Here is a 230686-nt window from a genome sequence, read left to right on the forward strand (position 1 = left end):
CGCCCTTTCAGGGCTACACTCTCATTGGGCATCCTAACCCAGGGTTTCACCTTGGGCTGTGATAGCGTCGCCCCTTTGGGGCTCAACCCTGTGCCGGTGGCGGATGCCTTCTTGATTCCATCTGCGCAGTGTTACTAGGAAAACCTTCCTAAGCCACAACCTCGAATGGCCGCATCATGTCGTTGGATTCGTGCTCAAGGATGTGGCAATGGTAGAGGTACTTGCCTGCGTAGCCGTCGAAGTGGACGATGATTCGGGTAATCATTCCGGGAGGGCACTGAATCGTGTCCTTCCACCCGACCTCGCTGGGTTCCGGCGACCTGGCGGGAGCCAGGTAGCGCAGCTTCTTGTACATCTGGTAGGAGAAGACCTCGAACGTGCGGCGATCCAGGAGCTGAAACCGGACGAGATGCAGGTGCATGGGGTGAACGTCTTCGGTCAGGTTGACGAACTCCCAGATTTCGGTGGAATTGAGCTTCGGCTGTTCGGTGACAGGATCATGCCAGTGCTTGCGGTTCAGCAGCATGATCATGGGATTGCCCACCTTGTCCTGATACTCGTTGAGCGTGATGGTGCGGGTAACGGTAGCTGTGGACTCGGGGATCCGTGGAACGGTTCGCAGCGTAGCCGGGATGGAACTCATCTTGTCGTGGCCGGTCTGCAAGGCAGGGGCTGCGGTTGCAGCCACACGGAACTGCAGGATCTCGAAGGCTCCATTGACCAGGTGCACCTGCTTGCCGGCAAATTGCGAGAAGTCGATGAGCAGATCGGCGCGCTCGGCGGGGGCGAGAAGGAGGCTCGTGAGCTTCACGGGAGAGGGGAGCAGGCCCTGATCCGAGCCGATCTGGTGAAAGGGAATTTGCTCCGAGAGCGAGAGGGCGAAGAAGCGGCTGTTGGCAGCGTTGAGCACGCGAAAGCGATAGAGGCGGGGCTCGACTTCGAAGAACGGGCGGACCTTGCCGTTGATCAGCGTGGCGTCCGCGAAGAACTCCGGTACCCAGGGGTGGTCTGGGTCGCCGGACGTGGGATAGAAGAGCTGTCCATCCGCGGTGAAGTCGCGGTCATAGATCGAAAGAGGGACTTCGTATTTACCGGAAGGCAGGTTGAGGGCGTCCTCGGCCTTGTCGCGGATCAGGAAGTGCCCGAAGAGTCCGGCGTACATATTGAGCCGGTTGAGCCCCATCGCGTGGTCGTGATACCAGAGGGTGGCTGAGTCCTGCTCCAGGGGATAGTGGCAGGTGCGGCTGGTGCCGGGGACGAACCAGTCCTCGGGGTAGCCGTCGTCCTTGGTCGGGACGCGCGCACCGTGGACATGGACGATCGCCCGAACCTCGGGGAGATCCCGGCCGCAGCCGTGGAGGCTGTAGTCGATCGGAAGGTAGTGGTGCGCGGGGAGGGCGTTGACCCACTCAATCTCCAGCGGCTGGTGCGAACGGGCCTCGATGACCGGTGCGAGGGGGCTGGAGCTGCTTCCAGTCCCATAGGCCCAGAAGCGGGAAGCGGGAACGTCGCGGTGGATCTTGGAATGGACCTCCCGCATAGTGACGCGGAGCTTGTGCGGCTGGCCATGGTGGGCGGCCGGCACGAGCCGCTCGGGCAGCGGAAGCACGTCTACGAAGGGGGGCAACTCCAGCGAGTGGAGCATGGGCTGCGGCTTAGCCGTGCTGGCGGGCATGGCCATCGGTTGCTGTGCTAAGACGGGAAGCGCGCCCGGAAGAAGGGAAAAGGCAGAGGCTTGCCTGAGAAAGCTGCGGCGGGTAGAGGGCAATGGAGCTCCGTATCGAGAAAGTCGTGGCAAAACTGCGATCAATCCCTCAAAACTGGCAGCTTTGCAAACAGTTCCAGAAAAAAGAATCACGCACCCTGATTGCGGGTGCGTGTCTTTAAGCTAGAGCAGTTATGTAACGGGTTTGTGAACAATCAATTACTTGCAAGCAGCAGTGGCAGGGCTGCAAACCTTTCCGGTGGTGGGGCTGAGATAGAGCGGTGTGGGGTTCGGCGGCGCGGCTGCATTGGAGAAGTCGAACATCGCAGTGAGTGCGCCGGCGGAGGCATCGAACGAACCGCTACCGATGCGTGTGCCACCGAGGAAGATGTCCTCGATAAAGCGGGGAATCGAGGCCTGATCGGTGGGCGTGGTGTCGACGTAGTTCTTCCTGGCCCAGGGAGAGAGGACCAGGAGAGGAAGACGTGGGCCGTGGCCGCAACGTCCCGCTACCGGCTTGCCGTTGGAGTTGGGGCCAGGCAGAGCAGAAGTGGGGGATGCGGTGGCGGTGCCGGTGCTGTTGCAGAGACCATTGCCGTTCAGCAGGTCTGCTGCCGATGCGGAGCCGTTGACGAGGTCCGTGGCATGGTCGTACCAGCCGTCGGAGTCGTCATAGGCGATGATGATCGCTGTGTTGGGCCAGAACGACGACTTCTCGATCTCATTGATCTCGTTGACGAGCCAGGTCTGCTCGTCGAGAGGATCGGAGTAACCGGCGTGGCCGTCCTGATAGCCGGGAGCCTTCAGGAAGCTGACGGCAGGCAGGTTGCCGGCGGCGAGAGCCGTGTTGAAGTCAACCGAATCGTACTGGTGGTTGGCCGCGTCCGTGGTTCCGATAGCAGCTGTGGAGGAGGGGCGGTTGTGCATCGGGTTAGCGGTGCTGGCGTAGTACTGGAAGGGCTCGTGGTGTGGAATGTAATCAGCCTTCAGTGGGTGTCCCGGGATGTTGACGGCGCCTGTGCTGCGTCCGCAACCCGTGGTCGTGGTGCCGTTGGATGCAGTGTTGGTGATCGAGAGGTTGAAGCCGCCCTCGAAGAAACCCCAGGTGATGCCAGCATTGTTGAGCAGGTCGCCGATATTCTTGTTCGTGATGCTGGCAAAGGGGCCGGCGATGTTGGACATGCTGACATTGGCGCTGGTGGAGGAGCAGATGTCGCCGGTGGGGTCCTCGTCATCGGTGAGGGTAAATCCGCCGACCCCATCGGGCGTAACGCCTGAGTCAGCACCCACGGGGTAGCCAGGCACGACACCGTTGGTCTGTCCTGATACCAGGTTGATGGCGCCTTGTGTCGAGGCGCCAAAGGTGGTGCCGAAGGAGTGGTCGTTCATCGCATACTGCTGAGCATAGTTCCACAGCGCGGTGACCGTGTTGCCGTCATAGTAGGCCATGGTGAGAGCCTGAGTGTTAGCCAGAGCCGGAGCGTTTGTTTCAGTCTGGAGAGGCAGGCCATCCGCTGTGCCGACAGAGAGAGGAAAGAGATCCATCTTGCCAGCGTCAAATGCCTTCTGTTCGGGGGTATAGCTGTGATCCTGATCGCCGGTTCCGGCTTGATCAGCGGAGAGCCGGAATGGGTTGGCGGGTGTCGGATTTTGGGAGTTCAGGTTCGGGTTCGCGGTAAGCAGCGACGGATTTGAAACGTAGTTGTCGGGGACGGTCGTGCCGGTGGCCGCCGTGAAAGATTGCCCATCGGTGTTGGCGGCGTTGGGATAGGTGCCGAAGTAGTGATCGAAGGAGATGTTCTCATCGAAGATCACAACAACATGCTTGATCGCCGCGGAGGCGGTCGTGGGAGTCGCTGCCGGTGGAGTCGGCGGTCCGGGGATTGCGGTGAGAGCAGAATTGCAACCGCTCATAACAATCGTAGCGGACATGACAAGAGCAAGAGCTTTGCGAACCATAGCCAGGAAGCCTCGAAGTGAAAATACTTGCGTGCCTTCTTGTAGCCCCTCAATGTTTTGTCCGAGGTCAATGGAGTTTGAAAATACGGTGAACTTTGCATGCGGTTTTCGATCACTCTTAACTGTTTGGGTACCTCCGCAGGAGCTTCCACAGGCAGCAGATGCCTGTGAGAAGGGTTTGGGATACCTCTTCACCCCTTGCCGCAAAGTCTCAAAAGGAAAACGGGAGGCGCTTCCCCGGAAGCCTCTTCAGGAGTTTGGATGGGTTGTGGCTGGACGGAAGGGAAGGTCTTTTTTGGGGAAAAGTCGTGTTCAGGTACAGGCTTTTGCCTCAGAGGAAGGAGGGGTGCTCCTGGCGAAAACAGGGTATCCACTAGCTTTACACCGGTCTTGCACCTGCTTGCGCGAGCCAGTTGAAGCATGGCCTTCGGCGCTGGAACAAGTCTGATAAGGGGCAAGGTATTCCCAAAAACTGACTAAATTCACATTCCATTAACACTAGGTTTTTCCGACATTTACATTGAGTTGCGAGCATCGCCTCAACGGCAAAACAGGCAAGGAGAGTTTGAGCTCGGGCGAACGACCGCCGGAGGGCATGACTCCTTAGCAAAGCCGTACGAGGAATGGATGACACGACTTAGGATACTGGCCGCGGTTCTGGTTGCAGGGACACTGGCTTCGGCCTCTGTGCATGCTCAGACGACAGACGACAGCAAAGCGCACAAGAAGCCGAAGCACCCGGTAAAGGCAAAGGCCGAGAGTGCGACCGAAACGCAGCTCCGCGAACTGCGCGAGCAGATGCATGCTCAGCAGAGCGAGATCGAGGCGCTGAAGTCGCAGCTCTCGGGTGCGAGCCAGCAGGCCCAGCAGGCCGCCACGGCTCAGCAGTCGGCTGCGGAAGCGCAGTCGCAGGCCGCCGCCGCTTCCGCTGCTGCCTCTCAGGCCACCGCCGCTGCCGCCGAGAGCTCGAGCAAGGCTGACGCACTGCAGACCACGGTCAACGACCTGAAGACCAGCAACGTCGGTCTGCAGGAGACGGTCGTCAGCACTCAGAAGACCATTCAGGACCAGCTCGAGTCGCCCTCCACTCTGCACTACAAGGGCATCACGATCACTCCGGTTGCCTTCTTCGCGCTGGAAGGCGTGTGGCGTGAGCGTTCGGTCAACTCCGACATCAACACCCCGTTCAACTCGATTCCTTTTCCGAGCGCAAATGAAGGCCACGTGAGCGAGTTCAATCTCTCTGGTCGTCAGAGCCGTCTTGGCGGACTCTTTGAGGGCAACGCCGGCAACTACAAGCTGTCGGGTTACTTCGAAGCTGACTTCCTGGGAACAGGCACCTCGTCCAACAACAATCAGAGCAACAGCTATGTTCTCCGTCAGCGACAGATCTGGGGCAAGGTTGAGACGCAGAGCGGTCTCGCTGTAACCGGCGGTCAGATGTGGTCGCTCGTTACCGAAGACGGCAAGAGCACGGACGTTCGCACTGAAAAGCTGCCGAACACCATCGACTCGCAGTACATGGTCGGTTTCTCGTGGGAACGTCAGCCTGGCGTTCGCGTCCAGCAGCGCTTCGGCGATGTAGCGACCGGTGCCCTTACGGTAGCTGCCTCGGTTGAGCAGGCGCAGATCACGAACTTCACTGCGGCCTCGTCTGTTGGTGCGGCGGTCCCCGGGAACTTCTTCTTCGCGGGTCCTGGCCAGAACGGCGGTCTCTACAATGCTGCCGGAAACATTAGTGCTGGCAACGGTACAAGCACGGGCGGAATCACGACTTATGCGAACAACGTCGCTCCTGACGTTATCGTCAAGGCTGCCTATGACCTGCCCAAGGCGCACTTCGAAGTCGGCGGCCTCGGACGTTTCATGCGTGACTACTACTTCCCGATCCTGACCGCGGGCGGAACGGCTGCTGCGCCCGTCTACACCTACTCGCCGAACTACAACGGCAACACTGTGACGGCTGGCGGTATCTTCGGCAGCGCGCGGGTATCGCCGGTCAAGTTTGTCGACTTCGCAGTGCAGGCCATGGGCGGACAGGGCGTTGGCCGGTATGGCTCGGGCCAGCTCGCTGATGCGACTCTGCGTCCGGACGGAACGCTGGAACCGATTCGCAACTACCACGGCATGTTGAGCATCGAAACGCACCCCATGCCGAAGCTGGACGCCTATGCCTACTACGGTGGTGAGTATGCTCAGCGCACGGTCTACACAACGCCTTCGGGTGATCTGATCGGCTACGGTCCTCGCAACTTGAGCGACACGGGATGCTACAACCTGCCGGCAAACCCGGCGAGTTCGAACGGTTCCACTGGTAGCATCGGAGCGGTTAGCTGTTCCTCGCCGACCCGGTACCTTCAGGAAGGCATGATCGGCTTTACCTATCGTGCTATCAACAGCCCGAAGTTCGGCCGTCTCCAGTACCAGTTCACCTACAGCTACCTCCAGCGTAATCTGTGGTCCGGCGTCGGCAGTGCAACGACTCCCACCGGTCCTCGCGCTGAGGACAGCATGTTCCACGCGGGTATGCGTTACTACATCCCGTAGTAACAAACCCATCGTAGGATGGATTGCATTGAATGCAGGATCGGCCCTCCCCGTGTGGGAGGGCCGTAACCCGCAGCGAGAACTTCCAGGAGATCTTTGTGAAAGCTAAATTTCTTTCCGTAGTCATGCTGACCGCTATGGCGGCAACCGCTGGAGCGCAGAATCTTACCGGCGCAGGCGCCACCTTCCCCAACCCTATCTACTCGCGCTGGTTCAGCGAGTACAGCAACTCGCATCCTGGTGTGAAGATCAACTATCAGTCCGTAGGTTCAGGCGCCGGCATTCGCCAGGTGTCGACCAAGATTGTTGACTTCGGCGCTTCGGACGGTCCCATGACCGATCAGCAGATTTCCGAGTCGAAGATCAAGCTGGTTCACATTCCCACGGTGCTCGGCGCGGTCGTGCCGGTATACAACATCCCGGGCGTAGGCAGTGACCTGAAGTTCTCAGGCGATGTGATTGCCGACATCTACCTGGGCAAGATCACCAACTGGCATGATGCTCGCATCGTCAAGGACAACCCGGGTGTGAATCTCCCCGACCACCAGATCCTCCCGGTCTATCGTTCGGACGGGTCGGGTACGACCTACATCTTCACCGACTTCCTCTCCAAGGTGAGCCCCGACTTCTCCACGAAGGTTGGCAAGAACACCTCTGTACGCTGGCCCGTGGGTATCGGCCAAAAGGGCAACGAAGGCATCGCGGGTATGGTTCGCAACAGCCCCTTCTCCTTCGGTTATGTCGAGCTGATCTATGCGGCTGGCAATAACATGTCCTACGGCCTGGTTCGCAATGCAGCCGGCAAGTGGATCAAGGCTTCGACGGGCGGCGTAACGGCTGCCGCGGCGGCGGCTTCCAAGAACATGCCTGCTGACTACCGCGTATCGATCACCAATGCTGCGGGTGCGGAGTCCTACCCCATCTCGTCGTTCACCTGGCTGCTGATTCCGGTCAAGTCCGACGATCCTGCCAAAGGTAAGGTCCTGCATGACTTCCTGCAGTGGATGCTCGACCACGGCGAAGATGAGGCTTCTCAGATGACCTACGCTCCGTTGCCGAAGCCGGTTGCGGACCGTGTTCGTCAAACCATCAACCAGATCCAGTAACTGCTTGAAAGGAAGGGGCTTGTGTTAGATGGCAAGCCCCTTCTGCTTCACTTTCCCGGCTGCGCTGCTACTATGAACCCGGCTCAAATTCACCGTCTATTCATAAGGCTTTAATAAAGTGGCTTGGGAGAACGCAGAGCGAGTGCCAATGAATGAGCCAGGTTCCATCCAGCTTCCTCAAACCATTCTTCCGGCGCGCTCTGAAGCTACGGGGCCCGTTGTCGAAGTGATTAAACCACCCTCCATTATTCGCAGCTTCCTGCAGTCCAAGAGCTCAGGCAAGTTCGCTGACGGTGCCTTTCAGGGCATGATGGTCGTCTGCGCGATGAGCATCTTCTTCATCGTGCTGCTCATTCTCTCCGTTCTGGTTGTGAATTCGAAGCTGTCCATGCACACCTTCGGATGGAAGTTCTTTACCAGCAGCGCCTGGGACCCGAACGTAGGTGACTTCGGTGCCCTGCCCTTCATCTGGGGCACGGTGGTCTCCTCGCTGCTCGCCGTCTGCCTCGCGGTTCCTCTGGCTCTGTGCGTGTCCATCTTCCTGCTGGAGATCTGCCCCCAGTGGCTGCGCGGTCCGATCGCCTTCCTGACCGAGATGCTGGCCGCGATTCCCAGCGTTATTTATGGCCTTTGGGCGATCTTTGTCCTGGTGCCGATCATGCGCGATAACGTCGGCCCTCTGTTGCAGAAGTATCTTGGCTGGACGGGCTTCTTCGGCGGGCAGAACTTTGGCGTCGGCATGTTGACGGCCGCCGTGATCCTGGCCATCATGATCTTCCCTGTCATCTCCTCGATCAGCCGTGATGTGATGAAAGCCGTGCCGATTCACCAGCGCGAGGCTGCCCTGGCTCTTGGAGCTACGCGTTGGGAGATGATCCGCATGAGCGTGTTGCGCAATGCGCGCATCGGCATCGTGGGATCGGTGATCCTCGGCCTCGGCCGCGCTCTCGGCGAGACGATGGCGGTGACGATGGTCATCGGCAATCACCCCGACATCAGCAAGAGTCTCTTCGCTCCGGCGACGACACTGGCCAGCGTCATCGCCAATGAGTTTTCGGAGGCTACCGGCGACCTCTACGTCAGTGCCCTGATCGAGATCGGCCTGGCGCTGTTCATCGTGACCATTGTGGTCAATGCGATTGCGCGGCTGCTGGTCTGGGCTGTGACGCGCGGAAACTCGGCGAGGGCTGTCTAATGGGATCTCTTCCAACACGCTCCGCGAACTTTGAACGCTTGAGCAGAGCTCGGCGCACGGTGACCGATCACTTCGTGACCGGGCTTGCCATCCTGAGCACCGTCGTGGTGCTGGTTCCGCTGGTGGCGATTCTTGGCTATCTGATCTACAAGGGCGCCAGCTCGCTGAACTTTGCTTTCTTTACGCATATCCCGGCGCCGGTCGGAGAGCAGGGCGGCGGCATGTCGAACGCCATCGTTGGCTCCGGTGTGGTGCTGGGGTTGGCGAGTCTTTTGGGAATCCCGGTGGGTATCGGTGCTGGCGTCTATCTGGCTGAGTATGGCCAGGGACGGATGCTGGGAAACATCATCCGTTTCACCGCCGACGTATTGAACGGCGTGCCTTCGATCGTGATGGGCATGGCTGCCTTCGCACTGATCGTGGCCAAGCAGCAGCACTATTCGGCGTTTGCCGGTGGAGTGGCGCTGGCCATCATGATGGTGCCGACCATAACTCGCACCACCGAAGAGATGCTGGCCACCGTGCCCCACGCTATCCGCGAGGCGGCGCTCGGCCTGGGAATTCCGAAGTGGCGGACCGTTCTATCGGTAAGTTTGAGAACGGCTTCGCCGGGTATTATCACTGGCTGTATGCTTGCGTTCGCGCGCGTTGCGGGTGAGACCGCGCCGCTGATCTTTACGGCTTTCGGTAATGAGTTCTGGAGCTTCAGTCTCAAGGAGCCTATCGCAGCCTTGCCGCTGGAGATCTATAAGTATGCGATCTCGCCTTACGATGAGTGGCATCGTCTGGCCTGGGGCGGAGCTCTGGTGCTGATTGCGATGATCATGGTCTCGGTGACGCTGGTGCGAATCTTTGCCAATCGTGGCGTGCTCAAAGGAGGGCATTAGGTGGGAGCCGACATTCGCGTCGAAAACTTGAATGCGTGGTATGGACAGACACACACGCTCAAGGACATTAATCTGCATATTCCCGCGAATCATGCGACTGCTCTCATTGGGCCGTCGGGTTGCGGCAAATCGACCTTTGTCCGCTGCCTGAATCGCATGCACGAGACGAACCCGATCGCACGCGCGGAGGGTACGGTACGCATTGGCGACATCGATATCTACAAAGATGCCGCGCCGGTTGAGATTCGCCGCCGTATCGGCATGGTCTTTCAGCGGCCGAATCCCTTTCCCACGATGTCCATCTACGACAACGTCGCGAGCGGCCTGAAGCTGAACGGATTCCGCAATAAGCGCGTGCTGGACGAGGTTGTTGAGCGCAGCCTGAAGTCGGCGGCGCTGTGGGACGAGGTCAAGGACGACCTGAAGAAGAAGTCTGGCGCCAGCATCTCCGGCGGTCAGCAGCAGCGGCTGTGCATCGCCCGCGCTTTGGCTGTCGATCCCGAAGTCCTGTTGATGGATGAGCCAGCCAGCGCGCTCGACCCGGTGTCTACCGCTAAGATCGAAGATCTGATCTTTCAACTGAAGAGCCAGTACACAATCGTAATCGTGACGCACAACATGCAGCAGGCTGCCCGCGTGGCGGAGCATACCGGCTTTTTCCTCACGGGTACTTTAGTAGAGTTCGATAAGACGCATAAGATATTTACCAATCCTTCTGACAAGCGCACGGAAGACTACATTACGGGGAGATTCGGTTGATGCGAATCAAATTCCAGCAGAACCTGGACGAGTTGAAAGAACGGCTGCTGGTCATGGCCGGTCTAGTCGAGCAAGCCATTCAACGCGCCACCGAGTCGTATTCGACTCGCGATCTCGGTCTGTGCGAGATGGTGCTGCGCTCCGAGCCGGCGATCAACCGCATGGAGCGCGAGATCGATCAGGCTGCGCTGGATCTGCTGGCCATGGAACAGCCGATGGCTGTCGATCTTCGGTTCATCATCGCGGTCATCCGCATCAACGCCGACCTGGAGCGCGTCGGCGACCAGGCGGTCAACATTGCTCAGCGGGTGCAGGACCTGGGGATGTTCGCCAACGTCGATGTGCCGGTGGATATTCCCAAGCTCGCCTCGCTGTCCTCGGCGATGGTGCGCAAGGCACTGCAAGCGTTTATTGAAGGCGATGCCGATATGGCGCAGGCGGTACTCGCGCTCGACGATCAGGTCGACGAGATGAATTCCGCGGCGTTCCGGTCGTTGAGCTCGCTGATTGGCGAGCGCCCCGAGATGACGCCGCAGGCTCTGAACGCGCTGATCATCTCCCGGAACCTGGAACGGGTGGGTGACCACGCGACGAATATCGCGGAAGACGTGATCTTCTGGGTACGCGGTGCGGATGTGCGGCACGGTGCTATCGCAGAAGAGTAATATCTGGCCCTGTGTCTGATTAGCCACAGGGCACCCTTCTATCCTCCTGTCTCAGCGTGATATTCTCGATGAGATAGGAGCCCCTGACGACATGTTCTCCGAGCCCTTCTATGACCCGGCAAGATCATACCAGGGCAATTTCGAGCATGGCCCTTTCGGTCTCTTTGCCGACTCCTCCTCCTACGAACAAGCTGGCGAACCGAAGTATCAGTTCTTAGGGAATGCGGTCTTTACTCCCTTTGGAATTCCTGCCGGCCCCCTGGTGAACGGTGCCTTCGTCAAGGCCTCCCTGGACAAGGGCTTCGATATTCCGGTCTACAAGACCGTCCGTACGCATAAATTTCCCAGCCACTCCTGGCCGAATGTCCTCCCTGTCGAGGTTGAGGGTGATCTAACCCCTGACAAGTCTCGCCTGGTGACGCGTCCCGATTACACCGAGCCCCTCTCGATTACGAACTCGTTTGGCGTTCCTTCGTTCGACCCCGATTTCTGGCAGCCGGATCTGGCTTCCGCTGTGGCGCATGCCGGCAAGGGACAGGTTGTTGTGGCGAGCTACCAAGGAACGAAATCCGAGAACGGCAGCGTTGCCTCCTATCTCGCCGACTTTGCCCTGGGAGCCAGGCTGCTGGAGGAGACCGGCGTAAAGATCATCGAGGTCAACCTGAGCTGCCCGAACGAGGGAACCGCCGAGCTTCTGTGCTTCGATGTGCAACGCAGCCGCGAGGTCGTTGAGACGATCAAGAACGAGCTAGGCAGCGTGCCTCTCGTCGTCAAGCTCGCTTACTTTGCCGACAACGCGCGATTGGAGACGCTCATCAAGGAGCTTGGTCCCATCGTTGACGGCATTGCGGCTATCAACACGATCTCCGCGGAGATCGTCGATAAGGCCGGCAACCAGGCGCTGCCCGGAGAGGGCCGTCTGCGCAGCGGAGTTTGCGGGCACTCCATCAAGTGGGCCGGTGTCGATATGGCGGGGCGGCTGGCGGGTCTGCGCGAGAAGCTTGGGCTGAAGTATGAGATCGTCGGCGTCGGCGGCGCAGGAAGCGCCGCGGATTATGACGAGTACCGCAAGGCGGGTGCAGACGTTGTGATGTCCGCCACGGCTGCGATGTGGAATCCGCTGCTGGCGCAGGAGATCAAGAGAGCTGCCCATGAGTAGTTACGAGATCGCAGAGGCGTTGATCGCCATCCAGGGCGTTGGCTTTAAGCCGCGCGATCCGATCACCTTCAAGTCGGGCATTAAATCGCCGGTGTACTGCGATAACCGCAAGTTCCCCTTTCATCCGGAGCAGTGGGCGAAGGTGATTCATGGCTTTGAGCAGCTTGTAGAAGAGAAGCAGATTCCGCTGGATGTCGTCGGTGGAATCGAGGCGGCGGGAATCCCTCATAGTGCAGCGTTTGGATTTTCGGCGAAGAAGCCTTCCATCTTTATCCGCAAGGAAGCCAAGGGCCACGGTGCAAAGAAGCGCGTTGAGGGCGGCGATGTCTCCGGCAAGCAGGTGGTGCTGATTGAAGATCTCGTCACCACCGGCAGCAGCAGTCTCTCCGCCGTTGAAGCTCTGCGTGCGGAAGGCGCGATCGTGAACGACTGCCTGGCGATCATCAGCTATAACTTTCCGGAAGCCATTGAGAACTTCGCGCAGGCTGGTGTCCGGCTGCATGCGCTGACGACCTTTGAAGCTGTGCTGCAGATTGCTATTGAGCGCGCGACTCTCGACGAGGCGGGCGCGGCGATCGTGAGAGACTGGCTTCGCGAACCGCATGGTTGGGCAAAACGCCGCGGCCTTGAATAGAGACGCGTTTTTCAATCGAGGAAGATGAATACGATCCTGCAAAAATATAACCGGAGAGCCGATGCGATCCGTTCGCTGCTCTGTGTCGGTCTCGACTCCGAGTTCAGTCGCCTCCCGGCGCGATTTCAAGCTGCTAAACATCCTCAATTTGAATTCAATCAGTGGATCATTGAGCAAACCCACGCCTATGCTTCTTCGTTCAAGCCCAACATGGCTTTCTATGAGGCGCGTGGGACGCAGGGACTGGCAGAGCTGCAACTGACGATGCAGTATCTTCGCGAGGAACACCCGGAGATCGTAACGATCTGCGACGCGAAGCGCGCGGACATCGGCAACACGAATAGAGGGTATGTCGAGTCCATCTTCGATCAGTTCGGGTTCGACTCCATTACGCTACATCCTTATCTGGGTAAGGAAGCGCTCGCACCCTTTCTGGAGCGGAGCGACAAGGCATGCATCATCCTTTGCCGTACCTCAAATGCTGGAGCCGGAGAGTTCCAGGACCTGGAGACGAACGGCAAGCCGCTCTGGCAGGTCGTTGCCGAACGCGTGAGCCAGGAGTGGGATAGGGACGGAAACTGCATGCTCGTCGTGGGCGCGACCTACCCGGACGAGATGCGCAGGATACGCGCGGTGGCTCCGCAGACGACCTTCCTGGTTCCGGGTGTTGGAGCGCAGGGCGGAGATGTAGCCGCAGTGGTTTCAGCGGGACTCGATGCCGAAGGCCGTGGACTGATGATCAGCTCTTCGCGCGACATCATCTTCAGTGAAGATCCGGCAGCCTCTGCACGGGCTGTGCGCGATGCCATTAACGCAGCCAAGGAGGGCATCCATGTCTCTCGATAAAAGGCTTCGCATTGAAGGCAGAATCGCCAATCACGATCGCGAGTTCGAAGGTGCGATTGAGATCAATACGACTACGGGATTGATTGAGTATGTCGGCCCCAAAGAGGGAAGAAGCGACCTGGAGACCGAGGGGTGCATTCTCTTTCCCGGCTTTGGTGATCTGCACATTCATGCGCGTGAAGATGTCAGCGGAACGCAGTGCTACAAGGAAGACTTCGTCACCAACTCGAACGCTGCGATTCACGGCGGAGTCGTCCAGGTCGCGGATATGCCGAACAATCCGGTCGCGCCCATCGACGATGAGAAGTACGCCGCCAAAGAGCTTCTCACGAAGAAGTCGGCGGTGCATGTCACGCTCTATGCCGGCATTGGCCCACAGACGCAGCCTCTGCAGCGGCATGTGCCCTACAAGGCGTTTATGGGACCGTCCGTTGGCGATCTGTTCTTCCGTTCGCAGGCGCAGCTTGAAGAGGCTATTGCGAACTATCGTGGAAGAAATGTCAGCTTTCACTGCGAAGATCCGGAGATCCTGGAAGCGCACAAGCACGCTCCTACGCATGAGCAGAAGCGCCCGGCATCGGCGGAGATCACCGCGACAGAGTTCGCGCTGTACTTGATCGAGAAGTACGAGCTGGCCGGAAAGCTGTGCCACTACTCGACGGGAGACGGACTGAAGAAGATCGCCGCCGCTAAAGCTCGCGGTGTCCGCGTGACCTGCGAAGCGACTCCGCACCATCTGTTCTTCGATGACAGCATGCTCACGGACGAGAACCGGCTCTGGCTGCAGATGAATCCTCCGCTGCGTAGTCCGAGCGATCGCGTGGCCTTGATCGCCGCGTTGAAGAGCGGTCTGGTGGACTACATCGCGACTGACCATGCTCCGCACACGATAGAAGAGAAGCTCAAAGGTGTGAGCGGCGTTCCACTCCTGGATACGTATGGCGCCTTCGCGACGTGGCTTATGGCAGAGCATGGCTTTACGGCGTGTGATATCTCGCGCGTCTGCGCCTACAACCCTGGGGTGTTCGTGCGCGAGTTTCTTCCCGCCAGCCTGGGGAAGGGCTTCGGACTGATTGCGCCGGGCTATGCGGCTTCGCTGACGATTTTGGATATGAAGGCGCCATATGCCGTTACCCGTGAGTCAGTCAAGACGAAGTGCGCCTGGTCGCCCTTCGAGGGCTATACTTTTCCCGGCAGCGTTCGCTACACGGTCCTGAACGGCCAAGTACATCAGGCTTCGTAAAGTTTTACCTATGCAAAAACTCAAGCACATCATCAGCACGACACAGCTACTCAATCGGCCACTGCAGGAGCACCTGTTCGCGTCCGCCGCACAGATGGAACGCGACGATGCGCAGCGCACCCTGGCGCGTCCGTTGAGCGGAAGAATCCTGGCGACGATCTTCTATGAGCCGAGTACGAGGACGAGGCTGTCCTTTGAAGCGGCCATGCAGAAGCTTGGCGGTGGCGTTCTTACTGTCGAGAATGCGCGAGATAGCTCTTCCGCGACGAAGGGTGAGTCCATCGCCGACTCTATCCGCGTGATCAGCGGTTATGCGGATGTGATCGCTCTGCGCCACTTTGAAGAAGGCACGGCAAAGATCGCGGCAAAGATGTCTCCCGTGCCGTTGATCAATGCGGGCGATGGTATCGGAGAGCATCCGACACAGGCGCTTGCTGATATTTATACGATCGAGAAAGAGTTGGGTGGCAGGGAAGGCCTGCGCGTTGCGCTGGTCGGGGACCTGCTCTACGGAAGAACGATTCACTCGCTGCTTCCGCTGCTCTGCCTGTATCCGGGCGTGCAGATCGACCTGGTGTCGCCTGCGCAACTGCGCCTGCCGGCGAAGTACATTCAGCATCTCGAGCGGAAGGGTGTGAACTTCAGGGAGAGCGACAAGCTTGGAGCCAGCATCAAGTCGGCGGACGTGATCTATGTCACGCGCGTTCAGAAGGAGCGGTTCGAATCGCCGCAGGAGTACGAGGCGATCAAGGACGTCTACCTGATCGACTCGAAGATTGCCGACAAGCTGAAGCGGCACGCTATCATTATGCACGCCCTGCCGCGGGTCAACGAGATCGCTCCAGAGGTAGACTCGAACTCGCGTGCAGCCTATTTCCGCCAGGCGAAGAATGCGTTGTATATTCGCATGGCGCTCTTGAATTATCTGCTGGCGTAGTGAGGGCGACCGAATCTTCGATTAAGAAACCCCGGAGCGTTCGCCAGAATCACATATTCAAGGAAACGGATTACTGAACCAGGAGGAAAGAACGATGGCAAAGAAAAAGGATCTGCTCGCACGCCGCAAGGCTCCATTGACGACTCCCAGCGATATCGCCCCAGCGGCGGTTAAGAACATCACAGGCGCTCTGAATGCGCTGCTGGCGGATGTATTCGCGCTGTATCTCAAGACCAAGAACTTCCACTGGCACATGAGCGGCCCGCACTTCCGCGACTATCATCTGCTGCTCGATGAGCAGGGCGAACAGATCTTTGCCATTACAGACGATATCGCTGAGCGTGTACGCAAGATCGGCGGCATCACCGTGCGCTCCATCGGCCAGATCTCTCGCTTGCAGCGCATCAAGGACAACGATGCCGAGTACGTGGACCCGCTGGATATGTTGAGCGAGCTTCGCGAGGACAACAAGGCACTCGTTCTGAGCATGCGCGCTGCGCACGATCTCTGCGATGAAGCCGGCGACGTCGCAACGACCAGCCTGCTCGAGAACTGGATCGATGAAGCACAGCGCCGTAGCTGGTTCCTGTTCGAGACCACGCGGAAAGGCTAAGCAGCTTTCGCCAATGCACCAAGTACAAGAGGCATACCGCAAAGGTATGCCTCTTGTACTTGGTGCGCTGAGGTTGGCTTATGGCTTGTCCACGTCCGCTGTGCCGATTCGTCCGCTGGTGGAGTCGCGCACGATCACGCGCAGACGCACGGTGCCGGGCGGAACATCGAAGGGTACGTGGAACACCTTATCGGGGTCGTTGGTCAGCGGAGACTCGGAGCCGGTGCGTGAGGTGAACTCATGCGTGACGTGGCTGAGCGCCTTGCCCTTCGCGTTGAAGCTCGCGATCATGAGCGTCATGTGGGCCAGTTGATGTGTGCCGTCTGTATCGCTTTTCCAGGCGAGCATGCCCGGAGGCAATGAGATATCCCACACATTGCCGGTGCCGCGCGCGGCGCTGATCTTCAGGCCGCTGTAGGACATCGTGCTGTACGCGGCGTTCGACATATCCATCTCCAGCCTGGCCCGTGCCTGTTTCTCCGACAGGTCTTTGGTGATTAGAAAATCTTCCTGCTCGTGGAGAGACTCGGGGTAGTAGCCGCTGCGGGTGGTGGCCAGCAGCTTCGGGTTTTTCATCCTGATGGAGATGTTGCGGTACTTCGTCGGATCGTCCGACGCTGAAGTCGGCGTGTAGGCGAGAGTGTAGTACTGCGCACCGCGGTCGACGCTGGAGGCGATCTCATGCTCCACGTCGTTGTTGTTGTAAAAGTACGCGCCGCCCGTCGCGGTGGTAAGCCCTGCAAAGCTGATCTCGTCTGCAAAGGGGTTGATGTCGTCGCTCACCCCTGTGACGTTGCCATCGGGGTCGAAGGACGCGCTCGGGGCAACCGAAGACAGGCCCATCGGATCGATTCCGTAGAGCGTGACGCGCGCCGCAAGCAGCGTGTTCGTTACGCTCCGGGTGACGGCTTCGAGTTTGACGAGGGTGTCGGGATCCGTGTCCATCATGCTGACGCCCGGAAATCCTTTGCCGAGCCACACCACATTTTTGCGTCCGGAATATCCGGTCGAAGCCTGTGCAATCTGGATCAGCGCCACCAGCGACTGCGCCAGTTGTGCCTCGGTATCGCCGCGCATCACCTTCCCCGGAAGCTGCGGTAAGTGCTTGTGCGCGATCTCGAGCAGAGAGCTACGATCCTGGGTGTAGTCGTGCAGCATGGTGAACTTGGTATCGGTCACGGCCAGCAGCATGGTGGGCTGCTTCAGTACTTCGGGCTGGTTGTCCAGGTACTTCAGCAACTGCTGGCGCCCGTAGGCCTCATCCATGAACTGTGTGTTCAACTCATCGATGACGAGAATCGTGACCGGTGCATCGCCGATATTCTTCAGGTCTGCGGAAGAGTGCACCAGCGGTGTCTTCGTCTGCGGGAGCTGGTGCTGCGAGGGTGCCTCAAAGCTCACGATGCGCTGCGGCACCTTGTCTTCGCGAACGATGAAGTCGTCCTTCGACAGGTTCGTGATGATGTCGCCCTTCTGGTTCGTCACGACGACGTCCAGCACAACGATGCGCGCCTTTACATGCAGTGTGGTCGTACTGTTCAAGGGCGCTGCTTCCTGTGCCGTGATTGCGACAGGCAGCAGCAAGAGCAGCATCAAGGCAGAGAGACGGGTCAGCTTGGATTGCATTTCTATGTTCGACACCTTTATAGCTGGGGAAGTTGCGACAGGTCGCCCGGTGTTTGACGCTGTGGGTCGAGCATAAGTTCTGTCTGTGACGGAAATCTTTGTGATTCGTGGATGTCCCTAAATGTTCTTATCTGTTCTCCCACAGAAACGTCATCCTGAGCGAAGCGCCTCGCGCTTTGCGAGGTGCGTCCGTTCGACTAGGCTCAGGACCGAAGGACCCCGAAGGTCTTTATCTCACCCCAAAACGTCGGGACCTTCTCCACCACGAAGGTCCAGGCTCGAGCGCTCGAGGTAGAAAAGGGGAAAAGAGTATGGGCAAGATTGCAAGCATCGGGGTCCTTCGACTACGCGTCCCCAAAGGCCGGGACGCTTCGCTCAGGATGACGTTTCTGTGGGGGAACGGAATAAGAACACAATGGCACATCGATCTTAATTGCGCGCTAAGCGTAGTCTTCGCGGGCTGTTGCATCGGAGCCTTCTCCAACCTTCAGGGAACGGAGCAGGAGTGTCAGCGAAGTGCTGATTAGAAGGTTCAGCAAAAGGGCGGGCACGGCAGCGTACATCGCATAGGTTCCACCGAAGAGATGCAGCGGATACACGGAGCTCTTCAACCCCAGGGAGGCGGCCATCTGCGTTCCCCAGAACATGCCTGCGGCCCAGCCGCACAGCAGTGCCCAGGGGTTCATCCAGCGGGTGAAGGCTCCGATGACGACCGAGGGAAATAACTGGGCGATCCAGATGCCGCCGAGCAGTTGCATTTCGATGGCGTACGGTGTGGGCAGCTTGAGCACAAAGGCCAGCGCGCCAAATTTTACGGCGAGGCTTACGATCTTGGCCGTAGTCGATTCGCCGCGGTCGCTCAACCTGGTGCGGCGGAACTCACCCAGCAGATTGCGGGTGAAGAGGTTTGCCGCGGCAATCGACATGATGGCGGCGGGCACCAGGGCACCGACAGCGATGGCTGCCAGGCAGAAGCCGGCAAACCACTCGGGAAACATCTTGAGGAAGAGCAGTGGAACGGCGGCGCTGGTGTCCTTCGTCGCCACGCCTGCAGCCAGGGCGATGAATCCGAGCAGGGCAACCAGCCCCAGCAGAAAGCTGTACGCGGGCAACAGCGCCGCGTTGCGGCGGATGACGTTGCCGTCCTTCGCGCTGAGGATGGCTGTCGCGGTGTGCGGATAGAGCATCAGCGCGATGGCGCTGCCGATGGCCAATGTTGAGTAGCCGAGAAACTGCTGGGGTCGCAGGAAGATCGATCCCGGAGGTGTATGCAGGGAGAGCTGCTGGTTTGCGACGGCGAAGATATGCGCGTAGCCCCCGAGCTTGATCGGCAGAAGGATGATCGCGGCGGCGACCATGATGTATAGCATCACGTCTTTGACGATGGCGATGACCGCGGGCGCACGCAGACCGCTCGAGTAGGTGTAAGCCGCGAGCACGAGGAAGGCGATTACCAGCGGCGTTTCGCCGTGCAGGCCCATCGCGCTGAAGACGACGCGCATGCCTACGAGCTGCAGCGCGATGTAGGGCATCAGCGCTAGGATGCCGGTGACGGCAATCGCCACGGCGAGCCAGCGATTGCCGTAGCGTCCACGCACGAAGTCGGCCAGCGTCACATAGCCGTTGCGCTGGCATACGCGCCACAGCCTCGGCATTACGACCATCATGTAGGGGTAGGCGATGATGACATAGGGCAAGGCGAAGAAGCCCATGGCGCCCGCGCCGTAGAGCGCTGCGGGGACGGCAATCACCGTGTAGGCCGTGTAGAGATCGCCACCGACCAGGAACCACGTAATCCATGTGCCGAAGCTGCGTCCGGCGAGACCCCATTCTTCCAGCGAGTGCATCCCGGCATCGGGTCTGCGCCAGCGCGCGGCCATAAAGCCTGCCACCGTGACGAAGAGAAAGAAGAAGCAGAAGACCGCGAGGGCTGTGGTGTGCATAGGGAGTTGGTGGTGGTTCAGCAGGAAACAGGAAGTAGGAAACAGCTTTGTGCTATGACACTCCAACCCGTTCGGCTGTTTCCTGCTACTGAAGCTTTCCGTCGTTCAGGTCGTAGACTACGATGCCGAGATCGTTGAGGGTTCCAACGGCGGTCTCCATGGTGCGGCGGATCTGGGGCTGCGCGCTGGCTGGGACCTTGTGCGCTTCTTCAATCGCGATGACACGACCGTAGGGCCAGGAAGTTTGTGGGACCGCGCTGATGGCCTCGCCCAGCTTCTCCATGCTCAAGTTCAGCTCCTGCCTCCGCGCGCCGACAGGGCGAAGGATGCCGCCTGCACCATAGTCGCTGGTGTTGGCGTCAGCCAACAGGACGTGTAGGGTTACCATGCCGGCCTGTACGGTGACGTAGGGGTTTTCCCAGCTTTCATAGGTATGCACCGCCATGTATCGGTTTTTCGAGGGTGGAGGGATGCTATCCAACTGCTCCCGTTCTGCTTCTAACACTGCATGCTGGTCGGCGACGGCCTGAGCGCTGGCAGGGGCCGAGGTGGAGTGTCCGTGGCAACCGGCGAGGGGCAGGACAAGCAGAAGAGAGAGGCAGAGGGCGCGTGTATTCACCGCAACAGGATAACAAGCGCCGCTTTGGCTGCGTTTTAGAAATTGGGGGAGAACTCGTGGTGTTCGGCTATTCTCAGAGGATGTGGAGTACCCGAACTACGGGCGACATGGACCGTTGGTGGCGCCTGCCGGTTTCGGAGCTTCTGCTCGCGTGCGTCTTTCTGTGGTTTTTGCCAGTTCTGGCCTGTGCCCAGCAGCCATCCTTGCCTGCAACCTCGCCACAAGCCATAACGCCTCAAGGACAGCTTCCTGGAAGCATCAGCGGCATCGTGATCGATGTTGGGGAAACTGTCGTCGCAGGGGCCCATGTGACGCTTGTGACGGGGAGCTCAGCGCAGGCGCGCGAAGCGACGACCGACGCCGGTGGCGCTTTTGTCTTTCCGGACGTAGCAGCGGGAGACTTCAAGCTCACGGTCACCTGCGAAGGGCTCGAACCCACCCTCACCTCGGGAACCATGCAGGCTGGTGAAACCTATCTGGTTCCGAAGATTGTTCTACGCGTGGCCACCGCCCATTCGAGCGTGGATGTATCGCTCTCGCGCTACGACGTGGCGGAGCCGGAGGTAAAGGCCGAGGAGAAGCAGCGGCTGGTGGGCGCTATCCCCAACTACTACGTTGCCTATGACTGGAACGCCCCTCCGATGGCGAAGAGACAGAAGTTCGAGCTTGCGTGGAAGTCCACGATCGATCCTTCGAGCTTTATCATCGAAGCCGGATTTGCAGGAATCCAGCAGGCACAGAACGATTATCCCGGCTTTGGACAGGGAGCGGAAGGCTACGGGAAGCGCTTTGGCGCTGGTATGGCCACAGAGAGTACTGGCAATATTCTTGGCGGTGCTGTGTTTCCGATTCTCTTCCGGCAGGACCCGCGATACTTTTACAAAGGCACCGGCAGCTTCTGGTCACGGGCAGGTTATGCGCTGTCGACGGCGGTCATCATCCGTGGCGATAACGGGCGCTGGCAGCCGAGCTACTCCGGCATCCTGGGCAACTTCAGTGCCGCAGGCCTCTCGAACCTTTACTATCCTGCCAGCAGCCGCCAGGGTGCGGGGCTGACGATCTCCAACGGGGTGGTCGGCATAGCCTTCAATGGCGCGAGCAACCTGTTGCAGGAGTTCGTCCTGCGTAAGCTCACAACGCATTCAAGCAGCAAACCGTAGAGCAGGAAACAGGAAGTAGGAAACAGGAAACAGCGAAGCACAACGCTTCAACCTGTTCCCTAATTCCTGTCTCTGCTCTAGTGACCTTGCCAGACTGCGGCCCGCTTGGCCAGAAACGCTGTCAGGCCTTCCTGTTTGTCGGCGGTGCCACATAGCCGTCCGAAGATATCCGCCTCAGCACGCAGGCCTTCGGACAGTGGCAGTCCTTCGCCGCGTTCGACCGCTTCCAGCACGCCGGAGATGGCCAGCGGCGCCATCACGGCAATCGTCTCGGCGAGTTGCCGTGCGCGCGTCATCAGTTCCGCCGCGGGCACGACTTCTTCCACCAGACCGATCCGCAGGGCTTCATGGGCATCGACGATGCTTGCAGTCAGCATCATGCGCAGGGCCGCGCCGTGACCGATCAGACGCGTCAGCCGCTGCGTTCCTCCATAACCTGGGATGAGCCCCAGCTTGACCTCCGGCAGTCCGAGCCGCGCCTTGTCGCTGGCAATGCGCAGCGTACAGGCCAGGGCCAGTTCGCAGCCGCCGCCCAGCGCGACGCCGTTCACGCAGGCGATCACCGGCTTGCCGCAGCGCTCGATCTGCGCGAAGACCTGCTGCCCACGATCGGAGATCTGTCTGCCGGAGAGCGCATCGGTCTCAAGCAGGCCGCGAATATCCGCACCGGCAGCGAAGGCTCGGTCGCCTGAGCCGGTCAGCAGGATGACGCGCACGGCCTCATCACTCGCCAGCGTGCTGAAGGTGTGCACGAGTTCATCGAACATCGTGGCGTCGAGTGCGTGCAGTACCTCGGGGCGATCGAGAGTGACGGTCGCAATCGCGCCTTCACGTTCGTGCCGCAATGTCTTGTGACGAATTGGTTCGGACATAAAATCACCCCTCGATGTTCTGTGCAATCACAGCCTGTAGTCCCAAGCTGACGATACAATCGAACCTATGATTAAGGGAATTACATCGGTTGCGGCTATCGCTTCGGACGAAGGATTCGACAGGCTCAACAGCCTGTTTCGCGCATTGGGTTTTGAAGAAGGCAAGGGTTGGAACGACAGCTCCGGACGCGGTGCGGCGTTTCTCGCTCCGGTAGGCAATCTGGAGCTTGTTACCGGCCGTGCACCCGCCGTTCCGGGGCTGCTGGTCGAGGTCACACAGTTGGATGCTGTGTATGCTGCCGTGCAGGGCTGGCTTGCCGTACAGAGCGCGGAGAACGTCAGCGCCGCGAAACTCACCGAGGTTGCGCCGACGCATTGGAACTCGCGCATCTTCACGGTCGATCTTGCGCCCGGGTTACAGCTTGGTTTCTGGGAGTCGGAGAATCCGCTCCACAACCGTCCGATCGCCGTGGAAGGCGATCTTTCGGCGGCAGGCAAGAAGTTCGCGATCGTCGTCGCCCGCTGGAACGCGGTGATCACCGATCGCCTGTTGCAGGGCTCGCTCGATGCGCTGCATCGCAGTGGTTGTGCGAAGGACGACGTCGAGATTGTGCGCGTCCCCGGCGCGTGGGAGATTCCCTCCGCCGCACGCACGCTGGCTGAGTCGAAACGCTTTGCCGGAGTGATCACCCTGGGTGTTCTGCTGCGTGGTGAGACGGCGCACTATGAGGCCATCTACACCGAGGTCGCGCGCGGGATTGGGCAGTCGCAGCAGGAGACCGGCATTCCTCATGGCTTTGGTGTTCTTACCTGCGAGACGCTCGAACAGGCGCTTGACCGCGCCGGACTGAAGGCCGGGAACAAGGGCTTCGAGGCGGCGATTGCGGTCATCGAGATGGCGTCGATTCAGGGCAAGCTGGCAGGGAAGAACTAATGGGCACTCGTCGCAAGTCCCGTGAGTTAGCCATGCAGATGCTCTTCCAGGGTGACCTCGGCAAGCAGAAGCCGGAAGAGGTCGAGGAGTTGTTCTGGGCGTCGCGCGAAGATGTCGATGATGAGACGCGTGGCTTTGCCGACGATCTCCATCGCCTCGCTACGCAACGCGAGGACGAGGTCGATGCGCTGATCCAGAAGCATGCGCAGAACTGGCGGCTGGAGCGTATGCCGGTCGTCGACCGTAACCTGCTGCGCACAGCTGTCGCGGAGATGGTGGGATATCCCAAGACACCCGCTGCGGTCATCATCAATGAGACGCTGGAGATCGCCCGCCGCTATGCCGCACCGGAGAGCATTCACTTTCTGAATGGTGTTCTGGATGCGATCGGACGCGAGTTACTGGAAGTCCGGTTGAAGCTATAAAAAGCAGCAAAACAGAGCCTGAAAACAGCGTACAGGGAATCAGGAAACAACAAGCACCGCAATAAGAAAGGCCCTCCGATTCGGAGGGCCTTTCTTATTGCAGTGCTTGTGCTTACAGCGTGGTGGACTTCTTCGGACGCTGTACCAGCAGGTTGGGTGTGCCGACCGTGACATTGGCCGGGCAGGGAGGACTGGCGACGATATAGGTGCTACCGGTTGCGCAGGGGAGGTTCGGAACAATCGGCGTGCCTGAATCGGCTGCCGTTGGCGTTGCACCACTTGAGTTGACTGCGATGGTGTGAACCAGATTGTCCCCAGATGTCCCGACATAGAAGTTCAGGTTGTCGGTGCTGAAGACACCTGCCACAGGAGCCAGACTCGCTCCGCCTGTCAGGGTGACGGGAGTGATCGTGCCCTTGCCGCCTGAGCTGGGGATGAGGTACATCGGCAGAATTCCGCTTGAACCCATGTAGGTAACGAACGATACCGTCGAGCTGCTCGCAGGGACTACACCGGTAATGCTGGTGGCTGTAACACCCGTAAGCGGATAGGTCATCGCCGAACTGGTGAAGTAATTCGGTGGGACGACCGTGGGGCACGCCTGGAGGGTTGTAATCCCATTTTGTGAAGTGGTAGGCGTCGTAACGCTGATGTCCGAGAGAACCAATCCCGAAGCCTGCGCTCCGAGGATATGCTTGCCATCTGCCGTTGCAGCCAGGCGATCGGTCAGGGCGGTTGCATTGGTATCGGCTATCGGATACAGAGTATTGGTGGCGATAGGAGGAGTCCCGAGGCCAAAGGTGGTGCTGGAGCAATAGCTGCGGCCCTCGGTGCTCTTATCCCCGGCAAAGTAGGCTCCAATAGCCGGGACCATCACCGCTACGTCGTTGTAGGGCTGATCCGGCGTAATTGCCGTCCAGCCGTTGAAGATCGAGTGCACCAGCAACTGCGTGGGGCCCAGTGTATTAGGGACAGAGGACTGAGCGGTTCCGGTGATGTAAACAGTCTGGCTGTCAGGAGACCATTCCGCGTGGGTTCCAACACCGTTATAGGTCGCTGTGATGGTGCCCGTGCTGGAGATTAGTGAAACTGTCTGCCGCGTAGGGTCTGTTACCGCCAGTGTTGAACCATCGGGTGAAACGGCAAGTACTGAGCCGACGACGTTGGTATTAACCGAAGACACTGAATTGCTCGCCGTAGCGAATGTCATGAGTGCCTGGGTGCTGCCCATATAGATGGTTGTGCCGTCCTGGGTGATCACCATCGAGTTCGGGACGTACGGCAACTTGATCAGGGGAGGCTGCTGGTTGGTAGTGAAATCCAACGGGTAGAGATACTGCGACTGCATACTGGCGACATACAGCACCGTAGAACTGTTGGCGACGGTGTTGACGGTAATGCCGTTAGAAGTAATTGGCTTGCCATTGCCGTTCAGTCCAATCTGGCTGAAGGGAGAGGGGTTGCAGGTGCCCGGTTGGCAGACAGCGGTAATGGTCGCCGACCCCGGGAATATCGGGGTAACTGTGGCTGCGCCCGGAAGTGTCTCCGGGGTGGTCGAGGTGTACTCCAGCTGAAGTCCCGTGATGGGCAGCCCGTGTGTATCCAGCACCTGGGTTGTGAACGGTTGGGTGTTGTTCAGGGCGACGCTGATGGGCCCCTGGGGATTGGGCTGTCCCTGAGCGGTGAGGACGATCGACGCCGGCGGACAGGTAGAGAAGTACCCTGCGGTGTCGGCCGAACCTGAACTCGAGACGGTAGCTGTGATGGTGGCCGAACCAGGCTGTTGCGCTGTGGCTACGCCACTCTCGTCAATGGTGACGACGTTATTCGTTCCCTGCGCGGCAAAGCTCAGGTTGCCTACGTCACAGGTGATGTTGTCGGCTGGGTTGGTCGTTCCATTGGTGTAGACCTTTGCCACGAGCCTGGCAGTCTGGGTCTGCGAAAGGCAACCGGTTCCGTCGTAGATGGTGTTCGTAGAAGGAGCGGTGGTGGCCGTCGGGCAGCACTCGCTGGAGGGATCCGTTACGGTTGGATCTGGCCCGTTTGGGCACGTCCCGCCTCCAATGGTGACGCTGGTTACCGTCGGATGCACGTAGACGGGAATCGCGTTGCTGGTAGCACCGTTGGCCGTGGCCGTAACGAAGTACAGGTGATTCGACGAAGGTACCTTCGGGGCAGTGCAGGTGGTGAAATCCTGAATACCTGAGCCCGAATTGCGGTTCCAGGAGCCGGCGCATACCGAACCGGTTCCGGGATTGATGTCAGCATTGGTCAACGACGTATCCGAGGTGGCATAGACAAACGACTTGACAGAAACAGCATTGCCTTTGCAGTCGATGGCGTTCGCATTGAGTGCCTGACCGATCTGGCCATAGCTGAGCGACTCGTCGGTTGTCGCCAACGTTGCCGATAACGTAATACTCGCGACCTGTCCAACGACCGGGCCGGAGTCCAGGCCGTTGCAGAATTGCGCAGGCGTACTCTTGCTGCAACCGGCCACAGACAGGCCGAAAGGCACAGTAAAGAAAATAAGAACCAACAGACTGACTAACCGCCGCACTCAGACCTCCCCGTCCAACCGGAACTCAAGCTGAACGGTCTAACCGCCAACCGCTGAAACTCCGAGTGTCCAGTTTAGGGGTTGGACGGGCCACGAGCAAATGGGAAAGGTAGAAATAGCAAACAGCCAATAGGAAACAGCGAAAATTGGGGTTCTCTGGCGGTCGCAGATACTCCCCAACTCTCGCTGTTGCCTGGTTGCTACTCCTCGTTTACTGCTTTTCCGGCATGTTCTCCGCGAACCACTTCACTTCGCGCTCCTTGCGGTCGCGAATGTGATCGGGGTTCCGGAAGCCGTGGCCCTCATTCGGATAGATCACGAGCTGTGTTTTGACACCCAGATCGCGCAGCGCGTGCCAGAACTCGAAGCTCTGCGGCGCGGGGCACTCGCCATCGCGATCGCCCACGATGACGAGCGTCGGTGTCTTCACATTCTTGATGTAGGTGATCGCCGAGCTCTTCGCGTAAACCGCCGGATCGTCATAGACGCTGGCGCCGAAGAACGGAATCATCCACTGGTCAATAGAGTTTTCGCCGTAGTAACTCAGCCAGTCGCTCAGCCCTGCGCCCGCAATGGCAGCGCGGAAGCGATGGGTCTGCGTGACGGCGAACATGGTCATGAAGCCTCCGTAGCTCCAGCCTGTCAGTCCCTCGCGGTTCTTGTCGACGGAGACCTTCGCCTCGACAGCATCCATGCCTTTGAGGATGTCGCGGAGGTCGCCATAGCCGAAGTCCTTGCGGTTGGCCTGCACGAAGGCTTCGCCCTGGCCAAAGCTGCCGCGCGGATTCGGCTGGAATTCAAAATAGCCTTCCTCAGCCCATGATGAGCCGCCCCAGCGCGAGCCGGTCGAGGCCGAGGGGCCGCCGTGCACGGTCACGATCATCGGATATTTTTTGGCTGGGTTGTAGTTCTTCGGATAGGTCAACCAGCCCTGCACGTGGAGGCCTTCGTTCTCCCACTCGATGGACTCGGTACGTGCGAGCGGCCTTGCGCCGTCGTTCAGGTGCGTCATCTGGCGAAGAGCGTCGCCGGTGCCGGCCCACAGCTCTGGCGCCATGTCGTGCCCACTCTTCACAAAGGCCAGAACGCCATTGCTGGAGAAGCCGACGGCGTCCTTGATCTGCCCGCCGCTGACCGTCGCTTCACCCAGGTCGATGACGCTGTCCGGAATCATCGACCGTGTGGCGACGTTGTAGTCCGATAGCACGGTGTGGCCGCGGCGGTCTTCGACGAAGCCGATGCTCTTGTCGTTAATCCAGGCTTCGAAACCGGGGGTGCCGTCGATGTTGGGGGTGATGTCGGTGGGGTCGCCGCCCTTCACGTCAACGACCCAGACATCGCCGCCGGTGGAGCCCTGATCGCTCATCAGGCCACCGATAAGGGCGATACGCTTGCCGTCCGGCGACCAGCGGGGAACGGCGATCTGGAGGCCATGCAGAGGACCGGTGACGGTGTTCGGATCCAGGACAACGACCGGTTCCTGATGCGGCTGTTCGCCGCGTGGAAGAACGGTCTGGGCATAGAGCTTTGCGACCCACCAGTTGTTCTCTCCCGGAGGATTCGCGGCGATGAAGGCCACTTGCCGGGAGTCAGGCGACCAGGCAAATTCGTAGACGTGCAGGCTGGGGGCTGTCTCCCAGTTCTCCTGCCCATCGGTGGTACTGACGGCGTAAACCTGCTGAATCTCTACGCCATCTTCGCCGATGACGCCGTCCCACGGCTTCATCGCGTCGAGCGCGCCGGCCGAGCGTGTAGCGTTCTTCACGAACAGAAAGGCGATCTGCTTGCCATCCGGCGACCAGGCAGGCTGTTCGATGTTTCCTGTCACATGCGTGAGCTGCTTGATCTCGCCTGTTGCTTTGGACCACAGAAAGATCTGTTCCTGGTCCGTCTTGGCATCCTTGCCGGTGCAGGATGAAGTAAAGGCCAACGTCTGGCTATCGGGCGACCAGACGGGGGACCCGCTGGCGCAGTCGCTGGTACCGTGTGGTGTGACCAGCTTGGCGTCGCCAAAGTGCGCCAGTTCTGCAACGTGGATCGTCGAGTCCTCACGGTCGCGTAGCGTCCACGCCAGGGTCGAACCATTGGGAGAGATTGCTACGGCTCCCGGAGCATTGACGCGTGCTGTCGCCTGCGTCAGGCCTGGAACTGTGGGGAGGAGAAAACAGGCTGCGAGGAGAGGCAGGCGGGTACAGCGCGACAATAAGTTCATGCACGAAAGCGTATCACCGAGGGAGTGTATTAATCAGAATCGATTCTCGATACCCGATGAAGCTGAATCTCACGCAGGACGGAGAACCCCATGCGCCGATAGAGCTCAATGGCGGTCCGGTTCGTCGAGACCACGTGCAGGCACGAGGTGCGACCGGCGTCGCGATGGTCCTGCAGCAACTGCGTCATGATTCGCGGCGCATAGCCTTTGCCGCGGTGTTCCGGATGGGTGCAGACGCCGCTGATCTCACGCCAGGGATTCATGATCATCCGCTCGCCTCCCATGGCGATCAGCTTTCCGTTCTCCCATACGCCGTAGTAACTGCCCATCAAGCAGGTACGGCTGCGAAAGAAGCCAGGAAAGGCAATCGAGGTGAGGTCCACCATGGCGGCTGCATCGGCACAGGTGAGTGGGGCAATTTCGAGGGGCTTCGTTTCAGGGAGGGCTGATGCCAAGGGGAAGGCCATCTGCAGGCAGGCAAAGGTGCCCTCCGAAAGCAGGCCAGCCACCTCCGGCGGTTTTTCATTGACTACATGGGTGGTCTCGCCGGGCAGAAGCAGGGAATGCAGCTCGCGGAACGCTTCGGGGGTGTTTTCGGCCACCGCGGCGAAGGGAGCGACATCCTGCGGGTACTTGCAGGCTCTTCCTGCGGTCAGAGCGAGCCCTTGATGGGTCGTCTGCAGCGCATTCCAGACCGGGTTGGCGAAGGGATCGATGCTCAAAATCAAGTAAATTCCTGTTACCAGCATAGCGGAGGCCGCAATTTCCTTGACGCCCCACCACTCTCTTGCTACAGTAAAAAGGTTCCGCGAGTATCCGGAACGTACCGTCAGCAAGAGGTTCTAGCGGCAGGCAAGGCTTCAGCGCCTGCGCTACACTGGATACAAGAGATATACCGCAGGATTCCCACGGATAGCAGATGAGGGGAGTCGGTAAGTCTGCGGTTGGCGTTAGCCTATCGATCGCGCCTGCGACACCCTCCACCTTGGACGGGCTATGTGGGCCGGAACAGCGAAACGGAGCCGGACTCGGAGCGATGCTCTGAAACTCTCGGTCACCGTCGACTGTTATTTGCCTTTGAGTAGTTGCAGTACACGCAGTGAGTAGTACGGCCGCGTGCAGGATTCAGAACTTCGCCGAGGCGTGTCCGCACGTCTCGCCTTCCGTGCGTTCATGCGCCGGAAGTAGCGCGATAGGAGCTGCCCTGCATCGAGCCCATAGCAAATTGGGCAATACCCGAAAGAATGTAGCCTCGGGTAGTTCCGAAGGAGTTTTACAGTGCCTACGTTTCATCAGCTCGTAAAGCAGGGCCGCACGCCGACCCGCTACAAGACCGCCTCGCCTGCGCTGCAGGGTTCGCCCCAGCGTCGTGGTGTTTGCACTCGCGTTTACACTCAGACCCCCAAGAAGCCGAACTCGGCGCTGCGTAAGGTTGCGCGTGTTCGCCTGACCAACGGTATTGAGGTCACCACCTATATCCCGGGCATCGGCCACAACCTGCAGGAGCACTCGATTGTGCTCATCCGCGGCGGCCGTGTGAAGGATCTGCCGGGTGTTCGTTATCACGTGGTTCGCGGAACGCTCGACTCGGTCGGCGTTGCCAACCGCAAGCAGAGCCGCTCGAAGTACGGCGCGAAGCGTCCGAAGGCTGCTGCCAAGTAAAGATTTGTGACCGGCCCGCAGGGAAGCAGATTCCCTGCGGGAATGACAAAAGAAAAGCAAGAACAGGCTCAGTTCGTGAGAAGTCACCGCGCTGAGGGAAGACGAGAAAGAAGAGAATGCCTAGAAAAGGTTACATTGCCAAGCGTGAAGTCGCAGCCGATCCGATTTACGGCTCGACCCTGGTTACGAAGTTCGTCAACAGCATGATGTGGGGTGGCAAGAAGTCCACCGCGCAGGGAATTTTCTACGAGGCGATGACCAACCTCGAAGCGAAGGGTGGCGATGAGGCCCTCAAGCTCTTCAAGAAGGCTGTCGAGAACGTCAAGCCCATGCTGGAAGTGAAGTCTCGCCGTGTTGGCGGTGCGAACTATCAGGTGCCGATCGAAGTCAATCCTGAGCGCCGTACCTCGCTGGCGATTCGCTGGCTCGTGACCTACGGTCGCGCCCGTGGCGAAAAGGGAATGGTTGAGAAGCTCACGGCTGAGCTGCTGGACGCGGCTAACGGCCGTGGCGCCGCGATGAAGAAGAAGGAAGACGTTCATCGTATGGCTGAAGCAAACAAGGCCTTCGCTCACTACCGCTGGTAGTTGCGGATTGGAAATAGGGGACAGGAGACAGCAAGACTCCTGCGCCGAATGAAGTTTGGCTGACCGCGAGCGCAAGTTCGCAGAAAAGATACGAATCGTGGCACGCACAGTACCTCTCGCAAAATGTCGGAATATTGGCATCATGGCTCACATCGACGCCGGCAAGACGACGACGACCGAGCGCATCCTCTTCTATACGGGTGTCAATCACCGTATCGGTGAGGTGCACGAGGGCACCGCAACCATGGACTGGATGGAGCAGGAGCAGGAGCGTGGCATTACGATCACCTCTGCTGCGACCACCTGCACCTGGAACGGTATTCGCATCAACATCATCGATACCCCGGGTCACGTGGACTTCACCGCTGAGGTGGAGCGTTCTCTGCGAGTGCTCGACGGCGCTTGCGCCTGCTTTGACTCTGTTCAGGGCGTGCAGCCCCAGTCGGAGACGGTGTGGCGCCAGGCTAACAAGTACAAGGTTCCCCGTATCTGCTTCATCAATAAGATGGACAAGGCCGGTGCGAACTTCGAATATGCCGTTTCGACCATCGTGAACCGCCTCGGCGCTCGCGCTGTGCCGATTCAGATTCCTATCGGCGAAGAGGCGAAGTTTGCCGGTGTCGTCGATCTCGTCGAGATGCGTGCCATTCTCTGGCATGACGAGACGATGGGTGCGAAGTACTCCGTCGAAGAGATTCCTGCCGGTCTCCGTGCGAATGCTGAGAAGCTCCGCGGCGAGTTGATCGAGGCGGTTGCCGACTCCGACGAAGAGGTCATGAACAAGTACCTCGAGGGCGAAGAGATCTCGATTGCAGAAATCAAGCGCGCCATTCGCAAGGCGACCATCGCGATGAACATCTTCCCGGTGCTCTGCGGTTCGTCCTTCAAGAACAAGGGTGTGCAGACGCTGCTCGACGCAGTTGTCGAGTATCTGCCCAGCCCGCTCGACGTTCCGCCTATCGAAGGCACCGAGCCTGGCGAGCCTGAGGTCAAGCTGGTTCGTCATGCCGACGATACCGAGCCTCTTGCTGCTCTCGGTTTCAAGATCATGACGGATCCGTTCGTCGGCCAGTTGATCTTTATCCGTATTTACTCGGGCGTGCTCAAGACCGGCGATTCGGTCCTGAATCCGCGTACCGGCAAGACCGAGCGCATCGGCCGCCTGCTGAAGATGCACGCCAACAAGCGTGAAGAGATTACCGAGATCATGGCGGGCGATATCTGCGCCGCTGTCGGTCTCAAGAACCTCAACACGGGCGACACGATCTGCAGCGATAAGGCTCCGATTCTTCTCGAGTCCATCGATTTCCCGGCACCGGTGATCGAGGTTGCTGTCGAGCCGAAGACCAAGGTCGACCAGGAAAAGATGGGCATGGCTCTGGCCAAGCTCGCGCAGGAAGATCCTACGTTCAAGGTTCGTACCGATATCACCAACGGCCAGACGATCATCTCCGGTATGGGTGAGCTTCACCTCGAGATCATCGTCGACCGCATGATGCGTGAGTACAAGGTCGAGGCCAACGTTGGTAAGCCCCAGGTGAACTACCGCGAGACGATCCGCTCCAACGGCGAAGCCGAAGGCAAGTACATTCGCCAGACGGGCGGTTCGGGTAACTACGGTCACGCGAAGATTCGCATCTCGCCGAACGAGCCGGGTAAGGGCTACGAGTTCTCCAACGATACCAAGGGCGGCACGATCCCCAAGGAGTACATCAAGCCGATCGACCAGGGTATTCAGGAAGCGATGCTCGGCGGTATCCTTGCCGGCTACGAGATGGTCGATATCAAGGTTTCGCTCTACGACGGCAGCTATCACGACGTCGACTCGAACGAAATGGCCTTCAAGATCGCCGGTTCGATGGCGTTCAAGGAAGCTGCTCGCAAGGCAAAGCCGGTTCTGCTCGAGCCTGTGATGGCGGTTGAAGTGACGGTTCCCGAGGAGTATATGGGAACCATCATCGGCGATTTGAACTCGCGCCGTGGCCGTATCGAAGGCATGGAGATGGTCGGCGGCGTTCAGGCGATCAAGGCTACAGTGCCACTGTCGAACATGTTCGGTTATGCCACTGCCATGCGTGGATCCACGCAGGGACGCGCGAACTTCTCGATGGAGTTCAAGCAGTACGAAGAGGCGCCGCGCTCGGTCTCGGAAGAGATCATCGCAAAGGTGCAGGGCAAAGATAAGTAAGTTCGTAGTAAGCCAGCCGCGCGCTGGAGCCGGTGATGTTTAGCCGGCGCGCGCAAAACGAAATTTGCAATACACCTAGACGGAGAGAGTCATGGCGAAGGAAAAGTTTGATCGCAGCAAACCGCATGTGAATATCGGTACGATTGGTCACATTGATCACGGCAAGACGACGCTGACGGCGGCGATTACGAAGGTATTGTCGAAGCACAACCCGAAGAACAGCTTCCGTTCGTTCGACACGATCGACAATGCTCCGGAAGAGCGCGAGCGCGGTATCACGATCTCGACCTCTCACGTAGAGTACGAGACGCCGAACCGTCACTATGCGCACGTAGATTGCCCGGGCCACGCCGACTACATCAAGAACATGATCACCGGCGCAGCGCAGATGGACGGCGCGATTCTCGTCGTTGCGGCCACGGATGGCCCGATGCCCCAGACCAAGGAGCACGTACTGTTGGCTCGCCAGGTAGGCGTGCCGTACATCGTGGTGTTCCTGAACAAGTGCGATGCCGTGGAAGACGAAGAGCTGATCGAGCTGGTCGAGATGGAAGTTCGCGAGTTGCTGTCGAAGTACGAGTACCCTGGCGACGAGACTCCGATCATCCGCGGTTCTGCTCTGGGCGCGCTGAATGGCGAAGCTCAGTGGGAAGCCAAGATCGACGAGCTGATGGCAGCGGTGGACAAGTACATTCCGCAGCCTGACCGCCTGGTCGACCTGCCGTTCCTGATGCCGATCGAAGACATCTTCTCGATCTCGGGTCGTGGAACCGTAGTAACAGGCCGTATCGAGCGCGGCAAGGTGAAGGTTGGCGAGGCGGCTGAGATTGTCGGGTTCCGCGATACGCAGAACACGGTGGTTACGGGCGTTGAGATGTTCAAGAAGCAGCTGGACGAAGGTCTGGCTGGTGACAACGCTGGACTGCTTCTGCGCGGTATCGCGAAGGAAGACGTGGAGCGCGGGATGGTTCTGGCCAAGCCGGGATCGATCAAGCCGCACACCCAGTTCAAGGGCGAGATCTACGTTCTGAGCAAGGAAGAAGGCGGACGTCACACTCCGTTCTTCAACGGCTACCGTCCCCAGTTCTACTTCCGCACCACGGACGTAACGGGATCGGCGAAGCTTCCTGAGGGAACCGAGATGGTGATGCCTGGCGATAACATCTCGCTGGAGATCACGCTGCACACCCCGGTGGCGATGGAGAAGGGCCTGCGCTTCGCGATCCGCGAAGGTGGCCGTACCGTCGGCGCGGGTACCATCTCCGAGATCATCAAGTAAGACTCTTCGATAAGAAGGTTTTGCTTCTCGGATAACAGATAACGAGGACTGCCGGTTCGCCAAGAGGTACGACGGCCGGCAGTCACTCCAAGCGTTCTTTGAATAAGAAAGAGATTCAGCATGGCACAGCAGCGCATTCGCATTCGTCTCAAGGCTTATGACTACCGCGTCCTGGACGTCTCCACCAGCGAGATCGTCGAGACGGCCAAGCGCACTGGCGCACAGGTTGCGGGACCGATTCCCCTGCCGACGATGAAGAACAAGTATTGCGTTCTGCGCTCGCCCCACGTCGACAAGAAGTCGCGCGAGGCCTTCGAGATCCGCACGCACAAGCGTCTGATCGACATCCTTGAGCCCACGCAGCAGACCGTCGACGCGCTCATGAAGCTCGACCTGCCGGCAGGTGTGGACGTAGAGATCAAGACGGTTACCAAGTAAGAGTTTTCGATTACAGGTTTTTACCTACAGTGCCGCGATCAACGCAGCATGATGAGGAAAGGGAAGTATGTCAGTTACAGGAATTCTCGGTAAGAAGATCGGCATGACGCAGTTGTTCGATGATCGCGGTGATATTCACCCGGTTACGGTGCTGAAGGTTGGCCCATGCGTTATCACGCAGCTCAAGACCCAGCAGACGGACGGCTACAGCGCCGCCCAGATCGGTCTCGTTGAGTTCGTCAAGGCTTCCAAGATCAACAAGGCCATGACCGGACACTTCGCGAAGTCGAATGTGCCTCCTGTCAGGGAGATCCGCGAAGTTCAGATCGAGTTCGTTGAAGAGGGTGAAGAGGCGCCGAAGGCAGGCGATCGCGTCACGGTTGAGATCTTCAATGAGACCCGTTTTGTCGACGTGATCGGCAACTCCAAGGGTCGCGGTTTTGCGGGCGTCATTCGCCGTCACGGTTTTGGTGGCGGTCCCAAGTCGCACGGTCATATGTTCCAGGTGCAGGGCTCTATCGGCGCTTCGTCGTTCCCCTCGCGCGTGTTCCCTGGTCAGCGTATGCCTGGCCACATGGGCACCAACCAGGTGACGGTTCGCAACCTCCGCATTCGCGGCATCGACGTAGAGGACAACCTCCTCCTCGTTGAGGGCGCGGTTCCCGGAGCTCGTGATGGATACGTTCTCGTTTCGAAGGCCGTTGCTCCGCCGCGTGAGCGTCGTGGATTTGCCGGTGCCGCTACGAAGGACGCGTTGAAGGCTTCCAAGAAGGCAGCAGCACCTAAGAAGAAGTAAGCATTCGTAAACCTCTGCTCGGGGAATAGACCGATACAGCAGACGAACAAAGTTAAGGCGCACCGCATCGATGGTGCGCACGAAGAGAGAAGAAGATGGCAAACATCAACGTAGTCAATCTCACGGGAGCCAAGGTCGGCGAGTTCGAGCTCGACGAGGTTTTCGCGGGAGAAGTAAACGAGGCTCTGCTCTGGGAGGCGGTCAAGCACTATCGCGCCAGCCTTCGTCAGGGTACGCACGCCACCAAGAATCGTAAGCTCGTCTCCGGCGCAGGTAAGAAGCTGTGGAAGCAGAAGGGCACGGGCCGTGCCCGCGTCGGTTCGATCCGCACTCCCCTCTGGCGTGGCGGCGGTACGGTCCACGGACCTCAGCCGCGCAGCTATGAGTATGCTTTCCCGCGCAAGAAGCTGATGGGCGCTCTGCGCTCGGCTATCGCTTCGAAGATTGCTGACGGCAAGTTCACCGTGGTTGAGAATTTCGATGTGAGCGAAGGCAAGACCAAGCTCTATCGCACCGCTCTGAACAAGCTCGAAGCGAAGAAGACCGCGCTCCTGGTGGAGACCTCGCAGCAGCTCAGCGAGAAGCTCTATCTCGGTTCGCGTAACCTTCAGGGTGTGGAGCTGGTGCTCTCGTCCGAGGTTCACCCCTACGATCTGCTCAAGTATGAGCACGCGATCTTCTCGAAGTCCGCGCTCGAGGCCCTGCAGGAGACGCTGAAGAAGTCCGTTTCCAAGCGCAAGCACGCTGAGAAGGAGGCTGCATAATGCCTACCGTTTATAACGTCATTCGTCGTCCGCTCATCACCGAGAAGGCCCTGACGAGCCGTGAAGTTGAAGGCTCGCTCGTATTCGAGGTTGCCGCCAATGCCAGCAAGACCGAGGTCAAGCAGGCTGTCGAGCACCTCTTCAACGTCAAGGTTGCGAGCATTCGCACCGCCAACGTTGTAGGCAAAGAGCGTCGTCGTGGCAAGTTCGCTGGTTTCCTCCCCGACTGGAAGAAGGCGTATGTCCGCCTGAAGGCCGGCGAGAAGGTTCCCGACTTCGCTGCAGAGATTTAGTACGAGTTGTCAGTTCTCAGTTCTCCGTTCTGAAGAAGATCGACTTAAAGCTGACAACGGACAACTGAGAACTGAGAACGATCCAGGCCAGGCGCGAGACCAATATGCGCCTGGCAGGCAAAGGAAGAAGCACCATGCCGATTAAGAGTTTCCGTCCGATTACGCCGACCCTCCGCTTCCAGACGAAGCTGGTCAATGACGATATCACGACCGATAAGCCGTATAAGCCGCTGCTGGCTGTAAAGCCGCGCACCGGCGGCCGTAACAACATGGGCAAGATGGTCATCCGCCACCAGGGCGGAGGCCACAAGCAGAAGCTGCGCCTCATCGACTTCAAGCGCGACAAGTACGGTATCCCCGGCACCGTCGCGACCGTTGAATACGATCCGAACCGCAGCTCTCGCATCGCGCTCATCAACTACGCGGACGGTGAGAAGCGCTACATCATTCAGCCGGTTGGGCTGAAGGTTGGGCAGAAGATCATGAGCGGCCCCGAGGCCGACATCCTGATCGGCAACGCCCTGCCGCTCAAGTTCATCCCTACCGGTACGATCGTTCATAACATCGAACTCCGTCCTGGCAAGGGTGCGCAGATGGCGCGTTCGGCCGGCGCACAGGTCAACCTGATCGCGAAGGAAGGCGACTACGCCCTCCTGAAGCTGCCCTCCGGCGAAACTCGCAAGGTACTCGTAGAGTGCATGGCGACGATCGGCCAGGTCGGCAACACCGATCACGAGAACGTCACGATCGGTAAGGCTGGACGCAACCGCTGGAAGGGCATTCGCCCGGCTAACCGCGGCGTCTCGATGAACCCGGTCGATCACCCGCACGGTGGTGGTGAAGGTAAGACCTCAGGTGGCCGTCACCCGGTTACGCCGTGGGGCCAGCCGACCCGTGGCTACAAGACTCGTAACAATAAGCGCACTGATACGTTCATCGTTCAGCGTCGCACGAAGTAACTCACAGCCCGGAGGAGCACCGCTAAAGCGGTGCAGACGGGCAAACACCAAGTCTCGGAACTCCTCACGAGATTCGTTGTATCGAGTACCCAGGAGTTCAAATGTCACGTTCGACAAAGAAAGGCCCGTTCATCGACGCTCACCTGATGGTGAAGATCGACACCATGAACGCCGCCAACGACAAGAAGGTCATCCGCACCTGGTCGCGCCGGTCCACCATCCATCCCGACATGGTTGGTCACACCATCGCTGTGCACAATGGGCGCAAGTTCATTCCGGTCTACTGCACCGAAAACATGGTTGGGCACAAGCTCGGCGAGTTCTCGGCTACCCGCACCTTCAAGGGCCACTCCGCGAAGGCTGGCGACACAGCGAAGGCGAAGTAAAAAAGATTTCGACAAAAGGCATTTGCTTTTTGTTCTAAGGATCAGCAATGGCAAAAGTAACAGCACCGAAAGCTCCCGAGTTCCGCGCCGAGGCCAAATTCCAGCGCGGCAGTCCGCAGAAGGCCAAGCTCGTGCTCGACCTCATCAAGGGTCAGCGCGTTGAGGCCGCCATCAACACGGTCGCGTTCACCAACAAGCGTTGGTCCCCGATCGTCGAGAAGGTACTGCGTTCGGCAGTGCAGAATGCCGTGTATCTCTCCGGCGAGCAGGGCCTGGACGTCGACGTCGATAACCTCTACGTCAAGACGGCTATCGCGAACGAAGGCCCTCGCATGAAGCGTATCCGCCCTGCTCCAATGGGACGCGCCTTCCGCTACCAGCGCCGTATCTCGCACATCATCATCACCGTAGCGGAGAAGAAGTCTGCTGCAACGGCTAACGTTGAGGCTCCAGCTGCACCGGCGAAGAAGACTGCCGGCAAGCCCGCCGCGAAGAAGGCCGCTACCAAGGCTCCAGCCAAGAAAGCTGCTGCCAAGAAGGCTCCAGCGAAGAAGGCTGCTGCTAAGTAGTTCAACGGGAATTTCAAGAAGCAATCGGTTGACTGAAGTTTAGAAAAGCAACCGATTGATTCTCTCTAACAGGTAATTTGCAGTATCAGCCGCGCCGGCTCAACCGGCTATGGCTCAGGTAAAGGGAAGCTATGGGACAGAAAGTCCATCCGTATGGATTCCGACTCGGCATCAACAAACCGTGGAAGTCGCGGTGGTTCACCGAGCGCGGTTTTGACAAGCTGCTGGTTGAGGATGTCAAGCTGAAGGCAGAGCTTCGTGAGAAGCTGAAGGCCGCCGGCGTCAGCTCCGTCGAGGTCGAGCGCCCCGGCAACAAGCTGCGCCTCATCATCCGCACCGCGCGTCCGGGTATCATCATCGGCCGCAAGGGCGCGGAGATCGATAAGCTCAAGGCCGATATCCAGAAGCGGACCAACCGCGAGGTCTTTATCGACATCCTCGAGGTTAACAAGCCGGAGCTCGATGCTCAGCTCGTCGCCGAGAACATCGCGCTGCAGCTCGAGAAGCGCGTTTCGTTCCGCCGTGCGATGCGTAAGAGCGTCGATTCGGCGCTGCGTTTCGGCTGCAAGGGCATCAAGGTCCGCGTTTCGGGCCGCCTGAACGGTAACGAAATCGCACGCTCGGAGTGGTATCTCCAGGGCCGTCTGCCGCTGCATACGCTGCGCGCCGACATCGACTACGGTTTTGCCGAGGCGCACACCACCTACGGCATCATCGGTGTCAAGACTTGGGTCTATCGCGGCGATATTTACGAGCAGAAGAAGCGTCGCGAACCGGCTCCTGTCACGACCGGCGCGTTCTAAATCTTTGCGGGAGATTTGCGGGCTGGATATGTCCGCAAATTTCCTGTAAACTTAACAAGCTTTGGCCCCGAGTCTGCGCGGCTACTTCCAGTGCAGAGACCCCGGCTGAATCATCCGACCCATTCGCGGACGTTTCATTGCAACATCACGCGGACGTTAGAAGGAATTCCTCATGCTTTTGCCCAAGAAGGTTAAATACCGCAAGCAGCAGCGCGGCCGCATGTGCGGCAAGGCGTGGCGCGGCTCCGACATCTCGTTTGGCGATTTTGGTCTCAAGGTTCTGGAGTGCGGCTACATCACCGACCGCCAGATCGAGGCCTCTCGTATCGCCATGACGCGTTTCATCAAGCGTGGCGGCAAGGTCTGGCTGCGTCTCTTCCCGGACAAGCCCATCACTAAGAAGCCTGCCGAAACCCGTATGGGTAAGGGCAAGGGTGCTCCGGATCACTGGGTCGCCGTCGTTCGTCCGGGCAAGATTTTGTTCGAGATGGAAGGCGTTCCGGTTGAGCTTGCGAAGGAAGCTATGCGTCTCGCGGCGCACAAGCTGCCGCTCAAGACCACCTTCGTCGTTCGCCCCGGCATGAAGACCGAAGTGGCCGCCAAGTAGCTTTTATTTTGCATCTCTGGTTGCCTGCTCCAAGCGCCGTATGGAACCTGTTCTACCTCGCTTGCAGTGGCAACAACATAGAAGGAAGTCATTATGGAACTCGAAAAGATCCGCAGTCTGAGTGAAGAGGAGTTGAAGGGCGAAGAGGCCAAGGCCGCTGAGCAGCTCTTCCGCATCCGCTTCGCTAAGAGCCTCGGCAAGCAGGAGGGCGTCAGCAAGATCCGCAGCCTCAAGCTTGACATTGCTCGCTTCAAGACCATCGCTCGCGAGCGTCAGCTCGCCACCGCTAAGGCAGGGAAGGAATAACCATGGCCGATACCACCGTAACTACCGCGCCAGCGACCGAGCAGGCCGCACCGCGCCGCAATGAGAAGGTCGGCCAGGTCGTCTCGACCAAGATGCAGAAGACCATCGTTGTCGAGATCGAAATGCGCAAGGCGCACCCCAAGTACAAGCGCGTGATGAAGTCGAACAAGAAGTTCTACGCGCACGACGAGCAGAACTCGGCACGTGTGGGCGATGTCGTCCGCATTCGCGAGTCGCGTCCTCTGTCGAAGCTCAAGCGCTGGTCGCTTGAGGAGATCATTCGCCGCTCGTCCTTGTCGGCTCTGCCTGACGAGAAGCCGTCGCGGGCCGAGAACGCCATCCAGAAGGCGTAATCGATTTGCTTTGAGGGGCTGGTTTCCAGCCTCGATGTACTACCAAGTTTCCGCGCGGGGCCCAGGCCTCCCGCTGCTGCAAGGAGATCTACCATGGCAGTTCAAATGCGCACCATCCTTGCCGTCGCCGACAACTCCGGCGCCCGCAAGCTCCAGGTTATTCTGCCGCTCGGTGGCGGTCTCGGTAAGAAGGCCGGTCTCGGCGACGTCGTTACGGCGGCCGTCAAGGAAGCTTCTCCCGATGGCACCGTCAAGAAGGGCAAGGTCGTGAAGGCGGTCATCGTCCGCACGCACAAGGAATATCGCCGTCGCGACGGCACGTATATCCGCTTCGATGAGAATGCGGCTGTTGTGATCAACGATGCGATGGAGCCGGTTGGCACGCGCGTCTTCGGTCCCGTCGCCCGTGAGCTCCGCGAGAAGAAGTTCCTCAAGATCGTCTCGCTCGCTCCCGAAGTCATTTAGTTTCGCGCCGCATTGGTTTGCGGCGCAATAAAGCGGATTCCGGCTCCGCGGTAGTGGATCGCCGAGGCAGGAGAGTTGTTATGCCAAGCAAGTTCAAGCCGATCATCGCCAGCAAGATTCGCATCAAGCGCAACGATCAGGTCATCGTCATCGCCGGTAAGGACAAGGGCAAGAAGGGCCGCGTCCTGCGTGTCATCGTCGCCAAGCAGCGCGTGCTGGTTGAAGGCGTCGGCATGATCAAGAAGCACGTCAAGCCCGATCCGCAGCGGAATGTTGCCGGCGGCATCGCCGAGCAGGAAGCTCCGATTCACGTGTCGAACGTGATGCTGGTCGATAGCGAAGGCAAGGCAACTCGCCTCGGCCACCAGGTCGAAGGGAATAAGAAGACCCGCGTTGCTCGTACCAACGGCGTAGTGATTGCCGATAAGGTTGAGAAAAAGGCGAAGGCCAAGAAGTAAGGAATTAGTTTTCAGGAGTCAGTTCTCAGTTGTCAGTGAGAACGAAACGGGCTTCTGGGAGCGGACAACGGAGAGCTGACATCTCCAATTGAGCACCCCACGAAACGGTACACGGCGCAAGCTACCCCGGAACCGTGGAGAAAGAGAAGAAGCCACATGGCAGCACGTTTGAAAGAGAAGTACCACAGCGAGATCAAATTGGCCCTGCAGAAGGACCTTGGCCTCGACAACATTATGGCGGTTCCCAAGCTCGAGAAGATCGTGATCAACATGGGTCTTGGCGAAGCGACACAGAACGTCAAGATCATGGATCCCTTGCTCGCTGATCTCGGCGCGATTGCCGGCCAGAAGCCGGTCATCACCAAGGCGAAGAAGTCCATCGCAGCCTTCAAACTGCGCGAAGGTATGCCGATCGGTGCGATGGTTACCCTTCGCGGCGATACGATGTACGAGTTCCTCGATCGTCTGATCTCGATCGCTCTGCCCCGCGTACGTGACTTCCGTGGTGTTTCGTCCAAGTCGTTCGATGGACGCGGCAACTACACGCTCGGTCTGCGCGACCAGTTGATCTTCGCTGAAATCGACTACGCGAAGGTGGACAAGACCAAGGGCATGAACGTCACTATTGTGACCACCGCGCTGGACGACAATGGCGCTCGCTCACTGCTCAAGCACTTCGGCATGCCGTTCCGCCAGGGTGCATAAGCTGTAGGGGCTTCGGCCTCGAATCGTTTCGATAAGTTTGCAGTAAGATAGAGAGAGTAAAAAGTTATGGCTACTACCGCAAAGCGCGTCAAAGACGCCCGCACGCCGAAGTTCAAATCACGCCAGCACAACCGCTGCCAGCTTTGCGGCCGTCCGCGCGCTTTCCTGCGCAAGTTCGGCATCTGCCGTCTGTGCTTCCGTGGTCTTGCGCTCAAGGGCGAGATTCCGGGCGTCGTCAAGTCCAGCTGGTAAGCTGTGCAATCGCTTCCACCTGAAAGCACAATGGACATCGGTCCTTGGGCTTTTAGGTGTGGAACGGGACTTCAGTCCCGGCCCTCCCTGAGGGTGAGACAAATATCGGCGTGACACGCTGCAAAGCGAACCGCCACAACCATTCCCGCAGGTTCTCCTGGCTGATCAGTCCGGAGCGAACGGGGGATGAAAGGAAAACGATGAACCTTACCGATCCAGTCGCAGACTTCCTCACGCGCATTCGCAACGCACACCGTGCTCGCCACCAGAAGCTCGACGCTCCAGCCTCCAAGCTCAAGACTGAGATTGCCCGCATCCTCAAGGAAGAGGGCTACATCGCAAACTACAAGGCCGCCGAAGAAGAAGGCCAGAAGGTTCTGCGCGTGTACCTGAAGTACGGCCCGAACAACGAGCCGGTGATCCGCGACCTCAAGCGCATCTCGCGTCCCGGCTGCCGTGTGTACCTGGGCAAGGACGAGATTCGTCGCGTCCAGGGTGGCCTCGGTATCTCGATCATGACCACCCCCAAGGGTGTCATGACCGGACGTCAGGCCCGTCGCGAAGGTGTTGGCGGCGAGATTCTCGCAGAAGTCTGGTAGTTCCCAGGACGGCGGTGAGCTTTGGCTCGCCGCTGTCCGTACAAGTTTGAAAGGGCTTTGGCCCAGGCCCAAGGCGAGCCATAATCGCCGGCTGCAGTGGAACGAAGCCTCAACTCTTCGCGACTCGCAAGCCATAAAGGATTTAGAAATGTCACGTATCGGCAAGAAGCCCATCACGCTACCTAAGGGCGTCAAGTACACAGTGCAGAGCAATATCTGCGTTGTCGAGGGTCCCAAGGGCAAAGTTAACGCTTTGATTCCCGACGGCATCACGCTTTCTGAGAAGGACGGCGTTCTTACTCTCGAGCGTCCCGACGATAAGCACGCTGCGGTCCACGGACTGGCTCGCGCCCTCGTCTTCAATGCGGTTGAGGGTGTGACGAATGGCTGGAAGAAGGAGCTTGACGTTGTCGGTATCGGTTACCGCGTCGAGATGAAGGGTAAGGATATGGTCGTGTTCACGCTCGGCTACTCCCACCCCATCGAGTTCCCCTTGCCTACCGGTATTGAAGTTGCTATCGACCCCAAGCAGACCCATCTTACGGTCTCGGGTATCGATCGCCAGAAGGTCGGCCAGGTTGCCGCGGATATGCGTTCGCTGCGTAAGCCCGATCCTTACAAGAACAAGGGTGTTCGCTACTCCGACGAGAAGCTCAAGAAGAAGGTCGGAAAGACGGGCGCTAAGTAATAGGGCGTAGTGTCTAGGGTTCAGGGGCCAGAAGGCGATGCTTTCTGGAGCCTGAACCCTAGACCCGACCTCTCAGCAATTCACCGAACGTCGTCTTCATTGAGGCGACGCCACTAGGAAGGAAAGATCATGATCAATCTCCGCAAACGCAATGACATTCGCCAGCGCGTGCATTTTCGCATCCGTGCGAAGATCTCCGGCACCGCCGAGCGTCCCCGTCTCAACGTGTATCGCTCGTTGAACCACATCTACACGCAGCTCATCGACGACGCGACCGGCACCACCATCGTTTCGGCTTCCACCATCAGCAAGAAGGGTGAGGGCAAGACCGCAGGCGGTAACGTTGAAGCCGCAAAGACTGTCGGCAAGCTGATCGCAGAGCGCGCTCAGGAGAAGGGCATCAAGAAGGTGGTCTTCGATCGCGGCGGTTACCTGTATCACGGTCGCATCAAGGCGCTGGCCGATGCTGCTCGCGAAGCCGGGCTGGAGTTCTAAGGTTTGCTGTCAGGCGCACCGCGCCAGAAGGATTAAGGAAAATAATGGTTACGAAGAAGAGACTCGACGGCAACCGGATGAACCTCAAGGATGAGGTCGTCTCCATCAACCGCGTCACCAAGGTCGTCAAGGGCGGCAAGAACATGTCGTTTGCCGCACTGGTCATCGTTGGCGACGCCGCTGAAGGCGTAGTCGGCTACGGCTCCGGCAAGGCCAAGGAAGTGCCCCAGGCTATCCGCAAGGGCATTGAAGCGGCGAAGAAGAACCTGATCAAGGTCAACCTGACGGAGTACACGATTCCGCACCAGGTGCTTGGCCACTTCGGTTCGGGTGAAGTTCTGTTGAAGCCCGCTCCTGAAGGTACGGGCGTCATCGCCGGCAAGACGGTACGCGCCGTCATGACCGCAGCCGGTGTGCAGAACGTGCTGACCAAGAGCCTTGGCTCGGCCAATCCGCACAACGTGATCAAGGCCACCTTCGACGCGCTCACCCAGCTTCGCGATCGCGCTGAAGTTGCCGCTTTGCGTGGCAAGTCAGTCGACGAGTTGTAAGAACTTCGGAGAGAGCAGCGACCCTTTGGGGTCGCGGTTTCCTCCACAGAAATGTAGAGGCTTTGGCCTCGGAGAAGAACAATGGCAGCCGAAAACAAGATCAAACTCCAGTACTTCCGCTCGCAGATCTGCACGCCCGTCAAGCACAAGCTTGTCGTCAAGGGCCTGGGCTTCACGCGCCTGAATCAGATTGTTGAACGCGAAGATACACCGTCGATCCGCGGTATGGTGAATAAGATTCCTCACCTCGTCCGTATCGTCAACTAGTGAAATGTTCTCAGCGGTTGGTTCTCGGTTGTCAGTGAGAATGCAAAGAAGCTGAGAACCGCGAACGGAGAACTGACATCTCCGCAACAGATGCGAGTCGGCCACAGGCCGGCGTTAGCGAGGAAATCATGGCACTTAATCTCAGCAATCTCAAAGCGCCCAAAAAGGCGAATGAAAATAAGAAGCGCGTTGGCCGCGGTATGGGCTCGGGTATGGGTAAGACCTCGACTCGCGGTCACAAGGGGCAGGGTTCGCGTTCGGGCTCCAGCCTGATGCGCGGTTTTGAAGGCGGCCAGATGCCGCTGCACCGCCGCCTGCCGAAGCGTGGCTTCACCAACATCTTCCGCGTCGAATACGCCGTTCTCGGCCTCGACCGCATCGCCGAGCTGAACGAGAGCGAACTCACGCTTGAGAAGCTCACCGAGCACGGAATCTTGAAGAAGCGCAACGGCCTGGTGAAGGTCCTCGCGAACGGCGAGCTGAAGTCGGCTGTCACGGTGCATGCTCACAAGTTCTCGAAGGCTGCCTTGAAGGCTATCGAGGCTGCCGGCGGCAAGGCTATCGTTGTTGGCGAGCCTGTTTCCGCTGCCTAATGGTTCATGGGCCGGGGCATGAGCCCCGGCCTTGTTATGTGAACGCGAATTTCCGCGTAGAATGTTTCTCAAGAACCCCAGCAGAGATCGGTTCCGCTGAAACAGTGTGCGGTACTCTGCCTGAAGCTTCGAAATCCGAAATTCGGTTTAAGGCCTTCTTCCACGATGCTCGAGAAATTCCTCAACATCTTCCGTATCCGCGACCTGCGCAATCGCATTGGCTTTACGCTCGGGATGCTCGCGATCTACCGCCTGGGTGGACATATTCCTACGCCCGGCATCAACGCCGACATGGTCGCGCAGTTCTTCAATCAGAACTCCGGCTCGGCTCTGGGACTGCTCGATCTGTTCAATGGCGGCAACCTGCGTAAAGCAACAATCTTCGCGCTGGGCATCATGCCTTACATTACGGCGTCGATCATCTTCCAGTTGCTCACGGTTATCTATGAGCCGTTGGCGAAGCTGCAGAAGGAAGGCGAGCTTGGCCGCCGTAAGATCACCCAGTGGACGCGCTACGTCACGGTGGTTCTTGCAGTTGTGCAGAGCTTCTTCATCGCTCTGACTTTGACGAGCACGCAGGCTGGCCAGTCGATGGTCAATGTCAGCCGCGGCCAGTTTATTCCGCTCTGCGTGATTACCCTGACTTGCGGTACAGCCTTCATCATGTGGCTGGGCGAGCAGATCACCGAGCGCGGTATCGGTAATGGCATGTCGCTGTTGATCTTTACCGGCATCGTCGTTGGTTTGCCACGCGGCATCGAAGATCTCTACCAGAAGGCTCACACGGCTGTCTGGGGTGGCTTTACTCCCATCGCGATTGGGCTGATCATCGCCATGATGATCGCGGTTGTGGCCTTCATCGTTTTTGTGGAACGCTCCGAGCGCCGTATTCCGATTCAGTCGGCTAAGCGCATGGTCGGTCGCCGTATGGCTGCACCGGATTCCAGCTTCCTGCCGCTCAAGGTGAACTCCGGCGGCGTTATGCCGGTGATCTTCGCCAGCTCGATCCTGTCGTTCCCGCTGTTGTTGCAGGGTGTCAGCCTCTTCGGCTCAGGCCCTCTCCGCGACAACAAGTACTTTGGTCCCATCTTTACCAACCTTGCGCCGTCCGAGCCCTGGTATGAAGTGCTGTACATTGCGGCGATCATCTTCTTCGCGTACTTCTATATCTCGATCATCTTCCGTCCGGACGATATCGCGGACAACATGCGCAAGTACGGCAGCTTCATCCCCGGCATCCGTCCAGGTAAGCGTACCTCCGACTTCATCAATGATGTGCTGACACGCATCACCCTGGTCGGTGCTATCTACCTCGTCATCATCTCGATCATTCCGACGCTGCTGATCAGCGGTATCCACTTCAACCACCTGTGGCTCGTTGGCAAGTTCTTCGATACCCTGCCGTCGTGGACCACCAATGGTCTTGGAGTGAACTTCTACTTCGGCGGCACATCGTTGCTGATCGTTGTGGGTGTTGCCATGGATACGGTGCAGCAGATCGAATCGCAACTGATCATGCGCCACTATGAAGGCTTCACGCCCAAGTCCGGGCGTATTCGTGGCCGCCGTAGCTGGTAGTTTCAAACTCGTTTGACGCAGGAACCCACGTCTGCAGGTCTGGGCGTGGGTTCTTACGTTGTTCGTTCATCCTTTGTCTCTTCTTCAAGGTAGAACGATGAACCTCTTCACCCTTGTTCTTCATCAAAGCTGAGTCCTATGTCTAGACCCCTTCCCAACGCGAGCGATTTCCTTCCCGGCCCTGTACTGTTGCTCGGGGCACCCGGAGTGGGCAAAGGCACGCAGGCCAAGCTCTTGATGGATGAGTTCAACATCCCTCAGATCTCTACCGGTGATCTGCTGCGCGAGCATCGGCGCAATCACACGCCGCTTGGCATGCTTGCCGATGAGCTGATGAGCCAGGGCAAGCTGGTTCCCGACGATCTCGTCAACCAGATGGTTGCAGTTCGTTTTCAGGACCCTGATACCCAGCACGGCTACATCCTGGATGGCTTTCCGCGCACACTCAACCAGGCGGAGTGGCTCGACGGTCAACTTGTTGCCTACCTGCTGCCGGTTGTCGCGGTCAATATTGTTGTCGACGAAAAGGTCCTGTTGGAGCGCATTACCGGGCGGCGTATCTCTCCCGCCGGGCGCATCTACAACATCTACACCACTCCGCCTAAGGTTGAAGGCATCTGTGATGTCGATGGCAGCAAGCTCGAACAGCGCGCTGACGATACGGAAGAGGTCTTTCATGAGCGCATGAAGACCTTCCGGGTCAAGACGGCGGCTGTCATCGAATACTATCGTTCACACGGAAATCGCTTTGCCGAGGTCGATGGAGATCGTCCTGTCGACGAGGTAACAAAAGGTATCCGTGCCGCGCTTTTGAAGCTTCGGCATCATCCGGAAAACGGAGAATAAAGATTGAGAGAGGAGAGCCCTTGCGCTCCCTCTCTGCGTACGACTTTCAACGTTCCACCACTGAATTTATGGCTATTCTCATCAAATCCGCTGCCGAGATCGAAAAGATGCGCATCTCCGGCATTGCCCTACGCAAAGTACACGAGGCTGTGAAGTCTGTAGTTCGCGCCGGTGTGACCACCATGGACCTGGAACGCGCGGCTGAAGCCAAGGTCGCAGAGCTTGGAGCGAAGGCTGCCTTCAAGGGATACCACGGGTATCCGGCGGTGCTTTGCACCTCGGTGAACGAAGAGGTCATCCACGGCATTCCAAGCGAACGGCGTACGCTGCGCGAGGGCGATGTCGTCTCCGTGGATTGCGGCGTCATCGTCGATGGCTATTACTCCGACTGTGCCGTGACCTATCCGGTCGGCAAGCTCAGCCCTGCGGTTGCCAAGTTGCTGCGCGTTACCGAGGCTTCGCTCTATGCGGCCATCGATAAGGCTGTTGTTGGCGGCCGTCTCTTCGATATCTCCCACGCTGTACAGAGCATGTGTGAAAAAGAAGGCTACGGCATTGTGCGCGAGTTTGTGGGCCACGGTATCGGCAAGTCGATGCACGAAGACCCGCAGGTGCCTAACTTCGGAGACCCCGGCAAGGGGCCTCGCCTGAAGGCCGGCATGGTGCTGGCGATCGAGCCGATGATCAATGCAGGCACGGCCGAGGTGAAGGTACTTGAGGATGGCTGGACCGCCATTACGACCGATGGAAGCGTCAGCGCCCACTTCGAGCATACGGTTGCCATTACCAACGATGGCCCGGTTATCTTGACGCTTTAGTTCCTCTTATCTTTACATTTGTGATTGCAGCTAAGGGCCCCTGTAGAGCAGGGGCCCTTAGCTATTTTGATTCGATGTGCTCGTATCTGAGTTCTGCGATGACGCGTTGTGGTGATGCATAAGAAAGCAAGGCGCTACAACCTGCAGATCAAAAGTTCGCGCTCATAGATCATCTCCGGTGGTAGATGGTCATGCAGAGCGAGGAACAGTTCTTCGTGTCCCATCACTTCGTGGCGCCAGGCTGCGCGATCTACCTTCTGCAACTCGTCGAATCGATCGCGAGGCATGTCCAGGCCGTTCCAGTTCATGTCTTCGTAGTGCGGTGTCCAGCCGATGGAAGTCTCCTTACCCTGGGCGCGTCCGCGCACTCGGTCGACGATCCACTTGAGGACGCGCATGTTTTCGCTGAAGCCGGGCCACAGGAACTTGCCGTTCTCATCCTTGCGGAACCAGTTGACGTGGAAGACGCGCGGCGTGGCGGAGAGCTCGCGCTGCATCTTGAGCCAGTGCCGGAAGTAATCACCCATGTGATAGCCGCAGAAGGGAAGCATGGCCATCGGGTCGCGGCGCACCTTGCCCAGCGCGCCGCCAGCGGCAGCGGTGGTCTCAGAGCCCATCGTCGCACCGAGATAGACGCCTGACGACCAGTTGAAGGCCTGGAAGACCAGCGGGATGGTCGAGGCGCGGCGGCCGCCGAAGAGAAATGCTGAGATGGGAACGCCATTGGGCGATTCCCAGGCGGCCAGGTCGATGCTTGGGCACTGCACGGCGGGTGCGGTGAAGCGGCCGTTCGGATGCGCGGCAGGTTTGCCTGTCTCGCGGCCAATCTCCGGTGTCCAGAGCTCGCCACGCCAGTCGAGGCACTCGGCGGGCGGCTCATCGGTCATGCCCTCCCACCAGACGCCGCCTTCCGGTGTCAGCGCGACGTTAGTAAAGATCGTATTGCGGCTGAGTGTCGCCATGGCGTTCGGGTTGGTCTTGCCGCTGGTGCCGGGAGCTACGCCGAAGAAGCCCGCCTCTGGGTTGATGGCGCGGAGCTGGCCTGTGGCATCCGGCTTGATCCACGCGATGTCGTCGCCTACGGTCCACACCTTCCAGCCGTCGAAGCCTTCGGGAGGAATCATCATCGCGAAGTTGGTCTTGCCGCAGGCGGAGGGGAATGCCGCAGCTACGTATGTCTTTTCTCCCTGGGGAGATTCCACGCCGAGGATGAGCATGTGTTCCGCCATCCAGCCTTCATCGCGAGCGATGTTGGAGGCGATGCGTAAGGCAAAGCATTTCTTGCCTAACAGGGCATTGCCGCCGTAGCCCGAGCCGTAGCTCCAGATCTCGCGCGTCTCCGGGAAGTGGACGATGTACTTGGTGTCGTTCTGCGGCCAGGACACGTCCTGCTGGCCGGGCGCCAGCGGGGCGCCGACGGTGTGCATGCAGGGGACGACACGCTTCACATCTTTATCGATCTCGGCAAATACCGGAGCACCGACCCTGGCCATGATTCGCATGTTCACTACGGCATAGGCAGAGTCTGTGAGTTGCACCCCGATCTGGGACATGGGCGAGCCGATAGGCCCCATCGAGTAAGGCAGAACGTACATGGTTCTGCCGCGCATCGCTCCGCGAAACAACTGCTTCAGCTTTTTGCGCATGACGAACGGATCTTCCCAGTTGTTCGTCGGTCCGGCGTTGTCCTTGGACAGCGAGCAGATGAACGTACGATCTTCCACGCGCGCGACATCGTTCGGAGAGGAGCGAGCGTAGTAGCACCCGGGCCACAGCTCCTGGTTCAGCTTGATGAAGGTTCCTGCGTCGACGAGCTGACGGCAGAGATACTCATTCTCTTCCGCGGAGCCGTCGATCCAATGGATCGCTGCCGGCTGCGTGAGTTCAGCCATCTTTTCGACCCAGCGGATCAGGTGTTTGTTGGTAGTCAGAATACGAGTTGAAGCCAATGGGCTTTTTGTTGCCGCAGACATGGTTTCCTCCACCCTCGGAAGGGATGCAAAAACACTAGAGCAGCCAGGGTACGCCTGTCGTCAAGACACCCCAGAAATGTCTCAAGAAAAAGCAAAAACGAGCGGTTATCGAAGAGATGACGCCTGTCAGGGGCTTTTGGAGCTGTGAGCCCCACCGTTTGAGGGGCTAGGGACTGTCTGGCGAATCGGGGACAACGGCATTCGGCCGAGACCAAGATTGATGGACACACAGCTTTTGTTTCATGTTTCCCCACAGAATCGTCATCCTTCTATGAAAAAAGGCGCACCTGTCCAGCAGAGTTTGCGAAACGTTGCGTACAGACTTCTATTCGTGCTCGTGGCACATGAGGAAGATACGATGACCAGCCGCTCCATCTGAGGATGTACTCGAGGTACAGAGGATGAACGAGCTGACTGGCCTATCCTGGCAATCGTTCGCAAACATCTCATATCCCCAGCCGTAGACGTTGGCTGTGGAAAGGTGGGAATCGGTTCTTTGATTTCCACCTTCCCATAGCCAATACCCAGGCCGGGAGAAAAGCAAAAATCTAACATCACTCTACTCCGCTCCTGATCCTCAACACCACCACCGTCCAGGTGCCCCTCTTTCATACCATCTGAGCGAAGCGTCCCAGCTTTTGGGGACGCGAAGTCGAAGGACCCCGAGGGTTGCTATCTTGCCCATGTCCTTCGCACCTTTTCTACCTCGAGCGCTCGAGCCTGGACGTTTGCGGTGGAAAAGGTCCTAGCACTATAGGCAAGATCAAGTCCTTCGGGGTCCTTCGACTGCGTAGCTCGCAAAGTGCGCGAGCTACTTCGCTCAGGATGACGATTCTGTGGGGAAATGGAACGAGATATGGGGGAAGTCGTTGTTTCCGGTTCGCTAGAGGCTATCTGGAACCAGCTTTCCAGCCAATTGCGACAGAAGGGGCTGATGCAGCATCGTAAGCTAGAGACAGATTACGAAGGAGAGGAAGACGGCGATGGCAGAGCAGAGTACAAGCAGACGACCGCGGGTCGTTATCGTGGGTGCAGGCTTTGGCGGCATCAATGCGGCAGCGGGCCTGGCGAAGCTGCCGGTGGATGTCACCGTCGTCGACCGCAAGAACCACCATACGTTCCAGCCCTTGCTCTACCAGGTGGCGTTGGCGGTTCTCTCTCCGGGAGACATCGCTCAGCCTATCCGAAGCATTCTGCGCGAGAACACCAATACCGAAGTCATCATGGATGAGGTTACGGGCTTCGATATGGCGGAACGCCACATCATGCTGAAGAGCGGAGCGGTGCTGATCTACGACTACCTCATCCTGGCCACCGGCTCTACGCACAGCTACTTCGGCAAAGACGAGTGGGCAAAGCTGGCCCCGGGGCTCAAGACGATTGAAGACGCTACGGAGATCCGCCGTCGCGTGTTGCTGGCCTTTGAACTGGCTGAGCGGCAGAAGCTCGAGAGTGGATCGCATCCGCCGTTGAACTTCGTGATCGTCGGAGGAGGGCCCACCGGCGTTGAGCTCGCGGGGTCCATCTCCGACATCGCCAAGCTTTATATGACGAAGGATTTTCGCCATATCGATCCGGGCACGGCGCAGGTGCTGATCCTGGAGGGCTCTCCGAACATTCTTGGCGCCTACCCTGAAGACCTGCAGAAAAAGGCTGTGGAGCAGCTCAACGCGCTCGGCGTGCGTGTACGAACCGGCGCGCACGTCTCCGATATTCAGCCCGGATACGTCATGGTAGGCGACGAACGTGTAGAGAGCGTCTGCACTCTATGGGCGGCAGGGGTGCAGGCTTCGCCGCTGGGAAAGATCTTGGGAGTTGAAACGGACAGACGAGGCAGCGTCATGGTCGATGACCATCTGCATCCTGCCGGACATTCTGAGATCTTTGTTCTCGGCGACCTTGCGCACTTTGAGCAGGACGGCAAGCAGGTTCCGGGGGTTGCGCAGCCTGCCATGCAGATGGGCGCTTATGCGGCCAAACGTATCGGTCTGCTTCTCGAAGGCAAAGGCGACACGCAAAAGCCCTTCCGTTATTTCGACAAGGGAGATATGGCGACGATCGGCCGTAAGGCTGCGGTGGCGCGTATCGTGTGGCCATTCCATGCGCACTGGAGCGGCTTTATGGCCTGGCTTACATGGCTGGTTGTGCACATCTTCTTTCTTATCGGATTCCGCAACCGTCTCTCCGTCTTTCGCCAATGGGCTTATACCTATGTACGGTTTCAGGATGGCGTACGCCTGATCGTCGGTTCGCAGGAGCTGCCGGGTTGGGACAAGCTTGCACCGTCCGTAGGACCGATCACGAACGGCGATCCGCAGCCTGAGCCCCAGAGAGCCGACAGTTCTACAACTACGGTGGTTTAAGATTCTTCTCGCGGCTTGAGCGCTGCCATCATTAGTAATGCCACTGCGAGGACGGTTGCAGGAATGATCAAAAGCATGACTGGTGCGGCTGGCCCGTGGATATTTGTGCCAGCTATTGGCCGTCCCAGGAAGAGCAATACCCACGGCAGAATGAATACAATGACGGCCATCAGTACTAGATGCCGTTTCCCGAGGTGCCGGGCCCATCCGATGCAGCCAACAGCTGTTAGAAGCACTCCGGTCAGTCCCATTAGCCCAAACATATCGAAGTGATTGCTTATGAACTCGAAATTAAAGTGTGTGGCAACATCGACGTAGCCTGCCCCCACTCCTAAGATGATCAGGCAAGCTCCCGTTAGGGCTATGACACGCCAGTATTTATATGCGGCGGAGTGTCTATTCATGAACGAATCGTACAGCTAGATTGCTAACCGCAGAGGTCCTTACTCGAAAATAGCGGCTGCGTCGTGCAGGGGTACTCGACCTGTCTGTTTCAGGCAAAGGAAAAGGGCAGCCGCATCGGGCTGCCCTTCGTGTATTGCGTTCGAGAGACTAAGCTACAACGGCCTCACGGACCTTTACCGGCGTCAGCCAGTTATAGCGATCCGGCGCAAGTCCGTTCACCACATCGAAGAATGCCTTGTGCAGCGCGCTGGTGATGGGACCCATCTTGCCATCGCCGACCATGATGCGATCGACAGAGCGCAGATGCGTCACTTCCGCAGCGGTGCCGGTGAAGAAGGCCTCATCGCAGATGTAAAGCAGCTCGCGCGGCAGGGCCTGCTCGACGACAGGAATGCCAAGCTGGCGTGCCAGGACCAGGATCGAGTCGCGTGTGATGCCGTTCAGCACCGAGTTCGCCAGCGGTGTCGTATACAGCGTTCCGTCGCGCACGATAAAGAGATTCTCGCCCGAGCCTTCGGAGAGATAGCCATTTACATCGAGAGCGATGCCTTCCGAATATCCGTTGATATCGGCTTCCATGCGAATGAGCTGCGAGTTCATATAGTTTGCGCCGGCCTTCGCGAGCGAGGGCATCGTGTTGGGCGCCAGACGGTTCCAGCTCGAGATGCAGACATCCGCGCCGCCGTCACCGGGAACATACTTGCCCCATGGGAAGTTCGCGATATAGACCTCAACCGGGGACTTTAGCGGGTTGACGCCGATCTCGCCATAGCCGCGAAAGGCAATGGGCCGAACGTAGCACGGAGCTACACCATTAGCCTCGACGACCTCGATCACCGCGCTGTTCAACTGCTCGACATCGTAGGGAAGGGGCATGCGATAGATCTTGGCGGAGTTGATAAGCCGCTTCATGTGTTCGTGCAGGCGAAAGATGCTGGCGCCCTCAGGCTGGGTGTAACAGCGAATGCCCTCAAACACAGACGAGCCGTAGTGAATCACGTGGCTCATCACGTGAATGTTGGCCTTCTCCCAGGGGATCAGTTTCCCGTTGTGCCAGATGTTTGCGGTTGTTTCGAGCGGCATATATCAGACCTCGATTAACAGTGTGCCATATCTCGCATCTCTCATAGATTTTCCTTTCCAAAGCAGCGCTATCTTCTTGGAATTGCTGCCAGGAAGCCTGTGGTACCCTGTGCTTCAATGCCGCTCATTTCAGAAGACAGATAGTCCCGCAACCCGTTGCATAACGGTATGTCCTTTCCCCTCTACGCTGGAGCCTGACAATCAGATGGATGCAATGCCAACTCCTCGCGATCCGCGCACGCCGGCAGCTGGGAAGCTTTATCAAAGCATAGCGATAGCGATTTGCATCCTCCTTGGCTTGGCCATGATTCTTAACACCCAGTTGGGTGGCGAAGCCATGTGGTTTTGGTACACCACGGTGTTTCACCACGGAGTAAAGCTTTACTCCGGGCTGCACATGCCGCTTCAACCTCTGTTCATTCTGGAGATGGATGCCTGGATGACGATGTTCGGGACCAGGAACATCGTTGTAGAAATTCCATCGGTATTTCATCTCGTCATTCTGAGCCTTGGGTTTTACTTCATCCTGCGGGAGTCTGCATGGAAGGACTGGCAGAAGGCCTTTGTGCTGCTTGGCGCCTTCATGCTGACAGTTGGTGGTCACTCCTACCGCTTTGATGACTACCATGTCACCACAGAGACTTTTATCCTCTACTCTCTTCTCCTGCTGCTTATCATTGCGAGAACCGAGGATGTGCGCCGCCAATTCGGATTGATTGCGGTGCTGGGGCTGCTCAGCGGGTTTGCCATTACCACCCGGCTCAACGACGGAGTCGCCTTGTTGACGGCAGGTGGATTTAGCCTGCTTTTCCTGGCGCGCAGCAGGAAATTTGTCAGCCTTTGCTGTCTTGGCATTGTTGCTGCCTTGACTGTTCTGCTTGTCGTACGGCTTACGGGAGATACCTTCCCGGTCTACATTTCCAGCACCCTTATCCGTGCCGCGGCCAGTAAGGGAGGGGCGGGCAGCCTCGCTGCCTCACCCTTCCATATGTTTGCCAACACAGTGAAGCTGCTCTACGAGATGGGGAAGCGTGGGGTGCTTGTCATCACGATCGTGGCGGCCTTCGGATACTACGTTCAGCGCTATCAGAAGCCGTGGATGAAGTATCTCGTCTGGCTGCAGGTTGCGGTCCTGGTGGTGGCTCTTGCCGTCATCCGGGTCAAGCGTCTTGATTTGTTGAATGGCCTGCCCATCTCCATAGCTGTGCTGCTTTTTACGCCACTGATGTATTTGGTAGCTCCCATTGCTCTGGGACGTTTTGTGCTGGCAAAGATTCGTCACCAGGAATGGGATTCTCGCGAAATCCTGGCTTTTTTGCCGCTCGCGATATGGGCATCCTACTCGGCTGGCGCGGCGGCCGAGCCACTTACCAACTACTATGCTCCGGTCGCGCTCTTTCTCCTGCTCGTTCCAGTGATTCAACCCTTCCGCAGGTTTGCCAGCTGGGCGACTCCATCCTTTGTCATTGCCATGGGGCTTGTGGGTATCTCTGGTATCAGCGCCAAGATCCTTGTGCCATACCAATGGCAGGATTACAGCTACAGCCCCATGTTCGTGAATCGGCAGTGGTATAGCCACCCGGTCTATGGCCCGATGTACATCGATCGCGATCTGCTGCAGTTCAGCCGAGCGGTATGTGCAGATATCGGGCAGCCTCACCCAGAGCTTCTCTCGCTGCCCTATCCCTATCCGAACTATTTCTGCGATGCCACTCCCTGGCGTAACTATGTGCAGACTTTTTTTGATACTTCAACACGTGCAACTGTCGAACATATGATGAATGAACTCAATACTGCACCTCCGCAGTGGATTGTCTACCAACGGCAGTTGTTCATCATGAGGGGTGCAGAACGGCTCTACAACCATGGTCAGCGCCTTGCGCAAAGAGATCTGGATGACATGATCATGCAGAAGATTGCTACGGGTCAGTGGACATTGGTAGATAAAAAAGACTACCTGCAAGATCCTGAAGGTGGCGGCTGGTACATCATCCGTACGCATCCGTAATTCAGGGTGCGGAGAACATACAAAGGCTGTGATGTGGGGAGACTCCCGATTCATAGGTGAGAGGTCTCTTTCATCTCTGTCAGTCTCGCGACGCTGGTTTTGCTATGCAACAATCGAGGAGTCATGTCCGTTCCGCACGCAGCTTCGCTATCCCTCTTTGAAGGGTCTGCCTATGTCCGCTTTTCGCTGCTTGCTCTTAGCTCGATCTTCTTCCTTGTTGATCCGTTTGCTGCATTGCCGACGTTTCTTGCCGTTACTGCCGATCAGGATGCCGCTAAACGTGCACGTACTGCCCGCAAGGCTTCACTGACTGCATTTGTGATCCTGACAGCGTTTGGGATTGCCGGCACATACATCTTCCGTATCTTTGGAATCACTCTTCCGGCGTTTGAGATTTCGGGCGGGATTATTCTTCTGCTGATCGGTCTCGATATGCTCGAAGCCAAGCGCTCACCTACGCAGGAGAGCCCGGGTGAAACCCAGGCCGCTTCCTCGAAAGAGGAGGTCGGCATCGTGCCGCTGGGTATCCCGATGCTGGCCGGTCCCGGAGCCATCACCAGCGTGATGGTGCTGGTCGGCCAGGCACGGACATACTGGCAGATGATTGCGATCTTTGGTGCGATCTCCTTTACAGCAGTGATCTGCTATTGGGTACTGAGTAGTGCAGATCGCGTAGCTCGGATCCTTGGAGACACAGGGATTCGCATCCTTGTTCGCATTATGGGTTTGCTGCTGGTCGCGCTAGCCGTACAGTATTTCGTCAATGGTTTTGTCGATCTGGGCGTGTTGACGAAGCCCAGTAGTCTCTAGGCAGTTTCGACGAAACCCTGTTCAGTGAACCAGGAGTGCGGAGGCCGCCAGCAGCAGCCCGGCTATACCCAGCCCAAGTCCAAGCATGAAATAGATCCTCTGCTTTGTCAGCAGGGTAATCGAAGAGAGCACGACTGCAATCTGCAGCAAGGCTTCCCCCAGATCATAACGGCTTGCACGCCGCTCGGCGCGGCTTACCTCATGCTCAAGCTCTTCGGCCTTCCTTTGTTCTTCAATGAGGTCGTCGGCCAGCTTCTCCATATGCGCCTTATAGCTGTTCAACTTTTGCTGTACAGCAATGCTGTTCGAACTGGGCTGGAGAGACAACAGATCGGAGGTCATACTGATCTGTCCCTGGCGAATCTTCTTGGCCTGATACTCGTTCCACTGATCGGCGGCGCGTGACTGCAATAGTACGGCCTCGGTATGAGTGCGATGGCCCAGAACTGTAACCATTGCGACTAATACTGCCAGGATGCTGATGATCAAAGAGATATACCGCGTGTCTCCCTTGCTGGCTTCGTGCATTTCCTGGGTAAATTCGTGAATTTCAGTTGCTTCCATGGATGTGACACCTGATGCGGATTCTATCGGAGCCTTTGTTTGAGTGCGTGATGGAGTTTTTCAGACATTTTGTTCGAATTCTAGTTAATCGCGCTTTTATTGGGGAAATGAGGGTTTTTGAAGGTCGGGAGTGGCAATAAAGACGAGAAATGCACAGCGGTCCACAGGAATCCACAATGATCAGCCTTGCATGAGGTCCGGATCGTTGCTAATCTCAACAAGTCGCAGTTGTAACGCGATGGCAACAAAGAGGTAACGTAGTAGCAATAAAGAAAGTATCAACTTAGGGGTTGCGCAAAGTAGAAAGATGCGATACTCTGAATTGGTACCGAAGTAAGAGCTAAAGCCTTGTATCGAAGCCACTTAGAAGTATTGGTGGCAGGTCGAAAGAAGGTAGTAATAAAGGAAGTATGAACTTAGGGGTTGCGCAAAGTAAGAAAATGCGATACTCTGGGTTGGTACGAGAATAAGAAGTAAAGCTTCGCGCCAGAGCCCATTAGGGGTGTTGACGGCAAGTCGGAGCGCAGTCCAAGCGTTTGATCGCGGTAGTAAGAGCTCAGTTGAGCCAACCGACACAAACCCAAGCCACTGCAATTGATATATCCAGGAGCTTAGGCTCCGCGACCCTTTGTTGGGTTGTGAAGATGTTTTGAGAATTTGTGCTGTTTTTGGTTGACCTCCTCGCTATCTGGTCGCCCCGCTCTCCACGCCCTGACGGGTTCTGATGAGAAGAGCAAAAGGGCGAAAAGAAAAGTTGAGGGTAGGGGTTGACAAGCGAATGAAACTTCGATAATCTTAGAAAGTTCGCGCAAAACACTGCAGCGAGGCCGGTGAATAAAGAAACACTCCCGGTATCTCCCCAGTACAGCACAGCGCAATCAAGTTCGAGGACACAAACCTGTGGCTTTGCCCAGAGTTGGTCCTTGATCCAAAACTGTCCGCTTAGGCGAGAACAGTCAGGATCTTTGACAACATAGTTGAACGTGCCAGTCGTGAGATGAAACGACCTTTGGTTGGGTCATTCTCACTATATTATTACCTCCGCTCCTTTCGAGCGAGCGGAGCGCTCGAGCCTTCGGACCCCTGTCCTAGAAGGCAGAGCAAACCAAGATTAAACGAGAGTTTGATCCTGGCTCAGAATCAACGCTGGCGGCGTGCCTAACACATGCAAGTCGCACGAGAAAGGGACTTCGGTCCTGAGTACAGTGGCGCACGGGTGAGTAACACGTGACTTATCTACCTCCGAGTGGGGAATAACCTAGAGAAATCTGGGCTAATACCGCATAACACTTACGAGTCAAAGCAGCAATGCGCTTGGAGAGGAGGTCGCGGCAGATTAGTTAGTTGGCGGGGTAATGGCCCACCAAGACGATGATCTGTATCCGGCCTGAGAGGGCGCACGGACACACTGGAACTGAAACACGGTCCAGACTCCTACGGGAGGCAGCAGTGGGGAATTTTGCGCAATGGGGGAAACCCTGACGCAGCAACGCCGCGTGGAGGATGAAATCCCTTGGGATGTAAACTCCTTTCGATCGGGAAGATAATGACGGTACCGAGAGAAGAAGCCCCGGCTAACTTCGTGCCAGCAGCCGCGGTAATACGAGGGGGGCAAGCGTTGTTCGGAATTATTGGGCGTAAAGGGTGCGTAGGCGGTTTGATAAGTCACATGTGAAATCTTCGGGCTCAACCCGAAGTCTGCATGCGAAACTGTCGGGCTTGAGTATGGGAGAGGTGAGTGGAATTTCCGGTGTAGCGGTGAAATGCGTAGATATCGGAAGGAACACCTGTGGCGAAAGCGGCTCACTGGACCATAACTGACGCTGATGCACGAAAGCTAGGGGAGCAAACAGGATTAGATACCCTGGTAGTCCTAGCCCTAAACGATGATTGCTTGATGTGGTGGGTACCCAATCCTACCGTGTCGAAGCTAACGCGATAAGCAATCCGCCTGGGGAGTACGGTCGCAAGGCTGAAACTCAAAGGAATTGACGGGGGCCCGCACAAGCGGTGGAGCATGTGGTTTAATTCGACGCAACGCGAAGAACCTTACCTGGGCTCGAAATGTACAGGACAACGGTAGAAATATCGTCTCCCAGCAATGGGTCTGTATATAGGTGCTGCATGGCTGTCGTCAGCTCGTGTCGTGAGATGTTGGGTTAAGTCCCGCAACGAGCGCAACCCTTATCTCCAGTTGCTACCATTTAGTTGAGCACTCTGGCGAAACCGCCTCGGATAACGGGGAGGAAGGTGGGGATGACGTCAAGTCCTCATGGCCTTTATGTCCAGGGCTACACACGTGCTACAATGGCCGGTACAAACCGCTGCAACCCCGCGAGGGTGAGCTAATCGGAAAAAGCCGGCCTCAGTTCGGATTGGAGTCTGCAACTCGACTCCATGAAGCTGGAATCGCTAGTAATCGTGGATCAGCATGCCACGGTGAATACGTTCCCGGGCCTTGTACACACCGCCCGTCACATCACGAAAGTGGGTTGCACTAGAAGTCGGTGCGCTAACCGCAAGGGAGCAGCCGCCCAAGGTGTAATTCATGATTGGGGTGAAGTCGTAACAAGGTAGCCGTAGGAGAACCTGCGGCTGGATCACCTCCTTTCTAAGAGAGAACGTTCTGGTAATCAATCTCAGCCTCGCGATTGCGAGCAGGCCACCGTAAGGTGCTACCTGATGAGTGCGAAAGGCCAGACAACCCCTCCCTCAAGCAAAACCGATCTTGGTCGGTAGAGGGCGAGATGGGGAATCTGAACTCAACCTTCTCTTTGTCGTATGAATCAACAACGATGGTCATATCCGGCGTAGCTGGATAGCACGTTCAACTGTGTCCTCGAAAACCTTCGAGAGAGCTCAAGAGCCCGCGTCATCATTCTTCGGAATCGTTGGCCGGGCGACAGAGTAAGCATGTCGGCAGCGCAAGCTGTTCGCCAATGCCGGGCCTGTAGCTCAGTTGGCTAGAGCGCACCCCTGATAAGGGTGAGGTCGGTAGTTCGAGTCTACCCAGGCCCACCATTTTCTATTCTTCGGTTATACTGAACGAAGTGGGGCTGTAGCTCAGTTGGGAGAGCGCCTGCTTTGCAAGCAGGATGTCATCGGTTCGATCCCGGTCAGCTCCACCAAAACTCTCTAAGGTTTTTATGAAGCAACCTGTTCGAGGTTGAGTTTCCGCTCATTGCGGATTCTGATCCTTGAGCATGTCTCAGGCGCGCTCCAGAGCGCGTAGCGTTGCAACACTTTGTTGCCGCAGACGATTTTTGACAACTGAATAGATTGGGTAAATATAACTACAAGGCTGAGCAGCTTTGGGTTATCGGTAGTCTCGATAACTTGAGCTGATTACAGTGTTGAGTGTCTTTAGAATATTTTTGGAACGGCGATGGAGATCCGCAAGTTGTGATCGAAGTTGACCGTTCAGGCGGACTAAGCAACGTAGGTTTATTAGCTTACGGTCAGAGGTTTTCACTCTGATGCGTGCGAGTAAATTCTATGGTCAAGCTACTAAGGGCGCACGGTGGATGCCTTGGCAGAAACAGGCGATGAAGGACGCGACAAGCTGCGATAAGCTTCGGGGAGCCGCACATAGGCATTGATCCGGAGATTTCCGAATGGGGAAACCCAATATGGCAAACCCATATTATGCCCTACTGAATACATAGGTAGGAGCAAGCGAACGGAGGGAAGTGAACCATCTCAGTACCTCCAGGAGAAGAAAGAAACCTCGATTCCGATAGTAGTGGCGAGCGAACTCGGAACAGCCCAAACCCGTATTATTTCGGTAATTCGGGGGTTGTAGGGCCTGCAACAGTAGAGTTACCAATCTGGTCGATAGTCGAAGCTGTGTGGAAACCAGCCCGAAACAGCGTGACAGGCGCGTAGACGAAATTGATCCAGACTCGAAGCAGGTACCTGAGTAAGGCGGGGCACGAGAAACCCTGCTTGAATCCACGGGGACCATCCCGTAAGGCTAAATACTCGTTTCTGACCGATAGTGAACCAGTACCGTGAGGGAAAGGCGAAAAGCACCCCGAGAGGGGAGTGAAAAGTACCTGAAACCGTGTGCCTACAAGCAGTGGGAGGACTATGCCCTTCGGGGAATGTCTGACCGCGTGCCTATTGCATAATGAGCCGGCTAGTTATTCTTGTCAGCAAGGTTAAGCGTGAGCGAGCCGCAGCGAAAGCGAGTCTGAATAGGGCGATTCAGTTGGCAGGAATAGACGCGAAGCGGGATGATCTACCCTTGGCCAGGTTGAAGATGGGGTAACACCCATTGGAGGACCGAACCGGTGTTTGTTGAAAAAAGCTCGGATGAGCTGAGGGTAGGGGTGAAAGGCTAATCAAATTCCGTGATAGCTCGTTCTCTCCGAAATAGCTTTAGGGCTAGCGTCGTGTGATTTGGATCGGTGGTAGAGACATGGATGGACTAGGGGGCTTTCCGGCTTACTGAATCCAACCAAACTTCGAATGCCGATTACAACCAGCACGGCAGTCAGACTGTGGGGGCTAAGCTTCACAGTCGAGAGGAAAACAGTCCAGACCGCCTGCTAAGGTCCCAAAATTATAGTTAAGTGGGAAAGGAAGTCGGAACGCTCAGACAGCCAGGAGGTTGGCTTAGAAGCAGCCATCCTTTAAAGAAAGCGTAATAGCTCACTGGTCAAGCGGTCCGGTGCCGACAATACAACGGGGCTAAAACTATATACCGAAGCAGCGGATGCACACTTTTGAGTGTGCGTGGTAGGAGAGCATTCTCTCGTGGATGAAGCGTAACTGGGAAGATACGTGGACATTAGAGAAGAGACCCTGCCGGCATAAGTAGCGATAAGGAAGGTGAGAACCCTTCCCGCCGAAAGTCTAAGGTTTCCTGAGGAAGGTTAATCCGCTCAGGGTTAGGCGGTCCCTAAGCTGAGGCCGAAAGGCGTAAGCGATGGATTTCCGGTTAATATTCCGGACCTCCCAATAGTTCGTTTGACGATGGGGTGACGCATAAGGATAAGCAGGACCACATATGGCTATGTGGTTCGATACGTGTGAAGCTGGTTTCTCTAGGCAAATCCGGAGAAGCTTAACAGTGAGACGTAAAGCAGAGCCGTAGGGCTTGAAGCTGCTGATTTCATGGTGCCAAGAAAAACCTCTAAGGAGAAAGATTGGGAACCGTACCACAAACCGACACAGGTAGACGAGGAGAATATCCAAAGGCGCTCGAGTGAAAGCTTGTTAAGGAACTCGGCAAATTAGACCCGTAACTTCGGGAGAAGGGTCGCCCCCGTGGGTGCAAGCCTAGGGGGGCCGCAGTGAAACGCGAACGGCGACTGTTTAACAAAAACACAGGTCTCTGCAAAGTCTAAAACGACGTATAGGGGCTGACTCCTGCCCGGTGCCGGAAGGTTAAAGGGAGAGGTTAGGGCGCAAGCTCGAAGCTTCGAACTGAAGCCCCGGTGAACGGCGGCCGTAACTATAACGGTCCTAAGGTAGCGAAATTCCTTGTCGGGTAAGTTCCGACCTGCACGAATGGAGTAACGATCGTTCGACTGTCTTAACGAGTTGCTCGGCGAACTTGTAGTACCGGTGAAGATGCCGGTTACCCGCAGCTAGACGAAAAGACCCCGTGCACCTTTACTATACTTTTACTGTGAGTTACGGCTCTTGCTGCGCAGGATAGGTGGGAGGCTTTGATACCGGACTTTTGGGTTCGGTGGAGCCAACGGTGAGATACCACCCTGCGAGTGTTGTGATTCTAACCTCCTTCCCTTATCGGGAAGAGGGACATAGTAAGACGGGTAGTTTGACTGGGGCGGTCGCCTCCTAAATTGTAACGGAGGCGCGCGAAGCTACACTCAGGTCGTTTGGAAATCGACCGTCGAGTGCAAAGGCATAAGTGTGGTTAACTGCAAGACCTACAAGTCGAGCAGATGCGAAAGCAGGCCTTAGTGATCCGGTGGTTCTGTATGGAAGGGCCATCGCTCAACGGATAAAAGGTACGCCGGGGATAACAGGCTGATCGAAGCCAAGAGTTCATATCGACGCTTCGGTTTGGCACCTCGATGTCGGCTCATCGCATCCTGGAGCTGTAGAAGGTTCCAAGGGTTAGGCTGTTCGCCTATTAAAGCGGTACGTGAGCTGGGTTCAGAACGTCGCGAGACAGTTCGGTCTCTATCTGCTGTGGGCGTAGGAGATTTGAAGAGGGCTGTCCTTAGTACGAGAGGACCGGGATGGACGAACCTCTTGTGTTCCAGTTGTCATGCCAATGGCACGGCTGGGTAGCGAAGTTCGGTTGTGATAACCGCTGAATGCATATAAGCGGGAAGCACGCTCTAAGATGAGATCTCCCAACCCGTAAGGGAAATGAAGGGCCCAGGAAGACCACCTGGTTGATAGGCTGGAGGTTGAAGTGCAGTAATGCATGTAGCTTACCAGTACTAATCGCCCGTTCGGCTTGTCCATAGAATTTACTCTGCGCAATGTTTAGTCACATTGTTCTAGGGAATATTCAACACAAGCTTTGTAGTTATAGAGATATAACTAAGAAATACGTTTTGGTAAATGTCTGCTCAATCTATTCAGTTGTGAACGATCGCGCTGCGGCGCATCTTTCTAAAGTTTGCCGGTGAGTTTACCGCGAGGGTCCCACCCGTTCCCATCCCGAACACGGAAGTTAAGCCTCGTTGGGCCGATGGTACTGCACGCGTAAGTGTGTGGGAGATTAGGTGATCGCCGGCATTATTTCTGAAAAGCCCACCCTTGTGGTGGGCTTTTCTGCGTTTGCACGTCGCATTACACTTGTTCCATGTTTGTTTCGACGCTTCGCTCTTGTTTCTATCTTCTTCTTGCGGCTTTTCTGTGCGTTCTTGTTCTTCCCGCCTCTGCACAGCTTCCGCCGCCTGGTTACAACAGTCATTGGCGGACAGCTGACGGATCTGAAAAGCTTGCCCTTGAGTTTGGAGGCGGTTGGGATCTGGCTATGGGAGCAGCGCGCCAGTCTGAGACTCGCGGTTGGAATTACATGATGGGTGCCGGTTATAACTTCAATCGCCACCTGGCATTGCTGGGCGAGTACGGCTTCAACCATTTCACGGTTCCACCCCAGCCCAAGCTGTCGGACACAATTCCTATTTCGGGTAGCCTTCACATCTGGTCCGTCACGGCCGACCCAAAGTTTCAATACTTCGCGACGGATCGGGTTGGGGCCTACGTCATTGGTGGTGGGGGCTTCTATCGGACGAGCAATCATTCTGACGCAGATAATGGCGAGGCCAACGATGCCGGGGGAGTTAACTTCGGTACAGGCATCGCTTTGAAGGTGTCCGATAACAGCGACGCCAAGTTCTATGCGGAAGGCCGTTATACCTGGATCGACAACAAGCCCACCCCGCACACCACCTATATTCCCCTTACGATGGGGATTCGCTGGTAACCGCGGCGGGTTCTACCTGTGCTTGATTACAATCAGGGGCTAAGGGTAATTCTCCAATTGTTGTAACGCGATGGGGATTCGTGCGTGCCGTCTTCTCCCGGAGAAATGGCATCCAAATCCACGATGCGCGTTATTCCAAAGGGAGAGTTACTTCTGGCTCCAAATCTTCGTCGCATAGAGATGCCTGTGACCCAACTTGCCCCGATGGAACGCTGTCGCGCCGGCTGGTTTACGGCGCTGCTCCTGATGATCAATTTCGTCGGCGATGGCTGGTCCGGGCGCCCGATTGGAGTGGCGCATCAGCTCTTCCTGCTACCGTTTACGGCCGGCTTCCTGGTCTTGCTCTGGCGCTTTCTCTGTGGTTCGGAGAGGGAAACGGCCTGGTGGTCTACGGTGCGGGCTCTTCGGTTGGTATTGTTCTTTGAGATCCTGGCTGGCCTGCTCTTTCTCTATGAGTGCCACCACTTTGCGCCGCTAGGCTATCGGCTGCATCCGTTCGCGGTGCTTGCGGTCTTCATTCCGCTGCTGATTCTTCTTACAGTCTTAATGACCAAGCCCCGCGCCCAGGGCGGCTTGATCTTTGGTGTCGTGCTCGCGGCGTATGTTGCAGGAGTTCTGCTGGCAATCACCAGCTTTCCTTTGAATTACCTCCGCTCGGATATGCTGCCTGTCATCCAGTGGGCAGATACAAACCTGCTGCATCACCTCAGCCCCTACGCGACGATGTACGTAGGCGACCGCATCTACAACTTTCCCTATCTTCCGGGAATGCTCGTGGCGTTCTTCCCGTTCGTCGCGGCCCATCTCGACATTCGTTTCGGGTCTATTGCCTATGTTGTGGGTAGTGCTGTGCTCGTCTTCTGGGCTGCGAAGGTTGAACGGCGACGCGAGGTGGCGGCACTCCTTGGGCTTTTTTTGTTGTGTCCGTTTTTGCAGTATCGCCACGAGCTTTACCTGCAGCCGCACTGGTTTACGCTCGTCGCGATCTTTGTCCTCATGCAGCGCCGCCACTTTGCCTGGGCAGCATTTGTCTTTGGCGTCAGCATGGCGATCTACCAGTTCAGCTGGATTCTCTTTCCATTCTTCCTGCTTAACGCGTTCCGTCGTCGTGGCTGGTTGGAGTCGGCCAAACTTACAGCAGTGGCAGCGCTTGGAGCACTGGCTGTCGCCGGGCCATTTTTGGAGTCAGCGACCCGGCGTATTGCCAACAACACGGTCGGGCAGTGGGGGCTGATGCCTCATGCCGAAGCCATGCCGATCAACCTGTCGTATTGGGTGACGTATCTGGTTCGGCCCGACAAACTGCTGCGGTTGCAGGCTGTTCTGATGATCGCGCTCTTTCTCTACTGCGTCATCCGCAAGGGCTGTGAGACGCTCGAAGACACGTTGCGATGGAGCATCCTCGCGCTGACTGTCTTCATCCTGTTCAATGTGCTGGTTGACGGCTACTTCTATCTCATGCTGTTGGTTCCCATGCTCCTCTACACCTGTGTCGCGAACGGCTGGTGGCGTGAGGCCGAGGGAAGCTACGACAGACCTGACGCGATTGCCACAAACAAGAGTGCCCCAGGACACTGAGCTCCTGAGGCACTGTCGTGCATTCGATTCCATGAGCTAATCAAAAGCCATCGACATCCATGACCGTCTGGGCAAAGGCTTGTGGGGCTTCCTGCGGCAGGTTATGGCCGATGCCACCCGTGATGGTCCGGTGCGCATATTTTCCTGAGAATTTACTGCGATAGGATCCAGGATCGGGATGCGGTGCTCCATTGGCATCGCCTTCAAGGGTGATCGTGGGCACACTAATTACGGGAGTCGCTGCAAGCCGTCTTTCCAGTTCGTCGTACTGCGGTTCCCCTGGAGCCACACTCAACCGCCAGCGATAGTTATGAATCACGATGGCGACGTGGTCCGGGTTGTCGAAGGCCGCAGCGCTGCGATCGAAGGTGGCAGCATCGAAGTTCCACTTCGGAGAAGCGGTCTCCCAGATGAACTTCGCAAAAGCGTGACGATACTTGTCGTAGCCCGCACGGCCGCGCTCTGTCGCAAAGTAATACTGATACCACCAATCATGCTCTGCCGTGGGGGGCAGCGGGTGCTTACCGGCTTCAAGGCCGCTTACCAGGTAACCGCTCACAGAGACCAGAGCTTTGCAGCGCTCCGGCCACAATGCCGCGATGATGCAGGCTGTTCGCGCACCCCAATCAAAACCGGCAAAGATCGCCTTCTGGATCTTGAGAGCATCCATCAGGGCAAGGATGTCGACAGCTACAACCGACTGCTGGGCATTGCGGATCGTGCTGCTTGAAAGAAAGCGTGTTGTGCCATAGCCGCGCAGATACGGGACGATCACCCGGTAGCCTGCCACAGCCAACAACGGCGTGACGTCGATAAAGCTGTAAATGTCATAGGGCCAGCCGTGCAGCAGAACTACGACAGGACCATTCGCGGGACCCGCTTCAGCATAGCCAACGTTGAGCAGCCCGGCATCGATCTGTTTGAGTGAAGCGAACGAGGTGTTTGCTCCTGGCTTAATCGCGAGGATATTTTGTGAGCTTGCCGGTTCCGGATTGCCGGATAGGGAATCAACTCCTTCTGCGAAAAGTTTATGCGGTGCGAGCAATGTCGCTCCGGCGGAAAGGCCGGCTATTGCGAAAAGACGACGACGTGACATTCCAATTGATTCTGTGTGGTTCATGGTGCATCTCCTTGCTGAGCTGCGGCAAAAAGGCCTCGCTGAGGCCCAGGAAGCGGCAGCGATGAGGATGGGTCTCTTCAAATATTTGTTTCTCTTCATGGGAGAGAAACGCAAAGCCCAAAGCGGAAGAAGCCATACCTAAGGTCTTCTTCCGCCCCCTCTAGCGCAGTGGCTTGAAAGCTGCGCGAAGCTCTGAGCAGAAAAGCTCCGGCTGCTCCCATGCTGCGAAGTGGCCCCCCTTCGAGAGCCGGTTGTAGTAGATGAGTTTGGGATAGGCCTTCTCTGTCCAACTCTTTGGGGCCTGATAGATCTCGTCCGGAAAAGCGCTTACGGCCGTCGGGACAGGGACACCTTTCGGAGCGAAGAAGGGAAGCTTGCTCTCCCAATAGAGACGCGCCGAAGAGACTGCAGTTTTGGTTAACCAATAGAGCGTGATGTTCTCGAGGATGTCCTCTCGCGTCAGGCCCTCGGACTGGCCGTCGAAGACGCGTGCGATGAGCGCCTGGCTGCTCGCGTCGTGGTCGAGAATCCAGGCGGCCAGCCCGATCGGTGAATCTTCCAGTGCGTACAGTGTCTGTGGACGGGCCGACATCTCCTGGGCATAACCCAGCCCGTGCTTGTAAAAGAAATCGAGCTGATCCCACGCGCGCTTCTCATCGGCCGAGAGGGGGTAGGGAGGCTGCTCGTTGAGCTGCAGCGCCTTCTCAATTTCGGCTGGGACGGTGGCCGGCATATTCGTGTGAATGCCGATCAAACCCGGAGGCGTCTGCAGTGCCATCTGTTCGGTGACGGCGTTTCCCCAATCACCGCCCTGGGCCACATATCGTGTGTATCCGAGGCGCTTCATTAGTACAGTCCAGGCGTGTGCGATGCGAATGGGATCCCAGCCGGTCGTGGCCGGCTTGCCAGAAAAACCGTAGCCCGGCAGCGAAGGAATGATGACATCGAAAGAGTCTTCCGCCTTTCCACCGTGGGCTGTCGGATCGCTGAGCGGACCGATGACTTTGAGCTGCTCGATGATCGATCCGGGCCACCCGTGCGTGATGATGACCGGCAACGCATTCGTGTGCTTCGACCGGACATGAATGAAGTGGATGTCGAGACCATCGATCGCGGTGATGAATTGCGGCAGTGCGTTCAGCCTGGCCTCTACCTTTTTCCAGTCGTACCTGGCCCAATCGTGCGCGAGCTTCTGCATGGTCGCGAGTTGGACGCCTTGCGTTGCATCTCTGACGGATTCCCGTTCGGGCCATCGTGTTGCGGAGATGCGTCGGCGTAGATCGGAGAGCTCCGCCTCTGAAAAATGGACGCGGAAGGGGCGGATGGAATCGTCTCCGGGCGCTCCGGCTGGCTCTGCAATCATGGAACGGATTTCGGAGGCCTGCATGTCGGCAGGAGAGGCAAGTCCGAAGAGGCCGAGAGCTCCTGCGGCTGCTGTAAGGCTAAGGAAATCGCGCCGGGTAGAGTGAGTTCCGCTGACTGAAGCGTCGTTACGGGACACTATGTCCTGATCTTCTGTGGGGATTTTGGAGGAATGCGGCGCCTCTTTAAGGTGGGTCATGATGTAGTTCCTTTCTAAAACCAAACAGCAGCTTGCATTTTTGAAAGTGCAAATAGGTGGCCGTTTGTAAATGATTGAAAGGAATTGGTTTTTATTTGAGATGGTGGCAATTTCTTCAGCAGAATGACGATTTTTCGGCAAAATGCGTTTGGAAGCGCGAAGAATATGGGTGAGGTGTGACCCTTGGGAAGAACGGGAGACAGAAGGTTCCTCACGCGTGATGCCTTTCTCGCCTGCGAGTTTTTCCGCAGCCTGTAAAGCCCCATTCGTATTCGTCCCGTCATGCCCAGGTTGAAGCCCGGGCCTATCTCAGAAGCAAAGACAAAAGCAAAAACATAGTCGTCGATTCGTCAGAGACCACCCAGGCTATGCTTGTTGATCCCCAGGCTTTTGATCTTCGATTCGAGCGTCTGCCGTGGAATCCCTAGTTTCGCTGCGGCGCCGGAGGGGCCGGAGATGCGGCCGTGGCATTCGATCAACGCGGCTTCGATCATCTCGATTTCACGCTCTGCCAGCGCCGAAAGTGTGCCGCGCAGCTTCGACGAGGCCGTGGGTTGGCGTTTCAGCCAGCTCTCGTCAAAGAAGAAAGTGTCTGTGTCGCTAAGGATAAGGGCCCGCTCGACTACGTTCTGCAGCTCGCGAATATTTCCCGGCCAGCTATAGGCTTTGAACTGTTCCAGCGTGTGCTTGCCGATATGCCGGATATTCTTGCCGGCTTTTTTTGCGTAGCGGCCGATGAAGTATTCGAGGAGCACAGGAACATCCTCCGCTCGCTCGCGAAGCGGAGGAAGTTCGATCGGGAAGACATTGATCCGGTAGAAGAGGTCTTCGCGAAAGGTTCCGGCAGCCACTGCGGCGGATAGATCGCGATTCGTCGCTGCAATCAACCGGACGTCGACGGAGATTGGATGATGACTTCCAATCCTCTCGAACTCCCGCTCCTGGAGCACGCGCAGTAGCGCAATCTGAGTCTCCATAGGGAGATCGCCGATCTCATCGAGGAACAGCGTGCCACCGTCAGCGGCTTCGAATCGTCCCAGGCGTCTTTGCAGCGCTCCGGTAAAGGCGCCCTTCTCGTGCCCAAAGAGCTCCGAGGCAATCAACGATTGAGGGATTGCCGCGCAGTTCACGCGAATGAAAGCTCTTGCCGAACGGCTCGACCGTCGATGAAGGGCGCGCGCGATCAGCTCTTTCCCTGTTCCGGTTTCGCCGAGGATGAGGACGGTCGAGTCCGAGGGAGCTACTTTCTCCACCTGCTTCAAGACCTGGCGCAAGGGTTTGGAAGAGCCGACGATCTCCTCAAACATCGAGGCGCGATCGATCTCCTCGCGCAAGGCCAGGTTCTCGTTGTGGAGCCTCTCTTCGGCCTTCTTCCGGCTGTCGATGTTCGTTCCCGTAACGTACCAGCGAACTGTGCGGCCCTCGTCATCTTTGAGCGGGTTGTACTGCATGAGATACCAGCGATACTGGCCATCCACGCCCTTGAGCAGAACGCGTACCTCGAGCTCGAAGGGCACTTCCTCGCGAAGTCCTGCACTACTACGCTCGGCCTGCACGCGGTCGATGTCCTCAGGATGGAAGGGGGTCGCAAAGGCACCTTTTCCGCTCACGTCTGTGATCTCGATTCCGGTCAGTTCGAGAGCTACCCGGTTTACGTAGAGCACATCTCCGTCCGGGGACAGGACGACGACGTATTGGGAGATCGCATCGGTGATCGTGTGGAACTTCTGCTCGTCCTGGCGCAGGTTCTCTTCGGCAAACTTCCGGTCATCGATATCGGTATTGATTCCGTACCAGCGGGCGACGTGGCTCTGTTCATCAAGAACGGGTGCGACGCGTATCAGGAACCAGCGATACTCGCCGTCGAAGCGCCGCAGACGAGCTTCGATCTCTCCAGATTTGCCTGCTTGCCGGAGGGCTCGCCACCACTCTCGTAACGGCTCTATCTCGTCTGGATGAACGGCTGCTTCCCACCCCGATCCGTACACTTCTTCGGAGGAGAGGCCAGTGTAGTCATGAAACTGCCGGTTAGGAAACTCCAGGGAGCCATCCGGCAAGGCGCACCACGCCGACGCCGGGATGCTGTTGATGAACGTGCGAAGTTGAGCCTCCGATCTGTTGGGTTCGTCGAAGGTGTTTTCTTCCTGCGTCAGCGTTCCTCGATGCTCGTGCTCATTGGCGTTCATGGGCTCTCCTATCGAGCGATGCGAACGTAGAAGTTCAAGATTGCGATGGGGTCACGAGGGACGTTCCATAAGGAGCGAAGGAGAGGCTCAGGAATCTCGCTTGTGTCAGTTGGGCCAGCAAGTTTCGCTCACGCGAAATTATAGCGTTCTGGCGGAGCGATTTGTGATTTGGCATTATCGTAAAGTGTTGTATTGGTTCTAGATCAAAGATGTTGGCACCAAAACGAAAGAATCAAACTAGAATGAGCCAACGTGGAAACTATTCTCAGCAATAAACGGTATAGAAATATCTTCTATTCATTCAGCCTTCTTCTATTGATTGTCCTTGTGGCCATACGCTACATAGGTGTGCCTGCCTGGGATCCGAGCATCTCGAGAAATGGGCCCAAAGCGTTTGCCCAATTGATTGAAGGGCTTACGACAAGCTTAATCGTGACGATTCTCATCGGATCGTTTCTATTTTTCGCGACGCCAGCAGTGATGAAGGTTGCAAAGATCGAGCCCGTTGAGCCAAAGATGATCAATGATCTATTGAAAACTGCGACGGCGACATCGATAGCATGGACCCTCCGTGGTGCAATGGGTAGATATACGAGGGCGGAAACCCTGCCAGCCCTCATCAAGCGAGCACGAGTTTCAGGGGCTCGGCGTAGTCTCAGATTAATGGTTCTCGATCCAGATATTGCACGAGTATGTCACGGATATGCGAACTACCGAAATGGAGTTGCGTCCTCGTCAAAGGTACAAACGCCACATACAGGAGCAACTGTTAGAAATCAAATATTGGCTACTGTCCTCACTGCTACAAAGGCGAGTCTGACCGAATCAATGATCGATATCCAGATTTATCTTGTGCCGATGTGGTCCGTCTTCCGTATTGATTTGTCGGATGAATATGCAATTCTTACGAGCGAGGACCCTCGCGAACCCGGGTTACGCATTGATCGTGGATCGCATTTTTATGGGACATACTCAAAAGAATTAGACTTCATTGCTCTCCAGAGCCGTTCTCTTCCTCTGCCTGATAGTTCCTCGGGCTTGCTGCTTTCAAACGCATCGGATGTGAAGGTCGTACTCCAGTCTCTTGGGATTGCTCACGCTGATCTTTCGCAAGAACAATGTGAAGAGATATTCCAACTTATCGATTCAAAGAGTCATCAATATGTCTGATCTGCAAATAGAGAAAATCATCGAGGACTTTTCGTGGAATCACTTGGCGGAAAGATGGGCTACACTGTCCGATCTCATTTGCGCTTGTAGGTTAAGGAGACATCCTCTTGGCTTCATACACGGCGAGTTGATGAGCTATAAACACGCCGCAGTGCGTCTTCATATCTGGGATTCGATCGAGCGTGTTATGCAGGAACCTCGCTGGTTCATACATACGCATACCTTTGATCTTAAAAGTATTGTCCTTACGGGATGTCTCACCAATCGTCTGTATGCGTGGTCTGAGGCTGAATTGAGCCCTAATAAGCGGCTTTATAAAATTACTTACGCTGGAGAGGTGTCCCGTCTGGAGGCTACTGATCAGCTGGGCAGATGTGAGCCGCTTTCGTCCGAGGACGTAAACACAAGCCAAACGTACTCAGTAGATTTCGGTGAGTTCCACAATACATTTGTGCCTGAAGGGGTCTTTACTGCAACCATTGCTCTTACGATCAAACGTCCCGGTAATCCACTTGTAGTCGGTGCTACTAATGGTGAACCCTCCTATTCCTATAGTCGGCGTGAGTTGAACCCAGAAGATCAGGACCGAATAGTCAAAGAGCTTTTCTTGAGAGTCTGTATCTAGTTTAAATCACATGCTTGGTGCAGGCGGTACTGGTGGCTGGGGTGGTGTTGTGGGAGCACGCAGCGACTTCGGCGTTTTGGGTGCCTTAGGCGCCTTGGGAGCTGTCGAAAGCACGGTGACTCCGGGGGCTGTAACCGTAATGCGAGGCGGAGCAGGTGCAGTCGGAGGCAGGGGAGCGACGGTGGTCTTGCTGATGGTCACGTCTCCGTCGCTGGTATTGATCTTTACCTGGGGACCGCCATGGCCCACCGTCTTCAGCAGCGTATTAACTTCTGCCTTCTCCATTGGGGTTAGTCCAAAATCGTTTTCGATATCACCATTCTTCGTTTGGGCGTTTAGCTCAAATCCAGCGCTTGCCGGAACGCCGACGCTCACCGAACCATGCTGATTCGTAACAGTGATCTGTCCCAGAGGCGAGGTGTTGGTGATATCGACGGAGCCATCGCGGTTGGTAATCTGCACGTTGCCTTGCACGCGGTCCAGGGTAATGTTGCGTTCCCGGGTGTTCAGCACGACGGGGCCGAGAATCTGATCGGCCTGTAGCTCCGGTCCGGTTGCTACCTCGAACTCGCCGTCAAGCCGTGCGGCCTGGAACTGGGTGCGGCTGGTCTGGAAGCTGATCGCTCCGTTGATGTGCTCCAGATGGGTCGTCCCGAAGAAGTCTCCGCGCAGCGTCACGGGACCCGTGATGTCGGTGGCGGTAATGTCGCCGGCGCGTCCTTCGACCGTGACGATTCCATTGACGCTGTGTGCGGATACGCTCTCATCGTCGTCGTTGACGTGGGTCTGGACGGCGCCGTTAATTCCATTCAGATCAACCTGCCCGTGATTTGCGGTGAGGGTCACATTGGCGTGGATGTCCGATACCTCTACATCGCCGCGCCCCGCTGTGATGGAGAGCATGGTGTTGTGTGGGACATCGACTGTCAGGTCGGCTTGTCCGCCCGCTACATCCGGCACTTCCAGCAGGACATTGGCTCCGTCAGGCTTCAGTGTAGGTTGCAGTTGAGACTCTTTCTTCTCGGCGTCGCTGTCGCTCCACGCATAGGCCTGCTTGTGGACGTTGACATGGACCTGTCCATCGTCGCTGGTGCCAGTTACCGTCACATCGCCGTGCGGGCAGTGAATGGTAAGCATTCCGCCGGAGGGGATGGAGCCTGCGACCGAGTCGTCCGCATCGTGCCGATCGCCGAAGGCGTGGTCCCAGTTGGTGAAGCCGTGCCCCAGGGCGTGTTCTTTCCACTCCATGCCGCGCTTGGTGGCCCGCGAGCATGCGCCGACGATCGCGAGGATTACCAGGAGCGTGATAACACCGCCGCCGAGAGCGCGGGTGCCGCGGACCGGGCCGCTGCTGTGTTGCGCCTGATACTGATCCAGCGCCCACTCGGCGAGCAGGATGAGTCCTGCGCCGATCATTACGAACGGCCAGTATCCGGCATACCAGTCCAGCGCATGCGCCCAGGAGAGGCGACCGGTCTGGACGAGCAGGAACACAATGCCGACGGCCAGGATCACCAGGGGGCCAACGATCGATCCGCGGCGCTGGGCACGCATCTGCAAGCGAGTCTGAGTGCGCTGCATCCGGGCTTGCTGTTTCAGGGCGCGCTGCTGAGCCTTCCAGTCGTTGCGATTATAGGGCGGCGGATAGGGCGGCTGGCCGGAAGGAGGAGGATAGGAGCTCATCTTACTGCCCACCCTTTGCCGAGTCGTCCGTTGCGGGCCAGTGTGGCACGTGGGGTTCTGTTACAGGAGTTGCGTAGCCGGAGGTCTGCGGGGTTCCGGGAATGAAACTGGAAGCAGGAGGGACGTAGGCCGGACGGCCGACAGAGCGTTCCAACAGCAGGAGTGCACCGAAGGTAATGACCAGGATCGGCCAGGTCTGCCCGAACGTCCATACATGGGCTGCCTGCAGGGCAAAGAGAATGGCAAGAGTCATCAGCATGACCGGACCGCGCAGCATGCAGACGAACTGAGCGCTTGCCAGCCCGCTGCCGGTCAGGCGATTGACGCCACCCAGCCAGCCCAGGCGGCGGACGAAGGCCCAGATAGAGAGGCCTGCGAGCAACACGGGGAACAGCCAGCGACCGCTGATATGGAAGAAGGAAGAATCGATGTTGGCCAGTAGAAAGACCAGGCCAAGAGCGATCAGCCAGATGGCCCCTGTCGGGAATCGCCGCGCAGGCGAGACTGGGGGAACGGCGACGTCAGGCGTGTCCGTGCCGGTGCCAGAATAGGTTTGCGCATACGGCGGAGCTGTGGCGAAGCCGGTGTCCCTATAGGCTTGCTGGCGAATGGCTTCTGCCGTATCTTCGGCTGTCGCCGCCTGCTGCGCGGCTGCGTCTGCTCCAAACTGTGTAGGGGGAACATAGCCTACCCAGGAGAGGGGCGTATTGGTCGACGAGGCCGCAGGTTGACCGGGTGTCCAGCTTGTGACCGGAGTGGCTGGCGGACGCGTGGCGCTTCCAGGCCAATTCTTGCCGAAGCCCATGCGATCGCCGATGTCATTGAACCCAAAGGCATTAGGCAATGGAGTGCCCTCGATGCGGGCCTTGGCCGTGTGATAGGCCTCGAATGCCTGATAGAAGACCCAGCCTGCTACAAAGAGTCCGAAGATGCCGTTGACGCTATCGGCCAGAGAGACCAGCACGGCAAAGACGATCAGATGGACGATGCCCTTGGCGAACTGCCCGTTGTACATGGCGCCAACGCCGGGGATCAATCCCAAAAGCCATGCCAGCATAGGGCTGGGTTCGCTGGGAAGGGGGGCCGCTGGAGGAGGAACTGCCGTGCCTGGGCCCTGGGAGGGGGCCTGGGTTGGATTTTGGGTGGTTGCTGAGCCTGTGGCTTGAGTTGAGCCTGAGAGGCGTGCCTCCAGGCAGGATTCGCAGAAGATGCCCGAGCCTACGACCCGTACTGTCTCGCGGGTCAGAGGACGACCGCAATCCTGGCAGAAGCCTACCCGTTCGTTGTTCTGGCTCTCGTTTGTTGTCTCGTCAGGTTTGTCGAACATGGCTAGGCTCCTTTCTCGAATGTTGCGTAGCGGATCCTGGGGCGTTGCAGGCTGCTGGTGCCCTGGGGTACATCCTGTTTCGGTTTGTTTTCGGGAGCCTGTTGGTTGGAGTCCGGTGTCTTGTCGCTGGACCTGTGCGTTCTATCCAGGGTGCCAGGGGCCTGCGTGTCGTCCTGAGTTTCGTTGCCGAACTCACTGTTGCGCAGGTCATTGACGCGCGACTCCACCTGATACACCACGCGCAGATTCTGGAAGGAGCGTGCCGCCGAAGCGCCGGCATCCGCCACGGTCCGGCGTAGAGACGAGGGCCGCAGGCTGCCCGCACGCAGATCGCTCAACCGGACGCCGGTCATATTCAGCGTCAGGGCGATCGAGAAGAAGGCCATGGCTGCGGTCATCGCCAGCCGGGGCTGGAAGCTTGCGTTGCCATTCTCAAAGGAGAAGAGATCGGCCAGCTTGCGCCGGAAGGCCAGGAATCTGCCGCCGGTCTGGTCCATGGCACGGGGAGGCCAGACTTGCAGAGGCTCCTCGTAAATGGGTGCGATTACCAGGCTGGGAGCGAGGGCAGGAACCGGCGCGGCGGCAGCCGCTTGAGCGCCTGTCGTCTCTGCCAGGATTCTTTGCAGGAGAGCGGCGGGAGGTTCAGGGGTATGGCCCTTGAGCATCGCCATCCATGCGGCTCCGCGCTGCGCCTCGGCCAGTTCTTCGGCACAGGTTGTGCAGCCCGCCAGGTGCTTGTCGAATGCCCGCCGTTCGGCCTCGTTGAGCGTGCCGTCCACTGCGTCCGGGCACATCGCCTCACATACGGCGCACGCTATCGGTTTGCTGCTGTCGAACTCATCGAATTGGCCCATGTTTGCCACCCTACATCACCTGCCCTTCTATACGTTTCAAAAGCTTAGCGAGTTCACTGCGTCCGCGGCTAATGCGACTCTTTACCGTGCCCTGCGGAACGCCGAGAATCTCTGCAATTTCCTTGTAATCCATATCTTCGAGGTCGCGCAAAATTACTGCCTCGCGCAGGTCCGGCGACACCTGCGCCAGAGCCTGCTGAATCTGAGCCCGAAGTTCCAACCCGGCCATATGATGCTCCTGCCCGGGACGCGTGTCAGCCAGCTTCTCCGCTTTGGAGGGCCCGTCATCTTCGCCGTCATACGTTTCGTCCAGCGAGTCGCTTACACGATCCATCCGCGAGCGGCGATAGCTGTCGACGAGCAGATTGCGGGTCAGCGTCGTCAGCCAGGTTGTAAAGCCACCTTTGGCGGGGTCGAAGCTGGCGAGGTTCTTGAACATCTTCAGGAAGACTTCCTGCGTCATGTCCTCGGCCTCGGTTGCCGACCCGGTGAAACGATAACAAATTCCGTAGATCCTGCGATGCTGCCCGGTTGCTAATTTTTCCCAGGCGTCGGCGTCGCCCTGCAGACACCGTACCGCCAACTCGGCCAGCCTGGCCTGCTCTGCTGCTGCCGCGGCGCGTTGCTCCTGCACTTGCGGAAGCGGTTCCCGCTGCGGGTCTGGATCCTGAGGGGACAGTCGCGCTTCCGTCATAGGTATCTCTTGCAAAGGCAAACGCTCCGGCCGGGAATCGCGCCCGGATGGGGGTGTCAGCGGCTCGCGCCGCAGAATCCTCGCCCCCAGCAGAACTCGGCTGTCTTGTTCGAAGATCGCCGGAATCGTCGCCGTTGCCATGTGAAGTGATACGCAACACCTGTCGCTATGGTTCCCCTTAACAGCAGAAAATAGCGAACAGGAACAGAAAACAGCGAAAGGAGGGGTGCAACCAGCTTATAACTGTTTTCTGTTCACCGCTTTACTGTTTTTTAGTTTTTTATGACCCCGCAGGCGATGCGATTTCCGGAGTTTCCGCTGGGATCGGTCTTCATATCGTCAGCCTTCTCGTGGACGACGATGGAGGTGCCGCCACTGGCGAAGAGCGAGTTCGGAGCGGCCGGATCGAGCGAGATCGTGGTCACGAGGAAGGTCGCGGAACCGGTGTGGTCTTCGCCGACCGATACGTTCTGCGGCAGGTCGCCGTTGTGGTGGCCCATCGGGTTGTCGAAGCCGTGCTTCTTGCCGTCCGGGTTGAAGTGGCCGCCGGCGCTCTTGAAGTCCGGGCCTTCGCAGGAGGCGTTCTGATGGATGTGGACGCCATGCGGTCCGAAGGGCACGTTTTTCAGGTCGATCTTGACCTTCACGCCCTTCTTCGCCGTCTTGAAGGTGGCTGTGCCGGCGTCTTCGCCGGTGGACGTTTTGATTGGAACCTTAATCTCTTTGGGGCCCTGGGCCGTAGCCACCGATAGTCCTGCCACTAACCCACAAACCGCCAGCATTTTGAAACGCATTGCACAGCCTCCAGTCAGAAGTACCGACAGAATACGCCTTCTCGGGGAGTCAAAGATAAACGCTGTAAAGTTCTGCAGCCAGGCCTGAGGGTGTTTTACCGACGGGTTATCCACTGCGCCGGCTCTTCGCGGCGATTACGATAATCCAAAGCGTTTACTCCAATCGATTGACGAGGCCTCCGCCAGCCCATGCAAACACAGCCCCCCGGCGTGCTCGAAGTCATTACCGGCCCCATGTTCTCCGGCAAGAGCGAGGAACTGATTCGCCGCCTCAAACGGGCGCGCATCGCTCGCCAGCGCGTAGCTTGCTACAAGCCGGACATCGACCTGCGCTATCACCGCACAGCGATCGCCTCGCACAGCGCGCAGACGCACGAGGCTACGACCGTCGCCACCGTCGAGCGGTTGCGCGAGGCCCTCTATCCGCAGCTCTCGGAGGTGGAGGTCGTGGGGATCGACGAGGTGCAGTTCTTCGACGACGGAATCATCCCCCTGGCCGTCGAGTTGATCGCCATGGGCAAGCGCGTTCTGATGGCCGGCCTCGATACGACCTTTGAGGCGGAGCCCTTTGGCCCGGTCCCCAACCTGATGGCCATTGCGGACAAGGTCACGAAGCTCTCGGCGGTCTGCATGGTTTGCGGGGCGTCGGCGATCCATACGCAGAGGCTGGGACAGAGCCAGGAGCTGGTCGTCGTCGGGGCGGCAGGACTGTACGAGGCACGCTGCCGCGCGCACTTCTCGCCCTTTACCGATGAGCTCGGGTCCGAACAGTTGGAGCTGCCGGCGGTAGGGTAGTTGTACTTGTCTTCGCTGGCATTCTAAATCTCGGTGATGTAACCGGAGTTGCGATTCTTGCCTTAATCAACAAATTGAAGCCCCCGCATTCGTGGTGGCACGAATGCGGGGGCCTTCGGCTAGGTCTCAGGATGACGACGAAAAACAAACAACGGCTTAGCTCTTGATGAAGGCCAGCAGGTCGGCGTTGATCTCGTCGGCGTGTGTGGTGCACATGCCGTGCGGATAGCCGGGGTAGACCTTCAGCGTGGCGTTCTTCACGATCTTTGCAGACAAGAGGCCGGCCGCGCCGATGGGCACAATCTGATCGTCATCGCCGTGCAGAACCAGCGTGGGGATGTCGATCTTCTTGAGGTCTTCGGTGAAGTCGGTTTCGGAGAAGGCCTTGATCGTGTCGTACTGGCTCTTGTGCGAGCCCAGCATGCCCTGGAGCCAGAAGCTGTCCTGCACGCCCTCGGAGATCTTGGCGCCTGCGCGGTTGTAGCCATAGAAGGGCAGCGTCAGGTCCTTGTAGAACTGCGACCGGTCCGCCGCGACACCCGCGCGCAGTCCGTCGAAGACAGCGAGCGGCAGACCGCCGGGGTTTTGCTCCGTCTTGAGCATCAGCGGCGGCACTGCGCCGATCAGCACGGCCTTTGCGACGCGCTTGCTACCGTGACGGCCCAGGTAGCGCGCTACTTCACCGCCGCCGGTGGAGTGGCCCACCATCACGACATCCTTCAGATCGAGCGCTTCGAACAGCTCTGCCAGATCGTCGGCGTAGGTGTCCATCTCGTTGCCGTCCCAGGGCTGGCTGGAGCGGCCGTTGCCGCGCCGGTCGTGGGCGATGACACGATAGCCCTGCTGGCCGAGGAACAACATCTGTGCGTCCCAGGCATCTGCCGTCAGCGGCCAGCCGTGCGAGAACACGATGGGTTGGCCTGTGCCCCAGTCTTTGTAGTAGAGAGTGTTTCCATCTTTGAGGGTGAGGATGCTCATTGAAAAATCTCCTTTGGTGCGGTGAGAGATGTTCGTGGGAGGAGCGCTTATGGAGGAGGCCGTAAGCGTAGTTTTGGTATGCCCATACTAGCTCGCGGTCCCGCGTGTCGGTATGAAGTTACAGACAAGGCTTACCCTTTGCGCATCAACCGTACCAGCGGCAGCAGTGCCACGCAGGCGGCGAGGCTTACAAGGGCGTCGGTGCGCAACTCCCCTCGCAGACCTCCGTGGCCGTAGGCCCAGCCGTCGAGTGCGCCCATGTAGCTGATGGGCAGGGCCGTTGCCGAGGTCAACAGCCCGAACTGCGTTGCCGCCAGAGGGTTGTTGCGCCCGATCGTATCGAAGGTAATGGCTACAGCGGTCGAGAAAGAAAGTGCCTGGAAGATGTTCTCTCCCAGGATGGCCGTGGCAAAGGTTGCCGGGGCATGGGGGAGCGCCAGAAGGCTCAAGGTAAAGAGTGCGCCTGCGATGCCGACCACAAAATACAGCGGCAGAATCCGTATCTTCTTCGCCAGCAGAGGCAGCATCAAGCAGCCGAACGCACCGGCCAGCATGAGCATGAGCGCGCTGATGCGGCTCACAAACTGGGGGCTGGCGTGGAAGTCCTGTCCTATGCCGCCGAGATTGTTGGTCATGGCGAACGATCCTGTCGGCAGCAGGAATAAAGGAAGCGCCACCAGGACCTCGCGGCGTTTAAAGAGAGCCAGCAGCTCTCGTCCGAAGGCTCCAAAGCTCTCCGCGAGCCGCCTGGCCTGGGTAAGGTTTTCGAGAGGCACCGGCATCCACAGAAAGATCACGGCAGGCAAGGCGACCAGCGTGCCCAGCAGAGGGGCTATGACAGAGGGAGGCAGTACACGGGAGAGCTCGCCGGGAAGAACGGCCATCAGGGCATAGCCCAGGTAGCTTCCCACCTGGGTCCAGGCGCTGAGCTGGGCCTCGTCTTCGCGGCGTACGATCGTTCCGAGCCAACCGCCGAGTGCATTGGAGCTCAGCATGGCCGAGGCGTAGCCGATGATCAGCAGCGTCTCCAACGTGCGCATGTGGTGCTGCGACAGGATGGCGGCGGCCATGATGGCTCCGGCGAGGATTGCGAACAGCGTCGCGTACCACCGCCGCGAGAACCTGACATCGAGCAAAGGCCCCAGGGCAAAACCCCAGAACCCCGGCGAGAGGCACGCCGCGACGATCGCTGTGATGTAGCCCTCGGGCACACCCTGTGCGGCGAGCATCTGGGGCAGCGGCACGAGCAGAAATCCGCCGAACAGGCCAAGCGTCATGTTCGACATGCCCATCAACCACAGAGGGGCATATCGTTTCGGCTGCTGGGTGATTTCGGCCATGCGTCGAGCTTACAGATTTACTCGCTGGCCAACGGCTGCCACAGCTCCAGGCGGTTGCCATCGCAGTCTTTGATCCAGGCGAAGCGTCCGTAAGAGTGATCTTCGCGCTTCGGATCGATCCAGACTCCGGCTGCGGAGAGTGCTGTGAGCAGGGCATCCATATCATCGACACGATAGTTGATCATCGCGGCCTGCTGGCCTTCGCCGAAGTACTGCGTGTCCGTGGGGAATGCGGACCAGGCCGTCATGCCCGTGCCGGCGGGAACTTCGTCGCTCCATTGGAAGGCTGCGCCGTTGAAGTCGCTGAGGTGCACGCCGAGGTTTTCGGCATACCACTTTGCCAGTGCTTTTGGATCGCGTGAGCGGAGGAAGACGCCGCCAATACCGGTAACTCGTGCCATGTTCGTTAGCCTATTCTTTCTACGCGTACCGCCGTGCCGTAGGCCAGCACTTCGTTTACGCCCTGCATGATCTCGTTGGCATCGTAGCGCGTGGAGACGATGGCGTTTGCGCCACGTTCGGCGGCGTGAACCATCATCCGGTGAAAGGCATCCGCGCGGGTTCTCTCGCAGAGCTCGGTGTAGAGCGTGATGTCGCCGCCGATGATGGTCTGCAGGCTTGCTCCAATGGTTCCAAACACGGACCGTGAGCGCACGACGATGCCTCGCACCACGCCAAAGTTTTCGACGATGCGATAGCCCGGCAGCTCCAGCGCTGTCGTCACCATGGATTCGGAGAAGGGAAGCGGTTGGTTCGGTGCGGCCATGTTCGGTTACCTCTCGGGAGAGTCAGTGTAGGGTTACTGGGCCAGCGCCGCAACCAGATTTGTGACGGCGCCCGAGTCGATAGTCTGCGCCGCGAGGGTTACACCTTCGCGAATATCGTTGACTCGGCCCGCGGCAACCAGCACGGCTGCGGCGTTCAGCAGCACGACGTCGCGATGCGGCCCCGGTGCGCCGCTGAAGATCGTCTTCAGAATCAGGGCGTTTGCTGTTGCGTCGCCGCCTTCAAGGGCGCTCAGGGGGGCTCGCTGCAGTCCGAAGTCCTCGGGGGTGACGACGTACTGCCGGACCTCGCCGTCGAGCACCTCGGCGACTTCGCTGGGGCCGCTGAGGGCCAGCTCGTCCAGTCCGCCATCGCCGTGCACGACAAAGGCGTGCTGAATGCCGAGCATCGTCATGGCCTCCGCGACCAGCGGAACCAGCCGCGCCGAGTACACGCCCATCACCTGCCGTCGTGCGCCTGCGGGATTGAGCAGCGGGCCGAGCACATGCAGCACCGTGCGCACGCCCATGGCTCGCCGTACGGGCATGACGGCTTTCATCGCGGGATGATGCGAAGGGGCGAGCAGAAAGCAGAATCCGTGCTGCCGAAGGGCGTTGACGGCCTCTTCGGGTGCGAGAGTGGTTGGGATATCCAGCGCGTCGAGCACGTCGGCTGAGCCGCAACGTGAGGTAATGGCGCGATTGCCATGCTTGGCGACCTTTGCACCGGCCGCCGCTGCTACCAGGGCGGCGGCGGTAGAGATATTGAAGCTGCCGCTGGCATCGCCGCCGGTACCGCAGGTGTCGACCAGCGAGGCCTGCTCGGCGGAGGAGAGCGGAAGGGTCGTGGCCACCGCGCGCATGGCGGAGGCAAAGCCCGCGACTTCTTCGGCGGTCTCGCCGCGACCGGCCAGAGCGCCCAGCAGGGCGGCGATTTCGACGTCGGCGGCCTCACCGTCGAGGATGCGTTGCATCAGGATCAAGGCTTCGCCGCGCGAGAGGGTCTCGCGCGCTTCGACGATGCGCCGCAGTTCGTGTTGAATCGACATGACTTTCTGAGCCTACCAAAAGCAGCTAGTGGGTTGAGTCATTCGTTCGTTGAAGAACCAGCGTTACCCCACAGCGCGAAGCGCAAACCGTGACGCTTTAGCGTCGTGGGACGGAGGGAGCCGTAGCCTTTAGGCTACGGAATAAGGGGCTAGCGAGAATCGGGCTTTAGCCCTGGGCCTCTTGTTCGCGGCCGAAAGAAGGCCCGGGCCTAAAGGCCACATCTTTGCCAAGCCTCTATTTCCGTAGCCTAAAGGCTACGGCTCCCTCCGTCTTCCTGACGCTAAAGCGTCAGGAAACGCGCTTCGCGCTGTGCTGAGCGGACCACCCTTTGGTCGAGATGACAAGGTATGGGGCGGGCAATGTAAGGGTTTTTCACCCGCGATTGTTGCTTTTCGCGCGGTGGCTCCGATAATCGTCGCGCTGGTTTGCTCCGCGTTTCCGGCACTCGCTACTATGATTGGGTCTGCCAAGCAGCGAATGGTTGCATTCTGGAGCGCACATGAAGATCCACGAGTACCAGGCCAAAGAGATCCTCCGGAAGTACGGCGTCGCCGTACCCAATGGAGAGATGGCCACCACGATCGAAGAGGCCGATGCGGCCGCCAAGCAGCTTTTCTCCGCCGGTAACGCGGTTGTCGTCGTCAAGGCGCAGATCCACGCGGGTGGGCGCGGCAAGGGCGGCGGCGTCAAGCTGGCGCGTTCGCTGGAAGAGGCTGCCGTGTACTCGAAGAGCATCCTCGGCATGCAGCTTGTGACGCACCAGACCGGCCCCGCCGGACAGAAGGTGCAGCGGTTGCTGGTCGAGGCCGGTTCGGCCATCGCTCGCGAGCTGTATCTCGGACTGGTGCTCGACCGCGCTTCATCGAAGGTCGTGTTCATGGCCTCTCAGGCGGGCGGCATGGAGATCGAAGAGGTAGCGCACGAGAATCCCGACGCCATCTTCAAGGAGTACGTCAATCCAGCCATCGGCCTGCAGCCCTACCAGGCCCGCGCTCTGGCGTTCAAGCTTGGGCTGGAGCCTGCGCAGATCGGCGAGGCGGTAAGGTTCATGCTCGGCCTTTACAAGGCCTTCATTGAGACCGATTCGACGCTGATGGAGATCAATCCTTTCATCACGACCAAGGACGGCAAGCTCCTCGCGCTCGACTGCAAGATCAACTTCGACGACAACGCGATGTTCCGTCACAAGGACCTGAAGGAGCTGCGCGACCTGAGCGAGGAAGACCCGCTCGAAGTCGAGGCCAGCAAGTACGCGCTCAACTACATCAAGCTCGACGGCAACATCGCGTGCATGGTGAACGGCGCAGGCCTCGCGATGGCGACGATGGACATCATCCAGTACGCCGGCGGCTCGGCTGCGAACTTCCTCGATGTCGGCGGCGGCGCGAACCAGGAGCAGATTGAAAATGCCTTCGGCATCCTGTTGAGCGATCCGAATGTGAAGGCCATCTTCATCAACATCTTCGGTGGCATCCTGCGTGTCGACGTGCTGGCGACAGCAGTCGTTGCGGCTGCGAAGAAGTTGAACGTGCAGCTTCCGATCATCCTGCGTCTTGAAGGAACGAACGTCGAAGAAGGCCGCAAGATTCTCGCTGAATCTGGCCTCAAGTTTGAAGTGGGAGCCACCATGAAAGAAGCCGCCGACCTTGCGGTTGCCGCAGCGAAGGGAGTCAACTAATGTCAGTTCTCGTCGATAAAAATACGCGGTTGATCGTGCAGGGTATTACCGGTCGTGAAGGTACCTTTCACGCCAAGGGCTGCGCTGAGTACGGCACGAAGGTTGTGGGTGGCGTAACTCCCGGCAAGGGTGGTACGACCCACGAGGGTTGGCCTGTCTTCAATACCGTTGAAGAGGCCGTGAAGGAAACTGGCGCGAACGCTACGGTGATCTTTGTTCCGCCGCCGGCTGCTGCGGACGGCATTCTCGAAGCTACGGCTGCGGGCGTGCCGCTGGTGGTCTGCATCACCGAAGGCATTCCCGTTCTCGACATGGTGAAGGTCTGGGAGGTGGTGAAGACCTCGAAGTCACGGCTCATCGGGCCGAACTGCCCGGGCGTGATCTCGCCGGGCAAGGCCAAGATCGGCATTATGCCTGGCCGCATTCACAAAGAGGGCTCGGTCGGTATCGTTTCGAAGTCCGGCACGCTGACCTATGAGGCGGTGTACCAGCTCACGCAGCGTGGCATCGGCCAGTCGACCGCCATTGGCATTGGCGGCGATCCCATCATTGGCACGACCCACATCGATGCGCTTCGTCTGTTGAACGACGACCCTGAAACCGAAGCCATCATCATGATCGGCGAGATCGGCGGCTCGGCTGAAGAGGCTGCTGCTGAGTTCATCAAGCAGCACGTGAAGAAGCCGGTGGTCGGCTTCATCGCGGGCCAGACAGCGCCTCCGGGCCGTCGCATGGGTCACGCCGGAGCCATCATCTCCGGTGGTGAAGGCACAGCCGCCAGCAAGATGGCAGCCATGTCCGCGGCCGGGATCACCGTGGTCAAGAGCCCGGCGGAGATCGGCGACGCGATGGCGAGGTTGCTGGGCAAGGCTTAGAAACTGCAAACGCAGAGGGCGCGAAGGGCGCCAAGTTTGCGCAGAGTTTACTTTGCGTCAACTTGCCGCCCTTCGCGCCCTCTGCGTTTGCAGTTTGGCGGGTCATCCGGCTGTAACGCCTGTCCATTTACACTGGTAGAGCAGTCAAAACTAAGGAGAATCAAGTGTCACAGCGCACCTTCAGCATCATCAAGCCGGACGCCGTCCGCAAAGGCGACACCGCCGCTATCCTCGCCGAGATCAGCAAGGCCGGCTTCAAGCTTCTCGCTATCAAGAAGATCGTCCTCACCAAGAAGCAGGCAGAAGGCTTCTACTACGTGCATGCCGAGCGTCCCTTCTTCGGCGAACTCACAGACTTTATGAGCTCCGGCGTGATCTACCCGATGGTCCTCGAGAAGGACAACGCTATTGCCGACTTCCGCAAGCTGATGGGCGCAACCAATCCGGCGCAGGCCGAAGAAGGCACGATCCGCAAGCAGTTTGCCTCCTCGATCGGCGAGAATGCGATCCATGGTTCCGATGCTGAAGAGACCGCGGCGTTTGAGATCGGCTACTTCTTCGCAGGTTACGAACTCAAGTAGGCGATTCGCATTAAAACAAAGGCCTGCGGGAGATGTCTCCCGCAGGCCTTTTGTTTTGTGGCTCTATTCGTGGTTTAGGTGATTGAGCTACTTGGTGAACAGCTTCAGATCGATGCTCTCTCCCATGGCCTTATAGCCTGCATCGCTCGGGTGAAGATGGTCGCCGCTATCGTCCGCCGGAAGAAAGGTATCTGGATGGGCCGGATCACTCGCTACTTTGCTGAAGTCAACGAAGCCGTCCAACTCCTTGGTCGTGCGAATCCACTGGTTCAATGCCTGACGCATCGCTTCGCCCGTGGGTGAGGAGTACTTGGCACCGACATACGGCGTCAACGTGGCGCCGATGACCTTGATGCCGTGCGTATGCGCGCGGCGTGCCATCTGTGTATAGCCGGCGATCAGATCGTCCGCGGTGATGACGTCATAGGGCTTCGCCGGGTCGGTCGCGTGGCCGATATCGTTGACGCCCTCCAGGATGACCAGGTACTTCACTCCCGCCTGGGATAGCACATCGCGATCGAAACGAGCGAGAGCGCTGGGCCCCGATACGTCGTGCAGAATCCGGTTGCCGCCGATGCCCTCATTCAGCACGCCGAGCTTCGTGGTCTTCTTATCGGCCTGCAGGCGCTGTGCCAGCACATCGGGCCAGCGCAGGTTCTTGTCGCGTGTGCTGTGTGCGCCGTCGGTGATGCTGTCTCCAAAGGTCACGATGGCTGCGCCGTCGGCCTCGGTCTTCACGTCGATGCCCTTCAGGAAGTCCCAGCTATACACCTCTTTCGGGCTGGTCAGGCTGGCGCTGGCAACGGAGTTGCCGGGGATGACGTAGTTCGTCTGATCGGCGTAGGAGTGAACGGACAACTGGCTCATCGGCTGGGTTGGCAGATAGAGGCTGACCGCGAGGTCTGACAGAGCCGCAGCCTTCAGCGGAGCGGGATCGCTCACGATGAGTGCGCCTGGGGGAATGATGACCGAATTGTGTCCGCCAAAGGTCAACGGTACGGAGCTACCGGCAAGGATGCTTCCACCGCCCGTGCTTGGCGCCAGTGTGGCGGCGTTGATGGTTAGCGGCTCTTTGCCGAACTCATTCGTCAGGATGGCCCTGAACTCAGACCCGCCCAGGGAGATGTGTACGATCTCGCGCAGCGTGGTTCCATCGGTGCCGTCCGCGCCGAATTGACCGTCGGGATTCGTCGCGCCTGTGGGGGCGGCGGCCCAGGTGCCTGTCCAATGATCGGGAGCAGCGGCATGGATTGCGGGCGAGAGACTAAGCAGGAAGATCGCTGAGGCAAGCAAGGGGCGTGAGAGGCGCAAAGAGAACTCCAGTGTGGAATGGGATGGTTATGACGCCTGGTAAGGCGGGCGTTCGGGTTTGCTCAACAGACTAAACCGCTCTTATTGAGACTGGCTACAGGCTTCGAAAGACGCAGGATGTGCGGCCATGCTGCGCTCGCGTATAGTGGCGCATGATGGCGCGCTACAGTGTGTGGCGTGCCGTGATCCTACTCTGCTGGTGAGATTCCCTCATGAAGCTGCTTTGCGCTGTTTTGCTGTGCACTACGTCTACTGCCATCGCCCATGCCTCCGTTACCCACAGCACTTTTGGAAAGCTGCCGAATGGTGCCGCGGTCGAGATCTATACGCTGAAGAATCCGTCGGTTGAGATGCGCGTGATGACCTATGGCGCGCGCGTCGTCTCGCTTGCTACCAAAGACCGCGATGGCAAGATGGGGAACGTCGTGCTCGGATACGACAAGATCGAGGGCTATCTCAAGGATTCGAGTAGCTACTTCGGCAGCGTGCCGGGACGCTACGCGAACCGCATCGCGCTGGGCAAATTTACGCTCGAAGGCAAGCAGTACCAGATTCCGATCAACAACGCACCGAACGCCTTGCACGGCGGCCCCGACGGCTTTGCGAGCCGCAACTGGACGGGGAAAGAGATCCCCGAAGGCGTGGAGTTCACGCTTGTCAGCCCGGACGGAGACCAGGGTTTCCCCGGCACGATGACGGCGCATGTGCGCTACACGCTGGCGGGCAATACGGTTCGCATCGTCTACAGTGCGACTACGGACAAGCCCACCGTCGTGAACCTGACCAATCACTCGTACTTTAACCTTGCGGGTGCGGGGAATGGGACGATTCTTGACGAGAAGCTGACGATCGACGCCGACAAGTTCACGCCCATCGATGCAACGTCGATACCCCTGGGCAATCTTGCGCCGGTTGCGGGAACGCCCTTTGACTTTACGAAGCCCGAGACGGTTGGCTCGCGCATCGACGTGGACAACGAGCAGTTGAAACACGGCAAGGGCTATGACCACAACTTTGTTCTGCGCGGCAAGGCCGGCGTGTTGCGTCCGGCGGCCAAGGTCTATGACGCAAAGAGTGGGCGCGTATTGACGGTCGAGACGTCAGAACCGGGAGTTCAGTTCTATAGCGGCAACTTCCTTGATGGATCGCTGATAGGGCCGGGTGGCGTGAAGTATGTGAAGCGCAGTGCGTTGTGTCTCGAGACGCAGCACTATCCGGATTCGCCGAATCGTCCGGATTTTCCCAGCACGGAGTTGAAGCCCGGGCAGACGTATCACAGCGAGACGACGTGGACGTTTTCGAATTAGTGGGGCAGCGAGTCAGCGAGTCAGCGAGTCAGTGAAGCAGTGAAGCAGTGAATTAGTGAAGCAGGGAGCCAGTGAAGCCGCCGGCCAGCGAATTAGTAGGTTCGTGAATCATAAGTCCGTTGAATCATGTTTCGTTAAGGGCACGGGTTTACCCGTGCCGTAAAAGTCCGCACGAATTGGGCTTTAGCCCCTGAGGTGACGCGCCTCAGCGCGCAATGACTTTTGCGGCAACAGGTGTCAGCCGATTCACCGGTGCCATCGATGAGCCGGGCCGTTGGCCCTGTATCTTCACCTGTCTCATAACCTGCGGATTCACGGAATTTCTGGCTCACTGATTTACCAACCCCACGATCTAACCTGACTTGCTGACTTGCTGACGAAAACGAGGCCGAAATGACAAAGGGTTCCATGCTCAGCTGGGTTGACGGTGCAAACGAGCCGCATGGCTTTGGCTTGAATCATCTGCCGTACGGTGCCTTTCGCAAGGATGATGTGACTCGTCTCTGTGTCCGGATCGGGGACTGGTTGCTTGATCTGGAGGCGTGCGTAAGACACGGACTTTTGGAGGGCTTTGCTCCCAGCGTGCGCGACGCCTGTAGCCAGTCCACTTTGAATGATTTGCTCGCAGCGGGGCCGGAGGCATGGCAGGCGCTGCGTGCAGTGCTGACCGCATGCTTGAGTGACGATGGCTATGCCCGCACCGCAGCCGACTGGTTGCTCGTTCCGCTGAGTGAGGTGGAGCTGGTTCTCCCCATCGACCCGCGTGGCTACACCGACTTCTACGCAAGCCTGCATCACGCGCGGAGGGTCGGCGAACTCTTTCGCCCGGACAATCCTTTGCTGCCGAACTACAAGCATGTGCCGATTGCCTACAACGGCCGCGCCTCCTCGGTGATAGCCAGTGGAACATCCGTGCGGAGACCCTGGGGTCAACGTCGTCCAGCGAACCAGGAGACGCAGCCTACGTTTGAGCCCAGTGCGGCGCTCGATTACGAACTTGAACTTGCGTTCGTCGTAGGGCAGGGCAATGCGCTGGGAGAACCGATCTCGATAGCAAACGCGCACGAGCATCTCTTCGGAGTCACGCTGTTGAATGACTGGTCTGCGCGCGATGTGCAGGCGTGGGAGTATCAGCCGCTGGGGCCGTTCCTTGGCAAGAGTTTTGCGACCAGTGTTTCGCCGTGGATTACCCCGATGGCGGCGCTGGAGTCCTTCCGCGTTGCGCCCGCGGCCCGCGCGCAGGGTGATCCGCAACCCTTGCCGTATCTTCTGGACGATGCCGATCAGCAGCATGGCGCATTCGACATACAAGTGGAGGTGTTGCTGAGCACGGAGGCGAGTCGCGCGGCTGGACTTGCGCCGATGCCGGTGAGTCGCGGAAATGCACGCGGGCTTTATTGGACTGCCGCGCAGATGGTGGCACACCACACCAGCAACGGCTGCAATCTGCGTCCTGGCGATCTGCTGGCGACGGGCACGATCTCTGGACCGGAACGCGCGTCCGCAGGCTGCCTGCTCGAGCTTACGCGTAATGGTGCGGAGTCCATCGCTCTTCCAAATGGGGAACATCGTGCCTGGCTTCAGGATGGGGACGAGGTCAGTTTGCGAGCGCTGTGCAGGCGTGAAGGTTTCCTCCTGATCGAACTGGGAGAATGCGTGGGCCATATATCAGAGGCATAGAACTTTCGATCTGGAACTTTCAGATATTACGGCTGTAATAGATCGTCACGTCTATTAGTTTGTGAAATCGACCGTGCGCCACTCGCTTAATGTCACCACGCCAGCCTTGTTCACACTCCATACGCGCCAACGATGGGGTTGCATGCCGACCCCGAACGGGGCTGGCATGTGATACGTGGGTGTGCCATCTAGGGAGTTCTTCACCCAGACGAGGACCGATGGTGACCACTCTTTGCGTGAAGGATCGGAAAATTGGGACTCGATTCCAAGCAGAACTCCGGGTGATCCTTCTTGCCGAAATGAGATCTCCGCTTTAGGAAAACGCGTCACCCGTTCGCCGTCAGCGGGAGCCAATAAAGCGATGCTTGCGTTTCCTTGTGAGGCCTCATTGTTCAAACCTAGCATGTCGAACTTCGCAAGCATGTTCTCGGCTCTCGGCAAACTGTCATCTGGTTCCACCAGGAGTAGTTTCCACTTCGAATCTTCTTTCCGTAAGACCATGAACGAGTGGAGAACGCCGAAAACGCTTTCGCCTTGCACTTGAGTAGACAGTACGACATAGGCCAACCGCGTATTGCCACCGATCTCTTCCACCGTCGGCGTATAACGCTGATTTTCGTCTTTCGGCATATTCAGTTGACGAACCCAATCCCAGTCGATGGGTGCGATCGCGGAGTCCAGTGTGTTCTTTAATGTTTGTGTTGGAGATGAAGAGAATCCCTGGATTGCCTCCTTTGCAATTGCGCTAATCTCTGCTTTATCAGAGAGCTTGAATAGCGGTGTCGCTGGTTTTATGGGACTCCAGTCGGGAGGTTGCTCCAGCCAGATCAGGAATGCATCAGCGGTACTGTGGTCTGGGGCGTCCTTTAATGCCGTCCACCAGCCTCTGTCGAGGTGAAAGGGCTTGCCTGCCATCTTTCGTACCTGCCCGGAAGCCAGCAACGGTCCTTCCTGTGCGTAGTTATCTGTAAACACAACGTCAGGTTGTGTGCCTTTTTGGCGCGCTGCCTCAAGTGCAGGCAAAAACGAGGCTCGCTGGAACGCCTGCCATTGCACTTGTATGGCTGGATAGTCCTTCTTCAATTCCGCGACAATGGCATTGCCATCAAAGGGCTGCTCGCTGGACACCCAGAAGACGAGCTTTCCATGGCGCAATGCCTCCGCTGAGGTTGACTGCGCGTCGCCGAGAACGGATGCACTCTGCTGAGCGAGAGCGGGCGCTATATTCCAACTCAGCACAACGCCCGCGAGTAGGCGTACAAAAGCTGTCATGATCGACTCCCGCATGCCGGAATCATCATAAACCGGTTTTTGTTTTGTTTAACTCCCTTCGTTTTTGCTGAATATCTCATGGGACGAACGCGAGGGTGTGCCGCCTCTTGCACTCGGTTCGTGTACCGGCCAGATTCTTGCTGCCGCTGCGTCCGTTGCGTGAGCCGCGGCGTCCAATGGACTATGACCACACCGCTCGGTAACACCAAACAACTCGGCAACTCTGACCTTCACCTCACCGCGATCGGCTTTGGCGCCTGGGCCATCGGCGGAGGCGGGTGGCAGTACGGCTGGGGCGCGCAGGATGATCAGGATTCTATTGCCGCCATTCATCGCTCTCTCGACGCCGGTATCAACTGGATCGATACTGCTGCCGTCTATGGCCTCGGCCACTCGGAAGAGACGGTTGCGAAGGCCCTGAAGTCCACCAGCGCAAAGCCTTATGTCTTTACCAAGTCCTCCATGACCTGGGGTGAAGATCGCAAGATCGTGCAGACGATGAAGAAGATCCGCGAAGAGGTGGAGCAGAGCCTCCGCCGTCTGCAGGTGGAGGCCATCGACCTGTACCAGATTCATTGGCCGGTTCCTGACGAAGAGCTGGAAGAGGGCTGGACCACGATGGCCGAACTGCAGCGCGAGGGTAAGGTGCGTTGGATCGGCGTCTCCAACTTCAGCGTTGCCCAGATGGAGCGCGCTCTCAAGATCGCTCCGATTACGTCGCTGCAGCCGCCCTACTCCGCGATCAACCGTTCGGCTGAGCCGGAGATTCTGCCCTTCTGCCTGAAGCACGGCATCGGCGTCATCAACTACTCGCCGATGCACTCCGGCCTGCTCACCGGGGCGATGACCAAAGAGCGCGTCGCCCAGATGCCGGAGGACGACTTCCGCCGCAACGCCAAGAACTACCAGGAGCCGCAACTCTCGCGCAATCTTGAGCTTGCGGAGCTCTTCAAAACCATTGGCAAGCGCCACAACGTCGAGGCAGGTGTCGTCGCGATTGCTTGGACGCTGTATAACCCCGCGATTACGGCGGCTATCGTCGGCGGGCGCAATGCGAAGCAGGTGGAAGGGGTTCTTCCGGCGGTGAACTTCCGTCTGTCCGAGGCTGAGTATGCCGAGGTTGGGGAGTTTTTGAAGGCGCGGTTTTAAGGGAAGGCTCGATCTATTCGGGGAGTGGTAGATCGGGTCTTCTGCTTTTATTTTTCTGGTTGTCATTCCGAGCGTAGCGAGCGAACCTGCTGTCTCCCGTTTTTTGTTAATGTCGCCACAAACGTTGTGCGTCCAGAGGGATTCCTCGCTTTAACCCATGTGGCTCTGGGTAATACGAACGAAGAACGGGAGACAGCAGGTTCGCTCGCTGCGCTCGGAATGACAACCAGAAAAACAAAAGCAATGACAGAAGCAGAAGAGGCAGATTTCCTGCGGGAATGACAACAAGAAAGGCAAGGGCAAGGGGCAAAGGCAACCACAGCAATTGGGCGCACCAGAAATTCATATCCATGCGCTAGCCAGAGTTGTCTGGGCTGGCATATCCTCACCTGTTGCGCCGGATGCATCTTATTAGGAGCATGCCGGCGCACCACGGAGAGACCACCATGAGCACTACCCTCGCCCCAGTCCCCGAAACCACACAGCAGCGCGAAGACTTTCTGCCCCTGCGCGGCACCGATCATGTCGAGTTCTTCGTCGGTAATGCGCGGCAGGCGGCGTACTTCTATCGCTCGGCGTTTGGGATGAAGCTCGTTGCCTATGCCGGACCCGAGACCGGACGCCGCGATCGTGCGTCGTACGTTGTGCAGCAGGGCAAGGTGCGCTTTGTGCTGACTACGCCGCTGCGTCCCAACACCGAGATCGCGGAACACATCGCAAAGCATGGCGACGGCGTGCGCTCGATTGCGCTGTGGGTCGATGATGCCCGCAAGTCGTGGGAAGAGACGACCAAGCGCGGCGCGCGCAGCGTCGAGGAGCCGCAGGTACTGGAAGATGAGCATGGCCGCGCGGTGGTGTCGAGCATCGCCGCTTATGGCGATACGCTGCATACCTTCGTCGAGCGTGGCGACTACACAGGGCCGTTTCTGCCCGGCTATCGTGCGGTGATGGATGATGTCGTGGCACGGCCCGTGGGGCTGCTGCACATCGATCATTGCGTCGGCAACGTGGGCTGGAACTCGATGAACGACTGGGTGAAGTTCTACGAAGACGTGATGGGCTTCGGGCTGTATCAGCACTTCGACGACAGCGATATCTCGACCGAGTACTCGGCGCTGATGTCGAAGGTGATGGCCAACGGCAACGGCTACGTAAAGTTCCCGATCAACGAGCCGGCCGAGGGCAAGCGCAAGTCGCAGATCGAAGAGTATCTCGACTTCTACGGCGGCCCTGGAGTTCAACACATCGCGCTCGCGACCAACGACATCCTCGATACGGTCTCGCGGCTGAAGCAGCAGGGCGTGGAGTTTCTTACCGTTCCGCACTCGTACTACACGGAGCTGCAGGGGCGTGTCGGCAAGATCGATGAACCGACCGATGATCTGGAGCGGCTGGGCATCCTGGTCGATCGTGACAATGAGGGCTACATGCTGCAGATCTTCACGCGCCCGGTCGAGGACCGTCCCACAGTGTTCTACGAGATCATTCAGCGCAAGGGAAGCCGCAGCTTCGGCAAGGGAAACTTCAAGGCGTTGTTTGAAGCGATCGAGCGCGAACAGGCCAGCCGCGGAAATCTGTAGTGATACGCAGTGCCCCATGGCGATGATCGCCATGGGGAAGCACTGTAGTGTGGCGCTATGGTTTTGTAGTGTTGCTGACCGGCTCAAGACTCTTGAGCTGTTGAGTGAAGTTACGAATCGGTAGCACCAGGGGCGCGAACAACGGATCTTTTCTCTTTTCGAGAACGATCTCGCCCAGGAGTTTGAGCCCAATCGCCAGCGATGCCGATCTGTCCATGTCGAGGAGACGTTTTGCCCGAATCGCCTTCACGATCTCGAGCAGAGGATCGTGATTGTCGGCGCAGAACTGCAGACTCTCTTCCTCCTGACGATGGCTCTGAAGTGGGCCGAGCTTTTCAATGGTGATCCGGTAACGATAAGACATCTCTCCTCCTGACGACAGGTATGCGTGAACGTCCAGAGACCTGGAAGCAGGCCAGCGTTTGCTTAGGGCTTGTTCCCATGGACCCTGGTGGGCCTAAGAAGATCCTTAAGGCCAATGCTGTGCAGGAACTCCACGCGTATGCGATCGGCGACAGCGTTCACTACCTGCGCGCCGTCATCGGCTGGATCGATGTGTACGCGAAAGGGGCGTGTGCCGAAGGGCATGTCCACGACCTGCACGATGGCTTGTGCGACCTCGATGACATCAGCCCCCTCAGGAGAAACACTCTGCAGGCCAGCCATGATCTCCTTGTCGAGTCCAGCGGTTGGCCCCTTGTCGTATTCGGCCAATCGCTCTTTGTCGTTCGGATGTCCCGCATGGGCGAAGTGATTGGTGCCCGAGGTATAGGCTCCGGGAACGATGATGGAGGTCTCGATGTTCCAGCGAGCGAGCTCTCCCGCGTAGCTTACGGCCATGGCATCCATACCGGCCTTGGCCGCAAAGTAAGGCGCGAGATACGGAGGCGTGCCGCCGCGCGTGCTCGTGCTCCCGATCCAAAGTACGAGGCCGGTGCCTTGCTTGCGAAGCACCGGCAGAGCAGCGCGGTTGACGCGCTGGGTGCTCAGGACGTTGATGTCATAGAGCTGCGCGAGCTGCTCCGGTGTGAAGGATTCGGCTGGCCCGAAGACCATGTGGCCGGCATTATGAATCACGACATCGAGCCGGCCCTGCTCCGCGACGATGGTCTGCAGGCTCTTGTCCACAGAGTCCTGGGACTGCACATCCATCTCGACGGCCCGCAGGTCCGCATGGTTTTCGGCTGCGAACCTACGGACCTCTTCTACCTGTGGGGCGTTCCGACCTGTTGTCTCACGCATGCCGGCATACACGGTATGACCGGCCTTTGCCAGCTCGCGGGCGGTCAGTGCGCCGAATCCGCTGGATGCTCCTGTAATTACGATTACGCTTTTCATAACCTCACTCCTCTAAGTTGCATTTGCGTTTGTGTGGCGAGTTCTATCAGTACGCGAAGCCGCCGTTGACCTTGAGAATCTGCGAATTGACCCATCCGCCGTCCGGTCCTGCGAGGAACGACACCACGTTGGAGATGTCCTGCGGCTCGCCGAGGCGCTGCAGCGGAGAGAGGTTGCGCAGCCGCGCGATGTCCTCTTCGCTCTTGCCGTTGAGGAAGAGCTCCGTGCCTGTAGGTCCGGGGGCTACTCCATTCACCGTGATGTTGCGTCCGGCCAACTCGTTCGCGAGAACGTGGATCAGGCCTTCGACACCCGCCTTCGCCGCGATATACGCGCCATAGGTAGGAAAGGACTTCAGCAGCACGCTGCTGGAGAAGGCAATGATGCGGCCGCCTTCGGCGATGTATTGTGCCGCCTGAGAGAAGACCAGGAAGGTGCCGCGCAGATTGGTCTGGATCGTTTTGTCGAAGAGCTCGAGATCGCCCTTCGCGATGGGTGAGAGCTCCATGATGCCTGCGTTATTCACGACGACATCAATCTGCCCGTACTGCTTCTTGGTCGCTGCGAACAGGTTCTGCACATCTTCGGGCTTCGAGATGTCGGCTTGCAGTGCGACTGCTGTGCCGCCTTCCGCGACGATCTCGCTAACGACTTCCTGAGCTTTGCTTTCGCTGCCTGCATAGTTCACAACGACAGAAAAACCGTCCTTTGCAAGACGCTTGGCAATCACTCGACCAATTCCACGTGATGCCCCGGTTACGATTGCTATCTTTGCCATGACTTTCTCCTTTGCGTCGCTTTCCGCAACGCTTAGGAACCATCTGACGCCGCTACCGGGTATAAGTCCAATGCATAGTGCTAATATCCTTTATGCGTCTGACACAACTGCGTCAAGCCGATCTCAATCTGTTAGTGGTATTCGCCGTCATGGCGGAAGAGCGCAATGTCTCAAGGGCGGCTGCGAGGCTGCTCCTGAGCCAACCTGCGGTAAGCCGTGCGCTGCAGCGCCTGCGAGAGCTGTTTCACGACGATCTTCTGGTCAGGACAGCCACATCCTATGAACTGACACCGCAGGGGCTGCGGCTGATGCAGGAGCTGGAAGTCATGCTGCCTCGGCTGGATCGCCTGATCAGTGGAGGCGAGTTCGATCCGGCAAAAGAAGTTGCGCGCTTCCGCATCGCCGTGACCGACTCTGCCGCCACTGTTTTTTCACCTCTCCTGTGCCGCGAGGTTTTGCCTGCTGCGGGGAAGGTGGCCTTCGAACTGATGGGATGGCGCTCCGATCGATTTGAAGCCCTGGCCCGCGGCAGCCTCGACCTGGTTCTCGATGCCGACGAGGTGAAGATTCCATCCCCGTTACAGCGGCTGGAACTGTACGAGGAGGAGTTTGTCTGCGTGGTATCGGCCAGCCGCGGCCGCGGAGAGAAACTTACGTTGGAGCAATATCTGGACGGGGAGCATATCGGCGTGAGTACGTTGGGGGACTCACAAACCATTCCGGACGACAGGCTGGCGGCTCTCGGACACAAGCGAAATGTAGTCGTGCAGGTCCCTTATTTCTCCGCTGCGATGCATTCCATTCCCCAGACGAAGCTGATCGCAACTGTCCCTCGCAGGTTCGCGCAGGCCTACGCCAGGGATCGCCGCATCAAGCTTCTCGTTCCGCCTGAGCCGATGCACTCTTTCAAGTATGTGATGGTCTGGCATCCCAGGGTGAACACGGATGCGGCGCATATCTGGCTAAGGAAGACGATCCAGACGCTTGGGCGTTCGCTGTCTGAACAGAAGTGAGCTAGCTGTTCCCCTGTTTCTTGTTTTTGCTTTTCTTGTTGTCATTCCCGCAGGGAATCTGCTTCCTCCCGTTTTTAACGGGTGCCAGTGCAGACTACGCTCCCTTGGTTGTCGCCCTCATCTTCTGGGCAGTACGAACGAAGAACGGGAGACAGCAGATTCCCTGCGGGAATGACAACAAGAAAGACAAAGCCGTCTATTGCGAACTGGCGATCTCGTGGTCCAGTTCCGCGAGTTGCGGGGGATCCAGCTCCTTGCGAATCTGCAGCAGGAGGTGGGCGTTGGCCTTCTCCAGATCGGCGCGGGCCTGGGCTACGCGGTCGATCTGCGCGAAGACTTTGTTCTCATCCTGTAGATCTTCGCGGGACATCGAACCGAATCGCTGCTGCTCGTTCTGCAGGTTGTTGTAGAGCGAAAGCAGATTGTCCTTGCTGGAGTTGAAGAGATCGTCCATTCGTTTCTGCTGCTCGGGACGCAGGTCGAGTTTTTTAACGGTCTTCTTGTCGTCCCAGAAGCGGCCGGGTGGCGCAAGCATAGGCCCACGGTGGATGGTCTGACTCCCCGCGGAGGGCGCAAGCCCGCGATCGCCCATGCGGCCTCCCATACCCATCATGCCGCCCCTGGCGCCGCCACGGCCCTGCGCGTGCGCCTGGGAGGCACTGAGCAGGACCATGCAGGCAAGCAGCATGAAGCCGGCGAGCATGAGATGCCGAAGATGACGGAGCGAGGTCAAGAGCGATCCTTCAACCCTAAATCAATTTAGTTCTGTGAGGGGCGCTGCCTGCTGGTGGCCGTCTGCAGGCTGTAGCGAGTAGGCGTCGGCAGGCGATTCGACGGGATTATCCAGAGCCTGATTGATGTTCTGGAGCATCTGGTTATCGCGGGCAATCTGCTCGTCCTGTTCGTTATCCGCGACGTCAGTCGCAGTGGCCTGGGGTGCAGCGGAGCCCTGCTTCATTGCGGCTGATAGAGCCGGAGCCGAAACCGCTGCTACTTCTGCCGTTGAAGATCCGGCTCTATGCCCGGTTGATTCCGGGGCAAACTGTAGCTCGCTTTTCGTCAGCGGGATAGCAAGACCGATCAGCAGGGCGGCGGTTGCGGTTGCCGCCAGGGCTGCGCGACGCTTCCAGGTCATGGAACCAGCCGTCGAAGACCGTAGCGGCAGGGTGGCCGACTGGCGCTCGCTCCAGGAGAGGGTGACAGCTTTGAAGCGAGTAATCGGTACCCTGGCTTCGGACACACGCTGACGGCAATGTCCGCATTCGGAGAGGTGGGCCGTTATCCCGGCGGCAGGCGCGCCGATCAACACACTGTCTATCTCCCTCTCGGAGAGGTGAGGGGTGGAGTTCATCGTGAACCTCCAACCTGGGCCCGCACGGACTTCAGCGCCCGATGGAGGTGCGTCTTCACCGTGTTGAGCGGCATGTGGATGGCCGCGGCGATCTCGGCCAGTTCCATGTCTTCGGCAAAGCGCATAAGGAAGATGCTGCGCTGGTTGACGGAGAGGTGTTCGAGCGCGGCCTGTACCTGCCGGGTCTGCTCCTTGATCAGGATGCGTGATTCGGCGGAGCACTCTTTGCTGGGGAGAAAGTTTGCGGCCTCGTTGACATCGATTGCGGTCGCTCGCGCCTGTCGCCAGAATCGGAACTTCTGCAGCCGCTGCTGGTCACGGATGAGGTTCATGGCGATGCTGGTCAGCCAGGTGTTGACCGCGCAGTCGCCACGGAAAGTGGCGCGGCCGTTGTAGGCCTTGAGGAAACAGTCCTGCGTGATGGACTCCGCGAGATCCGCGTCGCCGATGGCGAAGGTTACGAAGCGCAGCAGGCGTGGGCGATAGGTCCGCACCAGGGCATCGATATCGTCAAGCTCCGAGCCAGTGCGCTCGGGAGCTTCCACATTCGTCAAGGTCGCGTTGAGAGCTAGCTGCATATAGAAGGAGACGTGGAAGTCTTCTGCTTCAGGTTACATAGAAGCTTCCTCGCGGTTCAACCCGTTTTGGGGAGAAAATCGAGTCCTGTGAGCAGTTTAGGCTTTTCTTTCTGTCATTCCCGAAGGGAATCCGCTTCCCGCCCGTGCCATCGCCACAAATTCGACTGCGAATTCAGGCTTGGATAGTGTCTGGCGAATCGGGACAACGACAAATCACATATTTGTCCCTCCACAGAATCGTCATCCTGAGCGGAGCGCCTCGCGTTTTTTGCGAGGTGCGGAGTCGAAGGACCCCGAAGAACTTGATCTCACCCTTGCTGTTAGGACCTTTTCCAGCACGAAGGTCCAGGCTCGAACGCTTGAGGTTGAAAAGGTGTAAAAGGTTTGGGCAAGGTGGCAACCCTCGGGGTCCTTCGACTCCGCGTCCCCAAAAGCTGGGACGCTCCGCTCAGGATGACGATTCTGTGGCGACGTAAAACAAAAGCGTCTGAGTGCATCGATTTTGGCTTCGGTCTAAAACTACGATCTCCGATTCGGCAGACACGACCTAACCCGCGGTTGCTCCGGTCATGCTCTCCAGCCATTCCTGGCTGTAGACCGACTCTAGGTCGCTGAGTCTGCTGGTTTTACCCGTCTCCACGTTGACCACGGGCAAGGTCGAGATCAGTTTCAGCCGATCGACTCCACCGATATAGTTCAGTTGTCCGGACTCGTCCCTGGATTCGCGAACGAAGGACGGCAGCGCCTGAATATTTTGCAGTGAGCTGTCCACGAATCGTTGCGCATAGTCTTCACGCACAAAGAAGGCATCGTTGGCCGCGGAGTTCGTACCGACGAAACGGTATCCCTTCTTCACCGCCAGCGAACGGAGCGCGGCAATCGAAGCCCCGAAGTACAGGTTGCTGTGGTGAGCCTGCGTGCGGTTGAAGCTGGGGGTATAGGGCGTCGAGATGGGGTGGATGTCTCCCAGGACCGCGTTGTATTCGCAGATGCAGAGGATGGGCCGGATGACATCGAGAACTTCCCATACCCAATAATCATTGCCGTCGATGTCGATGCTGAGCAGCCCGACGTCGCCTCTGAACCCGGCACTTGAGATCAGGTCGTTGATGTTCTCGCGCGTGATGAAGGCGGCCCGAACGGTGAGGTCATGCTTCCAGTTGAGGTTGTCTTCTTTCACGGCGGCGACCACGGCGGGACTGCCGTCCATGATGAGTCCGCGCCAGTTACGGTTTTGCAGAAGAAATCGAGTGTTGGACTGACGGTAGGTCTCCACTCCGAACTCGATGAAGGATTGAGAGGCGGGAGGAATCTGGGCGCGCTCGATCAGCCAATCGATGATCCCATCTTCGCCCCACTGTGAGGTCACCTTAAATTCGACGTCCCGAAGCGAGGAGATCACTTGCCGTGGCCGGACCTGCCAACTGGCCATGCGTCCCATGAGCTGCAGGGTGTCACCTGCAACCCACAGTCTCAGGCGCTGCAGCGCTCTCTGAATGGCTTCCTTCGCGAACATCTTTTGCCTCTCTCTTTTCCATCTTCCAGCTTAGGAGAGCGTCCTCCCCTGATCATTTTCAATCATTCCTCTAATTCAGCTCGGAGACAGCGTTTGTAGGGGTAAGTTCGAAACCGGGAGCGTTGCGTCGGATGAATCGAGCTGAGACGGTGAAAGCATCGCCTCTGACATCAGGGTGGAGAACAAGGTAATCGCCCATAGCGGAAGCGAGAGATCAAAGGCTTCGGTATCGGCGAGGCCGCGGATAAGAATAAATACCAGCAGCCCGAACAGCATCGCCTTCAGCGGAGAGGCGGGCAGTTTTTTGATCTGGCGATAAAAGCTGCCATAAAGGCCGATCAGCATGACGACGCCCACCGCGCCATAGGCATAGAACTGTTGCAGTAACTCGTTGTGCGCGTGCCTGGCTTCGAAGTGGGAGCTGTAGAAGGGAGGGATTACGTGCCAGACAGAATGAAATCCATGCCCGATCAAGGGTTTATCCACCGCTTCGTTCAAGATGTAAGCCCATATCCCAAGCCTGCCGCTAAGGGACTCGGCCTGATCTCCCGTGTCGGTGTCGGTATAGTCGGAAAAGTAGGAGACTAATAAACTCGAAAATAAGATAAATATAACGATGAGCGAAAGAACCACGATGACCTTGGTCTTTCGGCTGATCGACTTATCCAGAAGTAACAGGGTAATTCCACTCGCGATGAAAGCAATGATGGTGGTTTTGCTGAGGCTGCGGAGAAGCGTGATGCCCAGAAAGACTAAGGAAAACTTCCAGGGGCCTTTCTCGCGCCGCACCAGGATTAGGTACTCCGCGAAAAACATCGCGAAGCCGCAGGCATAGCCGATGGCATTGGGGCCGAGGAAGTCTTCGTCACCAAGGCGAAGGTCCGATTGCGCTGGCAAGATCCATGCCACCAGGGCGACGCAGCAGGCCCCGTAGACGATGCCTTTCATGAGGCTGGAAGATACCTCGGAAATGGAGCCTGAGCGAAGCAGCAGAATCACCATCGCCCAGTCAGAGGCCATCCCACCCCAGAAAGCCGCCGCTGCCGGCAACGAGTCTGCAACGCTCCAGATCAGACTGCAACCGGAGAATCCGAGAAAGAACAGTACCCAGAAGAGGCCTGGCAATCGCAACAACGAGCGCAGGGTCCTCGGCGCAGGCCCGAACGTCTGAAACACGACGAGCAGCAACAACAGGAAATTAACGCCAAGACTGATGGCCACCCCGACTTGAGGGTCTTGCTGCAGGACGCGCACCGTCAGGACAACGGAGAAGACGCGAAAGGAGAAAAAGAATCCGATCAGCGCCGGAAGGAACAGGGTCGGCTGCGCCGTTGTGCTGCCTGCTTCGAAGGTTGTAGCGCTAGTGTTCAAGTGTCCTCATACCATTCCAATGCTGCAGGGCAGTACGTCGAGAGTTGCCGGGTGTGATGGTTTCAACTGCAGGTACAAGCGCCTGTGGAGTTGTTCACTTTGGAGCAGAACCCAATCACTACAGGAGGCCCGGCTGACTTGATACAAGCTACATGCCCAGCCATGGACGATCCTGCTTGCGGTACCTCAGAGACCGTAGGCGGCGGTTCGTTAGTGCTATCGGAGCTAATGTCGATTCTTGCCTGGTTTGCATTCTTCAGGATGTAAGGCCACTGGGTGGGGAATTTTCCATCGGGGAGACGGCCACGATAACTCGTTACCTTATCTCCGATATAGACTCCACCCGTCCCGTCGAGAATAAATCCGCTAGCGGTCAAAGAAGAGGCATTCGCATCTCCGCGCGCATAGCCGTTTGAATCGGAGACACAGCCAATAAATTCGTCGTCGGAGCCGTTGTCGAAAAATCCGTTAGTGTAGTTATCTTCGGCTTCGACAGCGGTGAGAATATTTCTTCCGCCGGATACATAGACTGCCGCTTCGGTGCTGTTGGCCGATCCATTCCAAATGACTTCTCCGGAGGTAAATCTATTATTGGCGTTGGCGACATGTATCCCGGCTGTACCGTTGCGCTCGATTTGAAAGTTCGTAAAGCTGCTGTTCGTTCCCTGGGTATAGAGGCCGTACGATCCATTATTGAAAATATAGAAATTATCAATAAACAGCATGTAGTTATAGGCGTTGATGTGGATGCCGTCCGCCGAGCAGTTGGTAAACATCACCTCTTCCATGTGTCCCCATTTCTGGACATTGATAGAAGCCGCTCGCTTATTCGCTGTATTCCACTCCACCGGCCCGGTTGCGGTCGTAGCGGTAGAAAAGCAGTTTCCAGATCCACCCTTTGCGGAGTTTCCGTCAAGCGTTAATCCGTAAACGCTGAAGTTGAACGTTCCAGCCGGAACTGTAAGTACATCCGCGGAAGTGTGTGGCTTGAGCCGGAGGACAGAGGTCCCCCAGCCATCGCCTTTCATGTGCACAAACGATTGGAGGGCAAGTCCTGTGGTGATGTAGATGCCTGCCGGAAAATACAAGACGCAGCCGTTGGCCGGAGCCGTTTTGTTGACGCAGGCTGTCATTGCCGAGTTGATGGCCCTTGTGTCGTCGGTGATTCCATCTCCCGCAGCCCCATAGCTCATAACGCTGATCCCGGACGTCCCAGTTCCATTACTCGCAATGGGCAACGCCTGGGAGTTCATAGGAAGTCCACATGCATTCATGCCCAGGGCCAAAAGGAGAGGAAGCGATCTTCTGGACTTCATTGAAAATTCTCCTTATCGCGTTGGCATCCCTTCAGGACGATAGTCCGCGGCGGTCCCGTCCGGACGAGCTCGGGGTGAGCGGGGTTCTACGACAGATACAGTTTTACTTTGAATGCGGGCATGGGGTTGCCGCATTTATGTCAATTGTTTGTCGGCAAAATGTCTCTGGTTGCGGCGGCCGTATTCGCAAGTAATACCGCAGATGTCGTAGCCTCAACTCAAAATGGTCGTGTTTTTATCCCATCACTGGAGCGTCATCCTGAGCGAAGCGTCCCGGTTTTTGGGGACGCGGAGTCGAAGGACCCCGAGGGTTGCAATCGTGCCCATGCCCTTGGCCCCTTTTTCACCTCAAACGTTCGAGCCTGACGTTCGTGTTGGAGAAGGTCTCAATAACATGGGCAAGATTAAGTCCCTCGGGGTCCTTCGACTCCGCACCTCGCAAAAGCGCGAGATGCTTCGCTCAGGATGACGCTTCTGTGGGGAGGAAGAAGCGTCATCGGGACGGTTGCAGTCAGGCCTTTGCTGCGACGGCTTCGGTGGCTTCGGCCTCGCGGGCGAGTTGCTCGCCGTCTGCCTTGACGAAGTATTCGTCCATCAACACGGCAATCAGGGCGGCGGTCGGCACGGAGACGAGTGCGCCGGGAATTCCTGCCAGAGCTGTGCCGGCCAGCAACGCGACCAGTACGGAGAGCCCCATCAGGTTCACGCTGGTCTTCATGATGCGTGGTGTCAGGAAGCCGTTTTCGAGTTGCACATAGATCGCATAGAAGATGAAGACGCCAAGCATCTTCGACCAGGAGTCGAGCGCGGCCACGCTAGCCACCAACAGGATGGTGATGACGCCGCCGGCGACAGGAATGATGTTGAAGAGCCCCATCAGGACGCCCAACAGAACGAAGTAGCGCACATGCAGTGCGCCGAAGACGCAGGTGCTCGTGATGCCGAGGATCAGCATCAGCGCTCCTTGTCCCAGCAGCCACTTGCTCATGCGATGCTCGGCCGTGATCAGCGTCTTGGCCAGACGTGTGCGTTCAGAGGCGGTAAAAAAGGAGAGGAAATAATAGTAGGCGTATTCGCCCTCGAGCATGAAGTAGATGCAGAGGATGAAGGCGGTAACAATATCGAGGATGCGCTTCATCCAGAGGGGAAGCGAGGCGAGGAGATAGGTTGCAACCGAGGAGGCAAGGTCTTCCGAACGCTGGGCCAGGGAATCGACGCCCAGTTTATCGGCCATCGGCAGCTTGTGCAGCCGGGCGACGAGGTCGGGAATGCGCTTGGGCAGATCGGCCGCGAAGCGTTGGATGTCATGCACCACGGGCGGCAGACCGACGATCAGAAACAACGTCAGGGCGAAGAGCACGGTCCCCAGCAACACGACGATGGCGATGGGGCGCGAGGGGCTCCAGCCGCGAATCCTGACCCGCATGATCTGCTGTACGACCGGCATCAGAACTACGGCGAAGAGCGCGCTCACGTAGACGAGTTCCAGCACGTTGAGCAGCTTCCACGCCAGACCGAGCGCGATCAAAACTGCGAAGAAGAAAAGGATGTTGCTGCGCGTTGCTCGGGACTCGCGCACCTGCTTCGGCGTGAGCTGCGGCTCTTCCGGGGGCAGGGGTTGGGCGGCGAGTGGCGGTGAGATCAGCGCGAAGCTCCTTTGGTTTGTTGTGAGTTGGATGCGGGGATCGGTCTGCCGGGTGTATGAGGTTCTAAGGGTATCGTACGGTGGGAGATTGCCTTTGTTTTTGCCTTTGCCTTTCTGGTTGTCATTCCGAGCGCAGCGAGCGAACCTGCTGTCTCCCGTTCTTCGTTCGTACTGCCAAGAAGGCGTGGGAAATCAAGAGGGTGTAGCTTGTACTGGCACGAGCTAAAAACGGGAGGAAGCAGGTTCGCTCGCTGCGCTCGGAATGACAACCAGAAAGGCAAAGGCAACGCGACTAACTTTGCGAAAACTCCCGCAACACCGCTTCCACGGTCGCTTCGGGCGATAACGCAGTCGTATCGAGCGTGGAGTCCGCAATGCGCTCATAGTGCTTCAGTCGCGCCGCAAAGCGGGCCTCGGCTTTCTGGCGGTCGGCCAGCACAGGGCGTTCCGTGGCGCCGGGCGTTGCTGCCTGCACCTGGCAACGGTCGTAGAGGGTAGCAAAGGGCGCGGTCAGAAAGACCACCGCCGTTGCTGGAGTCTGCTCCAGCAGCAGCCGGTTGCCGAGCTCCTCGGGTGCGCCGCCGCCCAGAGCGATCACAATGCGCGAGCGGCCCAGCACGGAGGCCAGGGCTGCCGTCTCCTGCCGGCGAAAGTGTGCCTCACCCAATTGGGCAAAGATCTGAGGCACGGCCAGGCCGCAGCGCCGCTCGATCTCCGTGTCTAGGTCGAGGAAGGTCCAACCGAGCCGGTCGGCCAGCAGAGCGCCGACGGTGGACTTGCCCGAGCCCATGAAGCCGGTGAAGACGATACGGTCATAGCCGGCCGGGGCGGGGTGGTGTGCCGCAGAGGGCACGGATCGGGCTGGAGTGGGTTCGGGCACTGCTTCAAGCGTAGCGGCTGTTGCGGTCATTGTCGTCTCCGTATCTTGTTTTTTGAGAACCGGGTTGGGCCAAAAGAAAAACCGCAACCTGTTAGGGTTGCGGCTCGGTGGATTTCGTTCCGTTTCTCTGGGTTCTCTCAGAGAAGCACGCACGTCCGCCGGGCCGCTGGTTGCCACCAGTAGCAATAGGTAAATCGGGCGGAGGTGCAGTGCATCGTCATCGAGAACAAGGTACCGCGTGAGGTTAGATTTTGCAAGTGCGGCTTTTGCTGCCGCACCTGCGAGGGGTTATTCGGCCGCTAAGTGTTCAGTGCCGTTGATTCCGTCTTCGTCGCCGACGATGCCGTTTTTCAGCTTGTCCGCGATGTTCGACCAGACGGAGTCGCTCGGTTCGTGGGTCGGTTCGAAGAGACTGCGTGCATGTTCGGCAATCGTTTCCAGGTCGCTTACCAGGGCGGCGCAATCGGGGTTGGCTTTGAGGAACTTTGCAAAGCGCGGATCTTCGCTGACTTTGCCGCCCCCGGTGGCGAAGAGGTCGGGAAGATATTCCTCGAACTCCGCTACGGTCATGGTGTCGAAGTTGACGTTCGTGAGGTCGCTCACAGTGCTACCTCCTTCAGGCCTTCAACAGGCGGAAGCCGATCGGGCTGGCGAAGAAGTTCGCGCAGCTTCAGCCTCGCCTTATGGAGCTGAGACTTGCTGTTGCCGGTCGAGCACTCCAGCATGGTTGCGATCTCGTTATGCTCGAAGCCTTCGACATCGTGCAGAACAAAGACCATACGATAGCCGGGAGGCAGGGAAGCGACAGCACGCTCCAGCGTTACCCGGTCCACGGAACCCGCCAGTTGCGGGTCGCGAGAACCGAAGTCGCGCTTGGGAGCGTCCTCCTCGGAAGGATTGATCGTTTCTTCTAGCGAGACCAGTTGCAGTCCCTTTTTACGCAGGTGCATCAGTACCAGGTTCACCGTCAGGCGATGGAGCCATGTAGAGAAGGCACTCTCTCCACGAAAGCTGCCCAGTTTGCGGAATAGGTGCAGAAACGCCTCCTGCGTCATGTCTTCGGCCTCTGAGACATTGCCGAGCATGCGCAGGCAAAGGGTATAGACACGGCGCTTATGAAGTGCGTAAAGCTTGGAAAACGCATCAGGGTCGCCATTTTTTGCGCGCTCGATGGCGTCAGCCTCGCCGGCGATAGGTGGGTTTCGTTTGAACAAACCCGGGTTCGGTTTTGGCTGCATCGTCGAAAAGCCTTGAGTTCCCATAAGTAAGTGTCCGGTCCTTGCACTCGATCTACGCCGGAACGCTTGCTTCCAGCCTATAGCAAGCGACGGTAAGTTCCGAGTGTTCTGCCAATTGGACTACATCATAAGGGGGTGGGTTGTATCTCCAGATCCGATACTGGGCACGGCCCATAGGGGGAAGCTACACCCCGATAAAACGCGCGTACAGAGAGCGTGCCAGCCCGATATCGGTGGTGCCCTGTACCAGGGCGCGGCCATCCGGGAAGACGGTAATCGAATGGGGCGGGCGTTCGAAACGCAGCAGCATGCCGTTGGAGCGCACCTTGCCGAGAGGAGAGAGGCGGTCGCGCAGCGCGAGCAGATCCACGGGACGGTGGTGCTCATGAATCTGAACGGAGTTTCGACCGCAGAGGGTAATGTGAGGCCGGCCTTCGCCCGCGAGGTAGCGGAAGCTGCGCGCTTCGCAGACGTCACAGCCTTTACGCGGATGCGCCGTGGCGATCTCCGAACGCTCCCCGGTCCAGAGATCGAAGGAGAGCAGGGTCCTGCGCATAAGCTCCGGTTGGCCGGTAAGAAACTTCAGCGCCTCGGTGGTCTGGAGCGAGGCGGCGAGATTGACCGCCGTGGAGAGAATTCCGGCGGTATCGCAGGTTTCAACATTGCCTGAGGGGGCTGCGGGAAAGATGCAGGCCAGGCAGGCTGTCTCCTGCGGAAGGATGTTCATGGTGGCGGCGTAGGAGCCTACCGCAGCCGCGTAGATCCAGGGCTTGCCCTCGCGCACGCAGAAGTCGTTCAGTAGATATCGCGTTTCGAAGTTATCCGTGCAGTCGAGGACGATATTCGCACCTTCGAGCAGGGCTGAAATGTTGGCGGGGACGAGATCGGCCACCTGAGCGTTGACCTGAATGCCGGAGTTAATGCGGGCGAGATGCTGTCTGGCAGCCTCGGCCTTGGGCAGGGCAGCGCGGGCGTCGTCTTCGTCGAACAATACCTGGCGTTGCAGGTTGGAGGGCTCTACGAAGTCGCGATCGATCAGGGTGAGGCGGCCGACACCGGCGCGGGCGAGCAGACCGGCTGTGGCTGCGCCGGTGGCACCTACGCCGATGACTGCGGCGTGACCTTGCTGTAGCTTCTTCTGGCCCTCCGCGCCAATGCCGCGAAAGAGCACCTGCCGCGAGTAGCGTTCGGCATCTTCAATCGGCAGGCCGGTTGGCGTAGCATCGACTTCGCTTGCCATAACTTCCATCCTTCGCAGTATACGAGGGAGGCGGTTGAGATCGTGGAGGCCAGCGAACTCTTGCGCCGCTTTTGGCATCTGTAAAATGAAGCCCAGACGCATCGCGATTGCTTGCTTGTAGTTCCTCTCGGGGCAAGTCTGGCTCAGCGCGGCGCCTTACTTCGTGGCGGTTACAGTAGAGTATTTTTTCGAGGGGATGCCGGCATTGGCGGGTTCAGAGGGTGGTGTCGTGAGCAAGGATGTCCGGCTCACCCCGCGCGGGGCGGCTTGCAGGAGAGCCTTGCGAAACGCTTGTCTTGCGGCTGTCGCGGGCTTTTCCCTGCTGACCGGTGCGAGCGCGCAGACTCTAGTGGCAATTCCTGACGCTCCAACTCCCCAGATTGTATCTCCGGCCGCACCCCAGACAGCGCCCCAGGCGACCGCCCAGACTGCCGCTAATCCGCAGGCCAGCTCGAGTGTGACCAACACCCTTCCGGCGCTGGCCACCAGCATCTGGGAGAAGCGTGGTGTCAACGTGGAAGCCATTCGCTTCGATGGTGTGACCTTCGGTGAGAAGGATGCCATCCTCGCGGAATTGACCCAGAAGGCCGGACAGCCACTCGATCCGGAGAAGGTCCAGAACGACCTGCGCCGCCTGTTTGCGAGCGGCCGCTATCGTGACATCGGTGTCAACGGATTGACGAACGGCAATAGCCTGACGCTCATCTATGTCGGAACGGCCCGTTACTACGTTGGACGGGTTGAGATTCACGGCGTCAATCAGGAGCGGCTGACTTCGCTGCTGGAGTTTGCGACCAAACTCGACCCAGGTTCGCCCTACACCGAGGCACAGATCCCTGCCGCCGTTGAAGGCGTGAAACAGACTCTGGCGCAGAACGGCTTCTACCAGCCCACGGTGAAGGTCGCTACGACGACGGACGATGCCGGCCACCAGGTCAATGCGACTTTTACCGTCGAGACCGGACCGCAGGCGCGGGTGGGCGATGTCGCCGTCGGAGGCAAGGAGCCGGGGATCACCGTCGATGAGTTCCGCCAGAAGGGACATCTCAACTGCTCGTGGATCGCCGCGAAGTTCAACAAGAGCTGCCGCCCCAAGGTCGGCCGCGAGACGACCAGTACGGCACTCTCGGATGTGCGGAAGTACTACCAGAAGCAGAACCGCCTGGAGGCCACGGTCAGTCTGCAGAGCCAGACGTATGTTCCGCCGACCAAGCGCCTGAACTACGACTTCTCCGCGGAGCAGGGCCCGTTGGTCAAGGTGATCGTGAACGGCGTCAAGCTGTCGAGGTCGCGCATTCATCTGCTGGTTCCGGTCTTCGAGGAAGGCGCGGTCGATAACGATCTGCTCAATGAAGGTTCATTCAACATTCGTGACTACCTTCAGCAGCAGGGCTACTTCGATGCGCAGACGAAGGTGCAGCTCCTTGGCGCGGGAACAAGCAATGTGACCGTGCAGTACGACGTGACGCCGGGGCAGCGCCACAGGGTAACGGGCGTGACCCTGAAGGGAAATAAGTACTTCGAGACGGATGTGATTGAGGAACGCCTGCGGGTAAAGAAGGCCGATGCGTATGTGCGCAATGGAACCTATAGCTCGCAGTTGGTTACCGCCGATACGAACTCGATTCTTGCGCTGTATCGTGCCAACGGATTCAGCGCGGCCAAGGTAACTGCCGACGTCAAGGACATTGAAAAAGGGCCGGACTCGAAGATTGCGCAGATCCGAGTGACCTTCAATATCGTCGAAGGGACTCAGCAGAAGTTTGGCGCGATCAAGTTTTCCGGAGTGGATGCGGGGCGCCACAAAGATGTGCAGTCGCTGCTGAACGCGCAGACGGGGCAGCCCTTCTCGCTCATCACGCTATCGGGCGATCGCGATGCGGTGCTGGGCTACTACATCGCGCATGGCTTCGACCACGCGAAGATCGAGATCGCACAGAACGTCGAAGACGCGGACAAGACCAGGACCGACGTTACGCTGAACGTGTCGGAAGGCCAGCAGGTGTTCATTGACCAGGTGCTGCTATCGGGCATCGTGCATACGAAGCCGTCGGTGGTGCAGAAGCAGCTCACCGTCCATGCGGGCGGGGCGCTCGATCAGGCGGCATTACTCGAGACGCAGCGCAAGCTCTACAACCTTGCTCTGTTCAATGAAGTCAACGCCCAGGTTCAGAACCCTACGGGCGATGCGCCGATGAAGAACGTCCTGGTGCAGTTGACCGAGGCCAAGCGATGGGATGTGACCTATGGCTTCGGCTTTGAGGCACAGACTGGAACCCCGGGTGTGGTTCCCGGTGGAATCGCCCCTGGAACCATTACCGGTACAAGCGGCAGTGCCGGCACCGCCGCACAGAATGGCAAGGCCGGCGTCAGCCCTCGCGGCACGCTGGATATCTCGCGCATCAATCTGCGCGGTACAACGCAGTCGCTCACGCTGCATACGACGTACGGCCTGCTGGAAAAAGTAGCGACGTTGAGCTTGAACACTCCGCAGTTGCTGGGCAAGCCTAACTACACCGCGACGCTCTCCGGCGGCTACTCCAACGTGCAGGACATCACGACGTTTGCTTCGTCCACGCTGCAGGGCGATGTGCGGTTGACGCAGAAGTTCCGCAAGGCCGATACGTTCATCTATGACTTCCAATATCGCCGGGTGTCGGTCGATGCGGACAGTCTCGAAGTCACGCCCAACCTGATCCCTCAATTGTCGGAGCCGGTGCGTGTCGGTGGACCGGCGATTACGTACTTTCATGACACGCGCGATCCCAGCCCGCTGGATGCGGGCAAAGGCACGTACTTCTCAATCCAGGAATTTATTGCTTCGTCGAAGTTCGGCTCGGATACCGACTTCAATAAGGTCGATGCCTCGCAGTCCACGTATTACACCTTCGGCAAGAGGAAGTATGTGCTGGCACGCAACACGCGTATCGGCTTCGAGAATTCCTTTGGTCTGAACCCGAACGCGGCTGGCGTGGGCAGCGGCCAGATTGGTGTCAGCAATCTGGCCTGCGCGGGCATCCTGCTGCAGACCAACGCAACCTGTAATGCCGTTCCGCTGCCGGAACGCCTGTATGCCGGCGGTGCCACATCGCATCGGGGCTTTGGAATCAATGCCGCCGGTCCACGCGATCTCACGACCGGGTATCCCGTCGGCGGCTCGGGCGTGGTCGTCAACACGGTTGAGTTGCGCCTTCCTCCGCCGACGCTTCCGCTGGTCGGAGACAGCATCTCCTTCGTCATCTTTCACGATATGGGGAACGTCTTTCAGTATCCCGGGGACATGTTCAAGAGCATCAAGAACTTTCATCAGCCGAACGAACAGACCTGCAGGAATATAACGATTCCGGCTGGAACGCCGGGCTCCACGCCACGGGAGCAACAGGCGAATGCCGTCGGCACCTGTAGCTTCAAGTACTATTCGCATGCGATCGGCCTCGGCGTTCGATATAAGACGCCCGTCGGGCCGATTCGCGTGGACTTCAGCTATAACCTCAATCCTCCGGTATATCCCGTCTTCGACGACTACACAGGGGCTCTCCCTTATGTAGGACAGGCGGGTCACTTCAACTTCTTCTTCAGCATCGGACAGAGTTTCTAAAACATCGTTTCTAAGCCATGATGATGCGCACTCTCCAACTCGACAGCCTTCGCCTCCGCCTTCTGGTGCTCGCGGCGGCGTCCGTTTTGCCGGGAACGATGTGCGCACAGAGCACGGCTCAGAAGAACTCCGTTCCAGTGACCGCGCCGGAGCCGCAGGCTGTCGCGCCGCAGATGCCCCTCGCGCAGGGGATGGCACTCGACCGAGTGGTTGCTATTGTGAACGGCGATCTCATTCTCGACAGCGACGTGAATGAAGAGACACGTCTGCAGGTCTTTCAGCCGTACCGCAATCCGAATGCGGATACCTCGCGCGATCGCGCCATCGAACGCCTCATCAACCGAAGCCTCATCCTGCAGCAGTTGAAGTTGCAGCCTGAAGATCCCATTACGGACGATCAGGTCAGGAAAGATCTCGACAATCTGCGCAAGAATATTCCGGCGTGCAAGCCCTACAACTGCGAGACGCCGGACGGGTGGAACAAGTTCCTTGCAACCAATGGATTTACCGAAGCAACACTGATCAGCCGCTGGCGGTCGCGCATGGAGGTGCTGCGCTTTATCGAAGAGCGCTTCCGTCTGGGTATCAAGGTCAAGCCTGAAGAGATCAAGTCCTACTACGACAAGACGCTGCTGCCTGAGTACGCCAGGCAGAAGGCGACGCCACCGAGCCTGGATTCGATCTCCAGCCGCATCCAGGAGGTATTGCTGCAGCAGGAGGTCTCTGCCCTGCTGGGCGACTGGCTGAAGAGCCTGCGCGCGCAGGGCAGTGTAGTGGTGCTGCATCCGGAAGAGGGGGCGCCATGAGCGAGACTCCGAAACCCTCTACCGGCGAAGTCTCTTCCTCGCCTGCTCCAAAGCGTAACCGTATCCTCCGCGTGCTGGGATGGATCTTCGGCTCGCTGGCGCTGCTCCTCGTACTGCTGGTGGTGGGTGTTTCGTTCTACACGACGACGGATGATTTTCAGCACCGGGTTGGGGGCGAGGTCGTTAAGGTTCTCGAGGACTCGACCGGCGCCCACGTCGAGCTGGGCCATCTCTCCTTCAGTCTCTGGCACCTGGCGATTGAGGCGGACGGGTTGGTTCTGCATGGCACGGAGGGCCCGGGTGAAGCCCCGTATCTCTCCGCGGACAAGATCTTTGTGCGCCTGCGCATCAACACGTTCCTCTCGCACATCGTGGGCAAGGGGCCGCAGTCGCACGTGGGCGTGAACTATCTGCGCGTCGAGCAGCCTCATATTCATCTCATCATCGACAAGGACGGCAAGACCAACCAGCCTGTACCGAAGCACAAGGGCACCAGCACGGAGCCGATACAGGACACCCTGCTCGACCTGCAGGCCGGCAAGGTGGAGCTGGCGAACGGACTTGCTGTCTTGAACGATCGCGCGATTCCGTTCGACCTCGCCGCACAGGATCTCGCTGTTGAGGTGCACTACATCGCGTCGTCCGACCACTACGGTGCGACTGTCGACCTTGCGGACCTGCGCACAAAGATGGCGAAGCAGCCCGAGGTGCAATCGAAGCTGCACCTGACCGCCGAGATCGGGCGCGACATGGCACAGTTGCAGAGCCTGGACTTCCGCACCGGTGCGACGACGCACCTCACCGCGAACGCGCTCCTGCAACACTTCAACAAGCCCGCATGGCAGGTCCAGGCAAAGGGCTCGGTGGAGCTCAAACAGCTTGGTTTTCTTACTGGAGTCGAGGGCTTGACCGGGGGCTTGGTCGATCTGGACGTGCATGGGCGCAACTGCGTTGTCGCGCCTCCGACCGCGCCTAAGAAGCACTTCTGGCAGCGGCACAGCAAGACGCCGGCCCCGGCCACCGCGACGCTGCAGCCACCCGATCCTGACTGCAAGTCCGGCTATCTGTTAGTGGGCGCGGTCAAGCTGCACAACGTGGGCTATCGCAATGAATATGTGCGGCTGCATGACATCAACGGCGCCGCTCAAATGCACTTCACTCCGGCACAGATGCTGCTGTCTTCGCTCACGGCTTCTCTGCCCGGTGGAGGCGGCGCGCAGGGCGAGCTGCGGATCGAGAACTGGCTGGGCGCAACGCCAGGCGGCTCTCGCGCCTTCGTTACGGCTACGATCGATCGCATTCCGCTGCGCACAATTATGGATATCACCGCGCCCGAGCACTATGGCGATCTAGGTTTCGATACCGCCGTAACGGGGCCGGTTAAGGTCCAGTGGGGCGGCCCGGACGCCGATGTCTCGAAGACCGTCCAGGTGGATGGCGACCTGAAGTTCGCACCAACGAACGTTGCACGCCGCGGTGCGCTCTCGAACATTCCTGTGACCGGCCAGACACTGGCGCACTATGACGGACGCCCGGAGTCTGTAAGCATTACGCATCTCGAGTTACAGACGCCCGCCACCGTGCTGCAGGTCAACGGAATACTGGGCGTCAACAACGGCGATCCGCTTACCTCCCTGCAGGTCAATCTGCAGGCACGCGATCTTGGCGAGTTTGACCAGTTGCTGCAGACGCTCGGCTTTGAAGCCAACGGCAAGAAGGGAACCGCTGCGATTCCTGTTGTGCTGCATGGGGCCATGGACTTCAACGGCTCCGCGCGCGGAGCGATCCGCAATCTCGACGTAAAGGGCCATCTCGTCGCGAATAACGCTGAGGTCAAACTGGGCACCGCAGCCGATGTGCAGATCGATTCCGCCGTCGCCGATGCTGAGTACTCGCCCAACAGCGGTGTCGCCATCGCCAGTTCCACCATCAAGCGCGGGACGGCTGTGCTCAACGTAACCGGAACATTCGAGCCGAGGAAGACCGTCTCCCGGCGTGGTGTTGTCGACTATGTATGGGACAACGACCTGGGCATCGATACGAGCGTGAAGCTCGCCAACGCGCAGGTGACCGACCTGTTGCAGATTACCGGGCAGCAGAGCAAGGTTCCTGTCACGGGTACCGCCAACATCAATGCCCATCTCTCCGGAACGGTCAAAGACCTGCATGGCAGCGGCAATGTCACTCTGACCAACGGTGCGGCGTACGGAGAGAACTACCAGACTGTCTCTGTCGATGCGACTGCGCAGGGGCAGCAAGTCAATGCCTCCCATTTCCTGGTGCAGGCCCATGGCATGACCGTTACAGGCAGTGGCGGGTACAACCTGACGAGCAAACACATCAATGCTCATGTGCAGGGCGATAAGCTGCAGCTCTCCAAACTCGATCTCGTGCACAAGGCGAATGAGGATGCCGACGGCGTGCTCTCGCTCGACGCCACGGTCGATGGCACGATGCTGGAGCCGAATCTACAGGCGAAGATCGCGGTGGCGAACATCACGGTCGAGGGCAAGCCGTTGGGTGACCTGAACCTGACAGCCCACAGCACGGGCTCGACCGTCTACTACGACCTGACCTCGCACATGGTTGGAGCCCAGGTGGCGGCGAACGGACAGACGTTGCTGCAGGGCGACTATCTGACCCAGGCAAAGCTCACGTTCTCTGGCTTCGATGTCTCCAGGCCGATGTCCCTGTTCTCGCCGGGCATGGTTCAGACGAGCTCCATCATCGATGGCACGGTCACCGTGAACGGTCCCGCCGCCAAGCCGCTGCAACTGAAGGGCACGGCCGCCTTCGGTACCTTCGACTTCAAGCTCCAGGGGGTCGAGCTGAAGACCTCAGAGCCTCTGCGCGCAAGCCTGAGTAACGGGGTGGTTTCGGTCGAACAATTGCACATCGTCGGGCAGGACACGGACCTCCATGCCGGAGGGACGTTGCAGGTCTTCGGCGACGACAATCCAATGGGGGGAGCGATCAAGCTGAATGCGAACGGCAACGTCAGCATGACGATCGCTCACACCTTCAACCCCGATCTCATCACTTCGGGCAAGGTCACGTTCAAGGTGGCTGCCGACGGGCGGCTGAAGCAGCCCTCGCTGACCGGCAATGTGCAGTTCCAGAACGTGAATCTTGCGATGGACGGCATTCCCAACGGTCTGAGCAACCTGAATGGAACGATGGTCTTCAACGAGAACCGTCTGACCGTGCAGGATCTGACCGCGACGTCCGGCGGCGGGCAGCTCAAGCTGGGCGGATCGATCAGCTATCAGAAGGGCCTCTTCTCGGACCTTACCGCGACTGCCGACAACGTGCGGGTGCGGCTCTACGGCATGAGCACGACAACGAACGCGAATCTGCGCCTGCAGGGTACGCAACAGTCTCTGCTGCTCTCCGGCTCGGTACTGATTACTCGTTTTGGCATCGGGCCGGATATGGACTTTGCTGCCTTCGCCGGATCGGGCGGAGTAGAAGCGCCGCCCGATCCGGACTCCGCGATGAACAAGATTCATCTGGATGTCCATGTCACCAGCGCGCCGCAGCTCGACTTCCAGAACTCCTACGCGAAGCTCGCGGGCAACGTCGATCTCACCATCCGAGGTACCCTCGGGACGCCCAGCGTGCTGGGCCGCATCCAGATCACCGACGGTAGCGCGACCTTTGCGGGGACGAAGTACGAACTCGAGCGCGGCAATATCTACTTCAGCAACCCCGTGCGCATCGACCCGACGATCGACCTCGATGCCACCGCGCGCGTCGAGAACTACGACCTCACCATCGGGCTGCATGGCACGACGACGAACCTGAAACCCACCTATCGCTCCGAGCCGCCGCTGGCTGAAGCCGATATCTTCAACCTGCTCGCCCTCGGACGAACGCAGGAGGAGGCGCAGCTCTACCAGGAGCAGCAGGTGCAGGCCGGAACCGACCCGACCACCAGTGCTTTGCTCGGCGGGGCGCTCAACGCGACGGTTTCGAACCGCGTAGGCAAGCTCTTCGGTGCGGGCTCGTTCAAGATCGACCCGGCCTTTGTAGGGACGCTCGGCAACTCGGCGGCCCGCATCACGGTCCAGGAACCTCTCTCCAAGCAACTCACGCTGGTGTTTGCGACGAACGTCAACCAGAGCGCCCAGCAGCTGATCCAGGTGCAATATCAGATCGACGAAAACAAATCGATCGTCGCAACCCGCGACGAATCAGGCGTGTATTCGGTCGTCTACAAGATCCGCAAACGCTATCGCTAGGGCTGAAACACACCATAGCGTTTTTACCCACCCAAGGATCGACATCCTTTACCCACCCAAGGATCGTCATCCTGAGCGAAGCGTCCCAGCTTTTGGGGACGCGCAGTCGAAGGACCCCGAGGCTTGCAATCTTGCCCATACCTTCCGCACCTTTCTACCTCAAACGCTCGTGCCTGGGCTCTCGTGCTGGAAAAGGTCTCAACAGCATAGGCGAGATAACCCCCTCGGGGGTCTTCGACTGCACGCCTCGCAAAAGCGCGAGGCACTCCGCTCAGGATGATGCTTCTGTGGGGGGATTGAGCAAGAAGTATAGGTACATCGATCTCCCTCTTTACGTGATTTATACCCCGTATTGGAATATATTTATCCGCCAGGTGTTTCTTAGGCATCTAACGTTGCGCAGTGGCAGTTACATAGCAGCTTACTTTCGCAGCTTTCCGGAGTGTCTTTCTTATGCGACTTGTCTCTCGAATCGGTTTCATTCTCTCTCCTGTTTTGAGCATCCTGCTCGCAGCACCCACCATGATCCACGCGCAATCTCCCTCCGATGCTCAGATTGGTGCCGAGGTCCAGAAGTCGCTCGGCAACAAGCGATTCAGCAACGTGCATGTAGCGGTGAACAACGGCGTCGTTACACTCAGCGGCCGGGTAGAGCGCTTCAGTGATAAGGAAGAGGCCGATCGCAAGGCGAATCACGCGAAGAACGCCTCTGCAGTCAGTAACAGGATCGAAGTTGCGGTGCCGGAAAACATCAGCGATGGGGCGCTGCGGGAGAAGCTCGGCAAGGCTTTGATCTATGACCGCGTGGGCTATGGAACGACGGTGTACAACAACATCAACCTGGGCGTCGACCATGGCGTCGTAACGCTGAGTGGCATGGTCTACGGACCTACCGATAAGGATTCAGCCCTTAGCCTCGTGGCGAATACCCCCGGAGTGCGTGACATCATCGACAACCTGGAAGTAGCTCCGGTCTCGCCGATGGACGACCGCATTCGCATCGCGGAGGCGCGGGCAATCTATGGCCATCCTGCGCTCAACAAGTACGCCCTGGATCCTGCAAAGACGATCAGGATTACCGTCGTCAATGGACATGTGACGCTGAACGGTGTGGTCGACAGCAAGATGGACCATGACATCGCCGGTCTTCGTGCCAATGGCGTTCCGGGAGTCTTCTCGGTCGAAAACCACTTGCAGATTGCTGGCCAGCAGGCGGGCCGGTAAAGCTGCACTGGCACCCTCGTGAGGCGGCGGTGAAACCTGCCGCCGCTTACGCGAAAGGAGCCAGAGAAATACAATAGTTATCAGATGGAAAATGTTCTTCGCAGCACACGTGTCACGCTCGAGATGATCAAGTGGGAACACTCGATCTTCGCGCTGCCGTTTGCCTTGACGGGTGCGGTTCTTGCCGCAGGTGGGTGGCCTTCGCTACGCGTTCTCTGCTGGATCGTCGTCTGTATGGTCGGAGCGCGCAGCGCGGCGATGGCCTTCAATCGCCTGGCAGACAGCGAGATCGACGCCGCAAACCCTCGCACCGCCACCAGGGCGCTCCCGAAGGGGGAGCTGTCCAAGTCGTTCGTTCTCTGCTTCACAATCCTTGCGGCGGGCGTATTTTTTCTGGGTGCGGCGATGCTCAATCGGCTGACCCTGGAGCTTGCTCCGGTCGCTCTGATCGTTGTGCTGGCCTACAGCTACATGAAGCGTATTACCCGTTGGTCGCATGTCGTATTGGGACTGGCACTGGGAATCGCTCCGTCAGCCGCCTGGATTGCGGTTCGAGGCTCGCTGTCGCCGCGGATCATCCTGCTGACAGGGATCGTCATTCTCTGGGTGGGCGGCTTCGATGTGCTCTACGCCTGCCAGGACTTTGAGCATGATCGCAAGGCCGGGCTGAACAGTGTGCCCCAGGCGTTCGGTCTTGAAGGCGCCTTCTGGATCGCTCGACTCATGCATCTGGGAATGGCTGTGCTCCTGTTTGTCCTGCTCCATGCGTTTGGGCTGGGAATGATCGCGCTGGTGGGCATGGTTCTCGTGATCGTGCTGCTCGCGTATGAGCACGCCATTATTGCGCCGCATGATCTGCGGCGGATGAATGCTGCTTTCTTTACGCTGAACGGAATCATCTCGATGGTGTTCTTTGTGTTCATTGCCACCGACGTGTTACATCGTCGCTGAAGCTCTTGCTGTTGCCTTTCTTGTTGTCATTCCCGCAGGGAATGCTTCTTAGCCTGATGGATGCGGAGGAACGGAACGCCGCAATGCGTATTCTTGCGGTCTCCGAAGCGGTTGCGGACCCACGAGCAAAGCACGGTGATTTCGAGATTCATGGCGTTCGCATTCTTCCGGGTCGGGGCAATCATCTTCGAGCGGCGTAATCCGGTGCTCCCCGCCAAGAGAACCATAGCGCGGTCCTGCACTGAGAGCTCTCCAAGCAATGCCTGAAGCTCTCCCGGGTTGTGACACCCTTTCGCGCGGCGGCTTCGACGAGGTGCGGCTTTTACTGATAGGGGTGGCGCGCTCCACGGCGTCGAGCTGGTCGGGCGTCTCTTCTAATTTGCTTAACAGCTTTGCCCTTTCTCTATGGGTGTGTGACATCCCTCTCCTGTGCCTTCAGTTGGAGACTAGTCTTCTAATTTCTCACTCACATGCATTTGCAGCCGGTAAGTCCGGCGTATGGAACACGGTGGGGTACAGTAAAAGGAAACGTGAAAGAACAGCCGCACGCCATGAAAATGGGGAGATTTCGTTTGTCCCCGGTTCAACTGAAATTGCTCACGGTAAATCTGACAGCCCTGGCATCTCAGCATGTCAGTCCTGTCGTCAAAACCTCCAAAAGCTTTTCATCGTGTTTCTGCTTCACGAGCCGAAGTATCGCCTTGCCTCTGCTCGTTGCCTTTTTATCATTCTTCTAACTGATTCGCCGTCTTGAGGTTCGTATGCGCAAGTTTTCCCCATTAGTTGTTGTTGCTCTGAGTATGCCTCTGTTCGCCAGCCTTGCGGGTTGCGGTGTCAGCCCAAATACAGTGTCTTCTTCTGTCGCGGGCGCCGGTATACGAGGTGCCCTGCATGGTGGTCAGCAGCCTGTCACCCATTCCCGCATGTACCTGATGGCCGCCTCCACCTCGGGTTATGGAACCAGCAGCACATCGCTCCTCAATCCGGCGAACGCCGACGGAACCGACAGTATCGGCAGTTACGTGCTTACTCAGGCTGACGGCTCCTTTGCTATGGGTGGAGACTTCACCTGCACCCCGAACCAGCAGTTGTATGTCCTCGCGATGGCAGGAAATCCCGGTCTTTCAGACCCCACCACGAATGCGCAACAGATCTCGCTGATGGCGGCTGTGGGGCCATGTTCGGGCCTGGCCAACGTTGGCACGGTCAATATCAATGAAGTTTCAACGATCGCCACGGCCTATGCGCTGGCCGCCTTTACCTCAAGCCCCACGCAGATTGCGACTTCCATCAGCACGCAGGGCGCAACGAACCTGGCGAATGCCTTTGCAACGGTTACCAATCTGGAGAGCCTGAACCTGGGGCAAGCCCTGGCCCAAACACCAGCCGGAAACGGCACTGTGCCGCAAAGTGAGATTCATACGCTGGCAAATATTCTGGCTAGCTGCGTGAATACCTCCGATGGTTCAAGCTCTCCCTGCGCCACACTGTTTGCAAATGCGCAAACTCAGGGAACTGCTGGCACTGTTCCTACCACGACGGCGCAGGCGGCTATCAACATTGCGCACAATCCAGGTTCTGTCGGCGTCAACAATCTGTTTGTCCTGCAGGGGACGGAACCCCCCTTTCAGCCGTCCATGGCGGCTGCTCCGACGGATTTTTCGATCTCTGTGAGCTATAACCCGAGTGAACCGGGTCCAGTACGTGCACTTGCGGTGGACGCCTCGGGCAATATCTGGGTTCCATGCCAGGGGGCATCCCCCGTGGAACTTTCCCCCTTAGGTGCCATGATCTCTCCTGCCGGTGGGTACACCGGCGGAAGCCCCGAGGGTTATGGAGCGGTGATAGATCTGAACGGCAACGTGTGGATCAGTTCGAACGCCGGGTTGGTTAAGTACGGCAGCAACGGGAGCTATATGGGCAGCTACTCGGGAGGAAATTCCAATGGCGGCCCATCGTATGAACGAGTCGCTATCGATTCCTCGGACAATATCTGGTTAGCGCATAGCGATGGTCTTGGACTATATAGCAACAGCGGCACGGCGCTCTCTCCTGCGTCCGGTTATGCCACGAATGCTTACGTGGCGGATGTCCGTATTGATTCCTTGGGGAATGCATGGATCGCGGATAAAGATGGGTTCCTGGCAGAATTCAACTCTTCGGGAACCCAGCTCAATCAGTATGAGGATGGCTCCTATGGCGCGTCCGCACCTTTATCGCTGGCCATCGACTCCTCGAATCGAATTTGGGTGGCGGACAGCAATACGACTGAGGTCAGCCGATTCACCGCTGATGGCACGCAAACGATGTATAGCGGCGGAGGGACGAACGATCCCTATGACATCGCAATCGATGGCGCGAACTCGGCGTGGATTGTGAATCTGAATGGAACTGTCTCCGCCTTCAATAGCAATGGGGTTGCAATCACCCCAGCGGCTGGCTACTCGATCCCCGTCAACAACAACCTCGTATTCGATGCCGTCGACGGTTCCGGTAATCTTTGGGTTTCGCTACCAGCGAAGTTCGGATCCATTGAGGAGTTTGTAGGCCTGACCGTACCAGTCGTGACGCCAATCACTCCTAACCGTCTGGGAGTGATGCCGTAGGCCGGGTAGACGCAGACGGAGTAGACACTTCTGAATCCGTTCCCTCGACGCTTTGTGAGCAGTTGTACTAAAGCCGTGGCTTAAGAACCACGGCTTAGTACATGTCATCTAACTTCCGGTATTTGCTTTTCTAGTTTGTAACATCGAAGAGGCATGGCGTCATGCCATGCCCCTTCGCGTAAACCTATGGTGATTAGGAAACAGATTCTCTGCGGAAATGACAACAAGAAAGGCAATGGCAAAAATTAGCGATTCTTGTGCTTGTCGGTTGCGTCCTGGATGCTTTCCTTCACGTTGCGCGCAGCCGAGGCCAGGTTTTCGCGAACATCATGCGCTGTCTGCTCTGCCGCCGGTTTATTGCGTTCATGCGTGTCTTGGGCCGCTTCTTTCACCGATCCCCAGGCTTGTTCCGCATGTCCTTTGATCTGTTGGGCTGTGCCCTTGTTGGCCAGCTTCTGATCGTTGAAGGTCTCGCCGACACCCTGCTTGATCTTGCCGGCAACTTCGTCGAATTTACCCTTGATGGTGCTATCGCTTGTAGTTGTGCTCATAACAGTGCTCCTTCGTTGAAAATCCTGGAGAGGATGAGGCCACAAACTCGCGCTCATCCTCGGCTGGTCTTAAACTGGACGTTAGATGGTTGCTAGAGACCTCTACGGCCTGAAAGCAGATTGAAGATAAGAATGATCACGGCCAGTACGAGTAGAAGATGGATCCATGCTCCAAGTAGGTGGAATCCAACGAATCCGAGAAGCCAGAGAATGACGAGAACGATCGTGATAGTCCAAAGCATAATGTTTGTCTCCTGGAGTTTTTCGTGACGGCGATAAAGCGTTTAGCCGTTGCGACGCCGGCAATTTTACTGGCGCTCGTTATGGTAAGTTGCCGGGTAGTGGGCCGAGGTTGTCCTTCGGCAGGAGATAGTTAAATGCCGAATTTTTCAGGGGTTGCCCCATGCCGCTAATTTCTAAGACGTCCCACCCCCAAACCCCGGCGATACAACGTATTGCCATCCAGGGGGAGCGCGGCTCCAACAGCCACATGGCGGCTTTGGCGATGCTGGGAGCCGTGGAGGTTGTGCCCTGCAGCGTATCGGCTGAGGTCATTCAAGCCGTGCTGCTGAAAGCGGTCGATGGGGCCGTGTTGCCGATCGAAAACAGCCTGCATGGCTCGGTCGCCGAGCACTACGATCTGCTGCTTGAGTATCCTGTCCGCATTGACCGCGAGAGCCTGCTGCGCATTCGGCATAACCTGATCGTCGCTCCGGGCGTCCGGATGGCGGGCATTCATTCTGTGCTCTCGCATCCCGTAGCGCTGTCGCAGTGCCGTCACTACCTTGCTACCCTGGACAGGGTCCATGCACTGCCGTTCTACGACACCGCGGGTAGCGTGAAACACATCATGGAGAAGGGCCTGCGCGATACCGCGGGCGTCGCTCCGGAGCTTGCCGCAAAGGAGTACGGCGCGGAGATCCTGGTTGCGGGTATTGAAGATCACACCGAGAACTACACGCGCTTTCATCTGTTGCAGCGAGCGGACGCTCCTCGGCCCGGGGGGCTGAAGCAGGCCAATAAGCTCAGCGTTGCGTTTGCCCTTCAGCATCGTCCCGGCACGCTGGTGGCTGCGCTGCAACGGCTCGCCGAGGCGGGAGTCGATCTCACCAAGATCGAGTCGCGACCGGTGCCGGGCAAGCCCTGGGAGTACGTCTTCTATGTGGACTTCCGCTTTACGGATGCCGCCAACGCGGATGCCGCCCTGCTCGCCCTGAAGAAGGACTGCAGCATGGTGAAGGAGCTGGGCCGCTACGCTGCTGCGTGATCGTTGCTGCGTGCAGCTTTTGGCTCGAAGGCCCAGCGAGCTCTCCACAGCAGCACCATCAGCGTTGCGAGGATGAGCACATCGAAGGCTACGCCCAATAAGAGCGAAAAGTTCATGAAGGCCGGCCCTGGGCTGAAGACAGGCGTTGGCATACCCATGGTGTGTGCCAGGATCTGCTGGTAGTCGAGCAGCCGCTGGCGAACGTTGGGCAGCAACAGCGACACGACATTCAAGAGTCCAACGACGTAGAGCGCAAAAGTCAGCACCCACGCGGGCTTTTGCAGCTTGAGCAGGCCAATGCCGGCGACTCCTGACAAACAGGCAAAGACCAGGTACATCACGTGACTTGTCCAGCCCGATAAGATCACGCCAAAGAGAAACGCGGGAAAAGGCAGCAGTGTCGCGATCAGCGTCACGCCAAGCCCGAGAAGCAGGAGGACGGCAATGATGGTGATCGATACGGGGCGTGCCGGGACTACGGGCTGTAGCGGAGCCGCGACGATGGGCTGCGGATACATCTCTGCCGGTGCTGTGAGCGGTGCCTGAAGCGGTTCCTGGGGAAGAGGGCGGGCAACGGTGAAATCAGTGAGCGGCGAAGTGGGTGGGGGATAAGCAGGTGCAGGATAAGCTGCAGCCATGCCCGCGTCCGTCATTAGCAGGCCCCGCTGAGCTTTAGCCTGGGCAAAGGCTTCCCGCGTGTTGCGCAATGCAAAGTACACCAGCCACCATAGGCCGATAGCGGCTATGAACAGCCATAGCGCCGCGAAGACGAAGAAGACGATACGCATCACGGCAGGGTCTGCGCCCGGTGTCGGGGGCATGGACTTCATCATCGTAGGCATGGCTACACTCACCAGAGTGGAGAAGAGGCCGATCGCCGCCAGGCCGCCACCGATGATCATGATCGAGATGCGCGCCCAGTTCCGCATGCGGAACAGCCCTACGACGGTGGTGATCGCCCACGCCGCCAGCGCGAGATAAAAGAGTATGGCGAAGATCATGACGCCCAGCAGGAAGCCGGGCTGCGAAGCCATGCCTGGAGCCTCCACCGTTACGGGCATATGCTGCGCCATGACCGTTCCCAGCACCGATAGGCACGCCATCAGGCACAACATTGCAGCTGCCAGGCTGAGCACAATTGCTGAAACCACTACACCTACAGGTCGCCGAATCATGGCGCAAGTGTATCGCAGGAAGATTGCTGCCGATGTCCCGATCTCCATTGCACTTTGTGCAACTTTTCGAGCGTTTGTCTCGTCGAAATTTGGAGCACCAGAAACCGACAATCTGTGAGCAAAGCCTGCGAGTCGAATCGACACGCAGGAGTGTTCAAGTGTGTCGATCCAGTTCGTCGTCGGGCCCGGTTTGAAGAAGTCACCCATCTCTATTTTCATTAGGGCCTCTCATGAAAACGTCGCGTCTGCTCTTTCTCCTCACTGGCTCCCTGTCCATTCTCGGCCTTAGCGGCTGCTCGGCTAACTTCGGGAGCGTCTCCCAGGATTCGGTCCAAACCACCGTACACATCAAGGGCATCGCCCATGGAGGCCAGCAACCGCTATCGGGCGCTCATATCTATATGTACGCGGCAGGCACCACAGGATATGGCAGTGCCTCAACCTCTATGTTGACCAGTGCGACAGGGAACCCTGCGGACGCGAACGGCAACTTCTATGTCACGACGGATGCCACCGGGGCCTTCAACATCGGCGACACCTTTGCCTGCCCGACGGGCGGCTCCTCCACCGAAGTCTACCTGTACATGGTGGGCGGCAATCCGCAGCAGTCAGTGGACAGCACTGACAATCCACACGCGGGCCTGCTTACCACGCTGGGTCCCTGTGCCCAGGTTGGCACCATTCCGAGTGTGTCGATGAATGAGAGCAGCACGATCGCCACCGCGTTTGCCCTGGCGGCCTACGCCACGGATGCGACCCACATCGGCAGCTCTTCAACCGCTCTCGGTATGCAGGGTCTGTTCAACGCGGGTGTCAACGCGCTCAACCTGGTGGACCAGGCTACCGGACAGATCAATGCGACCCTGCCGACGAACGCCAATGTCAGTATCCCCGTCTCCACGATCAACACCCTGGCGGACATCCTGGCCTCCTGCATCAACTCCTCCGGAGGCAGCGCCTGCCCCTCGCTCTTAAGCAACGCTCTGAGCTCCGGCACAACAGGGACGGCTCCGACCGATACCGCGTCGGCGGCGATCAATATCGCTCACAATCCGGGAGACAATGTCTCCGCCCTGCTCAACCTGGCCAACAACGCGAGCCCCTTCCAGCCCATCGTCACCTCCGTCAACGACTTCACCCTCGGGCTGACCTTCTCCGGTGGGGGGATTGAACTTCCCGGCACCCCGGCGGTCGACGCTGCGGGCAATGTCTGGATTCCGAATGCAATCAGTGCCAGTGTTACCGAGATTTCAAACTCGGGTGCGTTTCTCTCTGGCGCCTCGGGGTATAGCACGGGTGGCAATTGGGCAGAGTCCATCGCGTTCGACACCTCGGGCAATGCCTGGGTCGCGAACTTTCTATCCAGATCTGTGAGCAAGTTATCCGCCTCTGGCGGGATCCTTGCCCAGTACACGGGCGGCGGCATGGGCAATGGACCCAACACCATCGCGGTCGATGCCTCAGGCAATGCCTGGGTCGCGACGGGGAACGCCAACGGATTGCCGGCTCAAGGTACGGTGTCCATCCTCTCCCCGGGCGGGACGTTTCTCTCTGGCGCCAACGGCTACACGGGCGGTGGTCTCAATGCCAGTGACGTCGTCGCCATCGACGGCTCCGGCAACGGTTGGATCACCAATACTCTGGGCGGCATCATGAAGGTAACCCCTGCGGGAGCCTTTCCTTTCGGGCCTACCGGCATTACTGATTCCACGATCACCAACCCCAGCAGCATCTCGATCGACTCTGCGGGAAGCGCCTGGGTCGTAAGTTCGGGGGAGATTTCAAGACAGCCCGGAAGCGTGCTGAAGGTGGCGAACAACGGCACGATCCTCGTTGAGGGCCTGCTGCCCGGCGCCGCTCCGGAGGGCGTTGCCGTCGACGGTGCCGGCAATGCCTGGGTCACGGATGTAACCTCCGGCAGTGTGAATGTGCTGTCCACCAACGGTACGGTCCTCTCCGGTTCCTCTGGCTATCACGGTGTTACTCCCGGTTCCTTTGGTATCGCGATCGATGGATCGGGCGATGTCTGGCTATCCGTGCTGGGGGAGAGTAGCTCCGTGACCGAACTGATTGGCGTTGCGCAGCCCGTGATTACTCCACTCGCTGCCGCTCTGCCTGTTACACCTACAGCGGACGGGAGCAGCAACCTGGGGACGCGCCCGTAGGTGTGAAGGGGCGGGGACAACAACGGATCACATATTTTGTTTCGCCACAGGGCCGTCATCCTGAGCGTAGCGCCTCGCGTTATTTGCGAGGTGCGGAGTCGAAGGACCCCGATGGACTTGATCTCACCCAGGGGGTCGGGATCTTTTCCCGCACGAAAGTCCAGGCTCGAGCGCTCGAGCTAGAAAAGCTGCAAAAGGTTTGGGTTAGATAGCAACCCTCGGGGTCCTTCGACTGCGCGACCCCAGAAGCTGGGACGCTTCGCTCAGGATGACGATTCTGTGGAGACGCAAAACAAAAACTATGCGTGCAGCGAGCTTGGTTTCGTTCTAAAACCAAGGTCTTCGATTCGTAGAAACTACATAAAGCCCGATTCTTATTCCGTGGCCGAGATTCCATCGGCCGCGCGATTTTCGCCCTGTGGAAGTCATGAGCCTTTACATTCGTTGTTCGGAACGATTACGGTAAAGCGGTTTCATAGAGGGTGTAGCGCAATTGCATCCCGGTGTGTGGCGTTCGCTGAGATTCTGTGGCGTATTGCCGTTCGCCTGTCTTACCGGAATAGACAGAAGTCTTACTTCTTCTCTAGGATGCAGAGAGCACTTACACCTACCAATCAAGGGAATAAGCCCCGGCCATTCATGGCAGGCGGGCAGGAGAATCTGATGGCAAGCGCAAACTGTGACATTGGCCTGATCGGCCTGGCGGTGATGGGGCAGAACCTTGTCCTGAACATGAACGACCACGGTTACAAGGTGGCGGTCTTCAACCGCACCACGTCCAAGGTCGATGAGTTTCTCGCAGACGAGGCGAAGGGAACGCAGGTAGAGGGTGCACACTCGATCGAAGAGCTGTGCAGCAAGCTCAAGTCGCCCCGCCGCGTCATGATCATGGTCAAAGCCGGCGATGTGGTCGACCAGACCATCGCGAGCATCGTGCCCCACCTTGAAAAGGGCGACATCATCATCGACGGCGGCAACTCGCTGTTTACCGATTCGAACCGCCGCACCAAAGAGCTGGCGGAGAAGGGGCTGCACTACATCGGCACCGGCGTCTCCGGTGGCGAAGAGGGTGCGCGCTTCGGCCCGTCGATCATGCCCGGTGGTGATCCCGCAGCCTGGCCCGCAGTGAAGGAGATCTTCCAGGCCATCGCGGCCAAGGTGGAAGACGGAACGCCCTGCTGCGACTGGGTTGGCGAAGGCGGCGCGGGCCACTACGTGAAGATGGTCCACAACGGCATCGAGTACGGCGACATGCAGTTGATCGGCGAGGCCTATCAGTTGCTGAAGGATGGCCTGGGCCTCACGGCTGACCAGTTCGCCGAGATCTTTACCGAGTGGAACAAGGGCGAGCTCGACAGCTTCCTGATCGAGATCTCCGCGATCATCTTCGGGAAGAAGGACGAGGACGGCCAGCCGCTGGTGGACAAGATTCTCGACACGGCAGGGCAGAAGGGAACAGGCAAGTGGACGGCGATCTCCGCGCTGGACCTGGGCATGCCCGTGACGCTGATCGGCGAGAGTGTCTTTGCGCGCTGCCTGTCGGCGATCAAGGACGAGCGCGTCGAAGCCTCGAAGATCCTCTCCGGCCCTGCGGCTGCGGGCAAGTTCACCGGCGACCGGAAGGAGTTCATTGAGAACGTGCGGCGTGCGCTGTACTGCTCGAAGATGATCAGCTACGCACAGGGTTACATGCTGCTGCGCGAGGCGGGCAAGGAGCAGGGCTGGAACCTGAACATGGGCGGCGTGGCGCTGATGTGGCGCGGCGGCTGCATCATCCGCTCGCAGTTCCTCGGCAAGATCAAGGACGCCTACGACAAGAACCCGAAGCTCGAGAACCTGCTGATGGACGACTTCTTCTCCGGCGTCCTGAACAAGTATCAGGAGAGCTGGCGCAAGGCGCTGGTGGCGGCGATTGAACTAGGCATTCCTACGCCTGCGTTCTCCACGGCGCTGGCGTTCTACGACGGCTACCGGACGGCCCGGCTGCCGGCGAACCTGCTCCAGGCACAACGCGACTTCTTCGGCGCGCACACCTACGAGCGTACCGACAAGCCGCGCGGAGAGTTCTTCCACACCAACTGGACGGGCCGCGGTGGCAGGGTTTCGTCGTCTACCTATAACGCGTAAACAGCAATCTGTTTGGAGAAGGGCATGGCAGGACCGTGCCCTTCTTCAATAATCGTCCAACGGTGTCGTTTAGAAGTGCATGGTCGGTATCACTTCAGCGGCATAGACACCGATGATCAGCAGGGTCATCAATACGGTGACACCGCCAACACCTTTGCAGATGGGTTGAATGAAGTTGACGCGGCGAATGATCTCGTCATTCTCCTGATGAAGGGAGGATGGCCCGCCCTCCTCGTTGAGGAAGAGCTGATCTGTTTCGTAATGCGTAAGGTGGGCGCGGTAGATCATCAGGCCGATAAAGCCGATGACCAGTAGGCTCCAGAAGGCGATCATAATCTGAAGTGCATCCATGGTAGTTTCCCCCAGAAGTGTATGTGACAATCTGGTCCGGGATACCGGGCGGCTCCGTTAGAGACACGCAGCCGGAGGGTAGGCAGGGCTTGACCCGAAACTATACGCCTGGAAAAGCTAAATTGGCTGGAATTTTTTTAGCTGTGCATGAAGTGGTACAGCACCATGCCGACGGCGACGACCACCGCCAGGGCGATCATCAGCAGTCCGAGGATGAACCACGAGGCATGGCGACGGGTCTGCTCGCTCGGCTGGGTAATGCCAAAGGTGTTGATGAAGGCCGAAGCCAGGGCATCCAGCAGTCGCATGGCCCGATTCTACCCTGATAAATGCATCGTTTTCGTGAGATGCCGGATAGGGCGCATCCTCCTGGTTTTTGCGGCATCCAATCCACTCAGTGGCGTCGATGCCCTTGCCGGGGCACTGTTTGACGACTACACTTGAAATTGGATCTTGTGTATGGGTGCTTTTCCCATCCACAAACCACCCGTAAGGAGATGAAAGCCATGGCTACTGCCGTCGTTACCCCCGAGGTCGTCAACGCTCCCGCCGCCCCCTCGACCCCCGTTGTCCTGACCCCCTCCGCTATTGTGAAGGTGAAGGAGATCATGGCTACTCAGGATCCGATCCCTGCCGGTCTGCGCATCGGCGTTGTTGGTGGCGGATGTTCGGGTTTCCAGTACTCCATGTCGTTTGAGAACGCCTCCGGCATGATGGACAAGGTTGTCCGTTTCGACGACCTGAAGGTCTTCATCGACGCGACCAGCGCGATGTACCTGAACGGCTGCACGGTGGACTACGTAGAGACCCTTGAGGCGGCCGGCTTCAAGTTCGAGAACCCCCAGGTCAAGAGCACCTGCGGCTGCGGTTCGAGCTTCAGCGTGTAACTGGTTCGCAATTTTGGATTTACAGACGGTCTCGCCACGGCGAGGCCGTTTTTACTGTTGCTTTTGCTTTTCTTGTTGTCATTCTCGCAGGGAATCTGCTTTCTGCCCGGTATCGCCCCAGGGCTAAGTATTGCTGCGATCTGCTAAATCACATATTGCCCCCACAAAATCGTCATCCTGAGCGGAGCGCCTCGCGCTTTTGCGAGGCGCGTAGTCGAAGGACCCCGAAGGACTTGATCTCACCCAGGATGCCGGAACCTTTTCCAGCACGAGCGTCCAGGCTCGATCGCTCGAGGTAGAAAAGGGGCAAAAGTATCGGCAAGATAGCAACCCTCGGGGTCCTTCGACTCCGCACCCCCAAAAGCCGGGACGCTTCGCTCAGGATGACGATTCTGTGGAGAGACGTAAAACAAAAGCTACGACCGCATCGATCTTAGTTTTGAGCGATTCACCCAATTACTATGCCCTCCCTTTAACTCTCGATGTGCCAAATCAAGACTCGACCGTCTAAGCTGTAAAGACAGTTCATTGCAATGACCGAATTCACCATCAAACTCGCCGACGACCGTGGCCGCGTCCAGGAGCAGACCCACTCTGCAGCTACCGCCGAGGAGCTGCGCGCGCGGTTTACGCAGGCGGGCTACCTGGTTTACTCCGTCAAAGCGCGTTCCGCGCTAAACAGCGGCAGCAAGAAAAAGGTCAAGCTCGACATCTTTCTGGTCTTCAATCAGCAGTTCCTCACGCTGATCCGCGCCGGCCTGCCGATCCTCAGTTCGCTGGACCTGCTCGCTAAACGACAGAAAGAAGAGAGTTTCCAGGCCCAGCTGGAAGATGTCACCTCCCGCATCAAGACGGGTGAGTCCATCTCCTCGGCCTTCGAGGCGCAGGGCAGCTTTCCGCTGGTCTACACCACGACGCTGCTGGCCGGCGAGCGTTCCGGTAACCTCGAAGAGGTCCTGCAGCGCTTTCTCGACTTCCAGCGCGTCTCGTTGACCTTCCGCAAGAAGCTGAAGGCCTCGCTGATCTACCCGGCCTTCCTTATCGTCATGGTGATCGGGCTGTTTATCTTCCTGATTACATTCGTAGTTCCGCGTTTTGCGCAGCTCTATGACCAGCTCGGCACCAAGCTGCCTGCGCTGACGCTCTTCATGCTCGCGCTGGGTCAGGATGTGCAGCACTACGGCCTCTATATCCTCCCGGTCCTGATCCTCATCGGCTATCTGCTCGTCCGCTGGTCCAAGACCGACTCCGGCGCCACGACCATCGATAAAATTCGCGTAGCTTCGCCGATCTTCGGCAAGGTCTGGCTGAAGTACCAGGTCGGTCTGTTTTCGCGCACGCTCGCGACGCTGCTCACCGGCGGACTGCCGCTGGTTCCAAGTCTTGAAACGGCGGCTCGGTCCATCGATTCGCGGCAGATCGCCAAGGCTGTCTACAGCTCGGTCGAAACCGTCCGCGAAGGCAAGGGCCTTGCCTCCAGCCTGGATAAGACGGGTGTCTTCCCCGAGCTGGCGATCGAGATGATCGAAGTCGGCGAGAGCACCGGCGCGCTGCCGCAGATGCTGAACTCCGTCGCCGAGTTCTTCGAAGAGGACGTTCAAACCAGCCTCGCCGCCATTATGAGTATGATTGAGCCCGTCATCCTTATCGTGATGGGTGTGGTCGTCGTGGTGATCATGATCGCCCTGTACGAGCCGATCTTCAGCCTGAACGGTACGGGCTAAGCAAAGAGGTATGGCGTGACCATGGTATAGTGGTCACCTGGGGTCATCCGTATGGTGAAAACAATTGGAGCCGCGAAGTTCAAAGCAAGCTGTCTCGGACTGATGGATGAGGTCGAGGCAAAGGGAACCTATATTGTGATCACCAAAAAAGGCAAGCCGATTGCAAAGCTCGTGCCGATGGATGTCAAGGCAGAGGAAGATCCGTTGGACTTTTATTATGTCGGGCCCGGAAAAATTCACGGTGATATTACCTCTCCTCTGGTCCCACTTGAGGATTACAAGGCTTATAGGTGATCCTGGTCGACACTCAATCGGTAGTTTGGTCTACCCTGCAAAAGAACAAGCTTTCACCCGCAGCCGAACAGGCATTGCGATCTGCACGAGCAGAGGGTACGGGCGCGGGTATCGCCTCATCGACACTATGGGAGCTAGCTCTCTTGATATCCAGAGGCCGCGTGGAATGTCCGATGAGTCTGACGCGCTACCTGGCGTCTGTAGAAGAGCGTTTTGTTGTGTTTCCCATAACGGCAGAGATTGCTGAGCGTTCTGTGGGGTTCAGTGCAGCGTATCCTAATGATCCGACCGACCGGATTATTGGAGCCACGGCTGTCGTACATGGTTTGCCTCTCGTCACTGCCGATGCTGCAATTCGCAAGTCGGGCGAGGTTCTCTGCATTTGGTAACACCCTGAAGCTTTTGGAGTCCAATCCTTATGGCAACCATCCCTGTCGCTGTCCCTTACAGCAACGATGCTCTCTCCGAGGCCGAGCGCGCGCAGATGCTGGCGCGCCGCTACCATGCGGAGTTCGTTGATCTGAAGAACTTCAAGATTCAGCACGATCTCTTCAAGTCCGTGCCCGTGGACCTGATGTTCCGCTACAGCTTTGTGCCGCTGGAGCAGAGTGAGGGCCGGCTCTCCATCGCGCTCTCCGACCCGTCGAAGCTGATGGTCATCGATGAGATCTCCGGCCTGCTGGGGACGAGGATCGTCACGCGGGTCGCGACACTCAGCCAGATTACCGACCTGCTCAAGAAGACCGAGCAGTCACAGCGCGTGCTGGACGAGGCGACCGAAGGCCTGGCCTTCGACGTCGTCTCCAGCGAAGAGAACGCCGACGAAAACATCTCGATCGAAAAGCTGACGGCGGACGACGATATCTCGCCGATCATCCGCCTGGTGGACACGACGATCTTTACCGCACTCGAGCGGCGCGCGTCGGATATCCATCTGGAGACCTTCGACGACTCGCTGCTGGTCAAGTACCGCATCGACGGCGTGCTCCAGCAGGCGATGGCGCCGATCGCTCGCGAGCATCACCAGACGATCCTGTCGCGTATCAAGATCATGAGCGAGCTCGACATCGCCGAGCGCCGCGTGCCGCAGGATGGCCGTTTCCGCGTCCGCTACAAGGGCCGCCTGATCGATTTCCGTGTCAGCATCATGCCGACTGTGCATGGCGAAAACGCCGTGCTCCGCGTACTCGACAAGGAGTCGATGTCGGAGAAGTTCACCAAGCTCTCGCTCGATGTCGTCGGCTTTGCGGAGAAGGACCTCACCCGCTTCCGCCGCTACATCAAGGAGCCGTACGGCATGGTGCTCGTGACCGGGCCGACCGGTTCGGGTAAGACGACTACCCTCTACGCCGCGCTCAACGAGATCAAGTCGGAAGAAGACAAGATCATCACCATCGAGGACCCGGTCGAGTACCAGATTCGCGGCATCACGCAGATCCCGGTCAACGAAAAGAAGGGCCTCACCTTCGCCCGCGGTCTGCGTTCGATTCTGCGTCATGACCCGGACAAGATCCTGGTCGGTGAGATCCGCGACGCTGAGACGGCACAGATCGCCATCAACTCCGCGCTCACGGGCCACCTTGTATTTACAACGGTCCACGCGAACAACGTGGTCGACGTGCTGGGACGCTTTCTGAACATGGGCGTCGAGCCGTACAACTTCGTCTCCGCGCTCAACTGCATCCTGGCCCAGCGGCTGGTGCGCCAGGTCTGCGAGTTCTGCGTTCAGGATGTGCACTACAACGATGCCCAGCTTGAAGAGAACGGACTGAGACCCTCGGAGTGGCGCGACGTCGTCTTCAAAGAGGGCCCCGGCTGCATCGAGTGCGGCGGAACGGGCTATCGCGGGCGTTCGGCGATCCACGAACTGCTGGAGCTCGACGATGAGATTCGCGAGATGCTGCTGGAAAAGCGTCCTGGGTCGGAGATTCGTAAGAAGGCCAAGGCCAAGGGGATGGCATTCCTGCGTGATTCGGCGCTGGAACGTGTCCGCGACGGTATTACGACGCTGAAAGAGATCAACAAGGTCACGTTTATCGAGACCGGGCGGTAGGGCAGTACTGTTAAAGGCTTTGACGCAAAGTTCGCAAAGGGAAGCCAAGTTTCGCCACGGGCGTCGTGGCGAAACTTGGCTCTTTCCTTTGCGAACTTTGCGTCAAATTTTGCTGTTGCTTGTTCTTCTCCACGAATTTGATTGAGGGAAGCTGTATTTTCCGCTAAACCCTGTCCATTCCCGTACGTCCAACACGCATAGCGTTGCCACTAAATCCACCCCGCAAGGTACTCTAGTTAGAGTCTCAATGAATCTCTTTCCCAAAGCCTCTGGAGCCCGTCCGCGTGTGGCCTGCGAGATCGCCGCACAGGGCGTCGTTGCTGCTCGATCCGTCGAGGCGATCAGCCCGCTTGCGGCGGTGGCCCGGGTGGAGCTTGCAGCCGGTGCGGTTACCCCCAGCCTCAAGCCCGGCAATATCGCTGACCGCGTCGCCGTCGTCGAGGCGATTCGACGCACCCTCGAAAGCATCGGCGAACGCGCCCACTCTCGCGACGGCAATATTACGGTCGTCATCCCCGATGCCGCCGTCCGCGTGCTGCTGCTGGACTTCGACTCCCTGCCCGCGCGCCTGACCGATGCGCTGCCCATCGTGCGCTTTCGCCTGAAGAAGATGCTGCCCTTCGACGCCGATGACGCGATGGTGACCTATCAGATCATGAGCACCAGCAAGACCATCGTTCGTGTGCTGGCGGTGGCGATTCCACGCGATGTGCTCAGCGAGTATGAGTCTGTCGCGCGCGAGGCCGGCTTCGAGCCGGGTGCTGTGATTCCGAGCACGCTGGCCGCGCTGGCCGCCGTCGACGACGAGAACCCTGTCCTCCTGGTCAACGCCAACAAGTTCGGCGTAACGGCCGCGATCGTGCGCAGCGGAATCCTGATGCTGCACCGCAGCGTCGACCTGCAGGAGACCGCGGTAGGCACTCCTGCCAATCTACCCCCCGAGATCTTCGAAGCAACGATCCCCCCGCTTCCTCTGGTGGATGTCCATGAAACCGCCGAGGAGTGGGCCGCACAGGAACCGCTGCCGGAGCATGGCCGCAATCCCTATGCCAGCGAGCCTGTGGCACATGAGCCTCTCGCTACCCTCGGCCTATCCGCTCCCATCGTGCTGGGAGAAGAGGTTGCGCAGGCCGTCAGCGTGGCGGTTGCCTACTTTGAAGACACGCTGGCCGCGATGCCGTCAGGCATCCTGAGCGCCGGACCTTTGGGGAGCGATGCGCTCACCCGTATCCTCGCTGACCATGGCCTGGCGCAAGCCGAGGGCCTGCGCATACGCGAGCTGGTCGAGCCTGCCGCCCTGCTGTCCGAGGCGGTCACGGCTGCAGTTCCACGAGGCTGGCTGGCAGGTGTGACGGGAGCGTTGCGAGGCTAAATCATGCGTATCTCCGTCAATCTCGCTTCGCGGCCCTTCGTCGAACTTCGGCCGTTCTTCCTGCGCCTGCGCATCCTGATGGGGGCGCTCGTGCTGGTTGCCGTGGGGCTTGTCATTACGTCCCACTCTTTGCAGAAGCAACTGGATCGCGCCCAGGTGCAGATGAACCGATTGGTCAATCGTACTGTCGCCATGCAGCAGGAGAAGCAGAATAACGAGAGGCGCATGCACCAGCCGGTGAACGCTGCCGTGCTCGACCGCTCGCACTTCCTCAACGCAGTCTTTCTGCGCAAGAGCTTCTCGTGGACGGCGGTCATGATGGATCTCGAAACCGTGCTTCCGGTGGGCGTGCAGGTGACCTCGATCGAACCGCAGCCTACAGCTGAGGGGGATGTTGTCATCCGTCTCCGCGTCTCCGGTGACCGCGACAAAGCGATCCTGCTGGTGCGCAACCTGGAGCGCTCGAAGCGCTTTCTCGCTCCGCATCTGAACAGCGAAAACTCGCAAGCTAAGGAGACGAACGGAGCACCTCTCATTGCCGGGGTGACGCCGGGCGTCGAGTTTGAGATTCTTGCCAACTACAACCCTCTGCCTGAGGGGCAGACCTATTCCAGGTCCAAAGCCGCGAAGGAGAGCTCAACCGCGTCCGACGCAAATACCTCGATGGGTGGGGCGGGTACGCATGCGAAGCCTCACGCGGTGAAGCCCGGCCCACATGACGGTGTCGTGCTGAAGCCTTATGTCGCTCCGCGGCCTCTTACTCCGCAGCAGGGAGGTGCGCGATGAGTACGACCGCTATTGTTCCTCCAAATCAGTCGTCCTTCCTGCGCCAGGTTCCACAGCTTACCGCAAGGGCTCGCGCGCTGATTACGACGATGAATCTTCACTACGCCGGCGTTGCGCTGCTGGTGATCCTCGATCTCTACCTGATCATCCACCTCGTCCTCATTGGGCAGGCATTGAAGGCCCACAACGAGGAAGCCCTTGCGCAACAGGGCATCGCGCTGAAGACTGCCGAGCTTCAGGCCAAGCCGCTGCGCGGGCTCGACGCGAAGCTGGTCGACTCGACGGCTGCCGCCGACAAGTTCTATGCGAAGCGCCTGCCTTACGCGTACTCGCAGGTTGCGGCGGAGCTGGGAGCTTTGACCAAGCACGAAGGCGTGCGCCTGTCGCGTGTGCAGTACGCGCAAAATGCCGCGCTCTCGGGGGCTGACGCTCTCACCGAAGTGCACATGGACGCCAGCGTCTCCGGCGACTATCGCCCGATCGTGCAGTTCATTAATGCTGCCGAGCGGGACAAGATGTTCTTCGTCATCGGCGGCATCAATCTGACCGGTCAGCAGACTGGGCAGGTGAATCTTCGTATCCGCCTGACAACCTGGCTGCGCCAGCCGAACGGTGACGATATGACTGCGGATCTGCCGATCCCCAATGACAGCAAATCCGCAGTTGAGTCTGAACCTGTGCCTGTTGCTGCCCCTGCAATCCCGAACTTCACAGCCAGGGGAGGGAAGCGATGAAGGCCACCTCCAACGATCGGAAGAAGACGATTGCAGCAGGCTCTCTGGGAGTGGTGGCGTTTGGGTGCGTAATCTACGCCTGCATCCAGCTCTTTGGCGGATCGAGCGCACCCGCTCCGACTGCACCGCCTGTCATCGTGCCTGCCGGGGGGGCGCATGCGGCCTCAGGCTCCAGCGCGCAGCCCGTTGTGCCGGGCGGCAACGCTCCGGGTGTTGCCGCAACGAAGCTGGCGAGCACCTCTTCGAGCCTCGACCCCACACTCGATCAGACGGCCATGCTGCGCACGGAGAGCCTGGAATACTCGGGCACTGGCCGCAACATCTTCTCGGCCCTCTATACACCGCCTCCGTCGCCGATGGCCGTCAGCAAGTTCTCTGCGCGCCCCAACAACAAGGGACCGGTGCTTCCACCCGCCCCGCCGCCACCCCCGCCAACATGCCCGCCCACCTGTCCGCCGATCAATCTCAAGTTCTTCGGTACAGCAAAGCACGCGAATGGTCTGGTGCAGGCTTTCCTTTTACAGGGTGAGGACGTCTATATTGCGTCGCAGGGCGATATCGTTGGACGCAAGTATAAGATCGTGAGTATTGCAGCCAATTCCATCCAGGTGATGGACCTGCAGAACAACAACACGCAGACGCTTCCTTTGCAGATGAACTAATGAAGCCCACACTCCAACTCGACCGCAGGCGGCAGGATGAAGCTGGTTATATGCTGCTGGCCGTCGTGGTGATGGCTGCGATGATCCTGATCGCGCTGTCGGTCGCCGCCCCTGTGGTCGCGCGTGACCTGCGCCGCGATAAAGAGGTGGAGAGCGAGCGTCGTGCGGAGCAGTATGTGCGGGCGATCCGGCTCTATCAGCGCTCGTGCAAGTGCACGTCCTATCCGCCGTCCATGGATGCCCTGGAGAAGAGCACGACCGTCCGTTTCCTGCGCCAGAAGTACATCGATCCCCTGACCGGAAAGTCCGACTGGCGGCTCATTCATCAGCCGAAGACGACGATCAAGATTCCGTTCGGGCAGGAGCTTGCCGGGTTGGCTGCAGGAGGCCTGGGATCGGCGGCAGGGTTGTCTTCAGGCATCGGCGGCACGCCGGGTGGTAGCTCGCCCACCAGCAGTACCTCGACCGTCAGCGGAGCCTCCGGGTTGGCGGCTGGCTTCAATGGAGCCAGCGTTACGACCTCGACAGGTGGAACTCCCGGTAGCAGCAATACGGGTACCTCCAGCAGCACCGGCAGTTCAAGCGGCGGCGGCATGTTTGGCGATGGAGATGGCGGCGTGATCTACGGCGTCGGCACATCGCGTTCGGGTACATCGATTCTCAATCCCAACCAGCAGACGACCTACGAGACATGGGAGTTCTGGTACGACCCGCGCATCGAGAAGCTCTATGCCATGGCAAACCTGATGGGCGGCGGAGGAATCGGTTCGCAGTCGGCCAGCAGCTTCGGTCAGAGCGCGACCAGCGGCCAGCCGAACTCGGGCGCTGGCTCGACGGGTGGTACGAATCCAACCGGGGGCTCCAGCTCTTTTGGATCGAGCCCCACGGGCGGCTCAAGTTCCTTTGGCAGTCCAGGCTCCAGCAGCCCGGGCAGTTCCTTCCCGCAGTAAAAGCGTTTTCTGCTATCCCCTCTACAGAACCGTCATCCTGAGCGAAGCGTCCCGGCCTTTGGGGACGCGCAGTCGAAGGACCCCGAGGGTTGCCATCCTGCCTATACCCTTTGTCCCTTTTTCACCTCAAACGCTCGAGCCCAGACTCCCGTGCGGGAAAGGTCCCAAAACCCTAGGCGAGATGAAGTCCCTCGGGGTCCTTCGACTCCGCACCTCGCAAAAACGCGAGGCGCTCCGCTCAGGATGACGCCTCTGTGGGGGGATATATAAGAATATGGCTACATCTTTCTCGCCAGGCCCTTAGTGCTTGATCGCCCACATCAGCCAGCTCGCAACGATCGTTGCGCCGACGAAGAGCACGAAGCAATAAGCTCCGAAACGCACCATCATCTTGGGTTCTGTGCGCTGGGTAATGCCGAAGACGACCGACGTAAAAAGAGAGAAGAGCAGAACGGCGCTGAAGTGTGTAAGCATTTTCTACGACGCCTTTCTTCCGTTAGCCAACGAGTGTGCGTCGACTGCGGCGATGATGTTCAATAGCCCGCCCACGACGAGGAACTTCGTTCCGTAGTCGCCCAGCGTAACAGTGACGGAGCTGGCGCCCCATCCAAACAGCCGCGTCAGCATGTACAGCAAGCCCAGACCGAGTTGTCCGATGAAACCCAGAATGTCCAGGATATCGCCGGTATTGGGCACGTAGATCTTGCCCTGCAAGCCCAGCCCGACAAGATACATGCCGAGGATCGAGACGAAGAGCAGAAGGCCGCGCATCCATTTGCCCTGAATTGCATGTCCTGCTCCGGGAACCAGCCATCCGAGTACCAATGCGATCACCGGCATGTTGGAACGCTCGCCGGGAATTCGCTGCGTTATGCGCTGTGCGTCAGTTGCCATCGGTGTTGATTCTATCAGCGAGAGGCTGTCCGGGAACTCTATAGTCTCCAAGAACTTCATAGCTGATTAGCATGTTTCATCGAATTGCGCATAGCGCGTTCCCTGATGCTTTAGCGTCAGGGAGTCGGAGGGAGCCGTAGCCTTTAGGCTACGGGAATAGAGGCTTAGCAAAGATGTGGCCTTTAGGCCCGGGCCTTCTTTCGGCTGCGAACCAAAGGCCCGGGCCTAAAGCCCAATTCTCACCTGCCCTTAATTCCATGGCCTAAAGGCCACGGCTCCCTCCGTCCCGCGATGCTAAAGCGTCACGGTTTGTGCTTCGCGCTGTTGTGAAAGGTCTTGGTTCTTTGACGAACTAACGACTCATGGTCGAAAGCCCCAACCTCAAATCCTGACCAACTCCCGCTGCATCGGCCCCGTCACCACGGCATTACCCGGACGCGTCAACATGTTGACCTCACTGCGCACGCCGAACTCACCAGGGAAGTAGATTCCCGGCTCGACGGAGAAGCAGGTGTTGGGCAGCAGCAGGCGCTCGTCGTGCGTCTCCAGGTTGTCGAGGTGGGCTCCATTGCCATGCAGTTCGATGGCAATGTTGTGGCCGGTGCGATGCGTGAACCACTCTCCAAAGCCTGCGCTGCGAATTACGTTGCGGGCGGCGTCATCAGCCTCCCATCCGGCGATGGCGCGGTTCTCGGTGTAGGCCTTCTGCACGGTGGCGATGGCGGCATCGCGCGCGTCGCGCACGGTGCTGAAGATCAGCTGTTCGCGGTCGCTCGGCTCGCGGCCAACAACGCCCGTCCAGGTGATGTCGTACCAGATCGCCTCGGGCCTGTTCGCGAGCTTGGCCCAGATGTCGATGAGCACGAAGTCGCCGCTGTGGATGATGCGCGAACTCTCCCGCGAGGGCTCGTAGTGCGAGTCGGCGGAGTTCGGCCCGGCGCTGCAGTTGGGGCCATGGTCGGTAAATAGGCCTTCGCGCTCCATCGCCTGGTTGAGGAAGGTAATGACGCCGAATTCATTAGGATTGCGACCGGCACGGACTTCATCGCCGATGTGCTTCCACCCGGCGGTCAATACGCCGTCGAGCCTCTGTTGCGCGGCATAGTGCGTGGCGATCTGCTCTTCGCTGAGCACGGCCTCGAACTGGCTGACCAGATCGGCGGAGCTGACCACCTCTTTGTCCATCGCGCGCAGCACCTCGACGGTACCGGCGTCGACCATCGAGACGTACATGATGGCGTTGCGCGGCGAGTACTGCATGGCGATCTTCTTTGCGCCGTTCAGCATCGATGCCAGTTCGCGCTCCAGCTCCTGCCATGACGAGTATTCATGCTTCGCGCCGGGCACGGCATCCAGCTTGCCGGATTCGATGCGGTGCACCAGTTTTTGCGGCTCACCCTTTGCCGGGATGAAGTAATACCAGCGTCGTGAGACGAACATCTGTGCGTCGAGTCCGAGGATGCGATAGGCGATGGGATCGCGGTGATGGTGATCGTAGAAGAGCCAGCCGTCGAGATTGTGGTCGCGCAGAGCGGATTGGATTGCGTCGAGGTTCATGGATGTCATCTTAAAGCAGTCGCATTGATTGTGTACTGTCTGACTTTGTCTTTGTTCGTGTCTTTGCTGTTGCCGTTGTTGTTGTCTTTGCACTTGCTTTTCTGGGTGTCATTCCGAGCGAAGCGAGCGAACCTGCTGTCTCCCGTTTTTTGCCAGTGCCGTCACAAATGTTGTGCGTTAGGTAAAACCAAGCCTCAGTTCTATCTCACATATTTTCTGGGTGGTACGAACGAAGAGCGGGAGACAGCAGGTTCACTCGCTCCGCTCGGAATGACAACCAGAAAGGCAAAGACAACAGCAACGCCAAGAGCAATGGCAAATACTGCTTTTGTCTTTTAGCAGACACGTCATACACCCCAAGGCTCACCATTCCCGCCTGAACGCATCCAACCAGCCAGGAGGAACACATGCCCACTTCATCACGCTTCGCCTCGCAATCTCGCGTGCCTTTACCGGGAAGCGAAAGGAAGCCGTTTGTCCCGGCCGGAGCTCCCAAAGCCGCGAAAACTCCGAAGGTCAGCACGGCTGTAAAGACGGTGCCAGCCACAGGACGCATTCGAGTCTCCCTCATCGTCCCGCCGAAGCAGCCTCTCGACACGAAGCGTCTGGGCAAGCTGGACGCTCGTCTCAGCCGTGCGCAGTTTGCCGCGCGGCACGGTGCGGACCCTGCCTCGGTGAGACTCGTGAAGGCGTTCGCAAAGGAGTTCGGTCTTACGGTCGAACCCATCACCCAGCCTGGCCGCTGCACGGTGCAGCTCAGCGGAACCTGCGCTGCGATGCGGAAGGCGTTTGCCATCTCGCTGGTCGAGCACACGACAGAGCAGGGCAAGTTCCGGCTGCGTGAGGGAGAGATCTCTCTTCCGGCGGAGTTAGAGGGGCATGTCCTGGCGGTACTCGGGCTGGACAATCGCCCGCAGGCAAAGCCTCACTTCCGTATCGCGAAGCCGCGTGCCACGAACGTCTCGTACACGCCGGTGCAGGTAGCGCAGATGTACGGCTTTCCCGCCGGAGCCACGGCTACAGGCCAGACGATCGGCATCATCGAGCTTGGTGGTGGCTATCGTGCGGCTGATCTCACGGCGTACTTCAAGACGCTGGGCCTGCCTGCGCCAACGGTGACAGCGGTTCCAATCGATGGCGGAAAGAACACGCCAGGAAATGCCAATGGCGCGGATGGCGAGGTGATGCTGGACATCGAGGTCTGCGCGGCTGTGGCGCAGGGTGCAAAGATCGCGGTGTACTTCACGACGAATACAGACCAGGGATTCATCGACGCGATTACGACAGCGGTGCATGATTCGACGAACAAGCCGAGCGTGATCTCGATCAGTTGGGGTGGGCCTGAATCGAGCTGGACGGAGCAGTCGATGACCGCGCTCGATGCGGCGTGTCAGGCGGCTGCGGCAGTCGGCGTCACAATTACGGTGGCGGCTGGAGATAACGGCTCAAGCGATGGTGCTTCAGGGGACAACGTCGATTTTCCGGCATCGTCTCCGCATGTGCTGGCCTGTGGGGGAACGAAGCTGGTTGGCTCCGGCTCGACGATTACGAGTGAAGTCGTGTGGGACGAGACCTCCAACGACGAAGGCGCAACTGGCGGCGGCGTTAGCACGGTCTTCGCGCTGCCGACATGGCAGAAGAACGCCAACGTCCCCTCACCCACAACAAGTGCTGGAGGCCGCGGCGTTCCCGATGTCTCCGGAGACGCTGATCCCTCGACGGGCTACACCATTCGCGTGGACAGCGAGACGACAGTGATCGGCGGCACCAGTGCCGTAGCACCGCTGTGGGCGGGGCTGATCGCGCTGGCTAACGCACAGAACAAAGTAGCGGCAGGATTCGTCAACCCAGCGCTGTATGCCGCCGGAGCGAAGAAGGCCTTCCGCGACATCACACAGGGCAACAACGGCAGTTTCTCCGCCGGCCCCGGCTGGGATGCCTGCACAGGGCTCGGCAGCCCGGTAGGGAACCTGGTGATTCAGGCAGTCGCGCCGAAGAGCACAACTACAAAGAAAGCCAAGAAAGGTAAGACCAAGTAGTTCACGCACCTGATAAATTCAAGAGCCTGTATGAGGCACGTTTCCTATCCGCGGAGAACGATATAGGAACTTGCACACCTATTGTCCGTACTTGTTTTTCGTCGTCATCCTGAAGCGTAGCTGAAGGACCCCCGCATTGGAGGAGTAGCACCAATGCGGGGACTTTGTCGCTAGGTGCTATAGAGTGCAGGCACCTACCTAACTCACATGGTGAGAAGAGCAGGATTCTCATGATGAGCAGGCGTCTTGCATCCTCTATGAACCTTCGCAGAAGGTTCTCACTTCTCACGATTGCTGGGGCGGCTCTCCTCTGCCCGGTAGTGATCGCGCAGATAAGTACGACGCCACAAACAACACAGTCCACAGATAAGAATCCGCCGGACGTTAAGACGATGGCCTTTGACGTGGTTTCGATTCGCCCCAGCAAACCCGATGCAGCACGGAGTATGCAATGGGGATTGCCGGATACCTATCGCGCAATTGACACGTCACTGGGTGCGACTATCTTAGTAGCGTATTTCCCGACGCGCACGTTGTTTAGCAGTTCGTTCAGGGACCGGATTGTGGGTGCTCCGCCCTGGGTGATGAACGACCCCTACGACATTGTGGCGAAGGTAGCTCCAGGCGATGTGGAGGCATGGCAGAAGCAGGGATCGGAGAAAGAGGTGCTGCACGCAATGCTACAAACCGCTTTGGCGGAGCGCTGTAAGCTCGTCGTGCACCACACCATGGTGGATTCCCCCGCCTATGCGTTAGTGGTCGGGAAGCATGGAGCAAAGCTGAAGGAGACGCCGCCTGGTGAGTCTCCTCCTCCGAATGGAGTCCCTCTCTCTGAAGGTGGAATGATTGTTCCCTTTAGAAGGGATGAGGCTCCAAAGATTACCTTCTTCGCGGCTTCGATGGCATCGTTTGCGGCAGAGCTGTCGATGTTGGGAGCGAATCGTGTTGTTCTGGACAGGACGGGACTCTCTGGCAAGTATGATTTCGCCATCACGAAGCTGGATACGCCGGGAGAATTTGAGTCCGATCCAACTCTTCCCAGTCCTTGGGATCTGGAGGAAGTAGGCCTGAAGCTGGTGCCCATCACTGCGCCCATGGAAACGATCGTGATCGATCATATCGAGCAGCCTTCAGAGAACTAGCTGAGCCGAGTGCCTAAAAAACAGGGTACGTGTGAGCCACCCGCTTGTGCGATCGATGTTGTCACCGTGCCCTCGGTGCATAGACCCTTTTTCGGGAGAAATAAAACTAGCTTGACGATTAAATTCGTCGAAGGCCTAGATGAAATTAAATTTATATAGCCGCCCTTGACGGTTTCCTTATGCCTCTCTTCTTGCTGTTGGGCTAGTCTCTGCATGTTCCTAAATTATTTGGATAATCAGAGGATTCGTCGTGCTCTGCCTATATTCGTTCGCTTTGTCCTATTGTTTTTATGTGCTCATAAGCACTATTGCGAAGTCTTTGACTTCATCCGGTATAAAACATTCGCGACGGTTTAGAGTCGATCTAAAGAAGAGAGGCTATCTGCAATGCGCATCCCTGCTGAATGCTTTCTTCCTGCTTCTGGTCTTATCTGCCTCAACCCAATGCAATGCACAATCCAGCGTTAGTATTCCTCGCTTTGGCACGTATGAAGGGACCATCGACACAATCAACGTTGGATCACTTCAGTTGAGCATGAGGATTCCGCTTTATCATGTCCACAATCGCGGTAACGGCTTGGATGAGGACGTTGCGTTGATTTATAGCGCTGGCTCGGCGCCGAACATCGGTAATCTCCAGAGCATTTCAAACGGTTATCTTTCTACGAATTGGCAACTCTCAGTTGCAAAAGGATATGGAGGAGTTGTAACCGCCACGGAAGGACAGTCTTCTTGCGGAACAACAACCGGAATTCAAGATCTGGATTTTTATGTCTACACGTTTGTAGATGATCGTGGTGTAACTCATAACTTTCCTGGATCGTCCACCACTAACTGTTCCACCTTTGTCTTCACTCAATTGAATAATGTGGCCGCGGAGGATGGTTCAGGTATCGTCTTGCTTGTCGGCAATGGCCCAAGCGCAATCGTTGAAGATGCCTCAGGAAATCGGTACTCCAACGAAGGCTCTGGAAGTGTTACCGACACGAACGGGAATGTAGCTTCAAGTCCACGGGTTTTTCTTGAAGGCAGTCTGAACTTTTGTGGTGAAGCGGGGCAAAGCTCAACCATTACTCAAGCCACTCCCGGAAATACGCCCGTTGTAAATCATGGTTGCTACACCTTTACCACCGGCGCTACGTCCAATACCGTTACGGGACGAACGCCTGATGTCGTCTCATACATAGACTCCAATGGGAAGGTGCAAGACATCACAACCGCGTATAAACAATATCCGGTGACTGATGTGTTCAACAATGAATCATCATGTCCTGCTTCTGGCTCCACAGACGGAATTCCTTGCTCTTCGCCTAACTATCTCCTGAGCTCCATTACCTTCCCGGATGGAACGTCATATTCCTTTGCCTATGAGTCCGATAGCAGCGGCAACTATTCCGGGCGTATCAGTAATGTGACACTGCCTGGGGGTGGCACGATAGCGTACACCTATTCTGGAGGGTATAACAACACAGGTGCTTTTCTCGCGGGAGATGCCGCGGCAGAGATCGCAGCCAATACCCACATCACGTTGGCTCGCATTACCCAGGACGGAACCACGACCTATAATAATGTGCTGACAAGCGCAGATCCGCGTAGTAATGCGTTAACATCCCAAACTACGATTGCCTATCCGGATGGGCACAGCGAAGTGGCCAGTTTTGTGCATGACAGCACTTTTTGTGCCTCATGTGCAAATGGTGGTTCACCATTTGGGCCGGAAACATTGGCGACTCCCAATGGAACATTTTACGAGACCGCTCGTACAATTTATACCGGCGCCGTTGGAACTACGGTCCTGCAAAGCGAGTCACGTTGCTACAACGGTGCAACGTCGAATTGCACCACGCAAAACATCACTCTGCCTTTTAGTGAAATTGCAAGCACGATTACCTCCGCGTCTGGCTTGACGTCTCAAAATATCCAACACTATAACGCTGCCGGGTTTTTGGTCGAGAATGACGAGTATGGATTTGGTGCATCGACTCTGACTCGAAAAATGCTAACAACGTATGCATCTCTCGGGAATAATATTCAGAATCGCCCATCGTCTGTAACCATTTATAACGGGAGCGGCACAATTTTTTCCCAGACAAACTATTCCTATGACGAGTTCACCTTGGCTTCGTCTGTGGCCACTGGTCTTGCCGCAGTGAGCGGGTCGAGGGGAAATCAGACCTCAGCACAAGCGCTTATTTCTGGAAATGTTTTTTCGACATCCCATATGCACTATGATGCTGCCGGGCAGCCTGTAAGCACGACGGATGGAAATGGCAATGTCACTTCGTATGGATATGACAGCACGGACACGTATCTTGCCGATAAAGCCTATCCCTCGGTTGCTGGGGGGACGTTTTCAGAGTCCTATAGCTATGACGGAAATACCGGGCTTCTCACACAGACGAAAGATGTAAACGGCAATGCGACAGCATACACATATGATTCGATGATGCGCAATACCGGCGTTTGTTTTCCGGGTGGTGGATACACTCTGACAGGCTATCCGTCGTCGACCACGCAAACAGTGGGAGTTCTGGCTGGATCGGGGCCCGGGTGCACGCCGGGAGCTGGAGTGCCGGGTGGTTCATGGATGACCACGACAATACAATTCGACGGATACGGAAGACCGCTTCACGAGATCAATCCATCTGGGGCTACGATCGATATTAGCTATGATTCGATGGGACGAAAGAGCTCTCAGTCGAATCCTCATCTTTCGACGGGAGCCAGCACTGACGGCACAGCTTTTTACTTATACGATCCATTGGGAAGGCCAACCAAGCAAACTAACCAGGATGGATCATTCGAATACTCTTGCTACGAAGATGTTGCGACGGCAGGACAACCGAATTGCAAATCCCACATAGGCTCCCAGACAGGTATTTGGGTCGACTATCAAGATGAGAACGGTAACCAGTGGCAAAGAACCTCTGATGCTCTCGGTCGGTTAGTAGAAGTCGTAGAGCCGAATGGAACGAGTGTTGCCGCGTCGATGGAGACGGATTACACCTACGATGTGCTGAATAATCTTCTCAGCGTCAACCAGAAAGGTATCTCTGGTGAGACAGCGCGCAACCGTAGTTTCACCTACGATTCCTTGTCACGCTTGCTGACGTCTACCAATCCCGAGACGGGAGCGATCAGCTATGGCTATGACGCGAATAGCAACATGACGAGCAAGACGGATGCGCGTGGCATCAAGACCAGCTATACCTACGACACGCTCAACCGGCTAACCCAGAAAACCTATAACGACGGCGTTACAAATACGAGCTTGTATGGATACGATTCTTCGAGCATAAATTTTGTTCCTGTTCCGCAAAATGGTCGTGGAAACGTTTCAGTTTCACTTGCAAATACCATTGGACGGCTCACTTTTGCCTCTTCTACCACGAGCGGATCGCTTGATGCATTCAGCTATGACTCCATGGGAAGGCTGGTGAATCAGTGGTCGAGTGCACCGAGTTTCAACATTGACAATGGAACCATAGCGGCGATAAGCGCCGGTTACGATCTGGCAGGCAATATGACGTCTCTGACCTATCCGGATGGGAGAACGGTAAGCCAGCAGTGGGACGGTGGGGGCCACCTCACCCAGGTGTCGGATGTTAGCGGTCAATATCAATATCTGACGCCAAGCACCACCTACTGGCCGAACGGTACGCCCTCGGCTGTTTTTTACGGGAATGGTGTGGGCAATGGAACCTTCCTCAACAACCGTTTGCAAGCCGATGAGATAGGCATCGTCCGGGTAGGTTCGGCCGCGCCGGGCAGCTATCCTGGGAATAACAACCTGGCAGTGAAGGAATACTGCTATGGTCCGGCAACGTCGGCCATCTCCGCCGAGCTCCCGGGATGTCCTTCGCGGGGCAGCGCGAACAATGGCAATATCTGGCAGGTGATGGACGTACTGCATAGCGGGTATACAGAGAACTTGAGTTATGACAGCCTCAATCGCCTGGGTTCTTTTTCACGGGTCGATGGGAGCTTGAGTCAAACCTATGCCTATGATTCTTTCGGCAATCTGAATCAGACCTCGCCGGGAACCTTGCAGAACGCGGTCAGCTACGGTGCGAATAACAGGATCAACTCGGCGAGCTATGGCTATGACAACGCAGGCAACCTGACGGCGAGCTTCAACGGAATCTCGACCGCCTACAGCTACGACGCCGAGAACAGGCTAACCGGGGTCAACAATGGGGCGGCCACCTATACCTACGACGGCAGCGGCGACCGTGTCCGCAAAGACAACGGTTCGACCTGGACCGAGTATGTTCGGTTCGGCGGCCAGGTGGTGGCGGAGAAGACTTCCGACGGATTTTGGTCGGACTACATCTATGCCAACGGCAAGCGCATCGCGAAGGTTGACAACAACGACATACGAATCCATATGAGCGGGACCAACTGCTCCGGCTGCGGGATCATCAATACGTTCGCTGGAACAAGCTCCCTGGCGGCCTTTGTCAACGGCACGGTCATCCAGAACGGAGACCTGCTGACCTGGAGACAGTTTCAGGATGGCGTCGCGGCGGGAGGGATCAGCGTTGCCTTCAATAACGACACCGTGGGAACCAGTGGCGTTCTGCACGCCGCCGACGGCCAACTCGCCGATGCCGACACCCGGACTGGCACAGGCCTCTGGTATCAGCGCGTAGCCAACCTGAGCGGTTACGCCGGGGACACCGTTTCGGCCTTGACCCTGTACAACTATCAGGGAGGCGCGGCGGGCAATTGGGACATCTATCTGGCTGATATCTCCCTGGTGCACCCCGACGGAACCAGCGTGCCGATTTACTATCGGTCGCTCGAATCCCTCCCTCAGTTCACCCCCGGTGGAGCCGAGAGCAACGTCACGGTCGTCACAGAAAAGGTAGCGGTCACCCCAAACCCCTATGATGTGACGTATTACTCCACTAACCAGATCGGGTCCTCTATTCTGCTGACCGATTCTGCTGGCTGGCCCGTATCCTCCGACACCTACTACCCCTTCGGACAGGAACCCACAACCTCCGCCGACGGGAATCACTACAAATTCACCGGCAAAGAACGAGATACAGAATCAGGACTCGATTACTTTGGAGCCAGGTACTACGGATCGAACATAGGCCGGTTCATGTCGCCCGACCCATCTGGATTGGCCTACGCGGACCCGAGCAATCCGCAGAGCTTCAATTTGTATAGCTACGTTCGCAACAATCCACTTTCTTTTGTCGACCCAAGTGGTCTAACGTGCCAGAAGGGCCTTGTCGATAATGGCGACGGCACCTTTAATCCAGTGTATTCGGATGACGGTGATGGGAAAGGCTGTCCTGCCGCGGGTATTCGCCCTGATGGTAGTGAATCAGATACGGCCATATATCAATTCAATTATTCGGATTCCACGGGAGCGTTTCAGTCGAGTTCAGTACTAAACCTGCAACTTCCTTATGGTGGTGGCGTGTCCGGGAGTTCTCTAGGTTCTGCCCCAAGTAAACCTTGCTCGGCATCGGGTCCATCGAAAATCATAAGTGCTTCTGCCACAACCAATGGTCCTACGATAGTCGCTGGTACCGCTATTGGCGGGGCTATTGGCGGCGAGCCTGGCGCATTCGTTGGAGGCATCATAGGAAGCATGTTTGGTGTAGGCGGCAATGTTTCCTATGTACCCTCCACGCATAGTTTGTACGCAGGGCCGACTGCTGTCTTTGCACCTGGACTGGGTGGTGGCAATGGCATAAGCGCCAATTATGTCAATGTACCTTCAACACAAAATGCCAATTCGATTGCCAACGGGCCGAGCTTCTCCATCACGTTTCAGCCCAATCCCTTCTTCGGATCTGTGGTTACGAAGTCTCCCGGGAGTGGACCGCCGGTTGTTGGGCCATCGGTCGGAACACGCGTTCCGGTTTCTTTCGGAGCAGGATACAACATCTGTTTACACAATTGTGGGTGCTAAATGGCTCAAATATTTGGTTGGTCTATAGCGGTATGTGTGGGAGTGGTCGTGGTTTTCAACAGTGTATATATGCTCGTTTCTCCTAAGGCTTGGTTCAGGCTGCCTGGATGGATACGTGCGGCGGGTACTCTCACTGAAGACAAATTTTCAGTTGGATGGGGAGCAGTGCAAGTGCGAATTGCAGGAGCATTGTTTCTCGCCATTGTTGGTTGGGTGCTTTATGACTTGATTCTGAAGCCACGATAATGACTATCGCCCCAATTAGTGCGTTGGGAACGCTTTGTGGGGCGGTACCTTCAGGAACCGTTGTGAGCGTCTCGGGAAATGGGAACTTTGTTGGACCTGCGGGATCGCTCGATCTTGTAACCAACGGTCGCACCGGTGAGGTGATGGACTTCTTCTCTCCCGGATATTTCGCTGTGGCGGCGGTCGCTGGGGGGCTCACTGGCGGGTACACCTTCGGAAACCTTGGCGCAGGCAACTCCAATTTGGCCGGGGCTTCAGCGGAATATCAGGGGGCGGAATTTTTGCTGGTTCGATTGCAACGTCGAGCGGTGGACCCGCAAGTCCGTTTTCTGGAATTAGTCCAACTGCGAGCGGCCATGTGACTACTGTTTCTGCCGGTGTGCAAACTCCTGGCCGTGCATTGTCATTGAATACGACTTTTTCATTGCCCACACAGCTAGGAAAGTTCTGGACGCTTCAAGATTCAGCGACCGCATTGGTGTTTCTAGCGAACCAAGTTTGCAAGGCGATAGGCCACTAGAGAATTCCTATGCTTAAATTCATTACCTACTTCTTGACGATAGCGTTCGCGATGTTCTTTGCCTTTTGGGAACTCCGATTGAAACACCAATTGACAGACCGTGCATCTTCGCCGCCTGCAAGCCCCAGCAAACTAGGTGTGATGAATGACCTCTCCGAAAGGATGAATCGCGAACGTTCGATAGAAAGCTTGCCCAAAAAAGCGCGGGCAAAACTTAGAACAGTCGTTGTGCTCAAATTCTTGTTTGTTGTGATTCTGATCGTCGAGGTGATCGTGCTCCAAACGCCAAAATAGTCGGACGGGATCTTGGTCGCTATCAACAGACAGGAAACCTCCATTTGCGACCTTCTCTTGTTATCGAAGGCTTCCGTATCTCGGTACCCCTGCGATGCGCGAGCTCTTCGAAGAGTCTTTGGAAAAGATGCGCATGAAGTTCGCCCACATCTATAGGAACTCCATGAGATCTGGTCACCCTCCAGGCTAATAGAAAAGATGTGCCAGTGGTGATGAAGTGGCGTGTTGAGGTTTGGCAGAATGCAGAATAAGGTCATCTGCGATGTGAATGACCGAATCATCGGAAACACGCTGCTAAACAGTGGCTTGAGGCGTGATACCTCCACCCCGGTATCTCTCCTGTAAGCGAATTTGCAAGCCATGCGCGGTATACGACGATCTAATAGATCACTAAAATGCTAATGCGAGACTGAGATTAAATAGTTCCTGAAAGAGGCACCAAGGTATGCAGAAAACAGGTTTGGCTGGCTCTGGCCCGACAGCGTTCCAAGAACCGCAATCCGAGCCAAGGGCGGTCGCACAAAACCGATCTCGCTTGATCATCGCTATCTCGGTCCTCCTTACCTTTCTTATCTGCTATCTCCGCGGTTTCGTCCTACCCAATGTGCCTACCATGAGCTGGTCTGACCAGATGCTCTTTGCGACCAATGGCACACGGATACTGGCAGGACAGATGCCCTACCGGGACTACTTTCAGTTTCTCACTCCAGGCACGGACCTGATCTACAGCCTCCTGTTTCGATGGTTCGGTGTAGAACTCTGGATACCGAACCTGACAATGGCCTGTCTGGCAGCAATCGCAATGTGGTTGATGATGTTGGCTGCGCGTCGGGTATTGCGCGGCATGGCTCTCGCGCTGCCCGCTCTCTTCCTCATTGGGTTCGGACTGGCCGGAAGTCTCGATGCAACCCACCACTGGTTCAGCACCATTATCGCCATGACTGCAATGCTTGTACTCATGCGCGATATACAGCCTCGGCACATCGCGTTCGCAGGAGCTCTCTGCGGCGTGGCTGCCAGTTTCACCCAGACCAAGGGCGCACTCATCACTATCGGCTTTCTAATTTACTTGCTCTGGAAATCGATTGACGGGAAAGAACCGGCCCGCGTCTTCTGGTACAGATCGTCTCTGCTCTTAGCTGTTGCCCTATCTATCTTCTTTGCCATCAACCTTCACTTCATTCTCCTTGTGGGCTGGACGAAGTGGGTGCAAGCGGTAATCGTATTTCCGCTCCGTTACTATTCCAGCATTCCCGGTCAGACCGGCTTCAATCTTCTGGCCCAGATGCGTGGTCAGAAAATCCTTGGTCGGATCAGCGTCTGCTTCATCTGTGGTGTCGTGATCTCTGTCTATCCCATCTTTTTATTGGTACTGGTGCGTAAGCGCAGGACCGAAAGAAGGGAGCCTTGGGATCAGCTATTTCTGCTCGCTATCACAGGTTTCTCCATGTTTTTGACAGTCGCCCCGGGTATGACCGCTCTGCGAGTCTCGACAGTGAGTCTTCCCGCCATGGTCCTACTGGCGTGGCTTTTGAGCCGTGTCAGAGGTCCAATCCTCCTCGCTGGCCAGGCGATAGCTGTGTTCTCGTTTGCAGCCGCCATCTACATGTCCATCCAAACCCAACGGGCCACGTGGAACTACCTCACCCTACCCGCAGGTCGAAGCGCGATCCCGGACCGGGGCAGGTACGAGCTTTATCGCTGGACCGCCGAGCATACCCACCCAGGGGACATATGCTTTGGGGTCTCGTATATCTACCTTCCCTTGTGGTTGCACTCACCCGCTCCGATCGATTCGCCAGGCCCGTGGGGCTACTACCGTCCGGAACAGATCGCTGCATCGATCGCCGCAGTGGAAGAGAACAAAGTTCCTGTTCTGATCCTCAATTCCTACTCAGACGATCAATCGGTGTGGAGCTACAAAGCCGATAGTCTGCGTCCCCTCCAAATCTACCTCGACGCCCACTATCGTCATGTAAAGACCTTCACCAACGTCCTGAGAAACGAAGCGTGGATAAGAAAGGGTGAGACAGATGCTCCAATCACTCCTGGCAACCAGTCAACTCGAAAATAGAAGCCAGATATTTGGGGGCGGGTGGCCCAGGCCTGAATCGACACCCACTTCTGTAGGAACGCTATGAGATCTGGTCATCCGCCTCACAACTATCCAAAGACGCAAGGCAAACCATGAGGCAGAGCAGAAGTCCGGATCATCCGCAAGTGGTCGATATTTGCACGGTTTTCGCTCCTTAAGCTCTCCTTCCCCCGAAATCGACATAATGCGCCTCTAAGCGTTGCTTTAAAGCTTTTGAGCAAAGCACAAACAGCAAGGCCGGGATTGCTCCCGGCCTTGCTGTCTTGCTTGATGTGGTTGTGAGTTACGCGTTAGCGGCTTCGGTCTCCCGTTCAGCGCGGGCTACTTCGTTCTCGCGGTCCTTGGCTTCCTTCAAGGCAGCCAGGTCGCGCTCTTTCTTGGCTTCCGCGGAGTTCTGGCCGAGTTCTGCAGCCAGCTTCTCCGTGGTGAAGGCCTCGATGATATCGCCCGACTTGATGTCCTTGTAGCCGGCGAGATCGATACCGCACTCGACACCCTGGCGGACTTCGCTGACGTCGTCCTTGACGCGCTTGAGCGAGGAGATCTTGCCCTTCCAGACCTCTTCTCCGTTGCGCAGCACGCGTACCTGGGCGTCGCGCTTGATGATGCCGTCCCGAACCACGCAGCCGGCGATCTGGCCGACCTTGGTGATCTTGAAGACCTGTAGCACTTCGGCGCGGCCAGCGTAGTTCTCCTTGTAGACCGGCTCGAGCAGGCCAAACATCGCCTTGGTGATCTCGTCCTGCAACTCGTAGATGATCGAGTGCAGACGAATCTCGACGTTCTCGCGCTCGGCGACTTCGGCCGACTTGCGGTCGGGCCGCACGTTGAAGCCGATGATGACAGCGTTCGACGCGGAGGCCAGCAGCACGTCCGACTCGGTGATAGCACCGACGCCCGAGTGCAGCACCTTGACCCGTACCTTCTCGGTGGACATGCGCTGCATCGAGTCGGCCAGTACTTCGACCGAGCCCTGCACGTCGCCCTTGAGGATGAGGTTGAGGTCCTTGACGCCTGCCTGCTTGATCTGTTCGGCGAGGCCTTCGAGAGACACGCGCGAGCTCTTGGCAAGCTGTGCTTCGCGTTCCTTCATCTTGCGGTACTGCGCAATACCCTTGGCCTTGTCGCGGTCCGCCATGACGAGGAACGTGTCGCCCGCATCGGGAATCGACTCGAGTCCGAGGATCTCGACCGGGGTCGAGGGACCGGCTTCGGTGATGGCCTGGCCACGGTCATTGAACATGGCGCGGACCTTGCCGAAGGTGTTGCCGACGATGTAGCTGTCGCCAATCTTCAGCGTGCCGTTCTGCACCAGGATGGAGGCGACCGCACCACGGCCGCGATCGAGCTTGGCTTCGATGACCGTACCGACTGCCGGACGCTCTGGCTGGGCCTTCTGTTCGTTGCTGTCGGCGACGAAGCAGATCATCTCCTCGAGGTCATCGAGGTGGAGGCGCTTCTTCGCGGAGACTTCGACGAACTCGGTGTTGCCGCCCAACGACTTGGCCTGGATGCCGCGTGCCGCCAGCTGCATCATGACCTTGCTCGGATCCGCTTCGGGCTTATCGATCTTGTTGACCGCAACGATGATGGGTACCTTCGCCGCGTTGGCATGGTCGATCGCCTCAAGGGTCTGGGGCATCACGCCGTCGTCGGCTGCGACCACGACCACGACGATGTCGGTGATCTTGGCGCCGCGAGCACGCATACGGGTGAAGGCCTCGTGGCCCGGGGTATCGAGGAAGACGATCTCGCGCCCAAAGGCGGGAGAGTCGGGCTTGGTGACGTGAACCTTGTAGGCACCGATGTGCTGGGTGATGCCGCCGGCTTCGCCTGCCGCCACGTCCGTGGAGCGGATCGCGTCGAGCAGGGAGGTCTTACCGTGGTCGACATGACCCATGATGGTGACCACCGGAGCGCGAACGACTTCGACCATGTTCGAGGTGTCTTCGAGGAAGCCCTCGATGGCCTCGTTCTCAAGCTGTTCTTCAACCGTGATCACGGTGGCATCGGCGCCGAACTGGCGTGAGACCTCCTTGACCAGTTCGCCGTCGAGCGACTGGTTGACGGTGACCATGACACCCTTCATCAGCAGGGTAGCAATGAGGTCCTTGCCACGGATGTCCAGCTTTTCAGCGAGATCCTTGACCGAGATGCCTTCGGTGACCGTGATGGTCTTGGTGATCGGCACCTCGCCCATCGGGATCTGGGGCGCGCCGAAGCGTGGGTTGTAACCCTTGAGGGCGACTTCCTTGTTCTTCTCGTAGCGTGGACCGCCGCGGCCGCGCTGGCCGGGACGAGCCGGACGAGCGGGTGCCGGAGCGCCTTCAGCCGGGGGCAGCATGCCGCCGGGACCGCCGGGGCGTGGGCCGAAGCCGGGACGCGGTGGGAAGCCAGGACGGCCGCCGGGAGCAAAGCCGGGACGTGCACCCGGAGCACCAGGGCCTCCGCCGGGACCGCCGGGGAAGGTACGGGTGGGGTGCATCGGGCGCCGGGCGCCGGGAGCCATGGGACGAGAGCCGGGACCACCAGGGCCGCCCGATCCAGCAGGACCGCTGCCGGGGCGCGGACGCTCGAAGATGGGGCGACGGACAGCGCCAGGCATCACCGCCGGGGCGGTGTAACTGGGCCGGGGACCGGTCTGCGGCATGACGACGCGGCGAACCGGAACTGCGGGAGCCGCAGGTGCTGCCTCGGGAACGGGCGCGGCAGCTTCTACAGCTGCAGTCTCTACGACGGCTGCCGGTGCTGCTGGTGGCTCGGGGTCAGAGAGAGGTGTGACAGGCTGCGCAGGGGCTGCTGCTGCCACCACGGGTGCCGGTGGCGGTGTGGGAACGGCAGCGGGTCTCACGACAACCGGAGTGGCAGGCGGCGTGGAAGCCACCGCTGGCGGAGGTGTCGCGACAGCGGGTCTGGATATGAGGGGGCTGCCTGCGGGCCGAGGCGGAGCCACGATGACAGGACCTGCCCCGCGAGGCAAGGGAACGATCCGCCGTGGGGCTGGAGCGCCCGAAGGGGTTGTCGCTGCAGGCGTGGGTGTGGGCGCGGGAGCTGGCGTCGGCGTCGGAGGTGGTGGTGGGGCCGCGACTACTGTAACCGGAGGTGCGGGAGCGGCGACAACCGCCACGGGGGGCGGTGTGGCAGGACGCGCTACGGCTACGACAGGGGCTGCGGAAACGGGAGCGGCCACTGCCACTGCGGGACGCTGTGGCGGTGGGGCAGCCTTTGCGGCAGCCTCAGCCTGCTTGCGCTCCAGAATAGCCTTCAGCGCATCGCCGGGCTTGGAGACGTTCGCGAGATTGAAGGCAGGCTTAGTCTCGGCCATAGGCTTTGTCGCTGCGGAGCGTGCACCACGATTGAAGTACGCGCGAACCTTCTCAGCTTCATCTTCTTCGATGGAGCTCGAATGCGTCTTTTTCTCGGTAACGCCTACCGCTATCAGAGCATCAAGAATCGGTTTGCTCTTTACTTCCAGTTCCCGTGCAAGATCGTTAATTCGAACTTTGCTCATCCGTCCCTTTTCAGTTCCACTGCGCGCTTAGCTGTTCATATCAGCCTCATGTCGGAGTAGGTGTTGGTTCAAGGCTATTATCCCTTGAAATTTCAAATTTGTAGCCATTGCCGACGACGTTTCTCTATGAAAAGCGTCGCCGGCCAGGCTTTGTGAACGTGAATCGCAGCTGTTAACCACGGTCGCGCCCATCGTCGATGCCTTCGTCGGAAAACTCCTGGGCCTGATCCACCAGCTCATCTACGGTGTCGTTGTCCAGTTCGATGCCTTCTTCGCGAGCGTCGTTGGCATCATTCGCGTCGCTATCGGATATTTCATCCTCAAGGTTTGCGATATCTTCGGTTGAAAATTCGTTGATTTCCTCGGCCCCGCCGTTATCGGAGGCTTCTGCTGCAAGGATCTCTTCCGGTGTCTGGCTCATGGAATGTATTGTGTCTCCTGCCTCATCGGATGCAGCAGCAGCGGCAACAGCTTCCTCACCGGCAAGCAGGGCAGGCTCGACGGGGGCGGGAACTGGCCGTTCTTCGCCCTCTTCGTACTGTCCGAAGTAGTGGCGAACGGCTACGGCGATCTTTTCGACCGTCTTGTCGCCGATACCCGGAACCTCGCCCAGCTCTTCGGCGGTCATATCGGCGAGCGATTCGACCGTCGTGATGCCTGCCGCGATGAGCTTCTCCATGACGGACTCGCCCAGCTCGGTAACCTGTTCGATCGGCGTCGAAGGACCGCCAGTCATGGCCTGCATCTGCTGCTCGACCTCCTGGCGCTTCTCCTCTTCGCTCTTGATGTCGATCTTCCACTGCAGCAGCTTGGCCGCGAGACGAACGTTCTGACCCTTCTTGCCGATGGCCAGCGAGAGCTGCGTGTCGTCGACGATGACCTCGAGCTGCTTCTCAGCCAGGTCGGTGATCGAAACGCGCGAGACCTTGGCGGGCTGCAGGGCCTTCTCGGCGAAAGTCGTGATCTCTTCGGAGTACTCGATGATGTCGATCTTTTCGCCACGCAGCTCGCGGATGATCGACTGCACGCGCATACCCTTCATGCCGACGCAGGCGCCGACCGGGTCGACGTCCTTGTCGCGGGAGACGACGGCGATCTTGGTGCGCTCGCCGGCTTCGCGGGCGATGGCGCGGATGCTGACCGTGCCGTCGTAGATCTCGGGAACTTCGCTCTGGAAGAGCGACTGTACTAGGGCCGGAGCGGCGCGGGAGACGATGACCTGCGGGCCCTTGGCGGCGCGATCCACGCGCAGCAGGACAACACGGACGCGCTCGGCGACCGAAAACTGCTCCAGGCGCGACTGCTCACGCTTGGGCATGCGGGCCTCGGCCTTGCCGAGGTCGAAGATCACGTCCATCGGCTCCAGGCGCTTGACGGTCGCGGTCAGGATCTCACCGGCGCGGTGGGCGTACTCGTTGAACACGGTATCGCGCTCGGCTTCGCGGACCTTCTGGAAGATGACCTGCTTGGCCATCTGCGCGGCGATGCGGCCGAGCGGGGTGGTGTCCTTGTAGAAACGCAGCTCGCCGCCGACTTCAACCTCGGGTGCGAGTTCGCGGGCCTGCTCCAGGGCAAGCTGGTTGTCGGCGTCTTCGACGAGTTCAGGGGTTTCCACGACGGTCTTGAAGACATACGCGCGGATCTCGCCGGTTTCGCGGTCCATCTCGCCGCGCATGTTCTCGACGGTCTTGTAGTACTTGCGTGTCGCCAGGGCGATCGCGTCTTCCACGGCGCCAACTACGATCTCCGGATCGATGCCCTTTTCGCGGCTCAACAACTCAATCGATTGATACAGGGGACTAGCCATTCGTCTTCTCGTTTCTCTTCCGTATTTCGTTCTGGGTTCTCAGTCGTCAGTTCCAAGTCATCAGTTGAAGGCTGATCCGCCTCTCCTGAGAACTGGAGAGCGGACCACCGACGGACTCTCTGCCTAAATCTCTGCTACCAGGTTTGCTTTTTCTACGTTCGCTAACGAAATTTCGACGGTCTGCGCCGTTAAAGTCTTCTTTGCCTTACCTTTTTGCTTTACAGCAGCCAGATCGAGGGTCAGATTCGTACCCTCGAAAGCTACCAGCCGTCCTGTAAAGTGCCGGTTACTGTCGACCGGCGAGAATGTCTGCACCTTCACCAGGCTGCCTTTAAACCGCTCGTAATCAGCGGCCTTCAGCAGCTTGCGCTCCAGGCCAGGAGAGCTGGTTTCAAGGGTGTACTCTGCGCCGGGAATCAGATCTTCCACGTCGAGCACGGTGCCGAAGTCGCGGGCAAAGTTGGCGCAATCTTCGTGCGTCACGCCCGAGAGCGTCTCTACGGGGACACCTTTGGGCAGTCCGGCTTCTTCGTTGGATGCGGCTTCGGCGGTAAACTTAGCGCGGGCGGCGGCATCTTTTTCGAGAAACACTCGAAGCGTGCGATGTTTGGACCCGCCAGTGAACTCGAGGTCAACGACCTCAAGGCTGTGCGAGGCCGCGATGCGGTCGGCGGTGGCGCGAATTGTCTCTAACTGCAGGGCCATAGATCGTCTTGTGGTGCTTGGGTTTGCGGATGCTGTCACCGTTCCGCGAAAACCATATTTAGAGCAAACAAAAAGTGGGCTTTCGCCCACTCCTCTCTTCCGCCACTTTCCGGTATGCTCACGGCTGCTACAGCGGCAGAACAAATTCGTCTGCTTTAACGAGTGTAGGACGGAAACCGAGAAAATTCAAGGTGGGTGTGTCAGCGGGGTTTGGCGTCGAATAACATAGGGAGCAGGAAAGGGAGGCTCCATGGCTGTGTCTGCCCAACCCGTTGCTGCTCGTACCACGCCCAGTCTGGATTGGGGGGTGACCCCGGAGCGTGTCGAGGAAGCTGTCCGGCGGATCATTGAGGCTGCGGATCCCCTACGCATCGTCGTGTTCGGTTCGCGTGCCCGTGGAGACCATCGCGCCGACAGTGACCTGGATCTGGCCGTTATGGTCGACTCTGCAGAAGACACTCAGAAGGTGACGTACCATACGCTCGAAGGCCGTCGCATGTCGGTCGACTTGCTGGTCTACTCGCGCGAACGCCACGAGAAGTTTTGCCGTTCGATCAATAGCGTGCACAGCTACATCGACAGAGAGGGAGTAGTTCTTTACGAACGCAATGCCAATCGATCCCCAAGCCGAACTGCTATTGCTCAAGTCAGCGGAAGATCGCGAGTGCCTGAATTATCCGCTGCCTAGGACCAGCTTTGGATATCACGCGTCGCAGGCGGTCGAAAAGTTGATGAAGGCTCTCATCTCTGCCCGAGGTGAGGTCTATCCCTTCACGCATGAACTCGAAAAGCTACAGTCCCAATTGAAAAATGCAGGTGAAATCCTTCCTGCGCTGACATGCGAATTTGATGATCTGCAACCCTACGCGGTGTTGATTCGCTACGACGCGGCTAAAGAGCTTACAAGCGCGGAACGGGGCCGCTTCATCGAAACGGTGGATATTCTCCGCAAGTGGACCGAAGCTCGCATTGCTGTCCTCAGCACATAGCCATGCCAATCGCTACCCTCACCCTCGAACTCGCCATTGAACACGCCCAGTCCCTGAAAGACCGTCGGCAGGTGGTTCGTTCTTTGAAGGACAAGCTGCGTCACGGCTTCAATATCTCGGTCGCAGAACTGGATGAAGCCGTCGTCTGGAACCGCGCAACCCTTGGGATTGCGGCGATCTCGGGCTCGCCGGCCTATCTGGCGGGGCAGCTTCGCGAGGTTGAGGAAGCCGCCCGGCGGCTGGCCGCAGGGTTGGGCGCGGAGATTGTGGACAGCTTCCTGGAGAGCGATGTCGTGCTGGACGCACTGGATGCCGAGCCGGATGCGCAGACGGAATAACCCTGCCAGATGCCGCTCCACACCGCCCTCTCGTGAACTTATGCTGAAATCGCCTCCAAAAGTGCTATTCTGCTTGGCTAGCCATGCCTGAACAAAGAGCAAGAGATTATCACCGGGGCCGCGTCGTCAACACCTTCGCAGAAGAGATCACCGCCATGCTGGAAGGTGAGTTGAGCGACCCGCGAATCGCCCCCTGTCACGTCACCGAGGTCGTGCTCGCGCCGGGCGGGAAGAGTTGCCGTGTCTTCATCGCCGTTACCGGCAATGAGAAGGACGAGGCCGACACCCTCGCCGGTCTCATGACCGCGCGGGGTTACATCCGTACCGAGATTCGCGATCGCATGGGGGTACGCCATGTGCCGGAGATCACGTTTGCCATCGACCGCTCCGAGAAGATCAACGCCCGCATGGACGAACTGCTGGGGCGTATGGAGAAGCGTCGCGCCAAACAGGCCAAGAAAAAAGCCGCGGCTGCGCTGCCCGAGAGCAAGGAATAATCCCAAGATCAATGGCCCACGAGGATTCGATCGCCGCACTGCTGTCCCTGCTTCATGCACGGGAGAGCTTTGTCGTGACCTCGCATGCCCGTCCTGACGGCGACGCCATCGGCTCGGCACTGGGTCTGATGCATCTGCTGGACGGCATGGGCAAGCGCGTCACTGTTGCCTTTGCCGACCCCATTCCCGTCATTTATCGCTGCCTTCCGGGCATCGAGCGAATTCAGGTTGCGCTGCCGGTGGCTACGCCCGCGCCGGACGCCGCTATCTTGCTCGAGTGCGACGGCTTTGAGCGCACCGGGTTTGAACGTGCAGACTTCGACCGCATGGGCGCCGGGTTGACGATCAATATCGACCATCACCTCAGCGGGAAGACCTTTGCCAGCTTCAACTGGATCGATCCTGAGGCCTGCGCCGTAGGGGCGATGATCTACGATCTCGCCGTCGCCTCCGGCACTGAGATCACGGCGGACATGGCGACCTGCCTCTATACGGCTGTGCTGACCGACACGGGTTCGTTTACCTATCCCAGCACTGTTGCTGCCACCTTTGCCCTGGCCGAGCACCTGGTCAAGCGTGGGGCGGATGCCAACAGAATCGCGCAGGCCGTCTATTTCTCCAATCCTCCCAGCAAGATACGGCTGCTGGGGGCGGCGCTTGGCAACATGCAGATTGAGGGTTCCGTCTCCTGGAGCTGGATTACGCAGGAGGAGATGGCCCGCGCCGGCGCAGAGGTCGAGGACTGCGAGGGCGTTGTGAACTACCTGATCGGCATTGCAGGGGTAGATGCGGCGGTATTTCTGCGCGAGCTTCCATCGCGGAAGGAGTTTCGTCTAAGTCTCAGGAGCAAGGGCGAAGTCGATGTTGCGCAGGTAGCCGAGCGATTCGGTGGGGGCGGACATCGCAATGCCAGTGGATGCACTCTGGATGGCCCTCTGGATGAGGCGATCGAGCGCATCGTGGCGGAATTACGGCCGGATCGCAGGCAGCCTGTTCACTGAGATTCCAGTAAGACAGGGAAGTCTGGTAGCCTAAATCTCGTCCCGGACTCGATCTGAAGGCAGCGCCCATGGCAAACCTTCCGGTCGGTTCAAAGCACTCTGACGAAATTTTGACGGATACTCCACAACTCGAAGCGTTGGTCCCTCGCAGCAAGGGGTTGACCTCCCGTTTCGGACCGGGATGGTTGCGCGAGTTCGCCCGCACACAGTGGGGCTGTACGATCTGGGAGCTCATCGTCCTGGTGGGCGTATCCGGCTACTTCCTTCTCTTTTGCCTCATGCCGTACTTCGGTGGCGATCAACTGGGGCTGGTCGGCGCCGATGAGCCGCGCTACGCGCAGATCGCTCGCGAGATGCTCGCCGCTCATTCGGAGGACTGCCACGAGGTCCACGCCCGGATTACGCCGCACAGCCTGCGGCCCACCGACATTCACGCCTCCTACGTCTGCCTGATGGGCGGAACGGTGACCCCGATCCTCTACGGCAAGCCCTGGCTGGAGAAGCCAGCTCTCTACTACTGGCGGGCGATGGGCTTCTTCAAGGAGTTCGGCGTCTCGGACTGGTCGGCGCGATTGCCATCGGCTTCCGGTGCCGGGGCACTGATCTTTCTGGCCTTCCTGCACCTGCGACGATTCCGGCCCGGCGGCCATCTGGACGCGGCACTCATCATGGTGTCGACCGTGGCAATCTTCTCGTTCGCGCGTGGGGCCTCCACGGACATGCAGCTCGCCGCGCCCTTTTGCATCGGCATGCTTGGCTGGTATGGGTGGTATGAGACCGGCAAGAAGTTCTGGCTCTTCGACCTGTACTTCTTCGGCGCGGCCGCCACGCTGGCCAAGGGGCCGGTTGCTCCCTTCCTGATGCTCGGCATCCTGGTGCTGTTCTGCGGCCTTCGTCGCGAGTGGTCGGCGCTGCGGCGCACTATCTGGCTTCCCGGAATCCTGCTGTACCTGGCGATGGTGCTGCCCTGGTACATCGCGGTGCAGCGGCGCAACCCGAGCTTCTTCCGCCAGTTCTTTATCGAGCACAATCTCGAGCGCTTTGCGACCAACCGCTACCAGCATCACCAGCCGGTTTATTACTACCTGGTGGTTCTGATCCTGGGGCTTATGCCGTGGACGGCTCTGGCCATCCGCGCCCTGGTCGATGCGGTCCAGGTCTCGATCGCAGAGTGGAAGGTGCGGCATAATCCGCAGCGCTATCTCGGCCATACCCGCGCCGGCGATGCGTTTCCAGAGTTCCTCGTCCTATGGGCCCTGTTTCCGGTCCTGTTCTTCTCGTTTGCGGAGTCGAAGCTGCCAGGGTACATTCTGCCGTCGATCCCGCCGCTGGCGATTCTCACCGGCGATTATCTCTTTCGCACTCGCCGCGCCGGTCTTCCCTCGTGGCTGTTGAGCCTGCATGCCGGACTGACTGGCCTTCTCACGTTTGTCCTGTTGCTGTGCCCGCAGTACATGGTCTACCAGCGCATCGTTCCGGCGGCGAAGACGTTCATTTGGACCGCAGCGCTTGGCGTGCTGGCGACATGGCTCATTATCTTCGTCGCGCAGCGTTATGGGGTTCGCCACATTCGCACCGTAACGTTGATTCCTCTGGCGGGTCTGCTCTTCTTCCTGCTGAAGCTGAATGGACGCGTACTCGATCTGAACTACTCGGCACGGCCCCTGGCTCGCGAGATCCAGCAGGCTGCTCCTGAAGTTCCCGTGGTTGCCGTGCAGGACGTGCGTCGCGACCTCGACTATGGCCTGGCCTTCTATCGCAACCAGAACGTAGTCCACTACGATACGGACGGCATTCCGGACGAAGAGCATGTGCTGGTGATCCCCACGCGCGAGGCCGATCAGATTCCTTCCCTGGTACAGGGCCGCGTCTATCAGCAGCTCTTTCTCTATGAGACACAGGGGCTCTCCGTCTACAAGATCTATCCGCGCAGTTGACCCTGAGACTTTCTTATCCCATCGATTCGCCGATTTGCACGGACACATCAAGGGGCAGTGTGAGACGATTGCCCCTAAGATGACCTCCAGCGCTCAGATCTTCGGGGCTCCAACCTTCGGCTCTCAGATCGAAGTGCTGGATTTGCGTCACTTTTCAGCGGCGCAGTTGCGGCCTCTGCTGTTCGACGAGTGTGAGCGCTGGGAGAGCAGGCTGCGCTGGGACTATACGAACTCGATGGAGCTGCTGCTGCAGTATCTCGACAGCCGCGTGCTGCCGGGATTCGTCGCGCTGCATGGCGGCCGCGTCATCGGCTATACGTTTTGCGTCTTCGAGGCGGCCAAGGCTGTGATCGGCGATACCTACGCGCTCGGCGAGAGCGGGACGCTCAACAACCCTGTCTGCGAAACGCTGCTGCATCATCTCATCGAGATGCTGCAGGCGACACCCGGCGTCGACCGCATCGAATCACAGTTGTTGATGTTCCCCCTGGGCGCGCTAGCCAGTCCGTATCTGTCGAGAGGGTTTCACAGCTTTCCCCGGCTGTTTATGGAACAGGACTTCTCTGAGTCGAAGCCGCTCGCCCCTCAGCCGGCATTGCCGGCATCGTTGAAGCTGCAACCCTGGCAGCCGGAGTTCTACGAAACGGCTGCCGAGTTGATCCATCGCTCTTATGCGGGGCACATGGACAGCCATATCAACGACCAATATCGCAGCGCGCACGGCTCGCTGCGATTCCTGCATAACATCGTCCGCTTTCCAGGCTGCGGCGCCTTCGATGCCGCGAACTCCTGGGTACTGCGCGACGAACGCAGCGGCCGCCTGCAGGCGATGGTACTCAGCTCACGCGTGCGCTCCGACACCGGCCATGTAACGCAGCTTTGCGTCGCACCGGAGCTACGCGGCTTTGGTCTGGGACGCATCCTGATGCAGCAATGTGCAAGCGAGCTGGAGCGAAGCGGAGGAACGTCGCTCTCCCTCACCGTAACCGAAGAAAATTTAAACGCACGCCGCCTCTACGACGAACTCGGCTTCCGCACAGTACATCGCTTCGAAGCGATGGTGTGGGATGGCGGCAGCGAGTAAGACAGAGTGATAAGTGAAAAGTGGCAAGTGATAAGTAACAAAGCTCTGCTACTTACCACTTACCACTTGCCACTTGCCACTGTTGCTACTGCTATTCCACGTGATAGTTCGGAGCTTCGCGCGTAATCACTACGTCGTGGACGTGGCTTTCGCGCAGGCCCGCGCCGGAGATGCGAATGAACTGGGCGTTGGTCTGGAGCTCTTCAATCGTTCCGCAGCCGAGATAGCCCATGCCGGAGCGCAGGCCGCCTACGAGCTGATAGATCATCGCCTCGAGCGGTCCACGATGCGGCACGCGGCCTTCGATGCCTTCGGGGACAAACTTCGCCAAGCGGTTGCCACCATTCGGTGCCTCGCGCGCTGTCAGTGAGACGCGCTCGCTGCCGTCCTGCTTGAGATCGTCCTTGCTCTGGAAGTAGCGTTCGCCCGAACCCTGAGCCATGGCGCTGAGAGATCCCATGCCGCGATACGCCTTGAAGCTGCGTCCCTGGTAGAGGATCGTCTCACCGGGAGACTCGTCGACGCCCGCAAACAGCGAGCCCATCATGCAGACGCTCGCGCCCGCGGCGATGGCCTTGGTCACGTCGCCCGAGTACTTGATGCCGCCGTCGGCGATGACCGCGATGCCGCGCTGGCTGGCTGCACGGTAGGCTTCGGAGATGGCCGTAATCTGCGGCATGCCCGCGCCTGTGACCATGCGCGTGGTGCAGATCGAACCCGGTCCGATACCGACCTTGACGGCGTCGGCGCCCGCATCGATCAGTGCCATGGTGCCGGCGTAGGTTGCGACATTGCCGGCCAGGAGGTCGACATCCGGGAAGCGCTTCTTGACCTCGGCAACGGCCTCCAGCACGCGCGAAGAGTGGCCGTGTGCGGAGTCGATCGCGAGAGCATCAACGCGGTTCTCGATCAGTGCCGCAGCGCGCTCGAGGTAGTCGCCCGTAGCGCCGATGGCGCCGGCCACGCGCAGGCGGCCCTGGCCGTCCTTGCTGGCGTGTGGATACTTCAGCTTCTTCTGGATGTCCTTGACGGTGATCAGGCCCTTGAGCTCGTAGGCGTCGTTGACGACCAGCAGCTTCTCCACGCGATGCTCATGCAGGATGTTCTCGGCCTCTTCGAGCGTCGTTCCCACGGGAACGGTGATGAGGTTTTTCTTGGTCATCACGTCGGAGATAGGAATGTCCGTGCGCGAGACGAAGCGCAGGTCGCGGTTGGTGAGGATGCCGACCAGCTTGCCGTTCTTGGTCACGGGCACGCCGGAGATCTTGTAGCGGCGCATCACTTCGAGCGCATCGGCGATGGGGCGTTCGGGATCGATGGTGACGGGGTCGACGATCATGCCGCTCTCGGAGCGCTTGACCTTGTCGATCTCGCCGGCCTGCTGCTCGATCGAGAGATTGCGGTGAACGACGCCAAGGCCGCCCTGCTGGGCGATGGCGATGGCAAGACGGGATTCGGTAACGGTGTCCATGGCAGCGGACATCAATGGGGTATTCAGCGTAATGTTTTTGGTCAGGCGCGTCTGCGTGCTCACCAGGGCGGGAACAACGTCCGAGTAAGCGGGGACGAGCAGCACGTCATCGAACGTGAGCGCTTCGGGAATCGGGTTCAAAATCATAATTCTCTATTGTTGCACTCTGGGCGGAATATCGGGTTAAATCCAGGTCAGTTTCGCAGGAGAGGCGGTGATGGTATATCTGGCATACCCGCTTGATGGCGGGTTTCTAGGAGCACCATGTCACGATCCCGTAGAGAGTTCCTTGCCCAGGGTTCACTGGGCCTGCTGGCCGCCGCTATCATTCCGCAAACCACTGAGGCTGCTCAGGTTCCACAGACCCCGGGAGCTCCTCCGGCGTTCGGTACAGCACCCCCGGTTGGCCCGGCTGTATCGCCGGAAACCTTCGCGGCGGCTGAAAAGCTTGTGCAGGTAGAGCTAACGCCTGCCGACCGCGCGCAGGCTGCAGGGAACTGGCAGCAGTCGATGGCGACCGTGTACGAGCGGCGGGTAGGGCCTCGCAAAGTGGCGATCGAAGAGGCCATTGCGCCCGCGACCGTGTGGAATCCGGTATTGGCAGCGTCGCAGGTAGGAGTTGTTGCTGCTGGGCAGTTCCATCTCGGAGCAACGACCGGAGCCCCGCTTCCAGCGCACGAGGAGGACATTGCCTTTGCGTCGACGGTGCAGTTGTCGCATTGGATCCATGAGCGCAAGATCACGTCGGAGCGGCTGACGAAGATCTACCTGCAGCGGCTGGAGAAGTACAACAAGCAGTTGAACTGCGTGATCACGCTGACGGCGGACCATGCGCTCGATCAGGCCCGCAGGGCGGATGAGGAACTTGCCGCAGGACATGATCGCGGGCCGCTGCACGGTATTCCGTGGGGAGCGAAAGACCTGCTGGATACGGCGGGAATTCCCACGACCTGGGGAGCGGAGCCGTATCGCGACCGCATCCCCGCCAAAGATGCGACGGTGACTCAACGCCTGAATGATGCGGGCGCGGTGCTGGTGGCGAAGCTGAGCCTCGGAGCGCTGGCTTTGAACGATGTCTGGTTCGGCGGGCAGACGAAGAACCCGTGGCTGCTGGAAGAAGGGGCCTCGGGCTCAAGCGCTGGGCCGGGTTCGGCGGTGGCGGCGGGATTGGTAGGGTTTGCTATCGGCAGCGAGACGCAGGGCAGCATCGTGAGTCCGTCGATGCGCTGCGGCGTGACGGGCCTGCGTCCGACGTATGGCCGCGTTCCCCGTACCGGTGCGATGACCCTGAGCTGGACGTGCGACAAGCTCGGTGCGATGACGCGCGGAGTTGTAGACACGATGCTGGTGCTGAACGCGATCTCAGGCCCGGATGGGCAGGACGACGCGTGCGTGCCCAGCAAGCTGAACTTCGCCGCAGGGAAGAGCGTGGCGGGTCTGCGTGTCGGGTATTTTCCGGCGTGGATGAAGGAGGCTCCGGCAACCGCGGTGGACCGCGCGGCGCTGGAGACGATCAAGAAGCTGGGCATGGTGCCGGTAGAGGTGTCGCTGCCGGACTGGCCCTACGACTCGCTCAACATCATCCTCTTCGCCGAATCGGCGGCAGCGTTCGAGGAGTTGACGCTCAGCCACAAGGTCGACGAGTTGAAGATGCAGGTTCCGGATGCGTGGCCGAATACCTTTCGCCAATCGCGCTTTCTCTCCGCGGTCGATTTCGTGCAGGCCGACAGGCTGCGCCGCAAGGTCGCGCTGGAGATGGCGCGGGTGATGTCCGAGGTCGATGTGCTGCTGGTTCCGTCGCTGCGCGATGAGGCGCTGGTAATCACAAATTTTACGGGGCATCCCTCGCTGACGCTGCGTGCGGGATTTGTAGAGGTCACCGAGGCTCGCAGCGATTGGGCTCCCGACCCGAAGCATCCACTGCCGAAGTTCGCGACACCACGCCGTGTGCCGTATGGAGTGACGTTGATCGGACGGCTCTTTGAGGAAGGCACTCTCGCTCAGGCGGGGATGGCGATGGAGCAGGCCTTTGCTGTTGCGAGCGAACGGCCAGCGGGGTTTTAACGTGGCCTGTGCCTTTCTTGTTGTCATTCCCGAAGGTAATCTGCTTCCTGCTCATGCCACGAATGCTCTCGTAGCACAGGCAAACAGCAGATTCCCTCCGGGAATGACAACAAGAAAAGCAACGGCAAAAGCACTTGCGGAATACGGCTGTTGCAGCGCTTCCGCTACTACCGCGCTCCCGCACCACGCACGAAGGTGATGGTCAAATCGACAAGATGCGTCTGCGGATCGGCAGACGCCTGAAAGCTAGCCGAGTACGTAGCCAGATGCTGGAGCGCGGTGTTGTTGTTGATGAAGGTCTGGACGTAGTGTTCGTTGTAGAGGTCGCCGGGCTTCATGCGCCAGCCTGAGTCGAACTCCTTCTGAGCGTCGGGTGAGAGGTTCAGAGGCGTCACGCTTTTCAGGTGGTATTGCTCTCCGGGGATGACATGGAGAGTGTAGGTGACGGTGTGGGCCGTGTCGTCGAGTTTGGGGGCGGGGTCGAGGTAAGCGTCGAGATAACCCTGGGAACGGTAGGCGATGAGGATGGGAGCTTCGGTGGTATCGAGCAGACGAGACGCGGCGACCTGACCGGCATGCAGCTTGGTGTCACGGGCAAAGTCAGCGTCGCTGTAGACGGGCGAAGCCGTCCACGTGAGTCCAGCGACCGTGTACACCGCACCCGTCTCAAGGTGTGCGGTGTAGGTGACTCCGATACCCTCCGCCGTCGCAGACGGCGTGCGTTGGATGCCGTCGAGCCTGGCCGTGACATAGCCGAGGTTGAGCCACGGAGAGAGCAAGCGGTCTTCGACAGTGGTGCCGCTAAGACCCTCGTTATAGGCCATACCGGCGAGGCGTGCCTGGTAACGCTTGAGAGCTTCGGCGGAGACATCGGACGGTGCGCCGGTAAGCGCGACGCTGGTAAGCCGGACAGAGGGCTGCTCGACCTTGAAGTCGACGACGCGCTGCGGATGCTGTGTCGTGGGCTCGACGGTTACATGCGAAACAGTCGCGGTAATCCCTTTGGCGGCAAGCATCTGCTGGAGTGCGGTTTGAACAGTGTCGGCGAAGTTGCCGGCATCGGAGAAAGTTCCGCGGTAGAGCGGAACACGCGAGTGGATGCCGCTGCCGAGTTCTTCCGGAGTGAACCAGACAAAGTTCTCAAAGCTGGCGGGGATAAGTTTCGCGGCCGGCATCGGCTTCAGTGAGAGAAGCACCGTGCGGGCCTTACCCTGTCCGCTGAGTGAGATCTCCGCATCGTCGAAGAGGCCGGTGTCGAGCAGGTGCTGTGCTGCCTGTGCGAGCGAGTCGTGCGCCAGCATCTGACCGGGCTGCAGGCCGGAAGCACCCAGGAGTTCGGTATCGGTGTAGGGTGCGCCACCATGAAAGACAACTTTGTCGATGGTGTATTGCGCACAGGCAGGAACGCTCGCAAGAAGCAGGACAGCAGCAGTAAGACTGAAACGTAGCATGGGTGGGCTCAGAGTAATGGAATGCCTGGCTATACGCAAAAACTTATTAAGGCTTGGTGACTATGGATGTCAGTGTAAAGGTAACCGTGTGATGAGCTTGATCGCGTTGCTCGGCAAGCCTGGTGGTTTTCAGGGCTTGTTGTTCCTTGAGTGTGCGGAAGATCTCCTGCTGGACTTCCCGGTCGGCCAACACGCCGGCCTTCAGTTTGGGGTCGTGTGCGAACGCAGACTGTTGATTGGCGGGCAGCGCGGAGCTGTCCACGCCGGCAAGGTGATAGACCTCACCTACGGTAATCGCGAAGGAATAAGCAACGGTATGTGCGGTGCTGTTCTTGTTCGCGCTGGGTTTGACCACAGCATCGAGAAAGCCCTGGTCCGTATACGCTCTCTGCAGCAAACCCTTCCCGATTCGCAAGACCATGGGTGAGGCAGGATCTCCCACCTTGATCTCCGTGGTCTTCTCCTGCTCTGCGTGTGAAAGAGGAGCAGCGGCCTGAATATCGATCTGGGCAACGCGATAGATCTCACCCTCGCGTACGGTTGTGCTGGCATCGACCACAAACCGGTTTCCATCCTTGCGAGGCACGGTAAAGACCGGGGGATCTGTCGCGATGTCGAGATACCCAGCGTTCTGAGAGAGGTCGGTGATGTTGTCGCGGATGGCCTTGGAGGTCTCGTAGAGATCAAGGTCTTGCCCGGAGAGCGAGCGTTGAACCTCTACGAGCTTTGGAGCCAGGGCAGACGATACGCCTTGAAGATGGATCTCGCCCAGAACGATTTGTGGGCTTGAGATGAGTAGCGTGTTGCCAGCGATTGAGCCATCGGGACCGCCGGCAGTCTGCATCGCCGTTACCTTCGCCTCGATGCCTTTCTCGCGCAGAAGATCGGTGAGAGCCGCTTCTACCTGGTCGGGGAGGTTTCCGCTAAGGGGCATCGTGCCGTGAAAGAGGGGGACGCGTGCTTCGACCAGCTGTTCGAGTTCGGCGGGTTGCCACCAGGTGAAGTTGGCATAATGCACCGGCTGTGACTGGCTGGCTGCGGCTGCAGTCAACTTGAAGACCAGCGCGTCGCTGTTCACTGTATAGCTCAGGTCGGTGAACAGGCCGGTGTCGGCGATTCGCTGTAGCGCGGCTTCAATCTCCTGTTTTGAAAGTGTCCCAGGTTTGAGTGCGGCGATGCGAAGGAGATTGGCGGTATCGGCATCTCCCGCACCTTCGATGCGGATCTGTTTCGGGGTGTAGGTCTGGGCGGAAAGAGACAGTGTGCCGAAAAGGCAGAGCGAGAGAGCTAAGGCAGAGAGAGCACGGAAAAAGGCTTGCATGGGAAGAAAGGAGAGATCCTCGATAAAAATAATTGGAATAAATCAATCATTGCCGTTCACTTATTCCTGCTCTACGCGTCACGAGTGTATCGTCTAAGCGCAAGTTTCCCGAGAAGTTTTGTGTGAATAAATTCATGATCTCTTCGTGATCAGCCTTGTGTAGTCCGGCAGAGGTATCCCTCTGAATCCATCACGCCCCTCCGAGTCACAATTCTGATTCCTCTGAAGCACAGGAGCCCACTTACAAAGTGGGCAGTTTGTTTTTAACCAGTCCTTGATAACCAGTCCTGGAAACACGGTAGCGAAGAGTGCTTGTCGATTCGATCAGATGCAGGATCATCACCTGGCAGATTTTTTTTGTAACGTTTTCGTTACGCCCCACACTATCGAGATATGAAGCGGGAAAGCGAAGCGTCAATGCTCGTATTTCTGTTTCAGCCCGTGTCCTTCTTCTCTCCCGGTCCCAGGAATCTGGTTCTCAATTCCTGGCTAACTGGCGATATGTTTTTGCGCGGGTAAACGAAATGGAAGCAAGGGTATGACTTCTTTTTATTGTTCTCAAACGGTCTTCTTTGCTGCATCCCGAAATCTCGTTTCAGGTATTCCGAGAACGGTAGAAAAAATCTCCGAGGAGGATGTTTATGGAAAATGCTGCCGAAATTTCAAGAAATGCGGCCTCAAGTTCGAGGTGGTCCCTCTGCTCGGCTCGTCCCAAAAGCCGCAGCAGTTGCTGCCTGAAGGTGCCGCAACAGATCGTCCACGATCCTGATCCCGCTACCTACGATCAGCAACTTGTCTTCTCTACGGGGGGAGCTCCGACCTTCAACAGTCCCGATCTCAACACCGTGGATCTCTGGCCGCTGCGCCCCATCCCAGTTCTTACGGCGACCGTGCGCAACCTCTCTTCCGAAGCCTCGGCAAATAATACCCGCATAGACCTCAGTTGGAGCGCATGGGGGATCGGCATGCCGCGCACTGCTATCGGCTCGACCTTCGTCAATCTGGCCCGAGCTGGCTATGCGGGTGCAGAGACAACGCTCTCGTGGCCCACGCCTCCAGTCGTTACCGCGGCTGGCCGCTATGGCATCTTCGTGAGCATTGTTCATCCCTACGACACCGATCCTTACAACAACAACGGCGAACAGACCATGGATGGCTTTCAAACGAGCACCGGCCGCTCCAAGACTTTCGTCGTTCCGGTTCGCAATCCCACCGGCTCAACCCAAACCATTGATCTCACCACTGGCCCGTCACAGGTCGCTCCCTGGACCACCGTTGTACCCTCCACCCTCACCCTGGCTGCCGGTGCGCAACAGGACGTCATGGTCCACATCAACGTACCCTCTTCCGTTCCCCCCTCACCTTCCGGAACCCTGGTCAGCGCGGGCGTCGATGTCCTCGCAACGATCGGCGGAGTCTATCTGGGCGGAATTAATATCGCCATCCTCTTCGACGCTTAAGGAGTCACCTATGAACACGAGAATCTGTACGCGAATGGGCCTGATAGCCGGTGGCTTTGTCGGGGTGCTTGTCTCCCTGGTGAACACGCAATCCAACTGCTGCGGCACCCCCGTCTTTCCCGCCACCTTTGCCCAACTGGCTATGGACGGCCTCGTCGTCGCACTTATCGCCGCCTTTCTCACCGCGGCGTTCATCTGCCTGGTTAGCCATCTACCCCTCAAGCCAGTCTTTCTACTCGCCCTTTACATCGGAGTCGTCACCGGCGTTCTGCTCGGATGGCTGGCTTACCACATCCACAATCCTGGTCTGGCGCTGGTTGTCTGTGCCTATCTCGGAGCAGCCCTGGGCTCGCTCGTCTGTCGCATCCTTTGCGGCGACGCCGGCGCCCTGAGAACGGTAGGTGCGCGATGAGTACTATGGCCCCAGCTTGCGGCGCCCAGCAGCCCGGCAATATTCCTACTCCCTTCGATTGGTGGCCTTTCGTAGCCGCGCCTATTATTGGCGGCGCTCTGGTCTATGTCTGGACGAGCGGCATTCCCATCATCAACGGGATCGTCGGCGCTACCGGTGCCGTATTCGGCTTCTCCACGCTGACCGGCGGAGCCGCGGGTGCAGCCGGCATCGCTACCCTCGTCCTCTACTACGTGCTCAAGGCAGATGGCTGTATCCGCTCCACTCCCAAGGGCGAGGACATCTGCTTCTCAGGCATCGTCAACGACACCACCGACGAAAACTCTACGGCTGTCGACGTTCTCGCTCCCTTCGCCATGGGGCCAGCCGGCGTCTTCGATGTCGTAGTCAAGTCGATCTACTGGCACTATGTAACCCAGAACTCCTACTGGGTCTATTGCGACGATGAGGGCGCAGCCATGCTCCCCTGCCTGATCAAGAGCGAGACTGCCTGCGGAGGCCATATCGGCTCTCTGGTCGGCGTCGTCGTTGGCGCTATCGGCGGCATTATCCTCGGCTACTTTGCTGCAGCCGCGGTGGGCATTGCGATCGGTTGTACCGCGACTGGATTCTTCTATTTGCTCTGCCTGATCATTGCTCTCATCATCGCCGCCATCGTTGCTGCCGTCGTGGCCTATGCCGGGGCCGTCATCGGCGGAGCGGCGGGAGAAGGCATCGCTGCCGCTACCAACGGCAACGATCCGGTTGTCACGACCTGGAAGGGTCTCAGTCCGGGCGACATCGTGACTGTCCAGGGGAATTGGGTCACCGACGACTCCGTAGGCAACAACGAGATCTTTTACACCACCAGCATCAACAGGACAGGCAACATCGGCTCCCCCGCTCCTTACACCACGACGCAGGCAGACTCTACCGCTTCCGACGACTGCCCAGTTGCGCCGCCGCCGATCCAGTAACCGCTGGACAAAGGATTCTGCTTGAGCCGCTCTGCAAAGTCACGGCTCAAGCAGGAGTGCGGCAGGTTCTTCAATCGGGCAGAGCGGAATTGCTGTGACGGAGTGGCTTCTCCCTCAAGAAAAGCCACGCTGCACAAAGTTGGAAATGCTCAACAATTCGATGAAAGAAAGGTTTCAGAGTATGTCATGCCCTTGCAGCAGCTCGAATTCGAGATCGGGACCGGCAAGATTCCCCTCATCCGGAAGTCTGCCGACCTTATCTGACATCAAGGCATTTCGCTCGGGCCAGCCTGCCGTGCCTTACGTGGTCCGTAGCCCGGCAGACCTGCGCATGCTTCTCCGCCCGCAAGCCATCCTGCGTCCTTTTCTCAAGCCAGGAGTTTTAGTCAGGATTCCTGAACTCTCTCCAGCCGAGTGCCAGGCTTGGGAGCAACGCCTCACTCCGCTCGTTCAGGAGTGCGGTTGCAACGCCGGCACCCTTGCCGTGGGTATCTTCCTGGCCCTATCCGTCCTGGCGGCTTTCTTCACCAACATCCCCGACGACTTTCGTTTTCCCTTGCAAACCTATCTCATCGGCTCCGCATGTTTCGTGGCGGGCCTCATCCTGAGCGCCTTCATCGGAAAGCTGAGCGGGCAGGTGCTGGCGGCTCTGCGCCTTCATCGCGCCTGTCAGGAACTGGAGACAGCCTTGAACCTGGAGCCCGGACCCTTCAAAACAAAACTTGAGCTCTAGTTTAATGACACGCCCTGATAGTTACAGACTGACGTATTCCTGCTCGACGCGTCACGCGTGTATCGCCTAAGCGCAAGTTTTCTGAGGAGTTTTGTATGAATCAATTCATTGCGTCTTCCCACTCCTCACGATGCGATTTACATGCTCTTAAATTCCTGAGGAAGGAAGAGGCTAAAGACTGTTCCGCCATTCTTCGCCTGCGATGAACGCACTTGAAGAATTCCGTGATGCTTGCTGACGATGCCACTCGATATCCAGAGTCCCAAACCTGTTCCGTTGATCCCCTTCGTCGTGTAAAACGGCTCGAAGATCCGTTCTCTGACCGCTTGATTCATCCCATGTCCGGTATCGGCAATCGTGATGCGGACGCCTGGGGTGTTGCTCTTCCAAAGGCAGGTATCCCGTGTCCGAATGAGAAGCCGTCCGCCGGTTTTCATCGAATCGATGGCGTTTCCGATCAGGTTGTTCAGGACCTGCCGTACATCCCCCTCGTAACAAACGACTGCCCGCGAGCCGCAGTGGCGCACCTGTACATCAATATTTTCGCGTTCGACAGCTTTCCGTGATGGAGGCCGAGCGTAGGCTCGAGCAGCTCTTTGGCCGTCACGGCTCTCGGATTTGTAGCCTGACGATGAAACCGCAGGGTGTGCGTAACAATCTGGCTGACGCGCTGCAGTTCGGCTTGTGCCGTTGCAATATAGCGTTGCGCCTCTTCGTCCCGGGTATTCCGCTCCACAATGTAAAGAATGTTCGTGACGGCTTCCAAAGGGTTGTTGATCTCGTGTGAGATGGAGGCGGCAAGACGGCCGACGGCAGCAAGCTTCTCACTTTGAATCAGAGCCGACTCCGCCTGCTTCTGAAGTGACATATCCGTGAGGAATACAGCGATGCTTTCCAAGACGTCTTCAGATCCCTGCGATGGAATGACTGTTGCTCCAACCAGAAAAGGAATCTGTCTTCCATCCTTTGCCCGAAGTTCTTTGTGATACGAGTCGGCGATACCGGAGATCTGCATCTGTTCCTCGGCCTTACGATCGGCCTCGGCATATTCCGGCGTGTTGATGTCATCCCATCCCAATCTGCCCGCCGATACTTCGTCGGGAGTGTAGCCCAGCAGGCGAAGGATGGCTTGATTGGCATAGGTAATACCGTCATTTTTGTTGCCGATGATCACCCCTACGATGGAGTTGTCGAGGACAACCTGAAGCGTCTCACGCTCCTGCTTCAGTTCGGCGAGCGCCGCGTCGCGTGCCAGCAGGGAATCGCGAATCTCGTACTGGCGTTGTCGCGCACGAAGGGCAGCGCGTACGCTGCTGACAAGCGTCGCCGTCCGGATGGGGCGTTCCAGCAATACTGGAGCGCCGAGAGGAAGCCGCTGGAACTCCAGCCGATGAGTCCGTGACGTCTCCCGTCCACTGCCGGTCAAAATTAGTATGGGCAAGTCGGACCAGGCAGCCTGCCTTTGCGTCCATTCGCCGAGAATGCGGATCGTCTTTGTATCGAGCGCCTCTTCTGCAATAAGAAGAGGGCCGACCGGTTCGCTCCTCAGCAAACACAGCGGATCGGTGCAGACTTCCGCAGCGAGTCCGTTCTGTTGCAATACTCCGGTGATCAATTCTGCGTCGCGCCCAATCGGAGCAATAACGCGCACGACCATACTCATAGTCAGGCCTCGGGCGTTTCTTACTCGTTATGGTTCATCGTATAGTTCGGAACCCCAGTCAATACGCCCTGGAAGCTCGTAAGTTGTTCTCCTACGACCACTCCATCTTTGCCCATGCTGAGTTCGCGCAATGTGCGCTCGTGTGGGCCGACACGTTGTTTCACAATAGAAAGAACCTGACGAATAGAACCTTCGGCCTCGAAGTAGCGAAGGAGCATGACAGTGTCAGCCAGATAACTTACATCCACTTCTGTGAGCATGCTTCCGACCAGCCCGTGCTGCGTATAAATGATGAAGGTAACCACTCCCTTTTGGTTGAGAAAGGCGAGCAGCTCATGCAGATGCAGACTTAGATCGTTCTCGCCCGGCATCGCCATCAAAAAACCATTGAGACTGTCGATCACGACCACTCGCGTGTCCTTCTCTTCGACATCGCGGCGAATCTGCCAGGCAAACTCTCCTGGTGAAAGTTCCGCAGGATCGACCTGCGACATCGCGAGAGTTCCTCGAGCAATCTCAGATCTTACGGGCATCCCTAACGACTCAGCGCGATCCTGAGCGGTCCGCAGGATCTCATCGAACGCATAAACGATTGCGCGGTCTCCACGCTTTGCAGCGGCATACGCATAGACCATCGCCAGTGTTGATTTTCCGCACCCCGAAGGTCCGATGAGAAGCGTCGACGAGCCGCGATTGATGCCGCCGCCAAACATCCTGTCCAGCAGGGGTAACTCACTCTGAATCCTCTCTCCTGCAAAGGTAGTAGAGTGCTCGTTGGCGACGAGGCGAGGATAGATATTAAGACCGCCTTTTGCGATCATGTAATCGTGAAACCCCTCGCGATAGGCGCTTCCCCTCAGCTTGATGATCTCAATCTGGCGACGAGTTACACCGTAGGTTCTGCGCATCTTTTCCAGGCGGATCACGCCGTGAGCGATGCTCTGCAACTGCATATCGCTGCCTTCCGCCGTCCTGTCATCCAGCAGAAGTACAGTGGTGTCCCGTCCACCGAAGAAATGCTTCAAGGCTAAGAGCTGTCTTCGATACCGCATCGTATCCGCCGCAAGCAGACGAAGCTCAGAGAGCGAATCGATGACGAGGCGTTCCGGCTTTAGGTCATCGATGAGCTGCGTGAGCTTTTGTATGGTGCCTGCCAGCTCCACTTCGCTTGGGTGGAAGACCGTATATTGCTGCTCTGGAGTCAGGCTTGCTTCTGCGGGAATAAATTCCGAGATAGGTAGTTGCCTGACGTCCCAGCCATGAGAGAGAGCCGAGCCCTCGAGTTCGGCCTTGGACTCTGAGAGGGTGATATAAAGAGAGCTTTCTCCTCGCTGCACGCCAGCCATAATGAACTGCATCGCGAGCGTGGTTTTTCCTGTCCCTGGGTCTCCCTCCAGTAAATACATCTGCCCAGCAGGCAGTCCTCCGCCCAGAATGTCGTTTAGTCCAAATATGCCGGTATTTATCCGATCTAATTCGTCATGGTTTGCCATAGAAGATCCTTCGTGTTCCAAGTTGACGGTTCTCCTCAATGCCACGCGTTACGGCTGTGCATGGCGACAAAAAAGAATTAGATGCCAACTGGGGCGCGAAAATCTCTCGGTATTGCTCTTCTAAGAGAAGGTTCATAGGTTGCCTGTATCGCAAGGTTGCCCGTATCGCAAAAATAAACGCGTCTCTACCTGTAGCGTCCGGTATGACTGCATAGCCGACCGCCAGGAGTCATCAATCTCGAGGCCAGAGCAAAAAATAATTAGAATGTATTAGCAATTGCAGCTCACGTATTCCTGCTCTATGCGCCACGCGTGTATCGTCTAAGCCTAAGTTCCCCTGAGGAGTTTTGTATGAATAAATCCATAGTCTCTGCCGTTGCTCTCGTTAGCCTGGCTGCACCGCTCGTTGCCCGTGGCCAGCAGCCGCCCATCATCGATCGCCAGATGTTCTTCGGAGAGGTGCAGATCGCCGGCGCACAGATCTCGCCGGATGGTCAGTATCTTTCCTTCCTGAAGCCCTACAAGGGAACACGCAACATCTGGGTGAAGAAGGCCGATGAGCCGTTCAGTGCTGCACGTCCTGTCAGTGCCGAAGCCACACGGCCCATTCGCGGCTACTTCTGGAGCCGTGACTCGAAGTACATCCTCTACTCGCAGGACGCAGCAGGCGATGAGAACTTCAACATCTACGCCATCGATCCCACGCTTGCCGCCGATCCCAAGACCGGTGTTCCGCCGACACGCGCGCTGACCAACCTGAAGAAGGTTCGTACCGAGATCTTTGCCGCTCCCAAGAACAAGCCGGACGTGTTGTTCATTGGATTGAACGATCGCGACCCGCGTTACCACGACCTCTACGAACTGCATCTGTCGACCGGAGAGAAGACGCTGCTGCGCAAGAACACGGAGCAGATTGCAGGATGGGACTTCGACAATGCAGGCAACCTGCGCCTGGCCGAGCGGACCAACCCGGCGGGAGACACCGAGATTCTGCGCGTCGATCCCGATGGTTTTAAGCAGATCTATAGCTGCACGGTGCTGGAGGGCTGCGGCGTCGCCGGTTTTGACGCCAGCAACAAGCGTTTCTACCTGCAGACGAACAAAGGTTCGCTTGACCTGACCGAACTCGATCTCATGGACCCCGTGAGCGGTGAGATCACCAAGGTCGAGAGCGATCCCGAGAAGCGGGTCGATATCAGTGGAGCGGTGAACTCGGAGATCGACTATCGCATTCTGTACACCGAGTACGAGGACGACCGCGTCCGGCGCTACTTCCGCGACAAGGAGTTCGAGAAGGACTATCACTGGCTGCAGTCCAAGCTGCCGGGTATGGAGGTGGACTTCGGCGCGCGATCGAAGGACGAGAACATCTGGATCGTCTCCGCGCACAGCGATGTCGAGCCGGGCGAAACCTACCTATGGAATCGCAAGGCGAAGACGCTGGCGCTGCAATATCGCATTCGCGAAGAGCTGCCGCGCGAGTCGCTCTCGTCACGCCAGCCGTTCCACTACAAGTCGTCAGACGGGTTGGACATTCCGGCTTACCTGACGATCCCGAAGGGCTTGGAGGCGAAGAATCTGCCGCTGATCGTGCTGCCGCACGGCGGTCCATGGGCGCGCGATTCCTTCGGCTATGACGGCTATGCGCAGTTCCTCGCCAATCGCGGCTATGCCGTGTTGCAGCCGAACTTCCGCGCCTCCACCGGGTACGGTAAGAAGTTCCTGAACGCGGGCAATGGGCAGTGGGGGCGTCTGATGCAGGACGATCTGACCTGGGGCGTGAAGGCGCTTGAGGCGAAGGGAACTGTCGATTCGAAGCGTGTCGGCATCTTCGGTGGATCGTACGGCGGCTATGCAACGCTGGCCGGAGTAGCGTTCACGCCGAATGTCTATGCGGCTGCGGTGGCCTATGTAGCGCCGTCGAACCTGCTCACGCTGCTCGATGCGATTCCTCCGTACTGGGAGGCCGGGCGCAAGCAGATGTACACCCGCATGGCCGACCCGACCACGGCGGATGGCAAGGCGCTGCTGGTGGCCGAGTCTCCGCTGACGCAGGCGAAGGCGATCGTGACTCCGCTGATGGTGATCCAGGGCAAGAACGACCCGCGTGTGAACGTTCGCGAGAGCAACCAGATCGTGGCTGCGGTTCGCGACAACGGCAAACCAGTCGAGTACATCGTGGCCCCGGACGAGGGCCACGGATTTGCGCGGCCGATCAACAACCTGGCGGTGTCCGTGGCGATGGAGCAGTTCTTCGCGCAGTATCTCGGAGGCCGTTATCAAAAGGACGTTCCTGATGAGGTGGCGGCCAAGTTGAAGGAGATCACGGTCGATCCCAAGACGGTGAGCGGAGCGGTAAAGCTGGATGGAGCGCTCGCAGCGCCTGCGAAGTAGCCGTTGCGCAAAATAGAAAGGCCGCGCGGGATTCGCGCGGCCTTTCTGTTTGCAATGTTGAAAGATCTAGAGCGTGACGTTCAACTTCTTCGTCCACGGTGTGGCGGCGGTGAGTGCCTTGTTCACGTTCTCGATGTTCTCGACGCCAACCGTGTTGAGCCAGTCGCGGAACGCGACTTCACCCTTGGTGGCGTAGATCGGAATGCCATCTTTCCAGGTTGCGCGGCCGCACAGAACGCCGTTGAATGCGACACCGGACTCTCCGGCGAGCTCCAGGGTCTCGATGAAGACCGGGTTCGAGACACCGGCCGAAAGGTAGATGAACGGCTTCTCGGTGACGGCTGCCGCATCGCGGAAGTGCTGCAGGGCCTCTGCACGGGTGTAGGCGCTCTCGCCCTTGAAGGCCTTTGTGCCCGCGACATGCTCCATCACGATGGGCACTTCCACCTTCAGCACGTCGACGCCGTACTGGGGCTTGGAGAACTCGGTCATGGCGCCGGCAACGATCGACGGCTTCTTGCGGGCGTAAGCGACGGACTTTTCGTCGCCACCGTCGGCGTCGTAGCCGACGAACTCCAGGAAGAAGGGAATGTCGTGCGCCCGGCACTCATCGCCGATGCGCTCGATCCACGCATGCTTCAGGTCGTTGATGTGCGGCTTCTCGAAGGGGGTGTAATAGAGCAGGATCTTGATGCAATCGGCCCCGGCATTCTTCAGGCGGCGCACGCTCCATACATCGAGCAGGTCAGGCAGGCGGCCCGGAGTATTGGAGTCATAACCGGTCTTCTCATAGGCCAGCAGGAGGCCCTTGCCGTTGCGCTGCGCTGCTGCCGGGAGGCCGAACTCGGGGTCCAGCAGGATGGCGGAGGCATGCTTGGTGAGCACCTCGGTGACGAGGGTCTTGAAGACCTCGAGGTCGTGGGCGTCGGCGGCTGCGCCGCGTTCTTTGGCCAGCGACTTCTGCAGTGATCCTCGCTGGTCCATGGCGGCGGCGGCAATGACGCCTCGCGCGTCGGAGACGGCCTTCAGGCCTGCGAGTTTTCCGGGAGTGATGGTCATATGGGCAGTACCCCTCAAGGTTCGATTTCGACTGCGATTGTACACAGCGGCGGGGGGGCGGCGCACCCGGCAGTGTGCGGTGTTCGCGCGGGTGTTGTCCGCACATGAATTATTTCCAAAAGCCTTGACGCAAAGTACGCAAAGGGAAAAGTGCCAAGGCTTTTACAACCGCAGGGTTTCTATAATGGCTGGAATGGAAAAAGAAGAGTTGTTCCGTAGTGGTGGGCGGGCTGCCAGCCAGGCCCGTGCTTTGCGTTTAACGCCGGGGTTTGTTGCCACGGCAGAGGGTTCGGTGTTGATCGAGGTGGGTCACACCCGCGTACTGTGCAATGCCACGGTCGAAAACGGCGTTCCGGGATGGATGCGCAACTCCGGCCGCGGCTGGGTAACGGCGGAGTACGGCATGCTGCCGCGCGCCACGCTGACCCGCACGGCCCGCGAGTCCGAGCGCGGCAAGATCGGTGGCCGTACGCATGAGATTCAGCGGCTCATCGGCCGCAGCCTGCGGTCGGTGGTCGATATGCGCCTGCTGGGCGAGCGCACCATCATCCTGGACTGCGACGTCCTGCAGGCCGACGGCGGAACGCGGACGGCAGCCATCACCGGGGCCTGCACGGCGCTGGCGCTGGCGTTGGGCAAGCTCGTACAGGCCGGATCGCTCAAGGAGTCGCCGCTGAAGCAGATGGTGGCGGCTACCTCGGTGGGGATCGTCGATGGGCGTGTTCTGCTGGACCTGGCTTACGAGGAAGACTCGCGTGCCGAGGTGGATATGAACGTGGTCATGACTGCCGATGGCGGCCTGGTGGAGACCCAGGCAACGGCAGAGCGCGGAACCTACACGCGCGCCCAGTTGAACGAGATGCTGGACGTAGCTGCGGTGGGGATTGAGGAGCTGTTGAAGGCGCAGCGGGAGTGTTTGGCGCTGGCGTAGAGTTGTCAGGGAGTTGTTTGTTTTCGTCGTCATCCTGAGCCCCAGGCTCAGGATGACGACGAAAAACAAACCAACAACAGCAACCGGAGGGGCACTATGAGCTGTCATCATTTCGACGATCTGAAACCAGTCAAGCGTTCATCCACCAGGGGCTGCGAAGAGTGCCTGAAGATGCACAGCTACTGGATCCACCTGCGCGAGTGTCTCGTCTGCGGCCATGTTGCCTGCTGCGACTCGTCGCCGAACAAGCACGCGACCAAGCACTTTCATGTGACGAAGCATCCGGTAATGCGGTCTATCGAACCGGATGAAAGCTGGGGTTGGTGTTTTGTCGACGAGGTCATGGTGGAGAGCGTCGAATAATATCCGCATGGGTTCCCCTGCTATTCTGAGCTTACACGGAGGGTTTTAGAAATGGCAGAAGAAGCGGTTCATATTACGGTGCGGCCCAATGGTCCACTGCGGGTAGAAGGTCACATCATTTTGAAGGATGCCGATGGCCAGGAGTGGGACCTGACCGGCAAGCCGGCAGTCAGCCTCTGCCGTTGCGGACTGAGCGAGAAGCGGCCTTTTTGCGATGGCGCGCACTCGCGGCAGAACTGGCAGTGCATGACCAGCCCAGGGAATCTCACTGGTAAATAGCTCGTTGCAGAGCCCCATTTTCCGGCAAATTGCCTTCACGGCCCTCTCAGGGGGCCGTGAAGTCGTTTTGGCTCCCATAAAATAGCTTTATATCTTCGATAGCGGGTAGAAACTTTCGCGCTGCTGGTGCGTATCAAGAGTAGACACCTCTGTACGCTTTTCTTTCTGCACATGATTTTTGATTTGGATTAGGTGTCGGCGGTTCATCACCCGCCGGGTACGTTAGGAGCTACGCGATGCAAGCGACGTCAGGCATGAAAACAAGGACATGGTTGGGAACAGGCATGCTGGCGTTAGCCGGAGTGCTCGGCTCCGCAAGTGCCGGGGCGCAGACTCCGGCCGCCGCTCCGCACGCCACCGGCACAGTAAAAGCCACGACGGCTACAGATCTGACAGTAACGGTGACGACGGGCCAGGACTATACGGTCACCGTGCCCTCGGCCGCCAACATCCTGGAAGTAGCCCCGGGCAGCCATGATCTGAAGTCCTCTACGCCCGCGCATCTGGGCGATATCGCGATCGGCGATAAGGTCATCGTTACCGGAACAGCTGGGGATGCGGGTACGTCTCTGACGGCGCAGCGGATCATTGTCATGAAGTCTGCCGCGATTGCGGAGACGCACGCCGCGGAGTCCGCCGCGTGGACCCAGGGCGGCGGGGGGATCGTCAAGTCTGTCAATGCGTCAGCGGGAACCATTACGGTCTCGAGCGGCCTGAAGACGTTGACGGTCCAGACGGCCCCGGCGACGGTGGTTCGGCGCTATGCCGACGGCTCGGTACGCTTTGAGGATGCGGTTGCAAGCTCGGTCGGAGCTATTCAGCCCGGCGACCAGCTCCGCGTCCGCGGCACGAAGTCGGCTGACGGAAGCAGCATTACCGCCGACGAGATCGTGACCGGCTCATTCCGCAACTTCTCCGGTACGATCGCCTCGCTCGACAGCGCTGCCGGTACGCTGACCTTGAAGGATCTCACCACGAAGAAGATGGTGACGGTTGCGGTCACCCCGAATAGCGATGTGCGGCGTATCCCGCCGGACGCTGCGGCGAGAATGGCTGCGCGGCTGCGCGGCGGCGCCGCTGGAGCGGGAGCGGCCGGGGCGGGAGCAGCTGGAGCCAAGAACACCGGTGGAGCTCAGCCTCCTGCAGAAAGTGGAGAGCACCGTGCCGGTCGTGCCGGAATGGATCTCTCGCAGATGCTCTCTCACCTGCCGACAGAGACACTTGCCGGTCTGAAGACAGGAGAGGCCGTGATGATCGTTGCTACCGCGTCCCAACCGGGCAAGGCAACGGCCGTCACGCTGCTGGCTGGTGTTGAGTCAATTCTTGCAGCCCAGCCGGCTGGCGAAGCCATGACCCTGTCTCCCTGGAGCATGGGTGGGGCTCCAGAAGGTGGCGGCGGACCCCAGTAAGACCGTTATGCCGTACGCGGCAGATAGAACAAACGCATTGAGATAACGGACCTGCCGCCGCGTATGTCCGAGGTGTAAGTTTTTTTGAACTTTTAGGAGTGATGATGTTTTTGCGCAAGGCGCTGATATTTGCATTTGTGTTTTCGTTGACAGCTCTGCCGGGTGTGGCTCAAACCTCCCAGGCCCCTTCGAGCGGTCCTATTACTGCGACCTTAACGCCTGCCGCCAAAGGGGGCACAAAAGTTCACGGGACCGTCACCGATCCCGACGGCGAGTTGATTCCGGGTGCAACCATCACCCTGACGCCGGCGCACGGCAGCGCCAGCACGGCAACGTCAGGCAGCGATGGCACCTATAGCGTCACGATCGCGCCGGGCACCTACACACTGCTGGTCACGATGAAGGGCTTTGCCTCCTACTCGATGACGAGCTTGAAGGTCCCTGCGGTGGCCAGCTCGACTGTCGATGCTCAGTTGAAGATCGGCGAGGAGACGCAGGTCATCAACGTCGAAGCCAATGCCATGCAGCTCAGCGTTGATCCTGACTCCAACGCGAGCGCGCAGATCATTACAGGTAAAGACCTCGACGCGCTCTCTGACGATCCTGATGAACTCTCGTCGGAACTCTCCGCGCTGGCTGGTCCCTCCGCCGGACCGAACGGCGGCCAGATCTATGTCGATGGCTTTACCGGTGGCCAGTTGCCGCCCAAGTCTTCCATCCGCGAGATTCGTATCAATCAGAATCCGTTCTCGGCAGAGTTCGACAAGCTGGGTTACGGCCGTATCGAAGTGTTTACCAAGCCCGGCACGGACAAGCTGCACGGCTCGTTCCAGATCAACGGCGATCCCTCGCAGTTCAACTCGGACAACCCGCTCGTGACCACGGTTCAGCCGCCGTATCACACGCTCTTCATGTTCGGAAACGTGACCGGACCGATCAGCAAGAACGCGTCCTATTCCTTCGGAGGGTCGCACCGCAATATTCAAGACGACTCGTTCACCAACGTGAATATCCTCGCGCTACCAGGCACAACGACTCTCTGCGCTCCGGGACAGATCGGCTGCTCGATCGTTCAGTTCCAGACTTCGACGTATTATCCCCAGGTGCGCACGGACATCAATCCGCGCCTCGATCTTCAGTTGGGCAGCAAGAACGTGCTGACCACGCGGTACCAGTATGTGCAGAACGATGCCACCAACGCCGGCATCGGAAACTTCACGCTGCCTTCGGCCGGTAATAACAACACCAGCCTGAGCAACATCCTGCAGGTGAGCGACGCGCAGAACTTCAGCTCGCGGCTCATCAACGAGACCCGCTTCGAATACGAGCGCGAGCATGTAGCGACAACCGCCCTCAGCAATGCGCCGTATCTCAACGTTGAAGGCACGCTCCAGGCCGGCGGATCCACGGGACAGAACAGCACCGATCATCAGGACCACTTCGAGGTCCAGAATTACACGTCGCTGCAGTTGAAGAAGAACTTCATCCGCATGGGCGGACGCCTGCGTGCTACCCGCGAAGCGCTGGACACGGAGAGCAACACCAACGGCACGTTCACCTACACCAGCCTGGCCGCTTATCAGCTCGGCACTCCCAGCCAGTTTCAGATCACCCAGGTGAACAACCATAAGATCGGCGATACCTTTACGGATCTCGGTCTCTATGCGGAGACGGACTGGAAGGCACGTCAGAACATGACGGTCAGCTACGGCATCCGTTATGAGACGCAGAACCATCTTGCGGACCATCATGACTTCGCGCCGCGCGTCTCGGTGTCGTATGGATTGTTCGGTGGCAAAGGCTCTCCCAAGACAGTGTTGCGCGGCGGCTTCGGCTTGTTCTATGACCGGTTCTCCCAGACCAACATCCTGACACTGGAGCAGGAGAACGGAACGAACGAAACGGTATATTCGCTCAACAATACAAATGGCAATACGCAGATTCCTGTTGCCTGTACTCCGGGAACTCCGGGAACGCCACTTTCGGCGACGCAGATCTCCACCTGTATTGGTGGGGCTTCGGCTTCGCAGCAGACGACCTACTCAGCGGCAAATAACCTGCGCACGCCGTACATCGTGCAGTTCGCCGGTGGCGCGGATCAGCAGATGGGGCGCATCGGCAAGATCTCGGTGAACTACCTGCACTCGCAAGGCGTGCACCAGTTGGCGACGCAGAACATCGGCTTCGATGTGGCTACCCAGAAGCTGAACGGCCAGAACTACCAGTATTTCAGTGAAGGCGTGTTCAACCAGAACCAGCTGGTTATCAACGGCAACGTGCAGACGACACGGTGGCTGTCGCTGTTCGGCTATTACTCGCTGAACTCGGCGCACGGCGATACTTCGGGCGCAGGTGCGTTCCTGACCACACCGGGCAATATCGCGGCGGACTATGGCCGCACGACCTTCTCCGTGAAGAGCCGTCTATTTGTGGCCGGCTCGGTAACGCTGCCGAAGTTCATCCAGTTCAGCCCCTTCATGATCGCGCAGAGCGGCAACCCCTTTAACATCACCACGGGCTCCGACGACAACGGCGACAGCATCTTCAACGATCGTCCCTACCTCGTGGCTCCGGGTACGCCGGGCTCCAAGACGATCAGCTGCGGAACCTTTGTTGATTACGCACCAGGAGCCGCTCCTGCCGGGGCGGTGAAGGCACCGATCAACTCCTGCACTGGCGGCGGTCTCTTTACCTTCAACTTCCGCCTGACCAAGACCTTCGGTTTTGGCCCGTCGACGGCGGTCAATCGTGGTGGCGGCGATGGTCAGGGCGGCAGCGGTCGCGGCAATCATACCGGCGGAGGAAGTCGCGGCGGCGGTGGTGGTGGCAGCCGTGGTGGCGGCCAGGGCGGTGGTCCTGGCGGGTTCGGCGGCGGTGGCGGATCCAGCACCGGCAAGCGCTACAACCTGGCTCTCGGGTTGCAGGTGCAGAACCTGTTCAACAACGAAAACCTCGCTACCCCGAACGGAACGCTCTCCTCGGCGAACTTTGGCCAGGCGACGCAGATCACCGGCAACCCCTACACCACGAACAGCGCTCTGCGGCGCATCGCTCTGCAGGCCTCGTTCAACTTCTAGTCAGCGTACAATTTCTACGTTGGTGCAATGGCTACTCGTAGTGCCCCCTGTCCAGGGGGCACTTTGCCTATAGGCAGCAGCTTTGAACACGCTTTGATCGAGAGGGGTGGGGAGATCTATGGCACAACCAAGCATCGCGAGTGTCAGCATAGGCAGTAGCACATTCAATGCGATAGGGGTTCACTTCGGTATGGGGACCGTGAACGACGGCATGTCCGGCATGCCAACGATGGGAAGCCTGAACTGCGCCATTGCGGTCATTGTTAATCTGAACGATCAGGTCAACGTTCCCTTCGCCACCCTGAATACCCTCTTTCAACTCGCGTACGGCGTCACACACGACAAGATTCAAGACGTTGTGCTCACCTTCTGGGCGGATGACGCCAAGCAGGACGTTATCTGCACCTATACCTTTCGCGGCTGGATCAGCAACTACACCACTGCGACCGGCTCCTCCAAAAACGGCCAGGATGGCGATGCGACCAACCACATTCTCACCCTCACGCTGCAACCGGAACTCGACGCCAAGCAGGCCGTTAAGATCCAGTTGGGCAACTAGAGCAAATTTCCTGTAGGTGTATAGCGGAACCGCGACATTTATGGCCGTTTTTCCCCAGAAAAACGGTACTGAACGCCCGATTCAACTTCCCAGTAACAGGAAATTTGCTCTAGCACAGCAATCGCTTCTCTCCACTGCCTCGGAGCCACAGCATGAGCTACGGTCCCTACCGGTATCAAAACGGAAATAAGTACACCTTCGGCTCAGACGGTCGCTGGTGGATTGTTACGAGTAGCCATGGTGGCAGTGATTACGGCTATCCGGTTGGTGGCCAGACGCATCACGGTCATCATTCACGGCACCATGCATCCACTCGACCCGCTCTTCCGGCCCACTCGCATCAGCACCATCACGCAAATGGTCCGGCACGTCGCGTCACAACCACAGGATCAGAGAATCCGGACGATCTTCGCATCCGGCAATTGGCCATCGCCATCAACAATCAGGCTGGCTGGGTCGGGACATGGCAGGGGATTGGTGCCTTCTATGGCGTAAGTCTGGCTGGCGCGGTTGTCGTTATTGCTATTCCAGCAGCAGGAACTGCAATTAACGAAGCACTGCTAGGGCCAGCCGAAGGCAGGATTTTCTACATGGGATATCGCGGCGTGCAAGAAGCGATGTTGCAGTTTATAGAAGAAAATGGAGGCCGCATAATAACGCAAACTCGCCTGGGAGCTTTCATTTCCGAAAATATTGGTTTTGGAGAAGGTTTCCTTCAAAGTTTGTCCTGGCGCATTGCGTCGATGTTGTGGGCTACGGGTGCGGGAGGCATTATTCATATTTTTATTTCGCCGGAAGAAAACCCCAACTCTTTCTACTGGACAGTAGAGTCCATGCGTCTTTTAGCCAATCGGTATGCATTCTTTCCGTTCTATTACCACTAGGCGTCCCTATAACGCTAAACGGTGCAAAGTTGTCGGAATATAGATTCCACCAGCCATCATTAGAATCATTCCGGAAACGGGTAATAAAAATATGCGAGTGACCGCATTCGAAGAGGAACATTTTCGATCTGTAAAAAAGCATATCTACCAGGGTGCTGGGTTTACCGTGATACCAGCTTTACCTATCATGATTCGCTATTCCGAGGAGGGTAGGAATGTCACGATGGTGGCGGAGCCTCGGCTGAAGAAGAAAAATCGGTGGTGGACAAACATTCTTCCCGACTTCATGGATGTGCTGTTTGCAGACTCGTGGCTCGAAGTTTATGCCGAGCATCCGTTAGTTTGGGATAACTCCACCGAAATCCCGTCTACACCCGAAGAACTGATTTTGGATCGAATAAAAGAGGCGCTAAAGGCATCTGGCTGGCAATTTGTAATACGACAGGTTCCTCTAAAGAATGATGATTCGAAGGTATGACATCGTGAAATAAGGCGGTTGATCTAACCGTACCTTAAGCGCTGTGAGGCGGTAAGAGGCTGGTTAGAAACCGGATGGTCCATACTTCAGCAGCGTGGAATTGTAGTTACAAAGATACAATCCTTAGGTGGTCCTGCTTGTTCCATTCTCCGTTATCCCGATCCGGCACGATCATCTCCGACGAGGGATTTCGTGTGACGTTGAAAACCCGTTATCAGCTCGAATATGAAGATGGGCAAGGAACGTCTGTTTGCCTCAACTATGACGCAGTTTTCCCCGAGATCGATATATTGATACTTTCATTCGTGGCATCTCAGGGGATGGATGCGATCTCTCTGGAACCCGCACAGCGAGCTAAAATATTCGACAACATAGCTTCCGCTTTGCAATGGAAGGGATACACGGTCCACTTCGTTAAAAGCAGCTGAATCTCGTTCAAGAGTCGAGTGCCCACGCACCTTGGACTTTCACAGGTAGCCCAGATGTTTAGATCACCACTCTTCTCCAGAGGGTTAATCGTCTCAGACGAAGGATTTCGTGTCCGTCTGCTTTCGCGTTACTTTCTTCTTTACGAGGAAGAGGGCCTTTCCGTGAAACTGCAATTCGAAGGAGACACGCGGAAGGATCTTTTCTACGGCTCGATTGAATCGCCATCAACAGACATGCCGCTCAGCTTGAGCCCGGAGACGGAAAAGCGAATCTATGGCAACGTGCAACGAGCTCTTGAGTGGAAAGGGTTCTCGGTGCGTCTTGTTTAGGAGTTCCAATGCCACGACCGAATAGCAAAGATGGCTATTCGAAATCGGCAACGTAGCTCCGTTCCTGTTACTCGGATTACCTCATCATTTTTGGTGAACATCATGGCAAAGATTGGATCTGCCTTCAAAGAGTTGCTCGATCGAAGCCGACCAAGACCAGTCGTAGGTGCAGGCTATCTGGTCGAGGTGCGCTCACGCGATGCAGTCCGTTACTTCGAGGGAGATCGATGCATCACGATGTTTAGCGATCTGATCCTTCGCACGGACGAACCCTATTGGGGAAACCAGTTTTCTGAAATTCTAAGTAGGATATTAGGAAACTGGTGTTTGGGCCTGTACATCGAAGATCCCATTGTTTGGGATGACGATGATTTGACAGTAATACCCTTGGAGCACCAGCAACTCATCTTGCAGCGTGTCGAGGCCGCTCTCAAACAGAAGTGCCATTGCTTTCGTATTGACCGAGGCCCCAACCAGCAGCACAATCCATGATGAACATCCGCCGGCCCTGCACGAGATGCCAAGAGCCCACTATGAGTATCTGGGAAGGCACGATCTCTATCCAAAATGTGCGGGCACAATTGAGTAAGACATTCTGCTCGAAAAATCGGTTTTGTTCAGGCATGGGGAGAGGGTAAGAATGGGGAAAGAAGCTATATGGAGTGTTCTTTTCTCCGTAATGAAAGGAATTGCGACCAGGAGTTTCCGCTTCTATAAAGGGCCGGATTTTATTTTGCGTCGCAGAGGATCGTTGGGCCACCGCATTGCCGTTTTGCGCTACCAGGAAGGTGCGCAGGAGTTCGACATTGTTGCGGAAGAGGGTGTGGATGGGGGATTTTCCATGGACGTAAATGAGATGGCGGCATCGAGCATCGGTTATCAAAACCTTTCCGAAGCCGATAAAATTCGCATCGCAAAGAACATCCGTAATGCTCTCGTTTCCCAGGGTTTTGAATGCCAGGTAATTGCAGACAACCGGTTAATCTGATTACAAAATTTCGACGGCTTTGTATCTTGATCCGTTGTATATCGTTGAAGCTAAATTCTGACTGGTCTACAGAGCATGAAAGTCACTGATTTCGACGAGCAGCAGTTTGCGCCCCTTAAGGGACATACGTATCTTCGCGAAGGCTACGAAGTAGAGATTTTGCTTCCGCTTGCCATTCGATACCGCGAAGCAAATTACTCAGTAACGGCTTTTGTCGATATGCTGTCGGACGAACATTTGTGGACAAAGCACTTTCCCGATCTTTTGCGTCCATTTTTTCGCAATTGTATTTTCAGATTTGGATTGAAGAGCCCATGGTCTGCGACAACACAGACATCCGTCCAGAGACACCTCCCGGTGTTATAGAAAACAGAATGGCAGAGGCGCTGCAAGCGAATCACATCAAGCATATTTTCGTAAGAAAGTAACTTGTTAGGAAGCCATTTCATCTGGGGAAACCCTAGCAACTAGGGTGCCTTTGCTATTTCCCATTCTCAAAGTTCTTCTTCAGCCCCTGCCAGCACTCGTAGTACTCGTGCTGCAGCATGGCTGTGTCCATGGCGAACTTTGTCGGGCGGCAGGCGAAGCGGGTCTCGAACATGAAGGCCAGCGTGCCGTCGAGTTTCACCGGCTTCAGCTCCGTGTGGCTCGCGCGCTCGAAGGTCTCCGCATCCGGTCCGTGGCCGGACATGCAGTTGTGCAGTGAAGCGCCGCCGGGGACGAAGCCCTCGGCCTTGGCGTCGTACTGGCCCTGCACCAGGCCCATGAACTCGTTCATGAAGTTGCGATGGAACCAGGGCGGACGAAAGGTATGCTCGGCCACCATCCAGCGCGGCGGGAAGATTACGAAGTCAACGTTCGCCGTCCCGGGTAGTTCGCTCGGAGAGGTCAGCACCGTGAAGATCGAAGGGTCCGGATGGTCGAAGCTCACCGTGTTGATGCAGTTGAAGAGTCGCAGATCGTATTTGTACGGGGCATAGTTGCCGTGCCACGCGACGACATCCAGCGGAGAGTGGTCGAACTCCGACACCCACAGGTTGCCGAGGAACTTGGCGACTACCTCAAACTTCGCACCGTCGCGGTCGTCGTACGCCGCGACCGGGGTGAGGAAGTCGCGCGAGTTCGCAAGGCCGTTCGCACCGATGGGGCCGAGGTCGGGCAGACGCAGCGGCTGTCCGAAGTTTTCCAGCACGTATCCTCGCGCTTCTTTGCCTGTTAGTTCAACCCGAAACTTGATCCCGCGCGGGATGACCGCGATCTCGCCGTTATCGATGTTGAGGATGCCAAGCTCGGTGTGCAGCCGCAGACCGCCGAGCTGCGGCACAAAGAGCAGTTCGCCATCCGCGGAGTAGAAGAAGCGGTCCGTCATGCTCTTGTTCGCTGCATACAGATGGATCGCGACGCCGGAATGCATTGAGAGATCGCCGTTGCCCGCCAGTGTCGTCAGCCCATCGAGAAAGTCCGTCGGCTGAGTGGGGAGGGGAATGGGGTCCCAGCGCAGTTGGCTGGGCGTCGTCTCGACCTCGTTGAACGGCGTCGAACGCACGAGCCCGTTGGAGAGACGAGCATAGGGGGGATGCATCACCGAGGGCCGTATGCGATAGGTCCAGGTGCGGCGGTTGAGGTGCCGTGGCGCGGTAAAGGGGCTCCCGCTCAACTGCTCGGTGTAGAGGCCGAGTGGCGCATGCTGTGGCGCGTTCTGGCCTACGGGAAGACCGCCGGGGTGAGCCTCGGTCGCAAACTCATTGCCGAAGCCGGATTGATAGTGCAGGTTGCTCATCGGGCGTGTTCTCCTGTGCCGCGCCGCTTACTCGCGCGCAACAGGAAAGCTTACTCCGAATGGAGGGCGATTGGCTTGGACGGTTTTGCTTTTCTGGTTGTCATTCCGAGCGCAGCGAGTGAACCTGCTGTCTCCCGTTTTTTGCCGGTGCCACCACAAATGTTGTGCGTAAGCTCAAAGCCTAGTTTCAGTTCCCACTTAGCAATTTTGGAAGTGATACGAACGAAGAACGGGAGACAGCAGGTTCACTCGCTGCGCTCGGAATGACAATCAGAAAAGCAAAAGCAACGACAAAACCAAAACAACTTCCCGAATTACCGGGGCACCGTAAACGTGTTGTTGCTGCGGTCGCTGTCAGGGATCTTATGCTCCGGATCGAGAGTCACAGCGGTAACGCGCGTGGTCGTGTCGACGAGGAAGGTATGCGTCGTGTTCTGCATCCAGGTCTCAACCGGAATCTTCACCTCGATGGGCTGGCCGCCCTCGCGTTCGACCCGCAACGTTGCGGGAAGCAGCAACTGACCTTGATTGGCGACCGTCACGCGCAGTCCTTTGGCGGGATCGCCATCGACATACTGTGCGTCTGTAACCGCCAGATCGAGCTGCCAGTTATTGAAGTACCAGCCCCGCCAGAAGTAGCTGAGGTCCTCGCCGCCTTCGGACTCCATCGCACGGAAGAAGTCAGAGGGTGAGGGATGCTTGAACGCCCAGTCGCGGATGAATCTGCGGAATGCGAAGTCGAACCGCTCCGGCCCCAGGATATCCTCGCGCAGCAGGGTGAGGCCGAAGGCCGATTTGAAGTACGTGACCGAATGGCGATACTTCTCCTGGATGGCGTCGGCGCGTGTCAGGATGATGGGCGCTGCGGGATTGGCGAGCACCTTCACGATCTCGTCAGCGGGTGCTCCGCCACCGGGAGCATATTCGGAGTCGCGCTTCGGCCCGTCAATGCCGCCTTCGAACTCATCCGACTCGAAGGTGTCGATGAAGGTGTTGAAGCCCTCGTCCATCCAGGCGTTGCGGCGCTCGTTGAAGCCCATGATCATCGGAAACCAGGTGTGGCCGATCTCATGCGCGGTGATCCAGAAGAGCTCTTTGCCCTTGTCGTCGATGCCGTCAAAGAGAATCGCCGGATACTCCATGCCGGAGGAGAAACCGGCTACATTGATTGCATTGGGATAGGGGTATGGGTACCAGCGCGCGGAGAAGTGCTCCACGGAATCCTTCAGGTACTCGGTGGAACGACCCCACGCCGCATCGCCCGCGCTCTCCACGGGATAGACGCTCTGGGCCAGAGCCGCATGTGCGGGGTGACCGGCACCGGCAGCGATGTTCATCCGCGCCGCGTCCCAAAGAAAAGTAGCTGACGCGGAGAAAGAGACATCGCGGGTGTTCTCCATTGCGAAGTGCCACGTCTTCGTCCCGCTGGGTTTAGCAGCAACGGCTGCCGCCGCGTCCTCCGCGGTGCGAATCATCACCGTCTTATCGCTCTTGCGAGCCTCTGCGATTCTCGCCAACTCAGGCTTGGAAAGAACCTCGGTGGCATTGACCAGTTCGCCGGAGCCCGCAACGATCATGTTGGCGGGCACGGTAACGAAGTAATCGAAGTTGCCATATTCCAGGTAGAACTCGTTGTCGAGATACGGCTGCGTGTCCCAGCCATGCAGATCATCGTAGACGCACAGGCGCGGATACCACTGCGCGAGGTCGTAGATCTCGCCCTGCTTCGCCATGCCCCACGAGGTGCGTCCGCCGAAGAGCCCGGGGATGGGGTAGCTATAGTGGATCAGGACGCGAAGCTTTGCGCCATGCGGCAGCGCCAATGCTTCGGGCAACTGGATCTGCAGGCGCGTATCGCTGACGACGGTCTGCGCCTTCGCAGCTTTGCCGAGGGGCTGCACTTCAACCGAATCCAGGGTATATCCCGCAGTGAACTCCGTCGTCTTGCGCGCGTGCCGTCCGCTGCTGGCGAAGGCTGCTGCGCGCGAGTTCTGGCGATAGGTATTCTGCTCAAGATTGAGCCAGAGCGAGGTCAGGGTGTCCGGCGAGTTGTTGGTATAGGTGATGACCTCGGTGCCGGTCAGGACCTTGTTCGCGGTGTCGATGGTGGCGTGCAGTTCATAGTCCGCGCGATTCTGCCAGTACTGCGGTCCGGGCGCGCCGTTCGACGAACGATACGAGTTCACGGGATCGGGCAGTGTGAGCGGCGCGAAGGTCTTCAGCGGATCGTAAGACGCAGGGCTTTGGGCGAGACCTACCGAAGTGAAGGTCAGGGCAGAGGCAAGAAGGAAGGCTGCACGCGAAGGGTTCACGCCTTAATCGTACATGGCGATTTCAGCGTCGAGCCGCGAACCTCTCGCCTCTCGAAACTCGCGACTCGAATCTGAAAGCATCCCTCTGAATGATCGGCGATGCGACCGCTCTATTCGTTAGCAAGCTTTGCCAGTGCCAGTGCCAGCATCCGTGTTCCTACCGCAATGGACTCCGGTGTCGAGTACTCGTCCGGCTTGTGCGAGACGCCCGCGCGGCTGGGAATGAAGAGCATGGCGGTGGGTGCGACCACAGCGATGAAACTCGAGTCGTGATACGCGCGGCTGACCATCTTTTTGTAACTCACACCTTCTGCCTTGCAGATCGTTTCCACCGTCTCGACGATGTGTTCGCTGCTCTTGGCGGGAGCGTCGGCGTTGACGATCTCTTCCTGCACCTTCACTCCGCGGCGTTGCTCGATCTCTGCGATGTCCGCGTGGAAGGCGCTCAGCACACCGTCGCGCCGCGCGACGTCGGTATCGCGAAGGTCGAGAATCAGGGTGACACGCGAGGGCACTGAATTCACCGCGCCCGGATACACACCGACCATTCCGATGGTGGCAACGGTATCGACGCCGCCGGAGTTCGCGTTGGCCGCGCGTGCGTGCCGCTCGACGGAGAGAATCATCTCGGCTGCGGCGCACAGGGCATCGCGGCGATCGGGCATCAAGAGTGCTCCGGCGTGTCCTCCGAAGCCCTCGACCGTATAGCGATAACTGGACGGTGCGGCGATGTTGGTGACGATACCGAGCTCGATCCCCTCGCGCTCCAGCAGCGGGCCCTGTTCGATGTGCAACTCTACCCACGCGTGATAGTGCCCGATGGGCAGCTTCACGCCGGCGAGCGAGCCGTGAAAGCCTGCGGCCTGACGCACGTCTGCAAGCGTAAGGCCGGTGGGCGCAGAGGCGTCGGTCTCAGGCAGGCGGTCGAGCATCCTGTCGGCGGCCTCGGGATCGATGACACCGCCGAGCAGCCGCGAGCCGATGCAGCCAATGCCGAAGCGCGTCGGCTCCTCGCTGGTGAGCATCAATGTTTCAATCGCGCGCTTCGGGACGAAGCCTGCTTCCTTCAACGACCGCATGGCCTCGAGTCCCCCAAGGACTCCAACCGTTCCGTCGTACATGCCCGCGTACGGAATCGCATCGGTGTGCGATCCGGTGCCGACCGCGCCCAGACCTGCATCCGTCCCTTCCCAACGCAGAAAGGTATTGCCCACGGCGTCTTCGCGCACCGTAAATCCAGCGGCGAGAACGAGCTCTTTGAGCCACGCGCGCGCTTCAAGATCGCGCGGCGTAAACACGATGCGCGTTACGGCCTGCGTGGTTCCGGGCAGCGGTCTGTCCTGTATCGGCGGGCAATCCGTGATGAGTGCGAGTAGGTCGAGTTCGTGGAGGAGGCGTTCGATATTGATGGTCAGAGTCATCATGAATTCTCGGGGGTGAGGGAAGCAGATTCCCTGCGGGAATGACAGAAAGAAAGACGAGAAGCCGTTCTACGCGAGGGTGTGCCGATTGAAATCCTTATAGATCAGATATTTCGCAGGCTTCTTGCCGATGGCTCCAAACCACTGCGGACAATACGGTGCCATCCAGATGAAGTCGCCCGCAGACGTCGGATACCAGCTATCGCCGAGCCGATAGATTCCACCGCCTTCGAGCATCAGCAGGCCATGTTCCATGTAGTGAACTTCGACCTGGCTGAGCGCGGCTCCGGGAGCGTACGTCATGGTGTTGCAGGCGAAGTCGAACGTGATGGAATCAGGCAGCAGCGCGCGCACATGGAGGTCTTCATCGCCATTGAGCGCGGTCGCGGGAATCTCCGGCTCGCGGCCGATCAGGAACCACGGATAAGGAACTTCAAGCGCTTCCTGGTCGGCTGGGTCGAGCGGGAGAAAGGGCTTGTCGATGACCGCGACGCGAGCCTTGGTGACAGCCGTCAGCGTGTGCGGATAGTCGGTCGGAAAGTACGCATAGCCGCCGGATACAAGCGTGTGGGGCTCGGCTTTGCCGGGCTCGTCGAGCGTGAGCTCTCCCTCGATCACGTAGATCAACCGTTGCGTCGTCCCCTGCGTCAGCGTGCCCTTGGGCTCGAACTCGACGGTCATCTGCGTAAACGCCGCTCCCACCTGCGGTGCGACGTGCACGATGGCAAGGCCTCCTGTGAGGCTAGGAAGCGGCGTGCGGATGAAGGTGTCTGGCGTGAGCAGCAGATGATCGCGGCGATTGGAACTGCGAGTGTGTCCAAGGTTGTGCATGGTGTCCGATTCTAAGCGGTTGGAGTTAATGTTTCGCGTGCGGCTTCAGATGCACCAGCAAATTAAGCACAGTAGCCAGTGCAGCCTCGACATCTTCTTCGCGGACGCTCTCGCCCGGATGATGGCTGAGTCCGCCGGGGGAACGCACGAAGAGCATTGTCGTGGGCACGTGCGGGGCGAGGATCATCGCGTCGTGTCCGGCGCCGGAGAACATCGGCTTGGCGTCATGCCCGGTACGTTCGGCGGCCTGGTGCAGATGCACGGTGAGCGCGCGATCCATCGGCACAGCCTTTTGCTCCGCCAGCAGCTTCGCACGAACGCTGACCCCGCGCAGGGCTCCGGCGGCCTCGGCCTTCGTGAGCAGATGGGCGACCGCCGCGTGTCGCGATTCGTCCTTCGGATGGCGTACATCGAGTGTGAGGTGTGTCGTGCCGGGGATGACATTCGTCGCTCCGGGCAGGGCTTCGATACGCCCAACCGTGGCGACGAGCTGTGTGTGGTCGGAGGCATAGCGTTCGACTTCGACGATCCACTGCGCTGCTGCTGCCAGCGCGTCGTGACGTAGCGGCATAGGCGTCGTGCCCGCGTGGTTTGCCTGGCCTTCAAAGGTAAGATTTAGCCGCGACTGTCCGACGATCGTTTCGACGACGGCCAGCGAGGCGTTATCACTTTCGAGCACAGGGCCCTGCTCAATGTGGACCTCGAGTGCGGCAAAGGTATTGGGTGTGAGAGGGCAGCTCTGCGCGATGCGGTCGGGATCAAGGCCGAAGTCACGCAGGGCCTGCTCCACAGAGATGCCTGCGCTGTCGGTACGCGCGAGCTGTTCCGCGCTGAGCTGGCCGGTGACTGCCAGTGAGGAGAGGAACGGAAAGCCGAAGCGCACCCCTTCTTCTTCCGAGAAGGCGATGAGTTCGAGGTGGAAGGGAAGCGGCGTTGCTCCGAGCTCTTCTATCGCCGCCAGGCCCAGCAGTACGCCCAGAGGACCGTCAAAGGCCCCTGCGTTGGGCACGGTATCGATGTGCGAGAAGAGCACCAGCGTCGGCGCATCGGCCTTGGCGGAGCGGCGAACCGCGCGCAGGTTGCCGGCGTCATCGGTACGGGCTTCGAGTCCCCCCTGACGCATCCACCAGGTCAGCAGCGTATGCGCGTCACGGGTCTTGGGCGAAAGAAACAGGCGCGTCGTCTCGCCGGGAGCGTCGCTGATACGCGCCAGCTCGCGGCATCGGGCGATCACTTTAGCAGCACGGGTTGAAACAATCTGGTTCGTCATGGCCCACCGTTTTATCAGACACGCCGTACGGTTGCTTCGATGGTGCCGTGTGGCTCATCGGTTGGAACGAAGATGTGATTTGGATTCTCCTGCCCAAAGCGGCCCAGGTCGACCAGCAGGTTGTGCTTGTTCGGCATCAGCATGTAAACCTCGTCGATGATGTCGGTGTGATGCAGCGCGCCCTCGGCCATGGCATAGAGTGTCTGCTGCACCGACAGCGAATCGTGCTTCGCGAAGGTCGTGATGAGGATGTCCCGCAGATGGCTGCGAACCTTGTTGAAGTCGATGCCGGCTTCAATAGCAGCTTTCGTGTAAGGCCATTCGGCTTTGACGGCTGTGCCGAACAGCCGGTCGCTGGTCTCGGGCAGGGTCGTCAGCGAGTCTTTGATGAAGCCCATAAAGCCGGATTGCGCGGTCTTGAGCACCGTGAGCCGCTCGAGCCCGCTGGTAATCGCGAAGGCCTGGCCTTGTTGCCGCGAAACCGTTGTGGTCTGCCGCTCGTCCGATCCGCGCATGAAAGCCGTCGGATAAGGTTGGCCATCGACGGTAAGCCGCTTCCACAGCGTCGACTCGACGACGACCTCGACGCTCTCGGCCTGCGGGTTGCGTCCCAGCAGGAAGTCGATGAGTTCCTTGGCGTAGTCCTCCATGCTGGTGGCCTTCGACTCGCGCGCGACGTGATAGACCGTGTTCTTCATCGTGTCGGTCGGAAGAATCTTCGCGTTGTCGCCGAGAGTGTGCGCAGTGTCGAAGTCGCCGGTGAGCAGGACCTGCACCGTCCACTCGTCGAGATCGTGATGCTGCTCATGCCTGGTCACACGCATCAGCCGCACGCGCGATTTGCCATAACGATTGGAGACAAGTTTTACAGGCATCGTGTCCTCTTCCTCTTTAACTTCCCCGATAGGTGGTGTAGCCATTGGCAGTCAGCAGCAGAGGGATGTGATAGTGCTGCGCCGGATCGGCGACGGCGAAGGTGATCTCGATCCAGGGATACAAGCCTGTGAGTTTCTGCGCGGAGTAGTACTCCGCGGTCGCGAAGTTGATCTTGTAGGTAGCGGCTTCGAGCGGTACTTCGCCGAGCAGCGTCTTGCAGCGGCCATCGGCGTCGGTCTGGTCGCGGCCGATCTCGCGCCAGGTACCGTCATCGAACTTCGAGAGCGCCAGCGAGATGTTCGCCGCGGGGCAGCCGATAGAGGTGTCGAGAATGTGTGTCGAAAGTCCCATAAGAAGAAGTCACCGGATTGCAGGAAGTTTACTATGCAATGCCCAACCACTTGCGGAGACGGATCTGGGTGATCTGCCGTTGTTGCTCGACGGCTTCTTTCAGCTCCGTCGCCGGATCGTTTACCAGCCGCGCCTGCAGGATGGACAGCATCTCCGCCGCGCTCTTGCCCGTGGCGCAGACGATGAAGATGCGGCCGAACTTTTGCTCGTACTCACGATTGGCAGAGGCAAGCGCCTCCTGCGTCGCCGTGTCGGGATTGGCAGCGCTCTGTTCGCCTGCAGACCACTTCAGGCTCTGTGCCGTTGCGGCTTTGGCCTTGTGTTCACCGATGCGTGGGTGCGAGTCGAAGGCCTGCTGCCAGTCTTTCTCAGGCAGCGCCAGCCAGACTTTGTTGGAGGCCGCAAAGAGTTCCTCTGGCGTGTCGAACGGGGAGCGGTTCACGACGCCGATGGCCCAGGCGAGCGAACCGTTGCATGGAAGGATGACCTGGGTCGCCGTCTCCTGTTCGAGGCGGTTCCAGGTTTCCAGCGTTGGATTGACGGGACTTTGCTGGCTCATCATCACACCCTCTGTGCTCAGTTTCTCGAAGCTCTTAGCTGATAGAAACCCCCACAGGTGCAAGGCCAGCTAAGAGCCATGAGGGATTTAGCAAAGAGGTTACAGCTAGGTAAGGGAACAGGATAGCGCGTACTCGCGCCCGCGTGCTGTGGCAGGGAACTCACTCGGCCCGGAATCGTTCCGCTGGAATACGCGCTCCCCACGCAGCCAGGTGGAGCGCACGACACCGCGCAGAGTCTCGCCCATGTAGGGCGAGATCGCATGGCGATAGTGCAGCAGCTCCGGCACAACAGTGAAGCTTGCAGCCGTGTCGAAGGCAACGAGGTTCGCATGCTTGCCCGGCTCGATGGAGCCGACCTCGGTACTCAGTCCCGCGAGCCGTGCCGGTGCTGCCGAGGTCCACTCGGTCAGTTGTCGCAGCGAGAGACTGCGCCGCTCGCACTGTGTCCAGAGCAGGGGCAATGCGATCGACAGCGACGCGATGCCGCCCCAGGCCTCGTCGAACCGCCCGGTCTCTTCGCCGAGCTGTGTCGCCTCAAGCCGCTTCATGGCGGGCGGGCATGGGGAGTGGTCGGTTGCGATCAGGTCGATCGTCCCCTCACGCAGGGCCTGCCACAGCGCCTCACGATTGGCCGCGCTGCGAATCGGCGGGGCGCACTTGAACAGTGTGGCTCCATCGGCGATCTCTTCAGCAGCGCAGTGGAGATAGTGCGGGCACGTCTCCACCGTCACCGGAAGGCCCTCGCGCCTGGCCACCGCCAGCATCGGCAGGGCCTTCGCGGTGGAGAGATGCACGATGTGCAGGCGGAACCTGTAGGTCCGGCAGAGCTTGAGCAGCATCTCGATCGCTTCGAGCTCTGCCTCATCCGGGCGCGAGGCGAGATAGGTAGCGTACCGGTGCCAGTCGGCTCCGCTGGCGTTGAGGTGCGCCACGGCGGCGTTGATGGAAGGCTCAAGCTCGGCGTGCACCAGCAGCGGCAGCCCGGTGCGGACGATGAGCGGAAGAGCGAGCTCCAGGTTGGCACGGTCGATGGCGGTAAAGCCGTCGCAGCCGGGATAGATCAGGAAGCTCTTGAAGCCGGGCACCCCGGCCAGAGCCAGCGGTTCGAGCTCGTGCTGGTTGCCGTCGACCGCGCCGCCCCAGAGCGCGTAGTCGACCAGGCACTGTCCGTGAGCAGCCTCGCGCTTCGTCTCCAGGGCGCCTACGTCCGTTGTCTCGGGCAGGCAGTTCAGCGGCATGTCGACGATCGTCGTAAAGCCTCCCGCTGCCGCCGCGCGTGTGGCCGTGGCGAATCCTTCCCACTCCGTGCGGCCGGGTTCGTTGATGTGAACATGGGTATCGACGAGGCCGGGTAGCAGCGCAAGATCGCCCAGGTCCTCCACGGGGATATCCGATGCAAGCTCGGAGGCGGGCTTTATGGCGGCGATGCAATCGCCATCAATGACGACGGCTGCATCGCGCAGGCTCTGGGGGGTGATGACGCGTCGCGAACGGAGAGCGTGTACCATGAGGCTGATTAGAGCAGCATCGCAGCTGCTTGGGCATCGGAAAAATGTTGCAATGTGGTTTTCATTGGGTGAAAACCGCGCAAATACCCCTCTTTCGGCTCTACACTTATAACTTACTTACATGCTGCTCCATGTCCTAGGGTTCAGGGGCTGAATGGAAACGAATCGATGCAGGGAAATCCTGAGTTCATGCAGCAGGCTATTCAGCTTGCGACCGATAACGTTGTCAGCGGCCGCGGCGGCCCGTTTGGAGCCGTCGTCGTCAAAGACGGCAAGGTGATCGCCACGGGCGCCAATCAGGTGACGGCGACGAACGATCCAACCGCGCACGCCGAGGTCACTGCGATCCGCAATGCCTGCACGGCGCTGGGGCACTTTCAGTTGGACGGCTGCGACGTCTACTCAAGCTGCGAGCCCTGTCCGATGTGCCTGGCCGCGCTCTACTGGTCGCGCTGCCGTGCCATCTACTACGGCAACTCCGCGGCGGATGCAGCAAAGGTCGGGTTCGACGACTCTCGCCTCTACGAAGAAGTGAAGAAGCCGCTGAGCGAGCGCACGATTCCTATTGTTTGCATGCTGCCCGAGCAGGCCTGGGAGAGCTTCGTCGTGTGGGAGAAGAGCCCGTTCAAAGTGGATTATTGATTACCAGGATTCAGGGAGAAAAATGACGGCAAAGCAGGAAAACGGTAACGGAACAACGGAGAAGGTTTTGCGCGTAGGTTTGCTTGGTTTTGGAACGGTCGGAAGCTCCTTCGCCGAGGTGCTCTCTGCCTCGGGAGCGCAGGATGTGCGCATTACGCACATCTTCAATCGTGACGTCGCGCGCAAGCGTTCCCATGCGCGCGCAAGGTTTGTGCCTGCCGAGGCCGTGTGGACGGAGCGCGTCGAAGACGTGCTCGAAGCAGCGGATGTGGATGTGGTTGTCGAACTGATGGGCGGCCTCGATCCCATCGAAGGCTGGCTGCGTTCGGCATTGAATGCAGGCAAGCATGTTGTAACGGCCAACAAGCAGCTTATCGCGTATCGCGGGGCGGCGCTTTTCGAGCTGGTGGCCAGCAAGGGCGTGCAACTGCTCTACGGCGCGGCGGTGGCGGGAGGTGTGCCGGTCATTCCGGGGATGTCGCAGGGACTGAGCGGCGACCAGATTACACGCATCAGCGGCATCGTCAACGGAACGTGCAACTTCATCCTAAGCTCGATGGAGGCTGGTGCGGACTACTCCGAGGTGCTGAAGACGGCGCAGAGGCTGGGCTATGCCGAAGCGGATCCCTCGGCCGATGTCGATGGCTTCGATGCTCGCGCCAAGCTGTGCATCCTCGCGCGGATCGCGTTGCGTGCCGAGATCAATCCCGAAGATGTCCCCGCGCAGTCCATCTCACAGATTTCGGCTGTCGATTTCGCCTATGCGAAGGAGCTCGGTTGTACGGTGCGCCAGGTGTCGCGCGCCCAGATCGACGGTGACAGAATTAGCGCCCGTGTCGGCCCGATGCTCGTACCGAAGAACTCGCCTATCGCGTGGTCGCACGGCACACAGAACATGGTTGTCACGAGTGGTCGCTTCGGCGGCGATGTGGTCTTCAGCGGCCACGGAGCTGGCGGCCATCCGACAGCGGTCGCGGTGATGAGCGATGTGCGCGCGGTGGCCGAAGATAGCCATGCCGTACGTCTGCCCGCAAAGAAGGTCGAGGTTTCGGGAGGTGTCATCGCGCCGCACTACCTGCGCTTCGTCGTGGCGGACAGGCCGGGCATCGTTGCGGCGATAGCAGGCGCGCTGGCGAAGTTCGGAGTCAATATCGATTCCATCCTGCAGCATCGCGGCTTCGGCGGCGATAGGCTGCCGTTTGTGGTGACTACAGAGCCCAGCAACAGCGCGACGCTCGATAAGGCCATTGCAGAGATTGGCACGATGGACTTCATGCTGGAAGCGCCACTGTGTTTGCAGATCCTTGTGGTGGATGATCCGGATACGGACTAACAAGGGTTAGGCGTGAATCCAATGTTCGGTTGAGCTAAGGGATGGTTGTTTTTTGTCCCACCCAAAAACCGTCATCCTGAGCGAAGCACCTCGCGCTTTTGCGAGGTGCGAAGTCGAAGGACCCCGAGGGACTTGATCTCCTCCTTGCTATTAGGACCTTTTCCAGCACGAACGTTCAGGCTAGAGCTCTTGAGGTGGAAAAGGTCCCAAGGGTATGGGCAAAATTCAAATCTCGGGGTCCTTCGACTGCGCGCCCCCAAGTGCAGGGACGCTTCGCTCAGGATGACGAATCCGTAGTGAGATAAAACATTGCGGGACATCTATCTTGGCTTTAGCACAGCTTAAAAGCAGAGGCCCTCACATCGTGAGGGCCTCTGCTTTTGCTTCTAGCGAAATTAGTACTTCGGCAACGACTTATCGATCTTCTCCGCCCACGCCGTAATACCCCCCGCGAGGTTGGAGACATTCGTAAATCCGTTCTCTTTCAGGATGAGCGAAGCCCGCTGCGAACGCGCGCCGGACTTGCAATGAACAACAATCTCGCTGTCCTTCGGAATCGTCAGCTCCCCGATACGCGAGGCAAGCTGGCCAACCGGGATCAACGGAGCTCCAATATCCACGATGGCGTACTCATGCGGCTCACGTACGTCGAGAAGGAACGGCTTGTCGCCGGCATCCAGACGAGCCTTGTACTGCTCGACGGAGATCTGTGGAATGCCCTCTACCTCGGGCAGGTTCGCAACGGCGCTGAAGCTGGAAACCTCGAGCGGGCCGGTCTCCGTGGGCTTCGGGATACCGCAGAACTGGTCGTAGTCGATCAGCTCTTTGATCTCGTGCGTGCCGCAGGCCGGGCAGTCGGGATTCTTGCGCAGCTTCAGCGTGCGGAAGCCCATACCCAGGGCATCGACCAGGAGCAGACGGCCGATCAGAGGCTCACCGATGCCAAGGATCAACTTGATCACTTCTGTAGCCTGGATCACGCCAACGAGACCCGGCAGAATGCCGAGCACGCCACCCTCCGCGCAGGAGGGCACCAGGCCCGGCGGCGGCGGTTCGGGGTAGAGGCAGCGATAGCAGGGGCCTTCCTCGGTGGCGAACACGGAGGCCTGACCTTCGAAGCGGAAGATGCTGCCGTAGGCATTAGGCTTGCCGGTGAGCACGCAGGCGTCGTTGACCAGGTAGCGCGTCTGGAAGTTGTCGGTGCCGTCAGCGATAACGTCGTATTCCTTGAAGATCTCGAGCGCGTTGGCGCTGGTCAGCATCGTGTTGTGCTTCACGATGTTCGTGTTCTTGTTCAGGCCCTTGAGCATCACCTCGGCGGAGTCGACCTTGAGCATGCCGACGGTGGCTTGCGAGTGAATGATCTGGCGCTGCAGGTTCGACTCGTCCACGACGTCGAAGTCGACGAGCCCGATGGTGCCCACGCCTGCGGCGGCGAGATACAGCGCCATCGGCGCACCCAGGCCTCCGGTGCCGACGCACAGGACCTTCGCGGCCTTCAGCTTCTGCTGGCCCTCCATGCCCACCTCGGGCAGGATCAGGTGGCGCGAGTAGCGGGCGATCTCTTCGTTAGAGAGCTTCGGGAGTTCGGTAGCGGTTTCGGGGGCTTCGAGAGTAGCGTTCATGGTGTCCTTCAAGTTTAGCTGGCTACGGTCGCCAGAGAGCAGATTCCCTCAGAATGACCGAAAAAGCAAAGGCCTACAGAGAACAGATGCTCTCCGTAGTGCTTGCGATTCGATGGGTAGAAGGGGGTGGGGTGTTCGCGCTAGTTAGCGACAACAACCGCCGGCAATGGAAGGAATAATCGTCAGTTCGTCGCTCGCCGAGACGGCAGTCTCTTCCTTGGCAGGAAGGTAGCGGACATCATCGTCGTTCAGGTAGACGTTGACGAAGGAGCGCAGCTTACCCTCGGGGGTAAAGAGGTGCTGCTGCATGGCCGGATGCGCCGCAACCAGCGCGGCAAGCCCTTCGGTGACGGTCGTGCCTTCTACCGACACAGATTCCTTCTTGTCGGTGTAAGCACGCAGCGGTGTGGGGATATTGATCGTCATTACTTTGATTATCGCCTATTCCACCGCGATGGTCTGCGGCTCAAATGCCTTGTCGTCCTCGCCCGTGCCGGTCAGCAGGAAGGAGTTGGTGATCTTTGCAGTGCCCTTTTCGATCGCTGTGATGACATAACTGCAGCCGAACCAGTGGGCTTCGGCGAAGTCGGTCGACGACCACTGCGCCGGGTGGTCGGGGTGCGAGTGGTAGAAGCCGACGATGTCATAGCCGGCCTTGCGGCCCTCGCGCTGGGCCTTGATAAGCTCTTGTGGGGCAATGTGATAGCGGTTGTGCGCGGAGTCGGTACGGGTGTTGCCCGCGCGAACCAGGGAGGCTACGTGAAGACCTTCGTCCGAGGCCCTGCCCAGCATGATGCCGCAGCACTCGTGCGGATAGGTCTCCTCGCCGTGGGCGCGGAGTTCGTCGTAGAGCTGCTGTGAGAGCTTCAGGCTCATTCTGTGTCGCCCCCTAGATTTTCCGAAGACTCGGGATGCTGTTTCTCCGTCCAGAACCGTTCAGACAGGTACTTGTCCGCCGAATCGCAGAGGATGGTCACAATTACCGCCTCGCGGCCGGCCTTGGCCTCCGCCTCGGCGACATCCAGGGAAGCTGCGACCGCCGCTGCTGCCGATACTCCGACCAGTAAGCCTTGCGTGCGGCCAAGCTGCTTGGCCATCAGGTAGGCGCGTTCGGTGGACATCGCGATGTTGGCATCGGCCAGGTGCGGGTCGTAGATTGGCGGAACGATGGCCGTTTCCATGTGTTTGAGCCCTTCAAGACCGTTGAAGGGCGAATCCGGCTGCATGGAGAGGCACTGGATCTTCGGATTCAGCTCGCGCAACCGCCGCGTGGTGCCCATGAACGTGCCGCTGGTGCCCAGTCCGGCAACGAAGTGCGTAATCGCGCCCTCGGTCTGCTGCCAGATCTCGTTGGCCGTGCCGTAGTAGTGCGCGCGCCAGTTGTTGTCGTTGCCGTACTGGTCGGCGTAGTAGTAGTGGTCAGGCTGCTCGGAGGCCAGCTTGCGGGCCTGGCGAATCGCGCCGTCTGAGCCGTCAGCGGGATCGGTCCATACGATCTCAGCGCCATAGGCATGCAGGATGCGCTTGCGCTCCGGCGAGACATTTGACGGCATACACAGTACGACAGGGAAGCCCAGGGCCGCGCCCAGCATCGCATAGGCGATGCCGGTATTGCCCGAGGTGGCGTCGAGCAGGGCCTTGCCGGGGGTGAGCAGCCCTTTGCGCTGGGCATCCGAGACGATGGCCGAGGCAGCGCGGTCTTTTACGCTGCCGCCGGGGTTCGCCCACTCGGCTTTGCCCAGAATCTGGACGCCCGGCAGGTGCTGCGTCAGGCGGTCCAGCCGCACCAGCGGTGTGTTGCCGATGCGATCGAGAATCGTGGTTCCAAAAGTTTTTACAGGTGCAGAGGTCATGATTAATCGTTTATTCGGTCGCTTCTTCCGGCGTGCGATTGAAGCCGCTGGTGCCGATGTGCGACAGTTGATTTGAGTCTAATGGAACTCCGCCGGTCTGCAACCCAAGGATCGCTGCGGCAAAACGAGATTGCAGGTCTGAAGATCCGATGGCAAAGACAAAAAAGTTACCTACCTTCGATGAAGTACTGTCCTCCCTCGGCAACGAGAGATTTGATGTCGCACCGGCCGGTGCGGGTGCAAACCACGGTTCGGGAGCCTATCGCGTAAGCAAGTACGGCTGCGCGGCGGAGATCGCCCAGGGGCCGGACAAGGACGCCCCGCTGCGCATCGTCTCCCGACCGGGCTTCGTGCTTGGCGGCGAGATCGCGCGTCTGCTCGACCGCGGCTATCAGAAGTTCTTCAAGACCAGCCGCCTGGAGATTCCGGCGACCGCCGACCACCTGCGTGACATCCACAGGTTCAGCGAAGAGCTGAAAGAAGCCGCCGGCGCCCAGACCCTCTACAACGAGGCCCTGGGGACCACCAGCGACCGCTACGAGTACGACCGGGTTAAGGGACGCGAGTAAGCGGTTTAAGCCGCGATTGAATCTGACAGGCGAACTCCGAGAGTATTTCTCCAATAGGCTTATAGGCCATCCGCGCGAAGCGCCAACCGTGACGCTTTAGCGTCGCGGTTCGGAGGGAGCCGTGGCCTTTAGGCCACGGAATTAGGTTAGGCAAGGATCGGGCTTTAGACGCTGCTGAAGAAGTGGCCTTTTCTTTATCGAAGATGGCTGACGGTTTTTGGGGTTGAGGATTTGCGTTATTTTTTGCCGAGTTTGCCGCTTAGGTGTTTCTGAGAGTGGTGTTTTTTGGGGGGAGCTCAGCTGACTGCGGTGAGATTGGCCATGCGGACGAGGTTGTAGGCGGCAGCGGCGAGGGTGAAGTTCCAGTGCAGCTTGCGATGCCCTTTGTGTCTTGTTTTGGCCAGGTTCGCGGTCGTCTTCAGCCAGCCGAAGAAGCGCTCTACCCACTTCCGCTTCTTCTGGCTCACGGCGTACTCAGGTTGTTCATAGAGCGCCGGATCGACCAGGCAGGGACGTTTGCACCTGTATCTCGGCACATGCGCCTCCACCCCCATCTGCCGCATCGCGCCTATGAAGTCCTGCTCATGATAGCCCTTGTCGGCAGCCACGATCTTCGGCTTCACCGTCTGCTTCAGCCGCCGCATCATCCGCACAGCAGCCACTCGCTCCTGGGTGGGAGAACAGGTGGTGACCTCGGTAGCCACCACTAGCCCATGCTGGTTCTCGCTCACTACGTGTGCCATGTGCCGCAGACGGTAGCCCATCCGCATACCCTTGCGATACAGCCGCGCCTCCGGATCGGTCTTCGACTCGTGGGTGTCAGACTTCAACACGCTTCCACCATGGCCTGAGCCCTTGCCCTTAGGCGGCCGCGGGCCAGCCTTGGGCTGATAGCTCTTCTCCGAAGCCCACGCCTCGATCAACGTGCCGTCCACCGTGAAGTGCTCATCGGACAACAGCCGCAGCTGCCGCGCCGACGCCACCACCGCAGAGAAGAACACCTGTGCCACCTCCCCCGACAACAACCGCTCTCGGTTCTTGGTGAAGCTGGTCGCGTCCCACACGCGGTCGTTCATGCCCAGACCCACGAACCAGCGGAACAACAGGTTGTACTCCAGCTGCTCTACCAGCATCCGCTCGCTACGCACCGAGTACAGCATCTGCAAAACAAGCGCACGCAACAACTGCTCTGGCGGTATCGACGGACGCCCCATCCGCGAATACATCCCCTCAAATCGCGTCTCCAGGCTCCCCATCACCTCATCGGCCATCGCTCGCACTCGCCGCAATGGATGATCCAACGGCACTCGCTGGCTCAGGCTCCCGTAGCTGAACATCTCTTCCTGTTGCTGCTCGTCTCCACGCATGACTCCTTCCTACCAAATCACCCTGTTTAAAACCTAGAGACTTCTTCAGCACCCTCTTTAGCCCCGGGCCTTTTGTTCGCAGCGGATGAAAAACTCTGACCTAAAGGCCACATTCTTGCTTGGCCCATGTCAGGGGCCTGAAGGCCCCTGCCCCGACGTTAAAGCGTCAGGGATAGCGCTTCGCGCCTTTGGTGCAAAACATATACCGATGGGAGAAATGCTCTAGTTGTGCATATCTTTGAGGACAGTCCCGACCTCTGACATTGCCTATGTCACTCAGAGTTGCGTCATGCGATTACGGACACGCGCGATAGCCTCAAGGGCCTTCGCGATATATCGCGGGTCCTCGCTCTCCAGTACTTCGGTCAGGTAAGCCGAAATGGTCTCTTCATCGGTCAGATAGTCGGCAACATCGAACGGTTCTGTATGTAACGCCATGATCACTCCTCATCGATTGAGATGCCGAGAGCTGTAACTTATAGGTTACTTCGGCGCAAACATATTACCGTCGCCGCGTCTGCGCCCTCTGCCACTCTCGATAGGCCTCGCTCTTACCAATCCCGCGAAATTTGGCCACACGCTTAAGCGCATCCATCTCGGAGATCTTTTCCCCGATCATCATCGCTGCGACCTCTTCGGCAAGCGTCGATTGCCCCGTTGCAGCCTCAGTCTCTGAGGTTCCTCCCGCCGATTCCCCCGCCAGCAGCAATACCATCTCGCCGCGCACGCTGGGCCGTGAACGAAGCTCCGCCAGCAGCTCTGAGGCCGTGCCGCGCAGGAACTCCTCATGCAGCTTGGTCAACTCGCGTGCCAGGGTAACGCGCTTCTCCGGGCCAAAGACCGCAACAACGTCCGCTAGGGCATCGACGATGCGATGGGGCGTCTCATACACGATGTGTGTGGTGGCCTCTTCCGCGTGGGCCATGGCAGACCGCAGCGACTCCAGCGCCGATCGCCGCTGGCCTTCTTTGGCCGGCAGGAAACCATGAAAGCTGAAATGCTCCGAAGGCAACCCACTCGCGATCAACGCGCTCAGCGCGGCATTTGCCCCCGGAATCGGAAACACATCGATTCCCGCCGCAATGGCTTCGGCAGCAATCGTCGCACCGGGATCGGCGATGCCGGGCATACCGGCGTCGCTGACGACGGCGATACGTCCACCGGCTCGCAGAGCTTCGATCAACTCACTCGCCCGCGCATTTTCATTGTGCAGGTGATAGCTCACCGTCGGCGTGCGAATCCCAAAGTGGCCCAGCAGCTTCGCCGTCTGCCGCGTGTCTTCACAGGCAATGCGATCCACCGAACGCAGCACCCGCAACGCCCGCAGGGTAATGTCTTCCAGGTTTCCGATAGGCGTGGCCACCAGATAAAGCCCCGGCGCCAGCGGCTTATCTACTGACCCGCCGCCCTGCTGACCCGCTGACTCGCTGACTTGCTGACTCGCTGTTTCACTCACGACCGCTCCTGTGCCTCGCGAGTCGGGCGTGTCAGCTTCATCTGCTGTACGGCGCGCGAGAGGCTCTGCGGCGTAAGGATACCCAGGATCGCTCCGTCTTCGACTACCGGAATAAACTCGCTCGCCCCTTGAGCGCCAGCCCGCCGCAGCGCGACCACGAGCTTTTCCGACGGCGATGCCAGTTGCAGGCCGCGCGTCATGACACCCTGCAGATAGCTGTCTCCCGTCGCCTGCAGGTGGTCCGCAATCGTCTGCCGTGAAACCGATCCCACCAGGCGGTCTCCACGCACGACGGGGAAGACATCCTGCAGGCTGTGCAGGGTGCGATCGAGCGCTCCCTGCAGGGTGTCCGAGCTCGATAGCAGGGTGAACTCCGTCAGCATGACGTCCCGTACCAGGATGGTGTCGTCGTTGGCGTTGAGCGTCTGCCGAGCCTGCATCTGCGCTCCGAACAGGGCGAGGCAGCCAAACAGGAAGATCCATAGATTCATCAGCACGATGCCGGCTACCAGCATCGCAATCGCGAGTGCGGTGCCCAATCCAAAGGGAGGCCTTGCCGTTTGCGGTGCCGGAGCGGTGTTAGCACTGGCCGTGCGCGAACGCAGTATCTGCGTCGTAGGCAGGGCTGCGGTTGGCAGCAGGTTGACCGCGCCCATCGCGAACTGCGTCCACACAAAACTGCGCAGGATGTGGCCGATGGAGATCCAGGGCTGCGCCAGCAACGGTACATGCGGATCGATAGAGTAGCTCAGCCCCAGCAGCAGCAGGCCCATGCCGAAGTTGGCCAGCGGCGCGGCCATGACGATGGCCTGCGTCGGGCCGGGAGCACCGTCTTCGCGAGGAGCCATGGCCATGACGCCGCCGACCGGCAGAAGAAACAGGGCACGCAGGTGCATGCCGGTGTAGGCCGCTACGATGGCTCGCGCTGCCTCACGCACCACGACGGCGAATACCAGCGCCAGCCAGAGGCCAAAGCCGCGTAGCGGACTGCCGGTTGCGGCGATGGAATAACCCACTGCCAGCGCCAGCAATACCGCGAAAGAGATGTGGATTCGCAGGTCGACACCCATGAACCGGCCAACCGGAAACGAAAAACGCAGCATAGCCTCCATTGTAGGCTCGCTGTATCCTCGGAGACGATGCGCGTTATCGGTGGGAAGTTTCGGTCAAGAGTTTTGCAGTCGTCACGGGGGCTTGCCACGCGTCCTACCAGCGACCGGCTACGTGAAACTCTGTTTAATGTTCTTGCGCTGCGTATTGAGGGCGCTCGCTTCGTCGATCTCTATGCGGGCTCCGGCGCCGTAGGGATCGAAGCCCTGAGCCGCGGTGCGCAGTTCTGCTGGTTCGCCGAGAAGGCTCCTGCTGCCGTTACTGCTATTCGTACCAATGTGGCCGCGTTGAAGCTCCAGGGCGGATATGCGATCGAAGATCGCAGCACCGGACGTCTCCTGCAGGGAATGGTCAAGAATCTGCACGTAGCGGATATCGTCTTCCTCGATCCACCCTACGAGGCCGCCGAAGACTACAGCACAACCCTGAGTTTCCTCGCACAGAATCAAGCAACGCTACTGGCCGAGGGGGCCGTCGTCATCGCCGAGCACTCCCGCAAGAAGCCACTCTCGGAAAGCTACGGAAACCTTGTCCGCACACGCGTTCTCGAGCAAGGCGATGCCGCTCTAAGCTTCTACAGCCTCTCATCGCTGAGTCCCGCCTAGCTCTTAGCTGAATCCATCCCAGCACTAGGGAGTGAAGCCGCCACCGGTATGCTCCCCGGTCCGCAGATCGATCGCAAAGGGAACATCGCGATCTGTTCGCATATTCCATCCGCTGCCGTGCAGCTTTCCGTCTGCGACTTCGCCAAGCTGCACGCCCTCCCAGCTCAAGCGTCCGCTCTCCCACAGCAATCCTTCAGCGCCGATGGCCGCGACGTGATGAAAGCCTGCCAGCAGTAGCAGACCTTCGACCGGAGCGGCAAGAATCTGTGTCACAGGCCGCAGCGGCAGGTGCAGGCAGCGCTCCGGCTGCAGCGTGTCGACGAGATAGGCATAGCCTCCGGCAATCGCGAGGAGGTCATCGGCACGCGGGCAGGCGAACACACCGGAGGGCAGCGAAGGATCGCGAAATCCCAGCGCGCAGGTGGCGAGAAAGGCTCCGCCTGACGCGGGCTTCACGTTGAGCAGCAGCGCGCCACGGGCCATGGCATCCTCTTCGCCGGGCACGTAGAGCGGATAGACGAACTGTCTTGCCGGGGCAATCAGCGGAGGCGACGCCAATACCTGTGCCGACCACGTATGCGGAAACTCTTCGTGCACGATCGCGTTCATCGCAGATGCTCCCAGCCCTGGGCCGCAAGCGCGGAACGCGAGCCATCGGCTGCAATTAATGTCACTTGAGGCGCACGGCGTTTCTTGGCGACAACACGCCCGATACAGGTAAGGGGTACGCCGCCCAGCTTGCGTGGCATCTTTGTCGCAGCCCTGGCCGTGAACAGAAGTTCGTAGTCTTCGCCGCCATGCAGCGCCGCCGCCATTGCTGCTTCTTGTGTCAGTTGTTGTGCGAGAGGATGCAGTGGAAGGCTGGCTGCGTCGATCTCCGCGTTCACTCCTGAGGCCTCACACAGGTGGGCCAGGTCCGTCGAAATCCCATCGCTGGTATCGATGCAGGCGGTTGCTAGTTTGCGCCGGAGCAACGCCTGTCCCGCGGCCAATCGCGGTTGAGGAAAGAGATGAGGATTCATCGACGAGGCTGTCTGGGTCTTTCCCCCACGTCCGTCCTGTACCTGCGCGAACTCCGCCGTCGCACCGCCGAGTGTCCCGGTGCAATAAATCAGATCTCCCACGCGAGCGCCCGACCGCCGTAAGGCCCGTCCTCGCGGCGCAGAGCCTAACAGGATGATGTCGGCCAGAACCTGCTCGCTGGGAGATTCCGAGGTGTCCCCGCCTGCCAGCGGTACACCGTGCTGTTTCGCGAGGTCGAGCAGGCCATCGAGAAAGCCCTCGAGCCAACCCGCGTCACGAGCTACGGCAGGCGGCAGGGCTAGCGAAAGAAACGCAGCCATAGGACGAGCACCCATCGCCGCGAGATCGCTCAATCCCCGCGCCAGTGTGCGATGCCCAATCGATTGCGGCGAGTGCCAATCGCGGCGAAAGTGCCGGCCTTCGAGAGAGAAGTCTGTGGTCACCAGCAGATCTTCCCCCGCACGAGGACGCAGGATCGCGCAGTCGTCGCCGATGCCCAGGCGCAAGGCTGTTGACGCTCCTCCGCCAGCCCGTCGGCGAATGCGTTCAATCAGCGCGAGTTCGCCGCCTTCGTGCAAGGGCGTTGACGAACTCCGAGGATGCGAGATGCGAGGCATGTCTTCTCAGGATACTTCGCAAGTTTTGTTTTGAAGGGGCGGGGCTTTAGAGGGTGCTGAAGAAGTCTCTAGGTTTTAAACAGGGTGATTTGGTAGGAAGGAGTCATGCGTGGAGACGAGCAGCAACAGGAAGAGATGTTCAGCTACGGGAGCCTGAGCCAGCGAGTGCCGTTGGATCATCCATTGCGGCGAGTGCGAGCGATGGCCGATGAGGTGATGGGGAGCCTGGAGACGCGATTTGAGGGGATGTATTCGCGGATGGGGCGTCCGTCGATACCGCCAGAGCAGTTGTTGCGTGCGCTTGTTTTGCAGATGCTGTACTCGGTGCGTAGCGAGCGGATGCTGGTAGAGCAGCTGGAGTACAACCTGTTGTTCCGCTGGTTCGTGGGTCTGGGCATGAACGACCGCGTGTGGGACGCGACCAGCTTCACCAAGAACCGAGAGCGGTTGTTGTCGGGGGAGGTGGCACAGGTGTTCTTCTCTGCGGTGGTGGCGTCGGCGCGGCAGCTGCGGCTGTTGTCCGATGAGCACTTCACGGTGGACGGCACGTTGATCGAGGCGTGGGCTTCGGAGAAGAGCTATCAGCCCAAGGCTGGCCCGCGGCCGCCTAAGGGCAAGGGCTCAGGCCATGGTGGAAGCGTGTTGAAGTCTGACACCCACGAGTCGAAGACCGATCCGGAGGCGCGGCTGTATCGCAAGGGTATGCGGATGGGCTACCGTCTGCGGCACATGGCACACGTAGTGAGCGAGAACCAGCATGGGCTAGTGGTGGCTACCGAGGTCACCACCTGTTCTCCCACCCAGGAGCGAGTGGCTGCTGTGCGGATGATGCGGCGGCTGAAGCAGACGGTGAAGCCGAAGATCGTGGCTGCCGACAAGGGCTATCATGAGCAGGACTTCATAGGCGCGATGCGGCAGATGGGGGTGGAGGCGCATGTGCCGAGATACAGGTGCAAACGTCCCTGCCTGGTCGATCCGGCGCTCTATGAACAACCTGAGTACGCCGTGAGCCAGAAGAAGCGGAAGTGGGTAGAGCGCTTCTTCGGCTGGCTGAAGACGACCGCGAACCTGGCCAAAACAAGACACAAAGGGCATCGCAAGCTGCACTGGAACTTCACCCTCGCCGCTGCCGCCTACAACCTCGTCCGCATGGCCAATCTCACCGCAGTCAGCTGAGCTCCCCCCAAAAAACACCACTCTCAGAAACACCTAAGCGGCAAACTCGGCAAAAAATAACGCAAATCCTCAACCCCAAAAACCGTCAGCCATCTTCGATAAAGAAAAGGCCACTTCTTCAGCAGCGTCTTTAGCCTCGCCGTTAGAACCCGCCGCGTATTGTGGCTTTAGCCACGGAGGGGATGATTCCGGAGACGACCCGCAGCCGTACGATAGACTCGCAGGCACGCTACTGCGATCTCCCCAAATGAGGACTTATGCACCGAAGACTGTCCCTGTTGTCTGCCTGCTTCTGCCTCTTGTTTGTTCCGTTCGCGACCCACGCGCAAAAGAGTCCTATTGCCCTGACGGGCACCCTGGTCATGCCGCAGGAGGTCATCCCGCAGGGCACGGTGCTCATCCAGAACGGCCGCATTCTCGCCTCGGGCGCAGACGTCAAACTGCCTGCCGGGACGAAGGTCGTACGTACGGAAGGCATCATCGCGCCCGGCCTGATCGATCTGCACAATCACCTTACCTGGAATATATTCCCGCGCTGGAAGCCGGTTCAGGAGTTCGGCAGCCGCTATGACTGGCAGCAGAAGCCTGCCTACAGCGTGCTGATGGCAGTGCCCCACAACGCCCTGGTCAAGCAAGGGCTGGAGTGTGAGATGGAGCGCTACGCGGAGGTCAAGGCGATCTCCGAGGGAGAGACCAGCGTCACCGGCAGCCTGCCGTCTCCGTGCGTGCGGGGGCTGGCTCGGAATCTCGACTACGACCCGGAGTTGCAGGGCTCCTTCGGCAAGATCATCTACAACGTCTTTCCCTTCCAGATGAGCGAGCAGGAGCTGGCTGACGTCACAGCAGCTCTTTCCGCGCAGCCCCGCGGTGCGCTGCTCATCCACGTAGCAGAGGGAGCGCCGAACGACGCCTCGACGGCGCGTGAGTTCACACTGCTCAAAGGACGCGGCCTGCTTCGGCCCGGCGTCTCGCTCATCCACGGCGTCGCGCTGAAGCCCGCAAACTTTGCGGAGATGGCGAAGCAGGGCGTCGGCTTCATCTGGTCTCCGCGAAGCAACATCGAGCTCTACGGCGATACCGCCAATGTCGCCGCCGCACGGGCCGCAGGCGTACGCATGGCCCTGGCCCCGGACTGGAGTCCGACCGGCAGCGACGGTCTCCTCGGGGAGTTGAATTATGCCTCGGTCTGGAACCAGGGGCAGTCCCCGTCACCGTTCACGGAGCGCGACCTCGTCCTGATGGCCACCTCCAACGCGGCGGAGCTGGCCGGGTTATCCGGACAGATTGGCTCCCTCGCCCCTGGTCATGCTGCGGACCTCCTGGTGGTCCGCAAAGAGGGGCAGGATGCGTACTGGACCCTTACGCACTCCACCCCGCAGGACCTGCAGCTCGTCTTGATCGGCGGCGATCCCCTGTACGGCGATCCTGTTCTGCTGCAACAGGTTACGGGCAGTCACGGGGAGCGTCTCGAGGTATGCGGCACGCCAAAGGCGGTCGTCGTTGACGGCAAACCGTTTGCGGAGACCGAAAAGACACTCGATCACGCTCTCCATCAGTTTGGGCGGCATCTGGCTCCGCTGTCGGAATGCGGCAATTAAGTCAGATTTGAGATGCCCGTGACTGACCCGGGGTTGCCGCAATAGTCCCGCTCCCCTAGAATAGGGGATGCTGGTTTGCGGTACCCCTGAAAGTGGGCCTGAGCTTTTCAAAGCCGTTTCAAGGATTACCCCAGTCGTGTAAACTGCGATTGCAGTCGCAATAATCTCCGGCCTCCGAGCGGTTGTTCCTCCCCTCAAGAGTTCGGGTTAGAGGCCGTCATCGTTTTGAAGAAGCGCTACATCGTATACGTCACACGCGGAGAGAACGGCACGGTAGACCGTGTCCTGATTCCCATGCGCTACGTGACTGTGTTCGTGGCGTCGGCGATCGTCGGTATGTTTACCATCGCGGGCATGGCGGGTTCGTACTCCCGGATGCTGGCCAAGGCCGAGACGACCAACCGCCTGCGCGACGAACTGGCGCTCACCCGCAAGGACTACGCTCACCTCGAAAAGACCGCGCACGAGAAAGATGTGCAGGCGGCGAGCCTTGGCTCTCTGGCCAGCGAGGTCTCCGCGATCTATGGCCTGACGGCGGGTAAATTCATGCTGTCGCACGGTCTGCACACGCCAAAGACCGTTGTTGCCGACTCCGCGAAGGCTCCGCTGAAGGACGACTCCACCGACCTCACGGACGACAACTACTACAAGTCGCTCGACACGTTTTACGCTCTGCGGAGCACGGCCGCCCAGGGCCTGGCGGCACGCAATCTGGGACAGGGACTTGATCAGAGCCTTGGCGCTCGCGGCACGTTGAACGGCTTTGCCGGTCTCGACGCTGATTCGAACCAGTTCAACATGCCCGATATGTGGCCCATCCTCGGACCGATCACCAGCGGCTTCGGCGAGCGCATCGATCCTGTGCTGGGCATGGGCATTGGCGAGTTCCATAAGGGAGTCGACATCGGCTCGCCCGACGGCACTCCGGTGCACGCTCCTGCCGAAGGACGTGTCCTGAAAGCAGGCATGGGCTCGGGCTACGGCCGCGAGATCGAGATTGACCATGGCAATGGAATCGTTACGGTGTACGGCCATCTGCAGGGCTACAACGTGACCGAAGGCCAGACAGTGGCGAAGGGCGAGGTCATCGGCTTCGTCGGCCACAGCGGCCACGCGACCGGCTCGCATCTGCATTACGAAGTCCAGGTTCGCGGTACGGCGGTAAACCCGCACAAGTATCTGCGGACGACCATGGCACAACTCGGTGGCGGACCGGCCAGCGGCCTGTAAATACCTGTTAAGCAATCAAAGGAGTTCTGTGCGTCACTTCGCTCGACTCGTCCTTTGTCTTACGCTGTCAGGGCCCTTCACGCTTTTCTCGCAGACGGTAGTTGTTCCTGCGACCCAGCCCACACTCTCCCGACACTATGAACCAGGCGAACGCCTTGTCTACAGAATGCACGGCATCAACGAAGGCCATTCCTCCACCCGCCGGTACGATGCTCTCGCAACGGGACTCGTCATAAGGGCGCCTCGGGGAATTTCGTTGAGCAGTTTCACTGGTCGGACGTACATAGCAACGGCGAGGCCTTCACCCTCGCCCCCGAAAGCCAGCAGCTTCAACAGACTGTGTCCCTCGATCCGGGCCACCGTCTCGCCATGCCCAGTCTCGCAACGGTGCAGCCGGCACTCATCGGTCCTATCGCCGACCTGCTCACGTTCTACGCCGATGTCCAGCTTGCGATGCGGCAAAAAAGCCTCATCCATGCGGGCGATCATGTCTTCGTCAAACGCAGCATCCCCAACTCCTGGGCGTACGGCACTCATGTTCTGCTCGGTCAGGACGTCATCGACTTCGACATCACGTTGCAGTCGGTCGATGAGGCCACGCACACGGCCATGCTGATCGTGCGCCACGTTCCCCCTGCGGAGCTTCAGCTCAAGTTGCCCGCCACGTGGATGCTCAAGCCTGTCGGCTCTACGCCGAACAACTGGGTGCAGGTGGAAAAGACCGGGGAGGGGAAGTACATTGCCGGCATCGGCCACGAGACCTTTGAAGCCGACATCAAGATCTCGCTGCCGTCGGGCTGTATTCTCTCTGCCACCATGGACAATCCGGTAGATGTCCTGGAGCGGACGTGCGACGACGCCGACCTGGCAACCTGCGGTGAACCCGCGAGCTATCGTATCCGGCGCCAGATCAGCCTGGATGCTCAGCCGAATTAGCGCGAACTGCGTGGCCCGCGAGCAATCAACGTCGCCACATACCCCGCACCAAATCCATTGTCGATATTGACCACCGTGATATTCGGCGAGCAGGCATTCAGCATCCCCAGCAGAGCCGCGACGCCTTCAAACGCCGCCCCATAGCCGACACTGGTCGGCACGGCAATCACCGGTGCTTCCACCAGTCCGCCGACGACGCTCGGCAACGCGCCCTCCATGCCCGCGCAGCAGACGATGACATCGGCCACCCGCAGCTTGTCGAGCTGCGCCAGCAGACGCTGCAATCCAGCCACGCCCACATCGGTAATGCGTGTCACCTCTGCGCCGAAGATCTCTGCCGTCACCGCGGCTTCTTCCGCAACCGGCAGATCGCTGGTGCCTGCGCAGATGACGGTGACGCGCCCCTGCACCGGCGGAGCGTTCTGAGCCAGCGTAATGCAGCGTGCGAGTTCGTGGTGCTGCGCCGTAGGCACGGTTTCTTGGACGGCAGTGAAGTGCTCCTGCGAAGCCCGAGTGGCGAGCACGCTCACGCCGCTCGCCGCGAGCTTCACGAAGATGGCTGCGACCTGCTCCGGCGTCTTGCCGGCGGCAAAGACGACCTCCGGCATTCCCGAGCGCAGCGACCGATGATGATCGAGCTTGGCGAAGCCAAGGTCCTCAAAGGGCAGCGAGGCCAGCCTGTCGGCGACCTTTTCAGGAGTGGTTTTATTGGCTTCGAGCTGTCGCAACAGCTCGAGCACGGCCTCACGACGCATGGCTGGAACGCGCTCCCATCAGCATCTCCACAGGCAGCAGGGCATTCATCGAACCGGAGCGATATCCCTGTGTATCGAGCGTGACATAGGTGAATCCGGCCGCGCGAACCGCTGCGGTGATGCTGTCCAGTGTCGCTAGCGTCAGCCCTTGCGCAAGCGTGCCGCGATCCAGCTCGACGCGCGCCAATTCGCCATGATGCCGCACGCGCACGTGCAAAAAGCCGAGCTCGTGCAGCGCATCTTCGGCCTGCTCGACCTGCAGCAGCGCCTCGCGGCTTACGGGCCGGCCATACTCCAGGCGCGACGACAGGCACGCCGACGCGGGCTTGTCCCAGACGCTCAGATTCGCGGCCTGCGCCAGGGCACGAATCGCCTGCTTGCCCAGTCCCGCTTCGGCCAGGGGAGCAGCCGCATGGTGCTGTTCTGCGGCCTTCTGGCCGGGACGAAAGTCGCCGCTGTCATCGGTATTGCGGCCATAGGCGATGGTGGCAAAGCCCAGCTCGGCGCGTAGCGCTTCCATGGCGTCGAACAACTCGTCCTTGCAGTGGAAGCAGCGCTGGCCATCGTTACGCACGTAGTCGGCTCGCTCCATCTCGTTTGTCTGCAGGATGTGCAGCGGAATCGTATGGGCCTCGGCAAAGGCAATGGCGGCGGCGAGCTCCTTGCGTGGCAGGCTGGGCGAGTCGGAGATGACGGCAAGCATGTTCGGGCCGAGAACCTCGTACGCCTCCCACGCGAGATAGGCCGAGTCGACGCCGCCGGAGTACGCCACCATCAGCCGCTCATGCTGCGCGAGGATGCTGCGGAGACGGTGGCGTTCTTCGTCCTGTAAGGATTTATTCATGGTGGTCTCTATAGCGGTCGCTCTCGTTTCGCCTTTGTTCTTGCTGTTGCCCTTGCCTTTCTTGTTGTCATTCCCGAAGGGAATCTGCTTCCTGCCGGATCACCGCAATGCTAAGCCCCGCTTTCGTCCAGGACGACCGCGCCGCATCGGGCAAACAGCAGATTCCCTCCGGGAATGACAACAAGAAAAGCAAATACAACAACCTTTCTACTGCGCCGCCTTCTCCGCCTCGGCCAACTGCTCCGGGCTGCTCAAATCACGGCGATGCGGATCATTCAGCTTATCCTTCGTCGCCCAAAGTCCCGCCGATGGCGTCGAGATGTAGAACACCTCTTCTCCATCCGGCATCGTGTTCCAGCCTTCCTTCATGGTCGCCGGGTTGTAGCGAGCCTGCATCTCGGCGAGATCGGCATAGTTATACCCGACTTGCTCGATCTCCGCCTTCGTCAGGTGGCCCGGGGCATAGGTAATGGTGAAGCGGCCTTCGCTGGAGCCGTGGATGAGATGCGCCACGCCATGCGGAATGGCCTGCATATCGGCCTCGGTCTTGTAGAGTGCCAGCGTGTAGGGCGTGCCCTTGTAGCCATACTTGCGGATCAGCGCGTCGACTTCGGGTTGTTCTCCAAAGCGTTCGACACCCGGTGCGAGGATGAGCAACTCACCCCCATCGGCGATGGCCATGCGCGTGCGGTAGACGGCCTTGTTCGCCACCCAGGTCGCGCGGAACTCGTCAGCCTGCATCACGGCGACGACCTTCTTGATCGGCTTGTCGAAGACCGTGATGTTCTGCTCGCGGCTGCGGCGCGCGGCCTGCAGGTAGGTCTCGAGATCGTCGCCGACGAAGAGCCCGCTCGTCACCAGCTTGTTCTCCTTGTCGCGCTGCATCACGATCTGGATGTAGCAGTCCGGCACATGCTTCATGTACTTCTCTTCGGCATAGTTGAAGCACGCGCGCAGCGGTGTCACCAGGCAGCCGAGGTTGTTCTCGATGCCATACACTGCGGCCGCAATGTGCGAGGCGCAGATCGTATCCTTGCCCGCAACGCCGATGAAGTAGTTCTTGTTGTGGTTCGCAAAGCCCAGCACTTCGTGCGGAACGACATGCCCGACGTTGATGACCAGGTCCCACTGCTCGGTCATGAGCTTGGTATTCAGGTCGATCGGGATGTCCCAGTCGGCAGCACCACCGGTGGTTGCGTCTACATATTTTCCCGGCACCACGCCGACGTGCGTGCAGCCATTGCGCCAGTCGTGCGCGAAGATGCGCTCGTGCGGAATCGAGCCGAACATCCACTTGTTCTCAGCCTCGGTGTGCGGCACGTGCTGTCCCAGCGTCGGGATGACCTCCACGTGCGCTCCCGCCGCATCCAGCTCGCGATAGAGCAGCTCGGTAATATGGCCCGCGCCGGAGTGCGCACGCGTGAGATCAGGCGGCAGCAGCAGGACCCGCTTGAGGTTGCCGTTGATACGGGTGCGGGCTTCGGCGAGCAGGCGGGTGCAGGCTTCGGCGATCTGCTGCTGCGAGAGGGCGTCTTCTTCGATAGTGAACCAGGGCACGGCGGGAACTCCTAGGGGTCGTTACGATCTTACGGTCTTTCAATCTGCGTCTCCGACTCTACCGAACGCTCTTACAAGAAGGCAAATTTGTAAGACAGCATAGCGAAAGAAAGGCGGCATGTCCCTGGAGCACGCTGACCGGTTTTTGCAGTTGATTGTTTTTCGCCGTCGTCCTGAGCCAACGGCGAAGGACCCCCGCATTGGGTACCACCACGGACGCTGGTACCACCCCACTCTGGGACTTTCAGCCTGCCCACGACCATTCGACTCGCAATCGAATGAGCTTAGGTCTTGACTTTTATCGCAATTAGCAATATAAATATTGCAATCCGCAATACACGGAGAGCAAGAAATGAAACTGTGCGACAAAATCCGGTACCTGCGCGAGGTTGAAGGCAGTCTGCGCGGTCTGGGCCGCGCGATGACCCAGGGCGAACTGGTCAAGGCCATCGCGGCGGAGATGGAAGAGTCGATCAGCCAGAGCTATCTCTCGCAGATCGAGAGCGGCGCCCGCCCGCACCTCACTAATACCTCGCGGCTGCTGCTGGCGAAGTTCTTCAAGGTACATCCCGGCTACCTGGTCGATGACCCCGAGGGCTATCACGCCGAACTGCTCAGCGACCTGCGCGGCCTGGAGGACAAGCTCGACCTCTGGCTGATCGGCGGCGCGGAGCGTTTTCGCCGCGACCCCGAACTGCGCCGAGCCTTGTTGGCGGTAGCACGGCACGAGGATTCGCGCGGCTGCCTGCTGCTGCTCGAAAGCGTGCTGGAGACGCCATCGCTGGCGGAGCGCTTGCTGGAGCTGCTGCGGCCTGTGCCGAAGCTGGCAACGCGGCCGCTGGCCCTGGTAGAACCAGCCGCGGAGAGCGCAAGTGTAAGTAAGCGTGTCATGAAGAAGAAGTCCGGGCCCAGTACGAAGTAAGGAGAGGGACGATGACAGCAGCATGGGATTGGAATGCGATTTACCTGACGTGTTTCGGCGTAGGGCTGGTACTGAGCTTCATCGCCTTCTTCGCCGGCGGCATGCACCTTCACATAGGGCACTTTCACTTTGGCGGACACCTTGGAGTGAAGGGCCACACCGGCGGCGGCTCACTCTCACCGATCAACGGGTTCACCCTGATGGCCTTCCTCTGCTGGTTTGGCGGCACGGGATACCTGCTGCACGGTGCGAACCTCTTCGGCGTCACGCTGGTGCTGCTGTTATCGGCAGTCAGCGGTCTCGTGGGAGCGGCGGTGGTCTTCTGGTTTCTCGTCGGAGTGCTGATGCCGCATGAGCGCACGCTGGAGCCCGCCGATACGGAGATGACCGGAGTTATCGGTCGCCTGAGTGGAGCGGTTTCCGCGCACGGGGTTGGCGAGATTCTGTACTCGCAGAACGGCTCGCGGCGCAGTGCCGCGGTGCGGTCGGACGACGGAATCGCCATCGAGCGTGGAGCCGAGGTAATCGTGATGCGCTACGCACGCGGCATTGCCTACGTGCGGCGATGGGATGAGTTTGAACACGGCTTGTTGGCCGAGATGCCGGGCCGTGGCCTTGAGAAAGAAAGCAAGGAGCAGTAACCCGGACTGCGCGAAACAGTGCAGCCGGTCGGGCCATAAAAAGTAGGACCTTATTGAATTTGATTTTCAGAGAGGCAGGAGATGGAAAACCATTACATAGTTGTCGGTGGGTTAATCGTTCTTGGAACCCTTGTGCTGATGGGCTTGATGGCGAAGATGTTTCGCAAAGCCGGCCCCAATGAAGCAGTCATCCGTTACGGCTTTCGCGGACCGAAGGTCATCAAGGGCCACGGCGCGCTGATCTTTCCGGTGGTGGAGCACTCGCGAATGCTGTCGCTGGAGCTGATGAGCTTCGACGTAGCCCCGTCGCAGGATCTCTACACCAAGCAGGGCGTTGCCGTAACCGTTGAAGCCGTCGCGCAGATCAAGGTGCGTTCGGACAACGAGTCGATCATGACGGCGGCGGAGCAGTTTCTCTCCAAGACGCCCGCAGAGCGCGAGGGCTTGATTCGTCTCGTGATGGAAGGCCACCTGCGTGGCATCATCGGTCAGCTCACGGTCGAGCAGATCGTGAAGGAGCCGGAGATGGTGGGTGAGCGTATGCGCGCCACCTGCGCCGAGGATATGAGCAAGATGGGGCTCGAAGTCGTGAGCTTCACCATCAAGGAGGTGCGCGATAAGAACGAGTACATCACCAACATGGGTCGTCCTGATATTGCGCGTATCAAGCGCGATGCCGAGATCGCCATGGCCGAAGCGGAGCGCGACACCGCGATCCGCCGCGCAATCGCTCTAAGGGAAGCTGCGGTCGCCAAGGCTGCCGCCGACCAGGAGCGAGTGCTCGCCGAGACGATGTCGCTGGGCAAACAGGCCGAGGCGCAGCGCGACCTCGACATCCAGAAGGCAACGTTCACCGAGCAGTCCCGCCGGCAGGAGGCGCAGGCTGACAAGGCGTATGAGCTGCAGACCAACGTGATGCAGCAGAAGGTCATCGCCGAGCAGGTGAAGGTGCAGCAGATCGAGAAGGAAGCGCAGGTCAAGGTACAGGAGGCCGAGATCCTGCGTAACGAGAAGGAACTCATCGCGACTGTCCTCAAGAAGTCGGAGATCGAGGCGCAGCGCATTGGCAACATGGCGAATGCCGAAAAGGCACGCATCGTCGCTGAGGCGGAAGGCAAGGCTCAGGCCATCCGTACCCAGGGTGAGGCGGAGGCTTCGATCATCTTCCAGAAGGGCGAGGCGGAAGCCAAGGCCATGAACATCAAGGCTGAGGCCTACCAGGAGTGGTCGCAGGCCGCGGTCGTCGACAAACTCATCACGAACATGGCGGATGTCGTTCGCGCCATGAGCGAGCCTCTGAGCAAGGTGGACAAGATCACCATCGTGTCCACCGGCGACGGCAAAAACGTCGGAGCGCACAAGCTCACCGGCGAGATGACCGAGATCGCAGCGCAGGTACCCGCGCTCTTCGAGGCTCTCAGCGGCATGAAGATGAGCGACCTGATGGGGAACATCAAGCAGATGACGCAGCGCCCGAACGGCGGTACGTCCGATGTTCCACCCACGATCGAAGGGGACCGCAAGAGTGAATAACCGGCACGGCGCGCGAGACAAACGTCTCGCGCGCCGTCGCTTATACAAGTTGTTTTGAAGGGTACGGCCTTTAGGCCGTACGTAGATAGCTACACTCTGCGGCGCGGCTTTAGCCGCTGAGGGAATGACGCAAGCACGCCACGGATTTACGGCGGGACCACAACTCCCGCGCTTTCAAAGCAAAGAAGAAAAGGAGAACCGTCATGGCACTATCGCTAATGGAAAGAGTAGCAACGCTGCTACGCGCAAACGTGAACGATCTGATCGACCGCGCCGAAGACCCCGAAAAGATGTTGAAGCAACTGGCTCTCGATATGGAGAACCAGTTACTGCAACTGAAGACGCAGGTAGCAATTGCGATCGCCGACAAACACCTGCTCGAAAAGAAGAGCAAGGAACAGTCGCAAACTGCCGAGGACTGGCGTTTAAAGGCGGAGCTGGCGGTGACCAAGGGCAAGGACGATCTGGCCCGTGCCGCACTCGACCGTGCCCTGACGCACGAGAAGATGGCCGGGGACCTCCTGCACCAGGTCGAAGAGCAGACCGAAGAGGTCGAAGGGATGCGCATGACGTACAACAAGCTGCAAGGCAAGTTGAAAGAGACGCAGGCCCACTGTGTGTTGCTGATCGCGCAGCATCGCCGCGCGCAGATGGCGGGCAAGGCGATTACGGCGCGTGAGGCAGCGGAGCAGGTGGCTGTAAGCCTCGGTCGCGGCCCGGCGCTTGACCGCGTCAAAGCCCGCATCCAGAGCGCCGAAGCGCATAACTACGCCGGCAAACAGATGCTCGAAGACGACACGCTGGAAGACGACTTCGCGAAGCTGGAACGCGACGAGAAGGTCGAACGGCTGTTGGGCGAGTTGAAAGAGAAGCAAGCCCACATGCTGGAGGCCGGCTGAGCCTTTTGGGTGGTTTGCCTGGAGGGCTGTACGCGCGATTCATTCACGGCAGCATGATGAGTCGCGCGTACAGAGATAGCTGTCATGATGCCTGCAAAGAACCTTTACAAATGGACCATGGGGAATTGATATGGATTTTCCCGGTAACAGTATCGAGTTGCATGGAATCGCTCTACTTGCGCTGATCGCGGTATTGTTTCAAGGATATTCCGCAAAGCCTTTCAGTGTTAGGCACGATGGAATGGTGCCCGTGCATGCGGCCTCGCGGAAGGGTTCTCAGCCGGAGGATTCATTCCTGGGACCGGAATATCCACGGTTCAAGCAAGGTATCTGGCTGGTGCAGATAACGGATGGCTCCGGGAACAAACTGGGGTCAAAAGAAGAGGAGTTTTGCGGCTCACTGGAATATGGAAATCTTTTCCCTCACGTTGCGCAAAAGTCTAAAAAGCAGGGGCTCATGGACCCGGAAGGTGGGCTCTTTCAACGCTCCCGAAGCCTGGGAAGCGGAAAATTCCTGGTGGAATTCAAAGATAATTCCTTCGAGGGGAACTCAAGGCTGGAGCGGCATACCGTTACAGCCGACAGCGGAACAGCGTTTACAGACGCCGCAGTGATGCTGCTTGATCAAGGGCACAAGAGCAAATTGTTTGCCGAAGCCAGTTGGCAAAGGCGTTGCTCCCAATAAAGTCCGTCCTTTAGTCGGGCTTCATTGGGACCCGTTACTTCTGAACGGTGCAATCGACAAGGCGCATCTTGAAGGTCGCTACATTCGCAACAACGAACGTGAGCGAATCTGGAAGCTGGAAGGATTCGACTGGCTGAAACGTGGCTGACATCGTTACATGGGTTGCAGGCCCATCGGCGGACCCCTGGTAGGTGCCGTCGAGTTTTGTCAGAAGCAGGCCTTTGGCGGAAGGCGTGTAGGTTGTATCCAACTCTCCGTTGATTTTTGCTGATGTGGTCGAAAGGTGATGGATAACGAGTTTTTTATCCAGGGTCAGTTCATCGATAGCTTTACTGGCGCCGTCGACGATCACATAGCCTGTGGCCGTGGCTTTTACGGACGATGGGGTCAGGGTAATCAACGTACCGTTGAGGCTTGGCATCCAGGATTGAAAGAACCCGTCAAGCGTCTGTTTCAATCCGTTGACTAACTGATTGGCGTTCTGTTCGCGATCTTTAGGAGGTGTGCCTGCACTTACCCAGGAGATATTCGGATGACTGCCCAGGTCTGAAGTAACAGACAGATGGGAGCCCTGGAGATACTGCACCATCGGATCGTCTGCGGGCGGTGTCTTCCCATTGATCGAAGTAAAAAGTGCGTCCCAATCTACACTTGCGTTGCAGGAAAAACCTTTGAGTCCCGCTGCACGCAGGTTGTAGTACTGCGACCTGGCGGTGGTCAGAAGCTGGGTCTGCTCCTTTTGCGGGACGTTCTGTGCCTCCAGGCTGGGGGAACAGGCTGCGATGAAGGTGGCAATAAGCAGAACGACGCGCGGGTAGAGTGACATGACAAAACTATAACCGCAGCCCTTGTCGTGTGTGCGCGGAAGGGTCGTTCTGATGGATATAGCCACCGAAGAGGGTCGACCCGATCTTTAGGGCCAAAGGCCCGTCTCATACCCGTCTGGGGCAAAGCGAACCTGGGACAGCACACGATAGCGTGTTGGTTCGGGAAGCGTCGCCCCAGGTTAGGTGCAGGAGGAGAAGTTGAGGGCTGTAAGCCCGACTCATCTTCTGTGCAGGGCATGATGAATCGGGCTTACAGCCCTCTAATCTCGAATTGGTCCTGTACCTGGGGCTACGCTTGCAGCGAGCTAAAAACCGCTCGCTGCTGCGCTCCACCCCAGGCTGGTATGAAACGGGCCTTTGGCCCTAAAGATCAAGACACTCTAGACCTGCGCAAACCCTCCGTCGGCCTGGATGTCAGCTCCGTTGATATAGCTGGCCGCGTCGGACGCCAGGAAAGCCACAACCTCTCCCATCTCTTCCGCCTCGCCCGCGCGGCCTAGCGGAACCGCGCCGACGACGTTCGTCATATAGGCTTCCTTGACCTTGGGATCGACGAAGGTTTGCTGCAGCAAAGGAGTCAGGATCGGTCCCGGGGAGAAGACATTGACGCGGATGCGGCGGGCTTTGAGTTCGTTCGCCCAGGTCCGTGCAAAGCTGCGGATCGCGGCCTTGGTCGCGGAATAAACCGTGCGCTGGGGAATGCCCTTCACGGCCGTCGCGGACGATGTCAGGATGATCGACGCGCCGTCGGTCAGCAGCGGCAGGGCCTGCTGCACGGTGAAGATGACGCCCTTGAAGTTAATGGCCAGTTGGTAGTCGATCGCTTCTTCCGTGATCGAGCCGAGGGGTTCTCTCGTCTGAACGCCGGCGTTCGCGACCAGGATGTCGATCTTGCCCTTCGACGCGCGA

General features: G+C 58.6%; 206 protein-coding genes, 2 tRNA genes and 3 rRNA genes (1 of these 211 running past the window's edge). 126 read left to right on the plus strand and 85 right to left on the minus strand.

Going from position 1 to position 230686, the window contains the following annotated elements:
- Positions 1-148: 148 nt before the first annotated feature.
- Both ACIX8_RS02690 and ACIX8_RS02695 read right to left on the minus strand, forming a co-directional pair.
- Positions 149-1675, minus strand: a complete 1527-nt coding sequence (locus ACIX8_RS02690) for a multicopper oxidase family protein (RefSeq protein ID WP_223295456.1) — start codon at positions 1673-1675, stop codon at positions 149-151.
- Positions 1676-1924: 249 nt separating this feature from the next.
- On the minus strand, positions 1925-3619 hold the full coding sequence (locus ACIX8_RS02695; protein WP_223295457.1) for a phospholipase C: 1695 nt from the start codon (positions 3617-3619) through the stop codon (positions 1925-1927).
- 672 nt (positions 3620-4291) lie between these two features.
- Here ACIX8_RS02695 and ACIX8_RS02700 point away from each other — a divergent pair.
- The 12 genes from ACIX8_RS02700 (at position 4292) to ACIX8_RS02755 (ending at position 16255) form a co-directional block, all read left to right on the plus strand.
- Entirely contained in the window at positions 4292-6211 is a 1920-nt protein-coding gene (locus ACIX8_RS02700; protein WP_014263780.1) for a hypothetical protein, read from the plus strand.
- Between the two features lie 98 nt (positions 6212-6309).
- Complete coding sequence (gene pstS, locus ACIX8_RS02705) at positions 6310-7317, plus strand: phosphate ABC transporter substrate-binding protein PstS (protein WP_150110467.1); 1008 nt, start codon at positions 6310-6312, stop codon at positions 7315-7317.
- Between the two features lie 148 nt (positions 7318-7465).
- Positions 7466-8512: a phosphate ABC transporter permease subunit PstC gene (gene pstC, locus ACIX8_RS02710; RefSeq protein ID WP_014263782.1), complete on the plus strand. Its 1047-nt coding sequence runs from the start codon at positions 7466-7468 to the stop codon at positions 8510-8512.
- Complete coding sequence (pstA, locus tag ACIX8_RS02715; RefSeq protein ID WP_014263783.1) at positions 8512-9399, plus strand: phosphate ABC transporter permease PstA; 888 nt, start codon at positions 8512-8514, stop codon at positions 9397-9399. Before pstC ends, pstA begins: the two co-directional genes overlap by 1 nt.
- Positions 9400-10158, plus strand: coding sequence for a phosphate ABC transporter ATP-binding protein PstB (pstB, locus tag ACIX8_RS02720; RefSeq protein WP_014263784.1), 759 nt, complete (start codon positions 9400-9402; stop codon positions 10156-10158). It begins immediately after the preceding gene.
- Positions 10158-10823: a phosphate signaling complex protein PhoU gene (phoU, locus tag ACIX8_RS02725; RefSeq protein ID WP_014263785.1), complete on the plus strand. Its 666-nt coding sequence runs from the start codon at positions 10158-10160 to the stop codon at positions 10821-10823. Before pstB ends, phoU begins: the two co-directional genes overlap by 1 nt.
- Positions 10824-10914: 91 nt before the next feature.
- A complete protein-coding gene (locus ACIX8_RS02730) occupies positions 10915-11982 on the plus strand; it encodes a beta/alpha barrel domain-containing protein (RefSeq protein WP_014263786.1) in 1068 nt (355 codons plus the stop codon).
- Positions 11975-12616 (plus strand): orotate phosphoribosyltransferase, encoded by a 642-nt coding sequence (gene pyrE / locus ACIX8_RS02735; RefSeq protein ID WP_014263787.1) that lies wholly within the window; start codon positions 11975-11977, stop codon positions 12614-12616. The genes ACIX8_RS02730 and pyrE overlap by 8 nt, the downstream gene beginning before the upstream one ends.
- A gap of 24 nt (positions 12617-12640) precedes the next feature.
- On the plus strand, positions 12641-13462 hold the full coding sequence (pyrF, locus tag ACIX8_RS02740) for an orotidine-5'-phosphate decarboxylase (protein WP_014263788.1): 822 nt from the start codon (positions 12641-12643) through the stop codon (positions 13460-13462).
- On the plus strand, positions 13449-14705 hold the full coding sequence (locus ACIX8_RS02745; RefSeq protein WP_014263789.1) for an amidohydrolase family protein: 1257 nt from the start codon (positions 13449-13451) through the stop codon (positions 14703-14705). The genes pyrF and ACIX8_RS02745 overlap by 14 nt, the downstream gene beginning before the upstream one ends.
- A 10-nt stretch (positions 14706-14715) precedes the next feature.
- A complete protein-coding gene (gene pyrB / locus ACIX8_RS02750; RefSeq protein WP_014263790.1) occupies positions 14716-15642 on the plus strand; it encodes an aspartate carbamoyltransferase in 927 nt (308 codons plus the stop codon).
- Positions 15643-15736: 94 nt separating this feature from the next.
- Complete coding sequence (locus tag ACIX8_RS02755; RefSeq protein ID WP_014263791.1) at positions 15737-16255, plus strand: Dps family protein; 519 nt, start codon at positions 15737-15739, stop codon at positions 16253-16255.
- A 78-nt stretch (positions 16256-16333) separates the two neighbouring features.
- On the opposite strand, the gene ACIX8_RS02760 is transcribed toward ACIX8_RS02755, so the two are convergent.
- The 3 genes from ACIX8_RS02760 to ACIX8_RS02770 form a co-directional block, all read right to left on the minus strand.
- Positions 16334-17881 carry a VWA domain-containing protein gene (locus ACIX8_RS02760; RefSeq protein WP_014263792.1) on the minus strand — a complete coding sequence of 516 codons (1548 nt, stop codon included), beginning with the start codon at positions 17879-17881 and terminating at the stop codon, positions 16334-16336.
- A gap of 440 nt (positions 17882-18321) precedes the next feature.
- Entirely contained in the window at positions 18322-19824 is a 1503-nt protein-coding gene (gene mctP, locus ACIX8_RS02765) for a monocarboxylate uptake permease MctP (protein ID WP_014263793.1), read from the minus strand.
- Between the two features lie 85 nt (positions 19825-19909).
- Positions 19910-20443, minus strand: a complete 534-nt coding sequence (locus ACIX8_RS02770) for a hypothetical protein (protein ID WP_014263794.1) — start codon at positions 20441-20443, stop codon at positions 19910-19912.
- Between the two features lie 107 nt (positions 20444-20550).
- Between ACIX8_RS02770 and ACIX8_RS02775 the strand changes: the two genes are divergently transcribed.
- The gene (locus tag ACIX8_RS02775; RefSeq protein ID WP_052310557.1) at positions 20551-21603 is read left to right on the plus strand and encodes a carboxypeptidase-like regulatory domain-containing protein; all 1053 of its coding nucleotides are present in this window, start codon (positions 20551-20553) and stop codon (positions 21601-21603) included.
- A 77-nt stretch (positions 21604-21680) separates the two neighbouring features.
- On the opposite strand, the gene ACIX8_RS02780 is transcribed toward ACIX8_RS02775, so the two are convergent.
- Positions 21681-22475 carry an enoyl-CoA hydratase/isomerase family protein gene (locus ACIX8_RS02780; protein ID WP_014263796.1) on the minus strand — a complete coding sequence of 265 codons (795 nt, stop codon included), beginning with the start codon at positions 22473-22475 and terminating at the stop codon, positions 21681-21683.
- Between the two features lie 67 nt (positions 22476-22542).
- Between ACIX8_RS02780 and ribH the strand changes: the two genes are divergently transcribed.
- Positions 22543-23409, plus strand: a complete 867-nt coding sequence (gene ribH / locus ACIX8_RS02785; RefSeq protein WP_014263797.1) for a 6,7-dimethyl-8-ribityllumazine synthase — start codon at positions 22543-22545, stop codon at positions 23407-23409.
- Positions 23409-23834, plus strand: coding sequence for a transcription antitermination factor NusB (gene nusB / locus ACIX8_RS02790; RefSeq protein ID WP_014263798.1), 426 nt, complete (start codon positions 23409-23411; stop codon positions 23832-23834). Before ribH ends, nusB begins: the two co-directional genes overlap by 1 nt.
- A 112-nt stretch (positions 23835-23946) precedes the next feature.
- Here nusB and ACIX8_RS02795 read toward each other — a convergent pair whose 3' ends face one another.
- From ACIX8_RS02795 to ACIX8_RS02805, 3 genes are all read right to left on the minus strand, one after another.
- Complete coding sequence (locus tag ACIX8_RS02795; protein WP_014263799.1) at positions 23947-26394, minus strand: hypothetical protein; 2448 nt, start codon at positions 26392-26394, stop codon at positions 23947-23949.
- Between the two features lie 211 nt (positions 26395-26605).
- A complete protein-coding gene (locus ACIX8_RS02800; protein WP_014263800.1) occupies positions 26606-28606 on the minus strand; it encodes a S9 family peptidase in 2001 nt (666 codons plus the stop codon).
- Between the two features lie 29 nt (positions 28607-28635).
- On the minus strand, positions 28636-29334 hold the full coding sequence (locus tag ACIX8_RS02805) for a GNAT family N-acetyltransferase (RefSeq protein ID WP_190273740.1): 699 nt from the start codon (positions 29332-29334) through the stop codon (positions 28636-28638).
- A gap of 550 nt (positions 29335-29884) precedes the next feature.
- Between ACIX8_RS02805 and rpsL the strand changes: the two genes are divergently transcribed.
- The 28 genes from rpsL to map all read left to right on the plus strand — a co-directional run bounded on the left by rpsL (position 29885) and on the right by map (position 48911).
- The gene (rpsL, locus tag ACIX8_RS02810; protein WP_014263802.1) at positions 29885-30268 is read left to right on the plus strand and encodes a 30S ribosomal protein S12; all 384 of its coding nucleotides are present in this window, start codon (positions 29885-29887) and stop codon (positions 30266-30268) included.
- A 116-nt stretch (positions 30269-30384) separates the two neighbouring features.
- Positions 30385-30855 (plus strand): 30S ribosomal protein S7, encoded by a 471-nt coding sequence (gene rpsG / locus ACIX8_RS02815; RefSeq protein WP_014263803.1) that lies wholly within the window; start codon positions 30385-30387, stop codon positions 30853-30855.
- A 97-nt stretch (positions 30856-30952) separates the two neighbouring features.
- Positions 30953-33043, plus strand: coding sequence for an elongation factor G (gene fusA, locus ACIX8_RS02820; protein ID WP_014263804.1), 2091 nt, complete (start codon positions 30953-30955; stop codon positions 33041-33043).
- Between the two features lie 91 nt (positions 33044-33134).
- Positions 33135-34322, plus strand: coding sequence for an elongation factor Tu (tuf, locus tag ACIX8_RS02825; RefSeq protein ID WP_014263805.1), 1188 nt, complete (start codon positions 33135-33137; stop codon positions 34320-34322).
- Positions 34323-34442: 120 nt separating this feature from the next.
- The gene (gene rpsJ, locus ACIX8_RS02830; RefSeq protein ID WP_014263806.1) at positions 34443-34760 is read left to right on the plus strand and encodes a 30S ribosomal protein S10; all 318 of its coding nucleotides are present in this window, start codon (positions 34443-34445) and stop codon (positions 34758-34760) included.
- A 67-nt stretch (positions 34761-34827) separates the two neighbouring features.
- Entirely contained in the window at positions 34828-35556 is a 729-nt protein-coding gene (gene rplC, locus ACIX8_RS02835; RefSeq protein WP_014263807.1) for a 50S ribosomal protein L3, read from the plus strand.
- 95 nt (positions 35557-35651) lie between these two features.
- Entirely contained in the window at positions 35652-36320 is a 669-nt protein-coding gene (gene rplD / locus ACIX8_RS02840) for a 50S ribosomal protein L4 (RefSeq protein WP_014263808.1), read from the plus strand.
- Complete coding sequence (locus tag ACIX8_RS02845) at positions 36320-36613, plus strand: 50S ribosomal protein L23 (protein WP_014263809.1); 294 nt, start codon at positions 36320-36322, stop codon at positions 36611-36613. Before rplD ends, ACIX8_RS02845 begins: the two co-directional genes overlap by 1 nt.
- A gap of 134 nt (positions 36614-36747) precedes the next feature.
- Positions 36748-37572 (plus strand): 50S ribosomal protein L2, encoded by an 825-nt coding sequence (gene rplB, locus ACIX8_RS02850; RefSeq protein ID WP_014263810.1) that lies wholly within the window; start codon positions 36748-36750, stop codon positions 37570-37572.
- A 101-nt stretch (positions 37573-37673) separates the two neighbouring features.
- Positions 37674-37958, plus strand: a complete 285-nt coding sequence (gene rpsS / locus ACIX8_RS02855) for a 30S ribosomal protein S19 (RefSeq protein ID WP_014263811.1) — start codon at positions 37674-37676, stop codon at positions 37956-37958.
- 47 nt (positions 37959-38005) lie between these two features.
- Positions 38006-38527 (plus strand): 50S ribosomal protein L22, encoded by a 522-nt coding sequence (gene rplV / locus ACIX8_RS02860; RefSeq protein WP_014263812.1) that lies wholly within the window; start codon positions 38006-38008, stop codon positions 38525-38527.
- A 131-nt stretch (positions 38528-38658) separates the two neighbouring features.
- Positions 38659-39330, plus strand: a complete 672-nt coding sequence (rpsC, locus tag ACIX8_RS02865) for a 30S ribosomal protein S3 (RefSeq protein WP_014263813.1) — start codon at positions 38659-38661, stop codon at positions 39328-39330.
- A 172-nt stretch (positions 39331-39502) separates the two neighbouring features.
- A complete protein-coding gene (gene rplP / locus ACIX8_RS02870) occupies positions 39503-39937 on the plus strand; it encodes a 50S ribosomal protein L16 (protein WP_014263814.1) in 435 nt (144 codons plus the stop codon).
- 93 nt (positions 39938-40030) lie between these two features.
- Positions 40031-40243, plus strand: a complete 213-nt coding sequence (gene rpmC, locus ACIX8_RS02875) for a 50S ribosomal protein L29 (protein ID WP_014263815.1) — start codon at positions 40031-40033, stop codon at positions 40241-40243.
- Positions 40244-40245: 2 nt separating this feature from the next.
- Complete coding sequence (gene rpsQ, locus ACIX8_RS02880) at positions 40246-40596, plus strand: 30S ribosomal protein S17 (RefSeq protein ID WP_014263816.1); 351 nt, start codon at positions 40246-40248, stop codon at positions 40594-40596.
- A 93-nt stretch (positions 40597-40689) separates the two neighbouring features.
- The gene (rplN, locus tag ACIX8_RS02885) at positions 40690-41061 is read left to right on the plus strand and encodes a 50S ribosomal protein L14 (RefSeq protein ID WP_014263817.1); all 372 of its coding nucleotides are present in this window, start codon (positions 40690-40692) and stop codon (positions 41059-41061) included.
- An 80-nt stretch (positions 41062-41141) separates the two neighbouring features.
- A complete protein-coding gene (gene rplX, locus ACIX8_RS02890; protein WP_014263818.1) occupies positions 41142-41519 on the plus strand; it encodes a 50S ribosomal protein L24 in 378 nt (125 codons plus the stop codon).
- Positions 41520-41675: 156 nt separating this feature from the next.
- The gene (gene rplE / locus ACIX8_RS02895; RefSeq protein WP_014263819.1) at positions 41676-42224 is read left to right on the plus strand and encodes a 50S ribosomal protein L5; all 549 of its coding nucleotides are present in this window, start codon (positions 41676-41678) and stop codon (positions 42222-42224) included.
- Positions 42225-42290: 66 nt separating this feature from the next.
- Complete coding sequence (locus ACIX8_RS02900; protein WP_014263820.1) at positions 42291-42476, plus strand: type Z 30S ribosomal protein S14; 186 nt, start codon at positions 42291-42293, stop codon at positions 42474-42476.
- A gap of 200 nt (positions 42477-42676) precedes the next feature.
- Positions 42677-43075 (plus strand): 30S ribosomal protein S8, encoded by a 399-nt coding sequence (gene rpsH, locus ACIX8_RS02905; protein WP_014263821.1) that lies wholly within the window; start codon positions 42677-42679, stop codon positions 43073-43075.
- Positions 43076-43223: 148 nt separating this feature from the next.
- Positions 43224-43763 (plus strand): 50S ribosomal protein L6, encoded by a 540-nt coding sequence (rplF, locus tag ACIX8_RS02910; protein WP_014263822.1) that lies wholly within the window; start codon positions 43224-43226, stop codon positions 43761-43763.
- A 129-nt stretch (positions 43764-43892) separates the two neighbouring features.
- Positions 43893-44258, plus strand: coding sequence for a 50S ribosomal protein L18 (gene rplR, locus ACIX8_RS02915; protein ID WP_014263823.1), 366 nt, complete (start codon positions 43893-43895; stop codon positions 44256-44258).
- 44 nt (positions 44259-44302) lie between these two features.
- Positions 44303-44809: a 30S ribosomal protein S5 gene (rpsE, locus tag ACIX8_RS02920; RefSeq protein WP_014263824.1), complete on the plus strand. Its 507-nt coding sequence runs from the start codon at positions 44303-44305 to the stop codon at positions 44807-44809.
- Between the two features lie 81 nt (positions 44810-44890).
- Positions 44891-45076 (plus strand): 50S ribosomal protein L30, encoded by a 186-nt coding sequence (gene rpmD, locus ACIX8_RS02925; RefSeq protein WP_014263825.1) that lies wholly within the window; start codon positions 44891-44893, stop codon positions 45074-45076.
- Positions 45077-45204: 128 nt separating this feature from the next.
- Entirely contained in the window at positions 45205-45669 is a 465-nt protein-coding gene (gene rplO / locus ACIX8_RS02930) for a 50S ribosomal protein L15 (RefSeq protein WP_014263826.1), read from the plus strand.
- A gap of 165 nt (positions 45670-45834) precedes the next feature.
- Positions 45835-47247, plus strand: a complete 1413-nt coding sequence (gene secY / locus ACIX8_RS02935; protein WP_014263827.1) for a preprotein translocase subunit SecY — start codon at positions 45835-45837, stop codon at positions 47245-47247.
- A gap of 138 nt (positions 47248-47385) precedes the next feature.
- Positions 47386-48093 (plus strand): adenylate kinase, encoded by a 708-nt coding sequence (locus ACIX8_RS02940; protein WP_014263828.1) that lies wholly within the window; start codon positions 47386-47388, stop codon positions 48091-48093.
- A 68-nt stretch (positions 48094-48161) separates the two neighbouring features.
- Entirely contained in the window at positions 48162-48911 is a 750-nt protein-coding gene (map, locus tag ACIX8_RS02945; protein ID WP_044177677.1) for a type I methionyl aminopeptidase, read from the plus strand.
- A 134-nt stretch (positions 48912-49045) separates the two neighbouring features.
- Here the strand turns inward: map and ACIX8_RS02950 are convergent, their stop codons facing one another.
- Positions 49046-50884: a phosphoenolpyruvate carboxykinase (GTP) gene (locus tag ACIX8_RS02950; RefSeq protein WP_014263830.1), complete on the minus strand. Its 1839-nt coding sequence runs from the start codon at positions 50882-50884 to the stop codon at positions 49046-49048.
- Between the two features lie 983 nt (positions 50885-51867).
- Here ACIX8_RS02950 and ACIX8_RS02955 point away from each other — a divergent pair.
- Positions 51868-53247 carry an NAD(P)/FAD-dependent oxidoreductase gene (locus ACIX8_RS02955; protein WP_014263831.1) on the plus strand — a complete coding sequence of 460 codons (1380 nt, stop codon included), beginning with the start codon at positions 51868-51870 and terminating at the stop codon, positions 53245-53247.
- On the opposite strand, the gene ACIX8_RS02960 is transcribed toward ACIX8_RS02955, so the two are convergent.
- Together ACIX8_RS02960 and ACIX8_RS02965 are read right to left on the minus strand one after the other, a co-directional pair.
- Complete coding sequence (locus tag ACIX8_RS02960) at positions 53244-53651, minus strand: hypothetical protein (protein ID WP_014263832.1); 408 nt, start codon at positions 53649-53651, stop codon at positions 53244-53246. The genes ACIX8_RS02955 and ACIX8_RS02960 overlap by 4 nt on opposite strands.
- Positions 53652-53799: 148 nt before the next feature.
- A complete protein-coding gene (locus ACIX8_RS02965) occupies positions 53800-54735 on the minus strand; it encodes a branched-chain amino acid transaminase (protein WP_014263833.1) in 936 nt (311 codons plus the stop codon).
- Between ACIX8_RS02965 and ACIX8_RS02970 the strand changes: the two genes are divergently transcribed.
- A complete protein-coding gene (locus ACIX8_RS02970) occupies positions 54710-56743 on the plus strand; it encodes a hypothetical protein (RefSeq protein WP_150110468.1) in 2034 nt (677 codons plus the stop codon). The genes ACIX8_RS02965 and ACIX8_RS02970 overlap by 26 nt on opposite strands.
- A 123-nt stretch (positions 56744-56866) precedes the next feature.
- The gene (locus ACIX8_RS02975) at positions 56867-57553 is read left to right on the plus strand and encodes a MarC family protein (RefSeq protein WP_014263835.1); all 687 of its coding nucleotides are present in this window, start codon (positions 56867-56869) and stop codon (positions 57551-57553) included.
- Positions 57554-57574: 21 nt separating this feature from the next.
- Here the strand turns inward: ACIX8_RS02975 and ACIX8_RS02980 are convergent, their stop codons facing one another.
- Positions 57575-58117, minus strand: coding sequence for a DUF4337 domain-containing protein (locus ACIX8_RS02980; protein ID WP_014263836.1), 543 nt, complete (start codon positions 58115-58117; stop codon positions 57575-57577).
- A 1111-nt stretch (positions 58118-59228) separates the two neighbouring features.
- On the opposite strand from ACIX8_RS02980, the gene ACIX8_RS02985 reads away from it, so the two are divergent.
- The 8 genes from ACIX8_RS02985 (at position 59229) to ACIX8_RS03015 (ending at position 67112) form a co-directional block, all read left to right on the plus strand.
- Positions 59229-60728 (plus strand): 16S ribosomal RNA (locus tag ACIX8_RS02985).
- A 333-nt stretch (positions 60729-61061) separates the two neighbouring features.
- A tRNA-Ile gene (locus tag ACIX8_RS02990) sits at positions 61062-61138 on the plus strand.
- 31 nt (positions 61139-61169) lie between these two features.
- Positions 61170-61245, plus strand: a tRNA-Ala gene (locus ACIX8_RS02995).
- Between the two features lie 369 nt (positions 61246-61614).
- A 23S ribosomal RNA gene (locus ACIX8_RS03000) occupies positions 61615-64564 on the plus strand.
- Between the two features lie 159 nt (positions 64565-64723).
- Positions 64724-64840, plus strand: a 5S ribosomal RNA gene (rrf, locus tag ACIX8_RS03005).
- Together the 16S, 23S and 5S rRNA genes with 2 tRNA genes alongside form the textbook arrangement of a ribosomal RNA operon.
- On the plus strand, positions 64828-65127 hold the full coding sequence (locus ACIX8_RS26465) for a hypothetical protein (RefSeq protein WP_396248154.1): 300 nt from the start codon (positions 64828-64830) through the stop codon (positions 65125-65127). Before rrf ends, ACIX8_RS26465 begins: the two co-directional genes overlap by 13 nt.
- On the plus strand, positions 65082-65534 hold the full coding sequence (locus ACIX8_RS03010; RefSeq protein WP_396248156.1) for a hypothetical protein: 453 nt from the start codon (positions 65082-65084) through the stop codon (positions 65532-65534). Before ACIX8_RS26465 ends, ACIX8_RS03010 begins: the two co-directional genes overlap by 46 nt.
- Positions 65535-65639: 105 nt before the next feature.
- Positions 65640-67112, plus strand: coding sequence for a hypothetical protein (locus ACIX8_RS03015; protein WP_044176048.1), 1473 nt, complete (start codon positions 65640-65642; stop codon positions 67110-67112).
- A gap of 40 nt (positions 67113-67152) precedes the next feature.
- Here the strand turns inward: ACIX8_RS03015 and ACIX8_RS03020 are convergent, their stop codons facing one another.
- The 3 genes from ACIX8_RS03020 to ACIX8_RS03030 all read right to left on the minus strand — a co-directional run bounded on the left by ACIX8_RS03020 (position 67153) and on the right by ACIX8_RS03030 (position 71979).
- Positions 67153-68232, minus strand: coding sequence for an alpha/beta fold hydrolase (locus ACIX8_RS03020; RefSeq protein ID WP_014263839.1), 1080 nt, complete (start codon positions 68230-68232; stop codon positions 67153-67155).
- A gap of 160 nt (positions 68233-68392) precedes the next feature.
- Positions 68393-69793 (minus strand): epoxide hydrolase family protein, encoded by a 1401-nt coding sequence (locus tag ACIX8_RS03025; protein ID WP_014263840.1) that lies wholly within the window; start codon positions 69791-69793, stop codon positions 68393-68395.
- A gap of 350 nt (positions 69794-70143) precedes the next feature.
- Positions 70144-71979 (minus strand): sigma-54-dependent Fis family transcriptional regulator, encoded by a 1836-nt coding sequence (locus tag ACIX8_RS03030; RefSeq protein WP_014263841.1) that lies wholly within the window; start codon positions 71977-71979, stop codon positions 70144-70146.
- Positions 71980-72231: 252 nt separating this feature from the next.
- Between ACIX8_RS03030 and ACIX8_RS03035 the strand changes: the two genes are divergently transcribed.
- Together ACIX8_RS03035 and ACIX8_RS03040 are read left to right on the plus strand one after the other, a co-directional pair.
- Positions 72232-73149 carry a hypothetical protein gene (locus tag ACIX8_RS03035; protein WP_014263842.1) on the plus strand — a complete coding sequence of 306 codons (918 nt, stop codon included), beginning with the start codon at positions 72232-72234 and terminating at the stop codon, positions 73147-73149.
- Positions 73142-73774, plus strand: a complete 633-nt coding sequence (locus ACIX8_RS03040) for a hypothetical protein (protein ID WP_014263843.1) — start codon at positions 73142-73144, stop codon at positions 73772-73774. Before ACIX8_RS03035 ends, ACIX8_RS03040 begins: the two co-directional genes overlap by 8 nt.
- Before the next feature lie 6 nt (positions 73775-73780).
- Here the strand turns inward: ACIX8_RS03040 and ACIX8_RS03045 are convergent, their stop codons facing one another.
- The 5 genes from ACIX8_RS03045 to ACIX8_RS03065 all read right to left on the minus strand — a co-directional run bounded on the left by ACIX8_RS03045 (position 73781) and on the right by ACIX8_RS03065 (position 79126).
- The gene (locus ACIX8_RS03045) at positions 73781-75457 is read right to left on the minus strand and encodes a DUF4097 family beta strand repeat-containing protein (protein WP_014263844.1); all 1677 of its coding nucleotides are present in this window, start codon (positions 75455-75457) and stop codon (positions 73781-73783) included.
- Position 75458: 1 nt separating this feature from the next.
- Complete coding sequence (locus ACIX8_RS03050) at positions 75459-76784, minus strand: hypothetical protein (RefSeq protein ID WP_014263845.1); 1326 nt, start codon at positions 76782-76784, stop codon at positions 75459-75461.
- A gap of 2 nt (positions 76785-76786) precedes the next feature.
- Positions 76787-77638, minus strand: a complete 852-nt coding sequence (locus tag ACIX8_RS03055) for an anti-sigma factor family protein (RefSeq protein ID WP_014263846.1) — start codon at positions 77636-77638, stop codon at positions 76787-76789.
- A 10-nt stretch (positions 77639-77648) separates the two neighbouring features.
- Entirely contained in the window at positions 77649-78473 is an 825-nt protein-coding gene (locus tag ACIX8_RS03060) for an RNA polymerase sigma factor (RefSeq protein ID WP_014263847.1), read from the minus strand.
- A gap of 131 nt (positions 78474-78604) precedes the next feature.
- Positions 78605-79126, minus strand: coding sequence for a superoxide dismutase family protein (locus tag ACIX8_RS03065; protein WP_014263848.1), 522 nt, complete (start codon positions 79124-79126; stop codon positions 78605-78607).
- Between the two features lie 189 nt (positions 79127-79315).
- On the opposite strand from ACIX8_RS03065, the gene ACIX8_RS03070 reads away from it, so the two are divergent.
- A complete protein-coding gene (locus tag ACIX8_RS03070; RefSeq protein ID WP_014263849.1) occupies positions 79316-79921 on the plus strand; it encodes a thymidine kinase in 606 nt (201 codons plus the stop codon).
- Positions 79922-80077: 156 nt separating this feature from the next.
- Here ACIX8_RS03070 and ACIX8_RS03075 read toward each other — a convergent pair whose 3' ends face one another.
- From ACIX8_RS03075 to trpD, 5 genes are all read right to left on the minus strand, one after another.
- Complete coding sequence (locus ACIX8_RS03075; RefSeq protein ID WP_014263850.1) at positions 80078-80899, minus strand: alpha/beta fold hydrolase; 822 nt, start codon at positions 80897-80899, stop codon at positions 80078-80080.
- Between the two features lie 131 nt (positions 80900-81030).
- Positions 81031-82239: an MFS transporter gene (locus ACIX8_RS03080; RefSeq protein ID WP_014263851.1), complete on the minus strand. Its 1209-nt coding sequence runs from the start codon at positions 82237-82239 to the stop codon at positions 81031-81033.
- Positions 82240-82256: 17 nt separating this feature from the next.
- A complete protein-coding gene (locus ACIX8_RS03085) occupies positions 82257-82640 on the minus strand; it encodes a VOC family protein (RefSeq protein WP_014263852.1) in 384 nt (127 codons plus the stop codon).
- A gap of 5 nt (positions 82641-82645) precedes the next feature.
- The gene (locus ACIX8_RS03090; protein ID WP_014263853.1) at positions 82646-83005 is read right to left on the minus strand and encodes a YbjQ family protein; all 360 of its coding nucleotides are present in this window, start codon (positions 83003-83005) and stop codon (positions 82646-82648) included.
- Between the two features lie 33 nt (positions 83006-83038).
- Entirely contained in the window at positions 83039-84052 is a 1014-nt protein-coding gene (trpD, locus tag ACIX8_RS03095; protein ID WP_014263854.1) for an anthranilate phosphoribosyltransferase, read from the minus strand.
- A 500-nt stretch (positions 84053-84552) separates the two neighbouring features.
- Between trpD and sucC the strand changes: the two genes are divergently transcribed.
- The 3 genes from sucC to ndk all read left to right on the plus strand — a co-directional run bounded on the left by sucC (position 84553) and on the right by ndk (position 87187).
- On the plus strand, positions 84553-85731 hold the full coding sequence (gene sucC / locus ACIX8_RS03100; protein ID WP_014263855.1) for an ADP-forming succinate--CoA ligase subunit beta: 1179 nt from the start codon (positions 84553-84555) through the stop codon (positions 85729-85731).
- The gene (gene sucD, locus ACIX8_RS03105; protein WP_014263856.1) at positions 85731-86606 is read left to right on the plus strand and encodes a succinate--CoA ligase subunit alpha; all 876 of its coding nucleotides are present in this window, start codon (positions 85731-85733) and stop codon (positions 86604-86606) included. The genes sucC and sucD overlap by 1 nt, the downstream gene beginning before the upstream one ends.
- Before the next feature lie 164 nt (positions 86607-86770).
- The gene (gene ndk, locus ACIX8_RS03110; RefSeq protein WP_014263857.1) at positions 86771-87187 is read left to right on the plus strand and encodes a nucleoside-diphosphate kinase; all 417 of its coding nucleotides are present in this window, start codon (positions 86771-86773) and stop codon (positions 87185-87187) included.
- A gap of 87 nt (positions 87188-87274) precedes the next feature.
- Here the strand turns inward: ndk and ACIX8_RS03115 are convergent, their stop codons facing one another.
- A complete protein-coding gene (locus ACIX8_RS03115; RefSeq protein ID WP_014263858.1) occupies positions 87275-88498 on the minus strand; it encodes an SGNH/GDSL hydrolase family protein in 1224 nt (407 codons plus the stop codon).
- A 212-nt stretch (positions 88499-88710) separates the two neighbouring features.
- Here ACIX8_RS03115 and ACIX8_RS03120 point away from each other — a divergent pair, with 212 nt between their 5' ends.
- Positions 88711-89805, plus strand: coding sequence for an aldose epimerase family protein (locus tag ACIX8_RS03120; RefSeq protein ID WP_014263859.1), 1095 nt, complete (start codon positions 88711-88713; stop codon positions 89803-89805).
- 393 nt (positions 89806-90198) lie between these two features.
- Positions 90199-91485, plus strand: coding sequence for a fumarylacetoacetase (fahA, locus tag ACIX8_RS03125; RefSeq protein ID WP_014263860.1), 1287 nt, complete (start codon positions 90199-90201; stop codon positions 91483-91485).
- Between the two features lie 54 nt (positions 91486-91539).
- On the opposite strand, the gene ACIX8_RS03130 is transcribed toward fahA, so the two are convergent.
- On the minus strand, positions 91540-92757 hold the full coding sequence (locus ACIX8_RS03130; protein ID WP_014263861.1) for a type 2 periplasmic-binding domain-containing protein: 1218 nt from the start codon (positions 92755-92757) through the stop codon (positions 91540-91542).
- Positions 92758-92940: 183 nt separating this feature from the next.
- Here ACIX8_RS03130 and ACIX8_RS03135 point away from each other — a divergent pair, with 183 nt between their 5' ends.
- Together ACIX8_RS03135 and hppD are read left to right on the plus strand one after the other, a co-directional pair.
- Positions 92941-93906 carry an aldo/keto reductase gene (locus tag ACIX8_RS03135; RefSeq protein WP_014263862.1) on the plus strand — a complete coding sequence of 322 codons (966 nt, stop codon included), beginning with the start codon at positions 92941-92943 and terminating at the stop codon, positions 93904-93906.
- Between the two features lie 446 nt (positions 93907-94352).
- Positions 94353-95486 (plus strand): 4-hydroxyphenylpyruvate dioxygenase, encoded by a 1134-nt coding sequence (gene hppD, locus ACIX8_RS03140; RefSeq protein WP_014263863.1) that lies wholly within the window; start codon positions 94353-94355, stop codon positions 95484-95486.
- 55 nt (positions 95487-95541) lie between these two features.
- Here the strand turns inward: hppD and ACIX8_RS03145 are convergent, their stop codons facing one another.
- The 3 genes from ACIX8_RS03145 to ACIX8_RS03155 form a co-directional block, all read right to left on the minus strand.
- Complete coding sequence (locus ACIX8_RS03145) at positions 95542-95850, minus strand: DUF3861 domain-containing protein (protein WP_014263864.1); 309 nt, start codon at positions 95848-95850, stop codon at positions 95542-95544.
- Positions 95851-95912: 62 nt separating this feature from the next.
- Positions 95913-96824: an SDR family oxidoreductase gene (locus ACIX8_RS03150; RefSeq protein ID WP_014263865.1), complete on the minus strand. Its 912-nt coding sequence runs from the start codon at positions 96822-96824 to the stop codon at positions 95913-95915.
- Positions 96825-96870: 46 nt separating this feature from the next.
- Entirely contained in the window at positions 96871-97602 is a 732-nt protein-coding gene (locus ACIX8_RS03155; protein ID WP_014263866.1) for an SDR family oxidoreductase, read from the minus strand.
- Positions 97603-97694: 92 nt separating this feature from the next.
- Between ACIX8_RS03155 and ACIX8_RS03160 the strand changes: the two genes are divergently transcribed.
- Complete coding sequence (locus tag ACIX8_RS03160; RefSeq protein ID WP_014263867.1) at positions 97695-98615, plus strand: LysR family transcriptional regulator; 921 nt, start codon at positions 97695-97697, stop codon at positions 98613-98615.
- 196 nt (positions 98616-98811) lie between these two features.
- Here ACIX8_RS03160 and ACIX8_RS03165 read toward each other — a convergent pair whose 3' ends face one another.
- The 11 genes from ACIX8_RS03165 to ACIX8_RS03215 all read right to left on the minus strand — a co-directional run bounded on the left by ACIX8_RS03165 (position 98812) and on the right by ACIX8_RS03215 (position 109750).
- Entirely contained in the window at positions 98812-99348 is a 537-nt protein-coding gene (locus tag ACIX8_RS03165) for a periplasmic heavy metal sensor (RefSeq protein WP_014263868.1), read from the minus strand.
- Positions 99349-99369: 21 nt separating this feature from the next.
- Positions 99370-99966, minus strand: a complete 597-nt coding sequence (locus ACIX8_RS03170; protein ID WP_014263869.1) for a hypothetical protein — start codon at positions 99964-99966, stop codon at positions 99370-99372.
- Entirely contained in the window at positions 99963-100544 is a 582-nt protein-coding gene (locus tag ACIX8_RS03175; protein ID WP_014263870.1) for an RNA polymerase sigma factor, read from the minus strand. Before ACIX8_RS03175 ends, ACIX8_RS03170 begins: the two co-directional genes overlap by 4 nt.
- A 547-nt stretch (positions 100545-101091) precedes the next feature.
- Positions 101092-102060 carry a hypothetical protein gene (locus ACIX8_RS03180; RefSeq protein WP_014263871.1) on the minus strand — a complete coding sequence of 323 codons (969 nt, stop codon included), beginning with the start codon at positions 102058-102060 and terminating at the stop codon, positions 101092-101094.
- Positions 102061-102135: 75 nt separating this feature from the next.
- Positions 102136-103431, minus strand: coding sequence for an O-antigen ligase family protein (locus tag ACIX8_RS03185; protein WP_014263872.1), 1296 nt, complete (start codon positions 103429-103431; stop codon positions 102136-102138).
- A 62-nt stretch (positions 103432-103493) separates the two neighbouring features.
- Entirely contained in the window at positions 103494-104747 is a 1254-nt protein-coding gene (locus tag ACIX8_RS03190) for a glycosyl hydrolase family 28-related protein (protein ID WP_014263873.1), read from the minus strand.
- Positions 104748-105258: 511 nt separating this feature from the next.
- Positions 105259-106326, minus strand: a complete 1068-nt coding sequence (locus tag ACIX8_RS03195) for an AI-2E family transporter (RefSeq protein WP_014263874.1) — start codon at positions 106324-106326, stop codon at positions 105259-105261.
- A gap of 358 nt (positions 106327-106684) precedes the next feature.
- Positions 106685-107302 (minus strand): shikimate kinase, encoded by a 618-nt coding sequence (locus ACIX8_RS03200; RefSeq protein ID WP_014263875.1) that lies wholly within the window; start codon positions 107300-107302, stop codon positions 106685-106687.
- Between the two features lie 258 nt (positions 107303-107560).
- Positions 107561-107875, minus strand: a complete 315-nt coding sequence (locus tag ACIX8_RS03205) for a hypothetical protein (RefSeq protein WP_014263876.1) — start codon at positions 107873-107875, stop codon at positions 107561-107563.
- A complete protein-coding gene (locus tag ACIX8_RS03210; RefSeq protein WP_014263877.1) occupies positions 107872-108534 on the minus strand; it encodes an RNA polymerase sigma factor in 663 nt (220 codons plus the stop codon). Before ACIX8_RS03210 ends, ACIX8_RS03205 begins: the two co-directional genes overlap by 4 nt.
- 160 nt (positions 108535-108694) lie before the next feature.
- On the minus strand, positions 108695-109750 hold the full coding sequence (locus tag ACIX8_RS03215; RefSeq protein WP_014263878.1) for a ThiF family adenylyltransferase: 1056 nt from the start codon (positions 109748-109750) through the stop codon (positions 108695-108697).
- 280 nt (positions 109751-110030) lie between these two features.
- On the opposite strand from ACIX8_RS03215, the gene ACIX8_RS03220 reads away from it, so the two are divergent.
- The 5 genes from ACIX8_RS03220 (at position 110031) to ACIX8_RS03240 (ending at position 120570) form a co-directional block, all read left to right on the plus strand.
- Positions 110031-113348 carry an outer membrane protein assembly factor gene (locus tag ACIX8_RS03220; RefSeq protein WP_014263879.1) on the plus strand — a complete coding sequence of 1106 codons (3318 nt, stop codon included), beginning with the start codon at positions 110031-110033 and terminating at the stop codon, positions 113346-113348.
- 17 nt (positions 113349-113365) lie between these two features.
- Positions 113366-114154, plus strand: coding sequence for a SurA domain-containing protein (locus tag ACIX8_RS03225; protein ID WP_014263880.1), 789 nt, complete (start codon positions 113366-113368; stop codon positions 114152-114154).
- Positions 114151-118395: a translocation/assembly module TamB domain-containing protein gene (locus tag ACIX8_RS03230; RefSeq protein ID WP_014263881.1), complete on the plus strand. Its 4245-nt coding sequence runs from the start codon at positions 114151-114153 to the stop codon at positions 118393-118395. Before ACIX8_RS03225 ends, ACIX8_RS03230 begins: the two co-directional genes overlap by 4 nt.
- A 453-nt stretch (positions 118396-118848) precedes the next feature.
- On the plus strand, positions 118849-119619 hold the full coding sequence (locus tag ACIX8_RS03235; RefSeq protein ID WP_014263882.1) for a BON domain-containing protein: 771 nt from the start codon (positions 118849-118851) through the stop codon (positions 119617-119619).
- Between the two features lie 84 nt (positions 119620-119703).
- Positions 119704-120570, plus strand: a complete 867-nt coding sequence (locus ACIX8_RS03240; RefSeq protein ID WP_014263883.1) for a UbiA-like polyprenyltransferase — start codon at positions 119704-119706, stop codon at positions 120568-120570.
- A 26-nt stretch (positions 120571-120596) separates the two neighbouring features.
- On the opposite strand, the gene ACIX8_RS03245 is transcribed toward ACIX8_RS03240, so the two are convergent.
- Positions 120597-120812 carry a hypothetical protein gene (locus tag ACIX8_RS03245; RefSeq protein WP_150110471.1) on the minus strand — a complete coding sequence of 72 codons (216 nt, stop codon included), beginning with the start codon at positions 120810-120812 and terminating at the stop codon, positions 120597-120599.
- Positions 120813-121331: 519 nt separating this feature from the next.
- Here ACIX8_RS03245 and ACIX8_RS03250 point away from each other — a divergent pair.
- Positions 121332-123176, plus strand: a complete 1845-nt coding sequence (locus ACIX8_RS03250) for an NHL repeat-containing protein (protein WP_014263886.1) — start codon at positions 121332-121334, stop codon at positions 123174-123176.
- Positions 123177-123421: 245 nt separating this feature from the next.
- Here the strand turns inward: ACIX8_RS03250 and ACIX8_RS03255 are convergent, their stop codons facing one another.
- Both ACIX8_RS03255 and ACIX8_RS25510 read right to left on the minus strand, forming a co-directional pair.
- Positions 123422-123727 (minus strand): CsbD family protein, encoded by a 306-nt coding sequence (locus ACIX8_RS03255; RefSeq protein ID WP_014263887.1) that lies wholly within the window; start codon positions 123725-123727, stop codon positions 123422-123424.
- A gap of 92 nt (positions 123728-123819) precedes the next feature.
- Positions 123820-123969 carry a lmo0937 family membrane protein gene (locus tag ACIX8_RS25510; RefSeq protein ID WP_014263888.1) on the minus strand — a complete coding sequence of 50 codons (150 nt, stop codon included), beginning with the start codon at positions 123967-123969 and terminating at the stop codon, positions 123820-123822.
- A 161-nt stretch (positions 123970-124130) separates the two neighbouring features.
- Between ACIX8_RS25510 and ACIX8_RS03260 the strand changes: the two genes are divergently transcribed.
- Positions 124131-124994, plus strand: a complete 864-nt coding sequence (locus tag ACIX8_RS03260; RefSeq protein WP_014263889.1) for a prephenate dehydratase — start codon at positions 124131-124133, stop codon at positions 124992-124994.
- Here ACIX8_RS03260 and ACIX8_RS03265 read toward each other — a convergent pair.
- Positions 124979-126145: a hypothetical protein gene (locus tag ACIX8_RS03265; RefSeq protein ID WP_150110472.1), complete on the minus strand. Its 1167-nt coding sequence runs from the start codon at positions 126143-126145 to the stop codon at positions 124979-124981. The two genes, ACIX8_RS03260 and ACIX8_RS03265, sit on opposite strands and share 16 nt — an antisense overlap.
- Positions 126146-126399: 254 nt before the next feature.
- Here ACIX8_RS03265 and ACIX8_RS03270 point away from each other — a divergent pair, with 254 nt between their 5' ends.
- Together ACIX8_RS03270 and gnd are read left to right on the plus strand one after the other, a co-directional pair.
- A complete protein-coding gene (locus ACIX8_RS03270) occupies positions 126400-128334 on the plus strand; it encodes an NHL repeat-containing protein (protein WP_014263891.1) in 1935 nt (644 codons plus the stop codon).
- A gap of 663 nt (positions 128335-128997) precedes the next feature.
- Positions 128998-130461 (plus strand): decarboxylating NADP(+)-dependent phosphogluconate dehydrogenase, encoded by a 1464-nt coding sequence (gene gnd / locus ACIX8_RS03275; protein WP_014263892.1) that lies wholly within the window; start codon positions 128998-129000, stop codon positions 130459-130461.
- Between the two features lie 69 nt (positions 130462-130530).
- Here the strand turns inward: gnd and ACIX8_RS03280 are convergent, their stop codons facing one another.
- Together ACIX8_RS03280 and ACIX8_RS25815 are read right to left on the minus strand one after the other, a co-directional pair.
- Complete coding sequence (locus ACIX8_RS03280) at positions 130531-130812, minus strand: hypothetical protein (RefSeq protein WP_014263893.1); 282 nt, start codon at positions 130810-130812, stop codon at positions 130531-130533.
- Between the two features lie 137 nt (positions 130813-130949).
- Complete coding sequence (locus ACIX8_RS25815) at positions 130950-131120, minus strand: hypothetical protein (protein WP_014263894.1); 171 nt, start codon at positions 131118-131120, stop codon at positions 130950-130952.
- Positions 131121-131318: 198 nt separating this feature from the next.
- Between ACIX8_RS25815 and ACIX8_RS03285 the strand changes: the two genes are divergently transcribed.
- From ACIX8_RS03285 to ACIX8_RS03330, 10 genes are all read left to right on the plus strand, one after another.
- Positions 131319-131699 (plus strand): HesB/IscA family protein, encoded by a 381-nt coding sequence (locus tag ACIX8_RS03285; RefSeq protein ID WP_014263895.1) that lies wholly within the window; start codon positions 131319-131321, stop codon positions 131697-131699.
- A 533-nt stretch (positions 131700-132232) separates the two neighbouring features.
- Positions 132233-133423 carry a type II secretion system F family protein gene (locus ACIX8_RS03290; RefSeq protein WP_014263896.1) on the plus strand — a complete coding sequence of 397 codons (1191 nt, stop codon included), beginning with the start codon at positions 132233-132235 and terminating at the stop codon, positions 133421-133423.
- Positions 133424-133474: 51 nt separating this feature from the next.
- Positions 133475-133717, plus strand: coding sequence for a type II toxin-antitoxin system Phd/YefM family antitoxin (locus ACIX8_RS03295; RefSeq protein ID WP_014263897.1), 243 nt, complete (start codon positions 133475-133477; stop codon positions 133715-133717).
- Complete coding sequence (locus ACIX8_RS25030; protein ID WP_014263898.1) at positions 133714-134106, plus strand: type II toxin-antitoxin system VapC family toxin; 393 nt, start codon at positions 133714-133716, stop codon at positions 134104-134106. Before ACIX8_RS03295 ends, ACIX8_RS25030 begins: the two co-directional genes overlap by 4 nt.
- A 29-nt stretch (positions 134107-134135) precedes the next feature.
- Positions 134136-135770 (plus strand): GspE/PulE family protein, encoded by a 1635-nt coding sequence (locus ACIX8_RS03305; protein WP_014263899.1) that lies wholly within the window; start codon positions 134136-134138, stop codon positions 135768-135770.
- 247 nt (positions 135771-136017) lie between these two features.
- Positions 136018-137142, plus strand: coding sequence for a type IV pilus biogenesis protein PilM (locus tag ACIX8_RS03310; RefSeq protein WP_014263900.1), 1125 nt, complete (start codon positions 136018-136020; stop codon positions 137140-137142).
- A 3-nt stretch (positions 137143-137145) separates the two neighbouring features.
- Complete coding sequence (locus ACIX8_RS03315) at positions 137146-137928, plus strand: fimbrial assembly family protein (RefSeq protein ID WP_014263901.1); 783 nt, start codon at positions 137146-137148, stop codon at positions 137926-137928.
- Positions 137925-138662, plus strand: a complete 738-nt coding sequence (locus ACIX8_RS03320; protein WP_014263902.1) for a hypothetical protein — start codon at positions 137925-137927, stop codon at positions 138660-138662. The genes ACIX8_RS03315 and ACIX8_RS03320 overlap by 4 nt, the downstream gene beginning before the upstream one ends.
- Positions 138659-139324 carry a hypothetical protein gene (locus ACIX8_RS24315; RefSeq protein WP_014263903.1) on the plus strand — a complete coding sequence of 222 codons (666 nt, stop codon included), beginning with the start codon at positions 138659-138661 and terminating at the stop codon, positions 139322-139324. Before ACIX8_RS03320 ends, ACIX8_RS24315 begins: the two co-directional genes overlap by 4 nt.
- Entirely contained in the window at positions 139324-140274 is a 951-nt protein-coding gene (locus ACIX8_RS03330) for a type II secretion system protein (protein WP_014263904.1), read from the plus strand. Before ACIX8_RS24315 ends, ACIX8_RS03330 begins: the two co-directional genes overlap by 1 nt.
- A 300-nt stretch (positions 140275-140574) precedes the next feature.
- Here the strand turns inward: ACIX8_RS03330 and ACIX8_RS25820 are convergent, their stop codons facing one another.
- The 3 genes from ACIX8_RS25820 to ACIX8_RS03340 form a co-directional block, all read right to left on the minus strand.
- Complete coding sequence (locus ACIX8_RS25820; protein ID WP_014263905.1) at positions 140575-140748, minus strand: hypothetical protein; 174 nt, start codon at positions 140746-140748, stop codon at positions 140575-140577.
- A 3-nt stretch (positions 140749-140751) separates the two neighbouring features.
- Positions 140752-141168, minus strand: a complete 417-nt coding sequence (locus ACIX8_RS03335) for a DUF6677 family protein (protein WP_044177700.1) — start codon at positions 141166-141168, stop codon at positions 140752-140754.
- Between the two features lie 381 nt (positions 141169-141549).
- Positions 141550-142725 carry a M24 family metallopeptidase gene (locus ACIX8_RS03340; protein ID WP_014263907.1) on the minus strand — a complete coding sequence of 392 codons (1176 nt, stop codon included), beginning with the start codon at positions 142723-142725 and terminating at the stop codon, positions 141550-141552.
- Between the two features lie 407 nt (positions 142726-143132).
- Here ACIX8_RS03340 and ACIX8_RS03345 point away from each other — a divergent pair, with 407 nt between their 5' ends.
- From ACIX8_RS03345 to ACIX8_RS03370, 6 genes are all read left to right on the plus strand, one after another.
- The gene (locus ACIX8_RS03345) at positions 143133-144764 is read left to right on the plus strand and encodes a S53 family peptidase (protein WP_014263908.1); all 1632 of its coding nucleotides are present in this window, start codon (positions 143133-143135) and stop codon (positions 144762-144764) included.
- Positions 144765-145021: 257 nt separating this feature from the next.
- Positions 145022-145906, plus strand: coding sequence for a TIGR03435 family protein (locus ACIX8_RS03350; protein ID WP_044176065.1), 885 nt, complete (start codon positions 145022-145024; stop codon positions 145904-145906).
- Between the two features lie 535 nt (positions 145907-146441).
- Positions 146442-151838, plus strand: coding sequence for an RHS repeat-associated core domain-containing protein (locus ACIX8_RS03355; protein ID WP_044176066.1), 5397 nt, complete (start codon positions 146442-146444; stop codon positions 151836-151838).
- A 308-nt stretch (positions 151839-152146) separates the two neighbouring features.
- Positions 152147-152446, plus strand: coding sequence for a hypothetical protein (locus ACIX8_RS03360; RefSeq protein WP_044176069.1), 300 nt, complete (start codon positions 152147-152149; stop codon positions 152444-152446).
- A gap of 167 nt (positions 152447-152613) precedes the next feature.
- Positions 152614-152898 carry a hypothetical protein gene (locus tag ACIX8_RS03365; RefSeq protein ID WP_044176071.1) on the plus strand — a complete coding sequence of 95 codons (285 nt, stop codon included), beginning with the start codon at positions 152614-152616 and terminating at the stop codon, positions 152896-152898.
- A 613-nt stretch (positions 152899-153511) separates the two neighbouring features.
- Positions 153512-154972, plus strand: coding sequence for a hypothetical protein (locus ACIX8_RS03370; RefSeq protein ID WP_150110473.1), 1461 nt, complete (start codon positions 153512-153514; stop codon positions 154970-154972).
- 304 nt (positions 154973-155276) lie between these two features.
- Here the strand turns inward: ACIX8_RS03370 and infB are convergent, their stop codons facing one another.
- From infB to ACIX8_RS03385, 3 genes are all read right to left on the minus strand, one after another.
- Positions 155277-158504, minus strand: a complete 3228-nt coding sequence (infB, locus tag ACIX8_RS03375) for a translation initiation factor IF-2 (protein ID WP_014263914.1) — start codon at positions 158502-158504, stop codon at positions 155277-155279.
- Positions 158505-158676: 172 nt separating this feature from the next.
- The gene (gene nusA / locus ACIX8_RS03380; RefSeq protein ID WP_014263915.1) at positions 158677-160311 is read right to left on the minus strand and encodes a transcription termination factor NusA; all 1635 of its coding nucleotides are present in this window, start codon (positions 160309-160311) and stop codon (positions 158677-158679) included.
- A gap of 123 nt (positions 160312-160434) precedes the next feature.
- Positions 160435-161016, minus strand: coding sequence for a ribosome maturation factor RimP (locus ACIX8_RS03385; RefSeq protein WP_014263916.1), 582 nt, complete (start codon positions 161014-161016; stop codon positions 160435-160437).
- 250 nt (positions 161017-161266) lie between these two features.
- Between ACIX8_RS03385 and ACIX8_RS03390 the strand changes: the two genes are divergently transcribed.
- The 7 genes from ACIX8_RS03390 (at position 161267) to ACIX8_RS03420 (ending at position 166862) form a co-directional block, all read left to right on the plus strand.
- Positions 161267-161704: a nucleotidyltransferase domain-containing protein gene (locus ACIX8_RS03390; protein ID WP_014263917.1), complete on the plus strand. Its 438-nt coding sequence runs from the start codon at positions 161267-161269 to the stop codon at positions 161702-161704.
- Positions 161625-162005, plus strand: coding sequence for a HEPN domain-containing protein (locus ACIX8_RS03395; RefSeq protein ID WP_083836606.1), 381 nt, complete (start codon positions 161625-161627; stop codon positions 162003-162005). The genes ACIX8_RS03390 and ACIX8_RS03395 overlap by 80 nt, the downstream gene beginning before the upstream one ends.
- A 2-nt stretch (positions 162006-162007) precedes the next feature.
- Entirely contained in the window at positions 162008-162343 is a 336-nt protein-coding gene (locus ACIX8_RS03400) for a DUF503 domain-containing protein (RefSeq protein WP_014263919.1), read from the plus strand.
- A gap of 83 nt (positions 162344-162426) precedes the next feature.
- Positions 162427-162840 (plus strand): 30S ribosome-binding factor RbfA, encoded by a 414-nt coding sequence (gene rbfA / locus ACIX8_RS03405; RefSeq protein WP_014263920.1) that lies wholly within the window; start codon positions 162427-162429, stop codon positions 162838-162840.
- Between the two features lie 11 nt (positions 162841-162851).
- A complete protein-coding gene (locus ACIX8_RS03410; protein ID WP_014263921.1) occupies positions 162852-163841 on the plus strand; it encodes a DHH family phosphoesterase in 990 nt (329 codons plus the stop codon).
- 68 nt (positions 163842-163909) lie between these two features.
- Positions 163910-165778, plus strand: coding sequence for an ArnT family glycosyltransferase (locus ACIX8_RS03415; RefSeq protein WP_014263922.1), 1869 nt, complete (start codon positions 163910-163912; stop codon positions 165776-165778).
- A 79-nt stretch (positions 165779-165857) separates the two neighbouring features.
- Positions 165858-166862 (plus strand): GNAT family N-acetyltransferase, encoded by a 1005-nt coding sequence (locus ACIX8_RS03420; protein ID WP_044176076.1) that lies wholly within the window; start codon positions 165858-165860, stop codon positions 166860-166862.
- A gap of 91 nt (positions 166863-166953) precedes the next feature.
- Here ACIX8_RS03420 and guaB read toward each other — a convergent pair whose 3' ends face one another.
- Positions 166954-168480, minus strand: coding sequence for an IMP dehydrogenase (gene guaB, locus ACIX8_RS03425; protein ID WP_014263924.1), 1527 nt, complete (start codon positions 168478-168480; stop codon positions 166954-166956).
- A gap of 117 nt (positions 168481-168597) precedes the next feature.
- Here guaB and ACIX8_RS03430 point away from each other — a divergent pair, with 117 nt between their 5' ends.
- Positions 168598-170397, plus strand: coding sequence for an amidase (locus ACIX8_RS03430; protein ID WP_014263925.1), 1800 nt, complete (start codon positions 168598-168600; stop codon positions 170395-170397).
- A gap of 167 nt (positions 170398-170564) precedes the next feature.
- On the opposite strand, the gene ACIX8_RS03435 is transcribed toward ACIX8_RS03430, so the two are convergent.
- Entirely contained in the window at positions 170565-171848 is a 1284-nt protein-coding gene (locus ACIX8_RS03435) for a POTRA domain-containing protein (RefSeq protein WP_014263926.1), read from the minus strand.
- A gap of 46 nt (positions 171849-171894) precedes the next feature.
- Positions 171895-173169, minus strand: a complete 1275-nt coding sequence (locus tag ACIX8_RS03440; RefSeq protein ID WP_014263927.1) for a POTRA domain-containing protein — start codon at positions 173167-173169, stop codon at positions 171895-171897.
- A 740-nt stretch (positions 173170-173909) separates the two neighbouring features.
- Between ACIX8_RS03440 and ACIX8_RS03445 the strand changes: the two genes are divergently transcribed.
- The 4 genes from ACIX8_RS03445 to ACIX8_RS03460 all read left to right on the plus strand — a co-directional run bounded on the left by ACIX8_RS03445 (position 173910) and on the right by ACIX8_RS03460 (position 176730).
- Positions 173910-174629 carry a hypothetical protein gene (locus ACIX8_RS03445; RefSeq protein WP_150110474.1) on the plus strand — a complete coding sequence of 240 codons (720 nt, stop codon included), beginning with the start codon at positions 173910-173912 and terminating at the stop codon, positions 174627-174629.
- Between the two features lie 10 nt (positions 174630-174639).
- Positions 174640-175041: a hypothetical protein gene (locus ACIX8_RS03450; RefSeq protein WP_014263929.1), complete on the plus strand. Its 402-nt coding sequence runs from the start codon at positions 174640-174642 to the stop codon at positions 175039-175041.
- Between the two features lie 5 nt (positions 175042-175046).
- The gene (locus ACIX8_RS03455; RefSeq protein WP_044176082.1) at positions 175047-175997 is read left to right on the plus strand and encodes a hypothetical protein; all 951 of its coding nucleotides are present in this window, start codon (positions 175047-175049) and stop codon (positions 175995-175997) included.
- A 331-nt stretch (positions 175998-176328) separates the two neighbouring features.
- The gene (locus ACIX8_RS03460) at positions 176329-176730 is read left to right on the plus strand and encodes an MraY family glycosyltransferase (protein WP_044176084.1); all 402 of its coding nucleotides are present in this window, start codon (positions 176329-176331) and stop codon (positions 176728-176730) included.
- Between the two features lie 137 nt (positions 176731-176867).
- On the opposite strand, the gene ACIX8_RS24320 is transcribed toward ACIX8_RS03460, so the two are convergent.
- From ACIX8_RS24320 to ACIX8_RS03470, 3 genes are read right to left on the minus strand one after another with little or no spacing between them, the layout of a single operon-like run.
- Positions 176868-177167 carry an ATP-binding protein gene (locus ACIX8_RS24320; RefSeq protein ID WP_052310559.1) on the minus strand — a complete coding sequence of 100 codons (300 nt, stop codon included), beginning with the start codon at positions 177165-177167 and terminating at the stop codon, positions 176868-176870.
- Positions 177168-177196: 29 nt separating this feature from the next.
- Complete coding sequence (locus tag ACIX8_RS03465; RefSeq protein ID WP_083836608.1) at positions 177197-178393, minus strand: PAS domain-containing protein; 1197 nt, start codon at positions 178391-178393, stop codon at positions 177197-177199.
- A 20-nt stretch (positions 178394-178413) separates the two neighbouring features.
- The gene (locus tag ACIX8_RS03470; RefSeq protein ID WP_014263932.1) at positions 178414-179886 is read right to left on the minus strand and encodes an ATPase domain-containing protein; all 1473 of its coding nucleotides are present in this window, start codon (positions 179884-179886) and stop codon (positions 178414-178416) included.
- Positions 179887-180237: 351 nt separating this feature from the next.
- Between ACIX8_RS03470 and ACIX8_RS03475 the strand changes: the two genes are divergently transcribed.
- Positions 180238-182280, plus strand: coding sequence for a S9 family peptidase (locus ACIX8_RS03475; RefSeq protein ID WP_014263933.1), 2043 nt, complete (start codon positions 180238-180240; stop codon positions 182278-182280).
- Positions 182281-182346: 66 nt separating this feature from the next.
- Here ACIX8_RS03475 and ACIX8_RS03480 read toward each other — a convergent pair whose 3' ends face one another.
- Positions 182347-183339 carry a tagatose 1,6-diphosphate aldolase gene (locus ACIX8_RS03480; protein WP_014263934.1) on the minus strand — a complete coding sequence of 331 codons (993 nt, stop codon included), beginning with the start codon at positions 183337-183339 and terminating at the stop codon, positions 182347-182349.
- 184 nt (positions 183340-183523) lie between these two features.
- Here ACIX8_RS03480 and rph point away from each other — a divergent pair, with 184 nt between their 5' ends.
- The 10 genes from rph (at position 183524) to ACIX8_RS03530 (ending at position 193065) form a co-directional block, all read left to right on the plus strand.
- The gene (rph, locus tag ACIX8_RS03485; RefSeq protein ID WP_014263935.1) at positions 183524-184270 is read left to right on the plus strand and encodes a ribonuclease PH; all 747 of its coding nucleotides are present in this window, start codon (positions 183524-183526) and stop codon (positions 184268-184270) included.
- Between the two features lie 96 nt (positions 184271-184366).
- Positions 184367-184633, plus strand: coding sequence for a UBP-type zinc finger domain-containing protein (locus ACIX8_RS03490; protein ID WP_014263936.1), 267 nt, complete (start codon positions 184367-184369; stop codon positions 184631-184633).
- 51 nt (positions 184634-184684) lie between these two features.
- Positions 184685-184912, plus strand: a complete 228-nt coding sequence (locus ACIX8_RS25035) for a CDGSH iron-sulfur domain-containing protein (protein WP_014263937.1) — start codon at positions 184685-184687, stop codon at positions 184910-184912.
- Positions 184913-185166: 254 nt separating this feature from the next.
- Positions 185167-186321 carry a hypothetical protein gene (locus tag ACIX8_RS03500; protein WP_150110475.1) on the plus strand — a complete coding sequence of 385 codons (1155 nt, stop codon included), beginning with the start codon at positions 185167-185169 and terminating at the stop codon, positions 186319-186321.
- A 101-nt stretch (positions 186322-186422) separates the two neighbouring features.
- Positions 186423-189398 carry a TonB-dependent receptor gene (locus tag ACIX8_RS03505; protein ID WP_083836609.1) on the plus strand — a complete coding sequence of 992 codons (2976 nt, stop codon included), beginning with the start codon at positions 186423-186425 and terminating at the stop codon, positions 189396-189398.
- A gap of 118 nt (positions 189399-189516) precedes the next feature.
- Positions 189517-189957 carry a hypothetical protein gene (locus ACIX8_RS03510; protein ID WP_014263940.1) on the plus strand — a complete coding sequence of 147 codons (441 nt, stop codon included), beginning with the start codon at positions 189517-189519 and terminating at the stop codon, positions 189955-189957.
- Between the two features lie 152 nt (positions 189958-190109).
- Positions 190110-190841: a hypothetical protein gene (locus tag ACIX8_RS03515; RefSeq protein ID WP_014263941.1), complete on the plus strand. Its 732-nt coding sequence runs from the start codon at positions 190110-190112 to the stop codon at positions 190839-190841.
- 91 nt (positions 190842-190932) lie between these two features.
- Positions 190933-191319, plus strand: coding sequence for a hypothetical protein (locus tag ACIX8_RS03520; RefSeq protein WP_044176094.1), 387 nt, complete (start codon positions 190933-190935; stop codon positions 191317-191319).
- Between the two features lie 860 nt (positions 191320-192179).
- Positions 192180-192569, plus strand: a complete 390-nt coding sequence (locus tag ACIX8_RS25520; protein WP_150110476.1) for a hypothetical protein — start codon at positions 192180-192182, stop codon at positions 192567-192569.
- Positions 192570-192717: 148 nt separating this feature from the next.
- Positions 192718-193065, plus strand: a complete 348-nt coding sequence (locus tag ACIX8_RS03530) for a hypothetical protein (RefSeq protein WP_014263946.1) — start codon at positions 192718-192720, stop codon at positions 193063-193065.
- A gap of 481 nt (positions 193066-193546) precedes the next feature.
- On the opposite strand, the gene hmgA is transcribed toward ACIX8_RS03530, so the two are convergent.
- From hmgA to allB, 9 genes are all read right to left on the minus strand, one after another.
- Entirely contained in the window at positions 193547-194845 is a 1299-nt protein-coding gene (gene hmgA, locus ACIX8_RS03535) for a homogentisate 1,2-dioxygenase (protein WP_014263948.1), read from the minus strand.
- Between the two features lie 314 nt (positions 194846-195159).
- On the minus strand, positions 195160-197157 hold the full coding sequence (locus ACIX8_RS03540) for a M1 family metallopeptidase (RefSeq protein WP_014263949.1): 1998 nt from the start codon (positions 197155-197157) through the stop codon (positions 195160-195162).
- 110 nt (positions 197158-197267) lie between these two features.
- Positions 197268-198581 carry a M20 family metallo-hydrolase gene (locus ACIX8_RS03545; protein WP_014263950.1) on the minus strand — a complete coding sequence of 438 codons (1314 nt, stop codon included), beginning with the start codon at positions 198579-198581 and terminating at the stop codon, positions 197268-197270.
- Positions 198582-198647: 66 nt separating this feature from the next.
- Positions 198648-199409: a (S)-ureidoglycine aminohydrolase gene (gene allE / locus ACIX8_RS03550; protein ID WP_014263951.1), complete on the minus strand. Its 762-nt coding sequence runs from the start codon at positions 199407-199409 to the stop codon at positions 198648-198650.
- Between the two features lie 25 nt (positions 199410-199434).
- Positions 199435-200679, minus strand: coding sequence for an allantoate amidohydrolase (locus ACIX8_RS03555; protein ID WP_014263952.1), 1245 nt, complete (start codon positions 200677-200679; stop codon positions 199435-199437).
- Between the two features lie 14 nt (positions 200680-200693).
- A complete protein-coding gene (gene pucL / locus ACIX8_RS03560) occupies positions 200694-201554 on the minus strand; it encodes a factor-independent urate hydroxylase (RefSeq protein ID WP_014263953.1) in 861 nt (286 codons plus the stop codon).
- Between the two features lie 16 nt (positions 201555-201570).
- Positions 201571-201906, minus strand: a complete 336-nt coding sequence (gene uraH, locus ACIX8_RS03565; protein ID WP_014263954.1) for a hydroxyisourate hydrolase — start codon at positions 201904-201906, stop codon at positions 201571-201573.
- 31 nt (positions 201907-201937) lie between these two features.
- Positions 201938-202468 carry a 2-oxo-4-hydroxy-4-carboxy-5-ureidoimidazoline decarboxylase gene (gene uraD, locus ACIX8_RS03570; protein WP_014263955.1) on the minus strand — a complete coding sequence of 177 codons (531 nt, stop codon included), beginning with the start codon at positions 202466-202468 and terminating at the stop codon, positions 201938-201940.
- A 102-nt stretch (positions 202469-202570) separates the two neighbouring features.
- Complete coding sequence (gene allB / locus ACIX8_RS03575; protein ID WP_014263956.1) at positions 202571-203974, minus strand: allantoinase AllB; 1404 nt, start codon at positions 203972-203974, stop codon at positions 202571-202573.
- Between the two features lie 168 nt (positions 203975-204142).
- Between allB and ACIX8_RS03580 the strand changes: the two genes are divergently transcribed.
- On the plus strand, positions 204143-204616 hold the full coding sequence (locus ACIX8_RS03580; RefSeq protein WP_014263957.1) for a nucleoside deaminase: 474 nt from the start codon (positions 204143-204145) through the stop codon (positions 204614-204616).
- 22 nt (positions 204617-204638) lie between these two features.
- Complete coding sequence (locus ACIX8_RS03585; protein ID WP_014263958.1) at positions 204639-205949, plus strand: homoserine dehydrogenase; 1311 nt, start codon at positions 204639-204641, stop codon at positions 205947-205949.
- A gap of 395 nt (positions 205950-206344) precedes the next feature.
- Here the strand turns inward: ACIX8_RS03585 and moeB are convergent, their stop codons facing one another.
- The 4 genes from moeB to ACIX8_RS03605 form a co-directional block, all read right to left on the minus strand.
- Complete coding sequence (moeB, locus tag ACIX8_RS03590; RefSeq protein ID WP_014263959.1) at positions 206345-207574, minus strand: molybdopterin-synthase adenylyltransferase MoeB; 1230 nt, start codon at positions 207572-207574, stop codon at positions 206345-206347.
- Between the two features lie 144 nt (positions 207575-207718).
- A complete protein-coding gene (locus tag ACIX8_RS03595) occupies positions 207719-208000 on the minus strand; it encodes a MoaD/ThiS family protein (RefSeq protein ID WP_014263960.1) in 282 nt (93 codons plus the stop codon).
- A gap of 15 nt (positions 208001-208015) precedes the next feature.
- On the minus strand, positions 208016-208450 hold the full coding sequence (locus tag ACIX8_RS03600; protein ID WP_014263961.1) for a Mov34/MPN/PAD-1 family protein: 435 nt from the start codon (positions 208448-208450) through the stop codon (positions 208016-208018).
- Positions 208447-209427 (minus strand): PLP-dependent cysteine synthase family protein, encoded by a 981-nt coding sequence (locus ACIX8_RS03605; RefSeq protein WP_014263962.1) that lies wholly within the window; start codon positions 209425-209427, stop codon positions 208447-208449. The genes ACIX8_RS03600 and ACIX8_RS03605 overlap by 4 nt, the downstream gene beginning before the upstream one ends.
- Before the next feature lie 149 nt (positions 209428-209576).
- On the opposite strand from ACIX8_RS03605, the gene ACIX8_RS03610 reads away from it, so the two are divergent.
- Positions 209577-209996 carry a hypothetical protein gene (locus ACIX8_RS03610; protein ID WP_014263963.1) on the plus strand — a complete coding sequence of 140 codons (420 nt, stop codon included), beginning with the start codon at positions 209577-209579 and terminating at the stop codon, positions 209994-209996.
- Between the two features lie 296 nt (positions 209997-210292).
- Here ACIX8_RS03610 and ACIX8_RS03615 read toward each other — a convergent pair whose 3' ends face one another.
- The 4 genes from ACIX8_RS03615 to ACIX8_RS03625 all read right to left on the minus strand — a co-directional run bounded on the left by ACIX8_RS03615 (position 210293) and on the right by ACIX8_RS03625 (position 213922).
- The gene (locus tag ACIX8_RS03615; RefSeq protein WP_014263964.1) at positions 210293-211363 is read right to left on the minus strand and encodes an IS5 family transposase; all 1071 of its coding nucleotides are present in this window, start codon (positions 211361-211363) and stop codon (positions 210293-210295) included.
- A 276-nt stretch (positions 211364-211639) separates the two neighbouring features.
- Positions 211640-211801, minus strand: a complete 162-nt coding sequence (locus tag ACIX8_RS25825) for a helix-turn-helix domain-containing protein (protein WP_014263965.1) — start codon at positions 211799-211801, stop codon at positions 211640-211642.
- Positions 211802-211865: 64 nt separating this feature from the next.
- Positions 211866-212819, minus strand: a complete 954-nt coding sequence (gene rsmI / locus ACIX8_RS03620; protein WP_014263966.1) for a 16S rRNA (cytidine(1402)-2'-O)-methyltransferase — start codon at positions 212817-212819, stop codon at positions 211866-211868.
- Positions 212816-213922, minus strand: a complete 1107-nt coding sequence (locus ACIX8_RS03625; protein WP_044176098.1) for a CBS domain-containing protein — start codon at positions 213920-213922, stop codon at positions 212816-212818. The genes rsmI and ACIX8_RS03625 overlap by 4 nt, the downstream gene beginning before the upstream one ends.
- A 36-nt stretch (positions 213923-213958) precedes the next feature.
- Between ACIX8_RS03625 and rsmD the strand changes: the two genes are divergently transcribed.
- Positions 213959-214534, plus strand: coding sequence for a 16S rRNA (guanine(966)-N(2))-methyltransferase RsmD (gene rsmD / locus ACIX8_RS03630; RefSeq protein WP_014263968.1), 576 nt, complete (start codon positions 213959-213961; stop codon positions 214532-214534).
- Positions 214535-214558: 24 nt separating this feature from the next.
- On the opposite strand, the gene ACIX8_RS03635 is transcribed toward rsmD, so the two are convergent.
- Positions 214559-215143 carry a hypothetical protein gene (locus ACIX8_RS03635; protein ID WP_014263969.1) on the minus strand — a complete coding sequence of 195 codons (585 nt, stop codon included), beginning with the start codon at positions 215141-215143 and terminating at the stop codon, positions 214559-214561.
- Positions 215140-216174: a thiamine-phosphate kinase gene (thiL, locus tag ACIX8_RS03640; RefSeq protein WP_014263970.1), complete on the minus strand. Its 1035-nt coding sequence runs from the start codon at positions 216172-216174 to the stop codon at positions 215140-215142. The genes ACIX8_RS03635 and thiL overlap by 4 nt, the downstream gene beginning before the upstream one ends.
- A 105-nt stretch (positions 216175-216279) precedes the next feature.
- On the opposite strand from thiL, the gene ACIX8_RS03645 reads away from it, so the two are divergent.
- The 4 genes from ACIX8_RS03645 (at position 216280) to ACIX8_RS03665 (ending at position 221114) form a co-directional block, all read left to right on the plus strand.
- Positions 216280-217350, plus strand: coding sequence for an IS5 family transposase (locus tag ACIX8_RS03645; protein ID WP_014263964.1), 1071 nt, complete (start codon positions 216280-216282; stop codon positions 217348-217350).
- 257 nt (positions 217351-217607) lie between these two features.
- Positions 217608-218948, plus strand: a complete 1341-nt coding sequence (locus ACIX8_RS03650; protein ID WP_014263971.1) for an amidohydrolase family protein — start codon at positions 217608-217610, stop codon at positions 218946-218948.
- A 225-nt stretch (positions 218949-219173) separates the two neighbouring features.
- A complete protein-coding gene (locus tag ACIX8_RS03655) occupies positions 219174-220178 on the plus strand; it encodes a M23 family metallopeptidase (RefSeq protein WP_014263972.1) in 1005 nt (334 codons plus the stop codon).
- 339 nt (positions 220179-220517) lie between these two features.
- On the plus strand, positions 220518-221114 hold the full coding sequence (locus ACIX8_RS03665; protein WP_150110477.1) for a hypothetical protein: 597 nt from the start codon (positions 220518-220520) through the stop codon (positions 221112-221114).
- Here ACIX8_RS03665 and larB read toward each other — a convergent pair.
- The 3 genes from larB to ACIX8_RS03680 form a co-directional block, all read right to left on the minus strand.
- A complete protein-coding gene (gene larB / locus ACIX8_RS03670; protein WP_014263974.1) occupies positions 221111-221869 on the minus strand; it encodes a nickel pincer cofactor biosynthesis protein LarB in 759 nt (252 codons plus the stop codon). The two genes, ACIX8_RS03665 and larB, sit on opposite strands and share 4 nt — an antisense overlap.
- Positions 221859-222713, minus strand: coding sequence for an ATP-dependent sacrificial sulfur transferase LarE (gene larE, locus ACIX8_RS03675; RefSeq protein ID WP_014263975.1), 855 nt, complete (start codon positions 222711-222713; stop codon positions 221859-221861). Before larE ends, larB begins: the two co-directional genes overlap by 11 nt.
- Positions 222714-222920: 207 nt before the next feature.
- Positions 222921-224270, minus strand: a complete 1350-nt coding sequence (locus tag ACIX8_RS03680) for a lactate racemase domain-containing protein (RefSeq protein WP_014263976.1) — start codon at positions 224268-224270, stop codon at positions 222921-222923.
- Positions 224271-224622: 352 nt separating this feature from the next.
- On the opposite strand from ACIX8_RS03680, the gene ACIX8_RS03685 reads away from it, so the two are divergent.
- The 5 genes from ACIX8_RS03685 (at position 224623) to ACIX8_RS03705 (ending at position 228950) form a co-directional block, all read left to right on the plus strand.
- A complete protein-coding gene (locus tag ACIX8_RS03685) occupies positions 224623-225192 on the plus strand; it encodes a helix-turn-helix domain-containing protein (protein ID WP_014263977.1) in 570 nt (189 codons plus the stop codon).
- Between the two features lie 11 nt (positions 225193-225203).
- Entirely contained in the window at positions 225204-225833 is a 630-nt protein-coding gene (locus ACIX8_RS03690; RefSeq protein WP_014263978.1) for a hypothetical protein, read from the plus strand.
- A gap of 81 nt (positions 225834-225914) precedes the next feature.
- Entirely contained in the window at positions 225915-227366 is a 1452-nt protein-coding gene (locus ACIX8_RS03695) for a flotillin family protein (protein ID WP_014263979.1), read from the plus strand.
- A gap of 203 nt (positions 227367-227569) precedes the next feature.
- Positions 227570-228265: a PspA/IM30 family protein gene (locus ACIX8_RS03700; protein WP_014263980.1), complete on the plus strand. Its 696-nt coding sequence runs from the start codon at positions 227570-227572 to the stop codon at positions 228263-228265.
- Between the two features lie 130 nt (positions 228266-228395).
- Positions 228396-228950, plus strand: coding sequence for a hypothetical protein (locus ACIX8_RS03705; RefSeq protein ID WP_014263981.1), 555 nt, complete (start codon positions 228396-228398; stop codon positions 228948-228950).
- A gap of 34 nt (positions 228951-228984) precedes the next feature.
- Here ACIX8_RS03705 and ACIX8_RS03710 read toward each other — a convergent pair whose 3' ends face one another.
- On the minus strand, positions 228985-229776 hold the full coding sequence (locus ACIX8_RS03710; protein WP_014263982.1) for a hypothetical protein: 792 nt from the start codon (positions 229774-229776) through the stop codon (positions 228985-228987).
- Positions 229777-230157: 381 nt separating this feature from the next.
- Positions 230158-230686: the 3' portion of an SDR family NAD(P)-dependent oxidoreductase gene (locus tag ACIX8_RS03715; protein ID WP_044177712.1), read on the minus strand. Its footprint extends 224 nt past the window's final position; 529 of the gene's 753 nt are visible here — the last part of the coding sequence; the start codon falls outside the window, past its right edge; it ends in the stop codon at positions 230158-230160.

The sequence above is a fragment of the Granulicella mallensis MP5ACTX8 genome, assembly GCF_000178955.2.
Taxonomy (GTDB): Bacteria; Acidobacteriota; Terriglobia; order Terriglobales; family Acidobacteriaceae; genus Granulicella; species Granulicella mallensis.

Excerpts from the sequence above, each read along its gene's own strand:
- ACIX8_RS03695 (WP_014263979.1), top strand. The coding sequence starts at position 225,915 with ATGGAAAACCATTACATAGTTGTCGGTGGGTTAATCGTTCTTGGAACC.
- ACIX8_RS03450 (WP_014263929.1), top strand. The coding sequence starts at position 174,640 with ATGAACACGAGAATCTGTACGCGAATGGGCCTGATAGCCGGTGGCTTT.
- tuf (WP_014263805.1), top strand. The coding sequence starts at position 33,135 with ATGGCGAAGGAAAAGTTTGATCGCAGCAAACCGCATGTGAATATCGGT.
- infB (WP_014263914.1), bottom strand. The coding sequence starts at position 158,504 with ATGAGCAAAGTTCGAATTAACGATCTTGCACGGGAACTGGAAGTAAAG.
- ACIX8_RS03215 (WP_014263878.1), bottom strand. The coding sequence starts at position 109,750 with ATGGCAAGCGAAGTCGATGCTACGCCAACCGGCCTGCCGATTGAAGAT.
- rpsJ (WP_014263806.1), top strand. The coding sequence starts at position 34,443 with ATGGCACAGCAGCGCATTCGCATTCGTCTCAAGGCTTATGACTACCGC.
- rplF (WP_014263822.1), top strand. The coding sequence starts at position 43,224 with ATGTCACGTATCGGCAAGAAGCCCATCACGCTACCTAAGGGCGTCAAG.
- ACIX8_RS03480 (WP_014263934.1), bottom strand. The coding sequence starts at position 183,339 with ATGACCATCACTCCCGGAAAACTCGCAGGCCTGAAGGCCGTCTCCGAC.
- ACIX8_RS02695 (WP_223295457.1), bottom strand. The coding sequence starts at position 3,619 with ATGAGCGGTTGCAATTCTGCTCTCACCGCAATCCCCGGACCGCCGACT.
- ACIX8_RS03370 (WP_150110473.1), top strand. The coding sequence starts at position 153,512 with ATGAGCTGGTCTGACCAGATGCTCTTTGCGACCAATGGCACACGGATA.
- allB (WP_014263956.1), bottom strand. The coding sequence starts at position 203,974 with ATGGTACACGCTCTCCGTTCGCGACGCGTCATCACCCCCCAGAGCCTG.
- ACIX8_RS02965 (WP_014263833.1), bottom strand. The coding sequence starts at position 54,735 with ATGCCGCTCGAAACAACCGCAAACATCTGGCACAACGGGAAACTGATC.
- ACIX8_RS02745 (WP_014263789.1), top strand. The coding sequence starts at position 13,449 with ATGTCTCTCGATAAAAGGCTTCGCATTGAAGGCAGAATCGCCAATCAC.
- ACIX8_RS03460 (WP_044176084.1), top strand. The coding sequence starts at position 176,329 with ATGCTTCTCCGCCCGCAAGCCATCCTGCGTCCTTTTCTCAAGCCAGGA.
- rsmD (WP_014263968.1), top strand. The coding sequence starts at position 213,959 with ATGCGCGTTATCGGTGGGAAGTTTCGGTCAAGAGTTTTGCAGTCGTCA.
- rplP (WP_014263814.1), top strand. The coding sequence starts at position 39,503 with ATGCTTTTGCCCAAGAAGGTTAAATACCGCAAGCAGCAGCGCGGCCGC.
- ACIX8_RS03225 (WP_014263880.1), top strand. The coding sequence starts at position 113,366 with ATGATGATGCGCACTCTCCAACTCGACAGCCTTCGCCTCCGCCTTCTG.
- ACIX8_RS02970 (WP_150110468.1), top strand. The coding sequence starts at position 54,710 with ATGTTTGCGGTTGTTTCGAGCGGCATATATCAGACCTCGATTAACAGT.
- ACIX8_RS03545 (WP_014263950.1), bottom strand. The coding sequence starts at position 198,581 with ATGATGACTCTGACCATCAATATCGAACGCCTCCTCCACGAACTCGAC.
- rbfA (WP_014263920.1), top strand. The coding sequence starts at position 162,427 with ATGCCTGAACAAAGAGCAAGAGATTATCACCGGGGCCGCGTCGTCAAC.
- rplB (WP_014263810.1), top strand. The coding sequence starts at position 36,748 with ATGCCGATTAAGAGTTTCCGTCCGATTACGCCGACCCTCCGCTTCCAG.
- guaB (WP_014263924.1), bottom strand. The coding sequence starts at position 168,480 with ATGATTTTGAACCCGATTCCCGAAGCGCTCACGTTCGATGACGTGCTG.
- ACIX8_RS03555 (WP_014263952.1), bottom strand. The coding sequence starts at position 200,679 with ATGACGAACCAGATTGTTTCAACCCGTGCTGCTAAAGTGATCGCCCGA.
- ACIX8_RS03415 (WP_014263922.1), top strand. The coding sequence starts at position 163,910 with ATGGCAAACCTTCCGGTCGGTTCAAAGCACTCTGACGAAATTTTGACG.
- ACIX8_RS03505 (WP_083836609.1), top strand. The coding sequence starts at position 186,423 with ATGATGTTTTTGCGCAAGGCGCTGATATTTGCATTTGTGTTTTCGTTG.
- ribH (WP_014263797.1), top strand. The coding sequence starts at position 22,543 with ATGATTAAGGGAATTACATCGGTTGCGGCTATCGCTTCGGACGAAGGA.
- rplR (WP_014263823.1), top strand. The coding sequence starts at position 43,893 with ATGATCAATCTCCGCAAACGCAATGACATTCGCCAGCGCGTGCATTTT.
- ACIX8_RS03190 (WP_014263873.1), bottom strand. The coding sequence starts at position 104,747 with ATGAAGTCCAGAAGATCGCTTCCTCTCCTTTTGGCCCTGGGCATGAAT.
- ACIX8_RS25510 (WP_014263888.1), bottom strand. The coding sequence starts at position 123,969 with ATGCTTTGGACTATCACGATCGTTCTCGTCATTCTCTGGCTTCTCGGA.
- ACIX8_RS02900 (WP_014263820.1), top strand. The coding sequence starts at position 42,291 with ATGGCTACTACCGCAAAGCGCGTCAAAGACGCCCGCACGCCGAAGTTC.
- ACIX8_RS02730 (WP_014263786.1), top strand. The coding sequence starts at position 10,915 with ATGTTCTCCGAGCCCTTCTATGACCCGGCAAGATCATACCAGGGCAAT.
- ACIX8_RS03030 (WP_014263841.1), bottom strand. The coding sequence starts at position 71,979 with ATGAACGCCAATGAGCACGAGCATCGAGGAACGCTGACGCAGGAAGAA.
- ACIX8_RS24320 (WP_052310559.1), bottom strand. The coding sequence starts at position 177,167 with ATGAAAACCGGCGGACGGCTTCTCATTCGGACACGGGATACCTGCCTT.
- thiL (WP_014263970.1), bottom strand. The coding sequence starts at position 216,174 with ATGCCTCGCATCTCGCATCCTCGGAGTTCGTCAACGCCCTTGCACGAA.
- rpmD (WP_014263825.1), top strand. The coding sequence starts at position 44,891 with ATGGCAGCCGAAAACAAGATCAAACTCCAGTACTTCCGCTCGCAGATC.
- rplE (WP_014263819.1), top strand. The coding sequence starts at position 41,676 with ATGGCAGCACGTTTGAAAGAGAAGTACCACAGCGAGATCAAATTGGCC.
- rph (WP_014263935.1), top strand. The coding sequence starts at position 183,524 with ATGGCTGGAATGGAAAAAGAAGAGTTGTTCCGTAGTGGTGGGCGGGCT.
- ACIX8_RS03440 (WP_014263927.1), bottom strand. The coding sequence starts at position 173,169 with ATGCAAGCCTTTTTCCGTGCTCTCTCTGCCTTAGCTCTCTCGCTCTGC.
- ACIX8_RS03500 (WP_150110475.1), top strand. The coding sequence starts at position 185,167 with ATGAAAACAAGGACATGGTTGGGAACAGGCATGCTGGCGTTAGCCGGA.
- rpsS (WP_014263811.1), top strand. The coding sequence starts at position 37,674 with ATGTCACGTTCGACAAAGAAAGGCCCGTTCATCGACGCTCACCTGATG.
- pucL (WP_014263953.1), bottom strand. The coding sequence starts at position 201,554 with ATGCCTGTAAAACTTGTCTCCAATCGTTATGGCAAATCGCGCGTGCGG.
- ACIX8_RS03430 (WP_014263925.1), top strand. The coding sequence starts at position 168,598 with ATGTCACGATCCCGTAGAGAGTTCCTTGCCCAGGGTTCACTGGGCCTG.
- ACIX8_RS03690 (WP_014263978.1), top strand. The coding sequence starts at position 225,204 with ATGACAGCAGCATGGGATTGGAATGCGATTTACCTGACGTGTTTCGGC.
- ACIX8_RS02940 (WP_014263828.1), top strand. The coding sequence starts at position 47,386 with ATGTCTAGACCCCTTCCCAACGCGAGCGATTTCCTTCCCGGCCCTGTA.
- ACIX8_RS03410 (WP_014263921.1), top strand. The coding sequence starts at position 162,852 with ATGGCCCACGAGGATTCGATCGCCGCACTGCTGTCCCTGCTTCATGCA.
- ACIX8_RS03235 (WP_014263882.1), top strand. The coding sequence starts at position 118,849 with ATGCGACTTGTCTCTCGAATCGGTTTCATTCTCTCTCCTGTTTTGAGC.
- sucD (WP_014263856.1), top strand. The coding sequence starts at position 85,731 with ATGTCAGTTCTCGTCGATAAAAATACGCGGTTGATCGTGCAGGGTATT.
- ACIX8_RS03250 (WP_014263886.1), top strand. The coding sequence starts at position 121,332 with ATGCGCAAGTTTTCCCCATTAGTTGTTGTTGCTCTGAGTATGCCTCTG.
- mctP (WP_014263793.1), bottom strand. The coding sequence starts at position 19,824 with ATGCACACCACAGCCCTCGCGGTCTTCTGCTTCTTCTTTCTCTTCGTC.
- ACIX8_RS03350 (WP_044176065.1), top strand. The coding sequence starts at position 145,022 with ATGAACCTTCGCAGAAGGTTCTCACTTCTCACGATTGCTGGGGCGGCT.
- ACIX8_RS03615 (WP_014263964.1), bottom strand. The coding sequence starts at position 211,363 with ATGCGTGGAGACGAGCAGCAACAGGAAGAGATGTTCAGCTACGGGAGC.
- nusA (WP_014263915.1), bottom strand. The coding sequence starts at position 160,311 with ATGGCTAGTCCCCTGTATCAATCGATTGAGTTGTTGAGCCGCGAAAAG.
- hmgA (WP_014263948.1), bottom strand. The coding sequence starts at position 194,845 with ATGAGCAACCTGCACTATCAATCCGGCTTCGGCAATGAGTTTGCGACC.
- ACIX8_RS03075 (WP_014263850.1), bottom strand. The coding sequence starts at position 80,899 with ATGAGCATCCTCACCCTCAAAGATGGAAACACTCTCTACTACAAAGAC.
- ACIX8_RS03335 (WP_044177700.1), bottom strand. The coding sequence starts at position 141,168 with ATGGCAACTGACGCACAGCGCATAACGCAGCGAATTCCCGGCGAGCGT.
- ACIX8_RS03355 (WP_044176066.1), top strand. The coding sequence starts at position 146,442 with ATGAGGATTCCGCTTTATCATGTCCACAATCGCGGTAACGGCTTGGAT.
- ACIX8_RS03200 (WP_014263875.1), bottom strand. The coding sequence starts at position 107,302 with ATGACCGCAACAGCCGCTACGCTTGAAGCAGTGCCCGAACCCACTCCA.
- ACIX8_RS25825 (WP_014263965.1), bottom strand. The coding sequence starts at position 211,801 with ATGGCGTTACATACAGAACCGTTCGATGTTGCCGACTATCTGACCGAT.
- pyrE (WP_014263787.1), top strand. The coding sequence starts at position 11,975 with ATGAGTAGTTACGAGATCGCAGAGGCGTTGATCGCCATCCAGGGCGTT.
- ACIX8_RS24315 (WP_014263903.1), top strand. The coding sequence starts at position 138,659 with ATGAAGGCCACCTCCAACGATCGGAAGAAGACGATTGCAGCAGGCTCT.
- ACIX8_RS03390 (WP_014263917.1), top strand. The coding sequence starts at position 161,267 with ATGGCTGTGTCTGCCCAACCCGTTGCTGCTCGTACCACGCCCAGTCTG.
- ACIX8_RS03515 (WP_014263941.1), top strand. The coding sequence starts at position 190,110 with ATGAGCTACGGTCCCTACCGGTATCAAAACGGAAATAAGTACACCTTC.
- ACIX8_RS03150 (WP_014263865.1), bottom strand. The coding sequence starts at position 96,824 with ATGAAAAGCGTAATCGTAATTACAGGAGCATCCAGCGGATTCGGCGCA.
- larB (WP_014263974.1), bottom strand. The coding sequence starts at position 221,869 with ATGCGTCGTGAGGCCGTGCTCGAGCTGTTGCGACAGCTCGAAGCCAAT.
- rpsE (WP_014263824.1), top strand. The coding sequence starts at position 44,303 with ATGGTTACGAAGAAGAGACTCGACGGCAACCGGATGAACCTCAAGGAT.
- nusB (WP_014263798.1), top strand. The coding sequence starts at position 23,409 with ATGGGCACTCGTCGCAAGTCCCGTGAGTTAGCCATGCAGATGCTCTTC.
- ACIX8_RS03255 (WP_014263887.1), bottom strand. The coding sequence starts at position 123,727 with ATGAGCACAACTACAAGCGATAGCACCATCAAGGGTAAATTCGACGAA.
- ACIX8_RS02690 (WP_223295456.1), bottom strand. The coding sequence starts at position 1,675 with ATGCCCGCCAGCACGGCTAAGCCGCAGCCCATGCTCCACTCGCTGGAG.
- ACIX8_RS03290 (WP_014263896.1), top strand. The coding sequence starts at position 132,233 with ATGACCGAATTCACCATCAAACTCGCCGACGACCGTGGCCGCGTCCAG.
- ACIX8_RS03385 (WP_014263916.1), bottom strand. The coding sequence starts at position 161,016 with ATGGCCCTGCAGTTAGAGACAATTCGCGCCACCGCCGACCGCATCGCG.
- ACIX8_RS03070 (WP_014263849.1), top strand. The coding sequence starts at position 79,316 with ATGCAAACACAGCCCCCCGGCGTGCTCGAAGTCATTACCGGCCCCATG.
- ACIX8_RS03400 (WP_014263919.1), top strand. The coding sequence starts at position 162,008 with ATGCCAATCGCTACCCTCACCCTCGAACTCGCCATTGAACACGCCCAG.
- ACIX8_RS03280 (WP_014263893.1), bottom strand. The coding sequence starts at position 130,812 with ATGGATGCACTTCAGATTATGATCGCCTTCTGGAGCCTACTGGTCATC.
- ACIX8_RS03010 (WP_396248156.1), top strand. The coding sequence starts at position 65,082 with ATGGGAGCAGCGCGCCAGTCTGAGACTCGCGGTTGGAATTACATGATG.
- sucC (WP_014263855.1), top strand. The coding sequence starts at position 84,553 with ATGAAGATCCACGAGTACCAGGCCAAAGAGATCCTCCGGAAGTACGGC.
- ACIX8_RS03130 (WP_014263861.1), bottom strand. The coding sequence starts at position 92,757 with ATGACAGCTTTTGTACGCCTACTCGCGGGCGTTGTGCTGAGTTGGAAT.
- ACIX8_RS03285 (WP_014263895.1), top strand. The coding sequence starts at position 131,319 with ATGGCTACTGCCGTCGTTACCCCCGAGGTCGTCAACGCTCCCGCCGCC.
- ACIX8_RS03605 (WP_014263962.1), bottom strand. The coding sequence starts at position 209,427 with ATGACCTCTGCACCTGTAAAAACTTTTGGAACCACGATTCTCGATCGC.
- ACIX8_RS03345 (WP_014263908.1), top strand. The coding sequence starts at position 143,133 with ATGCCCACTTCATCACGCTTCGCCTCGCAATCTCGCGTGCCTTTACCG.
- ACIX8_RS03625 (WP_044176098.1), bottom strand. The coding sequence starts at position 213,922 with ATGCTGCGTTTTTCGTTTCCGGTTGGCCGGTTCATGGGTGTCGACCTG.
- ACIX8_RS02755 (WP_014263791.1), top strand. The coding sequence starts at position 15,737 with ATGGCAAAGAAAAAGGATCTGCTCGCACGCCGCAAGGCTCCATTGACG.
- ACIX8_RS02955 (WP_014263831.1), top strand. The coding sequence starts at position 51,868 with ATGGCAGAGCAGAGTACAAGCAGACGACCGCGGGTCGTTATCGTGGGT.
- hppD (WP_014263863.1), top strand. The coding sequence starts at position 94,353 with ATGAGCACTACCCTCGCCCCAGTCCCCGAAACCACACAGCAGCGCGAA.
- ACIX8_RS03330 (WP_014263904.1), top strand. The coding sequence starts at position 139,324 with ATGAAGCCCACACTCCAACTCGACCGCAGGCGGCAGGATGAAGCTGGT.
- secY (WP_014263827.1), top strand. The coding sequence starts at position 45,835 with ATGCTCGAGAAATTCCTCAACATCTTCCGTATCCGCGACCTGCGCAAT.
- ACIX8_RS03120 (WP_014263859.1), top strand. The coding sequence starts at position 88,711 with ATGAAGCTGCTTTGCGCTGTTTTGCTGTGCACTACGTCTACTGCCATC.
- map (WP_044177677.1), top strand. The coding sequence starts at position 48,162 with ATGGCTATTCTCATCAAATCCGCTGCCGAGATCGAAAAGATGCGCATC.
- ACIX8_RS03060 (WP_014263847.1), bottom strand. The coding sequence starts at position 78,473 with ATGGCAACGGCGACGATTCCGGCGATCTTCGAACAAGACAGCCGAGTT.
- ACIX8_RS03055 (WP_014263846.1), bottom strand. The coding sequence starts at position 77,638 with ATGGGCCAATTCGATGAGTTCGACAGCAGCAAACCGATAGCGTGCGCC.
- larE (WP_014263975.1), bottom strand. The coding sequence starts at position 222,713 with ATGAATAAATCCTTACAGGACGAAGAACGCCACCGTCTCCGCAGCATC.
- rplV (WP_014263812.1), top strand. The coding sequence starts at position 38,006 with ATGGCAAAAGTAACAGCACCGAAAGCTCCCGAGTTCCGCGCCGAGGCC.
- ACIX8_RS03420 (WP_044176076.1), top strand. The coding sequence starts at position 165,858 with ATGACCTCCAGCGCTCAGATCTTCGGGGCTCCAACCTTCGGCTCTCAG.
- ACIX8_RS25035 (WP_014263937.1), top strand. The coding sequence starts at position 184,685 with ATGGCAGAAGAAGCGGTTCATATTACGGTGCGGCCCAATGGTCCACTG.
- phoU (WP_014263785.1), top strand. The coding sequence starts at position 10,158 with ATGCGAATCAAATTCCAGCAGAACCTGGACGAGTTGAAAGAACGGCTG.
- ACIX8_RS02975 (WP_014263835.1), top strand. The coding sequence starts at position 56,867 with ATGTCCGTTCCGCACGCAGCTTCGCTATCCCTCTTTGAAGGGTCTGCC.
- ACIX8_RS02700 (WP_014263780.1), top strand. The coding sequence starts at position 4,292 with ATGACACGACTTAGGATACTGGCCGCGGTTCTGGTTGCAGGGACACTG.
- ACIX8_RS03585 (WP_014263958.1), top strand. The coding sequence starts at position 204,639 with ATGACGGCAAAGCAGGAAAACGGTAACGGAACAACGGAGAAGGTTTTG.
- ACIX8_RS25520 (WP_150110476.1), top strand. The coding sequence starts at position 192,180 with ATGGCAAAGATTGGATCTGCCTTCAAAGAGTTGCTCGATCGAAGCCGA.
- ACIX8_RS03015 (WP_044176048.1), top strand. The coding sequence starts at position 65,640 with ATGGCATCCAAATCCACGATGCGCGTTATTCCAAAGGGAGAGTTACTT.
- ACIX8_RS03465 (WP_083836608.1), bottom strand. The coding sequence starts at position 178,393 with ATGAGTATGGTCGTGCGCGTTATTGCTCCGATTGGGCGCGACGCAGAA.
- pstA (WP_014263783.1), top strand. The coding sequence starts at position 8,512 with ATGGGATCTCTTCCAACACGCTCCGCGAACTTTGAACGCTTGAGCAGA.
- trpD (WP_014263854.1), bottom strand. The coding sequence starts at position 84,052 with ATGTCGATTCAACACGAACTGCGGCGCATCGTCGAAGCGCGCGAGACC.
- ACIX8_RS03025 (WP_014263840.1), bottom strand. The coding sequence starts at position 69,793 with ATGACCCACCTTAAAGAGGCGCCGCATTCCTCCAAAATCCCCACAGAA.
- rpsC (WP_014263813.1), top strand. The coding sequence starts at position 38,659 with ATGGGACAGAAAGTCCATCCGTATGGATTCCGACTCGGCATCAACAAA.
- moeB (WP_014263959.1), bottom strand. The coding sequence starts at position 207,574 with ATGAACGCTACTCTCGAAGCCCCCGAAACCGCTACCGAACTCCCGAAG.
- uraD (WP_014263955.1), bottom strand. The coding sequence starts at position 202,468 with ATGATGAGCCAGCAAAGTCCCGTCAATCCAACGCTGGAAACCTGGAAC.
- ACIX8_RS03610 (WP_014263963.1), top strand. The coding sequence starts at position 209,577 with ATGGCAAAGACAAAAAAGTTACCTACCTTCGATGAAGTACTGTCCTCC.
- ACIX8_RS03700 (WP_014263980.1), top strand. The coding sequence starts at position 227,570 with ATGGCACTATCGCTAATGGAAAGAGTAGCAACGCTGCTACGCGCAAAC.
- ACIX8_RS03050 (WP_014263845.1), bottom strand. The coding sequence starts at position 76,784 with ATGTTCGACAAACCTGACGAGACAACAAACGAGAGCCAGAACAACGAA.
- ACIX8_RS03600 (WP_014263961.1), bottom strand. The coding sequence starts at position 208,450 with ATGAGCCTGAAGCTCTCACAGCAGCTCTACGACGAACTCCGCGCCCAC.
- ACIX8_RS03580 (WP_014263957.1), top strand. The coding sequence starts at position 204,143 with ATGCAGGGAAATCCTGAGTTCATGCAGCAGGCTATTCAGCTTGCGACC.
- rplO (WP_014263826.1), top strand. The coding sequence starts at position 45,205 with ATGGCACTTAATCTCAGCAATCTCAAAGCGCCCAAAAAGGCGAATGAA.
- ACIX8_RS03135 (WP_014263862.1), top strand. The coding sequence starts at position 92,941 with ATGACCACACCGCTCGGTAACACCAAACAACTCGGCAACTCTGACCTT.
- ACIX8_RS03230 (WP_014263881.1), top strand. The coding sequence starts at position 114,151 with ATGAGCGAGACTCCGAAACCCTCTACCGGCGAAGTCTCTTCCTCGCCT.
- ACIX8_RS03595 (WP_014263960.1), bottom strand. The coding sequence starts at position 208,000 with ATGACGATCAATATCCCCACACCGCTGCGTGCTTACACCGACAAGAAG.
- ACIX8_RS02960 (WP_014263832.1), bottom strand. The coding sequence starts at position 53,651 with ATGAATAGACACTCCGCCGCATATAAATACTGGCGTGTCATAGCCCTA.
- ACIX8_RS03490 (WP_014263936.1), top strand. The coding sequence starts at position 184,367 with ATGAGCTGTCATCATTTCGACGATCTGAAACCAGTCAAGCGTTCATCC.
- rpsQ (WP_014263816.1), top strand. The coding sequence starts at position 40,246 with ATGGCCGATACCACCGTAACTACCGCGCCAGCGACCGAGCAGGCCGCA.
- ACIX8_RS03155 (WP_014263866.1), bottom strand. The coding sequence starts at position 97,602 with ATGGCAAAGATAGCAATCGTAACCGGGGCATCACGTGGAATTGGTCGA.
- ACIX8_RS03210 (WP_014263877.1), bottom strand. The coding sequence starts at position 108,534 with ATGGGAACTCAAGGCTTTTCGACGATGCAGCCAAAACCGAACCCGGGT.
- rplD (WP_014263808.1), top strand. The coding sequence starts at position 35,652 with ATGGCAAACATCAACGTAGTCAATCTCACGGGAGCCAAGGTCGGCGAG.
- ACIX8_RS03645 (WP_014263964.1), top strand. The coding sequence starts at position 216,280 with ATGCGTGGAGACGAGCAGCAACAGGAAGAGATGTTCAGCTACGGGAGC.
- ACIX8_RS03470 (WP_014263932.1), bottom strand. The coding sequence starts at position 179,886 with ATGGCAAACCATGACGAATTAGATCGGATAAATACCGGCATATTTGGA.
- ACIX8_RS03710 (WP_014263982.1), bottom strand. The coding sequence starts at position 229,776 with ATGTCACTCTACCCGCGCGTCGTTCTGCTTATTGCCACCTTCATCGCA.
- ACIX8_RS02760 (WP_014263792.1), bottom strand. The coding sequence starts at position 17,881 with ATGCAATCCAAGCTGACCCGTCTCTCTGCCTTGATGCTGCTCTTGCTG.
- rpsH (WP_014263821.1), top strand. The coding sequence starts at position 42,677 with ATGAACCTTACCGATCCAGTCGCAGACTTCCTCACGCGCATTCGCAAC.
- ACIX8_RS02980 (WP_014263836.1), bottom strand. The coding sequence starts at position 58,117 with ATGGAAGCAACTGAAATTCACGAATTTACCCAGGAAATGCACGAAGCC.
- ACIX8_RS03170 (WP_014263869.1), bottom strand. The coding sequence starts at position 99,966 with ATGAACTCCACCCCTCACCTCTCCGAGAGGGAGATAGACAGTGTGTTG.
- ACIX8_RS02800 (WP_014263800.1), bottom strand. The coding sequence starts at position 28,606 with ATGAACTTATTGTCGCGCTGTACCCGCCTGCCTCTCCTCGCAGCCTGT.
- pyrB (WP_014263790.1), top strand. The coding sequence starts at position 14,716 with ATGCAAAAACTCAAGCACATCATCAGCACGACACAGCTACTCAATCGG.
- ACIX8_RS03705 (WP_014263981.1), top strand. The coding sequence starts at position 228,396 with ATGGATTTTCCCGGTAACAGTATCGAGTTGCATGGAATCGCTCTACTT.
- rplC (WP_014263807.1), top strand. The coding sequence starts at position 34,828 with ATGTCAGTTACAGGAATTCTCGGTAAGAAGATCGGCATGACGCAGTTG.
- pstC (WP_014263782.1), top strand. The coding sequence starts at position 7,466 with ATGAATGAGCCAGGTTCCATCCAGCTTCCTCAAACCATTCTTCCGGCG.
- ACIX8_RS03045 (WP_014263844.1), bottom strand. The coding sequence starts at position 75,457 with ATGAGCTCCTATCCTCCTCCTTCCGGCCAGCCGCCCTATCCGCCGCCC.
- ACIX8_RS03685 (WP_014263977.1), top strand. The coding sequence starts at position 224,623 with ATGAAACTGTGCGACAAAATCCGGTACCTGCGCGAGGTTGAAGGCAGT.
- uraH (WP_014263954.1), bottom strand. The coding sequence starts at position 201,906 with ATGGGACTTTCGACACACATTCTCGACACCTCTATCGGCTGCCCCGCG.
- pyrF (WP_014263788.1), top strand. The coding sequence starts at position 12,641 with ATGAATACGATCCTGCAAAAATATAACCGGAGAGCCGATGCGATCCGT.
- ACIX8_RS03090 (WP_014263853.1), bottom strand. The coding sequence starts at position 83,005 with ATGGCCGCACCGAACCAACCGCTTCCCTTCTCCGAATCCATGGTGACG.
- ACIX8_RS03395 (WP_083836606.1), top strand. The coding sequence starts at position 161,625 with ATGCCAATCGATCCCCAAGCCGAACTGCTATTGCTCAAGTCAGCGGAA.
- ACIX8_RS03145 (WP_014263864.1), bottom strand. The coding sequence starts at position 95,850 with ATGTCTTATCGTTACCGGATCACCATTGAAAAGCTCGGCCCACTTCAG.
- rpsG (WP_014263803.1), top strand. The coding sequence starts at position 30,385 with ATGCCTAGAAAAGGTTACATTGCCAAGCGTGAAGTCGCAGCCGATCCG.
- ACIX8_RS03065 (WP_014263848.1), bottom strand. The coding sequence starts at position 79,126 with ATGCGTTTCAAAATGCTGGCGGTTTGTGGGTTAGTGGCAGGACTATCG.
- ACIX8_RS03175 (WP_014263870.1), bottom strand. The coding sequence starts at position 100,544 with ATGCAGCTAGCTCTCAACGCGACCTTGACGAATGTGGAAGCTCCCGAG.
- allE (WP_014263951.1), bottom strand. The coding sequence starts at position 199,409 with ATGCACAACCTTGGACACACTCGCAGTTCCAATCGCCGCGATCATCTG.
- ACIX8_RS03310 (WP_014263900.1), top strand. The coding sequence starts at position 136,018 with ATGAATCTCTTTCCCAAAGCCTCTGGAGCCCGTCCGCGTGTGGCCTGC.
- ACIX8_RS03635 (WP_014263969.1), bottom strand. The coding sequence starts at position 215,143 with ATGAACGCGATCGTGCACGAAGAGTTTCCGCATACGTGGTCGGCACAG.
- ACIX8_RS03315 (WP_014263901.1), top strand. The coding sequence starts at position 137,146 with ATGCGTATCTCCGTCAATCTCGCTTCGCGGCCCTTCGTCGAACTTCGG.
- ACIX8_RS03270 (WP_014263891.1), top strand. The coding sequence starts at position 126,400 with ATGAAAACGTCGCGTCTGCTCTTTCTCCTCACTGGCTCCCTGTCCATT.
- ACIX8_RS25815 (WP_014263894.1), bottom strand. The coding sequence starts at position 131,120 with ATGCGACTGCTGGATGCCCTGGCTTCGGCCTTCATCAACACCTTTGGC.
- rplN (WP_014263817.1), top strand. The coding sequence starts at position 40,690 with ATGGCAGTTCAAATGCGCACCATCCTTGCCGTCGCCGACAACTCCGGC.
- ACIX8_RS03260 (WP_014263889.1), top strand. The coding sequence starts at position 124,131 with ATGCCGCTAATTTCTAAGACGTCCCACCCCCAAACCCCGGCGATACAA.
- ACIX8_RS03085 (WP_014263852.1), bottom strand. The coding sequence starts at position 82,640 with ATGGCACGAGTTACCGGTATTGGCGGCGTCTTCCTCCGCTCACGCGAT.
- ACIX8_RS02775 (WP_052310557.1), top strand. The coding sequence starts at position 20,551 with ATGGACCGTTGGTGGCGCCTGCCGGTTTCGGAGCTTCTGCTCGCGTGC.
- ACIX8_RS03475 (WP_014263933.1), top strand. The coding sequence starts at position 180,238 with ATGAATAAATCCATAGTCTCTGCCGTTGCTCTCGTTAGCCTGGCTGCA.
- ACIX8_RS03340 (WP_014263907.1), bottom strand. The coding sequence starts at position 142,725 with ATGAACCTCGACGCAATCCAATCCGCTCTGCGCGACCACAATCTCGAC.
- ACIX8_RS03240 (WP_014263883.1), top strand. The coding sequence starts at position 119,704 with ATGGAAAATGTTCTTCGCAGCACACGTGTCACGCTCGAGATGATCAAG.
- ACIX8_RS03435 (WP_014263926.1), bottom strand. The coding sequence starts at position 171,848 with ATGCTACGTTTCAGTCTTACTGCTGCTGTCCTGCTTCTTGCGAGCGTT.
- ACIX8_RS03530 (WP_014263946.1), top strand. The coding sequence starts at position 192,718 with ATGGGGAAAGAAGCTATATGGAGTGTTCTTTTCTCCGTAATGAAAGGA.
- ACIX8_RS03520 (WP_044176094.1), top strand. The coding sequence starts at position 190,933 with ATGCGAGTGACCGCATTCGAAGAGGAACATTTTCGATCTGTAAAAAAG.
- ACIX8_RS02845 (WP_014263809.1), top strand. The coding sequence starts at position 36,320 with ATGCCTACCGTTTATAACGTCATTCGTCGTCCGCTCATCACCGAGAAG.
- ACIX8_RS02780 (WP_014263796.1), bottom strand. The coding sequence starts at position 22,475 with ATGTCCGAACCAATTCGTCACAAGACATTGCGGCACGAACGTGAAGGC.
- ACIX8_RS03365 (WP_044176071.1), top strand. The coding sequence starts at position 152,614 with ATGCTTAAATTCATTACCTACTTCTTGACGATAGCGTTCGCGATGTTC.
- ACIX8_RS03455 (WP_044176082.1), top strand. The coding sequence starts at position 175,047 with ATGGCCCCAGCTTGCGGCGCCCAGCAGCCCGGCAATATTCCTACTCCC.
- gnd (WP_014263892.1), top strand. The coding sequence starts at position 128,998 with ATGGCAAGCGCAAACTGTGACATTGGCCTGATCGGCCTGGCGGTGATG.
- rplX (WP_014263818.1), top strand. The coding sequence starts at position 41,142 with ATGCCAAGCAAGTTCAAGCCGATCATCGCCAGCAAGATTCGCATCAAG.
- rpmC (WP_014263815.1), top strand. The coding sequence starts at position 40,031 with ATGGAACTCGAAAAGATCCGCAGTCTGAGTGAAGAGGAGTTGAAGGGC.
- ACIX8_RS25820 (WP_014263905.1), bottom strand. The coding sequence starts at position 140,748 with ATGCTTACACACTTCAGCGCCGTTCTGCTCTTCTCTCTTTTTACGTCG.
- ACIX8_RS03510 (WP_014263940.1), top strand. The coding sequence starts at position 189,517 with ATGGCACAACCAAGCATCGCGAGTGTCAGCATAGGCAGTAGCACATTC.
- ACIX8_RS03320 (WP_014263902.1), top strand. The coding sequence starts at position 137,925 with ATGAGTACGACCGCTATTGTTCCTCCAAATCAGTCGTCCTTCCTGCGC.
- ACIX8_RS03650 (WP_014263971.1), top strand. The coding sequence starts at position 217,608 with ATGCACCGAAGACTGTCCCTGTTGTCTGCCTGCTTCTGCCTCTTGTTT.
- ACIX8_RS03295 (WP_014263897.1), top strand. The coding sequence starts at position 133,475 with ATGGTGAAAACAATTGGAGCCGCGAAGTTCAAAGCAAGCTGTCTCGGA.
- ACIX8_RS03040 (WP_014263843.1), top strand. The coding sequence starts at position 73,142 with ATGTCTGATCTGCAAATAGAGAAAATCATCGAGGACTTTTCGTGGAAT.
- fahA (WP_014263860.1), top strand. The coding sequence starts at position 90,199 with ATGACAAAGGGTTCCATGCTCAGCTGGGTTGACGGTGCAAACGAGCCG.
- ACIX8_RS03180 (WP_014263871.1), bottom strand. The coding sequence starts at position 102,060 with ATGTTCGCGAAGGAAGCCATTCAGAGAGCGCTGCAGCGCCTGAGACTG.
- ACIX8_RS03305 (WP_014263899.1), top strand. The coding sequence starts at position 134,136 with ATGGCAACCATCCCTGTCGCTGTCCCTTACAGCAACGATGCTCTCTCC.
- ACIX8_RS02950 (WP_014263830.1), bottom strand. The coding sequence starts at position 50,884 with ATGTCTGCGGCAACAAAAAGCCCATTGGCTTCAACTCGTATTCTGACT.
- ACIX8_RS03080 (WP_014263851.1), bottom strand. The coding sequence starts at position 82,239 with ATGGCCGAAATCACCCAGCAGCCGAAACGATATGCCCCTCTGTGGTTG.
- ACIX8_RS03160 (WP_014263867.1), top strand. The coding sequence starts at position 97,695 with ATGCGTCTGACACAACTGCGTCAAGCCGATCTCAATCTGTTAGTGGTA.
- ACIX8_RS03020 (WP_014263839.1), bottom strand. The coding sequence starts at position 68,232 with ATGAACCACACAGAATCAATTGGAATGTCACGTCGTCGTCTTTTCGCA.